220 protein-coding genes, 3 tRNA genes and 4 pseudogenes (2 of these 227 running past the window's edge) are annotated in these 225,684 nt (G+C 72.9%); 99 read left to right on the forward strand and 128 right to left on the reverse strand.

Going from position 1 to position 225,684, the window contains the following annotated elements; translation table 11 throughout:
* Positions 1-21: the 5' end (the start) of a M50 family metallopeptidase gene (locus TPA0908_RS27430; RefSeq protein ID WP_281942867.1), read on the reverse strand. Its footprint begins 723 nt before the window's first position; 21 of the gene's 744 nt are visible here — the first part of the coding sequence; its start codon is at positions 19-21; the stop codon falls past the left edge of the window.
* A 99-nt stretch (positions 22-120) separates the two neighbouring features.
* Between TPA0908_RS27430 and TPA0908_RS27435 the strand changes: the two genes are divergently transcribed.
* The gene (locus TPA0908_RS27435) at positions 121-681 is read left to right on the forward strand and encodes a Uma2 family endonuclease (RefSeq protein ID WP_281942869.1); all 561 of its coding nucleotides are present in this window, start codon (positions 121-123) and stop codon (positions 679-681) included.
* 127 nt (positions 682-808) lie between these two features.
* Positions 809-1,561 (forward strand): GH25 family lysozyme, encoded by a 753-nt coding sequence (locus tag TPA0908_RS27440; protein WP_281942870.1) that lies wholly within the window; start codon positions 809-811, stop codon positions 1,559-1,561.
* Between the two features lie 70 nt (positions 1,562-1,631).
* Here the strand turns inward: TPA0908_RS27440 and TPA0908_RS27445 are convergent, their stop codons facing one another.
* Positions 1,632-1,847 carry a hypothetical protein gene (locus TPA0908_RS27445; RefSeq protein ID WP_107157229.1) on the reverse strand — a complete coding sequence of 72 codons (216 nt, stop codon included), beginning with the start codon at positions 1,845-1,847 and terminating at the stop codon, positions 1,632-1,634.
* Between the two features lie 87 nt (positions 1,848-1,934).
* A complete protein-coding gene (locus TPA0908_RS27450; RefSeq protein ID WP_281942873.1) occupies positions 1,935-3,935 on the reverse strand; it encodes a serine/threonine-protein kinase in 2,001 nt (666 codons plus the stop codon).
* Between the two features lie 91 nt (positions 3,936-4,026).
* Between TPA0908_RS27450 and TPA0908_RS27455 the strand changes: the two genes are divergently transcribed.
* Complete coding sequence (locus tag TPA0908_RS27455) at positions 4,027-4,239, forward strand: acyl-CoA carboxylase subunit epsilon (protein WP_281942875.1); 213 nt, start codon at positions 4,027-4,029, stop codon at positions 4,237-4,239.
* 101 nt (positions 4,240-4,340) lie between these two features.
* The gene (locus tag TPA0908_RS27460) at positions 4,341-4,796 is read left to right on the forward strand and encodes a hypothetical protein (RefSeq protein ID WP_281942877.1); all 456 of its coding nucleotides are present in this window, start codon (positions 4,341-4,343) and stop codon (positions 4,794-4,796) included.
* Here the strand turns inward: TPA0908_RS27460 and TPA0908_RS31725 are convergent.
* The gene (locus TPA0908_RS31725; protein ID WP_308447850.1) at positions 4,772-5,329 is read right to left on the reverse strand and encodes a hypothetical protein; all 558 of its coding nucleotides are present in this window, start codon (positions 5,327-5,329) and stop codon (positions 4,772-4,774) included. The genes TPA0908_RS27460 and TPA0908_RS31725 overlap by 25 nt on opposite strands.
* 820 nt (positions 5,330-6,149) lie before the next feature.
* On the opposite strand from TPA0908_RS31725, the gene mycP reads away from it, so the two are divergent.
* Genes mycP through TPA0908_RS27480 form a run of 3 tightly spaced genes read left to right on the forward strand, consistent with a single transcriptional unit; the run spans position 6,150 to position 8,604 of the window.
* Positions 6,150-7,274 carry a type VII secretion-associated serine protease mycosin gene (gene mycP / locus TPA0908_RS27470; protein ID WP_281942880.1) on the forward strand — a complete coding sequence of 375 codons (1,125 nt, stop codon included), beginning with the start codon at positions 6,150-6,152 and terminating at the stop codon, positions 7,272-7,274.
* Positions 7,275-7,284: 10 nt separating this feature from the next.
* Positions 7,285-7,941, forward strand: coding sequence for a Maf family protein (locus tag TPA0908_RS27475; RefSeq protein WP_281942882.1), 657 nt, complete (start codon positions 7,285-7,287; stop codon positions 7,939-7,941).
* A 9-nt stretch (positions 7,942-7,950) separates the two neighbouring features.
* On the forward strand, positions 7,951-8,604 hold the full coding sequence (locus TPA0908_RS27480) for an O-methyltransferase (RefSeq protein WP_281942883.1): 654 nt from the start codon (positions 7,951-7,953) through the stop codon (positions 8,602-8,604).
* Here TPA0908_RS27480 and TPA0908_RS27485 read toward each other — a convergent pair.
* The 4 genes from TPA0908_RS27485 to TPA0908_RS27500 all read right to left on the reverse strand — a co-directional run bounded on the left by TPA0908_RS27485 (position 8,558) and on the right by TPA0908_RS27500 (position 12,535).
* On the reverse strand, positions 8,558-9,997 hold the full coding sequence (locus TPA0908_RS27485) for an MFS transporter (protein WP_281942885.1): 1,440 nt from the start codon (positions 9,995-9,997) through the stop codon (positions 8,558-8,560). The two genes, TPA0908_RS27480 and TPA0908_RS27485, sit on opposite strands and share 47 nt — an antisense overlap.
* A 116-nt stretch (positions 9,998-10,113) precedes the next feature.
* Positions 10,114-10,869, reverse strand: a complete 756-nt coding sequence (locus TPA0908_RS27490; RefSeq protein WP_107157220.1) for an ABC transporter permease — start codon at positions 10,867-10,869, stop codon at positions 10,114-10,116.
* Positions 10,870-10,887: 18 nt separating this feature from the next.
* Positions 10,888-11,847, reverse strand: a complete 960-nt coding sequence (locus tag TPA0908_RS27495) for an ATP-binding cassette domain-containing protein (RefSeq protein WP_281942888.1) — start codon at positions 11,845-11,847, stop codon at positions 10,888-10,890.
* 94 nt (positions 11,848-11,941) lie between these two features.
* Positions 11,942-12,535 (reverse strand): PadR family transcriptional regulator, encoded by a 594-nt coding sequence (locus TPA0908_RS27500; RefSeq protein WP_281943785.1) that lies wholly within the window; start codon positions 12,533-12,535, stop codon positions 11,942-11,944.
* A 133-nt stretch (positions 12,536-12,668) separates the two neighbouring features.
* Here TPA0908_RS27500 and TPA0908_RS27505 point away from each other — a divergent pair, with 133 nt between their 5' ends.
* Positions 12,669-14,423 (forward strand): acetyl/propionyl/methylcrotonyl-CoA carboxylase subunit alpha, encoded by a 1,755-nt coding sequence (locus TPA0908_RS27505; RefSeq protein ID WP_281942890.1) that lies wholly within the window; start codon positions 12,669-12,671, stop codon positions 14,421-14,423.
* A 117-nt stretch (positions 14,424-14,540) separates the two neighbouring features.
* Entirely contained in the window at positions 14,541-15,980 is a 1,440-nt protein-coding gene (locus tag TPA0908_RS27510; RefSeq protein WP_281942892.1) for a GuaB1 family IMP dehydrogenase-related protein, read from the forward strand.
* Between the two features lie 4 nt (positions 15,981-15,984).
* On the opposite strand, the gene TPA0908_RS27515 is transcribed toward TPA0908_RS27510, so the two are convergent.
* Positions 15,985-16,533, reverse strand: coding sequence for a TetR/AcrR family transcriptional regulator (locus TPA0908_RS27515; RefSeq protein ID WP_281942894.1), 549 nt, complete (start codon positions 16,531-16,533; stop codon positions 15,985-15,987).
* A gap of 86 nt (positions 16,534-16,619) precedes the next feature.
* Here TPA0908_RS27515 and TPA0908_RS27520 point away from each other — a divergent pair, with 86 nt between their 5' ends.
* Positions 16,620-17,063 carry a DoxX family protein gene (locus TPA0908_RS27520; RefSeq protein WP_281942896.1) on the forward strand — a complete coding sequence of 148 codons (444 nt, stop codon included), beginning with the start codon at positions 16,620-16,622 and terminating at the stop codon, positions 17,061-17,063.
* A 21-nt stretch (positions 17,064-17,084) separates the two neighbouring features.
* Here TPA0908_RS27520 and TPA0908_RS27525 read toward each other — a convergent pair whose 3' ends face one another.
* Positions 17,085-18,707, reverse strand: a complete 1,623-nt coding sequence (locus TPA0908_RS27525) for a DHA2 family efflux MFS transporter permease subunit (RefSeq protein WP_281942898.1) — start codon at positions 18,705-18,707, stop codon at positions 17,085-17,087.
* A 56-nt stretch (positions 18,708-18,763) separates the two neighbouring features.
* Between TPA0908_RS27525 and TPA0908_RS27530 the strand changes: the two genes are divergently transcribed.
* From TPA0908_RS27530 to TPA0908_RS27545, 4 genes are all read left to right on the forward strand, one after another.
* Positions 18,764-19,300, forward strand: coding sequence for a MarR family winged helix-turn-helix transcriptional regulator (locus TPA0908_RS27530; RefSeq protein ID WP_281942900.1), 537 nt, complete (start codon positions 18,764-18,766; stop codon positions 19,298-19,300).
* Positions 19,301-19,362: 62 nt separating this feature from the next.
* Entirely contained in the window at positions 19,363-19,896 is a 534-nt protein-coding gene (locus tag TPA0908_RS27535) for a MarR family winged helix-turn-helix transcriptional regulator (protein WP_281943787.1), read from the forward strand.
* Positions 19,890-21,623 carry an ABC transporter ATP-binding protein gene (locus TPA0908_RS27540; protein ID WP_281942902.1) on the forward strand — a complete coding sequence of 578 codons (1,734 nt, stop codon included), beginning with the start codon at positions 19,890-19,892 and terminating at the stop codon, positions 21,621-21,623. Before TPA0908_RS27535 ends, TPA0908_RS27540 begins: the two co-directional genes overlap by 7 nt.
* Positions 21,624-21,694: 71 nt before the next feature.
* Positions 21,695-23,761 (forward strand): ABC transporter ATP-binding protein, encoded by a 2,067-nt coding sequence (locus TPA0908_RS27545; protein WP_281943788.1) that lies wholly within the window; start codon positions 21,695-21,697, stop codon positions 23,759-23,761.
* A gap of 74 nt (positions 23,762-23,835) precedes the next feature.
* Here TPA0908_RS27545 and thrS read toward each other — a convergent pair whose 3' ends face one another.
* Positions 23,836-25,068, reverse strand: coding sequence for a threonine--tRNA ligase (thrS, locus tag TPA0908_RS27550; RefSeq protein ID WP_281943790.1), 1,233 nt, complete (start codon positions 25,066-25,068; stop codon positions 23,836-23,838).
* A 204-nt stretch (positions 25,069-25,272) separates the two neighbouring features.
* A complete protein-coding gene (locus TPA0908_RS27555; RefSeq protein ID WP_281942903.1) occupies positions 25,273-25,551 on the reverse strand; it encodes an excalibur calcium-binding domain-containing protein in 279 nt (92 codons plus the stop codon).
* Between the two features lie 247 nt (positions 25,552-25,798).
* Between TPA0908_RS27555 and TPA0908_RS27560 the strand changes: the two genes are divergently transcribed.
* Positions 25,799-26,635, forward strand: coding sequence for a DedA family protein (locus tag TPA0908_RS27560; RefSeq protein WP_281942904.1), 837 nt, complete (start codon positions 25,799-25,801; stop codon positions 26,633-26,635).
* 101 nt (positions 26,636-26,736) lie between these two features.
* Positions 26,737-27,654, forward strand: coding sequence for a PhzF family phenazine biosynthesis protein (locus tag TPA0908_RS27565; RefSeq protein ID WP_281942905.1), 918 nt, complete (start codon positions 26,737-26,739; stop codon positions 27,652-27,654).
* Positions 27,655-27,658: 4 nt separating this feature from the next.
* Here TPA0908_RS27565 and TPA0908_RS27570 read toward each other — a convergent pair whose 3' ends face one another.
* Positions 27,659-29,062, reverse strand: coding sequence for an NAD(P)H-quinone dehydrogenase (locus tag TPA0908_RS27570; protein ID WP_281942907.1), 1,404 nt, complete (start codon positions 29,060-29,062; stop codon positions 27,659-27,661).
* Between the two features lie 106 nt (positions 29,063-29,168).
* Between TPA0908_RS27570 and TPA0908_RS27575 the strand changes: the two genes are divergently transcribed.
* Positions 29,169-29,624: a gamma-glutamylcyclotransferase gene (locus TPA0908_RS27575; RefSeq protein WP_281942908.1), complete on the forward strand. Its 456-nt coding sequence runs from the start codon at positions 29,169-29,171 to the stop codon at positions 29,622-29,624.
* A 75-nt stretch (positions 29,625-29,699) separates the two neighbouring features.
* On the opposite strand, the gene TPA0908_RS27580 is transcribed toward TPA0908_RS27575, so the two are convergent.
* Genes TPA0908_RS27580 through TPA0908_RS27595 form a run of 4 tightly spaced genes read right to left on the reverse strand, consistent with a single transcriptional unit; the run spans position 29,700 to position 33,097 of the window.
* On the reverse strand, positions 29,700-30,662 hold the full coding sequence (locus TPA0908_RS27580; protein WP_281942910.1) for a GNAT family N-acetyltransferase: 963 nt from the start codon (positions 30,660-30,662) through the stop codon (positions 29,700-29,702).
* 42 nt (positions 30,663-30,704) lie between these two features.
* Positions 30,705-31,451: an SCO6745 family protein gene (locus TPA0908_RS27585; protein WP_281942911.1), complete on the reverse strand. Its 747-nt coding sequence runs from the start codon at positions 31,449-31,451 to the stop codon at positions 30,705-30,707.
* A gap of 40 nt (positions 31,452-31,491) precedes the next feature.
* Complete coding sequence (locus TPA0908_RS27590; RefSeq protein ID WP_281942912.1) at positions 31,492-32,472, reverse strand: hypothetical protein; 981 nt, start codon at positions 32,470-32,472, stop codon at positions 31,492-31,494.
* Positions 32,465-33,097, reverse strand: a complete 633-nt coding sequence (locus TPA0908_RS27595; RefSeq protein ID WP_281942914.1) for an MBL fold metallo-hydrolase — start codon at positions 33,095-33,097, stop codon at positions 32,465-32,467. Before TPA0908_RS27595 ends, TPA0908_RS27590 begins: the two co-directional genes overlap by 8 nt.
* A gap of 124 nt (positions 33,098-33,221) precedes the next feature.
* Here TPA0908_RS27595 and TPA0908_RS27600 point away from each other — a divergent pair, with 124 nt between their 5' ends.
* Positions 33,222-34,193, forward strand: a complete 972-nt coding sequence (locus tag TPA0908_RS27600; RefSeq protein WP_281942916.1) for a DUF4349 domain-containing protein — start codon at positions 33,222-33,224, stop codon at positions 34,191-34,193.
* Here the strand turns inward: TPA0908_RS27600 and TPA0908_RS27605 are convergent.
* Positions 34,150-35,409 (reverse strand): amidohydrolase, encoded by a 1,260-nt coding sequence (locus TPA0908_RS27605; RefSeq protein WP_281942918.1) that lies wholly within the window; start codon positions 35,407-35,409, stop codon positions 34,150-34,152. The genes TPA0908_RS27600 and TPA0908_RS27605 overlap by 44 nt on opposite strands.
* Positions 35,410-35,893: 484 nt before the next feature.
* A complete protein-coding gene (locus TPA0908_RS27610; protein WP_281942920.1) occupies positions 35,894-37,477 on the reverse strand; it encodes an acyl-CoA mutase large subunit family protein in 1,584 nt (527 codons plus the stop codon).
* A 202-nt stretch (positions 37,478-37,679) separates the two neighbouring features.
* On the opposite strand from TPA0908_RS27610, the gene TPA0908_RS27615 reads away from it, so the two are divergent.
* On the forward strand, positions 37,680-39,695 hold the full coding sequence (locus tag TPA0908_RS27615; protein WP_281942921.1) for a serine/threonine-protein kinase: 2,016 nt from the start codon (positions 37,680-37,682) through the stop codon (positions 39,693-39,695).
* 49 nt (positions 39,696-39,744) lie between these two features.
* Positions 39,745-41,409 (forward strand): phospho-sugar mutase, encoded by a 1,665-nt coding sequence (locus TPA0908_RS27620; protein ID WP_281942923.1) that lies wholly within the window; start codon positions 39,745-39,747, stop codon positions 41,407-41,409.
* Between the two features lie 69 nt (positions 41,410-41,478).
* Here TPA0908_RS27620 and TPA0908_RS27625 read toward each other — a convergent pair whose 3' ends face one another.
* A complete protein-coding gene (locus TPA0908_RS27625; protein ID WP_281942925.1) occupies positions 41,479-42,171 on the reverse strand; it encodes a GOLPH3/VPS74 family protein in 693 nt (230 codons plus the stop codon).
* 140 nt (positions 42,172-42,311) lie between these two features.
* Entirely contained in the window at positions 42,312-42,944 is a 633-nt protein-coding gene (upp, locus tag TPA0908_RS27630) for a uracil phosphoribosyltransferase (RefSeq protein ID WP_281942927.1), read from the reverse strand.
* 122 nt (positions 42,945-43,066) lie between these two features.
* Between upp and deoC the strand changes: the two genes are divergently transcribed.
* The 11 genes from deoC to TPA0908_RS27685 all read left to right on the forward strand — a co-directional run bounded on the left by deoC (position 43,067) and on the right by TPA0908_RS27685 (position 54,495).
* On the forward strand, positions 43,067-44,026 hold the full coding sequence (deoC, locus tag TPA0908_RS27635; RefSeq protein ID WP_281942929.1) for a deoxyribose-phosphate aldolase: 960 nt from the start codon (positions 43,067-43,069) through the stop codon (positions 44,024-44,026).
* A gap of 5 nt (positions 44,027-44,031) precedes the next feature.
* Positions 44,032-45,462, forward strand: a complete 1,431-nt coding sequence (locus TPA0908_RS27640; protein WP_281942931.1) for an aldehyde dehydrogenase family protein — start codon at positions 44,032-44,034, stop codon at positions 45,460-45,462.
* The gene (locus TPA0908_RS27645) at positions 45,455-46,279 is read left to right on the forward strand and encodes an aldehyde dehydrogenase family protein (protein WP_281942933.1); all 825 of its coding nucleotides are present in this window, start codon (positions 45,455-45,457) and stop codon (positions 46,277-46,279) included. Before TPA0908_RS27640 ends, TPA0908_RS27645 begins: the two co-directional genes overlap by 8 nt.
* 94 nt (positions 46,280-46,373) lie before the next feature.
* Positions 46,374-46,790, forward strand: a complete 417-nt coding sequence (locus tag TPA0908_RS27650) for a BlaI/MecI/CopY family transcriptional regulator (RefSeq protein WP_107157189.1) — start codon at positions 46,374-46,376, stop codon at positions 46,788-46,790.
* A gap of 9 nt (positions 46,791-46,799) precedes the next feature.
* On the forward strand, positions 46,800-47,705 hold the full coding sequence (locus TPA0908_RS27655; protein WP_281942936.1) for a M56 family metallopeptidase: 906 nt from the start codon (positions 46,800-46,802) through the stop codon (positions 47,703-47,705).
* 103 nt (positions 47,706-47,808) lie between these two features.
* On the forward strand, positions 47,809-49,056 hold the full coding sequence (locus TPA0908_RS27660; RefSeq protein WP_281942938.1) for a cytochrome ubiquinol oxidase subunit I: 1,248 nt from the start codon (positions 47,809-47,811) through the stop codon (positions 49,054-49,056).
* 10 nt (positions 49,057-49,066) lie between these two features.
* Complete coding sequence (locus TPA0908_RS27665; protein ID WP_281942940.1) at positions 49,067-50,074, forward strand: cytochrome d ubiquinol oxidase subunit II; 1,008 nt, start codon at positions 49,067-49,069, stop codon at positions 50,072-50,074.
* Positions 50,071-51,753, forward strand: a complete 1,683-nt coding sequence (cydD, locus tag TPA0908_RS27670; RefSeq protein WP_281942942.1) for a thiol reductant ABC exporter subunit CydD — start codon at positions 50,071-50,073, stop codon at positions 51,751-51,753. The genes TPA0908_RS27665 and cydD overlap by 4 nt, the downstream gene beginning before the upstream one ends.
* Positions 51,750-51,908, forward strand: coding sequence for a hypothetical protein (locus tag TPA0908_RS27675; protein WP_281942944.1), 159 nt, complete (start codon positions 51,750-51,752; stop codon positions 51,906-51,908). The genes cydD and TPA0908_RS27675 overlap by 4 nt, the downstream gene beginning before the upstream one ends.
* A 59-nt stretch (positions 51,909-51,967) precedes the next feature.
* A complete protein-coding gene (gene cydC / locus TPA0908_RS27680; protein ID WP_281943791.1) occupies positions 51,968-53,752 on the forward strand; it encodes a thiol reductant ABC exporter subunit CydC in 1,785 nt (594 codons plus the stop codon).
* 59 nt (positions 53,753-53,811) lie between these two features.
* Complete coding sequence (locus tag TPA0908_RS27685; protein WP_281942946.1) at positions 53,812-54,495, forward strand: permease prefix domain 1-containing protein; 684 nt, start codon at positions 53,812-53,814, stop codon at positions 54,493-54,495.
* A gap of 82 nt (positions 54,496-54,577) precedes the next feature.
* On the opposite strand, the gene TPA0908_RS27690 is transcribed toward TPA0908_RS27685, so the two are convergent.
* Positions 54,578-54,919 (reverse strand): PadR family transcriptional regulator, encoded by a 342-nt coding sequence (locus tag TPA0908_RS27690; protein WP_281942948.1) that lies wholly within the window; start codon positions 54,917-54,919, stop codon positions 54,578-54,580.
* A gap of 116 nt (positions 54,920-55,035) precedes the next feature.
* Between TPA0908_RS27690 and TPA0908_RS27695 the strand changes: the two genes are divergently transcribed.
* The 3 genes from TPA0908_RS27695 to TPA0908_RS27705 all read left to right on the forward strand — a co-directional run bounded on the left by TPA0908_RS27695 (position 55,036) and on the right by TPA0908_RS27705 (position 59,846).
* The gene (locus TPA0908_RS27695) at positions 55,036-56,034 is read left to right on the forward strand and encodes a DNA primase (protein WP_281942950.1); all 999 of its coding nucleotides are present in this window, start codon (positions 55,036-55,038) and stop codon (positions 56,032-56,034) included.
* Between the two features lie 40 nt (positions 56,035-56,074).
* Positions 56,075-58,501, forward strand: coding sequence for a serine/threonine-protein kinase (locus tag TPA0908_RS27700; RefSeq protein WP_281942952.1), 2,427 nt, complete (start codon positions 56,075-56,077; stop codon positions 58,499-58,501).
* Between the two features lie 124 nt (positions 58,502-58,625).
* Positions 58,626-59,846, forward strand: a complete 1,221-nt coding sequence (locus tag TPA0908_RS27705) for an ABC transporter substrate-binding protein (protein WP_281942954.1) — start codon at positions 58,626-58,628, stop codon at positions 59,844-59,846.
* A 120-nt stretch (positions 59,847-59,966) separates the two neighbouring features.
* Here the strand turns inward: TPA0908_RS27705 and TPA0908_RS27710 are convergent, their stop codons facing one another.
* The 4 genes from TPA0908_RS27710 to TPA0908_RS27725 all read right to left on the reverse strand — a co-directional run bounded on the left by TPA0908_RS27710 (position 59,967) and on the right by TPA0908_RS27725 (position 65,148).
* Positions 59,967-60,560 (reverse strand): GTP-binding protein, encoded by a 594-nt coding sequence (locus TPA0908_RS27710; protein WP_107157178.1) that lies wholly within the window; start codon positions 60,558-60,560, stop codon positions 59,967-59,969.
* Between the two features lies 1 nt (position 60,561).
* Positions 60,562-60,939, reverse strand: coding sequence for a DUF742 domain-containing protein (locus tag TPA0908_RS27715; RefSeq protein WP_107157253.1), 378 nt, complete (start codon positions 60,937-60,939; stop codon positions 60,562-60,564).
* A gap of 100 nt (positions 60,940-61,039) precedes the next feature.
* Positions 61,040-61,444, reverse strand: a complete 405-nt coding sequence (locus tag TPA0908_RS27720; protein ID WP_013731521.1) for a roadblock/LC7 domain-containing protein — start codon at positions 61,442-61,444, stop codon at positions 61,040-61,042.
* Positions 61,441-65,148: a sensor histidine kinase gene (locus tag TPA0908_RS27725; RefSeq protein ID WP_281942958.1), complete on the reverse strand. Its 3,708-nt coding sequence runs from the start codon at positions 65,146-65,148 to the stop codon at positions 61,441-61,443. The genes TPA0908_RS27720 and TPA0908_RS27725 overlap by 4 nt, the downstream gene beginning before the upstream one ends.
* 501 nt (positions 65,149-65,649) lie before the next feature.
* Here TPA0908_RS27725 and TPA0908_RS27730 point away from each other — a divergent pair.
* Positions 65,650-65,946 carry a hypothetical protein gene (locus TPA0908_RS27730; RefSeq protein ID WP_281942959.1) on the forward strand — a complete coding sequence of 99 codons (297 nt, stop codon included), beginning with the start codon at positions 65,650-65,652 and terminating at the stop codon, positions 65,944-65,946.
* Here TPA0908_RS27730 and TPA0908_RS27735 read toward each other — a convergent pair whose 3' ends face one another.
* Both TPA0908_RS27735 and TPA0908_RS27740 read right to left on the reverse strand, forming a co-directional pair.
* Positions 65,947-67,023: an adenosine deaminase gene (locus TPA0908_RS27735; RefSeq protein ID WP_281942960.1), complete on the reverse strand. Its 1,077-nt coding sequence runs from the start codon at positions 67,021-67,023 to the stop codon at positions 65,947-65,949.
* Between the two features lie 46 nt (positions 67,024-67,069).
* Positions 67,070-67,489 carry a PPOX class F420-dependent oxidoreductase gene (locus TPA0908_RS27740; protein WP_281942962.1) on the reverse strand — a complete coding sequence of 140 codons (420 nt, stop codon included), beginning with the start codon at positions 67,487-67,489 and terminating at the stop codon, positions 67,070-67,072.
* Positions 67,490-67,553: 64 nt separating this feature from the next.
* Here TPA0908_RS27740 and TPA0908_RS27745 point away from each other — a divergent pair, with 64 nt between their 5' ends.
* Positions 67,554-68,405, forward strand: coding sequence for a putative RNA methyltransferase (locus TPA0908_RS27745; RefSeq protein ID WP_281943792.1), 852 nt, complete (start codon positions 67,554-67,556; stop codon positions 68,403-68,405).
* A 6-nt stretch (positions 68,406-68,411) separates the two neighbouring features.
* Here TPA0908_RS27745 and TPA0908_RS27750 read toward each other — a convergent pair whose 3' ends face one another.
* The 9 genes from TPA0908_RS27750 to TPA0908_RS27790 form a co-directional block, all read right to left on the reverse strand.
* Positions 68,412-69,092: a DUF4272 domain-containing protein gene (locus TPA0908_RS27750; protein ID WP_107157173.1), complete on the reverse strand. Its 681-nt coding sequence runs from the start codon at positions 69,090-69,092 to the stop codon at positions 68,412-68,414.
* Between the two features lie 98 nt (positions 69,093-69,190).
* A complete protein-coding gene (locus tag TPA0908_RS27755; protein ID WP_281942963.1) occupies positions 69,191-70,471 on the reverse strand; it encodes a thymidine phosphorylase in 1,281 nt (426 codons plus the stop codon).
* Positions 70,472-70,543: 72 nt separating this feature from the next.
* A complete protein-coding gene (locus TPA0908_RS27760) occupies positions 70,544-71,245 on the reverse strand; it encodes a cytidine deaminase (RefSeq protein ID WP_281942964.1) in 702 nt (233 codons plus the stop codon).
* A gap of 101 nt (positions 71,246-71,346) precedes the next feature.
* Positions 71,347-72,627, reverse strand: a complete 1,281-nt coding sequence (locus TPA0908_RS27765) for an ABC transporter permease (protein ID WP_281942966.1) — start codon at positions 72,625-72,627, stop codon at positions 71,347-71,349.
* A gap of 2 nt (positions 72,628-72,629) precedes the next feature.
* Positions 72,630-73,988 carry an ABC transporter permease gene (locus tag TPA0908_RS27770; protein ID WP_281942968.1) on the reverse strand — a complete coding sequence of 453 codons (1,359 nt, stop codon included), beginning with the start codon at positions 73,986-73,988 and terminating at the stop codon, positions 72,630-72,632.
* Positions 73,985-75,595, reverse strand: coding sequence for an ABC transporter ATP-binding protein (locus TPA0908_RS27775; RefSeq protein WP_281943793.1), 1,611 nt, complete (start codon positions 75,593-75,595; stop codon positions 73,985-73,987). The genes TPA0908_RS27770 and TPA0908_RS27775 overlap by 4 nt, the downstream gene beginning before the upstream one ends.
* Positions 75,596-75,801: 206 nt before the next feature.
* Positions 75,802-76,875, reverse strand: coding sequence for a BMP family lipoprotein (locus TPA0908_RS27780; RefSeq protein WP_281943794.1), 1,074 nt, complete (start codon positions 76,873-76,875; stop codon positions 75,802-75,804).
* A gap of 276 nt (positions 76,876-77,151) precedes the next feature.
* Positions 77,152-77,493, reverse strand: coding sequence for a hypothetical protein (locus tag TPA0908_RS27785; RefSeq protein WP_091061503.1), 342 nt, complete (start codon positions 77,491-77,493; stop codon positions 77,152-77,154).
* 57 nt (positions 77,494-77,550) lie between these two features.
* Positions 77,551-78,540, reverse strand: coding sequence for a hypothetical protein (locus tag TPA0908_RS27790; protein WP_281942970.1), 990 nt, complete (start codon positions 78,538-78,540; stop codon positions 77,551-77,553).
* Between the two features lie 98 nt (positions 78,541-78,638).
* Here TPA0908_RS27790 and TPA0908_RS27795 point away from each other — a divergent pair, with 98 nt between their 5' ends.
* On the forward strand, positions 78,639-79,226 hold the full coding sequence (locus TPA0908_RS27795) for a TetR/AcrR family transcriptional regulator (RefSeq protein ID WP_281942972.1): 588 nt from the start codon (positions 78,639-78,641) through the stop codon (positions 79,224-79,226).
* A gap of 55 nt (positions 79,227-79,281) precedes the next feature.
* Here the strand turns inward: TPA0908_RS27795 and TPA0908_RS27800 are convergent, their stop codons facing one another.
* The 4 genes from TPA0908_RS27800 to TPA0908_RS27815 form a co-directional block, all read right to left on the reverse strand.
* Entirely contained in the window at positions 79,282-81,081 is a 1,800-nt protein-coding gene (locus TPA0908_RS27800; protein ID WP_281942973.1) for a glycoside hydrolase family 13 protein, read from the reverse strand.
* A 140-nt stretch (positions 81,082-81,221) separates the two neighbouring features.
* Positions 81,222-82,121, reverse strand: a complete 900-nt coding sequence (locus tag TPA0908_RS27805) for a sugar ABC transporter permease (protein WP_281942974.1) — start codon at positions 82,119-82,121, stop codon at positions 81,222-81,224.
* On the reverse strand, positions 82,118-83,761 hold the full coding sequence (locus TPA0908_RS27810; protein ID WP_281942976.1) for an ABC transporter permease subunit: 1,644 nt from the start codon (positions 83,759-83,761) through the stop codon (positions 82,118-82,120). The genes TPA0908_RS27805 and TPA0908_RS27810 overlap by 4 nt, the downstream gene beginning before the upstream one ends.
* Entirely contained in the window at positions 83,761-85,014 is a 1,254-nt protein-coding gene (locus tag TPA0908_RS27815; RefSeq protein WP_281942978.1) for a sugar ABC transporter substrate-binding protein, read from the reverse strand. The genes TPA0908_RS27810 and TPA0908_RS27815 overlap by 1 nt, the downstream gene beginning before the upstream one ends.
* A gap of 197 nt (positions 85,015-85,211) precedes the next feature.
* Between TPA0908_RS27815 and TPA0908_RS27820 the strand changes: the two genes are divergently transcribed.
* On the forward strand, positions 85,212-86,279 hold the full coding sequence (locus TPA0908_RS27820; protein ID WP_281942980.1) for a LacI family DNA-binding transcriptional regulator: 1,068 nt from the start codon (positions 85,212-85,214) through the stop codon (positions 86,277-86,279).
* A gap of 183 nt (positions 86,280-86,462) precedes the next feature.
* Positions 86,463-88,097: a glycoside hydrolase family 13 protein gene (locus TPA0908_RS27825; protein WP_281942982.1), complete on the forward strand. Its 1,635-nt coding sequence runs from the start codon at positions 86,463-86,465 to the stop codon at positions 88,095-88,097.
* Positions 88,098-88,250: 153 nt separating this feature from the next.
* On the opposite strand, the gene TPA0908_RS27830 is transcribed toward TPA0908_RS27825, so the two are convergent.
* The 6 genes and pseudogenes from TPA0908_RS27830 to TPA0908_RS27855 all read right to left on the reverse strand — a co-directional run bounded on the left by TPA0908_RS27830 (position 88,251) and on the right by TPA0908_RS27855 (position 92,810).
* Positions 88,251-88,694, reverse strand: coding sequence for a hypothetical protein (locus TPA0908_RS27830; RefSeq protein WP_281942984.1), 444 nt, complete (start codon positions 88,692-88,694; stop codon positions 88,251-88,253).
* Positions 88,695-88,770: 76 nt separating this feature from the next.
* A pseudogene (locus tag TPA0908_RS27835) lies at positions 88,771-89,142 on the reverse strand (GntR family transcriptional regulator); the annotation flags it as partial.
* Positions 89,139-90,080, reverse strand: a complete 942-nt coding sequence (locus TPA0908_RS27840) for a YihY/virulence factor BrkB family protein (protein WP_281942986.1) — start codon at positions 90,078-90,080, stop codon at positions 89,139-89,141. The gene TPA0908_RS27840 and the pseudogene TPA0908_RS27835, both read right to left, overlap by 4 nt.
* Positions 90,081-90,136: 56 nt before the next feature.
* Positions 90,137-90,700, reverse strand: a complete 564-nt coding sequence (locus tag TPA0908_RS27845; protein WP_281943795.1) for a 2'-5' RNA ligase family protein — start codon at positions 90,698-90,700, stop codon at positions 90,137-90,139.
* A gap of 34 nt (positions 90,701-90,734) precedes the next feature.
* Entirely contained in the window at positions 90,735-91,760 is a 1,026-nt protein-coding gene (gene trpS / locus TPA0908_RS27850; RefSeq protein ID WP_281942988.1) for a tryptophan--tRNA ligase, read from the reverse strand.
* 33 nt (positions 91,761-91,793) lie between these two features.
* The gene (locus TPA0908_RS27855; protein ID WP_281942990.1) at positions 91,794-92,810 is read right to left on the reverse strand and encodes a hemolysin family protein; all 1,017 of its coding nucleotides are present in this window, start codon (positions 92,808-92,810) and stop codon (positions 91,794-91,796) included.
* A 174-nt stretch (positions 92,811-92,984) separates the two neighbouring features.
* Here TPA0908_RS27855 and galE point away from each other — a divergent pair, with 174 nt between their 5' ends.
* Together galE and galK are read left to right on the forward strand one after the other, a co-directional pair.
* Positions 92,985-93,971: a UDP-glucose 4-epimerase GalE gene (gene galE, locus TPA0908_RS27860; protein WP_281942992.1), complete on the forward strand. Its 987-nt coding sequence runs from the start codon at positions 92,985-92,987 to the stop codon at positions 93,969-93,971.
* Positions 93,968-95,125 carry a galactokinase gene (galK, locus tag TPA0908_RS27865; protein ID WP_281942994.1) on the forward strand — a complete coding sequence of 386 codons (1,158 nt, stop codon included), beginning with the start codon at positions 93,968-93,970 and terminating at the stop codon, positions 95,123-95,125. Before galE ends, galK begins: the two co-directional genes overlap by 4 nt.
* 58 nt (positions 95,126-95,183) lie before the next feature.
* Here galK and cysN read toward each other — a convergent pair whose 3' ends face one another.
* The 9 genes and pseudogenes from cysN to TPA0908_RS27910 form a co-directional block, all read right to left on the reverse strand.
* Positions 95,184-96,488 (reverse strand): sulfate adenylyltransferase subunit CysN, encoded by a 1,305-nt coding sequence (gene cysN, locus TPA0908_RS27870; protein ID WP_281942995.1) that lies wholly within the window; start codon positions 96,486-96,488, stop codon positions 95,184-95,186.
* Positions 96,488-97,399, reverse strand: coding sequence for a sulfate adenylyltransferase subunit CysD (gene cysD / locus TPA0908_RS27875; RefSeq protein WP_281942998.1), 912 nt, complete (start codon positions 97,397-97,399; stop codon positions 96,488-96,490). The genes cysN and cysD overlap by 1 nt, the downstream gene beginning before the upstream one ends.
* Positions 97,400-97,478: 79 nt before the next feature.
* Positions 97,479-98,312 (reverse strand): inositol monophosphatase family protein, encoded by an 834-nt coding sequence (locus TPA0908_RS27880; RefSeq protein WP_281943000.1) that lies wholly within the window; start codon positions 98,310-98,312, stop codon positions 97,479-97,481.
* A 74-nt stretch (positions 98,313-98,386) separates the two neighbouring features.
* Complete coding sequence (gene pth, locus TPA0908_RS27885; protein ID WP_281943002.1) at positions 98,387-98,977, reverse strand: aminoacyl-tRNA hydrolase; 591 nt, start codon at positions 98,975-98,977, stop codon at positions 98,387-98,389.
* Between the two features lie 100 nt (positions 98,978-99,077).
* Positions 99,078-99,773 (reverse strand): 50S ribosomal protein L25/general stress protein Ctc, encoded by a 696-nt coding sequence (locus TPA0908_RS27890; RefSeq protein WP_281943004.1) that lies wholly within the window; start codon positions 99,771-99,773, stop codon positions 99,078-99,080.
* A gap of 284 nt (positions 99,774-100,057) precedes the next feature.
* Entirely contained in the window at positions 100,058-101,038 is a 981-nt protein-coding gene (locus TPA0908_RS27895) for a ribose-phosphate diphosphokinase (RefSeq protein ID WP_107157145.1), read from the reverse strand.
* 50 nt (positions 101,039-101,088) lie between these two features.
* Positions 101,089-102,612 (reverse strand): annotated as a pseudogene (glmU, locus tag TPA0908_RS27900) (bifunctional UDP-N-acetylglucosamine diphosphorylase/glucosamine-1-phosphate N-acetyltransferase GlmU); the annotation flags it as partial.
* A gap of 73 nt (positions 102,613-102,685) precedes the next feature.
* A tRNA-Gln gene (locus tag TPA0908_RS27905) sits at positions 102,686-102,756 on the reverse strand.
* A 47-nt stretch (positions 102,757-102,803) separates the two neighbouring features.
* Entirely contained in the window at positions 102,804-103,541 is a 738-nt protein-coding gene (locus tag TPA0908_RS27910; protein ID WP_281943006.1) for a helix-turn-helix domain-containing protein, read from the reverse strand.
* A gap of 78 nt (positions 103,542-103,619) precedes the next feature.
* Between TPA0908_RS27910 and TPA0908_RS27915 the strand changes: the two genes are divergently transcribed.
* Positions 103,620-104,282 carry a TetR/AcrR family transcriptional regulator gene (locus TPA0908_RS27915; RefSeq protein WP_281943008.1) on the forward strand — a complete coding sequence of 221 codons (663 nt, stop codon included), beginning with the start codon at positions 103,620-103,622 and terminating at the stop codon, positions 104,280-104,282.
* Here TPA0908_RS27915 and TPA0908_RS27920 read toward each other — a convergent pair.
* From TPA0908_RS27920 to TPA0908_RS27945, 6 genes are all read right to left on the reverse strand, one after another.
* Positions 104,279-104,752 carry a DUF4383 domain-containing protein gene (locus tag TPA0908_RS27920; RefSeq protein WP_281943010.1) on the reverse strand — a complete coding sequence of 158 codons (474 nt, stop codon included), beginning with the start codon at positions 104,750-104,752 and terminating at the stop codon, positions 104,279-104,281. The genes TPA0908_RS27915 and TPA0908_RS27920 overlap by 4 nt on opposite strands.
* A gap of 116 nt (positions 104,753-104,868) precedes the next feature.
* Entirely contained in the window at positions 104,869-105,324 is a 456-nt protein-coding gene (locus TPA0908_RS27925) for a DUF4383 domain-containing protein (protein ID WP_281943012.1), read from the reverse strand.
* A gap of 85 nt (positions 105,325-105,409) precedes the next feature.
* A complete protein-coding gene (locus TPA0908_RS27930) occupies positions 105,410-107,209 on the reverse strand; it encodes an ABC-F family ATP-binding cassette domain-containing protein (protein WP_281943013.1) in 1,800 nt (599 codons plus the stop codon).
* Between the two features lie 66 nt (positions 107,210-107,275).
* Positions 107,276-108,229, reverse strand: coding sequence for a 4-(cytidine 5'-diphospho)-2-C-methyl-D-erythritol kinase (locus TPA0908_RS27935; RefSeq protein WP_281943014.1), 954 nt, complete (start codon positions 108,227-108,229; stop codon positions 107,276-107,278).
* Between the two features lie 84 nt (positions 108,230-108,313).
* Complete coding sequence (rsmA, locus tag TPA0908_RS27940; protein WP_281943015.1) at positions 108,314-109,183, reverse strand: 16S rRNA (adenine(1518)-N(6)/adenine(1519)-N(6))-dimethyltransferase RsmA; 870 nt, start codon at positions 109,181-109,183, stop codon at positions 108,314-108,316.
* Positions 109,184-109,262: 79 nt separating this feature from the next.
* Complete coding sequence (locus TPA0908_RS27945) at positions 109,263-110,192, reverse strand: TatD family hydrolase (RefSeq protein ID WP_281943016.1); 930 nt, start codon at positions 110,190-110,192, stop codon at positions 109,263-109,265.
* An 82-nt stretch (positions 110,193-110,274) separates the two neighbouring features.
* On the opposite strand from TPA0908_RS27945, the gene TPA0908_RS27950 reads away from it, so the two are divergent.
* Both TPA0908_RS27950 and TPA0908_RS27955 read left to right on the forward strand, forming a co-directional pair.
* Entirely contained in the window at positions 110,275-111,519 is a 1,245-nt protein-coding gene (locus TPA0908_RS27950) for a hypothetical protein (RefSeq protein WP_281943017.1), read from the forward strand.
* A gap of 58 nt (positions 111,520-111,577) precedes the next feature.
* The gene (locus TPA0908_RS27955) at positions 111,578-112,429 is read left to right on the forward strand and encodes an alpha/beta fold hydrolase (protein ID WP_281943020.1); all 852 of its coding nucleotides are present in this window, start codon (positions 111,578-111,580) and stop codon (positions 112,427-112,429) included.
* 57 nt (positions 112,430-112,486) lie between these two features.
* Here the strand turns inward: TPA0908_RS27955 and metG are convergent, their stop codons facing one another.
* Positions 112,487-114,289, reverse strand: a complete 1,803-nt coding sequence (gene metG / locus TPA0908_RS27960) for a methionine--tRNA ligase (RefSeq protein ID WP_281943021.1) — start codon at positions 114,287-114,289, stop codon at positions 112,487-112,489.
* 127 nt (positions 114,290-114,416) lie between these two features.
* On the opposite strand from metG, the gene TPA0908_RS27965 reads away from it, so the two are divergent.
* Complete coding sequence (locus tag TPA0908_RS27965) at positions 114,417-115,244, forward strand: hypothetical protein (protein ID WP_281943022.1); 828 nt, start codon at positions 114,417-114,419, stop codon at positions 115,242-115,244.
* Positions 115,245-115,350: 106 nt separating this feature from the next.
* Here TPA0908_RS27965 and rsmI read toward each other — a convergent pair whose 3' ends face one another.
* Positions 115,351-116,190: a 16S rRNA (cytidine(1402)-2'-O)-methyltransferase gene (gene rsmI / locus TPA0908_RS27970; RefSeq protein ID WP_374709275.1), complete on the reverse strand. Its 840-nt coding sequence runs from the start codon at positions 116,188-116,190 to the stop codon at positions 115,351-115,353.
* 92 nt (positions 116,191-116,282) lie between these two features.
* Between rsmI and TPA0908_RS27975 the strand changes: the two genes are divergently transcribed.
* The 3 genes from TPA0908_RS27975 (at position 116,283) to TPA0908_RS27985 (ending at position 120,381) form a co-directional block, all read left to right on the forward strand.
* Complete coding sequence (locus TPA0908_RS27975) at positions 116,283-117,956, forward strand: dolichyl-phosphate-mannose--protein mannosyltransferase (protein WP_281943026.1); 1,674 nt, start codon at positions 116,283-116,285, stop codon at positions 117,954-117,956.
* Between the two features lie 359 nt (positions 117,957-118,315).
* Entirely contained in the window at positions 118,316-119,605 is a 1,290-nt protein-coding gene (locus TPA0908_RS27980) for a VWA domain-containing protein (protein ID WP_281943027.1), read from the forward strand.
* A 2-nt stretch (positions 119,606-119,607) separates the two neighbouring features.
* Positions 119,608-120,381, forward strand: coding sequence for a peptidase (locus TPA0908_RS27985; RefSeq protein ID WP_281943029.1), 774 nt, complete (start codon positions 119,608-119,610; stop codon positions 120,379-120,381).
* Positions 120,382-120,437: 56 nt separating this feature from the next.
* Here TPA0908_RS27985 and TPA0908_RS27990 read toward each other — a convergent pair whose 3' ends face one another.
* Complete coding sequence (locus tag TPA0908_RS27990) at positions 120,438-120,707, reverse strand: hypothetical protein (RefSeq protein ID WP_107157130.1); 270 nt, start codon at positions 120,705-120,707, stop codon at positions 120,438-120,440.
* A 120-nt stretch (positions 120,708-120,827) separates the two neighbouring features.
* Here TPA0908_RS27990 and TPA0908_RS27995 point away from each other — a divergent pair, with 120 nt between their 5' ends.
* The 4 genes from TPA0908_RS27995 (at position 120,828) to TPA0908_RS28010 (ending at position 125,194) form a co-directional block, all read left to right on the forward strand.
* Positions 120,828-121,484, forward strand: a complete 657-nt coding sequence (locus tag TPA0908_RS27995; protein WP_281943032.1) for a 4'-phosphopantetheinyl transferase family protein — start codon at positions 120,828-120,830, stop codon at positions 121,482-121,484.
* A gap of 79 nt (positions 121,485-121,563) precedes the next feature.
* On the forward strand, positions 121,564-122,940 hold the full coding sequence (locus tag TPA0908_RS28000; RefSeq protein ID WP_281943034.1) for a DUF4352 domain-containing protein: 1,377 nt from the start codon (positions 121,564-121,566) through the stop codon (positions 122,938-122,940).
* Positions 122,941-123,068: 128 nt separating this feature from the next.
* The gene (locus tag TPA0908_RS28005; RefSeq protein WP_281943036.1) at positions 123,069-123,788 is read left to right on the forward strand and encodes a VOC family protein; all 720 of its coding nucleotides are present in this window, start codon (positions 123,069-123,071) and stop codon (positions 123,786-123,788) included.
* 941 nt (positions 123,789-124,729) lie between these two features.
* Positions 124,730-125,194: a hypothetical protein gene (locus tag TPA0908_RS28010; RefSeq protein WP_281943038.1), complete on the forward strand. Its 465-nt coding sequence runs from the start codon at positions 124,730-124,732 to the stop codon at positions 125,192-125,194.
* Between the two features lie 92 nt (positions 125,195-125,286).
* On the opposite strand, the gene TPA0908_RS28015 is transcribed toward TPA0908_RS28010, so the two are convergent.
* Both TPA0908_RS28015 and TPA0908_RS28020 read right to left on the reverse strand, forming a co-directional pair.
* Positions 125,287-126,156 (reverse strand): alpha/beta fold hydrolase, encoded by an 870-nt coding sequence (locus TPA0908_RS28015; protein ID WP_281943041.1) that lies wholly within the window; start codon positions 126,154-126,156, stop codon positions 125,287-125,289.
* A gap of 96 nt (positions 126,157-126,252) precedes the next feature.
* A complete protein-coding gene (locus TPA0908_RS28020; RefSeq protein ID WP_281943043.1) occupies positions 126,253-127,335 on the reverse strand; it encodes an EcsC family protein in 1,083 nt (360 codons plus the stop codon).
* Between the two features lie 476 nt (positions 127,336-127,811).
* On the opposite strand from TPA0908_RS28020, the gene TPA0908_RS28025 reads away from it, so the two are divergent.
* Positions 127,812-128,195, forward strand: a complete 384-nt coding sequence (locus TPA0908_RS28025) for a hypothetical protein (RefSeq protein ID WP_281943045.1) — start codon at positions 127,812-127,814, stop codon at positions 128,193-128,195.
* A gap of 352 nt (positions 128,196-128,547) precedes the next feature.
* On the opposite strand, the gene TPA0908_RS28030 is transcribed toward TPA0908_RS28025, so the two are convergent.
* Both TPA0908_RS28030 and TPA0908_RS28035 read right to left on the reverse strand, forming a co-directional pair.
* Positions 128,548-129,750, reverse strand: coding sequence for a helix-turn-helix domain-containing protein (locus TPA0908_RS28030; RefSeq protein WP_281943047.1), 1,203 nt, complete (start codon positions 129,748-129,750; stop codon positions 128,548-128,550).
* Positions 129,737-129,901 carry a hypothetical protein gene (locus TPA0908_RS28035; RefSeq protein WP_281943049.1) on the reverse strand — a complete coding sequence of 55 codons (165 nt, stop codon included), beginning with the start codon at positions 129,899-129,901 and terminating at the stop codon, positions 129,737-129,739. Before TPA0908_RS28035 ends, TPA0908_RS28030 begins: the two co-directional genes overlap by 14 nt.
* Positions 129,902-130,089: 188 nt before the next feature.
* Here TPA0908_RS28035 and TPA0908_RS28040 point away from each other — a divergent pair, with 188 nt between their 5' ends.
* From TPA0908_RS28040 to TPA0908_RS28055, 4 genes are all read left to right on the forward strand, one after another.
* Positions 130,090-131,220: a helix-turn-helix domain-containing protein gene (locus tag TPA0908_RS28040; RefSeq protein WP_281943051.1), complete on the forward strand. Its 1,131-nt coding sequence runs from the start codon at positions 130,090-130,092 to the stop codon at positions 131,218-131,220.
* Entirely contained in the window at positions 131,217-131,819 is a 603-nt protein-coding gene (locus TPA0908_RS28045) for an HD domain-containing protein (protein WP_281943053.1), read from the forward strand. The genes TPA0908_RS28040 and TPA0908_RS28045 overlap by 4 nt, the downstream gene beginning before the upstream one ends.
* Positions 131,820-131,926: 107 nt before the next feature.
* Positions 131,927-132,502 (forward strand): hypothetical protein, encoded by a 576-nt coding sequence (locus TPA0908_RS28050; RefSeq protein WP_281943055.1) that lies wholly within the window; start codon positions 131,927-131,929, stop codon positions 132,500-132,502.
* The gene (locus TPA0908_RS28055; protein WP_281943057.1) at positions 132,484-132,849 is read left to right on the forward strand and encodes a hypothetical protein; all 366 of its coding nucleotides are present in this window, start codon (positions 132,484-132,486) and stop codon (positions 132,847-132,849) included. The genes TPA0908_RS28050 and TPA0908_RS28055 overlap by 19 nt, the downstream gene beginning before the upstream one ends.
* Here the strand turns inward: TPA0908_RS28055 and TPA0908_RS28060 are convergent.
* The 7 genes from TPA0908_RS28060 to TPA0908_RS28090 all read right to left on the reverse strand — a co-directional run bounded on the left by TPA0908_RS28060 (position 132,838) and on the right by TPA0908_RS28090 (position 140,131).
* Positions 132,838-133,332 carry an SLATT domain-containing protein gene (locus tag TPA0908_RS28060; protein WP_281943059.1) on the reverse strand — a complete coding sequence of 165 codons (495 nt, stop codon included), beginning with the start codon at positions 133,330-133,332 and terminating at the stop codon, positions 132,838-132,840. The two genes, TPA0908_RS28055 and TPA0908_RS28060, sit on opposite strands and share 12 nt — an antisense overlap.
* A 392-nt stretch (positions 133,333-133,724) precedes the next feature.
* Positions 133,725-133,798 (reverse strand) — tRNA-Ala (locus TPA0908_RS28065).
* 238 nt (positions 133,799-134,036) lie between these two features.
* Positions 134,037-134,819 carry a divisome protein SepX/GlpR gene (gene sepX / locus TPA0908_RS28070; protein ID WP_281943061.1) on the reverse strand — a complete coding sequence of 261 codons (783 nt, stop codon included), beginning with the start codon at positions 134,817-134,819 and terminating at the stop codon, positions 134,037-134,039.
* A 178-nt stretch (positions 134,820-134,997) separates the two neighbouring features.
* Entirely contained in the window at positions 134,998-135,639 is a 642-nt protein-coding gene (locus tag TPA0908_RS28075) for a GNAT family N-acetyltransferase (protein WP_281943063.1), read from the reverse strand.
* Complete coding sequence (locus TPA0908_RS28080) at positions 135,636-136,949, reverse strand: molybdopterin molybdotransferase MoeA (RefSeq protein ID WP_107157119.1); 1,314 nt, start codon at positions 136,947-136,949, stop codon at positions 135,636-135,638. Before TPA0908_RS28080 ends, TPA0908_RS28075 begins: the two co-directional genes overlap by 4 nt.
* A complete protein-coding gene (locus TPA0908_RS28085) occupies positions 136,946-137,935 on the reverse strand; it encodes a UTP--glucose-1-phosphate uridylyltransferase (RefSeq protein WP_281943065.1) in 990 nt (329 codons plus the stop codon). The genes TPA0908_RS28080 and TPA0908_RS28085 overlap by 4 nt, the downstream gene beginning before the upstream one ends.
* Before the next feature lie 9 nt (positions 137,936-137,944).
* Entirely contained in the window at positions 137,945-140,131 is a 2,187-nt protein-coding gene (locus TPA0908_RS28090; protein WP_281943066.1) for a diguanylate cyclase, read from the reverse strand.
* An 86-nt stretch (positions 140,132-140,217) separates the two neighbouring features.
* Here TPA0908_RS28090 and TPA0908_RS28095 point away from each other — a divergent pair, with 86 nt between their 5' ends.
* Entirely contained in the window at positions 140,218-140,865 is a 648-nt protein-coding gene (locus TPA0908_RS28095; protein WP_281943068.1) for a 5-formyltetrahydrofolate cyclo-ligase, read from the forward strand.
* Between the two features lie 64 nt (positions 140,866-140,929).
* Positions 140,930-141,070 (forward strand): annotated as a pseudogene (locus TPA0908_RS28100) (FmdB family zinc ribbon protein); the annotation flags it as partial.
* Positions 141,071-141,084: 14 nt separating this feature from the next.
* Here TPA0908_RS28100 and TPA0908_RS28105 read toward each other — a convergent pair.
* Entirely contained in the window at positions 141,085-141,297 is a 213-nt protein-coding gene (locus tag TPA0908_RS28105; RefSeq protein ID WP_281943070.1) for a hypothetical protein, read from the reverse strand.
* A 206-nt stretch (positions 141,298-141,503) separates the two neighbouring features.
* Here TPA0908_RS28105 and TPA0908_RS28110 point away from each other — a divergent pair, with 206 nt between their 5' ends.
* On the forward strand, positions 141,504-142,046 hold the full coding sequence (locus TPA0908_RS28110) for a flagellar biosynthesis protein FlgA (protein WP_281943072.1): 543 nt from the start codon (positions 141,504-141,506) through the stop codon (positions 142,044-142,046).
* A 64-nt stretch (positions 142,047-142,110) separates the two neighbouring features.
* Here the strand turns inward: TPA0908_RS28110 and TPA0908_RS28115 are convergent, their stop codons facing one another.
* Both TPA0908_RS28115 and TPA0908_RS28120 read right to left on the reverse strand, forming a co-directional pair.
* On the reverse strand, positions 142,111-142,293 hold the full coding sequence (locus TPA0908_RS28115) for a hypothetical protein (protein ID WP_281943797.1): 183 nt from the start codon (positions 142,291-142,293) through the stop codon (positions 142,111-142,113).
* A gap of 1,380 nt (positions 142,294-143,673) precedes the next feature.
* The gene (locus TPA0908_RS28120; RefSeq protein WP_281943074.1) at positions 143,674-144,156 is read right to left on the reverse strand and encodes a DUF2231 domain-containing protein; all 483 of its coding nucleotides are present in this window, start codon (positions 144,154-144,156) and stop codon (positions 143,674-143,676) included.
* A 166-nt stretch (positions 144,157-144,322) separates the two neighbouring features.
* Here TPA0908_RS28120 and TPA0908_RS28125 point away from each other — a divergent pair, with 166 nt between their 5' ends.
* Both TPA0908_RS28125 and TPA0908_RS28130 read left to right on the forward strand, forming a co-directional pair.
* Complete coding sequence (locus tag TPA0908_RS28125; RefSeq protein WP_281943076.1) at positions 144,323-144,751, forward strand: Fur family transcriptional regulator; 429 nt, start codon at positions 144,323-144,325, stop codon at positions 144,749-144,751.
* Positions 144,752-144,796: 45 nt separating this feature from the next.
* On the forward strand, positions 144,797-145,648 hold the full coding sequence (locus TPA0908_RS28130) for an oxygenase MpaB family protein (protein WP_281943078.1): 852 nt from the start codon (positions 144,797-144,799) through the stop codon (positions 145,646-145,648).
* Positions 145,649-145,720: 72 nt separating this feature from the next.
* Here TPA0908_RS28130 and TPA0908_RS28135 read toward each other — a convergent pair whose 3' ends face one another.
* From TPA0908_RS28135 to TPA0908_RS28185, 11 genes are all read right to left on the reverse strand, one after another.
* Positions 145,721-146,674, reverse strand: coding sequence for a RecB family exonuclease (locus TPA0908_RS28135; protein WP_374709265.1), 954 nt, complete (start codon positions 146,672-146,674; stop codon positions 145,721-145,723).
* 42 nt (positions 146,675-146,716) lie between these two features.
* On the reverse strand, positions 146,717-147,331 hold the full coding sequence (locus TPA0908_RS28140) for a MarC family protein (RefSeq protein ID WP_281943080.1): 615 nt from the start codon (positions 147,329-147,331) through the stop codon (positions 146,717-146,719).
* 31 nt (positions 147,332-147,362) lie between these two features.
* Entirely contained in the window at positions 147,363-148,229 is an 867-nt protein-coding gene (locus TPA0908_RS28145; RefSeq protein WP_281943082.1) for a PHP domain-containing protein, read from the reverse strand.
* Between the two features lie 10 nt (positions 148,230-148,239).
* The gene (locus TPA0908_RS28150; RefSeq protein ID WP_281943084.1) at positions 148,240-149,460 is read right to left on the reverse strand and encodes a hypothetical protein; all 1,221 of its coding nucleotides are present in this window, start codon (positions 149,458-149,460) and stop codon (positions 148,240-148,242) included.
* Positions 149,461-149,516: 56 nt separating this feature from the next.
* A complete protein-coding gene (locus TPA0908_RS28155; protein ID WP_281943085.1) occupies positions 149,517-150,365 on the reverse strand; it encodes a SigE family RNA polymerase sigma factor in 849 nt (282 codons plus the stop codon).
* 102 nt (positions 150,366-150,467) lie between these two features.
* Positions 150,468-151,340, reverse strand: coding sequence for a PH domain-containing protein (locus TPA0908_RS28160; protein WP_281943086.1), 873 nt, complete (start codon positions 151,338-151,340; stop codon positions 150,468-150,470).
* A gap of 6 nt (positions 151,341-151,346) precedes the next feature.
* Positions 151,347-151,505 carry a hypothetical protein gene (locus TPA0908_RS28165; RefSeq protein WP_013283898.1) on the reverse strand — a complete coding sequence of 53 codons (159 nt, stop codon included), beginning with the start codon at positions 151,503-151,505 and terminating at the stop codon, positions 151,347-151,349.
* A gap of 118 nt (positions 151,506-151,623) precedes the next feature.
* The gene (locus TPA0908_RS28170; RefSeq protein WP_308447852.1) at positions 151,624-152,322 is read right to left on the reverse strand and encodes a DUF6758 family protein; all 699 of its coding nucleotides are present in this window, start codon (positions 152,320-152,322) and stop codon (positions 151,624-151,626) included.
* Between the two features lie 89 nt (positions 152,323-152,411).
* A complete protein-coding gene (locus TPA0908_RS28175) occupies positions 152,412-153,038 on the reverse strand; it encodes a TrmH family RNA methyltransferase (protein ID WP_281943089.1) in 627 nt (208 codons plus the stop codon).
* Between the two features lie 35 nt (positions 153,039-153,073).
* Complete coding sequence (locus TPA0908_RS28180) at positions 153,074-153,565, reverse strand: hypothetical protein (RefSeq protein ID WP_281943092.1); 492 nt, start codon at positions 153,563-153,565, stop codon at positions 153,074-153,076.
* Between the two features lie 92 nt (positions 153,566-153,657).
* Positions 153,658-154,173 (reverse strand): MaoC family dehydratase, encoded by a 516-nt coding sequence (locus TPA0908_RS28185; protein WP_281943094.1) that lies wholly within the window; start codon positions 154,171-154,173, stop codon positions 153,658-153,660.
* Positions 154,174-154,718: 545 nt separating this feature from the next.
* Between TPA0908_RS28185 and trxA the strand changes: the two genes are divergently transcribed.
* The 3 genes from trxA to TPA0908_RS28200 all read left to right on the forward strand — a co-directional run bounded on the left by trxA (position 154,719) and on the right by TPA0908_RS28200 (position 156,579).
* On the forward strand, positions 154,719-155,081 hold the full coding sequence (gene trxA / locus TPA0908_RS28190) for a thioredoxin (RefSeq protein WP_281943096.1): 363 nt from the start codon (positions 154,719-154,721) through the stop codon (positions 155,079-155,081).
* A 149-nt stretch (positions 155,082-155,230) separates the two neighbouring features.
* Positions 155,231-155,671 carry a hypothetical protein gene (locus TPA0908_RS28195; RefSeq protein WP_281943098.1) on the forward strand — a complete coding sequence of 147 codons (441 nt, stop codon included), beginning with the start codon at positions 155,231-155,233 and terminating at the stop codon, positions 155,669-155,671.
* Entirely contained in the window at positions 155,668-156,579 is a 912-nt protein-coding gene (locus TPA0908_RS28200; RefSeq protein WP_281943100.1) for an HTTM domain-containing protein, read from the forward strand. The genes TPA0908_RS28195 and TPA0908_RS28200 overlap by 4 nt, the downstream gene beginning before the upstream one ends.
* Before the next feature lie 46 nt (positions 156,580-156,625).
* Here TPA0908_RS28200 and TPA0908_RS28205 read toward each other — a convergent pair whose 3' ends face one another.
* On the reverse strand, positions 156,626-157,045 hold the full coding sequence (locus tag TPA0908_RS28205; protein ID WP_281943101.1) for a thiol-disulfide oxidoreductase DCC family protein: 420 nt from the start codon (positions 157,043-157,045) through the stop codon (positions 156,626-156,628).
* A 91-nt stretch (positions 157,046-157,136) separates the two neighbouring features.
* Here TPA0908_RS28205 and TPA0908_RS28210 point away from each other — a divergent pair, with 91 nt between their 5' ends.
* Both TPA0908_RS28210 and TPA0908_RS28215 read left to right on the forward strand, forming a co-directional pair.
* Complete coding sequence (locus tag TPA0908_RS28210; protein ID WP_281943800.1) at positions 157,137-159,203, forward strand: intein-containing Rv2578c family radical SAM protein; 2,067 nt, start codon at positions 157,137-157,139, stop codon at positions 159,201-159,203.
* 26 nt (positions 159,204-159,229) lie between these two features.
* On the forward strand, positions 159,230-159,637 hold the full coding sequence (locus TPA0908_RS28215) for a CoA-binding protein (protein ID WP_281943103.1): 408 nt from the start codon (positions 159,230-159,232) through the stop codon (positions 159,635-159,637).
* A gap of 115 nt (positions 159,638-159,752) precedes the next feature.
* Here the strand turns inward: TPA0908_RS28215 and TPA0908_RS28220 are convergent, their stop codons facing one another.
* On the reverse strand, positions 159,753-160,949 hold the full coding sequence (locus TPA0908_RS28220; protein WP_281943105.1) for an acyl-CoA dehydrogenase family protein: 1,197 nt from the start codon (positions 160,947-160,949) through the stop codon (positions 159,753-159,755).
* Between the two features lie 176 nt (positions 160,950-161,125).
* Here TPA0908_RS28220 and TPA0908_RS28225 point away from each other — a divergent pair, with 176 nt between their 5' ends.
* Positions 161,126-161,530: a DUF4190 domain-containing protein gene (locus TPA0908_RS28225; RefSeq protein ID WP_107154907.1), complete on the forward strand. Its 405-nt coding sequence runs from the start codon at positions 161,126-161,128 to the stop codon at positions 161,528-161,530.
* A 4-nt stretch (positions 161,531-161,534) separates the two neighbouring features.
* On the opposite strand, the gene TPA0908_RS28230 is transcribed toward TPA0908_RS28225, so the two are convergent.
* Entirely contained in the window at positions 161,535-162,425 is an 891-nt protein-coding gene (locus tag TPA0908_RS28230) for an SDR family NAD(P)-dependent oxidoreductase (RefSeq protein WP_281943110.1), read from the reverse strand.
* Between the two features lie 116 nt (positions 162,426-162,541).
* Here TPA0908_RS28230 and TPA0908_RS28235 point away from each other — a divergent pair, with 116 nt between their 5' ends.
* Positions 162,542-163,030 (forward strand): DUF4190 domain-containing protein, encoded by a 489-nt coding sequence (locus TPA0908_RS28235; protein WP_281943111.1) that lies wholly within the window; start codon positions 162,542-162,544, stop codon positions 163,028-163,030.
* A 40-nt stretch (positions 163,031-163,070) separates the two neighbouring features.
* On the opposite strand, the gene TPA0908_RS28240 is transcribed toward TPA0908_RS28235, so the two are convergent.
* Complete coding sequence (locus TPA0908_RS28240; protein ID WP_281943113.1) at positions 163,071-164,027, reverse strand: HpcH/HpaI aldolase/citrate lyase family protein; 957 nt, start codon at positions 164,025-164,027, stop codon at positions 163,071-163,073.
* A gap of 124 nt (positions 164,028-164,151) precedes the next feature.
* Here TPA0908_RS28240 and TPA0908_RS28245 point away from each other — a divergent pair, with 124 nt between their 5' ends.
* The gene (locus TPA0908_RS28245; RefSeq protein ID WP_281943117.1) at positions 164,152-164,976 is read left to right on the forward strand and encodes an SDR family NAD(P)-dependent oxidoreductase; all 825 of its coding nucleotides are present in this window, start codon (positions 164,152-164,154) and stop codon (positions 164,974-164,976) included.
* A 69-nt stretch (positions 164,977-165,045) separates the two neighbouring features.
* Positions 165,046-165,333, forward strand: coding sequence for a hypothetical protein (locus tag TPA0908_RS28250; RefSeq protein ID WP_281943119.1), 288 nt, complete (start codon positions 165,046-165,048; stop codon positions 165,331-165,333).
* Between the two features lie 4 nt (positions 165,334-165,337).
* Here the strand turns inward: TPA0908_RS28250 and TPA0908_RS28255 are convergent, their stop codons facing one another.
* Positions 165,338-167,491 carry an APC family permease gene (locus TPA0908_RS28255; RefSeq protein WP_281943121.1) on the reverse strand — a complete coding sequence of 718 codons (2,154 nt, stop codon included), beginning with the start codon at positions 167,489-167,491 and terminating at the stop codon, positions 165,338-165,340.
* A 77-nt stretch (positions 167,492-167,568) separates the two neighbouring features.
* Between TPA0908_RS28255 and TPA0908_RS28260 the strand changes: the two genes are divergently transcribed.
* Positions 167,569-168,537, forward strand: coding sequence for a DMT family transporter (locus TPA0908_RS28260; protein ID WP_281943123.1), 969 nt, complete (start codon positions 167,569-167,571; stop codon positions 168,535-168,537).
* A 55-nt stretch (positions 168,538-168,592) separates the two neighbouring features.
* On the opposite strand, the gene TPA0908_RS28265 is transcribed toward TPA0908_RS28260, so the two are convergent.
* A complete protein-coding gene (locus TPA0908_RS28265) occupies positions 168,593-169,126 on the reverse strand; it encodes a hypothetical protein (protein WP_281943125.1) in 534 nt (177 codons plus the stop codon).
* Between the two features lie 254 nt (positions 169,127-169,380).
* Positions 169,381-170,250 (reverse strand): PhzF family phenazine biosynthesis protein, encoded by an 870-nt coding sequence (locus TPA0908_RS28270; protein ID WP_281943127.1) that lies wholly within the window; start codon positions 170,248-170,250, stop codon positions 169,381-169,383.
* Positions 170,251-170,283: 33 nt separating this feature from the next.
* Between TPA0908_RS28270 and TPA0908_RS28275 the strand changes: the two genes are divergently transcribed.
* Genes TPA0908_RS28275 through TPA0908_RS28285 form a run of 3 tightly spaced genes read left to right on the forward strand, consistent with a single transcriptional unit; the run spans position 170,284 to position 173,360 of the window.
* On the forward strand, positions 170,284-171,567 hold the full coding sequence (locus tag TPA0908_RS28275; protein ID WP_281943129.1) for a magnesium transporter MgtE N-terminal domain-containing protein: 1,284 nt from the start codon (positions 170,284-170,286) through the stop codon (positions 171,565-171,567).
* Positions 171,560-172,204 carry a DUF1003 domain-containing protein gene (locus TPA0908_RS28280; RefSeq protein ID WP_281943131.1) on the forward strand — a complete coding sequence of 215 codons (645 nt, stop codon included), beginning with the start codon at positions 171,560-171,562 and terminating at the stop codon, positions 172,202-172,204. Before TPA0908_RS28275 ends, TPA0908_RS28280 begins: the two co-directional genes overlap by 8 nt.
* A gap of 10 nt (positions 172,205-172,214) precedes the next feature.
* On the forward strand, positions 172,215-173,360 hold the full coding sequence (locus TPA0908_RS28285; RefSeq protein WP_281943133.1) for a P-loop NTPase: 1,146 nt from the start codon (positions 172,215-172,217) through the stop codon (positions 173,358-173,360).
* 45 nt (positions 173,361-173,405) lie between these two features.
* On the opposite strand, the gene TPA0908_RS28290 is transcribed toward TPA0908_RS28285, so the two are convergent.
* Together TPA0908_RS28290 and TPA0908_RS28295 are read right to left on the reverse strand one after the other, a co-directional pair.
* Positions 173,406-173,834 (reverse strand): Sec-independent protein translocase family protein, encoded by a 429-nt coding sequence (locus TPA0908_RS28290; RefSeq protein WP_281943135.1) that lies wholly within the window; start codon positions 173,832-173,834, stop codon positions 173,406-173,408.
* Between the two features lie 72 nt (positions 173,835-173,906).
* A complete protein-coding gene (locus TPA0908_RS28295; RefSeq protein WP_281943137.1) occupies positions 173,907-175,214 on the reverse strand; it encodes a S1C family serine protease in 1,308 nt (435 codons plus the stop codon).
* 257 nt (positions 175,215-175,471) lie between these two features.
* On the opposite strand from TPA0908_RS28295, the gene TPA0908_RS28300 reads away from it, so the two are divergent.
* Entirely contained in the window at positions 175,472-176,080 is a 609-nt protein-coding gene (locus TPA0908_RS28300) for an O-methyltransferase (RefSeq protein WP_281943139.1), read from the forward strand.
* 10 nt (positions 176,081-176,090) lie between these two features.
* Here the strand turns inward: TPA0908_RS28300 and TPA0908_RS28305 are convergent, their stop codons facing one another.
* A complete protein-coding gene (locus TPA0908_RS28305) occupies positions 176,091-177,551 on the reverse strand; it encodes a leucyl aminopeptidase family protein (RefSeq protein ID WP_281943141.1) in 1,461 nt (486 codons plus the stop codon).
* Between the two features lie 144 nt (positions 177,552-177,695).
* Entirely contained in the window at positions 177,696-177,863 is a 168-nt protein-coding gene (locus TPA0908_RS28310; protein ID WP_013283866.1) for a DUF3117 domain-containing protein, read from the reverse strand.
* Positions 177,864-178,052: 189 nt separating this feature from the next.
* On the opposite strand from TPA0908_RS28310, the gene TPA0908_RS28315 reads away from it, so the two are divergent.
* Together TPA0908_RS28315 and TPA0908_RS28320 are read left to right on the forward strand one after the other, a co-directional pair.
* Complete coding sequence (locus tag TPA0908_RS28315) at positions 178,053-178,871, forward strand: PaaX family transcriptional regulator (RefSeq protein WP_281943146.1); 819 nt, start codon at positions 178,053-178,055, stop codon at positions 178,869-178,871.
* A 4-nt stretch (positions 178,872-178,875) separates the two neighbouring features.
* Positions 178,876-179,667, forward strand: coding sequence for an enoyl-CoA hydratase/isomerase family protein (locus tag TPA0908_RS28320; RefSeq protein WP_107154891.1), 792 nt, complete (start codon positions 178,876-178,878; stop codon positions 179,665-179,667).
* 3 nt (positions 179,668-179,670) lie between these two features.
* Here TPA0908_RS28320 and TPA0908_RS28325 read toward each other — a convergent pair whose 3' ends face one another.
* The 4 genes from TPA0908_RS28325 to TPA0908_RS28340 are packed head-to-tail and all read right to left on the reverse strand — an operon-like array spanning position 179,671 to position 182,065.
* The gene (locus TPA0908_RS28325) at positions 179,671-180,294 is read right to left on the reverse strand and encodes a hypothetical protein (protein ID WP_281943149.1); all 624 of its coding nucleotides are present in this window, start codon (positions 180,292-180,294) and stop codon (positions 179,671-179,673) included.
* Between the two features lie 25 nt (positions 180,295-180,319).
* On the reverse strand, positions 180,320-180,904 hold the full coding sequence (locus TPA0908_RS28330; protein WP_281943151.1) for a DNA-3-methyladenine glycosylase I: 585 nt from the start codon (positions 180,902-180,904) through the stop codon (positions 180,320-180,322).
* Between the two features lie 46 nt (positions 180,905-180,950).
* Positions 180,951-181,448 carry an SRPBCC family protein gene (locus tag TPA0908_RS28335; RefSeq protein WP_281943153.1) on the reverse strand — a complete coding sequence of 166 codons (498 nt, stop codon included), beginning with the start codon at positions 181,446-181,448 and terminating at the stop codon, positions 180,951-180,953.
* On the reverse strand, positions 181,445-182,065 hold the full coding sequence (locus tag TPA0908_RS28340; RefSeq protein ID WP_281943155.1) for a DivIVA domain-containing protein: 621 nt from the start codon (positions 182,063-182,065) through the stop codon (positions 181,445-181,447). The genes TPA0908_RS28335 and TPA0908_RS28340 overlap by 4 nt, the downstream gene beginning before the upstream one ends.
* Before the next feature lie 241 nt (positions 182,066-182,306).
* Here TPA0908_RS28340 and folP point away from each other — a divergent pair, with 241 nt between their 5' ends.
* Positions 182,307-183,176: a dihydropteroate synthase gene (folP, locus tag TPA0908_RS28345; RefSeq protein WP_281943157.1), complete on the forward strand. Its 870-nt coding sequence runs from the start codon at positions 182,307-182,309 to the stop codon at positions 183,174-183,176.
* Positions 183,177-183,179: 3 nt separating this feature from the next.
* On the opposite strand, the gene TPA0908_RS28350 is transcribed toward folP, so the two are convergent.
* Positions 183,180-183,557 (reverse strand): NADH-quinone oxidoreductase subunit A, encoded by a 378-nt coding sequence (locus tag TPA0908_RS28350; protein WP_281943159.1) that lies wholly within the window; start codon positions 183,555-183,557, stop codon positions 183,180-183,182.
* 128 nt (positions 183,558-183,685) lie between these two features.
* Here TPA0908_RS28350 and TPA0908_RS28355 point away from each other — a divergent pair, with 128 nt between their 5' ends.
* The 3 genes from TPA0908_RS28355 to TPA0908_RS28365 all read left to right on the forward strand — a co-directional run bounded on the left by TPA0908_RS28355 (position 183,686) and on the right by TPA0908_RS28365 (position 188,191).
* The gene (locus TPA0908_RS28355) at positions 183,686-185,119 is read left to right on the forward strand and encodes a hypothetical protein (protein ID WP_281943161.1); all 1,434 of its coding nucleotides are present in this window, start codon (positions 183,686-183,688) and stop codon (positions 185,117-185,119) included.
* A gap of 197 nt (positions 185,120-185,316) precedes the next feature.
* Positions 185,317-187,164 carry a 2-oxoacid:acceptor oxidoreductase subunit alpha gene (locus TPA0908_RS28360; RefSeq protein WP_281943163.1) on the forward strand — a complete coding sequence of 616 codons (1,848 nt, stop codon included), beginning with the start codon at positions 185,317-185,319 and terminating at the stop codon, positions 187,162-187,164.
* Entirely contained in the window at positions 187,157-188,191 is a 1,035-nt protein-coding gene (locus TPA0908_RS28365) for a 2-oxoacid:ferredoxin oxidoreductase subunit beta (RefSeq protein ID WP_281943165.1), read from the forward strand. The genes TPA0908_RS28360 and TPA0908_RS28365 overlap by 8 nt, the downstream gene beginning before the upstream one ends.
* A gap of 78 nt (positions 188,192-188,269) precedes the next feature.
* Here TPA0908_RS28365 and TPA0908_RS28370 read toward each other — a convergent pair whose 3' ends face one another.
* Complete coding sequence (locus TPA0908_RS28370; RefSeq protein WP_281943167.1) at positions 188,270-188,911, reverse strand: FMN-dependent NADH-azoreductase; 642 nt, start codon at positions 188,909-188,911, stop codon at positions 188,270-188,272.
* 83 nt (positions 188,912-188,994) lie between these two features.
* On the opposite strand from TPA0908_RS28370, the gene TPA0908_RS28375 reads away from it, so the two are divergent.
* A complete protein-coding gene (locus TPA0908_RS28375) occupies positions 188,995-189,468 on the forward strand; it encodes a MarR family winged helix-turn-helix transcriptional regulator (protein ID WP_281943169.1) in 474 nt (157 codons plus the stop codon).
* Between the two features lie 39 nt (positions 189,469-189,507).
* On the opposite strand, the gene TPA0908_RS28380 is transcribed toward TPA0908_RS28375, so the two are convergent.
* Complete coding sequence (locus TPA0908_RS28380; RefSeq protein ID WP_107154879.1) at positions 189,508-190,521, reverse strand: potassium channel family protein; 1,014 nt, start codon at positions 190,519-190,521, stop codon at positions 189,508-189,510.
* A gap of 176 nt (positions 190,522-190,697) precedes the next feature.
* On the opposite strand from TPA0908_RS28380, the gene TPA0908_RS28385 reads away from it, so the two are divergent.
* From TPA0908_RS28385 to TPA0908_RS28395, 3 genes are all read left to right on the forward strand, one after another.
* A complete protein-coding gene (locus TPA0908_RS28385) occupies positions 190,698-191,732 on the forward strand; it encodes a hypothetical protein (RefSeq protein WP_281943171.1) in 1,035 nt (344 codons plus the stop codon).
* A gap of 107 nt (positions 191,733-191,839) precedes the next feature.
* The gene (locus TPA0908_RS28390; RefSeq protein ID WP_281943173.1) at positions 191,840-192,463 is read left to right on the forward strand and encodes a helix-turn-helix domain-containing protein; all 624 of its coding nucleotides are present in this window, start codon (positions 191,840-191,842) and stop codon (positions 192,461-192,463) included.
* Positions 192,464-192,687: 224 nt separating this feature from the next.
* Positions 192,688-193,278 (forward strand): ATP-dependent Clp protease proteolytic subunit, encoded by a 591-nt coding sequence (locus TPA0908_RS28395; RefSeq protein ID WP_281943175.1) that lies wholly within the window; start codon positions 192,688-192,690, stop codon positions 193,276-193,278.
* A 95-nt stretch (positions 193,279-193,373) separates the two neighbouring features.
* On the opposite strand, the gene TPA0908_RS28400 is transcribed toward TPA0908_RS28395, so the two are convergent.
* Positions 193,374-195,161 (reverse strand): adenylyl cyclase, encoded by a 1,788-nt coding sequence (locus TPA0908_RS28400; protein ID WP_281943176.1) that lies wholly within the window; start codon positions 195,159-195,161, stop codon positions 193,374-193,376.
* A gap of 165 nt (positions 195,162-195,326) precedes the next feature.
* Here TPA0908_RS28400 and TPA0908_RS28405 point away from each other — a divergent pair, with 165 nt between their 5' ends.
* Positions 195,327-196,172, forward strand: a complete 846-nt coding sequence (locus TPA0908_RS28405; protein ID WP_281943177.1) for an SDR family oxidoreductase — start codon at positions 195,327-195,329, stop codon at positions 196,170-196,172.
* Between the two features lie 34 nt (positions 196,173-196,206).
* On the opposite strand, the gene TPA0908_RS28410 is transcribed toward TPA0908_RS28405, so the two are convergent.
* Positions 196,207-196,983 (reverse strand): HAD-IIB family hydrolase, encoded by a 777-nt coding sequence (locus tag TPA0908_RS28410; protein ID WP_281943180.1) that lies wholly within the window; start codon positions 196,981-196,983, stop codon positions 196,207-196,209.
* Between the two features lie 172 nt (positions 196,984-197,155).
* Between TPA0908_RS28410 and TPA0908_RS28415 the strand changes: the two genes are divergently transcribed.
* From TPA0908_RS28415 to TPA0908_RS28425, 3 genes are all read left to right on the forward strand, one after another.
* Positions 197,156-197,890 carry a class I SAM-dependent methyltransferase gene (locus TPA0908_RS28415; RefSeq protein ID WP_281943182.1) on the forward strand — a complete coding sequence of 245 codons (735 nt, stop codon included), beginning with the start codon at positions 197,156-197,158 and terminating at the stop codon, positions 197,888-197,890.
* Positions 197,891-198,060: 170 nt separating this feature from the next.
* Positions 198,061-199,266 (forward strand): cytochrome P450, encoded by a 1,206-nt coding sequence (locus TPA0908_RS28420; protein WP_281943184.1) that lies wholly within the window; start codon positions 198,061-198,063, stop codon positions 199,264-199,266.
* Positions 199,263-199,484 carry a ferredoxin gene (locus tag TPA0908_RS28425; RefSeq protein ID WP_281943186.1) on the forward strand — a complete coding sequence of 74 codons (222 nt, stop codon included), beginning with the start codon at positions 199,263-199,265 and terminating at the stop codon, positions 199,482-199,484. The genes TPA0908_RS28420 and TPA0908_RS28425 overlap by 4 nt, the downstream gene beginning before the upstream one ends.
* 137 nt (positions 199,485-199,621) lie before the next feature.
* On the opposite strand, the gene TPA0908_RS28430 is transcribed toward TPA0908_RS28425, so the two are convergent.
* From TPA0908_RS28430 to TPA0908_RS28450, 4 genes and pseudogenes are all read right to left on the reverse strand, one after another.
* Positions 199,622-199,697: transfer RNA gene (locus TPA0908_RS28430), tRNA-Arg, on the reverse strand.
* A 104-nt stretch (positions 199,698-199,801) separates the two neighbouring features.
* A pseudogene (locus TPA0908_RS28435) lies at positions 199,802-200,979 on the reverse strand (IS110 family RNA-guided transposase).
* 366 nt (positions 200,980-201,345) lie between these two features.
* On the reverse strand, positions 201,346-202,497 hold the full coding sequence (locus TPA0908_RS28445) for a hypothetical protein (RefSeq protein WP_281943193.1): 1,152 nt from the start codon (positions 202,495-202,497) through the stop codon (positions 201,346-201,348).
* A 6-nt stretch (positions 202,498-202,503) separates the two neighbouring features.
* On the reverse strand, positions 202,504-202,815 hold the full coding sequence (locus TPA0908_RS28450; protein ID WP_281943195.1) for a hypothetical protein: 312 nt from the start codon (positions 202,813-202,815) through the stop codon (positions 202,504-202,506).
* 61 nt (positions 202,816-202,876) lie between these two features.
* On the opposite strand from TPA0908_RS28450, the gene TPA0908_RS28455 reads away from it, so the two are divergent.
* From TPA0908_RS28455 to TPA0908_RS28470, 4 genes are all read left to right on the forward strand, one after another.
* Entirely contained in the window at positions 202,877-203,842 is a 966-nt protein-coding gene (locus TPA0908_RS28455; RefSeq protein WP_281943197.1) for a TOTE conflict system archaeo-eukaryotic primase domain-containing protein, read from the forward strand.
* Positions 203,812-205,224, forward strand: a complete 1,413-nt coding sequence (locus TPA0908_RS28460; RefSeq protein ID WP_281943199.1) for a DEAD/DEAH box helicase — start codon at positions 203,812-203,814, stop codon at positions 205,222-205,224. The genes TPA0908_RS28455 and TPA0908_RS28460 overlap by 31 nt, the downstream gene beginning before the upstream one ends.
* A 94-nt stretch (positions 205,225-205,318) precedes the next feature.
* A complete protein-coding gene (locus TPA0908_RS28465; protein WP_281943202.1) occupies positions 205,319-205,885 on the forward strand; it encodes a hypothetical protein in 567 nt (188 codons plus the stop codon).
* 142 nt (positions 205,886-206,027) lie between these two features.
* Positions 206,028-207,290 (forward strand): ATP-binding protein, encoded by a 1,263-nt coding sequence (locus tag TPA0908_RS28470; RefSeq protein ID WP_281943204.1) that lies wholly within the window; start codon positions 206,028-206,030, stop codon positions 207,288-207,290.
* Positions 207,291-207,797: 507 nt separating this feature from the next.
* Here TPA0908_RS28470 and TPA0908_RS28475 read toward each other — a convergent pair.
* Positions 207,798-210,668 carry an AfsR/SARP family transcriptional regulator gene (locus TPA0908_RS28475; RefSeq protein ID WP_281943206.1) on the reverse strand — a complete coding sequence of 957 codons (2,871 nt, stop codon included), beginning with the start codon at positions 210,666-210,668 and terminating at the stop codon, positions 207,798-207,800.
* Between the two features lie 165 nt (positions 210,669-210,833).
* Here TPA0908_RS28475 and TPA0908_RS28480 point away from each other — a divergent pair, with 165 nt between their 5' ends.
* Complete coding sequence (locus TPA0908_RS28480) at positions 210,834-211,412, forward strand: PLL family lectin (RefSeq protein WP_281943208.1); 579 nt, start codon at positions 210,834-210,836, stop codon at positions 211,410-211,412.
* 219 nt (positions 211,413-211,631) lie between these two features.
* Here the strand turns inward: TPA0908_RS28480 and TPA0908_RS28485 are convergent, their stop codons facing one another.
* The 7 genes from TPA0908_RS28485 to TPA0908_RS28515 form a co-directional block, all read right to left on the reverse strand.
* Positions 211,632-212,168: an AAA family ATPase gene (locus TPA0908_RS28485; protein WP_281943210.1), complete on the reverse strand. Its 537-nt coding sequence runs from the start codon at positions 212,166-212,168 to the stop codon at positions 211,632-211,634.
* Positions 212,169-213,019: 851 nt separating this feature from the next.
* Positions 213,020-213,217, reverse strand: coding sequence for a glycoside hydrolase family 130 protein (locus TPA0908_RS28490; protein ID WP_281943212.1), 198 nt, complete (start codon positions 213,215-213,217; stop codon positions 213,020-213,022).
* 58 nt (positions 213,218-213,275) lie between these two features.
* Positions 213,276-214,328, reverse strand: a complete 1,053-nt coding sequence (locus tag TPA0908_RS28495) for a glycosyltransferase (protein WP_374709266.1) — start codon at positions 214,326-214,328, stop codon at positions 213,276-213,278.
* Positions 214,325-215,461, reverse strand: a complete 1,137-nt coding sequence (locus TPA0908_RS28500) for a glycosyltransferase (protein WP_281943214.1) — start codon at positions 215,459-215,461, stop codon at positions 214,325-214,327. Before TPA0908_RS28500 ends, TPA0908_RS28495 begins: the two co-directional genes overlap by 4 nt.
* Before the next feature lie 119 nt (positions 215,462-215,580).
* Positions 215,581-216,594 (reverse strand): glycosyltransferase family 4 protein, encoded by a 1,014-nt coding sequence (locus TPA0908_RS28505; protein ID WP_281943216.1) that lies wholly within the window; start codon positions 216,592-216,594, stop codon positions 215,581-215,583.
* Positions 216,591-216,764, reverse strand: a complete 174-nt coding sequence (locus TPA0908_RS28510) for a hypothetical protein (protein ID WP_281943218.1) — start codon at positions 216,762-216,764, stop codon at positions 216,591-216,593. Before TPA0908_RS28510 ends, TPA0908_RS28505 begins: the two co-directional genes overlap by 4 nt.
* 51 nt (positions 216,765-216,815) lie before the next feature.
* Complete coding sequence (locus TPA0908_RS28515) at positions 216,816-217,538, reverse strand: SigB/SigF/SigG family RNA polymerase sigma factor (RefSeq protein WP_281943220.1); 723 nt, start codon at positions 217,536-217,538, stop codon at positions 216,816-216,818.
* A gap of 745 nt (positions 217,539-218,283) precedes the next feature.
* On the opposite strand from TPA0908_RS28515, the gene TPA0908_RS28520 reads away from it, so the two are divergent.
* The gene (locus TPA0908_RS28520; protein WP_281943222.1) at positions 218,284-218,586 is read left to right on the forward strand and encodes a LapA family protein; all 303 of its coding nucleotides are present in this window, start codon (positions 218,284-218,286) and stop codon (positions 218,584-218,586) included.
* Positions 218,587-218,672: 86 nt separating this feature from the next.
* Here TPA0908_RS28520 and TPA0908_RS28525 read toward each other — a convergent pair whose 3' ends face one another.
* Positions 218,673-219,197, reverse strand: a complete 525-nt coding sequence (locus TPA0908_RS28525) for a DUF5994 family protein (RefSeq protein ID WP_281943226.1) — start codon at positions 219,195-219,197, stop codon at positions 218,673-218,675.
* 168 nt (positions 219,198-219,365) lie between these two features.
* Complete coding sequence (locus tag TPA0908_RS28530; protein WP_281943228.1) at positions 219,366-219,557, reverse strand: hypothetical protein; 192 nt, start codon at positions 219,555-219,557, stop codon at positions 219,366-219,368.
* Between the two features lie 234 nt (positions 219,558-219,791).
* Between TPA0908_RS28530 and TPA0908_RS28535 the strand changes: the two genes are divergently transcribed.
* Entirely contained in the window at positions 219,792-220,016 is a 225-nt protein-coding gene (locus tag TPA0908_RS28535) for a hypothetical protein (RefSeq protein ID WP_281943229.1), read from the forward strand.
* A 374-nt stretch (positions 220,017-220,390) separates the two neighbouring features.
* Here the strand turns inward: TPA0908_RS28535 and TPA0908_RS28540 are convergent, their stop codons facing one another.
* Together TPA0908_RS28540 and TPA0908_RS28545 are read right to left on the reverse strand one after the other, a co-directional pair.
* Positions 220,391-221,824: an AI-2E family transporter gene (locus TPA0908_RS28540; protein WP_281943230.1), complete on the reverse strand. Its 1,434-nt coding sequence runs from the start codon at positions 221,822-221,824 to the stop codon at positions 220,391-220,393.
* Between the two features lie 95 nt (positions 221,825-221,919).
* The gene (locus tag TPA0908_RS28545) at positions 221,920-222,330 is read right to left on the reverse strand and encodes an STAS domain-containing protein (RefSeq protein ID WP_281943232.1); all 411 of its coding nucleotides are present in this window, start codon (positions 222,328-222,330) and stop codon (positions 221,920-221,922) included.
* 312 nt (positions 222,331-222,642) lie between these two features.
* On the opposite strand from TPA0908_RS28545, the gene TPA0908_RS28550 reads away from it, so the two are divergent.
* The gene (locus TPA0908_RS28550; protein ID WP_281943234.1) at positions 222,643-223,386 is read left to right on the forward strand and encodes a GAF and ANTAR domain-containing protein; all 744 of its coding nucleotides are present in this window, start codon (positions 222,643-222,645) and stop codon (positions 223,384-223,386) included.
* Positions 223,387-223,418: 32 nt separating this feature from the next.
* Entirely contained in the window at positions 223,419-224,150 is a 732-nt protein-coding gene (locus tag TPA0908_RS28555; protein WP_281943235.1) for a GAF and ANTAR domain-containing protein, read from the forward strand.
* Positions 224,151-224,228: 78 nt separating this feature from the next.
* Here the strand turns inward: TPA0908_RS28555 and TPA0908_RS28560 are convergent, their stop codons facing one another.
* The gene (locus TPA0908_RS28560; RefSeq protein ID WP_281943237.1) at positions 224,229-225,182 is read right to left on the reverse strand and encodes an acyl-CoA desaturase; all 954 of its coding nucleotides are present in this window, start codon (positions 225,180-225,182) and stop codon (positions 224,229-224,231) included.
* A gap of 282 nt (positions 225,183-225,464) precedes the next feature.
* On the reverse strand, positions 225,465-225,684 hold the 3' end of the coding sequence (locus tag TPA0908_RS28565; RefSeq protein ID WP_281943239.1) for a tetratricopeptide repeat protein. 1,484 nt of this gene lie beyond the right edge of the window; only the last 220 of its 1,704 coding nucleotides appear in the window; its start codon lies beyond the right edge, outside the window; its stop codon occupies positions 225,465-225,467.

A 225,684-nucleotide genomic window follows, 5' to 3' on the forward strand; every position in this document is an offset into this window, starting at 1 on the left:
GAGACCGTCGATCAGGGGCATGGGCGGGGAGCCTACCGGCCGGAGTCGTGTCGATCGACCGGCCCGGCCTCGTAGAGTGTGAGACTGATCGGACGAGGCACCGGAACGGAGGTGAGGTTCGTGAGCGCAGCTCCGTGGGAGCCGCCGAGGTCACACATTGGTCTGTGGACCGAGACCGACTACCTCGCGTTGGACCACGGCCTCGACCGCATCGAGCTGCTCGACGGGAGCCTGATCGTGACCCCTGCCCCGAGCAAGAGGCACCAGTTGGTGTCCTGGAACCTGGTGGACAGCCTGCGCCGGGCTGCCCGCCCGCTCGGATTGTTGGTGTTCGAGGCGGTGAACCTACGGCTCGGCGTCAATCGCATGGTCATCCCCGACGTGGTCGTCGCCGACACGGACGACGAAGGCACCGTGGTCGAGGCCGGCGAGGTCAGGCTGGTGTGTGAAGTCGTCTCGCCCGGCAACGCCGCCGCCGACCGGCTGGTCAAGATGCAGCTCTACGCGATCGCCCGCATTCCGTGGTACCTGCTGGTCGAGCAGGACGGTGACAGCCACTCGCTGCGGCTGCACCGGCTCGACGGGGAGCACTATGTCGAGGACGCGGTGGCGAAGGCCGGCGAGACACTGACGGTCACCGAGCCGTTTCGCTGGGCGATTGACCCGAGCGTGCTCCGCTGACCTGAACTCGCGCGCCACCAGGGACGACGATACTCGTCGATGAAAATTTCCTTGCTTCCTATTGCGATGCAGGGCAGTTATCTCCAAAGATGGGCGTCAATCAGTTGACGTCCTCTGGAGGCAAACCATGGCCCGTACCAGACTCTCCGTACGCCGGCTCCTCGCCGCCGGCCTGGCCGTCGCCGCCACCGCGGCCGCGGCCCTCGTGGCGACCGCCGGACCGGCCGCCGCGGCGACCACGCCCGGCATCGACGTCTCCCGCTACCAGGGCACCATCAACTGGACCAGCGTGCGGAACTCGGGCATCCAGTTCGCCTTCATCAAGGCCACCGAGGGCACCACCTACAAGGACCCGAACTTCAACACGAACTACGTGAACGCCTACAACGCCGGCGTGATCCGCGGGGCGTACCACTTCGCCCGGCCGAACATCTCCGCCGGCTCCACCCAGGCCGGCTACCTGGCCAGCAACGGTGGCGCCTGGTCCGCCGACAGCCGGACGCTGCCCGCCGCGCTGGACATCGAGGCCAACCCGTACAGCGGCGGCTACTGCTACGGCCTGAGCACCACCGGCATGCGCAACTGGATCCAGGACTTCCTCAACACCTACCGCTCCCGCACCGGCCGGTACGCGGTCATCTACACCACCACGAGCTGGTGGAACCAGTGCACCGGCAGCTGGACCGGGCCGTGGGCCAACCACCCGCTGTGGCTCGCCCGCTGGGCCAGCTCGGCCGGCACGCTGCCGGCCGGCGCCCCGGTCTGGAGCTTCTGGCAGTACACCAGCACCGGAAGCGTCTCCGGCATCAGTGGCAACGTCGACCGCAACTACTGGAACGGCGACCGCACCCGGCTGATCGCGCTGGCCAACAACACCTGACGGACGTGCACGGAGCGGGACCGCCCCGAACCGGGGCGGTCCCGCTGTCGTCGTACCGTCTGATCGAAGCTCAGGCCCGGCGGCGCGAGGCGACCGGCACGGGCACCGCGGCAGGCCGACGGGTCCAGCGCCACGCCGCGACCCCGGCGACGGTCAGGGTGAGCACCCCGAGGACCGCGACCGGCGCGGACAGGCCGGCGGTGATCAGGAGCAGGACGGCGTCGCCGAGCGCGACCAGCATCCACAGTGCCAGCCGGGGGCCGGTGTCCCTGCGTCGGTAACCCATGTCGCACCTCCTTCGTCGTCGGGGTATTCATACCCCCGACTACGGAAAGTCATGCGAACAAGTTTCGCGGGCGCGGGAATCGCCGGGTCAGTTCTTCCGGTCCGGCACGAAACCCTTGGTGATCACGTCGAAGGCGGCCAGGTTGGCCTGCCAGTCCTTCGCCGGAACCTCCCAGCGCAGCGCGTAGCCCCGGTTGCTGGCCGTGGCCACGCCCCGGTTACGCACGTGGAAACGGGTGCCGTTGTCGCGCGTCTCCAGCCAGTCCCAGTCGGCGCAGGTGCGGTAGTAGCCCTTGCACGGGACGATGTCGACAAGCTCGTAGTTGTTGACCCGCGAACGCCGGTACGGCTCCTGCTCCCGCCAGTCGGCGAGCGCGTCCTTCTCCGGCCGGTCCGTCCACTGCATGAACAGCACCCGGCGGGCGCCGCCCACCTCGTAGAGCACGACCTGGTTGTTGCCGGGCCGGGCCTGCCAGCCGTTCGGGATCGGCACCTTGAAGCCGTTCGAGCCGGTGTAGTAGCGCCAGCCGGCCGGCAGCACGAACCCGGTCGGCGACGGGCTGGCCGACGGGCTCGGGCTGGTCGACGGGCTGGCCGACGGCGCGCTCGCACTCGGTGAGGCGCTGGCGCTCGGCGCGGGCGGGACCGCCGATGCCACCGAGGAACCGGTGGTCGGTCGGCCGCCGTCACCCCCGTCGTCGTCGCCGTTGTTCAACAGCGGCACGGCCACCGCCAGGCCGACCAGCAGCACCAGAACCAACGCGCCGAGCAGCAGGTTGCGCCGGTTCGGCGCCGCCTTGACGCCCGGCAGCACGGTCGCCCGACCGGTCGACGACACCGGGCCACCCGCCGCCGGGCTGACCGGCGCGGATCCGCCCGGAGCCGGGCTGACCGGCGCCGGGGCCGGACGTTGCGCGGGCGCGGCGGCGACCGGCTCACCGTCGAGCCGGGTCTCGTCGAGCGCCGGGTCGGCGTCGTCCACCCGGGTCTCGTCGACCGGCGGATCGGCGTCGAGCTTCGTCGTCGGATCGGCGACCGGCGGCGTCACCTTCGCGGTCGGTCCGGCGTCCGAGGTGGACGCCGGCACCTTCGCGGTCGGCTCGGCGACCGCCCCACTCGCGGCGGCGGCCACCCCGGACGCCGAGGTGGAAGCGCGTTCGACCTGGTCGTCGGCGGGGCGCGGCGCGGGCACCAGCGGGGGTCGCGGCGCGCGCGGACCGTTCGGCCCCGGCCGGCGTACGCCGTCCAGCAGCGAGATGCCCTTGGCCCGCCGGCCGCCGACCTTGCGCAGCATGCGCTCCGCCACCTCGGCGGTGATCCGCTCGTCCGGATCCTTGCGCAGCAGGCCCTGGAGCACCGGCTTGAGCGGCCCGGCGTTGCGCGGCGGCGGCATCGGCTCGGTGGCGAGCGCGGCCAGCGTGGCGATCGCCGACGGGCGAGCGTACGGCGACTTGCCCTCGACGGCGGCGTAGAGCGTGGCGCCCAGCGACCACAGGTCGGCCTCCGGACCGGCGGTGCCGTCCCGCGCCCGCTCCGGGGAGATGTACGCCGGGGAGCCGAGCACCATGCCGGTGCGGGTCACGTTCGGGTCGCCCGGAATGGTGGCCAGGCCGAAGTCGGTGAGCACCACCCGACCGTCCTCGCCGAGCAGCACGTTGCCCGGCTTCACGTCGCGGTGCATGATGCCGGCCTTGTGCGCGGCCTTCAACGCGCCCAGCACGCCGAGACCGATCTCGACCGCCTTGGCCACCGAGACCGGGCCGTCCTCGGCGATCGTGTCCTGCAACGACTTCGAGGCGACGTACTCCATGACGATCCACGGGTCGCCGTCGGTGCGCAGCACGTCGAAGATGCGGACCACGTTGACGTTGTTGAGCCGGGCGATCGCGCGCGCCTCACGCAGCGAGCGTTCCCGCATCTCACGGCGCTCGTCCGGGGTGAGACCCGGCGGCGGGACCAGCTCCTTGATGGCGACGTCGCGGTGCAGCACCTCGTCCCGCGCCTTCCAGACGCGGCCCATGCCGCCCTGACCGAGCGGCGTGATGAGCCGGTATCGGTCAGCGACGAGTTGGGGAAGCGCGTTCGACATCGCAGAAACGGTACCCGGCCGGTCCGACGCGCACACCGCCGGCACGCCACTCTACGACGAAGGTCGAGTTCGCGACGCGTACCCTTGGGTCATGTCTGCCGAAGAGCCGATGTTCCGGGTCGTCCGCGGCGTGCCCACCGCCGAGGAACTGGCCGCCCTGGTCGGCGCGGTCATGGTGCGCACCCGCCCGGTCACGGCCCCCGCGCCGGCCGCCCTCTCGCACTGGACGCGCAGCGCCCGTCCGGCCGGCGCGACGCCGGTCGCCGGCCCCGGCGCGTGGCGCAGCTCCGGCCTTCCCCGCTGAAACCTTCCCCGCGTACGCGAGCGGTGCCGGGACTGCCAGGATCAGCGTGGAGCTACTAACCTCACTCTGGGAAACCGTTCGGTGACGGGCAGGGAGGTCCGATGATCCCGGAGGACAACCAGCCAGCCGGCTGGCTGCGCGGCTACGGCGGCATCGAGGCCGATATCCGACAGATGCGCGAGTTCGCCGACCGGCTACAGGACGAGGTCACGCGCAACTACTCGCCCCGCCTCTCCTACATCGCCGACGACATGAAGGCCCCGGTGCCCAACCCGGCCGATGCCTTCATCGAGCTGGTGCAGTTCCTCCAGGCCCACCACGAGACGCAGAAGGCCGCGGTCAGCGCCGTGTGGGACCTGGCACCCGCCACCGGCCGGCTCGCCGAGGCAGCCGGCCGGATCGCCGCCCGCTACGACGACTCCGACGCCTTCTCCTCCGCCCGGGTCGCCGACGTCGAACGGGCGCTCACCGGCCCCACCACCGCCGCCGGGGCGCGCCCCACCCCGCCACTCACCGACCCCACCGGCCCCGATCAGGGGCGGGTGGTCCTGCCGTGATCGAACGGGGCGGCGGTCGCACCTCCGGGCTCACCGACTGGCGACTGATGGACGTGCTCAGCATGTGGGCGTGCCTCCAGGACCAGGACACCGCCGGTCAGTGGAAACAGGTCGCCGGCTGGCGCAAGGTGTGCGACCTGGCGCTGGCCCACCTCGGCCGGCTCCGGGAATACCGGCGCGGTCTCGCCGAGGCGTGGCCACCCGAGACCAACGCCGCCGCCCAGGCGTACGTCGGCGAACTCGACCAGCTCATCGACCGGGTCCAGCGCACCCACGACGCCGCCGCCGCGAACTACGACGCGCTCGCCGCCGCCGCGCGCGCCATCGGCAGCGCCCGCAGCGAACTTCGACCGCTGTACGACGAGTTCGCCACCAAACTGCGGCAGAAGCAGGCGTACGAGGCGACGATCGCCGACCCGAAGGCGGTTGCCGGAAGCCGACTGCCGGAGCGGCCCCCGGTGACCGACGACGACCTGGAGCAGTTGAACGTACGGGCACGCGGGTTGATGACGGGGTTGAGCGGAGAACTCCAACTGGCCCAGGTCATGCTCCAGCGGCCGCCGGCCGTACCTAGGCCAGGAATTGAAACAAACAATCCCGATGTTTATGGATCAACGGGGGCAGCGCCCATAATTCCGCCGATAATGCCAATGCCCATGGATCAGGTTGGCAAAAATCCAACTGCGGCCGGAGTCGCCAACGTGGGGAAAAATCCGATATCCGTTCCAACTGCGCTCGGCGTTGGACCGATCCTTGGTGGCGCTGGACCACTAGTGACATCTCCACCTCCGACACAACCATCGGCGTCGAGTGGGGGAGCAAACCCGACTCCGTCAGGCGGCGGTCTCCTGCCGCCGATCGAGCCCGGCTTAGGCCAGTCACACACCGCGCTCGAAAAGCGACTTGGCCTGCCGGGCGGCCGGTCAACCTCAGGGGGCAACCCACACACTGCATCGCCGCGCCCCTTGCCGCCCGGCGGCATGATTGGCCAACCTCCAGGAATGGGATCAGGTCAGGCACCCCACAGGGGATCTACCCCACGTCGGATAAATCCTGTTGGCGGCGTGATTGGTGGCGGCGGTGCCGGCACCACTCCGAGCGGATCCGCGGGATCCCGTCCGGGGATCGGACGGGGTCTAGCAATGGGACCTCAGGGCGGGTCACCGCTCACCGGTTTTCCTAACTCCAGCGGTCGACCACGCCAGCAGGAATTACAGGGGCCCGCGCAGGCTTGGGATCCAGACCATCCATGGGAAACCAGGGAGGGAGTTAGCCCAATCGTTCTCCCTCCAGAGGAGGAAGGCCCGATCGACCCCGGCCCAGCGATCGGACACACCCGTTGAGTGAATCCAAATGCGAATTGGCTTGATAGCTTTTACCACAGTTCTAATCTCGACCCACCTGTCACTGACACATCCCGTCACCGCCTCACCTGACCCAGCCGTTCAGATTCGGAAGGATCAGTGGCATCTTGGCTTTCTGAACGTTGACTCAGCGCACCGGATCAGCCGAGGCGCTGGAGTGCTGGTTGGAGTTCCCGACACAGGAGTCGATCCACATCCCGACCTTGCAAGGAATGTAACAAAGGGCAAGGATTTAATCGCCGGAAGCGGCGACGGACAGCGAGACCAAAACAGCCATGGAACGGCCATGGCCGGCCTAATTGCTGCCCACGGCTCCGACGACGATGGCGGAGCGATGGGTATAGCGCCGGATGCCAAAATTCTCCCGATTGTTTCTTCAACTTCAGATAACTACGGAGATGCCGACACGCTCGCCGAAGCAATAAATTACGCCATCACACGGCATGTCGACGTTATTAGCATCTCCAGCGCAGGCGTAACGAGCGAGCAATTGGTGCAAGCAGTTGACAATGCCCTGGCCGCAGATATCGTAGTCGTTGCCGGGGTCGGAAATCACCCTGAAGCTGCCAGCGTGGGCTACCCGGCCGCCCAGGAAGGCGTGATTGCGGTCGGCGGCGTCGATCGCCGGGGACAACATGCCGCAATTTCTGTCAGTGGACCAGAAGTGGACGTCGTAGCTCCTGCTGTCGACATCTACAGCACCAGCTTTGGCGGCAAGTACTCGAAGGGCACGGGAACTTCCAGCGCCACCGCGATTGTTGCCGGCGCTGCTGCTCTGATCCGCTCCAAATATCCCCACCTCCCCGCTGAGGAGGTCGCGCACCGCCTTACCGCGACCGCTGTCGACAAGGGGCCGCCCGGTCGCGACGACCAGTACGGGTACGGGGTGATCGACCTGGTCGCGGCACTCACCGCCGACGTACCCCCGCTCGGTTTCGAGTCCACCGGGGTGACCGCCCCGGCACCGACGGCAGCCGCGCCCGGGGCCGGCCATGACGACGGCACGTTCCGGGGCCTCGCGACCCTCGGGGTGCTGCTGGCCGCTGGCGGCGGCTATCTGGTCTGGCGGCGTCGTCGACGTGCCGACGACCCACCACCGAGGGAGAGCCGGTAGCGTCGGCGGGGTGTCGACCTCCGCGCCGCTGCGCCTCGTACTCGCCTCGCAGAGTCCTGCCCGCCGCAAGCTGCTCCAGGCCGCCGGGATCGAGCCCGATGTGCTGGTCAGCGGCGTCGACGAGTCGCAGGTCATCAGTGACCGGGCTGAGGAGTTGTGCCTCGAACTGGCCCGGCTGAAGGCGCAGGCCGTGCTCGGCCGGCTGCGTTCCGTCCCGGGCGAGCGCACGCTGGTGCTCGGCTGTGACTCGGTGCTCGCGTTCGACGGCGAGATCCTCGGCAAGCCGGCGGACACGGCCGACGCCACCGGGCGGTGGCAGCGGATGCGCGGGCGCAGCGGCGTGCTGCACACCGGGCACTGTCTGATCGACGTGGCAGCCGGGGCCCGCGCGGAGGCGGTCGCCTCGACCACGGTGCACTTCGCCGACATCAGCGACGAGGAGATCGTGGCGTACGTGGCGACGGGCGAGCCGCTGGCGGTGGCCGGGGCGTTCACCATCGACGGGCTGGGCGGCGCGTTCCTGACCGGCATCGAGGGTGATCCGGGCACGGTGGTGGGGCTGTCCCTGCCACTGTTGCGCCAGCTTCTCGGCGAGTTGGGGCTGAGCGTCGTCGACCTGTGGACGAAGGTCGCGCCAGGCGGCCAGGAGATCGAACATCTCGGCTAACGTCCGGGCATGAGCACGAAGCCGTTGCCGCTGACCACGGAGCTGTACGCCTACCTGGTGGCCCACGGGTCCGCGCCCGACGAGATCGCCCGGGACCTGGCCGAGGAGACCCGGGCGGCCCTGCCGGCCGAGGCGGGCATGCGGGTCGCGCCGGAGCACGTGGCGGTCCTGACGTTCCTGGCCCGGCTGGTCGGCGTGCGGCAGGCCGTGGCGGTGGGCGCCTGCACCTGGTTGCCCGCGCTGGCGATCGCCCGTGGGTTGGCCGACGGCGGCCGATTGGCCTGCTTCGACACCTTCGAGGGGGACACCGGGGTGGCCCGCCGCCACTGGGCGCGGGCCGGCGTCGAGGAGCGGATCGACCTGCTTACCGGGCCGGTCGCGGACCGGCTGCGTGAGCTGCCCCGGGAGCGGTACCTCGACTTCGCGTTCCTCGGCGCGGACGCGGCCGAAAACGCGGTCCACTGGGACGAGCTGGTGCCCCGGATGTGTCCCGGCGGGGTGATCACGGTCGACCGCACGCTCCGCGCCGGCCGGGTGCTCGCTCCGCGTGACGCGGACGACCGGGCGGTCGCCGCCTTCAACGACGAGGTCGTCGCGGACGCCCGCGTCGAGGTGGTCATGCTGCCGATCGCCGACGGGGTAACCCTCGCCCGGGTGCGCTGAGCGGGGGCAGGGCGCGGCCCAGGCGGACGGTCAGCAGCACGGCCGCCGCGATGAAGCATGGCAGCATCAGGAAGGCCGGGTGCGGTCCGACGCCGTCGGCCACCCAGCCGAGCGCGACCGGCGCGATCCCGAAACCCACCGCCATCGAGTACGACGACCAGCCCGCCGCCCGGTCGGCGGCCGGGCCGGCCACCGCCAGCGCGATGGAGATCGCCAGCGGGTAGTGCAGGGCGTTGCCCAAGCCGAGCACGATCAGGCCGGTGACCGCCAGCCAGCCGATCGGGCTGGCCCAGAACAGCGCGAACCCGGCGAGCGACACGGTGAACGCGCCGAGCAGCAGCGGCACCGGTGGCCAGCGCAGCGCCGCCCGTCCCCCGGCGACCCGCCCGGCGAACATGCCGCAGACGATCGCCGCGACGGCCGCCGACGCGCCGCCGGCACTCAGCCCGGCGTGGGTACGCAGCACATCGGCGGTCCAGAGCGACAGGCAGACCTCGATCGAGCCGGTGACCGCCATCAACACCCAGGCGATCCAGTACGCGCGCGGCAACCGTCCCGACGCCGCCGGCCCGTCGGCGTCGGCAGCCCGGAGGGAGGCTGGTCGAGCGGGGCGGCGACCCGCGCCGAGCTCGGCCGGCCCTCCAGCGGGAACGACGGCCGGCCCCGTGGCAGGGACGGCCCCAGCGGGAACGACGGCCGGCCCCGTGGCAGGGACGGCCCCAGCGGGGACGGCGGTCGGTGCCGCGGCAGGAACGACGGCCGGCCCCGCGGCGGGGACGACGGCCGGCGCCCCGACGGGGACGGCGGCAGCCGCGGTAGCGGGGGAGCGCTTCGGCAGGCGTACCCGGAAGGTCAGGGCGGTGAGCGCGACCAGCGTGATCAGCCCGACCTCGACGGCGGTCACGGGTCGCCAGCCGAGGCCGGCGTCGACGGTGGCGCCGATGGTCAGCGGGGCCAGGATGCCCATGCCGGCGCAGACTGCGTTGGCCTCGGTGAGCGCGGCCGGGGCGGCCGGGCCGTGCCGGGCGGTGAGCACCACGTTGACGCCGCTGATCACCATCATGCCGAAGGTGGCGACGACCGCGACGGCGGCGATGGTGGCGGGCGGCGGGTGGAGCACGCCGAGCGCGGCGACGCCGGCGGCCACGCCGGCGAGGCCGAGCCAGACGGCCGGGCCGCGGCCGTAGCGGCGGGCGACCGGGGCGAAGAGCGCGCCGCCGGCCAGCGCGCCGACCGCGATGCCGGTGCTGTGCAGGCCGGCCACCGCGGCGCTGGTGCCCTGCTCGTCGCGGAGCAGCGGTACGACAGGGCCGAACCCGTAGAGGAAGAAGCCCCAGAGGCCGAGCTGGGCGTAGGCCAGCCAGGTGGTGCGGTCACGGGTGAGGCGGGGCACCGGCCCGACGCTACGCGCGCGTGACCGGTACCCCGCCAGCAGTGAGAGGCAGCTCTCGCTGCGGTGTGAGAAGGGGCCCCACCTCTACCGGAAGCGTTAACAGGGGGCCCGGCCTTTCACCGGACGCTGCGGGCGAACTGGCGGGCGGCCCAGACGACCCCGGCGACGGCGAGCACGGCGATGATGCTGAGCCCCTGCCAGACCTTGTCGTTGCCCAGGTCGCCGGCGAACAGGGCGCGGGTGCCGTCGACCGCCCAGGAGAACGGGTTCCACTTGGCGACGCCCTGCAACCAGCCGGGGGCGAAGGTGAGCGGCAGCAGGATGCCGGAGAGCAGCAGCACCGGTTGCGCGACGGTGTTCATCAGCGGGGCGAGCGCGTCCTCGCTCTTGACCTTGAGCGCGACGCCGTAGGAGACGGCCGAGGTCATCAACGCGATGAGGGCGAGCATCAGGTACGCCAGGAGCAGGTAGCCGATGAAGACGCGCAGGTCGAACAGGACCGCCAGCAGCGTGATGATGACGGCCTGCGCGATCAGCGAGACCACGTCGCGCAGGGCACGGCCGAGCAGCAGGGCGAGCCGGCTGACCGGGGTGACGCGGGAGCGTTCGATGACGCCGGCGCGCAGCTCGGCGATCAGGCCGAAGCCCTGGAACAGGCCGCCGAAGATGGCCAGCAGGACCAGCAGGCCGGGCACGAAGATCTTGTACGCGGCGGCCTGGGTGGGCGCGTTCAGGGCCGGCTTGAGCAGCGGGGCGAAGAGCAGCAGGTACATCACCGGCTGGAAGACTCCGACGAAGACCCAGACCGGGTTGCGGAGCAGCAGTTGGGCCTGGCGCTGGAAGATCAACCAGGTGTCGCGGGCGAGTTTCATGACAGGCTTCTCCGGGGGTCAGGACTCGCGCAGCGAGCGGCCGGTCTTGGTGAGGAAGACGTCGTCGAGGCTGGGTCGGTGCAGCTCGATCGAGCGCAGCTCCAGCCCGGCGTGGTCGAGGCGGCGCAGCACCTGCGGGATGGCGACGGCGCCCTCGTCGACGTAGAGGCGCAGGCCGCCCTCGTCGACGGTCTCCAGCTTGGTCACGTACGCCTCGGTGTCGAGCAGATCGGCGGCCTGCGGGGTGCTGGCGGCGTCCAGTCCGACGATGACCACCTCGCCGGAGATCTCCCGCTTCAGCTCGGCCGGGGTGCCCTCCGCGACGATCTCGCCGTGATCCATGATCGCGATCCGGTCGCAGAGCGCGTCGGCCTCGTCCAGGTAGTGCGTGGTGATGAAGACGGTCATCCCCTCGGTACGCAGCCGGCGGATCTCGTCCCACATGTGGGCACGGCTCTGCGGGTCGAGGCCGGTGGTCGGCTCGTCCAGGAAGACGATCTTCGGTTCGTGGATGATGCCGAGCGCGATCTCGACGCGCCGGCGCTGGCCGCCGGAGTAGGTCTTGCACTTGCGGTCGGCGTACTCGCTGAGTTGGAACGCGTCCAGCGCGCGGGCGGCGCGTCGGTGCGCGTCGGCCTTGGTGATGCCGTACAGGCGGGCCTGGAGCACCAACTCCTCGCGGGCGCTGGACTCGTCCCAGGTGCTGCCGCCCTGGGGCACGTAGCCGATTCGGCGGCGCACCCCGGACGGGTCCTTGCGCAGGTCGGCGCCGGCGATGGTGGCCTGGCCGCCGTCCGGCTCGATGAGGGTGGCGAGCATCCGCAGCGTGGTGGTCTTGCCGGCGCCGTTGGGCCCGAGGAAGCCGAAGATCTCCCCCTCGGCGACGTCGAGGTTGACGCCGCGGACCGCGTCCACGGTTTTCGTCTCGCGACCCGCGCGGGAGCGGAACGACTTCCGCAGCCCCCTGGTCTCGATCATTTCTGCTCCTGGTCGTCCGGGCCGGGGGCACCCGGCCACCGGTCAGCGGTTCGCGTCGAGGCTAACGCGATATAGCTCTTGTGGTCAACTTTGATTATTTCGTGTCACCGTCCGTCCAGCCGGACCAGCCCTCGGCCCGTTCCATCCCCTCCGGCAGGTACGACACCCCGGACTCGATCCGCTCCGCGATCCGCTCGCACCAGGCCATCTCCGCCTCCGCCCGGGCCAGCCACAGCTCGAACATCCAGCCCACGTGCACCGGCTTGCGGGCCCGTACCCAGTCCGAGTCCAGCGAGGCCCGCATCGACTCCACCCCGGCGCGCAGCAGGTTGGCCCGGTTGCGCAGCGCCGCCGCCGCCTCCTCGCGCGGCAGCGCCGGCAGGAACGAGAACGCCACCGCGAACGGGTCCGGCGACTCGTGGAGCTGCCACCACTGTGCCCGCAACAGCGTCTCGAACTCGTCCTCGCCCTTCGCCGTCACCTCGTACGTGGTGCGGGCCGGACGCGCGCCCACCTGCTCGACCGAGACGGTCCGCAGCAGCCCCTCGTCGGTGAGCTTGCGCAACGCGTGGTAGATCGACCCGGGCTGTACGTTGGCCCATTTGTCCGCACTCCAACTGAGCAGTTCGCGGCGCACGTCGTAGCCGTGCACCGGCTGCATCCACCTGACCAGGCCCAGAATCATCATCCGCGTCGCCGACACCGGACAAGCGTAATAACCAAGTTTGACTACAGTGCGGCATCCCACACTGAGCGATCGTTAGGGCCGGCACCTCGGCCGATACACTCCCGGCATCGACCTCCCGGGAGGAGCCCCCAAGGTGCGCAAGGTTCTCATCGCCAACCGCGGCGAGATCGCCGTCCGCGTCATCCGCGCCTGCCGTGACGCCGGTCTGGCCAGCGTCGCCGTCTACGCGGACTCCGACCGGGACGCCCTGCACGCCACGCTCGCCGACGAGGCGTACGCCCTCGGGGGCGACACCGCCGCGGACAGCTACCTGCGCATCGACAAGCTGATCGACGTGGCCGCCCGGGCCGGCGCGGACGCGGTGCACCCCGGCTACGGCTTCCTCTCCGAGAACGCCGACTTCGCCCAGGCCGTCCTCGACGCCGGGCTGACCTGGATCGGCCCCACCCCGCAGGCGATCCGCGACCTGGGTGACAAGGTGACCGCCCGGCACATCGCGCAGCGCGCCGGCGCGCCGCTGGTGCCCGGCACGCCGGACCCGGTGGCCGGCGCCGACGAGGTGACCGCGTTCGCCACCGAGCACGGCCTGCCGGTCGCGATCAAGGCGGCGTTCGGCGGCGGCGGCCGGGGCCTCAAGGTGGCCCGCACGCTGGAGGAGATCCCGCACCTGTTCGAGTCCGCCACCCGCGAGGCGGTCGCCGCGTTCGGCCGGGGCGAGTGCTTCGTCGAGCGCTACCTGGACCAGCCCCGCCACGTCGAGGCGCAGGTGCTCGCCGACCAGCACGGCAACGTGATCGTCGTCGGCACCCGGGACTGCTCCCTCCAGCGCCGGCACCAGAAGCTGGTCGAGGAGGCGCCCGCGCCGTTCCTCACCGACGCGCAGCGCGCCCAGATCCACGACAGCGCCAAGGCGATCTGCCGGGAGGCCGGCTACCACGGCGCCGGCACGGTGGAATACCTGGTCGGCGGGGACGGCACCATCTCCTTCCTGGAGGTCAACACCCGGCTCCAGGTCGAGCACCCGGTGACCGAGGAGACCGCCGGCATCGACCTGGTGCGTGAGCAGTTCCGCATCGCCGACGGCGAGAAGCTGCGCCTCACCGAGGACCCGACGCCGCGCGGGCACGCCATCGAGTTCCGCATCAACGGCGAGGACCCGGGCCGCAACTTCCTGCCCGCGCCGGGCACCGTGACCGCGCTGCGGCTGCCCAGCGGCCCCGGCGTGCGGGTGGACACCGGCATCTCGGCCGGCGACGTGATCGGCGGCAACTTCGACTCGCTGCTGGCCAAGGTGATCATCGTCGGCGAGACGCGTACCGAGGCACTGGAGCGGGCCCGCCGGGCGCTCGACGAGATGGTCGTCGACGGCATGGCCACCGCGCTGCCGTTCCACCGCCTGGTGGTCCGGGACGAGGCGTTCACCAGCGAGCCGTTCACCGTGCACACCCGGTGGATCGAGACCGAGTTCGACAACACCGTGCCGGCCTTCACCGCTGTCGCCGGCGCCGCCGAGGCTCCGGCCGAGCGCGAGACCGTCGTGGTCGAGGTGGGCGGCAAGCGGCTGGAGGTCGTCCTCCCCGCCGGCCTCGGCGCGGGTACGGCGACCGCCGCTCCCGCCGCCCGCAAGCCGGCCCGCCGTGGTGGCGGCGGCAAGGCGGGCGCCGCGGTCGGCGGGGACACGCTCGCCTCTCCGATGCAGGGCACCATCGTCAAGATCGCCGTCGCGGACGGCGACACGGTCGCCGAGGGTGACCTCGTCGTCGTGCTGGAGGCGATGAAGATGGAGCAGCCGCTGCACGCGCACAAGGCCGGCACGGTGAGCGGCCTCGCGGCCGAGGTGGGCGCCGTGATCACCGCGGGCGCCCCCATCTGCACCATCGAGGGTTAAGGAAGGGCACCTTCCTAACGCCTGCGGTGGAGAAGGGGGCCCTTCTCACCGCGCGGGGCCGGGTGGTCTGGGCCACCACCGGCGGCGGGACCCGCCGGGAGCGGGAATGATGTTCGGGTGAGGTTCCTCCATGGCGCGGTTCCCGCGCACGATCTGACCTACAACGACGTCTTCATGGCGCCCAACCGTTCGGAGGTGGGCTCCCGGCTCGACGTCGACCTGTCCTCCGGCGACGGCACCGGCACCACCGTCCCGCTCGTGGTGTCGAACATGACCGCGGTGGCCGGCCGGCGGATGGCCGAGACCGTCGCCCGGCGGGGTGCGGTCGCGGTGATCCCGCAGGACATCCCGATCGAGGTCGTCGCCAACGTGGTCGGCTGGGTCAAGCGGCGGCACCTGGTGCACGACACGGCGATCACGCTCGGCCCGACCGACACCGTGGGCGACGCCATCCACCTGCTGCCCAAGCGCGCGCACGGCGCGGTGGTCGTGGTCGACACCGACGGCCGACCGGTGGGCGTGGTGACCGAGGCGGACACCGTGGGGGTGGACCGCTTCGCCCAGCTCCGGCACGTGATGTCCACCGAGCTGCACACCGTGCCGGCGGACGCGGACCCGCGTACCGGATTCGAACGGCTCTCGGCGGGCCGGCGGCGGCTCGCGCCGGTGGTGGACGCCGAGGGCCGCCTGGTCGGCGTGCTGACCCGCGCGGGCGCGCTGCGGGCGACGCTGTACCGACCGGCGGTCGACGACCGGGGCCGGCTGCGCATCGCGGCGGCGGTGGGCATCAACGGCGACGTCACCGGCAAGGCCGCCGCGCTGCTGGAGGCCGGGGTGGACACGCTGGTCGTGGACACCGCGCACGGCCACCAGGAGCGGATGATGCAGGCGCTGCGGGCGGTCCGCAAGCTCGACCCGGCCGTCCCGGTGGCGGCCGGCAACGTGGTCACCGCCGACGGGGTACGCGACCTGGTCGAGGCCGGCGCCGACATCGTGAAGGTGGGCGTCGGGCCGGGCGCGATGTGCACCACCCGGATGATGACCGGGGTGGGCCGACCGCAGTTCTCCGCGGTGCTCGACTGCGCGGCGGCGGCCCGTGCGCTGGGGCGGCACGTCTGGGCCGACGGCGGCGTCCGTCACCCGCGCGACGTGGCGCTGGCGCTGGCCGCCGGCGCCTCGAACGTGATGGTCGGTTCCTGGTTCGCCGGCACCTACGAGTCCCCCGGCGACCTCTACACCGACGCGGACGGCCGGCGTTACAAGGAGAGCTTCGGCATGGCCTCGTCCCGGGCGGTGAGCGCGCGGACCGCCGAGGACAGCATGTTCGACCGGGCCCGGAAGGCGATCTTCGAGGAGGGCATCTCCTCGGCCCGGATGTACCTCGACCCGAACCGGCCGGGCGTCGAGGACCTGATCGACGAGATCGTCTCCGGGGTACGCAGCGCGTTCACCTACGCCGGCGCGCGGACGCTCGACGAGTTCCACGAGCGGGCGCTGGTCGGGGTGCAGAGCACCGCCGGCTACACCGAGGGGATGCCGCTGCCGACGAGCTGGTGACGGCTCAGCGGAACAGCCGGCCGACCACCGTACGGGCGGCCGGCTCGGGGTCGGCGCCGACCCGGTCGGGCAGGGCGCCGGCCAGCCACAGCTCGGCGAAGCCGTGCGCGATCGACCAGGCGGCCAGCGCGTCCACGTCCGGCTCCCGGCCGGTGTGCCGGGACACCCCGCCGCGCAGCAGCTCCCCGGTCCGCTGCCGGGCCGCCAGCAGGTCCGGGTCGTCGGCCCGGTAGAGGTCCGGACGGAACATCACCTCGAAGTGCGCGCGGTGTCGGACCGCGAAGACGACGTACGCGACGCCGCTCTCCCGGAAGTCGTCGCCCGCACCCCGCAGCGCATCGCCGAGCAGGTCGAAGCCCTGCGTGGCGAGCGCGGTGAGCAGTCCCGCCTTGTCACCGAAGTGGTGCGTGGGCGCCGCGTGCGAGACGCCGGCCCGGCGGGCGAGGTCGCGCAGGCTCAGCGCGGCCGGGCCGGATTCGGTGATCGCCTCGACCGCGGCGGCGAGCAGCGCGCGGCGCAGGTCCCCGTGGTGGTAGGCGCGGGAGGACGTCATGCCCCCACCATAACTTGTCATTGACAAGATGCCGACGGTGGCGGCAATCTTGTCGCTGACAAGATTGCTCGTCGGAGGGATCACCAGTGGCACCCCTGATCGCACTTCTCGCCGGCACCGCCACGGCCCGGATCGCCGGCCTGCTCGGCGTGGACGCGCTCGACGGCTGGCATCCCGCGCTGCGGGTCGGGCTGGCGCTGATGTTCCTGCTGACCGGCGCGGCCCACTTCGCGTCCCGCCGGGCGGACCTGATCGCCATGGTGCCGCCGGCGCTGCCCCGGCCCGGCCTGCTGGTCACGCTCACCGGCGTACTGGAGCTCGTCGGCGCGCTCGCCCTGCTCGTGCCGGCCACCGCGCGCGGGGCGGCGGCCGGCCTGGCGCTGCTGATGCTGGCCATGTTCCCGGCCAACGTCTCGGCCGCCCGCCGCCGGCTGACGCTCGGCGGACGGCCGGTCACCCCGCTCGCCGCCCGCACGGCGCTCCAGGTCGTGTTCGTGGCCGCCGCGCTGGCGATCGCGCTGGGCGGCTGACCGCCCGGGCCCGCGTTCGGCTCAGACCCGGGCCGGTTCCGCCCCGGTCGACGGGGCGTCCCCGGTGGCATCGGCGCGGACGCTCGGCAGGCGCAGGCAGGCGAGCAGGCCGACCAGCAGGAACCCGGCCGCCGTGAAGGCCGCGTACCGGGTGGCGTCGGAGAAGGCTGCCTTCGCCTCCTCGGCCACCGGCGCGGTACGCGGATCCGCCGCCAGGCCGCTGATCGCCGCGCCGGCGCTCTCCTTCACCGCGGTCACCACCTGGTCCCGGCCGGCCGGGTCGAGGCCGGGCTGGTCGGCCAGCCGGTCGCCGAGCAGCCCGCCCAGGCCGGCGAAGAGCACGGTGCCGAGCACCGCGATGCCGAGCGCCGACCCGACCTGCCGGGCAGTGCTCTGCAACCCGGAGCCCTGCCCGCTGCGCCGGACCGGCACCTCGGCCAGCGAGACGCCGGTGAGTTGCGCGGTGGCCAGGCCGACGCCGACGCCGTAGACGAAGAGGAACGCCACCGGGGCCCACCAGCGGGTGTCCGGCGCGACCACGAGGCCGAGCCCGGCGACGCCGACCAGCTCGGCGGCGACGCCGAGCTGGACCACCCGGGCCGCGCCCCAGCGCTGGGTCAGTGGCGCGCCGATGCCGCTGGCCAGGAAGCTGCCGACGGCGAGCGGCAGCAGCGCCAGGCCGGCCCGGAAGGCGCTGTAGCCGAGCACGTTCTGGAACCACAGCGGCAGCGCGAAGAGCAGGCCGAACTCGCCCAGGCTCACGATCGCGGCGGCCAGGATGCCGTTGCGGAAGGACCCGATGCCGAACAACGACAGGTCGAGCAGCGCGGGTCGGCCGGCCCGGTTGCGGCGGATCTGCTGGGCCAGGAAGACGCCGAGCGCGGCCAGCCCGGCGAGCGCGGCCACCGGCACCGGCGAGATCGAGGCGGTCCAGTCCAGGCCGAACAGGGTGAACGGGCGCTCCCGCTCCCACCAGCCGTAGGTGCGACCCTCGATGAGCGCGAACACCACGCCGGTCATGCCGACCACGGAGAGCAGCGCGCCGAGCAGGTCGACGCCGCGTTCGGCGCGGTCGTCGCGGGACTCCGCGACCAGCAGCAGGGTGCCCACGATCACGGCGAGGCTGACCGGGACGTTGATGCCGAACGCCCACCGCCAGGAGTACGTGGTGGTGAGCCAGCCGCCGAGCAACGGCCCGAGCGCCGCCGCGCCGCCGATGGTGGAGCCCCAGACCGCGAACGCGATGCCCCGTTCCCGGCCGGTGAAGTTGGCGTTGAGCAGGGAGAGCGAGGTGGGCAGCATCATCGCGCCGCCGATGCCCTGGAGCACCCGGGCGGCGATCAGCGTCTCGCCGGAGTCGGCGAACGCGGCCAGCACGCTGGCCACCACGAAGACGCCGACCCCGATGACGAACATCCGCCGCCGCCCGGACCGGTCGGCGAAGCGGCCGGCGACCAGCAGCAACGACGCGAAGACCAGGGTGTACGCCTCCTGGACCCACTGCGCGTCGGTGGAGGTGATGTCCAGGTCCCGGATGATCTGCGGCACCGCGACGTTCACGATGGTGGCGTCCACGATGATCATCGCCACGCCGAGGCTGATGGCGAGCAGTCCCAGCCAGCGTCCGCGCCCCTCGGTGCGCATGGCACCCCTCCCCTTTAGCTAGATTTTCTAGCTACCCGAGATGCTAGCTTTAACCCATGGAGGGGGTGCCGTCAACCGGGGGAACCGGACCGGCCGGGCGCACCGGCCCGCCGCCGAGCAGTGAAGCGGCCCGCGCCCTGCGCGAGATGCTGCGGGTCGCCGGGGACACCCGGGCCGCGCTGGCCCGCCGCCTCGGCATCGGCGCGACCGACGCCGCGGCCATCGACCACCTGATCTCCAGCCCCGAGCCGCTGGGCCCGGTCGAGTTGGGCAACCGGCTCGGCATCCGGTCCGCATCCGCCACCACGCTTGTCGACCGACTGGTCCGGGCCGGGCACGTCGCCCGCGCCCCGCACCCGTACGATCGCCGGCGGTTGAGCCTCCAGGTGACCGAACACGCGGTCGGCGAGGTGCTGGAGGCGCTGCGCCCGATGCTGGTCGGCGTGGACCGGGCGGTCGCCCGGCTCACCCCGGAGCAGGCCGAGGCCACCGCGGCGTTCCTGCGCGAGGTCGCGGACGTGATGCGCGACTACGTCGCCACCGCGCCGGACGAGCCGGGGCCGGCCCGGCCACCCCGTGACGGACGCGACTGAGGCAATTCTCAGTAATTAGTTTGGGGCCTGATGATTCGGGCGCTAATCTGGCGGCCGTGAACATGGGACCGCTCGTCCGCTTCCCCGACGCGTTGCAGCACGCGCCGCTCGGCCGGCTCATCTCCATCGCCGGCCACGTCGTCGAGCAGCACTGGGGGCGCTACCTGGCCGAGCACCACGGCCTCACCTCCGCCGGCATGCGCGTGCTGATGATCCTGCTGCGCTCCGGCGAGGCCACCCACCGGGAGATGGCCGAGCTGTGCTTCGTCCGACCGGCGACGCTCACCGGCATCGTCGACACGCTGGAGCGGGACGGCTTCGTCAGCCGGCAACGCGGTCCCGAGGACCGGCGGACCGTCCGGCTCACGCTCACCGACAAGGGGCACGAGCACGCCCGCGCCATCATCGACATGATCCACAGCGACCGCCCACTGACGTCGGTCGACGCCGACCCGGCCAAGCGCGCGATCATCCGCGAATTCCTGACCGAAATCATCACCGGCATGTCCGACGGGGACCTCCGTCGGTTGAACCGGGACAGCGAGTCCGACAGCGAGTCCGACACCGAGTCGCCAACGGGGAGACATCCGTGCTGATCCGCCTGCTCCAGACGCACCTACGCCCGTACCGACGACCACTGGCCGCCGTGGTGGCGCTCCAGTTCGTCGGCACCATGGCCTCGCTCTACCTACCCAGCCTGAACGCCGACATCATCGACCGGGGCGTGGCGCGCGGCGACACCGACCAGATCCTGCGTACCGGCGGGTGGATGTTGGTGGTCAGCCTGCTCCAGATCGCCTGCTCGATCGCCGCCGTCTACCTCGGCGCCCGCACCGCGATGGGCTTCGGGCGGGACGTCCGCGGCGCCATCTTCGGCCACGTCAACCGCTTCTCCGCCCGTGAGGTCGCCCGGTTCGGCGCGCCGTCGCTGATCACCCGCAACACCAACGACGTCCAGCAGGTGCAGATGCTGGTGCTGCTGAGCTGCACCATGCTGGTGGCGGCGCCGATCATGAGCGTCGGCGGCGTGGTGATGGCGCTGCGCGAGGACGTCGGGCTCTCCTGGCTGATGCTGGTCTGCGTGCCGGTGCTGGCCGTCGCGCTGGGCCTGATCATCCGCCGGATGGTGCCCGGCTTCCGGCTCATGCAGACCCGGATCGACACCGTCAACCGGGTGCTGCGCGAGCAGATCACCGGCATCCGGGTGGTCCGGGCCTTCGTCCGCGAGCCGTACGAGACCGACCGCTTCGCGGTGGCCAACACCGAACTGACCGCGACCGCGCTGCGCATCGGCCGACTCCAGGCGCTGATCTTCCCGATCGTGATGCTGGTGCTCAACGTGTCCAGCGTCGCGGTGCTCTGGTTCGGCGCGGCCCGGGTCGACTCCGGTGAGATCCAGGTCGGCGCGCTCACCGCGTTCCTGCAATACCTCATGCAGATCCTGATGGCGGTCATGATGGCCACCTTCATGCTGATGATGGTGCCGCGCGCCGCGGTCTGCGCCGAACGCATCCAGGAGGTGCTGGACACCGACTCATCGGTGGTGCCGGCGACCGACCCGGTCACCGAGGTCACCGGCCACGGCGAGCTGGAACTGCGCGGCGCCGGCTTCCAGTACCCGGGCGCCACCGCGCCGGTGCTGCACGACATCTCGTTCCGGGCCCGGCCGGGCCGGACCACGGCGATCATCGGGTCCACCGGCGCCGGCAAGACCACACTGCTGACGCTGATCCCCCGGCTGGTCGACCCCACCGCCGGCGTGGTGCTCGTCGACGGCGTGGACGTCCGCGAGCTGGCCCCGGACGAGCTGTGGCGCCGGATCGGGCTGGTGCCGCAACGGCCGTACCTGTTCAGCGGCACGGTGGCGAGCAACCTGCGCTACGGCAACCCGGCGGCCACCGACGCCGACCTGTGGACGGCGCTGGAGATCGCCCAGGCGCGCGACTTCGTCGAAGACATGCCGGGCGGGCTGGACGCGCCGATCGCGCAGGGCGGCACGAACGTCTCCGGCGGTCAGCGGCAACGCCTGGCCATCGCCCGCGCGCTGGTCCGCAAACCGGAGATCTACCTCTTCGACGACTCCTTCTCCGCGCTCGACCTCGGCACGGACGCCCGGCTGCGGGCCGCGCTCAAGCCGGTCACCGCGGACGCCGCGGTGGTGATCGTGGCCCAGCGGGTCTCCACGATCGTCGACGCCGACCAGATCATCGTGCTCGAGGACGGGGGTGTCGTCGGCATGGGACGACACGAGGAACTGCTGGAGAACTGCCCGACGTACGCCGAGATCGTGGCGTCCCAGCAGACCGCGGGGGTGCCGGCATGAGCGAACGCACCGAACGCACCGAACGCACCGAACGCACCGAACGCAGCGAGGGCCGTGAGGGCCGTGAGGGCATGAGCGCGGAGAAGAGCACGACCGCCCTACCCCAGCAGCAGGGGGGCGAGCCGAAGCGGCTGCCGGCGGCCGGGCGGCGGCCCGGCGGCCCGCCGCACATGAGCATGGGCATGCCGGCCGAGAAGGCGATGCGGTTCGGCCCGTCCGCGCGCCGGCTGCTGGGGCGGCTCCGGCCGCACCGGCTCCCGCTCGCCGGGGTGCTGGCCCTGGCGCTGGCCAGCGTCGGGCTCAGCGTGGTCGGGCCGAAGGTGCTCGGCCACGCCACCGACATCATCTTCAACGGGGTGATCGGCCGGCAACTGCCACCCGGCACCAGCACCGAGGCGGCGGTGGCCGCGGCCCGGGCCTCGGGCAACGGCAACTTCGCCGACATGCTGGCCCGGATGGACGTGGTGCCCGGCGCCGGCATCGACTTTTCCCGGCTGGGCCGGGTGCTGGCGTTCGCGGTCGCGCTCTACGTGGTCGCCAGCCTCCTGATGTGGGCGCAGGGCTGGGTGCTCAACGGGGTGGTGCAGCGCACCGTGCTGCGGCTGCGCGCCGACGTGGAGGACAAGCTCAACCGGCTGCCGCTGCCCTACTTCGACAAGCAGCCGCGTGGCGAGCTGCTGAGCCGGGTCACCAACGACATCGACAACATCTCGCAGACGCTCCAGCAGACGTTGAGCCAGTTGCTCACCTCGCTGCTCACCGTTGTCGGCGTACTCGGGATGATGTTCTGGATCTCGCCGCTGCTGGCGTCGGTGGCCCTGGTCGCGATCCCGCTGTCGGTGATCGTCACCGGCCAGATCGCCAAGCGGTCGCAGCGCAAGTTCATCGCCCAGTGGACCCACACCGGTGAGCTGAACGCCCAGATCGAGGAGGCGTACACCGGGCACGAGCTGGTCAAGGTGTTCGGTCGGCAGAAGGAGGTCGAGGCCGCCTTCCGGACCAAGAACGACGAGCTGTTCGCCGCCAGCTTCGGCGCGCAGTTCGTCTCCGGGATCATCATGCCGGCGATGTTCTTCATCGGGAACCTCAGCTACGTCGCGATCGCGGTGGTCGGCGGCCTGCGGGTGGCCTCCGGCGCGATGAGCCTCGGCGACGTGCAGGCGTTCATCCAGTACTCGCGGCAGTTCACCCAGCCGCTCACCCAGGTCGCGTCGATGGCCAACCTGCTCCAGTCCGGGGTGGCCTCGGCCGAGCGGGTCTTCGCGGTGCTGGACGCCGACGAGCAGACCCGCGACCCGGGCGAGCCGGGCCGGGTCGCCGACCCGCACGGCCGGGTCGAGTTCGAGCACGTCTCGTTCCGGTACGACCCGGAGAAGCCGCTGATCGACGACCTCTCCCTGGTCGCCGAGCCGGGGCACACGGTCGCCATCGTCGGTCCCACCGGCGCCGGCAAGACCACCCTGGTCAACCTGGTGATGCGCTTCTACGAGCTGGACGCCGGGCGGATCACGCTGGACGGGGTGGACATCAGCACCATGCGCCGCGACGACCTGCGTGGCCGGATCGGCATGGTGCTCCAGGACACCTGGCTCTTCGGCGGCACCATCCGGGACAACATCGCCTACGGGCGGCCGGACGCCACCGAGGAGGAGATCCTGGCCGCGGCCCGGGCCACGTTCGTGGACCGGTTCGTGCGCAGCCTGCCGGACGGCTACGACACCGTGATCGACGAGGAGGGCAGCAACGTCAGCGCCGGCGAGAAGCAGCTCATCACCATCGCGCGGGCGTTCCTGGCCGAGCCGTCGCTGCTGATCCTGGACGAGGCGACCAGCTCGGTGGACACCCGTACCGAGGTGCTGCTCCAACGCGCCATGGCGGCGCTGCGTTCCGACCGGACCAGTTTCGTCATCGCGCACCGGCTGTCCACCATCCGCGACGCCGACCTGATCCTGATGATGGAGCAGGGCCGGATCGTCGAGCAGGGCACCCACGACCAGCTCGTGGCCGCCGACGGCGCGTACGCCCGGCTCTACCGGGCGCAGTTCACCGGCGCGGTCATCTCCGACGAGGTGCCCGCGCCGGCGCCCGCCGGCCCGGCGGCCGGGATGCGTCCGGCCGGCGCGCCGGCCGGGAACTGACAGTGGACCCGGCGACAGCCCGGACACCGCGCGCCGCCCGGGTGACAGCCCGTCACCCGGGCGGCGCGGCCGGGTCAGGCCGGCGGGAGCAGGCCGGCGGACCGGCTCGCCACCACGGCGCCGATGAGGGCCAACGCGTCCGCGGCCGGCATCGGGGCCAACCCGCGCCCGTCGCGCAGGCGCAGCGACACCGCGCCGTCGGCCGCCTCCCGGGCGCCGACCACCCCGACGTACGGGACGCGCCGGCGGGACGCGTCCCGGATACGCGCGCCGAGCGAGCCACCGGCGTCGACCTCGACCCGCAGGCCGGCCGCCTCCGCCTCCCGGGCCAGCCGACCGGCCGCGTCGGCCTGCGCGTCGTCGACCGGGAGCAGGAGCAACTGCACCGGGGCGTACCAGGCCGGGAACGCGCCCTGGTGCACCTCGATCAGGTACGCGAACAGCCGCTCCATGCTGCCGACGAGGCTCCGGTGCACCATCACCGGCCGCTTCCGCCGCCCGTCCGAGTCGGTGTACGACAGGTCGAACCGCTCCGGCTTGTCGAAGTCGAGCTGCACGGTGGAGATGGTCGACTCCCGGCCGGCCGCGTCCACGATCTGGATGTCGATCTTCGGACCGTAGAACGCCGCCTCACCGGGGGCCTCGACGGCGTCCACCCCGTCGAGCGCGGCGCGGAGCAGCTCCTCGGCCCGCGCCCAGCCGGCGTCGTCGCCGACGTACCGTTGCCCCGGCCCGCGCAGCGACAGGCGGAACCCGGCCGGCCGGACGCCGAGCGCGGCGTGCGCCTCGCCGATCAGCCGCAGGATCTCCCGGATCTCGTCGCCGACCTGCTCCAGCGCGCAGAAGTTGTGCGCGTCGTTGAGCGAGATGGCGCGCACCCGGGACAGCCCGCCGAGCACGCCGGAGCGCTCCGCGCGGTACATTCCGCCCAGCTCGGCGACGCGCAGCGGCAGCTCCCGGTAGGACCGGCCGCGGGCGCGGAACACCAGCGCGTGGTGCGGGCAGAGCGCCGGGCGCAGCACGAACTCGTCGTCGGCGCTCAGCCGCATCGGCGGGAACATGTCGTCGGCGAACCAGCCCAGGTGCCCGGACCGTTCGAACAGCTCCCGCCGGCCCAGGGGCGGCGAGTAGACGTGCCGGTAGCCGGCCCGGCGTTCCAGCTCCCGCACGTACTCCTCGACGGCGTGCCGGGCGGCGGCGCCGGCCGGCAGCCAGATCGGCAGGCCGGCGCCCGCGAGCGGGTCGGAGACGAACAGTTCCAGGTCCCGGCCGAGCCTACGGTGGTCGATCATGTCGCTCTCCTTGATCGGGTACGACCCGGAGGCGAGCTGGCCCGGAACGCCGCGAGGCCCCGGAGCGGATCGCCCCGGGGCCTCGTCGACGGAAACGTCAGTGCGGCGCGCCGGGAACTCCCGGCGTCGTGGTCCTCACCGCGCTGCGCATGCGATGACCGTACGGCTGGCCGGCCGGACGGCGCGACCGCTTTTCCGGGCCGCGCCGCCGGTGGCGGGTCAGCGCTTCTCGCAGGCGACGCCGTCCTTGTCCCGGTCGAGGTGGGTGTTCTTGTTGTAGACGGTGGTGGACACCGTGAAGTTGGTGACCGGCTTGGTGGTGCCGCGCACCTTGTCCTTCGCGCCCTTCTTGCCGACGCCGTGCTTGTAGGTCTTGTTGAGCGCGGTGCAGTTCTGGTATTTGACTGCCGCCGCCTCGGCGGGACCGGCCACGGCGAGCGCGCCGCCGCCGGCCGCCAGGGTCAGGGCGAGCACGCCCCGGAGCAGGGTGGAAACCATCGAGGAGCCTCCTGTGCGGGATTGCTGAGAGCGCCCAAGATCGTATCGAGGGAGGGCGCGCAGGGAGGCGTGCTGTCGCAGGCCCGACAGCGGAGGCCGGGTGCGGGTCGCCGGCACGGGACCTGCCGGCGACCCGCGGCGGCTCGGGCGTCGGGAACGGGGGACCCGACGGCACCGGTGCCGCGTCCCGTCAACGGTACGCCGGTGTGCACGGATCCGTTGCCCCGCCCGATCCCCGGCGGCGGTCATGGCTGACCTCATCGCCGGCGTCGCGTCGCCCATGTGGGCGTACGCGCTGTTGTTGACGCTGCTGGTCGCCGACGCCTTCGTCCCGGTGGTGCCGACCCAGATCGTCATGATCACCACCGGCGCGCTGACCGTGTACGGCGGGCTCAGCCTGCCGCTCACCATCGCGGTCGGTGCGGCCGGCGTCTTCGTCGGCGACCTGGCGTGCTACCTGCTCGGCCGCACCACACCGGCCCGACGGGCGACCAGGGACGCGACGCCGGGCCGGGCCCGGCGGGCCGTCACCCGGGCCACCCGCCGGCTGCGCGAGCCCGGACCGCTGGTGATCCTGCTCTGCCGGTTCGTGCCCGGCGGCCGGATGGCGGCCTGTTTCTCGGCCGGCCGCAGCCGCTATCCCTACCGCCTCTTCCTGGGCTACGAGGCGGTGGCGGCCGTCGCCTGGGCCGGCTACGGCACGCTCGTCGGTCACCTGGGCGGTCGGGCGCTCACCCAGTCGGGCTGGCGGCTGCTGCTGATCGGCGGCCTGGCCGCGCTCGGCTTCGCGGCGGCCGGCTGGGTGATGACCTGGCTCAGCACCCGGCAGCCCCAGCCGGCCGGGGCGACACCACGAGCACGTGACCACAGCGAAGGAGAACCGATCATGAATGACAGGACGAACTGGCGCGACGTCGGGGCGCAGGCCCGGCGGCTCGATCCCACCTGGAACGACCCCGAGCGGGTGGCCCGACGCCGGCGGCTCAGGAAGCAGATGCTGGCCGCGGTCGACGGTGCCCGCCCCGACCGGGCCGGCGAGGAGCCGGACCCGCCGCCGTCCCGGACCGAAGCTTCGGTCGACTAGGCCACGCGATCGGCTTACTGGCAGAGCACAGCCCGGCCCTTGGCCGGCGGTCGGGAACATCCGGCTCGACGTGGCCTGACGCGAATGGTTAACGTCACCGCGTGGACACTCCTCGATCGGTGACGCCGGACGCGGGCCGGAACCGGAACACCCACCCGTACGCCGTGGTCGACGTCTTCGCCGACCGTCCTCTCACCGGCAATCCGCTCGCGGTCGTCACCGACGCCGACGATCTCACCGACGCGCAGATGGCCGCCATCGCCGTCGAGTTCAACCTCTCCGAGACCACGTTCGTCTCCCGCCCCACCCTGCCGGGGGCCGACCACTCGCTGCGCTCTTTCACGCCCGGCGGCGACGAGGTGGGCGGGGCTGGCCACAACGCGCTCGGCGCCTGGTGGTGGCTCGTCACGATCGGCGCCGCGCGGGCACCGGGAGCCGTCCAGCAGCTCGGCGGCCGGGCGCTGCCGGTGCACATCGACGCCGACGACGGGGTGCTCACCATCGGTCTCGACCAGGGGCCGGTCGAGCTGGCCGAGGCCCCGGTGACGGCACAGGCGCTGGGCGAGGCGCTCACCGCAAGCGACCCGGTACGCCTCGATCCGACGCTTTCCCCGGTCACCGGATCCGTCGGCAGCACCCATCTACTCGTCGCCCTGACCTCCCCCCGGGACGTCGACGCCGTCGAACCCCACGGGCCGGCCCTGGCCCGGGTCCTGGCGGACCTCGGGGCAGAGGGCTGCTACGTCTACAGCCGGTCCGGCGACGCAAGCGCCGGGCACGACGCCTACTGCCGGTTCTTCAACCCGACCGTCGGGATCGACGAGGACCCGGCCACCGGCACCGCGGCCGGTCCGCTCGCCGCCCACCTGCACCGGCTAGGGCTCGTCGGCGACCGGGTGCGGTTCCTCCAGGGCAGCGCGATGGGCCGGCCGTCGGTCCTGACCATCGACGTCGCGCCCGAGGGAACCAGGCTCACCGGTCGCTGCGCCCTGGCCGCGACCGGCCAACTTCACCTCTGAGGCGTCACTCCAGCTCGTGGAGCATGAGCTGGCGGGCGGCCTCGGTGATCGACCCGGACAGGCTCGGGTAGATCGTGATGGTCTGGGCCAGCTCGTTGACGGTGAGGTTGTTCTCCACCGCCATGGTGATCGGCAGGATCAGCTCGCTGGCCTTCGGCGCCACCACCACACCACCGATCACCTGGCCGCTGGCCGGCCGGCAGAACAGCTTGACGAAGCCGTCGGCCAGGTCGTCCATCTTCGCCCGGGCGTTGCCGGACAGCGGCAGCATCACCTGGCGGGCCGGGGTCTTGCCGGCGTCCACCTCGTCCTGCGACACGCCGACGGTGGCCAGTTCCGGGTCGGTGAAGACGTTCGCCGCGACGGTACGCAGGCGCAGCGGTCGCACCGCCTCGCCCAGCGCGTGCCACATCGCGATGCGGCCCTGCATGGCCGCGACGCTCGCCAGCGGCAGCACGCCGGTGCAGTCGCCGGCCGCGTAGACGCCCGGCACGTTGGTGCGGGAGACCCGGTCGACCGTGACGTAGCCGCCCCGGGCCAGCTCGACACCGTACTCGGCCAGGCCCAGGTCGGCGGTGTTCGGGATCGAGCCGACCGCGATCAGCGCGTGCGAGCCGGTGACCTGCCGACCGTCGGAGAGCATCACCTCCACGCCGTCGCCGACCCGGCGGACCGCCTCGGCCCGGGAGTTGTTGAGGATGCTCATGCCCCGGTTGCGGAACACCCGCTCGATCGCCATCGCGGCGTCGGCGTCCTCGTGCGGCATCACCCGGTCCCGGCTGGAGACCAGCGTGACCCGGACGCCCATCGCGAGGTAGGCGCTGGCGAACTCGGCGCCGGTGACACCGGAGCCCACCACGATCAGGTGCTCGGGCAGGTCGGGCAGGTCGTACACCTGACGCCAGGTCAGGATGCGCTCCCCGTCGGGGAGCGCGGTGGGGAGCTGGCGCGGGGTCGCGCCGGTGGCGACCAGCACGGTGGCGGCGTCGACCGGGTACGGGGCCGCGCCGTCGGCGGGGGTGACGACCACCTGGTGGGTGTGGCCGAGCTTGTCCTCGCCGAGCCGCGCGGTCCCGGCGACGAACTCCACCCCGGCCTTGACCAGCTTGGCGTGGATGTCGGCGGACTGGGCGAGGGCGAGCCGCTTGACCCGCTCGTGCACCGCCGGGGCGTCGACCGTGACGGCCTCCAGGCCGTCGGAGTGCACCCCGAACTCCTCGGTGTCCCGGTAGCCGGTGACCACTTCCGAGCTGGCGATGAAGGTCTTGGAGGGCACGCAGTCGGAGAGCACGCAGGCGCCGCCGGCGCCCTCCGCCTCGACCACGGTGACATCGGCGTCCAGCTGGGCGGCGACCAGCGCCGCCTCGTACCCGGCCGGTCCACCGCCGATGATCACAATCTGGCTCACTGAGCCATCCTCTCGTCCGTGCTCACAGTGACTTTCTTTTCCCCGTCGTGCCCGACACGCACCGTCGTATTCTCCCCCACCCGCCGACCGGGCTATCGTCGTCGCCGTGCGTCTCTACGCCGCTTACGGCTCAAACCTGGACCCCGCTCGCATGCGCGCCTACTGTCCGCATTCGCCGATGGTGGGCACCGGCTGGCTGGAGGGGTGGCGACTCACCTTCGCGGGCGAGGACGTCATCGGCTGGGAGGGCTCGGTCAGCACCGTGGTCGAGTCCCCGGGTGACCGGGTCTTCGTGGCGCTCTACGACATCCACCCGTACGACGCCGCCCAGCTCGACGAGATCGAGGGCGTGACCGCCGGGACCTACCGCAAGCTGACCGTCCGCATCTCGACGCTGGACGGCGACGTGACCGCGTGGGTCTACGTCTTCGACGGCTACGAGGGCGGCCTGCCGACGTCGTGGTACCTGTCGGAGATCGCGAACGCGGCGGAGAAGGCGGGCGCACCGGACGACTACGTCACCGAGCTGCGGTCCCGCCCCACCGGCACAGCGTCCGCGTAGCGCGTCTCCCACCCCGACAGTGTGCGCCGGACGACCGGCCGCCCGCTCGCCGACCCCCGGCCCGGGGGTCCCGGGTCACACCTCCGGGGCGGGCACGGTCCGCTCGTACATGTCGGTCCAGCGCTCCTCGACCAGCCCGACCGAGCGGTAGAGCGTGACCGGGGCGGTCGGGTTGGTCAGGTCCACGCCCAGCCCGGCCCGGACGCGCCCCTTGGCGGCGTAGACCGCGAACGCCCGGCGCAGGAGCGCCGCGCCCACCCCACGCCGCCGGTGGGTGGGCAGCACGGACAGCGTCCGGACCCAGCCCGAGCCGTGCTCCACCGCCTGGTCGGAGGACTGCAACGCACCGGCCGGCTCACCGTCGACCTCGGCCAGGAACCACTCGTCCCAGACCCTGCCGTTCGCCGGGATCAGCTCCCGCCAACGCGCGAAGTCGAGCGGCTCGTAGTCGAGCGTGTCGCGGAACGCGGTGTCGTGGATCCGGTGGAACAGCCGCAGGTCGGCCTCGTCGTCGGGGCGCAGCGGCCGGACCGTCACCCCGGCCGGCGGGGCCGGCTCGGCCGGCAGGTCCGCCAACGGGCGGCTCATCCGGACGTACCGCTTGACCCGGGTGAACCCGGCCGCCACCAGCTCGCCCGCCCAGCGGGTCTCCGGCGCGTACGCGCCGGTGCGCGCGGTCAGCGCGGGCACGCCGCGCTCGGCGGCCCGTTCGGCGACCCGGTCGAGCAGCCGGGCCAGCAGCGGGGCGCGCAGCTCGACGCCCCGGGCCGGATCGACGAGCACGTCCACCCACTCCCGGCCGACGCCGGTCGGGTTGCTCAGGATCGACCAGGCCACCGCCGTCCCGTCCGGGTCGGTGACCAGCCAGGAGTCCCGGGCCGGGTCGACGAAGGGCGCGGTCAGCGCGTCCCGCACGTCGTCGGCGTCGAAGTCCGGGTGGCCCACCGCGAACGTGTCGGCGGCGTGCACCACTGCCAGGATCGCGGGGACGTCGTCGAGGGTGGGGCGGCGGGCCGTCCAGCCGGCGGGGAGCGTCACGCGGCCGATCCTGGCAGCCGGCCCGACCGTTCCGCCTCCCAATTATCCGCGCCGGGCGTGCCGTCGCGCGGCGGTGAGCAGCTCGACCAGCTCCGTGCCGGCGGCCGGACCGAGGACGTGGAACGCCGGGGACACCAGGCGGTCGGTGACCGCCTCGGCCCAGATCCGGCGGCGTACCAGCGGTCCGATCGGCGGGTACGGCGGCGCCCATCCGCACGCGGCGGCGCCCGCCTCCCCTTCCGGGCCGGCCAGCACCGCCTCCAGCGGGGTCAGCCCGGCGGCCCGCACCGCAAGCAGGTACGCCCCGGCGAAGTGCTCGCGCAGCAGCAGCAGGCCGACGGCCGCGCGGGCCCCGGCGGACGGGTCGGGCACCGGCATCGGCATGGCCCGCCAGGCGGCGAAGAGCGGCATGGCGCTGCCGTCCGCCGCGTCGACGGCCCGGCCGAGCAACCCGGCGAGCCGGGACACCCCGGGTGCGTCGCCCAGCCGGGCCGCGCCCCACCGGCAGCACTCGGCCAGGTTGGCGGCGGCCACCTCCAGCGGCGGCACCGTCCGCGCCGAGGCGTCCCACCCGTCCGCGACCGCTTCCGGGGCGATGAACCCGAGCGTCGCGGCCACCGTCTCGGCCCGGACGTCGCCGAGCGCGCCGGCCCGCCCGGTGATGTAGAAGGCCCACCCGGAGATGCCGAGCAGCCGGGCCCGGCGCAGCGTGGACGGGCAGCGGGAGAACGCCTCCCCGAGTTCCAGCACCAGTGGCTTGCTGGCGGCGACGACCTGCTCGGGAGTCATGGCCGGCCCGCCGTCCGTCCACCGTGGTCGTTCATCACGCTCAGTCTGCCCGGTCGTCACCGTCTTCGGCATCCCCCTCTTCGGCGTCGAGCGCCTCCAACACGGCCTCCACCTCGCCGGCCCGCCGACGGGCGGCGGTGACCGTCCGTTCCGCGCCCCGACGGGCCAGCCGGGCCCGGCTCAGCTCCTGTTCGGCCACCGCCCGGCGGCGTTCCAGCTCGGCCAGCTCGGTCTCGATCCGGTCCAGCGCCGCCACGCCGTCCCGTTCGGCCGCGCCCGCCCCGGCCAGTTCCTGTTCGGCCCGTTCCAGGTCCGTGTGGGCCTTCGCCAGCTCGCGGGTCGCCGCCCGCCGCCGGGCGGCCCGTTCGGCCCGCGCCGCCCGCTGGTCGCGGGCCCGCCGCGCCTCGGCCCGCGCGGTCGCCCCGTCCGGCCCGCCGGACCTACCCGCCCGCTCCGGCCCGCCGGACTCACCCGCCCGTTCCGGTACGCCGGCCGTGTCCTCGCCGCCGGTCACCAGCCGCAGCTGCGGGCGGGGCACCTCGCCGAACCCGGCGTAGTGGCTGGCCCGCAGCAGCCGGCCGGCGCGTACCTGCTCGGCCACCTCGGTGTCGGAGAGCGCGGCGTTGAGCGTCGCCTCCACCTCGCCCAGCGGCAGCTTCCCGGCCGGCGGCGCGGCGGGTTCGGCGGCGGCCAGCCTGCGTACCTCGGCGACCAGCGCGCCCACCACGGCGCGCCGCTGGGCGGAGAGTTCCCGCAGCTTGCCGCCGCGCAGGTCGCGTTGGGCGGCGCGGAGCGAGTCGGCGAGCCGGGCGAGGTCGGCGACCAACTCGGGTCGCCGGATCGCGAGCAGGTTGACCAGCCAGGCCGCGACCGTGGGGCGTCGCAGCCGGCCGATCTCCCGGGCGGTACGCGGATCGCCGGCCTCCCGCGCCTGCGCGACGGCGGCGTCCCGGGCCGCGACGAACCGGTCCGGCGGCGTGGCGTAGAGCCGCCGGATCAGGTCGACGGGAACGTCAGGCATCGATCCGGGTGCCCGGCTCCAGTCGGCGGTAGTCGGTGCCGGACATCGCGGTGTACTGCCGGTCCAGCACGCCGAGGCCGTTGGCGTTGAGCAGCCCGTCGTGCAGCGCGTACGCGCGGCGTGGGGCGACCGCGCGGATGAAGTCGAGCACCTCGGAGAACTTCGACCAGGGCGCGTGGATCGGGGCGAACAGCGTGTCCACCCGGACGTCGTCGGGGGCGACCAACGCGTCGCCCGGGTGGTAGACCGTGTCGGCGAACAGGTAGCCCAGGTTCGGGATCACCGGGATGTCCGGGTGGATGACCGCGTGCTGCCCCCCGTACGCGCGCACCGGCACGCCGGCGGCGGTGAACGACTCACCGGGCGTGACCACGACGAGCGCCTCGGCGGCGTCGCCGAGCACGCCGGCGAGCGAGGCGGGGCCGTGCACCGGCACCGCCCGCCGCTCCAGCGCCCGGGTCAGCGCGGCGACGTCCACATGGTCCGGGTGCTCGTGGGTGACCAGCACCGCGTCCGCCCCGTCCAGCGCCCCGGCCGCGTCGCTGAAGACACCGGGGTCGACGACCAGCACTCCCCCGTCGTGCTCCAGCCGGAGACAGGAGTGGGCGTACTTGGTGAGCCGCATCGTGACTCCTCCAATATCGAATCGTGACGTCCTCAGCGCAGTCTGCCGGAACCGGCGCGACCACGCGTCGCGTCCGAGGTATCGGTCCCGGCTGGCGGGGCCGAGACGACGATCGGAGCGGGGAATGGGCGGACGACGACTCCGGGGCGGGTCCCTGGTGGCGGTGGGTCTGGTCGCGATGCTGGCTGTGGGCGCGTGCAGCGCCGGCGGGGACAGCGATGGGAGCAGCGGTGGCCGCGACGCGGCGGCACCGGCTGCCGAGGGTGGCGCCGCGCAGGACCGGGACCAGGCGGCGCCCGGCGGGACCGGCGGCGCCGACCTGCGGGTGGACCAACGGTCCATCATCTACACCGGCACGATGCAGGTGCGGGTGGACGACGTGGACGCCGCGGCGCGGGAGGCGACCACCGCGGTCACCGCGGCCGGCGGCTTCGTCGGCGGGGACCGGCGGTCCAGTTCGTCGGCGGACGCCCGGGCGGTGCTGACCCTGCGGGTGCCGGCCGACAAGTTCGCCGGCGTGATCGACCAGCTCGCCGGCTACGGCCGGCAGGAGCGCCGGGAGATCCGCACCGAGGACGTCACCGAGCAGGTGGTCGACCTGGACGCCCGGATCGCCACCCAGCGGGCCCGGGTGGAGAGCGCCCGCAAGCTGCTCGCCCAGGCGAGTTCCGTGGATCAACTCGTCACGCTGGAGAACGAGGTGGGCACCCGGCAGGCCGACCTGGCCGCGCTGGAGGCACGCAAGCGCCGGCTGGCCGACCTGACCGCGCTCTCCACCATCACCGTGACGTTCCTGGGTCGCGACGCCAGCACCGCCGAGGAGGGTGCCGACCTCGGCTTCCTCTCCGGGCTGGGCGGCGGCTGGGCGGTGTTCCTCACCTCGGTACGCGTGCTGCTCACCGTGCTCGGCGCCGTGCTGCCGTTCGCGGTGGTGATCGGCGTACCGCTGTGGTTGCTGCTGCGCTGGCGGCGGCGGGTGCGGGCTCGGCGGACGCCGCCGCCCGGCCGGTACCCGATGGGACCGCCGCCGGTCGGGCCGGGCGGCGGCCCGGTCAGCGCGCCGCCGCCAGTGCCCGCAGCGCGGTCTGGACCATGAGGCGTACGCCCGCCTCGATGGCGCGCTCGTCCACGTCGAAGGAGGCCCGGTGCAGGTCCATGTTGGGACCGTTCCGGCCGACGCCGAGGCGGGCGAGCGCGCCGGGCACGTGCTCCAGGTACCAGGAGAAGTCCTCGCCGCCCATGCTCTGCGGCGTCTCGGCGATGCCCTCCGGCCCGAGCGCCGACGCGGTGGCGGCGGTGAGCACGCCGATCGCCCCGGCGTCGTTGGTCACCGGCGGGCGACCGCGCAGGTATTCCAGGTCGACGGTGGCGCCGGTGGGGGCGAGCACGTCCCGTACCACCTGGGCCACGATCTTGGGGGCCTGCTCCCAGGTCTCCCGGTCCATCACCCGCAGCGTTCCGGCGGCGGACGCCTCGGAGGGGATGACGTTGTAGCGGGTGCCGGCCGAGGCGTGGCCGAACACCAGCAGCAGCCCGCTGTTGGCCGGCACCCGGCGACTGATCAACGTCGGCACCTCGGTGACCAGCCGGCCGAGCGCGTCGACCAGGTCGACGGTCAGGTGCGGCCGGGCGGTGTGCCCGCCCGGCCCGGTGAGCCGGACGGTGACGTTGTCGGCGGCGGCGGTGATCGGGCCGACCCGCAGGCCGACCTTGCCGACCGGCAGGTTCGGGTCGCAGTGCAGCGCGAAGATCTGCACCACGTCGTCGAGGCCGCCGGCCTCGATCACCTCCAGCGAGCCGCAGGGCAGGATCTCCTCGGCCGGCTGGAAGATGAGCCGCACCCGGCCGTCGAGCTCGCCGAGGTCGGCGAGCTGGGCGAGCAGCATGCCGACGCCGAGCAGCACGGCGGTGTGCACGTCGTGGCCGCAGGCGTGGCAGACGCCGTCCACCGTCGAGCGGTACGGCACGTCCTTCGGGTCGCTGAGCGGCAGCGCGTCGATGTCGGCGCGGAGCGCGACCACCGGCCCGTCGGGGCGGCCGTCGATGTCGCAGATGACGCCGTTGCCCTTCGGCAGCAGTCGCGGGCTCAGGCCGGCGAGGGATAGCTCCCGGTGCACCAGGGCGGCCGTCTCGAACTCCTCGCCGGACAGTTCCGGGTGGGAGTGGATGTGACGGCGGGTCGCGATGAGGCCGGGTACCCGCAGCGCGAGCAGATGGTCGAGCTCGAAGGGCAGGGGCTGGGAACCGGTCGGCGCCTCGGGCCGGGACGACGCCAGCGGGCCGCCCGAGGGCAGCGTCAACGCACTCGTCACGTCGAATTCTCGATCACTTGAGAGGGATGGATCATCGGGCAGAACAGCAGACAGCCTAGACCCCCGACGGTGACGCTGCGCAACATCTTTCGCGTAGCGATCGGACCGCGCAGCGTCACGAATGCCCTGGTGGGAGCGCTCGAATATCTGCGGGACAGCAGGTAGATCGTGGTCGGACGCGGTCATCTGCCCCCCACCTCCTACAACGCGTAACCGATTCATCGATTACCAGAAGCCGAGTCGTCGTTCCGAATTGTCGCATTAGTCGCGGCAATTAACTGCCACTCCGACAATTGCCCGACAACCGTCGGCTGCCGGGCGACTCCCGACGGTGACATGGCCGTCCGCTCACCGACCGCACATGCTGTCCGTCCCGTTCACCCGATCGGGTTACCCGCATTCCGAAATCGCACACCCGCGAGAATGCGAACGGCGGCCCGCGCCGGGCACCCGAGGGTGCCGGCGGGGCCGCCGTCGGGACGTCTCAGAACCGGTCACTCGGCCGGTGGATGCCCCACACGTCGCGCAGCGTCCCGCAGACCTCGCCCACCGTGGCCCGGGCCCGCAGCGCCTCCTTCATCGGATAGAGCACGTTCGCGTCACCCTCGGCCGCGGCGCGCAGCTCGGCCAGCGCCCGTTCGACCGCTCCCGGGTCCCGCTCGGCGCGCAGCCTGGCCAGCCGGTCCGCCTGGGCCGCCTCGATCGACGGGTCCACCCGCAGCGGCTCGTACGGCTCCTCCTCGTCGACCCGGAACCGGTTCAGCCCGACCACCACCCGCTCGCCCGCGTCGATCTCCTGGGCGATCCGGTACGCGGACTGCTCGATCTCGCGCTTCTGGAAGCCGGCCTCGATGGCGTCCACCGCCGAGCCGTGGTCGAACACCCGGTCCATCAGCTCGACCGCCGCCGCCTCCAGCTCGTCGGTCATCGCCTCGATCACGTACGACCCGGCGAACGGGTCGACGGTGGCGGTGAGATCCGTCTCGTACGCCAGCACCTGCTGGGTCCGCAGCGCCAGCCGGGCCGCCTTCTCGGTGGGCAGCGCGATCGCCTCGTCGAAGCTGTTCGTGTGCAGCGACTGGGTGCCGCCGAGCACCGCGCCCAGGCCCTGCACCGCCACCCGGACCAGGTTGACCTCCGGCTGCTGCGCGGTGAGCTGCACGCCGGCGGTCTGGGTGTGGAACCGCAGCATCAGCGACTTCGGGTTCTTCGCGCCGAAGTCGTCGCGCATCAGGCGGGCCCAGATGCGGCGGGCCGCGCGGAACTTGGCGACCTCCTCCAACAGCGTGGTGCGGGCCACGAAGAAGAACGACAGCCGGGGCGCGAAGTCGTCCACGGCCAGCCCGGCCGCCAGCGCCGCCCGGACGTACTCCACGCCGTTGGCCAGCGTGAACGCGATCTCCTGCGCGGGCGACGCGCCGGCCTCGGCCATGTGGTAGCCGGAGATGGAGATGGTGTTCCACTTCGGCACCTCGGCCCGGCAGTAGGCGAAGGTGTCGGCGACCAGCCGCAGCGAGGGCTTCGGCGGGAAGATGTACGTCCCCCGCGCGATGTACTCCTTGAGGATGTCGTTCTGGATGGTGCCGTTGAGCGCCCCGCCCGGCACCCCGGTCTCCTCCGCCACGAGCTGGTAGAGCAGCAGCAGCACCGAGCCGGGGGCGTTGATGGTCATCGAGGTGGAGACCTTGTCCAGCGGGATGCCGCCGAACAGCGTGCGCATGTCCTCGATGGAGTCGATGGCGACACCGACCTTGCCCACCTCGCCGTGCGCGATCGGGTCGTCCGAGTCGTACCCCATCTGGGTGGGCAGGTCGAACGCGACCGACAGGCCCATGGTGCCGGCCCGCAGGAGCTGGTGGTAGCGCGCGTTGCTCTCGGTGGCGGTGCCGAAGCCGGCGTACTGCCGCATGGTCCACGGCCGGGACGTGTACATCGTCGGGTAGACCCCGCGGGTGTACGGGTACTCGCCCGGCTCACCGAGTCGGGCGTCCAGGTCCGCCGGAAGGTCGGCCGCCGTGTAGACGCCCTTGATCGGGAAACCCGACTCGCTTGACCGCGCATCACTCATTACCGGATGGTAGGACGCGGTCGCCGCCCGATGGGTGAGGGATACCGCACACCGGCACCGGCGGCCCACCGGAGGTGAGTAGCTGGCCACATACCGTCGAGTAGGTAAACGCCCGCCGCGTCGGGTTTCGCATCGGGCGTCGGAACCAGCAAGATAGAGGGGTTGTGTCCCAGCCCCCTCGATATCCCCCGGTGGCTTTTCTGTGACTCAGATTCCGACGTGGAGCGGCGGACCGGCCAGTCCTCCCACTGGACGCGCGGCGCCCGGCACCACCATCGGTGGTCGCTACTCGCTGCGATCCCCGGTGGGCAACGGCGGCATGGGCACGGTCTGGCGGGCCACAGACACACTTCTGCGCCGCGACGTGGCGGTCAAGGAGGTCGTCCTCCCGCCGGGGCTCGCCCCCAGCGACCGCGACGCGCTCTACGAACGGACGCTGCGCGAGGCCCGCGCCGCCGCCGCGATCCAGCACCCGGCCGTGGTGCAGGTCTACGACGTGGTCACCGAGGGTGGCCGGCCGTGGATCGTGATGGAGCTGCTGGACGCCCGCAGCCTGGCCGACATGGTGATCGAGGACGGGCCGGTCGCGCCGCGCGCGGTCGCCAAGATCGGCATCGCGCTGCTCGGCGCGCTGGAGGTGGCGCACGCGCTCAGCGTGCTGCACCGCGACGTCAAGCCGGCCAACGTGCTGATCTGCTCCGACGGGCGTTGCGTGCTGACCGACTTCGGCGTCGCCCGGATGCCCACCGACGTGCAGCTCACCACGCCCGGCATGGTGCTCGGCTCGCCGCACTTCATCTCCCCCGAGCGGGCCATGGGCCAGGAGTTCGGCCCGCCCAGCGACCTGTTCTCGCTCGGCGTGACGCTCTACACCGCGGTCGAGGGCCGGCCCCCGTTCGACAAGGGCGACCCGATCGAGACCATGCACGCCGTGGTCGAGGACCCACCGGCCACGCCGCAGCGCAGCGGCCCGCTCACCGGCGTGCTGATGGGCCTGCTCGAGAAGGACCCGGCCCGCCGCCTCGACGTGCACCGGGCCCGGGCCATGCTGCGCGAGCTGCTCGCCGGCCCGCTGACCAGCACCGCCACCGCGGTCAACTCGGTCACCGACCCGTACGCGGTGGTGCCGGTGCCGCGTCCGACCACGCCGCCGCCGGCCGCGCCGGAGCCGAAGCCCAGCGGGCAGATCGGCGGCCGGGCGATGATCGGCCCGAGCGAGTCGCTCACCGACCGCCTCGCCGCGCTGCGGCGCGGGGAGCGCCCCGCCGCGAAGCCGGCTACCGGCGCCGCGGCGCTCGACGAGACAAGCGCCGACGCGCTCGCCGGCCCGCTGCACACGCCGACCGGCGCGATGTCCGGGCCGGACGCGCCCGAGGCCACCCAGCGCATCTCGCCGGACGCCACCGTCCGGTTCGACCAGGGCGCGGGCACGGACGCCACCCAGCACGTCCCCACCGCCACGCCGGCCACCTACGGCGGCAACGCCGACGCCACCCAGCCGGTGTACGGCGGCGGCGCGCAGTGGTCGGTGCCGGGCACCGGCCAGCCGTGGACCACGCCGGCCACCGCGCCGGCCGCGAGCGGTGGCACGTCCCCGGGGCTGCTCGGCAAGGTCAAGGCGTGGCCCCGCAAGGTCCAGCTCGCCGCCGCGGGCGGCCTGGCCGTGGTGCTGCTGGTGAGCGTGATCGCGCTGACCAGCGGCGGCGGTGACGACGCGCCGCCGCCGATCGTGGGCACGCTGCCGTCGAACTCGGCCGCCGCCGCGCCGGAGATGCAGGAGCAGACCGTCAAGGGCATCACCATCCAGGTGCCTAAGGGCTGGCAGCGGCAGACCGGCGGCCTCTACGTCGACTACGTCGACCCGAACGACGAGGGCCGCAAGGTGCGGGTCATCGCGGAGGACTGGGGCGGCACCTCGATCAGTTGGGCCGAGTTCGCCTCACGCAACCTGAAGAAGAACAGCGCCAAGAGCAAGAACTGCCCGGCCCCCTACACCGAGGTGTCGGTCTCCGAGCAGCCGCTCGCCGGCCAGAACGCGGGCCAGGTCGAATACACCTGCGGCGAGGGTGACGCCATGCGGCACGGCGTCTGGCGGGGCCTGGTCTCCGACGGCAAGGTCTACTCGTTCTACCTCTCCTCCACCGACGCGCGGTTCGCCGAGAGCAAGCCGATCTTCGACGCGATGGCCGGTTCGTTCCGGCTCACGGCCGACAACTGAGTCGAGGCCGACGACCAGTGGTGATCCGCCGCCGTGCTATCAAGAGGCCATGGCGGCGGACACCACTGACCTTGACGACCTTCGCGTTTCAGCCGAGCGCTGGCTCGCCGACGACCCCGACCCGGCCGACCGGGACGAGCTGCGCGCCGTCCTCGACGGGCTGCCCGGCACGGCCGCCGAGCTGGCCGACCGGTTCGCCGGCCCGCTGACGTTCGGCACCGCCGGCCTGCGCGGCCCGCTGCGCGCCGGGCCCAACGGGATGAACCTCGCCGTGGTCACCCAGGCCGCCGCCGGGCTGGTCGGCTGGCTCGCCGCCCAGGGCGGCGAGGGCCCGCTGGTGATCGGGTACGACGCCCGGCGCGGCTCCCGCGCGTTCGCCGAGCGCACCGCCCAGGTGGCCACCGGCGCGGGCCGGCCGGCGCTGCTGCTGCCCCGCCCGCTGCCCACGCCGGTGCTGGCGTTCGCGGTCCGGCAGCTCGGCGCCGTCGCCGGCGTGATGGTCACCGCCAGCCACAACCCGCCGCAGGACAACGGCTACAAGGTGTACCTGGGTGCGCAGCTCGGCGGTGAGTTGGGCGCGGGGGCGCAGATCGTGCCGCCGGCCGACGCCGGCATCGAGGCCGCGATCCGGGCGGTCGGCCCGCTCGCCCGGGTGCCGCTCGGCCCGGCCGGCCAGGTGCTCGGTGACGACCTGGTCGCCGCGTACGTGGACCGGGCCGCCGCGGTGGTGGACCCGGCCGGTCCACGCGACCTGAGGGTGGCGTACACACCGCTGCACGGGGTGGGTGCGGCGGTGCTGACCGCCGCGTTCGCGCGGGCCGGCTTCGGCGTGCCCGGGGTGGTGCCCGAGCAGGCGGAACCGGATCCGGCGTTCCCGACCGTCAACTTCCCCAACCCGGAGGAGCCGGGCGCGGTGGACCTGCTGGTCGCGCTCGCCGACCGCACCGGCGCCGACCTGGCGATCGCCAACGACCCGGACGCGGACCGGTGCGCGGTGGCCGTACGCGATGCCGGGTCCTGGCGGATGCTGCGCGGCGACGAGGTGGGCGCGCTGCTCGCCGACCACCTGATGCGGCGCGGCGTGACCGGCCTGTACGCCACCACCATCGTCTCGTCGACGCTGCTGCGGGCGATGGCCGAGGCACGCGGGCTGCCCTACGACGAGACGCTGACCGGGTTCAAGTGGATCGTCCGGGCCGGCGGCGGCCGGGAGCCGCTGGTCTACGGCTACGAGGAGGCGTTGGGCTACTGCGTCGCGCCGGGGCACGTGCGGGACAAGGACGGCATCACCGCCGCGCTGACCGTCGCCGAGCTGGCCGCCGGGCTGAAGGCCCAGGGTCGGACGCTCACCGACCGGCTGGACGAGCTGGCGGCCGAGTTCGGCGTGCACCACACCGACCAGCTCTCGGTGCGGGTGGAGGACCTGCGGGTGATCGCGGACTCGATGGCGCGGATCCGGGCGGCCACCCCGACGTCGCTGCTCGGGCAGCCGGTCGCCGAGGCGTCCGACCTGCTCCCCGAGGCGGACGTGGTGATCCTGCGCACCGACGCCGCCCGGGTGGTCATCCGGCCCTCCGGCACCGAACCGAAGCTGAAGGCGTACCTGGAGGTGGTGGCGCCGGTGACCGACGGCGACGTGCCGGCGGCCCGCAGCCGCGCCCGGGCGGCCGTCACCGAGCTGCGCACCGAGATCGCCGCCGCGCTGGGCCTCTGACCACGACGCAAGGAGGGGCCCCTTCTTGACACCTGAGGGTGAGAGGGGGCCCCTGCTATACCGGAGGCGTTAGGAGGGGGCCCCTCCTTGACGCTTGCCGAGGGCGGCGTCGACCGCCTGGCCCAGCGCGACGATCACCAGGCTGACCGAGGGGCGTACCACGCTGTCGTCCAGGCTCACCGTGCCGGAGAAGCCGGCGCCGGCCGCGATCTCCTCCAGCCGCTTGCCGGCGTCGTCCGCGTCGGCGCCGGTGAGCCCGAGCGCCGGTTCCATCCGCAGCACCGCGACCAGCGTGGCGAGCGCGGCGGTCCGCTCGTCCGGGAGCTGCCCGCTGGTCAGCGCGTCGGCCAGCCGCCGTCGGATGTCCGCCTCGACCGAGGCGTCCGCCACCGGGTAGCGGTGCACGTGGATGAAGCCCAGCTCGGTCTCGTCGACGTCGCGGACCACGCCGCGTTGGCAGAGGTCGCCGAGGATCTTGTCGCGCAGCCCGTGCCGTAGGCGCTGTACCCAGGACGCCGGCGTGTGCGGGGTGTCCGCGGCCATCTTGGCGAGCACCGCGTCCGCGATCGGCTCGCCGGTCGGCGCCGGGTCGACCACCGCGAGGTTCCCGTCCGCGTACGCGATCCGGCCGGCCAGGGCCAGCTCGACCAGCACCGCCGCGGCCATGCCCAGGTCCAGGCTGATCCGCGGCATGGCGGCCTTGCCGGATTCGTCGTCATACGCGAGGAGGAGCAACTCCTCGGCGAGCGCAACACCAGTCATGGCCCGGAACGCTAGCGCCTCCCCGCACCCCGCGCACCAACTCGCCGGGGTCGCGTCCCTCGGGTCGCCTGATTCACGGAAAGCGGGCCTTTCCGGGGGGAAATGCGCCCTCTTTCCGTGAATCAGCGACAACCCGGGCGTCAGAAGCGGGGCATGCCGCCGAACTGGCGGTCGCCGGCGTCGCCGAGGCCGGGGACGATGAACATCTTGTCGTTCAGGCCCTCGTCGATGGACGCGGTGACCAGGCGCAGCGGCAGGCCGCTCCGCTCCAGCCGCTCGATGCCGACCGGGGCGGCCAGCACGCAGAGCACGGTGATGTCGGTGCAGCCCCGGTCGGCGAGCAGCCGGCAGCAGTGCTCCAGCGAGCCGCCGGTGGCCAGCATCGGGTCGAGCACCAGCACCGGCCGGCCGCTGAGGTCCCGGGGCAGCGACTCCATGTAGGCGCGCGGCTCGTACGTCTCCTCGTCGCGGGCCAGGCCCACGAAGCCCATCGACGACTCGGGCACCAGGGCCAGCGCGGCGTCGGCCATGCCGAGCCCGGCCCGCAGCACCGGCACGAGCAGCGGCGGGTTGGCCAGCCGGGTGCCCTCGGTGGCGGTGACCGGGGTCTGGATCGAGTAGTTCTCGACGGGGAAGGAGCGTGCGGCCTCGTACACCAGCATGGTGGTGAGTTCGCGCAGCGCCGCCCGGAACGACGAGGAGTCGGTCCGGGCGTCCCGCATGGCGGTCAGCCGCGTCTGGGCTAGCGGATGGTCAATGACGGTTACGTCCACGATCGCTCAACCTACCGGTCACCGACGTAGCGCAGGACGGGTGCGGGCGGACCAGCGACGCCACTCACCCGGTCGCCGTGTGACCAAGATCACTCGACTCGCGGGTGCGTACTATTCGGGGCATGACGGCGACAGCGACGTCGGCCCGGTCGGACCTCTCCGAGCTGGGACGATCCGAGACCGCTCTGCGGACCTTCCTGCACGGCCTACCGGGCGTGGACCAGGTCGGCGCGGAGCAGCGGGCGGCCCAGCTCGGCACCCGCTCCATCAAGACCACGGCCAAGGCCGAGGCGATCGACCTGGCCATCCGGATGGTCGACCTGACCACCCTCGAAGGGGCCGACACCCCGGGCAAGGTGCGGGCGCTGGCGGCCAAGGCGCTGCGTCCCGACCCGGCGGACCCGAGCTGCCCGCACGTCGGCGCGGTCTGTGTCTACCCGGCGATGGTCCCGTACGTGGCCGAGGTGCTGCGCGGCAGCGGTGTGCACCTGGCCAGCGTGGCGACGTCGTTCCCGTCCGGGCAGGCCCCGTTGGAGATCAAGCTCGCCGACGTCCGGGCGGCCGTCGAGGCCGGCGCGGACGAGATCGACATGGTGATCAACCGGGGCGCGTTCCTGGCCGGGCGCTACCAGGAGGTCTACGACGAGATCGTGGCCACCAAGGAGGCGTGCGGGGACGCGCACCTCAAGGTGATCCTGGAGACCGGCGAGCTGGCCACCTACGACAACGTGCGGCGTGCCTCCTGGCTCGCCATGCTGGCCGGCGGCGACTTCATCAAGACCTCCACCGGCAAGGTCCCGGTCGCGGCCACGCTGCCGGTGACGCTGGTGATGCTGGAGGCGGTCCGCGACTTCCGCGCCGCCACCGGGCGGCAGGTCGGCGTGAAGCCGGCCGGCGGCATCAAGAACACCAAGGACGCGATCAAGTACCTGGTCATGGTCAACGAGACGGTCGGCGCCGACTGGCTCGACCCGGACTGGTTCCGGTTCGGCGCGTCCAGCCTGCTCAACGACCTGCTGATGCAGCGCACCAAGCTGACGACCGGCGTCTACGCCGGCCCCGACTACTTCACCCTGGACTGACCGCGATGTTCGAATACGCACCCGCCCCCGAGTCACGCTCGGTGGTCGACCTCAGGCCCTCGTACGGGCTCTTCGTCGACGGAAAGTTCGTCGACCCGGCCGACGGTGGCAGCTTCAAGTCGATCAACCCGGCCTCCGAGGAGGTCCTGGCCGAGATCGCCGAGGCCGGCAGCGCGGACGTGGACCGCGCGGTCCGGGCCGCCCGGACGGCGTACGAGCAGGTCTGGGGTCCGATGCCGGGCCGGGACCGGGCGAAGTACCTGTTCCGGATCGCCCGGATCATCCAGGAGCGCTCGCGCGAGCTGGCCGTGCTGGAGTCGCTTGACAACGGCAAGCCGATCAAGGAGTCGCGCGACGTCGACCTGCCGCTGGTCGCCGCGCACTTCTTCTACTACGCCGGCTGGGCGGACAAGCTCGGGCACGCCGGCTTCGGCTCGGACCCGAAGCCGCTGGGCGTGGCCGCGCAGGTCATCCCGTGGAACTTCCCGCTGCTCATGCTGGCCTGGAAGATCGCCCCGGCGCTCGCCGCCGGCAACACGGTGGTGCTGAAGCCGGCCGAGACCACGCCGCTGACCGCGCTGCTGTTCGCCGAGATCTGCCAGCAGGCCGACCTGCCGGCCGGCGTGGTCAACATCGTCACCGGGGCCGGCGACACCGGCCGCGCGCTGGTCGAGCACCCGGGCGTGGACAAGGTCGCGTTCACCGGCTCCACCGAGGTCGGCAAGGCCATCGCCCGCGCGGTCGCCGGCACCCGCAAGAAGCTCACCCTGGAGCTGGGCGGCAAGGCCGCCAACATCGTCTTCGACGACGCCCCGGTCGACCAGGCGGTCGAGGGGATCGTCAACGGCATCTTCTTCAACCAGGGGCACGTCTGCTGCGCCGGGTCCCGGCTGCTGGTCCAGGAGTCGGTCGCCGAGCAGGTGCTGGAGTCGCTCAAGCGCCGGATGGCCCGGCTGCGGGTCGGTGACCCGCTGGACAAGAACACCGACGTCGGCGCGATCAACTCGGCCGAGCAGTTGGCGCGCATCCGCGAGCTGTCCGACGTCGGCGCCGCCGAGGGGGCCGAGCGCTGGTCGCCGCCGTGCGAGCTGCCGGACCGCGGGTTCTGGTTCGCGCCGACCATCTTCACCGGGGTCACCCAGGCGCACCGGATCGCCCGCGAGGAGATCTTCGGCCCGGTGCTGTCCGTGCTGACGTTCCGCACCCCGGCGGAGGCGGTGGAGAAGGCCAACAACACGCCGTACGGGCTGTCGGCCGGGATCTGGACCGACAAGGGTTCCCGGATCCTGTGGGTGGCCGACCGGCTGCGCGCCGGCGTGGTGTGGGCCAACACGTTCAACAAGTTCGACCCGACCTCACCGTTCGGCGGCTACAAGGAGTCGGGCTACGGTCGCGAGGGCGGCCGGCAGGGGCTGGAGGCGTACCTCAATGTCTGAGCGGGTCGCGGTACGCAAGACGTACAAGCTCTTCATCGGCGGGAAGTTCCCGCGCAGCGAGTCGGGACGGTCGTATCTCGTGCAGGACTCCAACGTGTCGCTGGCCTCCCGCAAGGACGCGCGGGACGCGGTGGTCGCCGCCCGGGCCGCGGTGAAGGGCTGGGCCGGGGCGACCGCGTACAACCGGGGTCAGATCCTCTACCGGGTCGCCGAGATGCTGGAGGGCCGGCGCGAGCAGTTCGTGGCGCTCGGCGTCCCGGCCGACGAGGTGGACGCCGCGATCGACCGCTGGGTCTGGTACGCCGGCTGGTCCGACAAGCTCCCCCAGGTCTACGGCGGGGCGAACCCGGTGGCCGGCCCGTACTTCAACCTGTCCGCGCCGGAGCCGACCGGTGTGGTCGCCGTGGTGGCCCCGGAGACGCCGGCGCTGCTCGGCCTGGTGAGCGTGATCGCCCCGGCGATCGTCACCGGCAACACGGTGGTGGTGGCCGCCTCCCCGGCCGCGCCGCTGGCGGCGGTCACGCTGGCCGAGGTGCTGGCCACCTCCGACCTGCCGGGCGGAGTGGTGAACATCCTCACCGGCCGGATCACCGAGACGGCGCCGACGCTTGCCGCGCACATGGACGTCAACGCGATCGACCTGACCGGTGTGGCGGACGCCGAGCTGGCGGTGGAGCTGGAGGTCAAGGCCGCGGAGAACCTCAAGCGGGTGCTCCGGCCGGCCCCGGCCGACCACGACTGGCACACCGACCCGGGCCTGACCCGGATGACCACGCTCCTGGAGACCAAGACCGTCTGGCACCCCAAGGGCGTCTGACCCCCCTCCCCCCTCTCACCCCCACCAGATCCGCGCACTTTCACGCAAGGAGCGGGGGTGGGGTGGGGTCTACTACGGGGGGTAGGATTGGCGGGTGACTCGGCTGGGGGACCTTGAGCGTGCGGTGATGGACGTGCTGTGGGACTCGGTGCCCGCCACGTCGGACGGGGTGACCGTGCGCGAGGTCGCCGACGCCCTCGACGGGCGTGAGCTGGCCTACACCACCGTGATGACGGTGCTGGACCGGCTCGCCGGCAAGGGCATGGTCCAGCGCGAGCGGGAGGGGCGGGCCTGGCGGTACCGGCCGGCGGCCACCCGCGAGGCGCACATCGCCCAGCTCATGCTCGACGCGCTCGATCTCGGCGGCAGCCGGGACGCCGCGTTGGTGCGCTTCGCCCGCTCGGTCACCGGCACGGAGGCGGACGTGCTCCGCGCCGCGCTCGGCGCCGAGGCCGGGCTGGCCGACCCCCGACCGGGCGGGCCGGCGCTCGACGAGGCGACGGACCGGTAGGCGGCTGCCGTGGCGTACGCCGTGCACTTCGCCGCCACCGTCCTGGCCTGCTGGCTGACCGCGCAGGTCCTCGCCGCCGCGCGGTGGACGTGGCGCGCGCCGCGGGTGGCGATCGTCTGCTGGCAGGCGGTCGGGCTGGCGCTGGGGCTGTCCGCCATGGGGCTGCCGATGGCGGTCGGGCTGGCCGCCTACGACCGGCCAACCGGGAGCGCGCTGCTGGCGCTCGGTGACGACCTGGCCCACGGCACGCTGCCGGCCGGCCTGGGCGCGGTGCACCTCAGCCTGGTGGGGGTCGGTTTCGGCATCGGCGCGGTGCTGGTCACCACCACGGTGCGCGCCGTGCACGGCGCGGTCCGCGCCCAGCGCCGGCACCGGGAGCTGCTGAGCCTGGTGGCCCGGCGCGACCCGACGGTGCCCGGCGCGCTGGTGCTCGACCATCCGAGTGCGGCGGCGTACTGCCTGCCCGGGGTGCGTCCCCGGGTGGTGGTGAGCGCCGGCACCGTCGACCTGTTGGACCCGGCCGAGCTGGCGGCGGTGCTCACCCACGAGCGGGCGCACGCGCAGGAGCGGCACGACCTGGTGCTGCTGCCGTTCACCGCGTTGTGCCGGGCGCTGCCCTGGTTCCGCTGGGTGCGCGACGCGCACGCACGGGTGGCGTTGCTGGTCGAGATGCGCGCCGACGACAAGGCCCGGGAGCAGCACGCGGACGAGCCGCTGGCCGGTGCGCTGCGTCGGTTCGCCGCCGCCGGGCACCGGGTGACGCCGGCCGGCACGCTCGGCATCGGCGACCGGGACCTCGACGTACGGGTGCAGCGCCTGCTGGTCGCGGACCGCCCGCCCCGGGTGCTCGGCGCCACCGCGCTGGCCGTCGCCGGCACGCTCGTCGCGCTGCCGGTCTCCCTGTTCCTGAGCTGAGCCGCCCCCTACGGGGTTGCTCCGGGTTCCCGGGCCCGCATAGGTAGAAAGTCTACGTGTAGGGTGCCTATGACAAGCGAGCCAACCCGTGGGAGAACGCGCCATGGACCCCCTGCTCCTCGCCCGCCTCCAGTTCGCCACCACCACCTCGATCCACTTCCTGTTCGTGGTGGTCACGCTCGGCCTGGTCACGCCGCTGGTCGGCCTCCAGACCGCCGGCTACCTCACCGGCAAGCCGGTCTACGAGCGGCTGACCCGGTTCTGGGGCCAGCTCTACGTGATCAACTACGTGCTCGGCATCGCCACCGGGATCGTGATGGAGTTCCAGTTCGGGCTGAACTGGAGCGGCCTGTCGCGCTACGTGGGCAACGTGTTCGGCGCGCCGCTGGCCATCGAGACGCTCGTCGCGTTCTTCCTGGAGTCCACGTTCCTCGGGATGTGGATCTTCGGGTGGCACCGGCTGCGGCGCGGCGTGCACCTGGCGCTGCTCTGGGGCGTCGCGCTGACCGCGTACGCCTCGGCGTTCTGGATCATGGTGGCGAACGCCTGGCTCCAGCACCCGGTCGGCTACGAGGTACGCGACGGCGTGGCCCACCTCACCGACTTCGGCGCGCTGGTCACCAACCCCACGTTCGGCTTCGCGTTCGGCCACGTGGTGTCCGCGAGCCTGGTCACCGGCGGGCTGCTGATGGCCGCCGTCAGCGCGTGGCACCTGCTCCGGCGTACCCCGGACTTCCTGCTGTTCCGCACCTCGCTACGGCTCGGCCTGGTCACCGCGGCGCTCGCGGTGAGCGCGTTGCAGGGCTTCGGCTTCGCCCAGTTCGGCCCGGTCGGTCAGCTTCAGCCCACCAAGTTCGGCGGCGGCCCGGACCGGGACGCGATGGTCGCCGACTGGACCGCCCGGTTCGGCCCGGGCGACTGGGAGCCGCCGGTGCTGTCAAGCGTCGGGCTCGGCTTCATGATCCTGATCGGCTTCGCGCTCGGCTGCGTCTGGCTACTGCTGCCGCTGCTCTGGCGCGACTGGATCATCCGGCTGCGGTTCCCGCTCTGGCTGCTCCTGCTCGGCCTGCCGCTGCCCTTCGTGGCCGTGCTGCTCGGCTGGATCGCCCGCGAGGTGGGCCGCCAGCCCTGGGTGGCGTACGGGCTGCTGCCCACCGAGCGGGCCGTCTCGCCGGTGTCGCCCGCACTGATGCTCGCCTCGCTGATCGGCTTCGGCCTGCTGCTCGGCGCGCTCGCGGTCACCAACTGGACGCTGCTGGCCCGGCACGCCGCCCGGGGCGCGCTCGACCCCGCGCTGGGCCGCCCGCCGGCGCCCGACACCGACGCCCACCACCAGCCCGTGTTCGCCTGAGGGAGCCACCGTGGAACTCGCCTGGTACGCCCTGCTCGGCCTCTTCTTCGCCGCCTACCTGGTGCTCGGCGGCTACGACTACGGCGTCGGCCTGCTGCTGGCCCGGCGCGCCGGAGCGGGCACCGGTCGGGCCGCGCTCACCGCGGTCGGGCCGTTCTTCCTCGGCAACGAGGTCTGGCTGGTGGCCACCGTCGGCATCCTGTTCGGCGCGTTCCCCACGCTGGAGGGTGAGCTGCTCGCCGGCTTCTACCCGGTGGTGCTCGGTGCGCTGGCCGGGGTGGTGCTGGTCACCGCCGGCGTGCAGTTGCGCGGCCGGGCCGGCGGCGAGGCGACCCGGGCCTGCTGGGACCGGATCGTGGTGGTCGGCGGCGTCCTGGCCGCGCTGGGCTGGGGCGCGCTGCTCGGCGGGCTGCTCCAGGGCGTGCCGCTGACCGCCGACGGGCACGTGGCCGGCGTCGACCATGTGGTGACCCCGTTCGTGGCCGCCACCGGGCTGACGCTGCTCGCGCTGGTCGCGGTGCACGGTGCGACGTTCCTCACGCTCCGGCTGCCGCCCGCCGACGCCCCGGCACTCGCCCGGCTGGCCCGCGGCCTGGTGCCCGCCGCGCTCACCGCGGTCGCCGCGACCACCGCCCTGGGCCTGCTCTCCGACCGGGTACGCGCCGCCGTGGCGCGACCGGCGCTCGCCGTACTCCTGCCGTTGGCGCTGGTGGCGGCGCTGCTGGTGGCCCGCGCGGCGCTGCGCCGGGGCCGGGCCGGGGTGGCGTTCGCGGCGACCGCGACGGCGCTGGCGCTGCCGGCGCCGCTGGTCGGGGCCGCGCTCTGGCCCCGGATCCTGGTGTCCACCGGTGACCCGGCGGCCTCGCTGACGGTCGCCGAGGCCGCCGCCAGCCGCCCGACGCTGGCGCTGCTGGGCTGGCTCGTGCTGCCGCTCCTGCCGGCCCTACTAGGCTTTCAGGCGATGTGCTGGTGGGTGTTCCGAGGACGGATCGACGGCAGGGCACCGGTGTACTGGTGAACCGCCGCCCGTTCGATCCGCGTCTGCTGCGCCGGGTCCCCGCGGCCCGGCGCGACCTCGCCGTGCTCGCGGCGCTGGGCGGCCTGACCGCGCTGCTGGTGGTCGCCCAGGCCACCGCGCTGGCCACGCTGCTGGCCACCGCGATCGACGGGCGGCTGCACCGGCCGGCGCTCGCCGGTTTCCTGGCCGCGGTCGCGGCCCGGGCGCTGGTGAGCTGGGCGCAGGGCACGGTGGCGGCGCGGGCCGCCGCGACGGTCAAGGCGGCGCTCCGGGCCGACCTGCTCCGCGCGGTCGGCCGGCACGGTCCCACCTGGGTCGCCGGACGGCGGGCCGGGCAGCTCGCCACGCTCGCCGGGCGCGGGCTGGACGCGCTCGACCCCTACTTCACCGGGTACCTCCCCCAGCTCGTGCTCAGCGTGACCGTGCCGGCGGCGGTGCTGGCCCGCATCGTGTTCGCCGACTGGAGTTCGGCGCTGATCATCGCGCTCACCATCCCGCTCATCCCGATCTTCGGCGCGCTGCTCGGCTGGCAGGCGCAGGCCGCCACCGAACGGCAGTGGCGGCGACTGTCGCTGCTCGGCGGCCACTTCCTCGACATGGTCGCCGGGCTGCCCACGCTGCGCGCGTTCGGCCGGGCCCGGGCCCAGGTCGACGTGGTGCGCCGGATGGCCGACGGCCACCGCGAGGCCACCATGCGGACGCTGCGGATCGCGTTCCTCTCCGCGTTGGTGCTGGAGCTGGTCGCCACGCTCTCCGTCGCGCTGGTCGCGGTGCCGGTCGGCATCCGGCTGCTCGGCGGCGGGATCACGCTCTCCACCGCGCTGCTGGTGCTGCTGCTCACCCCGGAGGCGTACCTGCCGCTGCGGGCCGCCGGCAGCCGGTTCCACGCCAGCATGGAGGGGCTCGCCGCGCTGGACGAGGCGTTCACGCTGTCCGCGACCGACGCGCCGACCGCCCCGGCCGCCGCCGGGGACGCGGCGCCGGACGGCCGCGGCGAGATCCGCTTCGAGGGCGTGACCGTCGCGTACGACCGGACGACCGCGCTGCGCGACGTCACGCTGACCATCCGGCCCGGCGACCGGGTGGCGATCATCGGTCCCAGCGGCGCGGGCAAGAGCACGCTGCTCAACCTGCTGCTCGGCTTCGTCGCGCCGACCGCCGGCCGGGTCACCGTCGACGGGACCGACCTGGCCGGGGCCGACCCGGACGCCTGGCGCCGCGAGGTGGCCTGGGTGCCGCAGCGGGCGCACCTGTTCGCCGGTTCCCTGGCCGACAACATCCGCCTCGGGGCGCCGGACACCCCGGACGACGCGCTGGCCGCCGCCGTCACCGACGCCGCGCTGGACGAGGTGGTCAGCGCGCTTCCCGACGGGCTCGGCACCCGGCTCGGCGAGCGCGGCCACGGCCTGTCCAGCGGGCAGCGGCAGCGCGTCGCGCTGGCCCGCGCGTTCCTGCGGGACGCCCCGCTGGTGCTGCTCGACGAGCCGACCGCCCGGCTGGACAGCGCCAGTGAGGCGGTGGTGCTGGACGCCACCCGCCGGCTGGTCGCCGGGCGGACCGCGCTGCTCGTCGCGCACCGGCCCGCGCTGCTGGCCGACGCCGACCGGGTCCTGCGCGTCGAGGACGGCCGGGTCACCGAACTGCGCCCCACGACCACCGGCCCGGCGGTGGCCCGATGACGCCGCCCGCCCGCCCGGCACCCGCCGACCGCGTCGGCAGGACGGTGACCAGCCACGCCCGCACGACGGTGACCGCCCGCGCCCGCACGACGGTGACCAGCCGCGCCCGCGCGACGGTGACCGGGCGCGACGCCCGCACGGCGGTGGCCCGGTGACCGCCGGCGACAGCGTCACGCCGGTGGGCCGGGTGCCCGCCGGGCCGACCGGGGTCCCGGTGGAGCCGTCCGGCGCGCCGGAACCGCCGGCGCCGGCCCGTCGTGACGCCGAGCGGATCGTGCTGCGCCTGGCCCGGCCGTACCTGGGCCGGCTGCTGGGTGCCGGGCTGCTCGCCGCGGCCACCGAGTTCGCCGGGTTGGCCCTGATGGCCACCGCCACCTGGCTGCTGATGAGCGCCGCCGGCCGGCCGCCGCTGGACCGGCTCACCGTGGCCATCGTCGCGGTCCGGGCGCTCGCGGTCGGCCGGGGCGTGTTCCGCTACACCGAACGGCTCGCCGGCCACGACGCCGTGCTCCGCATGATCACCGACGTCCGGGCCCGGGTCTTCGCCACGCTCGCGGCCCGGCGCGACGCCGCCGACCGGCGCACCGGGGACGCGCTCAGCCGGCTGGTCTCCGACGTCGAGGCGGCCCAGGACCTGCTCCTGCGGGTGCTGGTGCCGGGTGCGGCGGCGGCGCTGGTCAGCCTGCTCGCCGTCGGTGGCGCCGCGCTGATCTCACCGCCGGCCGCCGGCGTGCTCGCGGTCGGCCTGCTGGTGGCCGGGGTGGCGCTGCCCGCGCTGGCCACCCGGCTCACCCGTCGGGCCGCCGACGAGGTGGCCCCGCTGCGGGGCGCGCTCGCGGTGGACGCGGTCGACCTCACCCACGGCGCCGCCGACCTGGCCGCGTTCGGGGCGGCCGACGCCGCGCTGGCCGCCGCGAACGGGCGGGCCGACCGGCTGGCCCGGCTGGAACGCCGGCTCGCCGCGGTCGGCTTCGCGGTGGACGCGACGGGCGTGCTGGTGGGTGGCCTCACCGCCGCCGCCGTGGTGCTCGTGGCGCTGCGCGCCGACCTGCGCGGAGTGCTGGTCGGCGTGCTCGCGGTGGGCACGCTGGCCGCCGTCGAGGTGGCGCTCGCCCTGGTCGCCGCCGCCCGGCAACGGACCCAGCTCCGGGCCGGCCTGGCCCGGGTCGCCGACCTGCTCACCGAACCCGCGGCGCCGGCCCCGTCCGGCGTCCCGGGGCCGGTGCCGGTGCCGGACGGCCACGACGTGCGCTTCGAGGGCGTGACGGTCCGCTACCGGGCCGGTGCCGCGCCCGCGCTGGCCGGGTTCGACCTCGACCTGCCGGCCGGCCGCCGGGTGGCCGTGGTCGGCCCGAGCGGGGCCGGCAAGAGCACGCTGGCCGCGGTGCTCACCGGCGCGGTCCACCCCGACGCCGGCCGGGTCACCGTCGGCGGCATACCGGTGGCGGAGCACCCGGCCGGTCAGCTCCCCCGGGTCGTCGGCGGCCTGCTCGCCGAGGCGTACGTCTTCCACGCCACGGTGCGGGAGAACCTGCTGCTGGGCCGCCCGGACGCCGGCGACGCGGACCTGGCCGGGGCCACCCGGGCGGCCGGGCTGCTGGACTGGGTACGCGACCAGCCCGAGGGCTGGGACACCGTGGTCGGCGAGCAGGGCGGGCAGCTCTCCGGCGGGCAGCGGCAACGGTTGGCGTTGGCCCGGGCGCTGCTGGCCGCCCCGCCGGTGCTGGTGCTGGACGAGCCGACCGAGGGTCTCGACCCGGCGGCGGCGGACGCGGTGCTCGCCGCCACCCTGGCCGCCACTCCGGCCGGGCACTCGGTGCTGCTGATCAGCCACCGGCTCAGCGGCCTGGCCGGGCTGGACGAGATCGTGGTGCTGGAGGACGGCGGCGTGGTGCAGCGCGGCCGGCACGAGGAGTTGGTGGCACGCCCCGGCTGGTACCGCGACCAGTGGCTGCGCCAGGCGGCGGCCGAGCGCGGATATCTGGCGCTCGCCCCCTGAGCCCGCAATGGGGGAATTCCCGGACGCGCCGGCGTTCCCCGGGTGGCAGGCTGGTGACCATGTGGGAGCTACCGGTCGAGGGCCGGCTGCGTGAGCTGTCCGGGCGGCTGCACGGGCCGACCCGGCTCAAGGCCGACCTGCTGACCGAGGCGCGGCACGCGCTGGAGGACGCCGTCGAGGCGTACCGGGAGGGCGGTCTGTCGCGGGCGGAGGCGGAGCGGCGTGCGGTGGCCGAGTTCGGCACCGTCGGCCAGCTCGCGCCGGGCTTCCAGGCCGAGCTGGCCGCCGGCGCGCTGCGCGGGCTGGCGCTGCGCACGCTCGCGGTCGCCGCGGTGCTGATCGCCGCCGGGGACCTCACCTGGCACGGGTCGAGCTGGAGCGCCGGCCCGCGACCGCCGACGGGCTACCTGCTGCTCGCCTCGTCGATACACGGCATCTGGGGGACGATCGCCGGGCTGGCGCTGGCCGGGCTGGCGCTCGGCGCGCTCGCCGCCCGGCGGGACTCGCCGGGGCTCGTCCGGTCGACCCGCGCGGTCGGCTTCGGGCTGACCGGTGGGCTGCTGGTCGGCGCGCTCGCCGGCGGCGCCCTGTTCGGCTGGTCGGTGCGGCTGTGGGACGCGGCGCTGACCTGGCCGCCGATGATCATCGGAGCGGTGGTGGCGTCGGCGGCCTGGTTCTCGCTGGCCCGGTCGGCCCGCTGGTGGCTGCTCAGCGCGCGCGGCCCACGGTTCGCCCGTCGGTGAGGCGGCTCAGGCCGGTGTCGCGGGCGGGCGGTACCGGCCGGCGTCGCGGGAGGCGGCTCAGGCCGGCGTCGCGGGAGGCGGCTCAGGCGGGCGTCGCGGGCGGCTCGGCCGGGCCGAGGAAGCGGCCCACGGTGGCGCTGAACTCGCGCCAGCCGGCCCGTTCCCCGGCCAGCGCCCGGCTGCCGGCGTCGGTGAGCTGGTAGGTGCGCCGTTCCCGGCCGTTGACGGTGCTCCAGGTGCTGGCCACCAGGCCGGCCCGTTCCAGCCGGCGCAACGCCGGATAGATGGTGCCGGTGGGCAGGTCGAGCGTGCCGCCGCTGCGGGCCCGCAACGCCTCGATGATCGCGTAGCCGTGCTGCGCGCCCTGTTCCAGCACGGCCAGCAGCAGTGCGTCCAGGTGTCCGTGCAGCGCCTGCGCCCTCATGCGTAGAAAGCCTACTTGTCGGGCGTTCGGGACGCCACCGGGGTGCGGCTCCCGGTCGGAACCGGTTGCCCACTAGGGTATGTGCGCAGAGTCACTCGGCGGCGCGACGCCGCCGGGTGGGCACCCAGACGCACACGGAGGTCAGCGTGGCCCGCCAGTCGCCCCAACGGCCCGACGCCGACGAGCCCGAGCTCGACGACACCGACACCTCGGCCGCAGCAGACGAGGTCGAGGTCGACCGCCCGGCGGCGGACCGCGCACTCTGGGACGAGGTGCGGATCGACCCGGTGGAGATCGCCCTGCCCGCCGGCACCGGCTTCACGCTGCGGGCCTACCGGCCGGCGCGCGAGCTGACCCCGACCGACGTCGCCGAGCGCGACCAGGACGACCCCTTCCTGGCCCGCCGCCAGGTCGTCGAGGCCGAGGAGGACGAGGAGGTGGTGATCCTCGACGAGGAGTTCGCCGCCCTCTCCGCCGAGGAGGACGACGAGGACGAGAAGTCCGACGGGAAGCGCCGCCGCGGCAAGGCCGACGCGGACGCCGACGGCGCCGACGACGAGGCGGTCCCCGGCGACGACGAGGCCGGCGCCGACGACGAGGCGGACGAGGACGACGACGCCGCGGGCGACGAGGAGGTGCCGGTCTTCCTCACCCACAAGGGGCGGCTGCTGCTCTTCAAGACGCCGGAGTCGCTCGTCACCTTCATCCGTTCCGGTGCGCCCAACGACCTCTCTCAACTGGACAGCTGGAATGAACTGTCCGAACGGCTCGAACCGGCCGACGTGGCCCCGCTGGACGAGGACACCTACGAGCTCGACCTGGTGGTGGAGAACCTGCGCGGCGGGCACGACGCGTGGGATCCGGCGCTGCTGATCGAGGCCGGCGAGGTCGCCCGTGACCTGGCGTACGCCCTGCGGCTACCGGCCGTTCTGGACATGCTCTCCGCCGGCTCCAGCCTGGACGATCTGGACGAGGCGCTGCGTGCTTCCGCCAACGGCGGGATCGGTGGTTTCCTGGGTCGTCGCCGGCTGAAGAAAATCGGGGCACAAACCGCAAGTTTGGGTTGGCGCACCATTGTCGGCAAGATCTCTGCCGTCGTGGACTGGCGCGACTGACCCGGAGCGGGGAGCATCAGTCTCTGGCAGAGCAAGACCTGTGTCCCGGGAGGAGGACGACGCTGTGGCGCTCGTACGCGTGTACTGCGGTCTGGCCTCGGCAGATCCGGCCGACCGAACGGCTTCGGCCGGAACGACGCTGACGTCCGCTGTGGTCGACGACGCAGGCCGTCTGCTGCACGTCTGTGAGATCGGTGACGAGCCCGCCGGCTACGCCCGGCTGGTCACGCTGCTGGTGGAGCGGTCCGGTGGGCCGAGCGGCGTGGCCATCGCCGCGGACAGCGACGACCACACCGTCACCTCGCTGCTCAGCGCCGCCGGCCGGCCGTTGGCGATCGCTGACGACGACTCGGTCGACGACTTCGCCGAGCGGTTCGCCGACGACGACTCGCTGGAGGAGATGCAGTCCCCGCCGGCCGAGCGCCGGGCGGTCGGGCTGGCCCGGGCGCTCCAGGCCGGCGCGCTCTCCGCGGTGACGCTCCCGGCACCCCGTGACCTGGCCGGCTACAAGCAGGTCCTCTCCGCCCACGCGGCACTGGCCAGCGGGCGACACTCGGCCGCGGTGACGCTGCGCGAGGTGCTCCGCGAGCTCTACCCGGCCGCGCTGCGCGCGTACCCCGACCCCGCCGAGCCGGTCGCGCTGGCGGTCCTCGACGCGCTGCCCGAGCCGAGCATGCTGACCGGCACCTCGGCGCGGGGCCGTGACCTCGGCGCCGCCGCCGACGCGGTCGCCGCGCAACTGGCCGCCGACGGCCTGGCCGACGCCGACACCGTCACCGAGGCGGTGACCGCGCTCCGGGTCGCCATCTCCGAGACGCCCCGCCGGGCCACCGTCAACCGGGCGCTCACCGCCGCCGTCGCCGAGACGGTCCGGCAGGCCGTCGCCTCCGTCCGCGCCTGCGACGCCGGCTGCGACGCGCTGGTCGGCGCGTTGGCCGAGCGCGCCACGCCGATCCCGGCCACCGGTCGCCGGGCCGCCGCCCGCCGCGGCGAGCAGGTCGACGAACTCGCCGTGACGCAGCCCGCGGGGCTGCGCCCGGTCCGCCCGGCGCAGCCCGAGCCGCTCGCCGAGCAGGCCGGCCGGCGCAGCCGCCCCGAGCCGGACCTCGACGCCACCGAGCCGGCGGGTCGCCGTAGCCGCCCCGAGCCGGTCCCCGGTGGCCGGCGCAGCCGCCCGGAACCGGTCTCCGGCCCGACCAACCCGACCGTGCCCCGCCCGCTCGGCCCGCCGCCGGTGGCGCCCGCCCCGGTCGCCCCGCCGCCGGTCGCCCCCGCCCCGGTCACTCCCGTCGCCCCGGCCGCGTCGCTGGGCCGCCCGACGTCCGCGCCGCCGAGCCGTCCCGAGCCCACCGGCGCGCCCCTGCCGTCGCGGGTGGACGGGCCGACCAACCGGCCGGTCTCCGCGCCGCCCCCGCCGCCGCCCGGGATCACGCCGATCCCCCCGTCCTCGCGTGGCTCGGTGCCCCCGGCCGAGGCCGGCGAGCCGTTCCGGCCGACGCTGACCACCGCTGCGATCAACAAGGCTCGGGCCGAGCGGCAGCGCACCGTCATCCCGCCGCGCCCCAAGACCACCGCCCCGGAGCCGCCGACCGGTGGGTTCAGCGCCACCGACCTGAGCATTCCGGTGCCGTCCCCGCGTCCGCCGGCGCCGTCGCCCGCCCCGCCGGGTTCCCGCGCCAACTGGCCGCTCGTCAACAACGGCGACGACCAGGCCGACCGGGAGCGGGAGGCCCCCGCCTACCCGTACGGGCGGAGCGTGGACGCGCCGAGCGACCCGGGACGCGTCACCCCGCCGTGGCTCGCCGACGACCTGCCGCCGGAGCCGCCCATGCTGCGGCTGGTGGAGCCACCGCCGCTGGCCGACCGGGCGCTGCGCGGCGAGTCGGAGCGGCCGGCCGACCCGGGGTTGGACACGCCGCCGCTGCGGCTGGTGGACCGGGGCAACGCCGGTCGACCGGCGCCCCGCGCCGAGCTGCCCGCCCCGCTGGAGCGGCGTCCCGCGCCGAAGGAGCACCGGCCGCCACCGGTCTCCGACGAGGGTGACGGCGACCTGCTGATCTTCGCGCAGGCCAAGTCCGCCTGGTTCGTCGGGCACGGCGACGAGGCCGACCTGGAGTGGACGTCCACCGCCGACACCGGCTGGCAGGCCGCCGAGCAGGCGGCCCGCCCGTCGATCGGCGCGGAGACCAAGGCCGGCCTGCCCAAGCGGGTCCCCCAGGCCAACCTGGTGCCGGGTTCCCCGCTGCGCGAGGAGCGTCCACTACGGATCGTCCGGAACGCGGCCAGCCTCGCCGAGAACACCACCGGCTACTTCCGGGGGTGGCGGCGCGGCCAGGAGATCGGCGGCTTCGCGGTCGGCGGTCGCCCCGGCCGGGAGGCGGCCGGCGGCTGGGACTTCAGCCGGGACACCGGCGACCGCGACGACGAGCGGGAGTACGAGTTCCGTTCCGCGGGCTACCGGTCCTGAGCCGGGCCGCCGACGGCGTGTTCCTACCCACACCCGGATGATTTGACGTCGGGTCCGGCCGGCCGGGAACATACCCGGCGGACCAGCGGCGGCGCCTGTTCGCCGGGGTGGGAAGGCAACTCCATTGGCGACACCGGCATTCGACTCCACCGTGCTCACCCGTCGGGGCGTCCTCGCGGTCGCGGCCGGCAGCCTGCTGCTCGCCGGTTGCGGGCCGCAGGGGCAACGGCCGGACGAGGGCGGAAGCAGCAGCGCGCCCGGTGACCAGAACCTGGTCGTCGGCGTCAGCCTGGAGCTGAGCGGTCGCGGCGCGGCGCTCGGCGTGGTGCAGCGCCGGGCGCTGGAGATCACCGCGGAGTCGCTGAACCGGTCCGGGATCCCGGTCGGAAACCTGCTCCGGTCGGTCCGGTTGGAGATCCGGGACAACGGCAGCGACCCGCAGGTCGCCGCCCGACACGCCGCCGACCTGACCCGCGCCGGGGCGCACGCGCTGATCGGCGGCGTCCTCGGTGAGACCGCGACGGCGCTCGCGACGGCCGCCCAGCAGCTCAAGACGCCGTTCCTGGCGCTCGGCCAGGGGGACCGCATCGTGCTGCCGCTCGCCGAGCGCACGTTCAGCTTCAAGCTCACCCCGGACGGCATCGACGTGGCCCGGCGGATGGTGGACCTGCTCGAATCGCAGCGGGTCCGGCGGGTGGCCCTGCTGGCCGCGGACGGTCCGCACGGCGACTCGGGCGTACGGGCGGTGCGGGAGGCGCTCGGCAACAGCGGCGTGGAACTGGCGCGCACGCTGCGGCTGCCGGAGACCGGGCGGAGCTTCCGGGCGGTCGCCGAGCGCGCCACCGCCGGCGACCCGGACGCCGTCATCATCTGGGGCACCGCGCCCGATTCCGGTGACGCGGCCCGGGAACTGCGTCGGGCCGGTCACCGCGGCGCGATCTTCTTCGACGCCGGCGCGGTGGTGGACGACACGCTGCGCGGGGCCAACGCGAAGGCGGTCGAGGGGGCGTACGCCGTGCACCCGGCCTGCCTGGGCGGTTCCGCGTTGACCGCCACCAGCGGCGCCCAGGTGGCCCGGCGCGACTTCGACTACCGCTACACCCAGCGGCACGGCACCTCGGTCGGCTTCGCCCCGTACGCCGCGGACGCGCTCCAGCTCCTCGCGGCGGCGGCCCGGAAGGCGACCAGCCTCGACCGGGGCCGGCTGCGGGCGTTCCTCCAGACCCAGATGACCGAGGGCATCGCCGGCGGGTACGCGTTCAGCGCGGACCGGCACGGCGGCATGGAGGTCGACTCGCTCGGCGTCTACCGGGTGTCCCAGGGCAGCTGGACCCGGTACGCCTGACCGTCGTCCGGTGGCCGTCGGGGGACGGCCCGGTCACCGGACGACCGCGCACCGCGTTCGACCCCGGACGGCAGGAAGCGCCCGGTGGCCCAGGGCCATCGGGCGCTTCCGCGTATCGCCTCAGGCGGGCGCGACGGCCCGGGAGCGCCGCATGGTGAGCACGTACTCGACAAGCGAGATCAGCACGTGCTTCGTCGACTCCCGGTTACGGGCGTCGCAGGGCACCACCGGCACGTCCCGGGAGATCGCCAGCGCGTCCCGTACGTCCTGCGGGTCGTGGTACTGCATGCCGTCGAAGCAGTTGATGGCCACCAGGTACGGCAGCCGCCGGTGCTCGAAGAAGTCGATGGCGGCGAAGCAGTCGGCGAGCCGACGGGTGTCGACCATCACCACCGCGCCGATCGCTCCCCGGACCAACTCGTCCCACATGAACCAGAACCGCGTCTGACCCGGCGTACCGAAGAGGTACAGGATCAGGTCACGGTCGATCGAGATACGACCGAAGTCCATCGCCACCGTGGTCGTCGTCTTGCCCGGCACCTGCCGGGTGTCGTCGACGCCCACGCCGGCGGAGGTCATGATCGCCTCCGTGGTCAGCGGCGTGATCTCCGAGACCGAGCCGACCAGCGTCGTCTTGCCGACGCCGAAACCACCGGCGATAACGATCTTCGCCGACGTCACGCGCCCGCTCGGGGCCGGCGGCCGGTGCGACATGTCAGAGCCTGCGAAGTCCACTCAGCACCCTCTCCAGCAATTCAGTGCCCACCGCGTCGTCGGAGTCGTCCAGAATGGTCGGCTCGTGGACTGCGACCAGGCCATCCGTCGCCATGTCGGCGATGAGCACCCGGGCCACGCCGAGCGGAAGCTGCATCCGCGCCGCGATCTCGGCAAGCGACTGCACGCGTCCGTCACACAACGCGGCTATGTACTGGTGTTCACGGCCTTGGCCCCCGTTGCCGGTGGCCATCGCTCGGCCGCGCACCGTCGTCTCGACGAGTGCCTCCAGGGCGATGTCGAGCCGGGGACGGGTACGACCACGGGTTACGGCGTACGGCCGGACCAACGCTCCGGTCGGCTCGTCACGATCCGCCATGTCGCCGCTCACCTCCCTCGCACCCGGCACCGGCTCGCCCCGGTGGCATCCGTCGCTTTCCTTGTTCTTTCCGCTCCTGACCCACCGGCCAGCGCGTCATTCAGCCCATCATCCCCACAGCCGTACGCGGCTGTGGGGTCAGGGCGTCGCCCACCCGGTCGACGAGCAGGGCCATCTCGTACCCGACCTGGCCCACATCGCAGCTGCGCGCGGCGAGCACCGCGAACGACGAGCCGTCGGAGATGGACATCAGGAACAGGAAGCCGTTGTCCATCTCGACCACTGTCTGCAGCACCGCCCCGCCCTCGAAGCATCGCGCCGCGCCCTGGGTCAGGCTGACCAGGCCGGAGGCGATCGCCGCGAGCTGGTCGGCGCGGTCCCGCGGGAGGTCACGGGACGAGGCGAGAAGCAGGCCGTCGGCCGAGACCGCGACCGCGTGCGCCACGCCGGGCACCCGGTCGGCGAAGTTGGCGAGCAGCCATCCGAGATCCTGCGTACTAGTCATCCTTGTTGCTCCTTCTGCCCGCTCCCGGCCACCGGGCCTGAGCCAGACTGCGAGGACTGCTGCCGTCCCGGAGTGCCCTCCGGGCCGGTCGTGTTGCTGTCGGTCGGGTGGTTACGCCCCCGCTGCACGCCCCGATGGTAGGCCGAGAGGAGACCTCGGACGGCCTCCGGCGTCCGCCGCTGGGCCGCCGGCGCCGGCTTGTCGATGCTGCCCGGCACGAGCTGCGCCATCGGCGTCCGCTTGGGCAGACCCTTCCGGGTGGTTTCCGCCACCGGCACCTCGGTGGCCGCCGAGGCGGCACGCCAGCCGTCGTCGGCCGCGGTCTGCCAGGGCGACGACGGCTGCGGCGCCGCCGGCTGCCGGCTGGGCAACCCACCGGCGTACGCGGGACGGCCGTTGCCGTTCGCCGGCCGGTCGTCACGGGGCGCTCCGCCGGCTGTCGGGGTCGGTGCCATCGGTGTGTTACCTGTCGTTGCGGATGTCGGCTGCGGCACCGGCCGCCCGGCGGTGTCCACCTTGGCGAACTGCTGGGTCGTGGCGACGTTCGCCGGCGCGGCCTGGGCCGGCGCCTCGTCGTTCGGCCCCGGCCGGCGGGTGCGGAACCACGCGGACTCCAGCTCCCGGAAGATCGGCAGCTCCATCGTCTCGTCCGCGTACCGCTGACGGTTGCCGGCCTGCTGCGGCTGCGGCGTGGCCGGCCGCGGCGCGGGCCCCGACGGCTGGGCGGCCGGCTGCTGGGCGGCCGGCTGCTGGGCGGCGGCCGACGGCGTCTCCGACCGCGGCACCCGCGGCAGCTCGGTGGTCATGTCGAGCCCGGCGGAGAGCCGTTCCGGCACCGCGGGAGCCGGCGCGGGCGTGGCCGGGGCGACCGGAGGCCAGACCGGCGGCGCGCCCACGTGCGGCGCGGGCGCCGGACTCGCCGGCAACTGGTCGGCCGGCGACGCGGGCACCGGGTTTCCGCCGACCGGCTGGCCGGAGACCGGCACGGCCGACACCGGCCGGGTCGGGAGCGGGTGGCCGGAGACCGGCGTCGCCGACACCGGACGCCCGGAGTACGGGTCACCCGACACCGGACGGCCCGAGTACGGGTCACCGGAGACCGGGTGGCCGGAGACCGGCGCGGCCGAGACCGGACGGCCCGGGAAGGGGTGGCCCGAGACCGGGGCGCCGGAGACCGGCGGCAGCGGCGGGGCGGACACCGGCGGGACCGGCGGGGCGGACACCGGCGGCGGCGAGTACGGCCGCGCCTCGGGGCTGCTGGGCAACTGCCGTGGGATCACCGGCTGCTGGCCGCTGGTGGCCGGGTCGCCCTCACCCGGGGTGCGACGCTGGGGCAGCGGGTCGATCGGCTGGCCGTTGGACGACCGGGGCGGGTAACCGTCACCGGCGCTCGCGTTGGCGCCGGTCAGGTCGGACCACGCCGGCATGGCACGGCCGCCGTTGGCCGGCGTGCCGGCGCCGTTGCGGTGCGCCGGGTCGAAGGACCGCCCACCGAGCGTGACCTGGTTGCCGGAGGTGCCGGGGTGCGGCGCGGGCGGCGGGGTGTGCGGGCCGTTGCCGAGCGCGGCCAGCGCGCCGAAGGCCGGCGCCGGATCACCCGACTGCCCGAAGGCCGGCGTCGGGCCGCCCGGCTGACCGAACTGGCCGAAGGCGGGCGCCGGGCCGGGCTGCTGCGGACCGGCGGCGGGCAGGGCGGCTGCCGGCCCGCCCCGGCCTGCCAGGGCGCGCGGCACCAGGACGGTGGTGGGCAGCGTGACGTCGGCGACGGTGCCCCGGTCGCTGGCGGGCCGCAGCTCGACCTTGACGCCGTGCCGGGCGGCGAGCCGGGCCACCACGACCAGGCCCATCATCCGGGAGACGGCCACGTCCACCTGCGGGGGCGTGGCCAGCCGCTCGTTCAGGTCGTGGAGCTGCTCGGCGCTGATGCCGATGCCTCGGTCCTCGACGTAGAGGGAGGCGCGGTCGCCGACCCGGCGGGCCTCCACCATCACGTGCGAGTCCGGCGGCGAGAACGCGGTGGCGTTGTCGAACAGCTCGGCGACCAGGTGCACCAGGTCGTTGACCGCGTGCGCGGCGACCTCGATGTCCCGGTCGATCACGCCGAACTCGATGCGGGTGTAGTGCTCGACCTCGGACTGGGCGGCGCGGAGCACGTCGATCAGGGCAGCCGGCTCGCGCTGCACACGGGTGGAGTCCGCGCCGGCGAGCACCAGCAGGTTCTCGTCGTTGCGGCGCATCCGGGTGGCCAGGTGGTCGAGCTGGAACAGCTCGGCCAGCCGGTCCGGGTCCTCCTCGCCGCGCTCCAGCCGGTCGAGGTGACCGATCAGCCGGTCGACCAGGATCTGCGAGCGGCGGGCCAGGTTGACGAACATGGTCGCGACGGACGCGCGCAGGGCGGCCTGCTCGGCCGCGGTCCGGACCGCCTCCAGGTGGACCGCGTTGAACGCCTCGGTCACCTGGCCGAACTCGTCCTTGCTGCGGACCGGCAGCGGCTCGGCGATCTGGTTGGCCAGCTGCACCGGGGAGAGCTGGCCGGTCACCTGCGGGTCGCGCAGCCGGGCCACCGCCTGCGGCAGGCCGTACTGGGCCACCGAGAGGGCGCCCTGACGCAGGTCGCGCAGCGAGCGGGCCATCGAGCGGGCGACCAGGTAGGCGAAGAGGATGGCCAGCAGCAGCATGGTGAGCAGCAGGCCGGTCTCCAGGAACACCTGGCGCTGGGTGTCCGAGCGCAGCTCGTCGGCCTGCTCCACCACGTTGCTGTCGAGGCGGGACTCGACGGTCCGGAGCAGCTTGGCGTTGCCGACCATGGCCTGGTCCCACTGGTCCGGCCCGAACGGCGCGTTCTTCATCGAGCCGCTGTTGTTCGCCGACATGAAGCCGGTGAGATTGTCCGCCTTGCGCAGGTCGGGACCCTCGACGGTCTGGTCGAAGAACTCGGAGTCGGCCGGGGTGGCGACGGAGCGGAAGGTGGCGAGCGCCTGGGCCTGGGCGGTGCCGCTGGCGATGAACTGCTCGCGCAGCGCGGGACTGTACTGCCCCTGGGTGAGCGCCTGGTGCACGACCACCCGGCGCTGGGCCAGGTATTCCTTCTGCCGGGCCACCGCGCCCGCGGCGCGCATCCGGTCGCTGAGGTCGTTGTCACCGGCGAGCTGGGTGCCCGAGTCGCGGATCGACAGCAGGTCGTTGATCAGGCGCTCGTACGCCTTCTCCGCCTCGTCGATCTTGAGCTTGCCGTTCAGCACCTGGCTACGGGTCGCGGGCAGGTCCTTGAGCTGGTCGTCGATCTCGTTCAGCCGGACCTGGAAGTTGCGGGGCAGGTCGTCGATCTCACCGCGCTGCCGCAGGTAGGGGCCCTTGGCCTGGTCCACCCGCTGGTTGGCCCGGTTGTAGGCCTCCTGGTACTGCGCCCGGGTCTGGACTTCCTTCGCACCGAGGAAGAGCACCGAGCCGACCCGCTCGTCCTGCATCGTGTCGGCCAGTTCACCCGAGTAGCCGATCAGGCTGGCCAGGTCGCCGGCCCGGTTGGCACTGTTGAGCGTCTCCAGGTGGTCGACCAGACCGCTGGTGCCCACCACGACCGTGGCGATGGTCGGCACGATCATGATCAGACCGAGCTTGGACCAGATCGGCATGTCGCGCAGCCGGCTCGCCGGCCGGCGCAGGCGCGACAGGAAGGAGCCCGCCGTCGTTGGCCGTTTGCTCACGTCACCGCCCTCGCAAAACCGCGTCCGGCGTCACCTGCGGGCAACGCCGAGCGTCCGACCCGGCGGGTCGGACCTCCGAGATTCCATCACGCCGCCCCGCAAAGAGAAAGCCCAGGTTGTCCCTCACCGGAGGTGTGATGAGATGTTGATGCAATTTGATAGCAATCCGTCTGGCCGGAGTCACTGAAGGTAATGGATCACCCGCACCGCGTCGTCCTCCTCGCCGGGCCCTCCGGCTCTGGAAAGTCGTATATAGCGCATCGAACCGGACTTCCCGTGCTCTGTCTGGACGACTTCTACAAGGACGGCGATGACCCTACGTGTCCGCGCCGGAACGGACAGGTCGACTGGGAGTCCCCGCTGTCCTGGGATGCGGACACGGCGGTGGAAACAATTGCCCGATTGGCCCGGGAGGGCAAGGCCGAAGTGCCGGTTTATGCGATCGGCGCGGACCGGCGGGTGGCCACCCGGCCATTCGACGTCGACGGATCGCCATTCTTCGTGGCCGAAGGGATCTTCGCCGCCGAGATCGTCGCCGAGTGCCGGCGCCGGGGCCTGCTCGCCGGTGCGTACGCGCTGCGCCGCCCGCGGGGCGCGACCTTCCTCCGCCGGCTCGCCCGTGACCTGGCCGAACAGCGCAAGGCACCGCGGGTGCTGGTCCGGCGCGGGATCGCGTTGCTGCGCGCCGAGCCGGCCGTGCTGCGCCGGCAGACCGGGCTGGGCGCCGAGGCCGCCCGGGCCCGGGAGGTGCTGCGCGGGGTGGCCGCCCTGCTCGCCGGCCACCCGCGCCGGCCGTGATCAGCCGATCAGCTCGGCGTACGCCGGCTTGATCACCTCGTCGATGATCCGCAGCCGTTCGTCGAACGGGATGAAGGCGCTCTTCATCGCGTTGATGGTGAACCACTGGAGTTCCTTCCAGCCGTAGCCGAAGGCCTCCACCAGCAGCGCCATCTCCCGGGACATCGAGGTGCCGCTCATCAGCCGGTTGTCGGTGTTCACCGTCACCCGGAAACGCAGGTCGCGCAGCAGCCCGATCGGGTGGTCGGCGATCGACGCCGCCGCCCCGGTCTGCACGTTCGACGACGGGCACAGCTCCAGCGGGATGCGCTTGTCCCGCACGTACGCGGCCAGCCGGCCCAGCACCGCCGGGTTGCCCGGGGTGATGTCGTCGACGATGCGGACGCCGTGGCCGAGCCGGTCCGCGCCGCACCACTGGATCGCCTGCCAGATCGACGGCAGCCCGAACGCCTCACCGGCGTGGATGGTGAAGTGGAAGTTCTCCCGCTGGAGGTACTCGAACGCGTCCAGGTGCCGGGTGGGCGGGAAACCGGCCTCCGCGCCGGCGATGTCGAAGCCGACCACGCCGGTGTCCCGGTGCCGCACCGCCAGCTCGGCGATCTCCTGCGAGCGGGCGGCGTGCCGCATCGCGGTCAGCAGCGTGCCGACCCGGATCGGGGTGCCCGCCTCGCCGGCCAGCGCGCTGCCCTCCCGGAAGCCGGTGACCACCGCGTCGACCACCTCGTCCAGCGTGAGGTTCCGCTCCAGGTGCTGCTCGGGCGCGAACCGGACCTCGGCGTAGACCACGCCGTCGGCGGCCAGGTCGAGCGCGCACTCCCGGGCGACCCGACGCAACGCGGACGCGGTCTGCATCACGGCCACGGTGTGCGCGAACGTCTCCAGGTAGCGCTCCAGCGAGCCGGAGTTCGCCGACTCGGCGAACCAGCGGCCCAGCGCGTCCGGGTCGGTGGTGGGCAGTTCGTGGTCGGCCTCGGCGGCCAGCTCCACGATCGTCGCGGGCCGCAGGCCGCCGTCGAGGTGATCGTGCAGCAGCGCCTTCGGGGCCTTGATGATGTCCTCGTACGAGATTGCGACCATGCTCAGACCCTAGTCACCGACGGTGCCGGCCCGGCACCGGACCGGCTCAGGGACGCCAGCCGTACACCCGCTCCACCGCCAGGCGCAGCACCAGCCGGCCGTCGGCCACCATCGCGGCCCGGTAGTCGGCCCAGTCCGGGTGCTCGCCACGGATGCCCCGGTAGACCTCGACCAGCTCCTCGACCGTCGCGTCGTCGGTCGCGGCGGCCGGCGGGGTGAGCGTCACCGTGCCCTCGGCCACCGCGTACGCCCCGCCGTCGGCGGTGGTCACGTGGAAGCTGGCCCGCGGGTCCCGGCGCAGGTTGCGCACCTTGGCCCGGTCACCCGTGGTGGAGCAGCGGAGGAGCCCCGGCTCGGCCAGGTAGTCGAGGTTGGACAGCTGCGGGCGGCCGTCCCGGCGCAGCGTGACAAGCACTCCGCGCCCGTGCCCGCCGAACAGCTCCCACAACCGCGCGCCTGTTGACATGGCACCCAATCTAGAGCCGCCACCCGGCCGCCGGAATAGGATCTTCGGCGTGGCCGGTCCCGCTCTGCTCCCGTCGGTGCTGACCCGGCTGCGCTGCCCGGTCTGCGGCGAGCCGCTGGCCGACGCCACCGCCGGCACCACCCGCGCGTTGCGCTGCCCACGCGGGCACAGCTTCGACACCGCCCGCCAGGGGTACGTCAACCTGCTCGCCGGCCGCGCCCCGCACAGCGGGGACAGTGCCGGGATGGTCGCCGCCCGGGCCGACTTCCTCGCCGCCGGCCACTACGACACCGTCGCCGCCGCGCTGGCCGCCGCCGCGACGCGGGTCGCCCCCGACGACCCGTACCCCCTGGTGGTGGAGCCCGGCGCGGGGACCGGGCACTACCTCGCGGCGGTGCTGGCGGCGCTGCCGGACGCCGCCGGCCTGGCGCTGGACGTCGCCAAGCCGGCGCTGCGCCGCGCGGCCCGGGCGCATCCGCGCGCCGCCGCCGCGCTGGCCGACACCTGGCAGCGGCTGCCGCTCGCCGACCGGTCCGTGACCGTGCTGCTGAACGTGTTCGCGCCGCGCAACGGCCCGGAGTTCCACCGGGTGCTCGACCCGGCCGGCGCGCTGCTGGTGGTCACCCCGGCCGCCGACCACCTCGCCGAACTGGTCGACGCGCTCGACCTGCTGCGGGTGGACCCGGCCAAGGCCGACCGGGTCGCCGGCAGCCTGGGCGCGCACTTCGTCGAGGAGTCCGCCGACGAGCACCGGGCCCGGCTGGCGCTGACCCGCGCCGAGGTCACCACGCTCGTCGGGATGGGTCCCAGCGCCTGGCACGCCGACCCGGAACGGCTCGCCGCGCAGATCGCCGCGCTGCCCGAGCCGGTGCCGGTCACGCTCGCCGTCCGGCTCGGCACGCACCGCCCCCGCTGAGCCGGCTCAGGTGGAGAGGTCGACCTCTTCCCAACCGGGGGGCTCGTCGTGGTACGGCCCGCGCAGCACGACCGCCCACTCCAGCGCCCACCGGCGCTGGCCGATCGCGTTCGCGTCCACCAGCCCCGGCAACGCGCCGCCGGCCTGCTCGGTCTCCAGGTACGCCCAGTCCAGGCAGTAGTGCAGATCGAGCAGGGCGGCGGCGTCGGCGGGGTGCTGCGGGGCGGCCAGGATCCGGGCCCGCCACTGCGCGAACGTCTCGCCGGTGACCAGGTTCGGCATCCGCTCGACCAGCCGCTCGTCCACCGGCACGGTCGGGTCGAGCTGCTTGCTCAGCCCGAGCACCCAGGCCAGCGAGAAGAGCGCGTCGTGGTGCAGCACGAACGACCGGTGGTCGCCCCGCCCACCCATCACGAACTGCCACTCCGGTGGCGTCAGCATCTCCACCAGGTGCGACTCCAGCAGCCAACTCATCGCGGCCTGCGGGGGCATCCCGAAGCAGCGGGCCAGGATCAGGTGCAGCACCGCGATGCGCGCCTCGATCTCCGGGGTGGGCCGCAACTCGATCTCGTCGCCCGGCTCCCAGACCAGCGGGAACTGCGGCGGGGGCAGTGGAAGACCCAGCCGGGACAGCTCGTCGAGGCTCGCCTCACGGACGGCCCGGGGGTCGGGAGCGGATACGCGCAACGCCTCAGTCCCTGTCTGCTCGCCCCGGCTCGTCGCCGGTCGGTCCCCCTGGCCTGGGAGGATAGCGGCTCCGACCGGGCCGGCACCATGGCGGCCGGTCACCCGATGCGCTCGATGACCAGTGGCGTCGTGGTCGGGGCCGCCGGCGCCACCCGGAACGCCCCGCGCGCCTGCGCCAGCGCGGCCGGGATCCGCTCGGCGTGCTCGGCGCGCAGCTCGAACAGCGGGTCGCCGACGCGTACCGGATCACCGGGACGCTTGTGCAGCACCACACCGGCCGGGACGCTGACCGGGTCCTCCTTGCGGGCCCGGCCGGCGCCGAGCCGCCAGGCGGCCACCCCGATCGCGTACGCGTCCACTTCCGCGACCCAGCCGTCCTCGTCCGCGGTGACCAGCTCGATCTCGTTGGCGGTCGGCATCGGGGCGTCCGGGTCGCCGCCCTGCGCCCGGATCATGGCCCGCCACGCGTCCATGGCCCGCCCGTCGCGCAGCGCGGCGGCCGGGTCGGCGTCCGGCAGGCCGGCCGCGTCGAGCATCTCCCGGGCCAGCGCCAGCGTCAGCTCCACCACGTCGGCCGGGCCACCGCCGGCCAGCACCTCCACCGACTCGGTCACCTCGACCGCGTTGCCGACGGCCAGGCCGAGCGGGGTGGACATGTCGGTGAGCAGGGCGACCGTGCGCACCCCGTGCGCGCCACCCAGCTCCACCATGGTGCGGGCCAGCTCGCGGGCGTCGTCGGCGTTCTTCATGAAGGCGCCGGAACCGACCTTGACGTCGAGCACCAGCGCGCCCGTGCCCTCGGCGATCTTCTTGCTCATGATCGAGCTGGCGATCAGCGGGATCGCCTCGACCGTGCCGGTGACGTCGCGCAGCGCGTACAGCTTGCGGTCGGCCGGGGCGAGCCCGTCCCCGGCCGCGCAGATGACCGCGCCCACGTCGCGGAGCTGGGCGATGAACTCGTCGTTGCTCAGCGCCGCCCGCCAGCCCGGGATCGACTCCAGCTTGTCGAGCGTGCCGCCGGTGTGGCCGAGGCCCCGGCCGGAGAGCTGCGGCACCGCCGCGCCGCACGCCGCGACCAGCGGGGTCAGCGGCAAGGTGATCTTGTCACCGACGCCGCCGGTGGAGTGCTTGTCCACGGTGGGTCGGGCCACCGGCGACAGGTCCAGCCGCTCGCCGCTGGCGATCATGGCGGCGGTCCACCGGGCGATCTCCGGGCCGGTCATGCCGCGCAGCAGGATCGCCATCGCCAGCGCCGACATCTGCTCGTCGGCCACCAACCCCTTGGTGTACGCGTCCACCACCCAGTCGATCTGCCCGTCGCTCAGCACGTCTCCGTCCCGCTTCGCCCGGATGACGTCCACCGCCGTAAAAGCACTCACCTTTGAGTTCCCATCAATAGATCAACACTCGGACCCGCAACGAACGCTGACCGGCCCGGCCTGGCCCCCAGCTCAACCCCACCGAACCGGAATCTCCAGCGGAGGCTCACCCTCGCCGGCCCAGAAGATCGCGCCCGACGCGTCCACCACGACCACGCGCGGCGTCCGCGCCGCCCCCCACTCGATCGCCCCGGCCGGGTCGCCCCAGGTCGGGCCCTCCTCCAGGACACCGGTCTCGGCGCCCTCGGTGTCCCCGGCGGACCGCTCCCAGTACGCCGTCCAGACCTGCTGCCCGGCCGAGAGGTCCGGGTGCACGAACACCGTGCCGCGCCCCCGCCAGGCGGCCAGCCGGTCCGGCACCACCGGCACCGGATGTTCGCCGGTCACCGCCTCGATGTCCGCCACGTCGAACGCGTGCGGCAGCAGCTCGGCCATCCGCAGCGGGCCGCCCTTCGCCTCGACCAGGCACTCCGGCCCGCCCTGCTCCCAGAGCAGCTGCCGGCACCGGCCGCACGGCATGAGCGGCTCGCCGGTCGCGTCGACGCAGGACAGCGCCACGATCCGGCCGCCGCCGGTGGCGTGCAGCGAGGAGACCACGCCGCACTCGGCGCAGAGCACCACGCCGTACGCGGCGTTCTCCACGTTGCAGCCGACCACCACCCGGCCGTCGTCGACCAGGGCGGCGGCCCCGACCGGGAACTTCGAGTACGGCACGTAGGCGTGCCGCATCACCTCGGTGGCGGCGGCCCGCAGCCGCTCCCAGTCGATGTCCATCACGACTCCCATTCTGCCCAATTCACGCCGATCGGTCGTGGGCGCGGTCGGAGACGACGGTGCCCGGCGGGTCACCCGCCGGGCACGGTGCGTCGGACCGGTCAGCCCTTGACGTACGGCTTGCCGTCGGCGGCCGGCGCCCGCACCCTGCCGACCAGCCCGGCCACCGCCAGGATCGTCGCCAGGTACGGCAGCATCGCCAGGAACTGGCTCGGAATGCTGCTGCCGATCGCGCCCAGGTAGGTGGCGAGCTGGTCGGCGAAGCCGAAGAAGAGCGCCGCGAGCAACGCCCCGGTCGGGCTCCACCGGCCGAAGATCAGCGCGGCCAGGGCGATGAAGCCCTTACCGCCGATCATGTTCTTGGTGAACGAGTAGAGCGCCAGCGTGTACGACGCCCCACCCACGCCGGCCACCAGACCGGCCATGATCACGTTGCGGTAGCGCAGCCGCAGCACCTTCACGCCGAGCGTGTCGGCGGCGGTCGGGTGCTCACCCACCGACCGGGTCCGCAGACCCCACCGGGTGCGGAACAGCGCCAGGTGGATGACCAGCACCAGCAGCAGGCCCAGGTAGAGGAAGATGTTGCCGCGGAACAGCGCCGGACCGATCAGCGGGATGTCCTTCAGCAGCGGGATCTCCCAGTTGCTGAAGCGTGGCGCGCTGTTGTACTTCGCCGCGTCGGTCGCCATCAACCGCTCGTAGAGGAAGCCGGTGATGCCGACCGCGAGCAGGTTGAGCACGATGCCCATGACCACCTGGTCGACCAGGTAGCGGATGGCGAACACGGCCAGCAGCAGCGAGATGAACGCGCCACCGATCGCGGCGGCCACCAGGCCCACCCAGACACTGCCGGAGATGCTGCCGAACAGCGCGCCGGAGAACGCGCCCATCAGCAACTGCCCCTCGATCGCCACGTTGACCACGCCGGAGCGCTCGCAGAGCACGCCGGCCAGCGCACCGAAGATCAGCGGCAGCGCCAGGACGAACGTGCCCCGCAGCACGTTGACAAGCGGCATGAAGTTGCGCCCCTCGGGGGCGGCGGAGACCTGCCAGCACAGGAAACTCAGCACGAAGGCGACCAGCCCGGCGCCGAGCAGCAGCGTGAACCAACGCTTGGGCACGCCGGCCAGCAACGCGGCACCGGCCGCGGCGGCGATGACGCCGAACAGGATCGCGCCGACCGTGCCGTTGATCTCCAGGGCGGCGCCGCCCTCGGTCTCGCTGAGCGTGAAGCGGGCCTGCTGGTCGGTGGCGAGCGCCCCGAACAGCACCGCAGCGACCACGCCCAGCGCCAGCAGGACGGCGCCGGCCTTGCGGGCCCGCGTCCAGAAACCCTCGTCGACCGCGGTGACCGCGACGTCGGGGACAGCGGTGGTGGACATGCTCACCAGCCCTTCGCGAGGCTCGTCTGCAGCCGGGCGGCGCGGGCCGCCCGGAGCTGGAAGATCGCCTTCACCAGGGCGGGCGCGGCGATGAAGATGACGATGAGCGCCTGGAGCACGGTGACCAGCTCCAGCGAGATCCCGGAGTACGACTGCATCCGGTTGCCGCCGGCCTGGAGCGCGCCGAACAGCAGCGCGGCCAGCAGCACGCCCCACGGCTTGACCCGGCCCAGCAGCGCGACCAGGATGCCGTCAAAGCCGATCTGGGCGATCACCAGCGGGGTCAGCGCGTTGGCGGTGGAGCCGAGCACCATGTTCGAGCCGCCGAGGCCGGCCAGCAGACCCGCGATCACCATCACCAGCACGTACGTCTTGGTGACGCTGATGCCGGCGGTCCGGGCGGCGTCCGGGTTCGCGCCCACCGCGCGCAGCTCGAAGCCGAGCGTGGAGCGGTTGAGCAGCCAGGCGATGAACCAGGTGGCCAGCACCGCGAGCAGGATGCCGGCGTGCACCCGCAGGTCGTCGCCGAGCAGCCGGGGCAGTTGCGCGGAGGACTCGACCGGCTTGCTGATCGCGTCCGACCGGGTCGGGTTCTGCACCCCGCTCTGGACGATGATCCAGGACAGGAAGTAGACCGCCACGTAGTTGAGCATGATCGTGTTGATCACCTCGTGGGCGCCGGTACGCGCCTTGAGGATGCCCGGGATGAAGCCCCAGAGCGCACCGCCGAGCGCACCGGCGATCAACGCGACCAGCAGGTGCACGCCGGGCGGCAGCGGCAGCGCGAAGCCGGCCACGGCGGCCAGGATGACGCCGATGGTCGCCTGGCCCTGGGCGCCGATGTTGAACAGGCCGCCCCGGAAGGCCAGCGCGACCGACAGGCCGGTGAAGACCAGCGGCGCGGTGTAGGTGAGCGTCTCCGAGATCGGGCCCATGGCGGCGGTGAAGCCGACCGCGTCCGGGTCGAACACCGCGCCCTTGAACAGGTTCGCGTACGCCTCGCTGACCACGGTCCAGCTCGCGTTCAGCGCGTCGGCCGGGCGGGCGGTGATGTAGCCGTAGGTGGCCAGCACGTCCGGGTCGGAGACGATGATCAGCACGGCGCCGACCAACATGGCCAGTACCACCGCGAGCACGGTCACGGTGACCGTGTTGGCCGCCCAGAGGTTCTCCAGGAACAGCCGGCCCAGGCTGGGCCGGGGCCCCTCGGCCGGTGGCTGCTTCGACGCGGTGGTGGTGACCGCCCGCTCGGTGTCGCCGGCCGGCGCGGTCGGCGTCGCGCGGGCCTCGCTGCGCGCTTCCTGCGCCTCGGTCGCCGGTTCCTTGTCCGGGGAGCCCGACGCCGGGTTCGGGTTCGTCATGCCTCGTCCTCGTTGCCAGGGCCCTCGGGGGCCGGGGCGGCGGCGCTGCCCTCGTCCGCGGTCGCGGCGGCGCTGCCCTCGTTCGCGGTCGGGGCCGCGGTGTCGGGGGTGATGCCGGCCATCAACAGGCCGATCTCCTCGCGGGGCGTGTCCGGGCCGACGATGCCGATGACCCGGCCGCGGTACATCACCGCGATCCGGTCGGCGAGGCCGATCACCTCGTCCAGCTCGCTGGAGACCACCATGACCGCGGTGCCGACGTCGCGCTCGCGGATGACCTGGCTGTGGATGAACTCGATCGAGCCGACGTCCACGCCGCGGGTGGGCTGGGCGGCGATGAGGAGCTTCAGCGGCCGGGACAGCTCCCGGGCCACGATCACCTTCTGCTGGTTGCCGCCGGAGAGCGTGCCGACCGCCGCGTCGGCCGACGAGGTGCGGACGTCGAACTGCGCGATCCGCTCCTTCGCCGACTTCGCGATCGCGTCCGGCTTCAGCGACAGGCCCTTGCCGAACGGCGGCCGGTCGTAGATGTCCAGCACCAGGTTCTCCGCCACGGAGAACTCCTTGACCAGGCCGTCGACGCTGCGGTCCTCGGGCACGTAGCCGACACCGGCGCGGAGCACCTTCTTCGTCGACCAGCCGTGGGTCGACTCGCCGGCCAGGCTGATCGTGCCGGCGAGCGTCGGGCGCAGGCCCATGATCGCCTCGATCAGCTCGGTCTGGCCGTTGCCCTGCACTCCCGCGACGCCGAGCACCTCACCGGCGTGCACGGTCAGGTCGACGCCGTCGACGGCGCGTACCTGCCGGTCGTCGTCGACGACCAGGCCGGCGACCTCCAGGACCGGCTCGCCCGGCCGGGCCGGCTCCTTGTCCACGGTCAGCCGGACGTTGCGGCCGACCATCAACGCGGCCAGCTCGTCCCGGCTGGCGGTCGGCTCGGCGGTGCCGACCGTCCGGCCGCGTCGAATGACGGTGATCCGGTCCGCGATCGCCTTCACCTCGCCCAGCTTGTGGGTGATGAACACGATCGACTTGCCGGCGGCCTTGAGCGACCGCATGACGGTCAGCAGCTCGTCGGTCTCCTGCGGGGTGAGCACGGCCGTCGGCTCGTCGAGGATCAGCAGGTCGACGTCGCGGGTCAGGGCCTTGACGATCTCCACCCGCTGCTGGATGCCGACCGGCAGGTCCTCGATCACCGCGTCCGGGTCGACCCGGAGGTTGTACCGCTCGGACACCTCGGCCACCTCGCGGCGGGCCCGCCGACGGTCGAGGAACCCGGCGAAGGGCACCTTGACCTGCTCGGCGCCGAGCATCACGTTCTCGGCCACGGTGAAGACCGGCACCAGCATGAAGTGCTGGTGCACCATGCCGATCCCGGCGGCGATCGCGTCCGACGGGCCCTTCAGCTTCAGCGGCCGGCCGTCGACCAGGATCTCGCCCTCGTCCGGCTGGTAGAGCCCGTAGAGCACGTTCATCAGGGTCGACTTGCCGGCGCCGTTCTCGCCGAGCAGGGCGTGGATCTCTCCAGGCTCCACCGTGAGGTCGATGTGGTCGTTGGCGACCAGATCACCGAACCGCTTGGTGATGCCGCGCAGTTCGAGTCTCAGCGCAACCTCCTGGAGTGCGAGCGATGGTGCAGCGTAGCGACTTGCCGCGCCGCCACCGCGCCGGGTGGGGGATGGGGGGATGAAGGTGACCGGCCGCCCCGGGGGCGCGGGGTTCGGACCCCGTACGCCCGGGACGGCCGGATGGTGCTACCTGGTGCCCGCCGGCCCCGCTGCCGATGATCTCACCGCGGCGGCCGGCGGAGCGGTCACTTGGTCGGCTGGGCCTTCGAGGTGACCGTGACGGTGCCGGCGGCGATGTCCGCCTTGATCTTCTCGACCTCGGCCTTGAGGTCCGCCGGGACCTTGCTGTCGAAGTCGTGGTACGGCGCGATCGAGACGCCGGTGTTGGCCAGCGTGCCGACGAAGCCCGGCTGCGCCTGGAGCTTCTCGCCACCGGCGGCCTTCACCACGGCCTCCTTGACGGCCTCCGGGATGTTCTTGACGACCGTGGTCACGATCGCCGAGCAGTCCGGGGTGCTCTCGCAGCCGTCGACGTCCACCCAGACGACCGAGTACTTGCCGCCCGAGGCCTTGGCCGCGGCGGTGGTGCCGAGGCCGGCGCCACCGGCGACCGGCATGATGATGTCGGCGCCCTGGGCGACCAGCGCGTCGGAGACCTTCTTGCCCTCGTCCTGCTTGACGAAGTCGTTGGTGAAGGAGCCCTTCTGGGTGGCCTTGTCCCAGCCCAGCACCTGGACGTTCTTGCTCTTCGCCTTGTTGTAGTACGCCACGCCGTCGGCGAAGCCGTCCATGAAGATGGTGACCGGCGGGATCGGCAGGCCGCCGTAGGTGCCCACCTTGCCGCTCTTGCTCATCCCGGCGGCCAGGTAGCCGGCCTGGAACGCGGCCTGCGCGGTGTCGAACTGCATCGGGTAGATGTTGCCCACACCCGGGTTGGCGTCGACGATCGCGAACTGCTGGTTCGGGTTCGCGGTGGCCGCCTTCTTGGTGGCGTCCGACATCAGGCCACCGACGGCCAGGATGAAGTCGCACTTCTGGTTGACGAACCCGGTGAGGTTGACCTCGTAGTCCGCCTCAGCCTTCGACTGGACGTTCTTGATCTCGATGTTGTCGTTCTCCTTCTTCGCCTCCTGAAGGCCCTTCCAGGCGGAGGTGTTGAAGGACTTGTCATCGATGCCGCCGACGTCGGTCACCATGCAGGCGCTGTACTTCTTGCCGCCGTTGCCGCCGGCGTTGTCCTTGCTGTCGTCCGGAGCCTCACCACACGCGGCGGCGCCCAGCACGAGGCCACCCGCCACGAAGGCGGAGGCGATCCGCATCCCACGCACAGAGCGCAAGACGTCTCCTTCCCATTGCGCCCGCGTCGTGCGCGGTACGCATGCCCTTGCGCCGGCCTGCGGTGTGCGGCCGGCGTCCCACGTTACGGACGGGAGCGTACGCCCGCGCCCACCCACCGGCCGACAATCGTGCACGACTGTTGAGCGTCCGTTACCCCGGTGTAACCCTTGCGTGGGGCAGATCACTTCTGGGGCCGGTAGGGGTGCACGGGCGTGTCCCGAACGTCCTTTTCCGGGGCCGCTCCCGGTCCCGGCGGACTACCGCCAGAACACCGCGACCGCCGCGTTGAGCAGCGTCAACCCGATGATCGCGAGGAAGTGCCCCCGGTTCACGGACTCCCGCTTACGGGAGAAGAAGACCATGACGAAGATGAGCAGCGCGAGCACCAACTTGGTAACAAGCTTCGCCGGGGCCGGCTCGTCGCCGTCCCGCAGGGGCGCGGAGAGCCCGAGACCCGTCAGGATCTGGATCACCGCCCCCCACAGCATGGCCGCGTTGATCCGCAGCCGGCCGCTGACGTACTGGGCGATCCCGCCGCCGAGCAGCAGCGCGAAGCCGATCAGATGGACGTAGAGAAGGATCAGTCGAAGAGCTTCCACGCCGGCCATCCTCCCCCATCAACGACACTGCGTAGTAGTCGCCCCGCCGAGCTGCCGTCATACCGTGACCTGGGCCGGCTCGGGTGGCACTGTCACCTCCCCGGCGGCCCCGGCCCGCCGACCGGCCAGGACCAGCACCAGCCCCACCAGCGCGTACCCGGTCAGCACGGCCAGCGGTCGGCCGGCGCCCGCGCCGTCGAAGAACGCCGCCGAGCGCAGCAGCGTGCCGCCCGCGCCGACCGGCAGGAACTGGCCGAACGTCCCCCACGGCTGCGGCAGCAGCTCGGGCGCGGCGGCGACCGCGGAGAGCGGGTTGCCGAGCAGGAAGACGAGCAGCGCCCCGAGGCCGATGCCGGCGCGGCCGAGCAGCGCGCCGAGACCCGCCACCGTGGCGGCGGCGGCGAGCGAGAAGAGACCGATCGCGCCGGCCTCCCGCCACGGGTCGCCGTCGAGCAGACCGAGCCAGCCGTGCAGCACCGTGACACCGGCCGTGCCGGCGAGCGCCGCGTACCCGAGCAGGCCGACCAGCCGCGCGCGGCGGCCGGTGACCAGCAGCGTGAGCAGCGCGCCGACCAGCATGCCGGTGAGCGCCAACGGCAGGAACCCGGCGGCGAACCCGGCCCCGCGCGGGTCGTCCGGGTCGGTCGGCACGACCGCCGTCACCGGCACCGGGCGACCGGCCGAGAGCTGGCCGGCGGCCTCGGTGAGCAGGGCCGCCACGGTCGGGCTGGCGGCCGGCGCGGTGTGCAGGGCGACGCCGTCCGGGCCGGCCACGAACGCGGCGTAGACCTCCCGGTCGCGTAGCGCCCGGTCGGCCGCCGCCGCGTCCGGCAGCGCGGTCACCGTGAAGCCGCCGGGGCGGGCCGCGGTCAGCCGGGCGGTCAGCTCGGCGACGGCCGGCGGCGGCCCGGCCACGGCCACCGGCAGGTCGCGCGGCGCGAGGTGCGCGGCAGGGGCCGCGAACAGCGGTACGAGCAGCACCTGCACCACCACCGCCACGCCGACCAGCAGCGCGGTGAGGGTCCAGGGCGAGCGGGAGCGGAGCATCGTCGCCTCCTTAAAACGAATGTTCGTTCTCTTGGAGAGAGCCTGCGCCGCTCTCGACGCGTTCGTCAAGAACGAACGTTCGCTTTAGAATGTGTGCCGTGCCACGCGTCTCCGAACAGCACCTCGCCGCCCGCCGCCAGCAGATCCTCGACGCGGCCCGGCGCTGCTTCCTGCGTGACGGGTTCCACCAGACCTCGATGCAGGACGTGATCAGGGAGGCCGGGCTCTCGGTCGGCGCCGTCTACCGCTACTTCCCCAGCAAGAACGACCTGATCACGGCCATCGCCCAGGCGGTCGTCGGCACCGCCGACCAGAACTTCGCCGACCTGTCCACCGCCGACCCGCCGCTGCCGCTGATCGGAGTGCTGGAGCGTGCCCTGGCCTTCGTCGACGGCCAGCTCGGCCCGGACGGCGTACTGCCCCTGGCGTTGCAGGTGTGGAGCGAGGCACAGCGGGACCCGGTGCTGGCCGAGTTCGTCGCCGCCACGTACACCCGGTTGCGCGGCCACTTCGTGACCGCTGCCCGGCGGGCGCGCGACGCCGGCGAGCTGCCCCCCGAGGCCGACCCCGACGCGGTCGGCGCGGCCCTGTTCGGCCTGGTCCCGGGCTACTTCACCCAGCGCATCCTCACCGGCTCCCCCGACCGCGCCACCTACCTGACCGGTGCCCGAGCCCTGCTCCGCTGAGGTGTGAGGAGGGGCCCCCTGTTATGCGGAATGCGTTAACAAGGGGCCCCTCCTTTCACCACCTCCAGAGCTGGAACGTGGGGCCGTCGGCGGGGAGGGTGGCCGTGCCGGGGGGCAGCGCCGGGGCGCCGCCGTAGATGTTCTCGGCGGCGGGCAGGCCGGTCAGGCGCACCGGGGCGCCGGGCGCGCGGCGGGCCAGCACCAGCACCGTGCCGGTCGGGGCCTCGCGCAGGAAGACCAGCGTGTCCGCGTCGGCGTGCACCCACCGCAGGCCGCCGTACCGCAGCGCCGGCTCGTCGCGGCGCAGCGCCAGCAGCGACCGGTACGCGTCGAACGTGCGCCGGTCCCAGCTCTCCGGCCGGTGCCACGGCATCGGGGTACGCGAGCCCTCCCCGTTCGTGCCGGTCAGGCCCAGCTCGTCACCGGCGAAGACCACCGGGGTCCCCGGCATGGTGGCGAGCAGCCCGGCCGCGACCTCCTGCCGGGCCGCGTCGCCCACCACGGTGCGGATCCGGGCCGAGTCGTGCGAGCCGAGGAGCTGCCACGAGTGCGTGTACGACCGCCACGAGACCAACGACCGGTAGGCGTTCATGGTGGCCAGCACCGCGTCCGCGTCCCGCCGCCGGACCCCGCCGGGCGTGCCGAGGAAGTTCGGCACCGGGCCGTCCCCCGCGCGCAGCCAGGACCACACCGGGTCGGTGAACCCGACGTAGTTCATCGTGCCGTGCCAGCCGTCGCGGTCCAGGTCGCCGGTGTGGTCGTGGCCGTGCTCGGCGAGCAGCAACGCGTCCGGTCGGGTCTCGGCGACCACCTCGCGCAGCAGTCGCGCCACCTCGTGGGTGTACGCGTCGGGGCCCCGCCGGCCGGTCATGTTCGCCACGTCCACCCGCCAGCCGTCCAGCCCGTACGGCGGACGCAGCCAGCGGCGCAGCAGCGAGTCCTCGGCGGTGGCGAACCGGCGGCGCAGCTCGGCGCTGCCCCAGTTGAGCTTCGGCAGCGACTTCACCCCGTTCCACGACTCGTAGTCCTGTCCCGGGAGGTCGAAGTAGTACAGGTCCCGCTCCAACGCGTTGACGTCGGACACCGCGGCGGTGAACCAGCGGTGCGCGTCACCGGTGTGGTTGCTGGTGATGTCGCCGAGCAGCCGCCAGCCCCGGGCGCGTACCGCGTCGGCGAGCCGGACCAGCGCCGCGTCGCCGCCGAGCAGCGGGTCGACGGTGTCGAAGCTGGACGCGTCGTACCGGTGGTTGGAGCGGGCCGGGAAGATCGGGGTGAGGTAGACCGTGTTGACGCCGAGCCGGTCCAGGTGGTCCAGGCGCTCGGTGATGCCGTCCAGGTCGCCGCCGTAGAACTGGCGGGGCGTCTCCGGGCCGCGCCCGATCACCGGCGTGTCCCAGTCGCACGGGATCGCCCAGTCCGGCGCGGTGCGCCCGTCCGCCGCGGCCGAGCGGGCGAACCGGTCCGGGAAGATCTGGTAGATCACCGCGTCCCGGGCCCAGGCCGGCGGCGGCGCGTGGCTGACCAGCTTGAAGTCGCCGTGGTCCGGCACGTCGTGGTCGGCGGTGCCGGCCGCGTTGAGCCAGCGGGCGCCGGCGGTGCCGTCGAGCAGGAAACGGTAGTTGCTGACCGGGTTGCGGACCTCGACGTCGGCCCGCCACCACACGTCACCGTCCGTGGTGCGGTCGACCACCGCCGCGGCGAAGTGCGGCTCGCCGTCGCCGGTGGTGCGCACGTGCACCTGGTCGACACCGGCGCCGGCCGGCACCCGGACGAAGACGGGGACGGTCTGCCCGAGCGCGGGCTCCTGCTCCGGGACGTAGGTGGCGGAGCCGTCGTGGTGCGGTTGGAGGGACATGCCGCGGCCTTTCGCGTCGTACCGACAGGGAGTGGGCGGGCACCCGCCGCGGTCGGTCACCCGACCGCGACGGTCCGCCCGCCAAACCGCTCCGGTGTACGCCGACACGACGCCCTTGCCGCAGCGTGAGCCGAGGAGGCTCAGCCTTTGACCGCTCCGGAGGTGAGGCCGGAGACGATGTAGCGCTGGAGCAGTTGGAACACCAGCACGGTGGGGATCGCGGTGAGCAACGTGCCGGCCGCGAACATCCCGAAGTTGTTGTTGCGTTCGCCCGCGACCAGGCCGAACATGCCGACCGCGAGCGTCTTCGACTCGGTGTTGGTGAGGAACACGTTGGCGATGATGAACTCGTTGATCGACCCGATGAACGCGAGCAGGCCGGTCACCGCCAGGATCGGCGCCACCAGCGGCAGCATGATCCGGAAGAAGACCTGCACGTGCGACGCGCCGTCCATGGTCGCCGACTCGTCCAGCTCCTTCGGCAGCGTGTCGAAGAAGCCCTTCATCAGCCAGGTGTTCGCGCCCAGCGCGCCACCCATGTAGAGCAGGAACAGGCCCCACGGGGTGTTGAAGCCGATGGACGGGTACAGGTCGGTGATCGTGGTGAAGATCAGGAAGATCGCCACGATCGCCAGGAACTGCGGGAACATCTGGATCAGCAGCAGTGTGAGCAGGCCGATCCGCCGCCCGGCGAACCGCATCCGGGAGAACGCGTACGCGGCCAGCGCCGACAGGAAGATCGACGCGAAGCTGGCCACGCCCGCCAGCAGCAGCGAGTTGAGGAACCAGTGGCCGAACGCGGTCCGGTCGAACAGGTTGGTGAAGTTCTCCAGCGAGGCCCCGGTCGGCAGCAGCTCGGTCGAGGAGAGCGTGCCGAGCGGGTTGAGCGCCGCGGAGATCACGAACATGATCGGGAAGAGGCTGAACAGCACCGCCAGCACCCCGACCAGATGCCGCCAGCCCACCTGGGCGAACCACCGGCTGCGCGACCGGCCGACCGGGTTGCGGTGGGCCGCCGGCGTTTCCGCGATGCTGGTCACGAGTACACCTCCTCCTGCTTGCGGGTGCGCCGGAAGCTGATCGCCGAGACGGTCGCCACGATCGCGAAGATGAAGATCGAGACGGTGGCGGCCAGGCCGTACTCGGCGCCCTGGGCGCCGAACGCCAGCCGGTACGTGTAGGTGATCAGCAGGTCGGTGGCGCCGTTGCGCGGGTTGTCCGGCGCGAACGGCCCGCCCTCGGTGGTGAACAGGATCGCGTTGACGTTGTTGAAGTTGTACGCGAACGACGCGATCAGCAGCGGCGAGAGCGCCACCAGCAGCAGCGGCAGGGTGACCGCCTTGAACGACTGCCAGGGGCTGGCCCCGTCGACCGAGGTGGCCTCCGTCAGCTCCCGCGGGATGGCCTGGAGCGCGCCGGTGGCCACCAGGAACATGTACGGGTAGCCGAGCCAGAGCTGCACCAGCAGCACCGCGACCCGGGCCGACCAGGCGCCGCCGAACCAGTCGACGTCCAGCCCGAACAGGTTGTTGAGCAGGCCGAAGTCGGTGTTGAACATGTCCCGCCAGACCAGCAGCATCGCGAACGACGGCATGGCGTACGGGAGGATCAGCAGCATCCGGTAGAAGTTGGTGCCCCGCATCCGGGGCGAGTGCAGCGCGAGCGCGATGGCCATGCCGAGCAGGAAGGTGAACCCGGTGGAGCCGATCGCGAACGCGAAGTTCCAGGCCAGCGTGCCGAAGAACGGTCCGGAGATGTTCGGGTCGGTGAGCACCGCGCCGACGTTCTTCAGCCCGACGTTCACCTTCCAGCCCTGGCTGAGCCGCTCGCCGTCGGCGGCGACGAAGGAGCCGACCTTCTCGTCGGCGGTCCAGGTCTTGCCGCTCTCGCTGTCCCTGATGCAGTCGCAGCCGGCGTCGTACGCCCGGGCTGCCTTGCCCTCGTAGGCCCGGGTGAGGCCGTTGGAGCGGATGGCGCCGTCGTCGGTCGGCACGATCAGCGCGGTGACCGCGTCGCTGCGACTGCTGGCCTGCCCGATGTTCAACACGGTGTAGCCGTCCGCAGCGGTGATCTTGCCGCTGAGGCTGCTGACGGTGACGGCGCCGGCGTCGAGCTGGCGCAGCCCGCCCGCGTCCCCCGCGAAGACCTCCTTGGTCTTCGGGTCGCTGAGCAGGAAGGTCAGCGGGCCGGTCGCCGGGTCGCCCTTGGTGGCGATGGTGAGCGCGTACTCGGTCGAGCCGGGCACCTGCTTCACCGAGGAGGTCTGGATGGCGACGACCGCGTCGTCCTTGCTGCCGCGGTGGCCGTCGCCGAAGTTCGTGAACGCGGTACTCGCGGTGAGGAGCACCGGCAGCACCTGGAACGCGATCAGGAAGAGCGTGCCGGGGACCAGGTACTTGGCCGGGATGTGCCGGCGACCCAGGTAGAGGTAGAACAGGCCGGCGGTGGTGGCCACCAGGACGCCGAGCCCGATCCAGTGCCCGGCCTCGATGAGCGGGAACGCCGCCCAGAGCGCGATCCCGGCCACCAGGCCGAGCAGGACCACCTTGACGACGAGGCCGGTCGCGGTGATCGGCGCGTGGTGCCGCGCGGTACGCGAGGTGCGCGGGAGCCCGGGACGAGCGGGCTCCCGGCCCGGGGTCCGCGTGGCGGACCCCGGGCCGGACAGCGGCGCGCTCATTACTTGATCTGACCCTGGATGGTCTTGCCAGCGGCCGTGATCGTCTTGGCCGGGTCGGCGCCACCGATGACGGCGGCCTCGGCCTTGCCGAACGGGTCCCAGATCGCGGCCATGGCCGGGATCGCCGGGAGCACCTGGCCGTTCTTGCCGGCCTCGGAGAACTTCGCCAGGTCCGGGTCCTCGCCCTTGACCTGGTCGAAGGCCGCGGTCAGCGCCGGCGGGCGCGGCTCGGCCTTGTACAGCGCGACGGCCAGCTCGGGCTTGGTCACGTAGTTGGTGACGAACTCCTGGGCCAGGGCCTTGTTCTTGCCCTTGGCGGCGACGTAGAACGCCTGGACGCCCACGAACGGCTGGGCCTCCTTGCCACCGGCGAAGCCGGGGACCGGGGAGATGTCGTACTTGATGCCGGCCTTCTTGGCGTCGGCCACGGCCCACGGGCCGGAGACCAGGAAGGCGCACTTCTTGCCGGTGAAGGTGGAGATCGAGTTCTCCGGGGTGATGGACCGCTTCAGCGCGCCCTCGCCCTTCTCACCGAGCTTCGCGATCTTCTGGAACGCGGCGATCGACTCCGGCTTGCCCACGCCCAGGTCCTTCGGGTCGTAGTCGCCGTTGGCGGCGGTGCCGAACAGGTAGCCGCCGGCCGAGGAGTACAGCGGGTAGATGTGGTACGCGTCGCCGTTCTGGCCGGACTGGAGGCAGAGGATCTCGCTGGCCTTCTTCTCCGCCTTGAGCTTCTTGCCGGCGGTGACCAGGTCCTCGATCGTCTTCGGCGCCTCGGGGGCCAGCTCGGTGTTGCGGAGCAGCGCCAGGTTCTCGGTGGCGTAGGGCACGCCGTAGAGCTGGCCGTTGAAGGTGACCGCCTTGACCGCGGTCTCGTTGAAGCCCGCCTTCTGCTCGGCCGTGAGCTGGACCGGGTCGATGGCGCCGTTCTGGACCAGGTTGCCGATCCAGTCGTGCGCGCCGACCACGGCGTCCGGGCCGCTGCCCTGCTGGGAGGCGGTGACGAAGTTGGTCTGCAGGTCCTTGGAGACGGCCTGCACCTCGACGGTCACGCCGTTCTCCTTGCCGAACTCCTCGGCGAACGGCTTGAGGGCGGCGGTGCGCTTGTCGTCGGCCCAGATGACCAGCTTGCCGCCGGTCGCCTTGCTGGCGGACTGCTCGGCGGCCGGCTTGTCGCTGCCGCTGTCACCACAGCCGGACGCGGCGAGCGCCAGACCGAGGACGGCGACCACACCCGCGGTACGGATGCGCATCGGTACTCCTGTCGTCATGGCGGCACGCCGGGGGAAGGGCGACCGCCAGTGGGAACCTCTGAAAGTTCTTGCTGACCGGCGCCGGGGTGCTGCGCCGCTGCTCTCGCATGTTGCGGGGACGTTAGCAAGAGGTTGCAGAGAATGGAAGGGCTTGCAGAAGTGTACGCAAGACTTTGCCGTTGAGCTAAAGTGCCGCCATGCGCGCTCGACTGTCCGACATCGCCCAACAGGCCGAAGTCAGCGAGGCCACGGTGTCGCGGGTGCTCAACGACCGCCCCGGAGTGGCCCCGGAGACCCGGCAGGCCGTCCTCACCGCCCTCGACGTACTCGGCTACGAACGACCGGCCCGCCTGCGCAAGCGCAGCGCCGGGTTGGTCGGCCTGGTCGTGCCCGAGCTGGACAACCCGATCTTCCCGGCGTTCGCCCAGATCATCGAGTCCGCGCTGGCGCCCACCGGCTACACGCCGGTGCTGTGCACCCAGACCCCCGGCGGCGTCCGCGAGGACGAGTACGTCGAGATGCTGCTGGACCGGCAGGTCTCCGGCATCGTCTTCGTCTCCGGCCTGCACGCCGACACCGCCGCCGACCACGACCGGTACCGCACGCTGCTCGCCCGGCCGCTGCCGGTCGTCATGATCAATGGGTACGCGCCGGGCATCCCCGCGCCGTTCGTCTCCTGCGACGACCGGGAGTCCGCCGAACTCGCGGTCGCCCACCTGGTCGCGCTCGGGCACCGGCGGATCGGCCTGATCACCGGCCCGGACCGGTTCGTCCCGGTGCAGCGCAAGGTCGCCGGCTACAAGGCCGCGATGCGGCGCCTCACCGACATCTCCGACGACGACCTGACCGAGCTGACCGAGCTGTCCCTGTTCGGCGTGGAGGGTGGCGAGGCCGCCGCCGGCCGGCTCATCGAGCGCGGGGTTACCGGCCTGGTCTGCGGCTCGGACCTGATGGCGCTCGGCGCGATCCGGGCGGCCCGGCAACGCGGCCGCTCCGTCCCCGAGGACGTCTCGGTGGTCGGTTACGACGACTCGCCGCTGATGGCCTTCACCGATCCGCCGCTGACCACGGTGCGCCAGCCGGTCGCGGCCATGGCGGTGGCCGCCGTACGCGCCCTGGTCGACGAGATCAACGGGCACCCGTCCCCGAACTCCGAGTACCTGTTCCGCCCGGAGTTGGTGGTGCGCGGCTCCACCGCGGTCGCCCGCCCCGCCCCCACCCCCAAACGCCAACGCCCCACCCCCACCCTTCCCGTCCCCGCCTGACCCCGTCCCGCCCGGCCCCGGCGCGGGCGTCTCGGGATCTGGGAGAGGTGCGGACGGGTGACCGCCCTGGTGGGGCGGGTGATCGGCGTCATTTCTTGCGCAAGGAATGCTTGACTCTTGCAGCGCCGACGCGGCATTCTGCTCAGACACCCCCTGCGCCGCCACAGAACGGGATCGCCACCGATGACCTCCGCCCCCACCCCCACGCCACCGGCCACCGACGACGACTGGTGGCGGTCCGCGGTCGTCTACCAGGTCTACGTCCGCAGCTTCGCGGACGCGAACTCCGACGGCGTCGGTGACCTCCAGGGCATCCGGGGGCGCCTGCCCTACCTGCGCGAGCTGGGCGTGGACGCGCTCTGGCTCACGCCGTTCTACACCTCCCCGCAGGTCGACGCCGGCTACGACGTGGCCGACTACCGCGACGTCGACCCGCTCTTCGGCAACCTCACCGACTTCGACGAGATGATCACCGACGCGCACGCGCTGGGCCTGCGGATCATCGTCGACCTGGTGCCGAACCACACCTCCAGCGCGCACCCCTGGTTCGCCGCGGCGCTCGCCGCCGGCCCGGGTTCCCCGGAGCGCGAGCGCTACCTGTTCGCCGACGGCAAGGGCGAGCAGGGCGAGCTGCCCCCGAACGACTGGGAGAGCATCTTCGGCGGCCCGGCCTGGACCCGGGTGGTCGACGGCCAGTGGTACCTGCACCTGTTCGACCCGGCCCAGCCCGACCTGAACTGGCGCCACCCCGAGGTACGCGCCGAGTTCGAGGACGTCCTGCGCTTCTGGCTGGACCGCGGCGTCGACGGCTTCCGGATCGACGTGGCACACGGAATGATCAAGGCCGAGGGCCTGCCGGACGTCGGCTTCAGCACGATGACCACCGGGCAGCGCCAGTCGGATCTGCTCGGCAAGGGCCGGCTGCCCTACTTCGACCAGGACGAGGTGCACGACATCTACCGCGCCTGGCGGCCGATCCTGGACAGCTACCCGGGCGGCCGGATGGCGGTCGCCGAGGCGTGGGCCGAGACGCCGCAGCGGCTGGCCCGCTACATCGGCCCGGATGAGCTGCACCAGGCGTTCAGCTTCGACTTCCTGGAAGCCACCTGGTCAGCCGACTCGTTCCGCAAGGTGATCGACACCGCGCTGGCCGAGTCGACAATCGTCGGCGCGCCGACCACCTGGGTGCTCTCCAACCACGACAAGCAGCGCCACGTCACCCGGTACGGCGACGGCGAGGTCGGCCTGCGCCGCGCCCGGGCCGCCGCGCTGCTGATGTTCGCGCTGCCCGGCTGCGCCTACGTCTACCAGGGCGAGGAACTGGGCCTGCCGGAGGTGCTGGACCTCCCCGACGAGCTGCGCCAGGACCCGTCGTTCCTGCGCACCGGCGAGAGCCGGGACGGCTGCCGGGTGCCGATCCCGTGGAGCGGCGAGCTGGCCCCGTACGGCTTCGGGCCGGACGGCAGCGAACTGAGCTGGCTGCCGGCGCCGGCGACCTGGCGGGCCCTCTCGGTCGCCGCCCAGACCGGGGTGCCCGGCTCGACGCTGGAGCTGTACCGGGCGGCGCTGCGGGTCCGGGGCACGCACCCGGCGCTGGCCGGCCTCGGCGGCATCACCTGGCTGGAGACCGAACCCGGCGTGCTGGCGTTCCGTCGGGCCGCCGGGGACACGGAGCTGACCTGCGTGGTCAACCTCAGCGGCGCGGACGTGACGGTCGCCGGCTTCGGCCGGCCGCTCGTCGCCAGCGCCGATCTCACCGAGCGGGGCGACGGGCACGTCCTGCCGGTGGACGCGGCTGCGTGGTTCGAACGGCGCTGAGCCGGGTAACCCGCCAATGACCTGGTCGTCCGTTGTGCTCCGCGCCGACGGGCGGCTGGGCTGCCGACCCCTTGTGGTGGGGGGTGAGGTGACATCGGCCCCCGGGAGTCCGCTCCCGGGGGCCGGCGTCCGTTCGGGGCACCGCGCCGGTGGTCAACTGCCCTTGGCGGTGAGCAGCGCGGCGATCCGGGCGAAGCCGGCGCGGACCTCGTCGGCGTCCGGCGGCTCCGCCGGTTGCGGCTCCGGCTGGCGTTCGGCGGCCAACTCCAGCTCGTCGTCGATGACGTCCTCGAAGTCGCCGTAGAGATCCGCCTGGTCGGCCTCGGCCGCCTCGTCCTCGGCGGCGATCTGCGCGGCGGCGATCTCACCGCGGATCTCCTCCGGCGTCAGCGCCGGCAGCAACGGCTCCACGACCGCCATCAACTGCTCCTCGGCCACCACCGCCTCGGCCAGCGCCAGCGCGTGCGGTCGCTCGTACGGGCCGCAGACCACGGGCTCCCACTCGTCGTCGGCGGCCAGCGGACCGAACGTGATGATCCAGGGCAGGCCGAGCATCGGCGAGTCGTCCGGCAGGTCCAGTGTCACGAGTGCGCCCACCGGCCCATCATTGTCGTTCCGCGCCCGCCCGGGGACCGCAATCCCCCGACTCTCCCCGCTCAGGCGACCGCGCTGGGCCACGCGTACCGGCGTCCAGCGCCGCCCGGACCAGGGCGACCGCCCGCTCCGGCGGCACCCCCAGGCGACGCGCCTCGGCGGCGTAGTCGGCCGCGGCCCGGTGCAGCCGGTCGGTGGCGTCGTCGCGCCCGGGCGCCACCACCGTGCCGTGCCGGCCCCGGGTCTGCACCAGCCCGGCGGCCTCCAACTCGCGGTAGGCCCGCGCCACCGTGTTCACCGCCAGCCCCAGGTCGGCGGCGAGCTGCCGGACCGCGGGGAGCCGGGTGCCCACCGGCAGCCGTCCGTCGCCGACGGCGCTCGCGAGCTGGGCGCGCACCTGCTCGTACGGGGGTGTCGCCGACTCCGCGTCCACCCGGATCCGCGGGCTCATCCCCCGCCGCCCGGGGTGCCCGGATCGGTCTCCTCGTCCAGCACGTCGGCCTCCACGTCCACCTCCCGCGCACCGCCCTCGGCCAGGTCGACCACCCGGCCGTACCGGCTGGTGGCGGCGAGCGCGGCGCCGAAGAGCACCATCTGGTTGAGCAGGTAGAGGTAGAGCAGCAGGCCCACGGCGGTCGCCACCACCGTGTACGCCGGATTCCGCTCGGTGCGCACCACGTAGTAGCGCCCCACGGTGTTGAGCAGCGTGATCCCGATCGCGACGGTCAGCACCGCCGGGCGCAACCGGCGGCGGCTCATCCGCAGCCGGGGCACGGCCAACAGCAGCGCGGCGGCGAGCACGGCGTTGACCAGCACGCTCAGCACCGCGCTGACCGTGGTCAGGCCGACCGAGCCGGTGCTGCGCAGCAGGAAGCGCAGCAGCGACTCCAGCGCGTCGACGGCGGCGACCGAGACGAACAGCAGCACGAAGACCGCGACCAGCACGCCGAGGTCGACCAGGTGGCGCACCACCAGGTTGCCGGGCTGCTGGTTGAGGCCGTACATCAGGCGCTGCGACGAGCGGATCGCCTCCACCCAGCCGATCCCGGTGAAGACCAGGATGATCAGGCCGACCACGCCGACGGTGTTGCTGCTCTCGGCGATCTGCGCCGGGTCGACAAAGGGCAGGTTCTCCCGGAGGAACTCGGCCGCCGCGCGGCTGACGTCCTCGTTGTCCCGCAGCACCGCGCCGAAGATCCAGTACGCGACCAGGGCGAGCGCGAACACGGCGAAGAAGCCGTAGTAGGCGATGGCGGCGGCGAGCCGCCCGGCGAGCAGGTCGGCGTAGAGCGTCCCGGCCAGCCAGACGTGGTCGAAGGCGGACGAGCGACCGCGGGCCGCGTCGATCCGACGCCCGACCGCCGCCTCGATCCGGCCGAAGACGTTCACCCCGCCATCCTCGCCGATCGTCGCCCTCGGCGGAGGCGGCCCGGCCGGCCGGGTGTTCAGCGCGGGCCGCCGAGCCGGAAGTCGCGACGGGGCTGCCACCGGGTCGCCCCGCTGTGCGAGAAGAGCGTGAACGCCTCCACCTCGAACAGCGCGGAGAAGTCGGCCAGGTCCTCGTACGCCTTGTCGAGCACCTCGGGCGGCACGTCCTGGGCCACGGTGACGTGCGGGTGGTACGGGAAGCGGGCCTCGCGGTGCAGCTCCGGAGCCGAGTTGATGGCGGCGGCGAGCAGCTCGCACTCGCTGATCCCGGCCGCCACCGTCACGAAGACCACCTGGGTGACCGGGCGGAACGTGCCGGTGCCGCGCAGGTGCAGCGTGAACGGCAGGTGCGTGGCGGCCACCCGGCTCAGGTGCTCCTCGACCGCGGGCAGCGCGCGTACCGGGATCTCGGTGGGCCCGAGCAGGGTGACGTGCGCCGGGACGGCCTGCGGGTCGCCGGCGGAGACCCGGCGGCGGGTGAGCAGCCCGCCCCACGGCTCGGGCACGTCGACCGCGATCCCGATCTGGATCGTGTCCTCGCCGCCCGGCGCTGCGTCACTGCCCGCCACGTTGCGCGCCATCCCTCCGCTCACCGTCACCGTTCCCCGCCCGCCGCTACGCGGACCGCACCGGGGGGAGGAACCCGACCCGTTCGTACGCGGTGCGCAGCGTGTCGACCGCCACCGCCCGGGCCTTCTCCGCGCCCCGCGCGAGCAGCTTGTCGAGCTGGGCCGGGTCGTCCAGGTAGCCGTTGGTGCGCTCCTGGATCGGGGTGACGAACTCCCGCACCACCTCGGCGAGGTCCTTCTTGAGGTCGCCGTAGCCCCGGCCGTCGTACGCGGCGACCAGGTCGTCGATGCCGCGTCCGGAGAGCGCGGAGTAGATGGTGAGCAGGTTGGAGATGCCCGGCTTCCCCTCCGCGTCGAAGACGATCTCGCGGCCGGTGTCGGTGACCGCCGAGCGGATCTTCTTGGCCGAGCGGGCCGGGTCCTCCAGCAGGTCGATGATGCCGGCCGGGGCGGAGAACGACTTCGACATCTTGGCGGTGGGGTCCTGGAGATCGACGATCTTGGCGGTGTCCTTCACGATGTGCGGCACCGGCACCCGGAAGGTGGGGCCGAACAGCGAGTTGAACCGCTGCGCCAGGTCACGGGAGAGCTCCAGGTGCTGCCGCTGGTCCTCGCCGACCGGCACCGCGTGCGCCTGGTAGAGCAGGATGTCGGCGGCCTGGAGGATCGGGTAGGTGAACAGGCCGACGCTGGCCCGGTCACTGCCCTGCTTCTGCGCCTTGTCCTTGAACTGGGTCATCCGGCCGGCCTCGCCGAACCCGGTGATGCAGCCGAGCACCCAGGCGAGCTGCGGGTGCTCGGGCAGCTGCGACTGGACGAACAGGGTGCTGCGTTCCGGGTCGATGCCGAGCGCGAGGAGCTGCGCGGCGGCCACCCGGGTGCGCTGCCTGAGCACCTGGGGGTCGTGCCCCGCGGTGATCGCGTGCAGGTCGACGACGCAGTAGAACGCGTCGTGGCTGTCCTGCAGCGCCACCCAGTGCCGCAGCGCGCCCAGGTAGTTCCCGAGGTGGAACGAGTCGGCCGTCGGCTGGATGCCGGAGAAGACGCGCGGGCGGGCGGGTACGTCGGACATGGCGGCAATTCTGTCAGCAAGCCCCCGGGTCCGTCATGACGGGCCGGCGGGTCGGGCGGGCACGGGCGGGCACGGGCCGCTGACCTCGCGCCGGGGCTCGGGCAGCCGGCGTACGGAGACCGCCAGGCGGGACACCCGCCGGCCGTCGAGCGCCAGCACCCGCAGTAGCCAGCCCTCCGGATCGGCGGCATCCGGCCCGTCGGCCGGGTCGTCCCGCACCGGCACCTCGTCGCCGACCACCGGCAGGCGGCCCAGCGCGGCCATCACGTACCCGCCGACCGTCTCGTACGGGCCGGCGGGCAGCGGCACCCCGGTGCGTTCGGCGAAGTCGGCCAGGTTGAGCCCGCCGTCGACCACGGCGGGCAGGCCGGCGGGCCCCGGATCGGGCGGGCCGTGGCGTCCGTCGCGGATCTCCCCGACCAACTCCTCCACCAGGTCCTCGCAGGTGACGATGCCGGCGGTGCCGCCGTACTCGTCGACCACGACGGCCAGGTGGTGCCCTTCCCGACGCATCTCGGTCAGCGCCGCCAGCACCCGTTTGCTGCCCGGCAGCCGCTTCACCTCGCGGGCCAGCGCGCCGACCACGACCCGGCCGGCCGGCTCCGGGCGCAGCAGCACGTCCCGCAGGTGCACCAGGCCGACGACGTCGTCGTGCGTACCGTCCACCACCGGATAGCGGGTGTGCGGGTCGGCCCGCACCAGCCGCTGCGCCTCGGCCACCGGCAGGCCGGCGGCGAGGAAGACCACCTCGGTGCGGGGCACCATCACCTCGCGGACCAGCCGCGCGCCGGCCACCAGCACCTCGTCGATGATCCGGCGTTCGTCCGGGTCGAGCAGCGTGTTGGCGGCGACGAGATCGCGCAGGTCGGCCTCGCTGATCCGTTCCCGCCCGGCGGTGGGGCTCGCCCCGAGCAGGTCGGTCACCACCCGGGTGGCGCCGTCGGCGGCCCGCACCACGAGCCGGGCCACGGCCCGGGCCAGCGGGCCGGATTCGCGTCGGGGCCGCCCCGACGGTCGCCGCCGGGGCCCGGGACCACCCGCTTCCCGCATGACAAGCATGGTAGACAGCGACCGGCGCCAGCCCGGCCCGATGTGCGGATCTGTTCAATCCTGGTGGATCGTGGTGGAATGGAGTAACACTCACTCGACCCGCCGCGCCGTGGCCGCCGGCCGTAGGGTGATCACAAACGGCCGACACGGACGCGGCCAGGCAGGAGGATCGACGTGAAACTGCTCGTCACCGGCGGCGCCGGCTACATCGGCAGCGTGGTGACCCGGATGCTGCTCGACCACGGCCACCAGGTGACCGTGCTGGACGACCTGCGCACCGGCCACCGCGAGGCGCTCGCCCCCGACGCCACCCACGTCGACCTGCCGGTGCACGAGGCCGCCCGGGTGCTCACCCCCGACGCCGGGTTCGACGGCGTGCTGCACTTCGCCGCCCTGATCGCCGCCGGCGAGTCGATGCTCCGCCCCGAGCTCTACTGGCACACCAACACCGTCGGCTCGATCGCCCTGATCGACGCCGTCCGCGCCGCCCGGGTGCCCCGGATGGTCTTCTCCTCGACCGCCGCCGTCTACGGCAACCCCACCGAGCTGCCCATCCCGGAGACCGCCGTCAAGGCGCCCACCAACACGTACGGGGCGACCAAGCTGGCCGTCGACATGGTGCTCACCTCCGAGGCGGTCGCGCACGAGCTGGGCGCCGTCTCGCTGCGCTACTTCAACGTCGCCGGGGCGTACCTGCGCGACGGGACGGCGATCGGCGAACGGCACGACCCGGAGACGCACCTCATCCCGATCGCGCTCGACGTGGCGGCCGGCCGGCGCGAGAAGCTCCAACTCTTCGGCGACGACTACCCCACCGTCGACGGCACCTGCGTCCGCGACTACATCCACGTCGAGGACCTCGCCCGCGCCCACCTGCTCGCGCTCGACGCCGCCACCGGAGGCCGGCACCGGATCTACAACCTGGGCAACGGCAACGGCTTCACCAACCGCCAGGTCGTCGACGTGGTCCGCGAGGTCACCGGCCACCCGGTGCCGGTCGAGGTGGCGCCACGCCGCGAGGGAGACCCCGCCGAGCTGGTCGCGTCGTCCGCGCTGGCCCGCGACGAGCTGGGCTGGGTGCCGGAGAAGCCGACCCTGCACGACATGGTCGGCGACGCCTGGGCGTTCTACCGCGACCACCGCACCGGGCCCACCTCGTGAGTGGCGACGTCGCGGACCGCGCCACCGAAGGCTTTCGGCAGCGGTACGCCGCCGAGCCGGCCGGCCACTGGGCGGCTCCCGGGCGGGTCAACCTGATCGGCGAGCACACCGACTACAACGACGGCTTCGTGCTGCCCTTCGCGCTGCCGCTGCGTACCGTGGTCGCCGCGGCGCCCGGCCCGGACGCGCGCTGGACGGTCTGGTCGGAGCTGGACGAGCAGCCGGTCGAGTTCGGCGCCGCGGAGGCCGACGAGCCCGGCCGGGTCGACGGCTGGGCCGCCTACGTGGCCGGCGTGGTGTGGGCGCTGCGGGCCGCCGGCCTCGACGTCCCCGGCGCGCGGCTCGCCATCGCCTCCGACGTGCCGGTCGGCTCCGGCCTCTCCTCGTCGGCCGCCATCGAGGCGGCGGTGCTGGCCGCGCTTGTCGACCTCGGTGGGCTCGACCTGCCCGCCGACCGCTGGCCCCGGCTCGCCCAACGCGCCGAGAACGAGTACGTCGGCGCGCCCACCGGGATCATGGACCAGTCCGTGGTCGTCCGGGGCCGGGCCGGTCACGCGCTCTTCCTCGACTGCCGCACCGAGGAGGTCGAGCAGATCCCGTTCGACCTGGGCGCGGCCGGGCTGGCCGTGCTGGTGATCGACTCCCGCGCGCCGCACCGGCACGCCGACGGCGAGTACGCGGCCCGGCGCAGGAGCTGCGAACGGGCCGCCGCGACGCTCGGCGTGACCGCGCTGCGCGACGTGCCCAGCGACGGTCTCGACGCGGCGCTGGCCCGCCTCGACGACGACGAGACGCGGCGCCGGGTCCGGCACGTGGTCACCGAGAACCAGCGGGTGCTCGACACCGTCGCCTTGCTGCGCGCCGACCGGGTCCGGGAGACCGGTCCGCTGCTGACCGCCTCGCACACCTCGATGCGCGACGACTTCGAGATCACCGTTCCGGAGATCGACACCGCGGTCGAGGCGGCGCTCGCGGCCGGCGCGTACGGCGCGCGGATGACCGGCGGCGGGTTCGGCGGCTGCGTGCTCGCCCTGGTCGACGCGGACGCCGCCGAGGAGGTGGCCGCCGCCGTCACAGCCGCGTACGCCGACCGCGGCTTCACCGCCCCCCACACCCTGACCGCCCGCCCCGCCCCCGGCGTCACCCGGCTGTAAGGAGGGGCCCCTTCCTAACGCCTGGCGTCGAGAAGGGGCCCCATCTCACCCGAGAACGTCAGGCGGCCTCGACGATCATGCCGGCGCCTACCGTACGGTTCGTGGCCTCGTCGATGATGACGAAGCCGCCCGTGGTGCGGTTGCGGCGGTACTCGTCGGCGAGCAGCGGCACCGTGGTGCGCAGCCGGACCCGGCCGATCTCGTTCAGCTTCAGCTCGGCCGCCGTCTCGTCCCGGTGCAACGAGTTGACGTCCAGCCGGTAGTGCAGCTCCCGCACGATCGTCCGCGCCGAACGGGTGGTGTGCTTGATCGCGTACCGGCCGCCGACCTGCAACGGCCGGCTCTCGTCCATCCAGCAGACCATCGCCTCGATGTCCTGCGCGACCATCGGGGCGTTGTTCGGCCGGCAGATCAGGTCACCCCGGGAGATGTCGATCTCGTCGGTCAGCCGGACCGTCACCGACATCGGCGGGAACGCCTCCTCCACCGGGCCGTCGGCGGTCTCCACCGCGGCGATCCGGCTGGTGAAGCCGGACGGCAGCACCATCACCTCGTCGCCCGGCTTGAGCACGCCGGAGGCCACCTGGCCGGCGTAACCCCGGTAGTCGGTGACGGTGGTGGACTGCGGCCGGATCACGTACTGCACCGGGAACCGCACGTCGACCAGGTTGCGGTCCGACGCGATGTGCACCCGCTCCAGGTGGTGCAGCAGCGACGGTCCCTCGTACCAGGGCATGTTCTCGGAACGGGTGACGATGTTGTCACCGCGCAGCGCGGAGATCGGCACCACGGTCAGGTCCGGCGCGTCGAGCTTCGCCGCGAACGCGGTGAACTCGTCGGCGATCCGCTCGAAGACCTCCTGCGACCAGTCGACCAGGTCCATCTTGTTGACGCACAGGACCAGGTGCGGCACCCGCAGCAGCGAGCAGAGGAACGCGTGCCGGCGGGACTGCTCCACCAGGCCCTTGCGCGCGTCCACCAGGATCAGCGCCAGGTCGGCGGTGGAGGCGCCGGTGACCATGTTCCGGGTGTACTGGGTGTGCCCCGGCGTGTCGGCGATGATGAACTTCCGCCGCGGCGTGGCGAAGTAGCGGTACGCCACGTCGATGGTGATGCCCTGCTCCCGCTCGGCGCGCAGGCCGTCGGTGAGCAGCGCCAGGTTGGTGTATTCGTCGCCCCGCGCCGCGCTGACCGCCTCGACCGCGGCGAGTTGGTCGCTGAAGAGCGACTTCGTGTCGTACAGCAGCCGGCCGATCAGGGTCGACTTGCCGTCGTCGACGCTGCCGGCGGTGGCGAACCGCAGCAGGTCCATCGGCCGTGCGGCGGTCTCACCATCGGCCGGCGCCCAGGTGTCGACACTCATCAGAAGTAGCCCTCTCGCTTGCGGTCCTCCATGGCGGCCTCGCTGACCCGGTCGTCGCCGCGGGTCGCGCCGCGCTCGGTGATCCGGGTGGCGCCCACTTCCTCGATCACCTTCTCCACCGTGTCGGCGTCCGAACGGACCGCCGCGGTGCAGGAGGCGTCACCCACGGTCCGGTACCGCACCTGGGCCTTGAACGGCTGCTCACCGGCGCGGGCCCGGAAGAACTCGTTGACCGCGTAGAACATGCCGTCGCGCTCGATCACCTCGCGCTCGTGCGCGAAGTAGATCGCCGGCAGCGGGATCCGCTCCCGGGCGATGTAGTGCCAGACGTCCAGCTCGGTCCAGTTGGAGAGCGGGAACACCCGGATCGACTCGCCGGGGTGGTGCCGGCCGTTGTACAGCGACCACAGCTCCGGGCGCTGGTTCTTCGGGTCCCACTGGCCGAACTCGTCGCGGAAGCTGAACACCCGCTCCTTGGCCCGGGCCTTCTCCTCGTCCCGCCGGGCGCCGCCGAACAGCGCGTCGAAGCGGTGCTTCTCCACCGCGTCGAGCAGCACCGGGGTCTGGATGCGGTTGCGCATGCCGTCCGCCGACTCGCGGACCATGCCCTTGGTCAGCGCCTCCGGCACGCTGGCCACGATGAGGTGCAGGCCCAGCTCGGCGACCCGCTGATCGCGGTACTCGAGCACCTCGGGGAAGTTGTGCCCGGTGTCCACGTGCATCACCGGGAACGGAATGTTGGCCGGCGCGAACGCCTTCTGCGCCAACCGGAGCATCACGATCGAGTCCTTGCCACCGGAGAAGAGCAGGACCGGCCGCTCCATCTCGGCGACGACCTCGCGCATCACGAAGATGCTCTCCGCCTCGAGCGCGTCGAGGTGCGACACCTGGTACGCGGCGGGGGACGTCATGACACGAACTCGATTCGCTCGGATCCGTACATCGGATTCCAGACCTTTCCGGTCGGAGTCGTGAAGAAGAACGCTCAGGTTACCCGGAATGACGCTGCAACGCCGCAAGCAACCGACTCGCGAGATCCTTGCGGCAGACCAGCAGATCGGGTAGGCGCGGGTCGGCCTCGTTGTATTTCAGCGCAGAACCGTCGATCCGGGAAGCGTGCAGTCCGGTGGCCGTCGCCACAGCGACCGGAGCGGCCGAGTCCCACTCGTACTGGCCGCCGGCATGGATGTACGCGTCGACCTCGCCGGTCACCACCGCGGCGATCTTCGCACCCGCCGAGCCCATCGGAACCAGATGAGCGCCGACGTCCGCTGCCAGATCGGTCAGGAAAACCGGCGGACGGCTACGACTGACCGCCAATCGGACGGTCCGTGCGTCGCCGGCCGTGGCCGCCTCCACCGTCATCGGCGGGTACGCCGGCGGGTGGTCCGTGCCCAGCACCCGGTGCTGCGCCGGCAGACCCACCGCGCCCGCCACCAGACCGTGCGGCGTGGGCGCGTGCCGCGACCAGAGCGCCACGTGCACCGCCCAGTCGGCACGCCCCTCCTCCGCGTACTCCCGGGTGCCGTCCAGCGGATCGATGATCCACACCCGGTCGGCGGTCAGCCGGGACATCGCCTCCCGGCTCACCTCGGCCGTCCAGGCCAGCCGCGAGCCCTCGTCCTCCTCCGACAACACCGCGTCCGCCGGGCGCCACCGGGCCAGCTCGGTCCGGATCAGGTCGTGCGCGACCTTGTCGCCGGCCGACGTCAGCGCCCCGGCGTCCGCGAAACCCAACTCCGCGCGCAGGTCCGTCAACGCCTGCCCCGCCCGCGACGCCAACCAGCGGGCGAACGCGCCGTCGATCATCGGAGGACTGCCCATGGTGTCACCGCTCCCGTCGCCGGCCCCGCTCACGTCGCGAGGCGCAGACTACCGGCCGGCACTCCGGGAGCCGGTCAAGCCCCGTGGTACAGGTTCTGCGTCGGCTCCACACCCTTGGTGACCACCGACTCCACCACGTCCGCCGCGCGGTCGACCAGGAACTCCAACTCCTTGCGCTCCGCGGCGGAAAAATCCGAGAGTACGTAGTCGGCCGGGTCCTGCCGGCCCGGTGGCCGCCCGATGCCGAACCGCACCCGGACGTAGTCCTTCGTACCGAGCGACTTCGACATCGACCGCAGCCCGTTGTGGCCGCCCTCGCCGCCGCCGCACTTCACCCGCACCTGCCCGTAGCCGATGTCCAGCTCGTCGTGCACCGCGATCACCCGCGCCGGGGGGATCTTGTGGAACTGCGCCAGCCCGGCCACCGGCCCACCGGAGAGGTTCATGTAGGTGAGCGGCTTCAGCAGCACCAGCTTCGGGCCGCCGAACCCCAACCGCCCCTCGGCGGCCTCGGCCATCGCCCGCTTGTGCCGCCCGAACTTCGCACCCACCCGCGCCGCCAGCAGGTCGGCCACCATGAACCCGACGTTGTGCCGGTTGGCCGCGTACTCCCGACCGGGGTTACCCAGGCCGACCACCAGCCACGGCCCCGCCTCGTCCGTCACCCCGACGCCCCTTCCCGCTCGCTTCCCCGACGACCCGCCCCGATACGCCGACAGGCGCCCCCGGAAGCCGGGGACGCCTGTCGCACAACCTGCGGACCGATCAGGCCTCGGTCTTCGCCTCGGCCGGGGCCTCCTCGCCCTCGGCGGCCGGAGCGCCCTCCGGCGACTCGGCGGTCTCCTCGCCGGTCTCGGCCTCGGCCTCCTCGGTGGCCACCTCGACCTCGGGGAGGGTGGCCTCGAGCTGCTCGGCGGTCGGGGCGGCGGTCACCGAGGCGACAGCGGTCTCCTCGTCGGTGGCCAGCTCGACGCCGGACGGCAGCTCGACGTCGGCGGCGGTGATCGTGGTGCCCGGCTCGGCGCCCTCGATCGACGCCTCCAGGTGGTCCGGCACCTTGGTGGCGTCGGCGGTCACCGAGAGCGTGTCGTGGTCGTGCACGATCAGGGTGTCCTTCGCGGCCTCACCGGTCAGCTGGACGGGGACCTCGACGGTGACCTTCTCGCCCCGGCGGACCAGCAGCAGGTCCACGTGCTCGAAGGAGTCCTTGATCGGGTCGCGCTGGATCGCCTTCGGCAGCGCCAGCACCTGGGTGCCGTCACTGACCTCGATCGCGAAGAGCTGGTTCGCGCCGCCCTTACGGATCGCGGCGGCGAACTCCCGCGCCGGGAGCGCGATGTGCTTGGGCTTCTCGCCGTGGCCGTAAAGCACGGCGGGCACCTTGCCGGCCCGGCGGGTACGACGGGCACCACCCTTGCCGAACTCGGTACGGGGCTCGGCGCTGATCTTTACCTCGGACACGGGGAAACTCCTGATACTTCGCTGCGGCGGCTTGTCGTCTGGCGGTGCTGGGCGAGGGGCTCGCTGGGGCTCAAGGTCATGAACGACCGCCCGGAGCACCGCGTCGATGACGGCGCCTCCGTGCGGTGCTTTCAGCAGCCCGCCGGGCACCCTCGCCGTGGCAACCGGATTAGTCTACCCGAGCGAATTCCGCACCCGCCGGCAGTCCCCCACTATCACCACGCCGGCCGGTCCGCAGCGCAACGGCCCGGCCGCCGGACCACGCCGGCGACCGGACCCCACGGTCAGCTCAGGCCACCGAACAGGGTGGTCACCGAACCGTCGTCGAAGACCTCCCGGATCGCCCGCGCCAGCAGCGGGGCGATCGACAGCACGGTCAGCTTGTCGAGCTGCTTCTCCGGCGGCAACGGCAGCGTGTTCGTCACCACGACCTCGCTGATCGGGCTGTTCTTCAACCGCTCCGTCGCCGGGTCCGACAGCAGCGCGTGCGTCGACGCGACCACGATCTCCGCCGCCCCGGACTCCTTCAGGATGTCCGCCGCCTTGGAGATCGTGCCACCGGTGTCGATCATGTCGTCCACGATCAGGCACACCCGGCCCTCGACCTCACCCACCACGCGGTTCGCCACCACCTGGTTCGGCTTCAACGGGTCCCGGGTCTTGTGGATGAACGCCAGCGGGCAACCACCCAGCCGGTCCGTCCAGCGCTCCGCCACCCGCACCCGGCCCGAATCCGGCGCCACCACCGTCATCGGCCGGCCCGCGTACTTGTGCTCCACGTACTCGGCGAGCACGTCCATCGCGAACAGGTGGTCCACCGGGCCGTCGAAGAAGCCCTGGATCTGCGCGGTGTGCAGGTCCACGGTCAGGATCCGGTTCGCGCCCGCGGTCTTCAGCAGGTCGGCCACCAGCCGCGCCGAGATCGGCTCCCGACCCCGGTGCTTCTTGTCCTGCCGCGAGTAGGGGTAGAACGGCAACACCACGGTGATCCGCTTGGCCGAACCACGCTTCAGCGCGTCCACCATGATCAGGGTCTCCATGACCCACGTGTTGACCCCGTGCGTCACGGACTGCACCACGAAGGCGTCCGAACCACGGACCGAGTCCTTGAACCGTACGAAGATCTCACCGTTGGCGAACTCGTAGGCGTCGGCGGGCGTCGGCGCGACGCCGAGCACCTCACCGATCTCCTTGGCCAGCTCCGGAAAACCCCTCCCGGAGAAGAGCATCAGGCTCTTGCGGTTCTCGGCGACGATGCTGCCCATGGGCCCGTCTGCTCCCGTATGTCGGTGGTGCCCGGCGCGGCCGGGGACTGTTCGGTTGCAGTATCCCCCGGGTTCACCGGTCCACCCACCGCCCGGCGGTCCCCGTGGATTCAGTCACCTTCGCTTGCGGCCCCGCCCGCCCCGGCCTCGCCGTCGCGGGCCTGCCGGGCCGCGTCCGCCGCCGCCGTGCCGGCCCGCTTGCGCAGCACCCAGCCCTCCACGTTGCGCTGCTGACCGCGCGCCACCGCCATCGCGCCCGGCGGCACGTCACCGGTGATCACCGAACCGGCCGCGGTGTACGCGCCGTCGCCCACCCGCACCGGGGCCACGAACATGTTGTCCGCCCCGGTACGCGCGTGACTGCCGATCGTGGTGTGGTGCTTGTGCACCCCGTCGTAGTTGACGAACACCGTGGCGGCGCCGATGTTGCTGTGGTCGCCGATCGTCGCGTCCCCCACGTACGACAGGTGAGGCACCTTCGAGCCCTCACCGATCGTCGCCTTCTTGGTCTCCACGAACGTGCCGACCTTCGCCTTGCGGGCCAGCCGCGACTCCGGCCGCAGGTACGCGTACGGGCCGACGCTGGCCTGCGGGCCCACCTCGGCGCCCACCGCGTGGCTGCGCACCACGCTCGCGCCCTCGCCCACCGTGGTGTCGACGAGCGTGGTGTCCGGGCCGACCGACGCGCCCGCGCCGACCGTGGTGGCACCCCGCAACTGGGTGTTCTGGTCGACCACCGCGTCCCGCTCCAGCGTCACCGTCACGTCGATCCAGGTGGTGTGCGGGTCGAGGAGGCTCACGCCGGTACGCATCCAGCCCTCGTTGACCCGGTCACGCAGCAGCCGGCGCAACCCGGCCAGCTCCACCCGGTCGTTGCAGCCCAGCGTCTCCACATGGTCGGCCGCCCGGTGCACCGCCACCGGCTCGCCCGCGTCCCGGAGCAACGCGAAGACGTCGGTGAGGTACTCCTCACCCTGGTCGTTGTCGGAGGAGAGCTTGCCCAGCGCCTCCCGGAGCCGGACCGCGTCGAACGCGTAGATGCCCGCGTTGATCTCCCGCAGCGCACGCTGCTGCGGCGTGGCGTCGCGCTCCTCGACGATCTGCGCCAACCGCCCGTCCGTGTCCCGCACGATCCGGCCCAGGCCGGTCGGGTCCGGCACCTCGGCGGCCAGCACGGTCGCCGCGGCGGCGGCGTCCTCGTGTGCCTCGACCAGGGCCCCGACGGTCTCCGGCCGCAGCAGCGGCACGTCGCCGTTGATCACCACGACGGTGCCGGCCGCGTCCGGCACCGCGTCCAGCGCGATGCGGACCGCGTGCCCGGTGCCGAGCTGGCGCTCCTGGAGCACCGGCGTGGCGGCCGGGGCCACCTCGGTCAGGTGCGCCCGCACCTGGTCGGCGCCGTGGCCGACCACCACCACGGTGCGGTCCGCGCCGAGCGGCCCGGCCGCGGCCAGGACGTGACCGAGCAGGGTCCGGCCGAGCAAGGGGTGCAGCACCTTGGGCAGGGACGACTTCATCCGCTTGCCCTCACCGGCGGCGAGCACGACAACGGTGCGGAGGTGGGGCTGGGACACGACGTGGCTCCCGTCGGGACGGCGACAGTCTCGCGGTCATGCTAACCACGCGACGAAGGGCAAAGAGCAGAAGCTCCCGGGAGAGGATTCGAACCCCTATAATCAGGACCAAAACCTGACGTCCTGCCATTAGACGACCCGGGATGGTCGAAAACGGGCAGAAAGGACGCTGCCCGGCGGCTGTCTACACCTTACCGGTCGAGAGGTGGATCTTCATTGCTCATTCCTTTCATGATCCCCTCGATCCGCCAGTAGAGCCGACTGCCGCCCACCACGTACACGGTCAGGCAACCGCGGTAACCGGCGCCGACGTTCTTACGGGTGGTCCTCGGGCGATGTTTCTTGATCGTGGTGCGCTGGAAACGCTCCGCCGGCACCCCGACCCGCGCCGCCCACCACCGGACCGCGGCGGCGGCGTCCGCCGTCTCGTGGATGCTGACGCGGAACCGACGGTCGTCGGGCGGCACCTCGACGGCGTCCAGGAAGCGCAGGAAGAGCCCGACCAGCAGGGGATCACTGTTGACGAACGTGATCCGGCAGTCGTGTGGGCGCCACGGCTTGGCCTTTCCACCCTCGCACCAGTAGATCGCCGCACCGACCAGCAGGAGTTCGCGTCGATCCAGCCGCCGCACCCATCCGGCAGCCGCCGCGACCCCCTCCGCGCGGGCCGCGTCGCGAGCCGCGCGATGTGCCGCCCACTGGGCGTCGGAACGGGCCCGTTGGGCGACTCGGCGCCGCCGGCTCACCACCTCGGGATCCAGCGGCAGATGCCGCGTCCAGAGGTAGGCCGTCGACTTGGACACCCGGAGCCGCTCCGCGATCTCCCCCACAGGGGAGCCGGATCGCCGCAACGCGAGCGCTTCGGCGTACAACTCCGGCTTCCACCCGCGATAGGTCGGCGGGTCGGGAGGTTCGTCGCGGGCCACCACGCACCCCAACTTAGAACAGGTGTACGACAATGTGCCGCCGGTCGGCCGGTGCGGACCGCGCCTGGCAGGATGGGGTGGGTGACCGACGTTCCCGGCAGCGACCGCGCTCGCCGGCGGGCCGTCCCGGCGGCCAAGCCCCGGGTGCGGATGTCCGCGGCGCAGCGGCGCGAGCAGTTGATCTCGATCGCCCGGCAGATCTTCGCCGAGCGCGGGTTCGACGCCACCTCGATCGAGGAGGTGGCGTCGCGGGCCAAGGTCTCCAAGCCGGTGGTCTACGAGCACTTCGGCGGCAAGGAGGGGCTCTACGCGGTGGTGGTGGACCGGGAGGTCCGCTCGCTGCTGGACCGGATCACCACGGCGCTGACCGCGGGCCATCCGCGCGAGCTGTTGGAGCAGGCCGCGTTGACGCTGCTGACCTACATCGAGGAGGAGACCAGCGGCTTCCGGGTGCTGGTCCGGGAGTCGCCACTGATGTCGGCGACGGGCAACTTCAGCAGCGTGATGAACGACGTCGCACACCAGGTGGAGCACATCCTCGGCGCGGAGTTCTCCAGCCGGGGGTACGACCCGAAGCTGGCCGAGCTCTACTCGCAGGCGCTGGTGGGCATGGTGGCGTTGACCGGGCGCTGGTGGCTGGAGGTGCGCAGGCCGCGCAAGGAGACGGTGGCGGCGCACCTGGTGAACCTGGCCTGGAACGGCCTGTCGCACCTGGAGTCGAAGCCGGGGCCGATCCAGGGTTAGCGGTTGCCCTCGGCGAGCGGGTGGTAGCGACGGCGGCGCTCCTCCTCGGCGTGCTCGGGCGGCCCGACCTTGTCGTAGAGCCCGGTGGCGAGCAGGATCAGCCCGAACAGCAGCGACACGATGACGGTGGACATCGAGAAGTTCAGGAAGTTCGCCGGGGTCTGGAGCACGGCCATCATCAGGATGCCGGTGACCAGGAAGACCGCGCCGGCGGTGAGGTTCATGTAGTGCCCGAGGTTGTTCCGGCGGGACGCGCCGATGATCAGGACCGCGCCGAAGACCACCGAGACCAGCGAGAAGGCCAGGTTGGTGCGCAGCCCGAGGGCGTAGGTGTCCTGCCGGCTGAACAGCCCGTCGCCCCAGGTCTCGAACACGCCCCAGACGCCGAAGGCCAGGATGTAGAGGCCGATCAGCCCGGACAGCACCCGGTAGAGCGGTCGCGCGGGGTGGTTCACCGGGAAGTGCGCCATGGTGCCCTCCAGCCGTGGAGACTGATTCGGGGCAATTGTCCCCCGGGGCGTCCGGTTCCGTACCGGGAAACGCCGAAGGCCCGGCGCGGACGCCGGGCCTTCGGGATGGATCGGGATCAGAGCACCAGGCGGGCCTTCTGCCAGGCCTCGTGCTCGTCGTCGGTGCCGACCTTGCCGTACATGCCGGCCACCAGCAGGACCAGCGACAGCGTCAGGACCACGACGACGGTCATGATCGAGAAGTTGAGGACGTTGGCGTCCGTCTGGAGGAACGCCAGCGCGGCCAGGCCGATGACCATGAGCGTGTACGCCAGCCACTGGTTGACCGCCACGTCGAGGTTGCGGCCGATCGCGGTGCCGACCAGGATCACCGCGCCGATCAGGATCGACAGCAGCGAGAAGCCCATGTTGGTGCCCTGGCCGAGCACCCTGGTGTCGTCCTGGGCGAAGAAGTCGTTGCCGGCGCTGGCGATGATGCCGAGGCCGCCGAAGACGACGAAGTACAGACCAACGAGCCCGCCGATCGCCCGGTAGATCGGCCGCGCGGGGTGGTTGACGGGGGTGTGGGCCATCTCAGCGTCTCCAAGACCGTTCGGATGAGGGTTCCTCGGTGATTGTCCCGTACGGCGGTCAGTGACGCCGCACACCCCCCACGCCTCAGCCGGCGGGCAGCTCCTCGGCCAGCGCCAACCAGGTCTCCTCGGTGCGGTCCCGCTCGGCCCGCACCTCCTTGAGCTGGGCGTCCAGCTCGGCGACGCGGGCGTAGTCGGTGGCGTTGGCGGCGAGTTGCTCGTGCAGGCCCGCCTCCTTCTGTTCGAGCTTGGCGATCTGCCGTTCCAGCCGGTTGAGTTCCTTCTTCGCGGTGCGTACCTCGGCGGCGGACAGCCCGTCGCGGGCCGGCGCGGCCGTGCCCGGGGTGAGGTCGGCGGGCGCCGGGCCACCGGCCGCGGCGGCCCGGGCCAGGTATTCGTCGATGCCGCCGGGCAGGTGCACGAGCCGCCCGTCGCCGAACATGCCGTACGCGACGTCGGTGACCCGCTCGATCAGGTAGCGGTCGTGGCTGGCCACCACGATGGTGCCGGGCCACGAGTCGAGCAGGTCCTCCAGCGCGGCGAGCGTGTCGGTGTCCAGGTCGTTGGTGGGCTCGTCGAGCAGCAACACGTTGGGCTCGCCGGCCAGCAGGCGCAGCATCTGGAGGCGGCGGCGCTCGCCGCCGGACAGGTCGCTCACCGGCGTCCAGAGCCGCCGGTCGTCGAAGCCGAAGATCTCGGCGAGCTGGGACGCGCTGATCTCCCGGTCGCCGAACTGCACCCGGCGGGCCACCTCCTCGACGGCTTCCAGCACGCGCAGGTGGCCGGGGAGTTCGGCGAGTTCCTGGGAGAGGAACGCCGGCCGCACGGTCTGCCCGGCGGCGAAGCGCCCGCCGTCGGCGCGGGTCACGCCGGCGAGCAGCCGCAGCAGCGTGGTCTTGCCGGCGCCGTTGCGGCCGAGGATCGCGATCCGGTCACCGGGGCCGACCTGCCAGGTGGTGTCGCGCAGGATCTCCTTCGGGCCGGCGTGCAGGGTGACGTGCTCCAGGTCGTACACCTGCTTGCCGAGCCGGGCGGTGGCGAGCCGTTGCAGCGACATGGTGTCGCGCGGTTCCGGCACGTCGGCGATGAGCGCGTTCGCGGCGTCGATGCGGAACTTGGGCTTGGAGGTCCGCGCCGGCGGTCCCCGCCGCAGCCAGGCGATCTCCTTGCGGAGCAGGTTCTGCCGGCGGGCCTCGGTGGCGGCGGCGATCCGCTGCCGCTCGACGCGGGCCAGCGTCCACGCGGCGAAGCCGCCCTCGTACGCCCGGACGGTCCGGTCGGCGACCTCCCAGGTGGTGGTGCAGACGGCGTCGAGGAACCAGCGGTCGTGGGTGACCACGACCAGCGCGCCCTTGCGGGTGACCAGGTGCCGGGCCAGCCAGTCGACGCCGCCGACGTCGAGGTGGTTGGTGGGCTCGTCGAGGACGAGCAGGTCGGCGTCGCGGACCAGCAGCGCGGCGAGCGCGACCCGGCGGCGTTCCCCGCCGGACATGGTGCCGACCGCGGCGTCGAGGCCGAGGTGGGGCATGCCGAGGCCGTCGAGGATGGCCCGGACGCCCGCGTCGCCGGCCCATTCGTGCTCGGCGCCCATGCTCTCGCCGAGCCACGCGGTGCCGAGCACGACGTCCCGCACGGTGAGGTCTCCGGCCAGGTCGAGGCGCTGCGGCAGCCAGGCGACCCGCAGGTCGCGGCGGTGGGTGACCCGGCCGTCGTCGGGTTCCTCGGTGCGGGTGAGCATCCGCAGCAGCGTCGACTTGCCGGCGCCGTTGAGACCGACCACGCCGATCCGGTCGGCGTCGTCGAGGCCGAGCGAGACGTCGGTGAGCAGCGGCCCGGCGGCGCCGTACCCCTTGGACACCCGGTCCAGGTTGACGATGTTGGCCACTGGCTCACCTTTCACACGACTCAGGCGCCCCGGGGTCCGGGACGCCTGAGTCAAGGGTACGGGGCGTCAGACGATGCGGGCGCCGTGCACGGGCCCGTGCGCGACCCGCGCCTCCCGGCACACGCCGGCGGCGGTCAGCTCGTCGGCGATCCGCTCCGCGTCGGCGGCGTCGGCGGCGAGGAACACGCAGGTGGGCCCGGAGCCGGAGACGATGCCGGCGAGCGCGCCGGCGGCCTCGCCGGCCTTGAGCGTCCCGGCCAGCGCCGGGCGCATGGCCAGCGCGGCGTCCTGGAGGTCGTTGCCGAGCGTGGCGGCGAGCACTCGCGGGTCCCGCTGGCGCAGCGCGCCGAGCAGCGCGTCGGTGCTGCCCAGCGGCGCGCCGGCGGCCCCGGTGTCGCGCAGCCGGTCCAGTTCGCGATAGGCGGCCGGGGTGGAGAGGCCGCCGTCGGCGATGGCCACCACCCAGTGCCAGGAGGTGGGGCGCGCCAGCACCGGGCTGACCGCCTCGCCCCGGCCGGTGCCGAGCGCGGTGCCGCCGTGGATCAGGAACGGCACGTCGGAGCCGAGGTCGGCGGCGATGCCGGCCAGTTCGTCGCGGGACAGGCCGGTGCCCCAGAGCGCGTCGCAGGCGACCAGCGCGGCGGCGGCGTCGGCGCTGCCGCCGGCCAGCCCGCCGGCGAGCGGGATGTGCTTGCGCAGGTGCAGCCGGGCGTACGGGGCGACCCCGGCGTAGCCGGCGAGGGCGTGCGCGGCGCGCAGCACCAGGTTGGTGTCGTCCAGGGCCAGCTCGCCGGCGCCCTCGCCCTCCATGGTGAGCGCGAGCGTGTCGCCGCGGCGGGCGGTCAGCTCGTCGTAGATGGAGATCGCGTGGTAGATGGTGTTCAGCTCGTGGTAGCCGTCCCGCCGCAGCGGTCCCACCCCGAGGTGCAGGTTGACCTTGGCGGGCACCCGCACCCTGACCGGGCCGCTGGAGCCGCGCCGCTGCCCGTCCTCGTCCTCCGGTCGCCAGGCCTCGGTCACCGGGGGAGCTCCCGTGGGCGCAGGCGGGTGTCGAACGGCTTCTGCACGGTCAGCTCCTCGGCGGGGTCGGGCAACGGCGCCAGCCTACTGGGCCCCGGCGGAGCCGTCCGGGGCCGACGCGGCGATGGCGGCGAACTGCTCGACGGTGAGCGACTCGCCGCGGGCGCCCGGGTCCACGCCGGCGGCGGTGAGCGCGGCGGCGGCCCGGTCCGCGCCGCCGGCCCAGCCGGCCAGCGCGGCGCGCAGCGTCTTGCGGCGCTGGGCGAACGCGGCGTCGACGACCGCGAAGACCGCCCTGCGGGGTACGTCGGGTCGGGGCGGCTCGCGCCGGGTGAACGCGACCAGGCCGGAGTCGACGTTGGGCACCGGCCAGAACACGTTCGGCGGGACCTTGCCGGCGGCGCGGGCGCGGGCGTACCAGGCGAGCTTGACCGAGGGGATGCCGTACACCTTGGAGCCGGGACCGGCGACGAGCCGGTCGGCGACCTCCTTCTGCACCATCACCAGGCCGTGCCGCAGCGTGGGCAGCTCGGCGAGCAGGTGCAGCACCACCGGCACGGCCACGTTGTAGGGCAGGTTCGCCACCAGCGCGGTGGGGGCCGGGTCGCCCAGGTCGGCGGCGGTGACCCGCAGCGCGTCGGCGGGGTGCACGGTGAGCCGGGCGGCGTCCGGGCCGGCGAACCGGTCGGCGGTGCCGGGCAGCGCGGCGGCGAGCGCCGGGTCGAGTTCCACGGCGTGCACGTGCGCGGCGACCGGCAGCAGCGCCAGGGTGAGCGAGCCGAGCCCGGGGCCGACCTCCAGCGCCACGTCGTCCGGGGCCAGCCCGGCGGTGGTGACGATCCGGCGCACCGTGTTCGGGTCGTGCACGAAGTTCTGGCCGAGTTTCTTGGTCGGCGTGACGCCGAGCCGCGCGGCGAGTTCCCGGATCTCCGCCGGGCCGAGGAGTCCGGTCACGCCCCGTAGCGTAAGCGTCCGCCCATTCGTGAAAGGAGGGGCCCCTTCTTAACGCCTGGCGTCGAGAAGGGACCCCTTCTCACCGCCACGGGCCGAAGGCGCGCTCACCGTTGGTCGACAGCGCGGCGCAGAGTTCGTCCAGGTCGGCGCCGGTGGTGTCGGCCAGGAACCGGACCGTCAGCGGGATCAGGTACGACGCGTTCGGCCGGCCCCGGTACGGCATCGGGGTCAGGTACGGCGCGTCGGTCTCCACCAGCATCTGATCCGGCGGGGTGACGGCGGCGGCCTCGCGCAGCGCGGCGGCGCTGCCGAACGTGACAGTGCCGGCGAAGCTGAGCAGGTGGCCCCGGCGCACGCACGCGCGGGCGAAGTCGGCGTCGCCGGAGAAGCAGTGCATCACCACGGTGTCCGGGGCGCCCTCGTCGTCGAGGATGCGCAGCACGTCGGCGTGCGCCTCGCGGTCGTGGATGACGAGCGCCTTGCGGTGGCGCTTGGCGATGGCGATGTGCGCCCGAAAGCTCTCCTCCTGCGCGGCCCGACCCGCCTCGCCGGTGCGGAAGAAGTCCATCCCGGTCTCGCCGATCCCACGGACCCGGTCCCGCCCGGCGAGCGCCTCGATCCGGCGCAGCGCCTCGTCCAGGTCGGCGAGGCGGGGCGCCTCGTTGGGGTGCAGCGCCACGGTGGCCAGCACCGCGGCGTACCGGTCGGCGACGTCGGCGCTCCACTCGGACGACGCGATGTCCACGCCGACCTGGACGAGCCGGTCCACGCCGGCGTCGGCGGCGACCGCGAGCGCGGCGGCGACCGGGTCGCCGTCGCCCGCGCCGCCCGAGGAGGAGCCACCGTCGCCGCCGGGGGGTACGCCGTACTCGCCGACGGTGATGTCGAGGTGGGTGTGGCTGTCCGGTACCGGCATCGGCAGCGGCTCGGGGGCGGGTGGGAACTCGCCGGCCCGGCGGGCGGCGCGCTGCTTGCGGGTCTCGGTCTGCTCGGTCATCGCGGCCAGCATCACACACTCGCGCCGGGCCGCGTTCCCGGACCGCCACCGGCCGTTCACACGCCCCACATCTGGCCGGCCTAGCGTCCCGGAAATGACCGTCACGGACCGTACCGGCGGCGCCGCCTCCGAGCGGACCGGGCTGCGCGTGGCGTACGACGGGCGCGTGCACCCGGCCGAGGAACTCGCCCGGGGCGCGGCGTACGAGCTGTTCAGCGCCGACGAGGTGCCCGGCTTCGAGTGGTGTCCCCGGCCGGGTGGCGGCCTGCCCTGGCGGAAGTTCGTGCACGCGACCGAGGTGGAGGCGGTGCACGGGGCGGCCGAGCCGACCGAGGAGCCCGACTCGCCGCTGCTGATGCCGGTGCACCGGGACCGGGGCTGGGCGTACGTGCACCAGCTCAGCCAGCGGCCGGCGGCGGCGGGCGACCCGACGCTGGCCGCGGTGCGGGCGTCGGCGGTGATCCGGCCGGGCACCCGGATGGTGAAGGTGCTCTCCGCCCGGCAGCTCGCCGGTTACGTGCGGGGCTGGTTGCCGCACGGCTTCTGCTACCGGGAGCACGACGTGGCGCACCTGCGGACGCCAGCGGGGCTGGCGGTGCTGCGCGGCGACTCCGAGGGCGGCGACGTGGCGTACGCGTTGCGGTGGCGGGCCGCCGACCCGTCCGACTACGACGTCCCGGTCGGCCCGGCGCACCGCGGGCTGACCGCCCTGCCGCCCCGGGACCGGATCGGGCCGCCGGTGCTGGGTACCGGGTTCGTGCCGAGCGACGGGCAACTCGTCCCGGAGTTCGTCACCCGGGACTTCGCCGACCTGCCGGTGCCGGCCAACGCCACGCTGCTCGCCTACCCGGCGGAGGGGGTGGAGGTGGTGCTCTACACCTATCAGGCGGAGCAGCGCGGCTGGCTACGGCTGGCCGGTCCGCAGTGGCGGCACCTGCTGGCCGCGGTGCCCGGCCTCGCCGCCGACCAGGAGTACGTGCCGACCGGCGACGCGCCGCGCTCGACCCGGCTGGTCGGCGCGTACGCCGGGGCCGAGTACGAGGCGGTGGCCGACCAGCCCGGCGGGTTCCGGGTGCTGGCGATGACCCGGGCGGCCCGCTATCCGGTGGACGCGGTGGCCCGGCGGCTGCGGACTGCCGTGTGGCGCGGGGTGCCCTGTCTGGTGCTGCGGGAGGAGGCGGGCTGGCTGCGGTTGCGGCTGCGTCGCCCGGATCCGGACGCGGTGGCGGTGACCGGGGCGCAGTGTCACGAACGGGGCGTCTACGAGGTGTGGGCGCCGGGTGGCGAACTGACCGAGGACCGGGTGGTGGACCTGCCGTACCCGCGCCGCGACGCATAGCCGGCGGCGGGTGGGGAAGGCGTGGGCGTCCGAGACCCACGCGAGGGGGAATTCCGACATGCCTTTCGTCACCGTCGGTACGGAGAACTCCGCACCCATCGACCTGTACTACGAGGATCACGGTTCCGGTCAGCCGATCGTGCTGATCCACGGTTTCCCGTTCAACGGGGCGACCTGGGAGAAGATGAGCGGTCCGCTGCTCGCCGCCGGGTACCGGGTGATCACGTACGACCGACGCGGGTTCGGCAGTTCCGCGCAGCCGGCGTTCGGCTACGACTACGACACGTTCGCCGCCGACCTGGACGTGTTGATGACCGAGCTGGACCTGCGGGACGCGATCCTGGTCGGGCACTCGATGGGCACCGGCGAGGTCACCCGCTACCTGGGCGCGTACGGCTCGGACCGGGTGTCTCGCGCGGTGGTGATGGCCCCGTTGGCGCCGTTCCTGCTGAAGACGCCGGACAATCCGGAGGGGGTGGAGAAGAGCCTGTTCGACGGGTTCCAGCAGGCGATCATCCAGGACCGGTTCGCCTACCTGACGCAGTTCTGCGACGTGTTCTTCAACGCCAGTGAGAACAAGGGCAAGCTGGTCAGCGACGAGGCGTACCACGCGCACTGGCAGATCGGCGCGCAGGCGTCCGCGAAGGGCACCCACGACTCGGTGGACGCCTGGCAGACCGACTTCCGCGGCGACCTGCCGAACATCAAGATCCCGGTGCTGATCATCCAGGGCGACAAGGACAACGTGTTGCCGTACCCGAAGACGGGTCAGCGGCTGGTGAACATGCTGTCCGACGCCAAGCTGGTCACGCTCAAGGGCGCCCCGCACGGCACGCCGTGGACCCATCCGACCGAGGTCAACAACGCGATCATGGAGTTCATCGGCAAGCCGAGCATGGCCCGGGCCTGACCCCGGACGACACGCGGGCCCCGGGGGTGTTCCCCCGGGGCCGCGGTGCCGTCGTGATCAGCCGGCGAGGCGGGCCAGTTCCTCGTCGACGATGGACGGGTCGAGCTTGCGGAACACCGGCTTGGGCGCCGCGAGCGGCCGGCCCACCTCCAGGGGTACGGACTCCCAGCGCGCCCCGACCGTGTAGTCGCCGGTCAGCACCGGGTACGCCGGGCCGCCGTCGAGGTCGTCGACCTCCTCGATCACGGGCATCGGCGCGTGCGTGCCGGTGCCGCCGAGCAGCTCGTGGATCTGCTGGGCGGAGTGCGGCAGGAACGGGGTGAGCAGCGTGTTGGCGTCGCTGACCACCTGGAGCGCGACGTGCAGGATGGTGCCCATCCGCGGCTTGTCGTCGTCGCCCTTGAGCTTCCAGGGCGCCTGCTCGGACAGATACTTGTTGGCCTCGGCGACCACCTTCATGGCCTCGCCGATGGCCTGCTTCTGCCGGTGCCGGGCGATCAGGTCGCCGACGGTGGCGAAGCCGGCCTTCGCGACGTCGAGCAGCGCCCGGTCGGCGTCGGTGAGCCCGGCCGGGTCGACCGGCGGGATCGCGCCGAAGTTCTTCGCCGCCATCGACACGGACCGGTTGACCAGGTTGCCCCAGCCGGCGACCAGCTCGTCGTTGTTGCGGCGGAGGAACTCCGCCCAGGTGAAGTCCGTGTCGTTGCTCTCCGGGCCGGCGACCGCGATGAAGTAGCGCAGCGCGTCGGCGTCGTAGCGCTCCAGGAAGTCCCGGACGTAGATGACGACCTTGCGGGAGGAGGAGAACTTCCGCCCCTCCATGGTCAGGTATTCGCTGGAGACGACCTCGGTGGGCAGGTTGAGCCGGCCCAGCCGGCCGGGCTCGCCGTCGCGGGCGCCCTCGCCGGAGTAGCCGCCGAGCAGCGCCGGCCAGATCACCGAGTGGAAGACGATGTTGTCCTTGCCCATGAAGTAGTAGCCGAGCGCGTCCTTCCCCTCGGCGTCGGCCGACCACCACTTCCGCCACGCCTCCGGGTCGCCGGTGCGGCGGGCCCACTCGATGGAGGCGGACAGGTAGCCGATCACCGCGTCGAACCACACGTAGATCCGCTTGTCGTTCCGGTCCTGCCAGCCGTCGAGCGGGATCGGCACGCCCCATTCCAGGTCCCGGGTGATGGCCCGGGGCTGGAGGTCGTCGAGCAGGTTCCGGGAGAACCGCAGCACGTTGGGCCGCCAGCCCTCCCGGGTGTCCAGCCACTGCCGCAGCGCGTCGGCGAGGGCGGGCAGGTCGAGGAAGAAGTGCTCGGTCTCCACGAACTCCGGCGTCTCGCCGTTGATCTTCGACTTGGGGTGGATCAGGTCGATCGGGTCGAGCTGGTTGCCGCAGTTGTCGCACTGGTCGCCGCGGGCGCTGTCGTAGCCGCAGATCGGGCAGGTGCCCTCGATGTAGCGGTCCGGCAGGGTGCGGCCGGTGGACGGGGAGATCGCCCCGGTGGTGACCTTCGGGACGATGTAGCCGTTGCGGTGCAGCCCGGTGAACAGCTCCTGCACCACCGCGTAGTGGTTGCGGGTGGTGGTGCGGGTGAACAGGTCGTACGACAGGCCGAGCGCCCGCAGGTCCTCGGCGATCACCCGGTTGTAGCGGTCGGCCAGCTCACGCGCGGTGACCCCCTCGGCGTCGGCCTGCACCTGGATCGGGGTGCCGTGCTCGTCGGTGCCGGAGACCATGAGCACGTCGTGACCGGCCATCCGCATGTACCGGGCGAAGACGTCGGAGGGAACGCCGAATCCGGATACGTGGCCGATGTGGCGCGGGCCGTTGGCGTAGGGCCAGGCGACCGCGGCGAGAACGTGACTCATGAGCGTCAAGACTAGTGATTGCCGTGGGCGCCCCGCGAACCAATAGGGCGGGCCGGCCCGGCGTACGCCCGATTTGTCGCCGACACGCGGTCTGAGCTGCCCGGCGAGCCCGCGTCGCAGGTGTGGAATGAACGGCGTGACCAGCAGACCAGCGGCGCCCGAGCCGTCCGCGTCCGCCCGGGCCGCGCCGCGCGGCACGCCGGTCGCCCCGCAGCCCCGGGTGGACCCGGTGGATCCGACGGTGGAGGTGGAGCCGACCACCGGGGCGCCGGTGGACGCCGTGCCGCGCCGGGTGCCGGTGCGGCAGCCGCGCTGGCAGCGGCGGTCCGCCCCGGCCGGCGACGAGGCGACCGGCTGGGCGCCGATCGAGGAGGTGCACTGGGACGGCACGCCGCTGCGCGACGAGCCGCGCCGCCGGACCGTCCGGATCCGCGCCCGGCGGGAGCCGGCCCGCCCGGTCCACCCGCCGGACCCGCCCGCCGGGCTCGCCGTGCTGGTGACGCTGAGTCTGCTCGCCGCGTTCTTCGCCTGGGTGAGCGCCGGCCCGTTCTGGCTGGCGGTGGGGCACTCGACGGGCGGCACCGTGATGATCACCGAGTGCGCGGGCGACGGACTCACCCAACGCTGCCGGGGCATCTTCCAGGCCGACGGCGACCGCTTCCAGGCGCAGGGCGTACGGGTCAGCGGCGTGCCCGCCGGACACACCGCCACCGGCAGCACGTTGCCGGCCCGGATGACCGGACCGGGCGGCGCCACCGCGTACGCGGACTCCGGCGTCGGGCGGCACCTGCGCTGGCTGCTCGGGCTGGCCCTGGTGGCGGGCTGCGCCGCCGGGATCGCCCGATGGACCGGCGCGACCCGACTGACGGACCCGCGACAGCGGCGCTGGGCGGTCGGCCTGGCCGTGGCCGGCCCCCTGCTGATCCTGATCGGCTTCCTCGCCGCCGCCTGGTGATGGTGCAAGGAGGGGCCCCTTGCTAACGCCTCCGGTAGAGAAGGGGACCCCTCTAACAACGAGGTGTTAAAAGGGGGCCCCTCCTTACACACACGGCGGCTCAGCCTCAGCGGTGCACGACCGCGTAGACGTCGCGGCGGCGCAGCCCGTACGCGGTCGCGACCTCGGTGATCGCGTCCCGCCGGGACGCCCCGGCCGCCTCGCGCTCGGCCACCGCGGCGCGCAGCGCGTCGTCGTCGGGGCGGACCGCCGGGGTCGCCGGCGCACCGGCCACCACCAGCGTGATCTCGCCGCGTACGTCGCCCGCGGCGGCCCACTCGGCCAGCTCGCCCAGGGGCCGGCGGACCACTTCCTCGTAGGTCTTGGTCAGCTCGCGGCAGAGCGCGGCGGGCCGGTCCGGGCCGAACGCCTCGGCCAGGTCGGCAAGCGCCCCGGCGATCCGGTGGGTCGCCTCGAAGAGCACCAGCGTGCGTTCCTCGCCGGCCAGCGCGCGCAGCCGGGAACGGCGGGCGCCGGGGGTGCGGGGCAGGAAGCCCTCGAAGCAGAACCGGTCGCAGGGCAGCCCGGACAGCGCCAGCGCGGTGGTGACCGCGCTCGGGCCGGGGGCGGCGGTGACCGGGACGCCGGCCTCCAGCGCGGCCCGCACCAGCCGGTAGCCGGGGTCGGAGACGCTCGGCATGCCGCCGTCGGTGACCAGCGCGATGGTGTAGCCGGCGGTGAGCACCTCGGCGAGTTCCGGGGTACGCCGTTCCTCGTTGCCCTCGAAGTAGGAGACGATCCGGCCGGGCACGGTGATGTCGAGGTCGCGGGCCAGCCGGGTGAGCCGCCGGGTGTCCTCGGCGGCGACCACGTCGGCGGTGGCGAGCACCTCGCGGAACCGGGTGGACGCGTCGGCCGGGTTGCCCAGCGGCGCGCCGAGCAGCACCAACCGTCCCACCTCGGACATTTCCCCCACGGCGTGCGCTCCCTCATCGATGGTCGTACCAATTTCGGAGACGATGGACGCCACCGGGCACCCTCGCAGCCTACGATCGCCGGGTGACGAGTGCCTCGACAGCACAGGAGCCCTCCACCACCGACCGGGCCGCCGGCTCACCGGGCGACGACGGCGGGGGTGGCATCCCGGCCGCGGTCCGGCGTCGGCTCGCCACGGTCGACGACCATCTGGGCCGGGGGCAGGCGTGGCTGGCCACCGCCGTGGTGGTGGCGATCGCCGCGATCCTGCGCTTCGTCGGGCTCAGCCACCCCTCGGGCAAGATCTTCGACGAGACCTACTACGCCAAGGACGCGTACGGGCTCATCGACCGGGGCGTCGAGTGGAACTACAAGGACAACGGCCCGTCGTACGTGGTCCACCCGCCGCTGGGCAAGTGGCTGATCGGGCTCGGCGAGTGGGCCTTCGGCTACCAGGACGCCGAGACCAACATCTCGGTGCCGGGGCACCTGATGACCACCGCCCCGGAGTTCGGCTGGCGGTTCGGCGCGGCGGTCTGCGGCACGCTGTCGGTGCTGCTGCTGGTGCGCATCGGCCGGCGGATGTTCCGCTCCACCACGCTCGGCTGCGCGGCGGGTCTGCTGCTCGCGCTCGACGGTTTCCACCTGGTGCTGTCCCGCACCGCGATCCTCGACATCTTCCTGCTGCTGTTCGTGCTGGCCGCGTTCGGCGCGCTGGTGCTCGACCGGGACGCCCGGCGGCGACGCTGGTCCCGGGCGCTGGCGGCCGGCCTCGACCCGACCGTGCCGGGGCGCGCCGGCCGGCCGGCGTCGGGCTGGCGGAACTGGCCGTGGTGGCGGCTGCTCGCCGGCGTGCTGCTCGGCTGCGCCTGCTCGGTGAAGTGGAGCGGGATCTATTTCGTGCCGGCGTTCGCGCTGCTGGTGCTGCTCTGGGAGGTCGGGGTCCGCCGGTCGGCCGGGGTCCGCCGCCCGTGGCGGGACGCCGTCCTCGACGAGCTGCCCTGGCTGCTCGCGGCCGGCGTGCTGATGGTGGTGACCTACGTGGCCACCTGGTCGGGTTGGCTGCTGAGCGACGAGGGTTACTACCGTCTGGCCAGCCGCTACCCGAACGTCGAGGGCCTGAGCGACACGCCCGTGTTCGGCGCGCTGATCAACCTGTGGGAATACCACAAGGCCGCGTACGGCTTCCACACCCAGCTCGACGACCCGCACAAGTACCAGTCCTGGCCGTGGCAGTGGCTGCTGCTGGGCCGGCCGGTGGCGTTCGCCTGGTCCGGTGACGGCAACTGCGGCGCGGCGAGCTGCGCCTCCGAGGTGCTGCTGCTGGGCACCCCGCTGCTCTGGTGGTCGTTCCTGCCGGCGCTGGCCGCGACCGTCTGGCTGGGCCTGGCCCGGCGGGACTGGCGGGCCGGGGCGATCCTGCTGTGCGCGGCGGCCGGGCTGCTGCCCTGGTTCTGGTTCGCGCTCGACGGCCGGACGATGTTCTCGTTCTACGCCGCGCCGGCAGTGCCGTTCCTGGTGCTCGCCGTGGTCTACGTGCTGGGCGCGATCGTCACCCCCGCGCCGGTCACCGGCACGGCCGCGCCGCCGAGCGAGGAGCAGACCAATGACCGCCGTCTGGTCGGCGGCATCATCGCGGGCGCCTACGTGCTGCTGGTCGCGCTCTGTTTCGGCTACTTCTATCCGATCTTCGTGGGGAAGCTGCTGCCGTACGCGGACTGGTCCGCCCGGATGTGGCTGGACGGCCGCTGGATCTGACCGCGGCCTGAACGCACGACGGCCCGGTGGAGACCTCTCCACCGGGCCGAAATGTGCTTGCGCCCGCGCCGCCGATCTGCATGGCGGGCTGGGGCAGAAAAAAGCGCGCCCCGATCGCCTGCCACGGGGGAAGCGGGCGATTGGGGCGCGCAAGACAGAGCTTAACCACACTGCGCCGGCCGCACAACGGGTGCAGCTCAGTCAGATTCCCGACCAACGCGCCACCCCCCGAAAGGTTTACATCGGGTAGCTAACGGTGGGTCATCCCCCGGGAACATAACGAGTTCGACACCATCGTCGACCGGGTCGCACCCACCACCCGGATGATCTTCCATTGTGGATCTCACTACACTCGCCCGGTGATCAACAAGAGACGATCGACGGCCGTCCTGTGGGGACTGCTGGCGGCGATCGCGCTGATCGGTCCGAGCCCCGCCGGGGCCGACGACGAGACCACCGAACCCGCCGCCGAACCACCCAAGGTCGAGCTGGTGCTCGATGTCAGCGGCTCGATGCGGGCCCGCGACATCGACGGGCGCAGTCGGATCAGCGTCGCCCAGCAGGCGTTCAACGAGGTGGTCGACGGCCTGCCCGACGAGACGCAGCTCGGCATCCGGGTGCTCGGCGCCACCTACCGGGGCAAGGACAAGAAGCAGGGCTGCCGGGACACCCAGCAGATCGTGCCGGTCGGCCCGGTGGACCGGTCCCAGGCCAAGGCCGCCGTCGCCGGGCTGCGCCCCACCGGTTTCACCCCGGTCGGGCTGGCGCTGCGCTCCGCCGCGCAGGACCTGGGCACCGGCAGCACCGCCCGCCGGATCGTGCTCATCACCGACGGCGAGGACACCTGCGCCCCGCCCGACCCGTGCGAGGTGGCCCGCGAGCTGGCCGCGCAGGGCACCCGGCTGGTGGTCGACACGCTCGGCCTCGCCCCCGACGAGAAGGTACGCCGGCAGTTGCTCTGCATCGCCGGCGCCACCGGCGGCACCTACACCGCGGCGCAGAGCGCCGACGAGTTGACCGGCCGGATCAAGCAGCTCGTCGACCGGGCCCGCGACACGTACACGGTCACCCCGGCGGTGGTCGGCGGCACGGCGGCCTGCGCGGACGCGCCGCTGCTCGCGCCCGGCGTCTACACCGACCGGGAGGCGTTCTCCGAGCACCGCTGGTACCGGGTGCCGGTGCGTGCCGGGCAGGAGCTGCGCGCCTCGGTCAGCATCGGGCTGGACCGGCCGGTGAACCCGGACTACGGCGTGCTGCTGCGGGCCACCGCGCCGGACGGGCGGGAACTGGTGCGCGGCGTCGACGCCGGCAGCGGACGTACCGACGTGGTCTCGGCCGGCCTGCGCTGGTCGGCCGCCGAGGAGGAGGACGCGGCGGGCCCGACGCCCACCCCGAGCGCGACCGCGGCGGCCCGGACCGTCTGCCTGGTGGTCAGCAACTCGTTCGCGGCCCGCGCCGGCACCCGCGCCGAACCGGGCATGCCGGTGGAGCTGACCGTGGACGTGGTCGCCGCCTCCCCCGCCCCGGACGGGCCGGACCTGGGCCGCGGCTGGGCACTGCTGCTCCTGCTCATCCTGGCCGGCCTCGTCACCGGCCTGGTCGCCGGGCTGCTCACCCGCTGGTGGGTCGCCACCTGGAGGGAGAACTGAGGATGCGTACGCTCATCCGCGTCGCCGCGGCGACCGCCGCCGCCGGCCTCGCGCTCGCGCCCGGCGCCGCCCTCGCCGCACCGAGCCCGTCCCCGGGCGCGACCACCGTGACCAAGGCCGGCACCTCGTTCCTCACCGCCACGACCATCACCGCCGGCCAGCCGGTACGGGTCGGCGCCTCGACCGGCGACCACCTGTACTGGTCGTTCCGGGCCGAGGCCGGGCAGGTGCACGAGGTCGGCGTCACGGTCGCCTTCGGAAAGCCGCGCACCGGCCCGTCCACCTGGACGGTCGACGTGTTCGACGGGCTGCGTCGCCGGCAGGCGTGCACGGCCGGCGCGCAGACCCCCACCGTGGACGCGTCGGCGACCGGCGTGACGCTCGGCTGCACGCTGCGCCGGGTGCGGCCGTGGGCCGAGCCGTGGTCCGGCGACCCGCTGCCCGGCACCTACTACGTCCGGCTCTCCGTCACCGACCTGCCCGAGCCCGACCTGGGCCTGCCGATCGAGGTGGACCTGCTGGCCGGCGCGACCGACTCCGGCGGCGCGTCCGGTGACGACGGTGAACTGGCGGCGCCACTGGTGCCGAACACGCGGGCCGGGACGGTGCTGACCGCCGAGCCGACGCCGGAGCCGGCCGCCGAGGAGGAGACCGACCTGACCGGCTGGCTCCCCGAAGCCGGCTCGCGCTGGGTGTGGACCAGCGTGGGCGGGGTGCTCGCCGCCGTGGCCGGCGTGGTCGGCTTCGCCCTCACCCGGCGGCCCCGCCGCCGCTGAGACCGCGACCGGTGGCCGCCGCGAACCCGACGCGGCGGCCACCGGAAGCGCCACACTCAGACCGTACGCGAACCGCGCGGCACCCAGCCGATGAACCGGTCCTGCAACGCGGTGACCGGCGCGGCACGCAGGTCGTGCGTGGCGGCCGCCAGGCAGGAACCGAGATAGACGCTCAGCGACGCCCGGTCCACCTGGTACTCGATCAGCAGGTTCCGGCGTTTGGTGGCACAGGGCCAGTCTTCGCCGCACGAGCCGCAGGTCCAGTCGGGCGTCACGGGGACGTGCTCGCCGGACCGTGGTTCCGACGCCTCCACACAGGGGGCCATCGGCCACTCCTTCCATCGATGTCGATGACGCTGCCTCCCCCCACAACGTTCCTTCAGCGCCACACTGCGCTCCGCCGTTACGGTACGGTCACCGCGTGTCCCCGTCACCCACTGACGCACGTGCGTGACCTGTTGCCGTCCACCGTGGCGGTGGCGGTGGCCGGTCCGGCCGACTGGTCCGGCACGCTGCTGCCGGCCGAGCGGGCCGGCCTGGGCGACCGCGCGGTGCCCCGCCGCCGGCGCGACTTCACCGCCGGCCGGACGTGTGCCCGCCGGGCGCTCGCCGCGCTCGGCCTGCCGGTCACGCCGCTGCCCACCGGCCCGGACCGCGCCCCGGTCTGGCCAGCCGGCGTCGTCGGAGCGATCACCCACACCCAGGGCTACTGCGCCGCCGCCGTCGCCCGCGCCACCGACGTGCGCGCGGTCGGCATCGACGCCGAGCGGCACCGCCCGCTCACCCCGGGGGTACGCCGGAAGGTGTGCCGCCCCGACGAGGAGGCGGACCTGGTCCGGCTGCCGTCCGGGCTCCCCTGGCCGACCGTGCTGTTCAGCGCCAAGGAGACCGTCTACAAGGTCTGGTACCCGCTCGTCGGCACCTGGTTGGGCTTCCCGGACGCCCGGCTCACGCTCGACCCCGACGCGGGCACGTTCCGCGCCGAGATCGCGCCGGCCCGGCTCGCCGCCGCCCCGGTGCCCGATCCGCCGTCGTCGATCACCGGACGGTTCGTGGTGGACGACGACCTGATCCGTACCGCCGCCGTCCTGGCACGTCGGTGAGGGCCGGACGGCGGCGTTGTCGACGGCTTGTACCGTCGTCCCGACTGAAATCTCCTCCCGAAGGTGCCCAAGGAGTACGGTGAGCCACCCTCAGCCTCCGTCCGGGTCACAGGACCCGGACCAGCAGCCGCAGGAACCGCCGACGCAGGCGTTCCCCACCGCGCCGATGCCGCCGGTGTCCGGCAGCCCCTGGGCGCCGCCGCCGACCTCGGACGCGCCGACGGCCCCCATCTCGGGCGCGCCCCACCCGCCCCAGCCGCCGGTCTCCGGGCCGCCCCAGCCGCCGGCCCCGCCGACCCAGGCGTTCCCGCCGGCCCAGGCCACCGAGGCGTTCCCGTCCCAGCCGACCTCCGGCGCGCCCCAGCCGCCGACCGAGGCGATCCCGCCGGCCCCGCCGACCGAGGCGTTCCCGCCGGCCCCACCGACTCAGGCGATCCCGCCGGCCCCGCCGACCCAGGCCTATCCGCCGGCGCCGTCGACCCAGGCGTTCCCGCCGCCACCGTCCACCGAGGCGTACCCGCCGGCGCCACCGACGTCGGGCGCGCCGTACCCGCCGGGTGGGGCGTACCCGCAGGCGGGTGGCTATCCGCAGGCGGAGGGTTACCCGCAGGCAGGTGGCTACCCGCAGGCGGAGGGTTACCCGCAGGCAGGTGGCTACCCGCCGCCGGGTGGCTACCCGCCGCCGGGCGGGGCGCAGCCGCCGTATCCGCCCACGTCGGGCGCGCCGTACCCGCCGCCGGGTGGGCAGTATCCGCCGCCGGGCGGTGAGGCGTACCCGGCGACCGGGCCGTACCCGCCGCCACCGGGGCAGCCGTTCGGGCCGCCGGCGAAGAAGTCCGGCCGGAACGTCTGGCTCACCGTCGGCATCGTGGTGGTGGTCCTGCTGCTGCTCTGCTGCGGCGGTGGGATCTTCGCGCTCTACAGCGGCGCGAAGAAGACCAAGGAAGCGATCGACACGCTGCCCACCCCGGACATCAGCTACAGCAACCCGATCGATCCCCCGCCGCCCACCGGTGACCCGTCCGTCACCACGCCCCAGCCGGGCACGACCGACGACGAGACGTTCAACATGCCCGCCGGCGACAAGCTGATCGTCAACGACGACGAGGGCACGGTGGAGATCATCGTCGGCAACTTCCGGACCAAGGACAGCGCCTGCCGGGAGTACGCGTCCGCCCCGAAGAACGGCACGTTCCTGATCGCCGACGTGTCCGCCGAGGTCACCAAGGGCACCGGCTCGATCAACCCGTTCTTCTTCACCTGGAAGGGCGCGGACGGCACCGAGGAGAGCGGCATCGCCGGCGCGTTCTCCGGCTGCGGCAAGCTGATGACCTCCGGCAACAACCTGCCGGCCGGTTCCAAGCGCAGCGGTCAGCTCATCTTCGACGTCAAGGACCGCAACGGCGTCGTCGAGTACGAGCACCACCTGCGTACCGCCGGGTCCTGGAAGCCCTGACCGGCGCGTGACCCCGCCCGGGGCCGGTCCCGTCGAGGGCCGGCCCCGAGGGCCGTTCGGTCGGTGCCGCCGGGCCGTTCGGGTCTTTTCATGTGCGTGTGCCACTCGCCGGCCGCCAGGCTCGACGGATGGCGAACGAGACCACCATCCCGCTGCTGCCGTGCCGCTCCCTGGACGACGTCGCGCCGTTCTACCGGGCCCTCGGTTTCGAGGTGACGCACCGGCAGGCGCGCCCCAACCCGTACCTGGCGCTGCGCCGGGAGGATCTGAACCTGCACTTCTTCGGCATGCCGGAGTTCGATCCGGCCACCTCGTACGGCAGTTGCCTGGTCGTGGTGGACGATCCGGTCGGCATCCACCGGGCCTTCGCGGCGGGCCTGCGTGCCACCTACGGCAAGGTGCTCGTCTCCGGCGTGCCCCGGATGACGCGCCCCCGGCTCCGGCACAACGCCGACGGGCACACCGGGTTCAGCATCGTCGACCCCGGCGGCAACTGGATCCGGTTCGTGGCCCGGGCCGCCACCCCGGACGCGGACGACGACCGGGCCGGGCTGGCCCGGGCCCTGCGGAACGCGGTGGTGCAGGCCGACTCGCGCGGGATGCCCGAGCAGGCCGCGCGGATCCTCGACGGCGCGCTGGCCCGGCCCGACGCCGCCGACGATCCGGCCGTCCACGTCGAGGCGCTCGTCTACCGCGCCGAGCTGGCGCTGCTGCTGGACGAGCCGGCGGTCGCGCGTGGGCTGCTGCGGCGGGCCGACGCGGTGCCGCTGGACGAGGCGCTGCACGGCCGGCTGGCCGACACGCTGCGGCACGCCGCCGACCTGACCGCCCTGCTGCCACCGGAGTAGCCGTTCCCGCCGCACCGAGATCTTGGTACGGAACGGCCCCGGCGAGGGCGGTCCCGTACCAAGATCTATGGCGGTGTCGCGGCGGGCCGATCGGCTGGCCGTCGTCGGTCTGCCGGTCGGGGGGCCGGTCGACGGGCCCCCCGGGCCCGCCGGTTGTCCGAATCCCGCGACTCGTCGTCGCCGGACGCTGCCGCAGCGTCGACGTGGAGCGCACCGATTGACCGCTGGCAATCGTTGCGTACGCAAGCAGACTGTGGTGCGTGACGAACCCATCACCGCAGGTCCCGGGTCCCCGCCCGGCGTATCCCGCTCCGAGACAGTCCTGGTGGCGCCGGCTCTCCAGCGGCGCGAAGGTCGCGGTCGTGGCCTCGGGCGTGCTGGTGCTCTGCTGCTGCGGCGGCGGGGTCGCCGCAGTAAGCGGCTCCACGGACGAGAAGCCGACATCGATCGCCGCGGTCTCGCCCTCGATTAACGGCGGCGACAGCCCGGCAGCGGTCGCTTCCCCTGCTGGCTCCCCTTCGGTCATCACGCCGGTCGAGTCCCCGTCGGCATCCCCGACGACCGGGTCCCCGAATCCGGCGCCACGAACTGCCGCCGCAAGACCCACCCCCAAGCCGAAGCCGACGCGCACCAGCCCTCGACCGACGCCGAAGCGGACCACCAGCGCGCCTCGGACCACCAAGCCGTCCCACAGCACGGTCCAGGGCTCCGTTCATCCGGGTGCCTTCTGCAAGCCGGAGGGCGCACTCGGCCACACCGCCAAGGGCACGTTGATGCGCTGTACGCGCAAGGCCGGTGAGGATCAACCGAGGTGGCGTGCCGCATAGCTGCCGGATGGTCGGCAGGGCGGTGACCGTGGACGAGCGTCCACCTCAACTGCCGGGTAAACCCCGCGCCCGCCTGCGGGCAGTCGTCGACTTCCGCGCCCCTATGCTGGGCCGGTGATCATCGCTGACGCCACCGGCTCCTGGGCCGGCACCAACGGTTTCCGGATGCTGCCCGCCGATCCGTTCGCCGAGTCGCCGGCCACGCTGACCGTGACGACCGCTGCCGGCGGCCACCTGACCACCGTGGCGTACGCGTGGACGCATCCGGACGACGGCCCGCAGGACGGCCTGCTCGTGATCGCCGGCGGGGAGCAGCCGGGTTCGCTGGCCGCCTGGTGGGGCGACTCGTGGCACCAGCAGCCCACCGCGATGACGCTCACCGGCGCGACGGGCGCGGCGTCGGCGATCGAGCTGGCCGCCGAGTACGCCGGCGGTTGGGGGTGGCGAATCACGCTGGACGCCGCCGACCCGGTGACGCTGCGGCTGGTGATGGAGAACGTGGTCCCGGCGGACCAGGCCGGCCCCGACACGCCGGCCGGTCCCTACCCGGTCATGGTCACCGAGCTGCGCCGGGCCTGAGGCCGCGGCGACCGCGACGCCGTCGCGCGGTGACCGGCTCGCCGGCGACGCCCGCGACGTGGTGGCCGGGCGGGAAGGCCGGGGCCGACCGGTCAGCCCTGGCCGTCGAGGATCTCGCGCAGCCGGCGGGCGAACGCCTCCGGCTGGCCGGCGTAGCCGCCCTCCCCACCGACGAAGCCGCCGTGGTGGCTCGGGAAGACCGCCGGCCGCCCGCCGAGCAGCTCGGCCGTCGCCACCGACGTGCGGCCGGTGAACGTGTCCGCCGACTCCTCGCCCACCGCGATGACCAGCCGGGTCGGTGCCACGCGGAGCGCGTCGACGTCGGGCCGGTAGCTGGTGACCGCCGCGGACCGGTCGGAGAGCAGCGGGTCGTCCCGGGAGCCGTCGTCCTCGACCGGCATCCCGAACGCCGCCGGGTCGGGCAGGGGCCGGGCGAAGTAGTCGTCGGTGAACTCGCCGCGCCATGACGTCATGGCCACGAACGCGGCCATGCCGGCACCCCAGCCGTTCTTCTGGTACGCCTCCTGGCAGGCCGCGGTGGCCCGCGCGGCGGCGTCCGCGTCGGGCAGCAGCGTGACGAGCGGCGGCTCGTGCGCCACCAGCGTGCCCACCGTGTCCGGGTACGCCGCGACGAGGGCGAGCGCGGTCACCGCGCCGCCGCTGCTGGCGAACATGTCGACCGGGCCCGTGCCGAGCGCGTCGACGACGGCCCGTACGTCGCCGGCCTGGGTCTCGGGCACGGAGTCGGTCCGGCCGTCCCGACGCACGCTGCGGCCGAGCCCGCGCGGGTCGTAGGTGATCACGGTCCGGTCCGGGAAGTACGAGGCCAGCGCCGCGAAGCCGTCGGCGCACATCGGCTGGCCGATCATGAGCAGCGGCCGGTGCGCGCCGGTGGTGGTGTTCGGGGCGTGCACGTCGTAGACGAGATCGACGTCGGGTGTCTGGAGCGTGTGCGTGGTCATGCTCCGGTCGACAGTCGTCGGCCCGGAAAGTCATCGGTCCGCCGGGATTCCCATGCTGGTGCGGCTCACGGCGGTGTCCACGCCCACCGCCACCCGTCAGCCGCGGGGACCGTTCAGCCGGTCGTCCGAGGCGGGCCGGACGTCGTCGGCCTCCTCCCCGACGGACGAGTCGCCCTGCCCGACGGACGTGACGTCGTCGAGCAGCTCGTCGACCTCGACCACCGTCGCGTCCGCCTGCGGGGCGGGCTCCGCCGCGTCCGCCGCCGACGTCGACTTCGTGATCCACTCCTCCCACGACAGACCGTGCTTCTCCGCCAGGTAGCGGGCGCGGTAGAGCCGGGTCGCGTCCTCGATGGCCGACTGGAGCATGGCGAAGCTGAGCCCGGCGGCGACGAGCGCGCCGGCGATCGGCACGACGTTCGCCAGCCGCGTCCGGACCAGCCGCAGCCCGAGCAGCTTGAAGATCTGCTGGATGACCCGGACGAGGGGGTCCCGGCCCAACTGGCTCCACGTGGCGCGGCGCATCATCTGCTGGGTGAGGCGCGACAGGCTCGCGAGCGCTGCCGTCTTGCTCGCGGACGACGACGCCATGCTGTAGTTCAGGACCCCCATCAGGAACAACTCCTCCTCGGGGTCCCGTGGGTCGTAGCCGTAGTGGACCGCCACCTCCGCCACCGCCCGGCCGAGCAGCGCCAGCGAGATCACCACGTCCGACGCCACCGCGGCGACCGCGACTCCCGCCGTCGTGCCGCCGCTGACGGTGGTGCTGACCGTGGCGCCGGTGACCGCGACGGAGGCGAGGCCGGATTCGATCACCCCGACGAACGGGATCGTCATCGCGGGCCGACCCTTGTCGAGGTCCTTGAGATCGAGCGAGCCGAACGGCGAGCCCTCGGCCAGATCCGGGTGGTCACGGCGCAACCGCTCGGCCCGCTTCGTCAGCGACGCCGAGCGCACGGCCGGCAGGAAGATCGCCCGGAAGCCGCCCTCCAGCGCCTTCATGATGGTGTCGTCGCCGAACTGCATGGTCCTGCCCCCGCCGGGGATCTTCTTGATCTGTTCGCCGGCACGCCTGGTGAGCGATGCGACCTGGCCGACCATGCGCGCCCGCACGCCGTCGCGGCGCTTCCGCTCGCTCTCCAGCAGGCTGGACCAGGCCCGGGCCTCGTAGTCGGACATGCCTTCCCGCATCAGCGTCCCCCATCGACTCGTGAAAACCCGCTCAAGTCTGGTGCCGGGGACTCGGGCCCTCAAGCGATCCGACAAGCGGCTATCCGACTCAAGAGCGGCCACCCGTGGCGGTGGGCGGTATGGCCGACCAGGGCCGAGTCCGAAAAGGACAACGGCGGGCCGTCGAACTGCGCGGGATTTGAACCTGTCATGCCGGGTGACACCCGATAAGTCAGTCCGAATAGGGCCAGAGCAGCGATTATCATGCACTCTAGCGGTTTTACCGATAGCTGCGCTTGGGAGCGCTCCTATCGCAGTCTCCGCGTCACCGACCGATCACCCATCGACGTTTTCGAACGGGGGTAGACACAGTGGACTATGCTCGGCGGAGATCGCTGGGGGGCGGCGGGTGTGCCGATTCCCCGGATGTCGTGTTCAACGAACCATGAAGGCACCGAATGCGGTGCCCGGGAACGGAGTTCGTCATGAAGATAGCCCGAAGGATCGGATTCACCGCCAGTGCTGTGGTGGCACTTGTTGCCGCATCCGCGACCCCCGCACTCGCCGACTCCGGCGACACCATCTACGGATTCTGGCCGAACCGGATCGCGCACGCGAACTTCAGCAGCTACGGCGACAAGTTCACCGTGTGGGACGACGAGAGCGACGGGCGGGCCGCAATCGCCTTCTGGCAGGTGGGCAGCCGCAGCGGCCAGTGTGTGAACAGCAACGGCGCGGGCACCTCCAAGACCTGCAACTACGACTTCCCGGAGGGCCAGACGATCGTCTGGAACCTCACCGCGCAGGGTTGGGCGAACCCCGGCTGCTGCACGGCGATTGTCGGTGGGGAGCAGCGGGACAAGACCTGATCCGAACCGGCGAGTGACGCGCGGAAAGCCACCACGGCATCGCCACGCGTCGTCTGGTCGGACGAACCGATAAACGATGTGGTGCGGTTGCCGCAGGCAGCGGGATGACGCGGGATCGGCATCCCAACTGTCTGCGGCAACCTCGCCGCTCGCCCACTCGCTTTGAACTTCGCCGACCATTGGCGTCAATGGTGCAGGCGCACCCACGCCATTGACGCGAACCGGCCGCGGACGGATCGGGTGGAGGCTCGTCCGACGTCAATCAGCCTGCGGGGAACGCGGAGAATCCACCGGGTGGCGACAATCAGCCGGTTGCGGATCCGGGCCAGGGGCAGAAACGGCGCGGTCATGGTCATCCCACCCCGAGCGCCGCGGCGAGGTGGACGAGCATCGCCGGGGCGCGCGGATCACGGGCGACCCGGGCGAGGACGTCCCGGCCGTCCGGCCGGTGGCGGATCTCGGCCGGCGCGAGCCGGTCGGCCTCCACCACGAGCCGGCCGGCGCCGACCGGGTCACCCGCTTGCAGGTACGCACGGGCGACGTCCACCAGGTACGCGGCCCGATGCTCGGCGGTCAGCCACCGCCACCCGTCCCGCGTGATCACCCGCTCGTGCCGGGCCACGGCGTCTGCCGCGTCACCGCGTTCCGCCGCTACCGCGATCCGGGCAAGCTCGACCGCCGTCGGCCCGAACCCGGTCCGGTGGTGGTCTTGCCCGTCTCCCACCCGCGCCGCCATCTCCGCGGCCTCGTCGACCAGTTCGACGGCGGCGCGGTCGTCGCCGTCGCGGGCAGCGGCCAGGGCACCCTGCGCCAGCAGGGTCCCGCACAGCGACAGCTCCGCCACGTCGCCGAACTCGACCACCGGCGAAACAATCCGGTACGCGGCAGCCAGCATCACCGCCTTCGCCGTCCGCGCCCGCGACGACGCGCGCAACACCTGACCGAGCTGCACGGCGGTGGCCGCCACCAGGACCCGGTCCCCGGTGGCGGCGCTCATCGCCCGGTCCACGGCCAACCACGCCAGGTCGGGAGCGCCGAGCTTCACCAGCACCGCCGCCGTCACGCGGTACGCCTCCACCAGCGGCACCCGGCCCCCGCCAGGATCGTGGACGTGGGCGCGCTGCGCGTCGGCCACCACCTGCGGCAGGAGGTCGACCACCTGCGGGTAGCGGGCGCGCTGGAAGGTGGTCCAGGCATGCGCGACCTCCCGCGCCATCCGGTCCGCCGGCACCACCGGGCGGCGGGAAGCCGGCCGTTGCAAGGCGATCTCGTACGTCGACAGCGCCGCCCGGATCCGCTCGACCCCCTCGGCGCGCTCGGTCACCTCGACCGGCCGGCTGTCCCGACCGAGCAGCACCGCCGTGTCGATCCGCAGCACGGCGGCGATGTCCTGGAGCGTCGACACCTTGTCCAGCGACCGGACGCCGCGCTCGACCTTGTCCACCCAACTCTTCGACTTGCCCAGCCGATCCGCCAACACCTGCTGCGACAGCTTCCGTCGTCCTCGCCAGTACGCCACCCGACGACCGATCGGCAACAGCTCACTGCTGTCCACGGCGCCACCGCCGATCCGGCACGGCCCGGGTGGTCTCCTCGGCCGGTATCCGATCCGCTTCCGCCTGCGCGAGGATCCGTTGCCGCGCGGCCTCACGTTCCGCTGCTTCGATCCGCTCGCCTCGGCTCTCGGCTGGGGCGTCCTCACTCATCCGTACCTCCGCTGGCAGGGCCCGCCCGCACGTACAGGATCAGGCCTGGCACATTCAGTAACCGTGACGCTACGATCGCGGCGACGCGCGTAGGACTCACCCGCAGTACGAATGAGCTGGTCAGCAGTCAGCCGGCATCGCTGTCCACGATGGGGAAACGTCGACTGCCGGTCACCGTAGGGACGGCGATGGCATCACTCGGACGATCCACCTCGGCTCGTGGCGACGTAACCGGCTACCTGTTGAAGCTGATTCGGGAGTCCATCCCCCTGACTCAGGAGCAGCTCGGCGTGGAGCTTGGCGTCGACCGCGCGACCGTTCAGAGTTGGGAGTCAGGACGGAGACCGTTCCTCGCCGTCCCGTTCGGCCAGGCCGCCAGAATCCGGCAGCGGCTCGGTAGCCTCGGCGCGAATCCGGTGCTGCTCGACGCCGTGGGAGACGCCGTCGAGGCCGACGCCGTTCTCGCCGCCCTGCTCGATCCGAGGATCGAGCGGGCAGACCTTGCCGAGCAACCCCTCGGCTGCATGGTGCTCACCCATCGGCTGACCGACCTGATCCTCTGGGCCGTCCTCGGTCAGACACCCTCCTTCGTCAGAAGCCTGCCGTCGTCCCACCGTCGACGCGGCCCAGTCGCCACCGGTCCAACTCTGCGGACAGAGGACCAGCGCGTCTTCTTCGTGGCCCTACACGTCCTGGCCGAACGCGCCTCAGCCCAGCGCCTCCCCGACGTGCTGCTACACCGGCAGGCATGCTTCCTCGCCGGCATGGATCCCACAGGCTCATCCGCCGCATGGCTCAACCGGAGCACCACCCGCAAGTCCCCGGGGACCCGCGCTTTCCACACCTGGTCACCGCTGTGGCCGGATGCCCGGTCCATCGTCACCTCCATGGCCAACCAGGGAGATGTCGAGCCACTACGAGACTTCATCGCCCGCGCGCATCCCGATGACGCCTGCCAGCGCGCGGCCCTCAACTACTCCGCGTACTGGGTCGGCGAAATCCCCTACCGCCAGCCCAACGACAACTTCATGCCCGCCACCATCGACGATTGGCGCGGCACCCGTCTCCTGCGGCACCTCGTCGAGCGCCTCGACGCCGACCACCCGTTCATCGACCTCAACATCCACAACCTATGGGCTCTGCTCACTGCCCGACGCGGGCTCGTCTACGACCACCCTGCCACCGGACAAGCGCTCGCCAACCGTGCCGGCGCCGTCCTCGACAGTGACCAGATCTCCGCGCAGTCCCGCAAGGAACTAACCTCTGTCGTCTACAGCCTGCGTACAGAGGGCATCACCGGCACAGGGACGGGCAGATGAGCGAGGACCAGTACGCCGCAGCGATGAGGTTCATCTTCGAGGCCGGCGTCCTGAAACGCGCCGCGCGTACCGGCTGGTGGTTCGCCGGGGTAAAGCACCCCGAGTCGATCGCCGAACACTCCCACCGCACCGCCCTGATCGGCATGATCCTCGCCGCCATGGAGGGCGCCGATCCCGCCCGGACCACGATGCTCTGCGTCCTGCACGACACCCAGGAAACGCGCATCACGGATATCCCACACATCGCCAGGCGTTACCTCAGCGCCGTCCCCAACACCGCGGTCACCGCCGACCAGGTGGCCGGCTGCCCACCCGGCGTCACCGACGCCATCACTGCGGCCGTAGCCGAGTACGAAGCCGGCGAAACCCTCGAAGCCGCTGTCGCCCGGGACGCCGACAAACTCGAATGCCTCGTCCAAGCCGTCGAATACCGCCACCAGGGCGTCGACAACGTCCAACGGTGGATCGACAGTAGCCGCGCCGCGCTCACCACCGCCTCCGCAAAGCAACTCGCCGACGCCGCACTGGCCGGCCAACCCCTCGCCTGGCTCACACCACCATCGGAGAGGCCCGTCTCCGACGGGGGAACCAGCCTTTGAACCGACCGCGACGACGCCTCACCGGCACTTCCACCGTATGCTCGGTGCCTCCGGACACCTGCCGCCGCACATCCCTCAGCACCTGACCTGCCCGCTACGCTCCCCTGGTGACGGATGCCGGTGCCGCGTTGGGCGTCGAGGCCGCTCGTCGGCTGGCCTGGCTGAATGTGGTGGACATCCAGCCAGGGCTTACCGATGCCGAGTTCGACTGCATCGAGAGGAAGTTCGGCTTCGAGTTCGCCGAGGACCATCGCGCATTCCTCAGTGTCGGATTGCCGGTCCGGACGGCCGGCTGCGTCGACGATCCCGACAGCGAGGGTTGGGGCTGGCCGAACTGGCGTCAGCCCAGCTCCGATGCCTTCAAGGAGCAGCTCGACTGGCCGCTCACCACCGCCCTCGACGAGATCCTCAAGGGCGAGTGGCCACCCGGATGGGGAAGGCGCCCACACGACCTCGTCGCGCGCGAGGCCAAAGCGAGGCGGCACCTCTCCCGGATTCCCCGGATGATTCCCGTTTACGCCCATCGCTATCTGCCGGCGGGTCGTGGCTCCTCCGGCCATCCGGTGCTGTCCATCCACCGGCTCACGGACACCATCGTCTACGGCCACGACCTCGCCCACTACATCGACCAGGAGTTCCGGACGCATGAGGTGACGGCGCCCCTGTGGCGGCACTGCATATGAGCGGCGAGGGACGATTGCCCGAGCTTCGACAACCGATGCCGGCCATGGCCACCGGTGGCGTGGAGTTCATCGAGAGTCGGTGCTGGTTGGATTGGTGGGCGAATGCCACCACGATGCTCGGTTGTTTCGAGGCAGTCGTCGTGATCACCACGACCGAAGCGGGTTGGGCGGCCGACGGTTGCCTGGTCGACACCACTGATGACGAGCGGGAATACCTCGACCTTCTGTGCGACCTCGACCCCGTCTTCACGTTGCGATTCGACGACGGGAGCATGGCGGAAGTTGTCGTTCATTCCACCGACGGGCATGACCGTTTCCGTCTTACTGAACTCGCGTCATGGCGCTGACGGCGGGCTTGACGGTTGAACGATCCGCACGTTCCTCTTAATGCTTTCCGGCGGGAGCACCGCATTGAACAAGGTGCTGTTCTCATGCTCAAAAAGATCAGTGAGCTTCGCTAGCATGGCCGCAGTTTCATCGAGTGCAAGAGCCTGAGCGTCGGTCGCTTCACCGCCGATGATCTGCAACATCCTCACCTCCCACTGCGCGACCATGCCGGCCAAGATGAACTCCTGGGATCGATACAGCCGCCAGTTCGTGTCCCAGGAGTAGAAATTTCTGAGGCCGGCGGCTATGGCCACGACCACGCTGACCGCTGCCAAGAAGACGTAGTTCATGTGCTCGTCACGGATGATGGGAACCACGAATAGCAGCGGCAGCGTGATACTCAGAACGATCTCGATCGCACCAATCACCTTGAACCAGATGACATGTAGGCTCGCGAGTCGCCGGTAACGCTTTCGGTGCAGCGTGAGAACCTTGTCAACCAACTGAGCGCAGGCTGGGAAAGCCTCCGAAATTTCAGGTGACCACTCGTACGAGCGTCGCAGTGCTTCCCGTGACACTCCCAGCATCGAACTTCCTCACATTCGAATAGCGAAGCTGCCCATAATCACTGGGCGAGGACAGGCAGGGAACGCTCCTGTCGGGAAGCTGATAACACGCGCCGTGCGTTTGAAGTGCCCGAGGCGACAGGTGCGCGCGCCAGGTTTCACGGCCTCACCCGCGTGCCTACACTCCACAAACACAGACAGGTCACCATGCTGTCCGTGTGCCGAGTTGCCCACCTGTGGCCACTCAGAGGTCAGACCAGCGCAAGCCTGACTGCGGTACCAGATTGACAAAGGCCGCCTCCCGTAACGGGAAACGGCCTTGAACTGGGTGGAGCTGAGGGGATTTGAACCCCTGACCCCCTCGATGCGAACGAGGTGCGCTACCAGTCTGCGCCACAGCCCCTCCGCTGGCGGACCAGCGTCGGTCCCACCCGGCTTGCACCGGGCGGGCCGGCACAAGGCTAACAGGTCACGCCCCCACCACGCGAACCGCCCCGCCCGGCCCGAGGCCCCACCCGACCCGGCCCGTCGATCTTGGAGTTGTGGCACCTCCGATAAGCCCGCAAAGGGGCGAATCCTGGCACCACAACTCCAAGATTGACGCAGCGCCCTGCGGGGCGAGCGCCCGAGGACAGGCGCGGTCAGGCGCCCCGGCCGGACTGGTAGGGGCGACCACGCAGGCCGCCCGCCCGCCGGTAGGACACCGAGCCGCCGCTCGCGGCCGGCGGCAGGTCCGCCGGCCGGTCCAGGCCCATCGCGGTACGCCGGACCGCCTCCCGCTGGGCGGCCAGCCGGCGCTGCGCCTCCCGCCGGGCCGCCGCGCGCCGGGCCTGTTCGCGGCGCACCTCGGCCTGCCGGGCGGCCAGCCAGGCCGCTTCCCGGGCGTCCGCGCGCCGCCGCCGGCGTTCGGCGAGGGCCCGCTGCCGCAGGTGTACGACGTACGCGACGAGCAGCGCGCCGGTGACCGAGACACTGATCCAGAACCCGGGCCCGACCAGCATCACGCCAACCAGTTCGACCAGGTTGAGCAGCAGCAGTGCGGCGAGCACCCGGCGGCGGCGGTAGACGGCCGGGGTATGTCGCCGGCGGGGCGGGTGCCGTCGGCGGGACTGCGCGGGGACCGCCGAGACGGGCCGGAGCCGGCCGGAGCGCCGCCGGACGGGGGGCGCGGAGACCGGACGAGCCAGACTACCCGTGTCGGAGTCCTCACTCAAGGTGACGACGAGGGTGCGGGGCGGGTGTACCGGCTGGCGTCCGGGCACGGTGCGTCGACGACGCTGGCGCTGAAGCACCCGCGCCGTCGACTGCGCCCGCTCCGCCACCAGCCGCTCGGTGGCGTCGTACCGGCGGACCAGCGCCGGAGCGAGGGCGAGCAGACCGGCGGCGGCGAGGACGGCGAGGAGCACCGACGTCGGCACCCTCACCCCTCCCGTCACCAAGTTCGGGGCGAGCGCCACACGGCCGCAACTTCTTCCGTCGACTCTCGTTAACGGCGCACATCGTGCGGACCAGCAGCGCTTGCCACAGCTTGCAGTTACTTGAGGTTACGGGCCGCCGACCCGCTTCACCGTGCGCCGCGCCGGGCGTCACGGCCGGAACGGCTCAGCGCCGGCTGTCACGTACGCGGTGCCACCGCGCCAGCAGACCGCCCTCGGCGGCCACTTCCTCGCCGGTCATCGCGTATCCGATGTGGTCCCGCCAGGCGCCGTCGATGTGCATGTACCGCACGTGGTAGGCCTCCTCGCGGAAGCCGAGCTTCTCCACCACCCGCCGGGACGGGACGTTCTCCGGCCGGATGTTCACCTCGATCCGGTGCAGGCCACCGGGGCCGAACGCGTGGTCCACGGCGAGCGCGACAGCGGTCGGGATCACACCTCGCCCGGCCACCCGCGAGTCCACCCAGTAGCCCACGTACCCGGAGCAGAACGCCCGCCGCACGATGCTGCCCACGTTGAGGTGGCCGACCAGCCGCTCCTGCCCGTCCTCGCGCAGGCAGACCGCGAACGGCATGCCGTCCCCGGTCCGCGCCGACCTCCGCTGGTCGGCATGGACCAGACGGAACGCGGCCGGCGAGTTCGTCGCGTCCCAGCCGCCCGGCACGTGCGACTCCCACGGGGCCAGCCACTCCCGGTTCGCGCACCGGATCGCCGACCACGTCGCCGCGTCGGAACGCCGGTACGGCCGCAGCACCACCGGACCGTCCACCAGCACCGCCGGCCACCCCGGCGCCCGCCGGAACCTCACCGGCGCCGGTCCAGCAGGAGCACGTCCACGGTGGAGCCGGCGGCGGCGGTGGTGACCCGCTCGCCGAGCACCAGCAGGCCGTTCGCCTCGGCCAGGCCGGAGAGCGTGTACGGCCCACCGGCCAGCGGCTGCACGGTGTAGCCGCCACCGCGCCGCTCGGCCACGTGCGCGGGGCGGAACTCGCGCAGCCCGCCCGGCGACGAGACGGTCTCCAGCAGGTGCGCGCGCACGCTGGGCCGGAACACCGGCTCGGCGCCGGCCAGCAGTTGGATGGCCGGGCGGGCCAGCACCTCGAAACCGATCAGCGCCGCGCCGGGCTCACCGGGAAGACACACCACCGGCACCTCCTCGGCGCCGACCGTACCGAACCCGAGCGCCGTGCCGGGATAGAGGGCCACCTCTGTGAAGGCCACCGGCCCGGCCCGGCCGCCGTCGCGGCGGGACAGGATGCGGCGGACCATGTCGCCCGGCCCGGTGCCGGTGCCGCCGGTGGTGATGATCAGGTCGGCCCGCAGCGTCTGGTCCTCCAGCAGGCCGCGCAGCGCCTCCGGGTCGTCGTCGCAGATCCCGACCCGGTACGCGAGCCCGCCCGCCTCGGCCGCCGCCGCGGTCAACGCGTGCGAGTTGGTGTCCACCACCTGACCGGGCTGGCTGCCCCGTCCCACGTCGACGAGTTCGTCGCCGGTGGCCACGATGACCACCCGGGGGCTGGGGCGCACCACCACGTGCCCGATGCCGGTGGCGGCGAACACCGCGACCAGGGCCGGTGAGACGTACGCGCCGGCGCGGGCGAGCAGCGTGCCGGCGACGAGTTCCTCACCGGCGCGGCGCAGGCCGTACCCGCGTTTGGGCGCGCGGAAGATCTCCACGGCGGCCATGCCCTGGTCGGTCCACTCCACCGGCACCACCACGTCGGCGCCCACCGGCAGCGGCGCGCCGGCCGCCACCGAGAAGCAGGCGCCGGGGGTGAGCCGGACCGGCCGCCAGCTCGCCGCGCCCAGGTCACCGACCACGTTGAGCCGGATGCTGCGCCCGCCGCGGATACCGGAGGGGGCCGGGACGTAGCCCGGCCCCCGGCTCCCTCCGGAGATGTCCTCCCAGCGCGCGGCGTACCCGTCCACCGCCGCCTGGTCGAAGGCGGGGAACGAGTGCGGGGCGACCACGTCCTCGGCGAGCACGTTGCCGTACGCCTGGGTCAGGTCGAGGTCGAGCGGAGGCAGCGCGCGTAACCTGCGCAGCACGCTGCCCAGGTAGTCGGCGAGCGGCGTCAACTCGTTCGCGGCCGCCTCGGCGTCGGCCGTCGCGGTCATGTATCGGCACCGCCGGACGCGTTGCGCAGCCCGTTGAGGACCGCGTCGGTGACGGTCTCGTCGCCGTTGTTGACGAACTCCGCGAGCCACTTGCGGAACTCGGTGCCGATGTCCTCCCGCTCGGCGGCGATCTGCACCACGGTCTGGAGGTAGCCGAGCGGCATGCCGGTGTCGTAGCGGGTGCCCCGGTAGACGATGGCGTGCACCGGCACCCCCTCGGTGCGCAGCAGCTCCATCGCGTCGGTGAGCTGGATCTCGCCGCCGCTGCCCGGCTTCGTACGCCGGATCGCGTCGAAGATCCGCCCCGGCAGCACGTACCGGCCGAGGACGGCCAGGTTGCTGGGCGCGTCCTCCGGGCTGGGCTTCTCCACCATGCCGGTGACCCTGACGACCTCGGCGATGTCGGCGTACTCCGATTCGGCCGGCTCGACCGAGGCGATGCCGTAGCGGCTGGTCTCGGCCGGGTCGACCTCGAAGAACGCGAGCACCACGCCGCCGGTGCGGGCCTGGAGTTCCAGCATGGCCGGCAGCAACGGCTCGGAGGGCTTGACGAACTCGTCGCCGAGCAGCACCGCGAAGGCGTCGTCGCCGACGTGCGACTCGGCGAACCCGACGGCGTGGCCCAGGCCGAGCTGCTCCGGCTGGCGGACCGTGTAGACGGCGGCCAGTTCCTCGGTGCGCTTGACGGCAGCCAGCAGCTCCGGCTTCTTGGCGAGCCGCTCCTCCAGGTCGGGTCGCCGGTCGAAGTGGTCGACCATCGAGGTCTTGCCCCGCCCGGTGATCAGCAGCACGTCGGTGATGCCGGCCTGGGTGGCCTCCTCGACGATGTACTGCAGAACCGGCCGGTCGACGACCGGCAACAGCTCCTTCGGGACCGCCTTGGTGGCCGGCAGGAACCGGGTGGCCAGGCCGGCGGCCGGGATGACGGCCTTGACCGCACGGGAGCGACCGGGGGTCGCTGAGGGGTTCGCTGAGTGCTCCGACATGCCGCGAGACTATCGGCCACGGCTCTGCCGCGGCGGGTGAGGACCGGAAGACGCGCCGCCCTGCGCGGCGCCCGCCGGGTCCGCCGCGCCGGCCCGGGGCAGCCCGTCGGGCGGGCTGACGGTGGCGGCCACCACCGGAATCTCCTGGGTGCGAGCCGGATCTCCGACGGCTACGGGGGCCATCCGGTAGCCGTCCCGCCCGGCCGCCTTGGCCGCGTACAGCGCGTCGTCGGCCGCGTCGAGCACCTGCTGTCCGCCGGCGGCGTGGTCCGGGTAGACGGCGATGCCGATGGAGACCGTCACCGGCACCCGCAACGGCTCGTCGCCGTGACCGTCGACCGACACCGGCTGGTCCCGCACCACCGCCCCGAGCCGCTCGGCGACGATCGTGGCGCCCCGGGCGTCGGTCTCCGGCAGCAGCACCACGAACTCCTCGCCGCCGTGCCGGAACGCCAGGTCCACCTCGCGGATCACGCCGCGTACCCGGCGGGCGAACTCGACCAGCACGGCGTCCCCGGCGGCGTGCCCCCAGGTGTCGTTGACGTGCTTGAAGCGGTCCAGGTCGAGCGCGAGCACGCTGAGCATCCGGCCGAACCGGTTCGCCCGTTCCACCTCCCGCCGGATCGACTCGCGCAGGTAGCGGTAGTTCCACAGCCCGGTCAGCGGATCGGTGAGCGAGAGCCGCTGCGCCTCCTCGTGCACCCGGACGTTCTCCACCGCCACCGCCGCGTGGCCGGCGAAGGTGCGCAGCGTGGCCAGGTCGTCGTCGTCGAACTCGTGGCCACCGAGCCGGTCGTAGAGGGCCAGCACGCCGAGCGCGGCGCTGGGCGGCGCGGCCGGGTCGCCGTCCACCGGCGGATGCCCGGGACGCTCCGGGCCGCGCGGGTCGGGGGCGGCGAACGGCACCGCCACGTACGTCTCGCAGGTCGGCTCCCCGGTCGGCGGGTCCGGCGCGGTCCAGCGGCCCCGCACCGGCTCGCCGGTGGCGGCCACCGCGCCGACCACGCCGGTGCCGACCGGCACCCGCAGCGTCGCCGGGTCCGCCGGGTCGTCGGTCGGCCAGCGCCCGGCCAGCCCTTCGACGCACTGGCCGACCAGCACGCCGTGGCCGTCGAGCAGCAGCACCGCGCCGGCCCGCGCGCCGGTCCCGGCGATCGCGCTGTCCAGGATCACCCGCAGGATGCGTTGCAGGTCGTGCGTGCTGGCCAGCGTGTCGCCGAGCACGACGAGGTGGTTGCGGAGCTGGTCCCGGCTGCTGGTCAGCGCCGCCACGTAGCTGCCGGTCTCGCGCATCATCCGGTTGAACGCGGCGGCCAGCCGCCCGATCTCGTCGCGGCTGCGGACCGGCACCCGCGCGGTCAGGTCGCCATGCGCCACCCGGTCCACCGCGCCGGCCAGCTCGACCAGGGGCCGGGTCGTCACCCGGGCCAGTCGCCAGGCGGCCAGCACGGCCAGCAGCGCGGCCAACGCCACCGCCGCGGCCAGCGCGCCGAACAGGACGGGTGGACGCCGGGCCGGCACCGAGAGCACCAACGGCAGCGGCTGCCCAGGGGACGGCCCGACCCGACGCACGTACCGCCCGTCGCCGGTCCCGGCCACCCGGTCCCCGACCGCCTGGCCGGCGGCGGCCAGCACCGCTGCGCGTACCCCCGGATCCTCGGTCGTGTGGGTGATCCGCCCGGGGCCGTCGAGGAGGGTGACGTCGACGCCGGTCACGGCCGCGAGCCGCGCCACGAAGGCCGGGTCGACGGGCTGCGCGGCGGCGACCGCGCCCAGGTCGGCGCCGGTCGGGTCGCGGAGCCGGACCTGGACGGCGAGCGCCCCCACCCGGCCGGTAGGCGCGCCGGCGCAGTCCTGCCAGGGACCGGCCGGCCCACCGGCGGTGGCGTAGGTGGTCCGGCCGGCGGCGTCGGCGATCACGACGGCGGTGGCCAGCCCTCGGCCGACCACCTGGTCGGCGGCGCGCGACCGGGCGACCGGGTCGGCCACCAGCGCGACCGCGTCGGCCGCCGCGCGCAGTTGCTGGCAGAGCGCGTCGACCGAGGTACGCACACCGGCTGCGGCCAGGCCCAGCCGCTCGGTGGCGCGGCTGCGGTCGACCGCGCTGAGGGTGGCGCCGACGAAGAACGCGCCGAGCAGGACGGGGCCGAGGACCACCACGAGGAAGGCCACCGTCAACCGCCCGCGTAGCGTCAAAAGCCTTCCCCCCGGAAGTTCCGCGCCCCTTGGTGCGATGCTGACACAGAGCGACCGGTAGGCAAGCGTTGCGTCAGGAGTGTTGCGTGCCGGATTTTTCGGATGAGGTGCACGAGGCGAAGCGGGAACTGCGCGTCGCGCTGCTCGCCGCCCGCCGGTCGCTGTCCGCGCCGCGTCGCGCCGAGGCGGCGGCGTCCGTCCAGGCCGAGCTGACCGCCCTGGTACGCCGGCTGCGCCCGGCCCGGATGACCGCGTACGTGCCGGTCGCCTCCGAGCCCGGCGGGGACGATCTGCCGGAGGTGCTGCGGGCCGCGCTGCCGCCCGGGGCGGAGCTGCTGCTGCCGGTGCTCCGGGACGACCTGGACCTGGACTGGGCCGCCTACACCGGGCGGGAGTCACTGCGCGCCGCCGGCCGAGGGCTGCGTGAGCCGACCGGGCCACCGTGGGGCCGGACCGCCGTGGCCGGCGCGGACCTGGTGGTGGTGCCTGCGTTGGCGGTGGACCGCCGGGGCGTCCGGCTGGGCCGGGGCGGCGGCTCTTACGACCGCGCGCTGGCCCGGGTGCCCGCCACCGTGCCGACGGTGGCGCTGCTGCACGACGGCGAGCTGGTCACGGCCGTGCCCGCCGATCCGCACGACCGGCCGGTGCACTGCGTGATCACACCCGGGGACGGGCTGGTGGCGGTGCCGGGTGTGGGACCGGGCGCTTCCGCTGGACGAATCCGGGTGCGATGACGCACCATTGGCACTCGAAGACCACGAGTGCCAGACCGGCCGTGCCAGAGATCCGGAGGAGAACGTGCCCACGTACCAGTACGCCTGCACCGCGTGCGGCCACCAGCTCGAGGCGGTGCAGTCCTTCTCGGACGAGCCGCTGACCGAGTGCCCGGCGTGTGAGGGGCGGCTGCGCAAGCTCTTCAACTCGGTCGGCATCGTGTTCAAGGGCTCCGGCTTCTACCGGACGGATTCCCGTTCGTCCGGTTCCGACAGCGCGTCGAGCCCCGCGAGCAAGCCGGGGAAGTCCGACTCGCCCTCGTCCGACTCGTCCTCGTCCGGTTCGTCGTCGTCGGGCTCGTCCTCTGGGTCGGGCTCCGGCTCGTCCGGCTCCGGGTCGGGCTCTTCCGGGTCGGGCTCGTCCGGCTCGGGCTCCGGCTCGTCGGCCAGCAAGGCGCCGGCGGCCTCCAGCTCCTCCTGATCACGCGCTGACCCGAAGTGGCCGTCCCCGCCCGGGGGCGGCCACTTCCGTGCCCGCCGTCGCCGGTTGTCCACAGGGCGACCGGGTTGTCCACAGGCGCGGGCGACGGGGCGACGGGGCGGTACCGGGCGCGCCTAGCCTGCTGACGGAACGGTCGGCCGGCGGGCGGGAGGCAGCGGTGACGGGTCGGGAGTCGACGTTACGGCCGGTGCGTTGGCGCGGGCTGCCCCGACGCCGCACGCTGGTGCGGGTGACGCTGGTCGCGGTGCTGCTGGGGCTGGCCGCAGCAGTGCTCCGGACGCCGGCCGGCTGTCCGCCCGGGCCACCGCCGTCCGGCTCACCGCCGTCCGGATCGGCTCCGTCCGGCTCGGCTCCGTCCGGATCGTCCGCGGGCACCGGCGTCACGGCGTCCGCCGACGCACCGTCCGCCGGCCCTCAGCCGCTGCCCGACGGGTCGGTGGGCGTGCCGATCCGGCTGGCCGAACCGGCCGCGCTCACGGTGCTGCGTCCGGGCGCCCGGGTCGACCTGCTGGTGGTGCCCGCCGGCGGCTCTCCGGACCCCACGCTGCTCGCCCCGCGCGCGCTGGTGCTCGACGTGGTGGGGGCCGGCGGGGCGGTCGACGGCTCGTCCGCGCTCTACCTGGCTCTGCCGCCCGAGCAGGCCCGGCGCGCGGTCGGGCTGCCCGAGGGCAGCCGCTTCGCCGTGGTGGTCCGCAACTGACCACCGCCGCCCGGACCAGCGCGTGTCGCCCGGCGGGAGATCGGCCGGTGCCGGTCCGGCGTGGTCAGCCCCAGTGCGGAGGACGCTCAGCGAGCAGCCAGTCGTCATCGCCGCCGGGCCGCTCGCCCCAACCGTGGTCGGTGTCGTCGGTGGTCTGCTCGGGCAGCACCACGAGATCGTCGCTGAGGTCGACCACGCGGTCGTCGTCGCCGCGCGGGACACGGATGCCGGGTTCGGTCACGAGCAGCAACGATACCGCCGCCGGGCGGGCCGTCACGCCCCTCGGTCACCCCGCTCGCAAATTCACGGAAAGAGGGGTCATTACGCGCCCGATAGCCACGCTTTCCGTGAATCAGCGGGCTGGACGGGGCGTGTGGGGTGTGGCGTGGGTAGGTCGGGCTTCGCCGCGTCGGGCGGCCGGTCGGCCGTGGCGTTGGTAGCGTCGGTCGGCGTGACGACGCCGAGTGGTGGCAGCACCGACGACGAGACCTGGCGACGCCCCGAGCAGCCGGCCGCCCCGGACGGGACACCGCCCGACGACCAGCCCGCTGACCATCCGCCAGCCGGGGTGAGCCCCGAAACGCCCTCGGAGACAGATCCCACCGTCGACGCCGACCCGGCCGATGCCGATCGCCCCTGGAGAACGGACGCGGACCTTCCACCCGGCACCGATGCCACCGGTCGCCCGACAACCCGCACCGACGACGGGCCGGACACTGGATCGACGGAACAGCCCACGACCGCGGGCGGCACGGCAACCTGGTCTGCCACCGGGACGGACCCGATCGGGCGCTCCACCACCGAGCCCGGCAGGGCCGAGCCACGCACCGGACCGCATACCGCCGAACCGCACACCTCCGGGACGCACGGGAGCGGACCGCACACCTCCGGGACGCACGGGAGCGGACCGCACACCTCCGGGACGCACGGGAGCGGACCGCACACCGCCGGGACGCACGGGACCGAGCCCCCAGCCGGTGGGGCCGGCGTGGTCGAGGAGGCCGCCAGCCCGTGGTCGCGTGCGGGTGCGGCGGAGAGTCCCTGGGCCAGGCCGGACCCGGCCGCACCGACCGGCGGCTGGACCGCGACCGGCGGCGAGTGGCCCGGCCCGCCCGGGACCGCAGTCGATCCGGCAACCGGCGGGTATGCGGGCGGGCCGGCAACCGGCGGGTATGCGGGCGGACCGCCCAACGCCGGCGGGCCGGCAACGGCCGGGTACGCCGGGCCGCCGCCGAGCACGCCGCCGCCCCCCGGCTGGCGACCGCCGGTGCACGTGCGGACGCCACCGCCCCGGCGGCTCCCGCCGCAGGACATGGCCGCCATGGACCGCTCGGAACAGCGTGCCCAACAGCTCACCTACGGCATCGGCGCGGTCGTCGGCGTGGTGCTGGTGCTGCTGATGTGCCTGCTCTGCTCGCGGTTGTTGTTCTAGCGTCGGTGCGAGGTCGCGCACCGCTGAAGCGCCGGCCGCCGTGTTCCGGCGTGTCGGGGCACGCGACACTGAAGTGCGTGACGTGATATACCTCAGAGTCATATTTATGACTCTGAGGTATATCGCCTCACACTAGATAGGTCCCTCGCCGAAAGTCACGCACGGTAACTGGCGGAGACATGCAGCTCGTAGCCGTCAGACGATGCCGTCCCACACCATCTTGGCGCCGCTGTCACCGGTCAGGTAGACGTAGACCAGCGCGAACACGGCGAGCACGGCGGCCACGGCAGTAAGCGCCAGCGGCAGCCAGCGGGGCAGGTTCCGGGTCCGGGCGAAGCCCGCGGTGGACAGCAGCAGCAGGAGCGCCGCCACGGCCAGGCCGAGCGTGAACCAGAGCAGCGTCTCGCCGTACTCGGCATGTTCGTGGATCTTCTGAAGGCCCTCGGGCGGGTAGCCCCGCGACCGCAGCGCCTCCTCCAACTCCTCGCCCGACTCGGTCGCCACCCAGGCCACGATCGGGGTGACCACGGCCAGCGCCGCCACCGCCCAGTCCAGTCGGGGCCGCCAGCGGGGCAGTACGCCGTACGCGACGGTGAGCACGGCCAGCAGCGGCACCAGCACCACCACCGCGTGGATGACCAGAACGTGGCCCGGCAGGCCGTTGATTTCCCTGAACACCGACACCTCCGGCGAGTGGACGGATTCGCGCGGTCAGCCTACGACGGGGCGCCGCCGCACACCTGCTCACACGCACCGGTCGCCGCGCCGGTTCACGCGGCGGCCGGGACCGGCGTGGCGGAACGCTCACTTGTCGGCCCGGCCGGCTCCGTGCTGTCATGAGCGCATGGCCACGGGTGAGGAACTGCTCCGGTCGCGAGGGCTGCGGGTCACCCGGCCGCGGCTGGCCGTGCTCGCCGTGCTCGCCGACGGCGGTCACCTGGAGGTCGACGAGATCACCCGGCGGGTCCGCGAACGGCTCGACTCGGTCTCCACCCAGGCGGTCTACGACGTGCTGGGCGCGCTCTCCCGCGCCGGCCTGTCCCGGCGGATCGAACCGGCCGGCAGTCCCGCCCGCTACGAGGCGCGCGTGGGCGACAACCACCACCACGTGGTGTGCCGTGGCTGCGGCGTGATCGCCGATGTCGACTGCGCGGTCGGCAGCGCCCCCTGCCTGGACCCGAACGAGGCACACGGCTTCCAGCTCGACGAGGCGGAAGTGACGTTCTGGGGTCTCTGCCCGGCCTGCCAGTCCCGTCGTTCCGCCGACGACTGAGCCGGCCCCACCGGGCCGGTCCGGCCGGCGTGGCACTCTTGATCGGTGGACACCGACGACCTCGGCCTGTTCGGTCCGGGATCGGTCACGTGGAAGGTGCACGAGGAACCGATCCTGATCGTCGCCGGCCTGCGCTCGCTCTACCTGCAGGCGTTGCACCCACGCGCGATGGCGGGCGTCGCGCAGAACAGCAACTACCGCGCCGACGCGTGGGGCCGGCTGGTCCGGACCTCGACCTACGTGGCGACGACGATCTACGGCACCACCGCCGAGGCGGAGGCGGCCGGCCGGCGGCTGCGGATGCTGCACGCCCGGATGCGCGCCACCGACCCGGTCACCGGCGAGGAGTTCCGCGTCGACGAGCCGAACTTGCTGCGGTGGGTGCACGTCACCGAGGTCGAGTCGTTCGTGAGCACCGCCCGCCGGGCCGGGCTCGCGCTGACCGACGACGAGGTGGACGGCTACTACACCGAGCAGCGCCGGGCCGCGGCCCTGGTCGGCCTGGACCCGGCCGGGGTGCCGGGCACCGCCGCCGAGATCGAGGCCTACTACCGGGACGTACGCCCGGAGCTGCGGATGACCCGCGAGGCGGCCGAGACCGCGTTGTTCCTGACCGCCCCGCCGATCCCCTGGAAGCTCAACCTGCCGGCGCGGCTCGGCCTCAGTCTCGGCCCGCCGCGCTGGGCGTACCTCGGGGTGGCCGGCACCGCGCTGGGTCTGTTGCCGCCCTGGGCGCTTCGGCTCTACGGCGGGCTGGGCCTGCCCACCACCGCGCTGTCGGCGGAGGTGGGGGTGCGGGCGTTGCGGCTGGCGCTGGCGGCGGTGCCGCGGCGCTATCGGGAGGGGCCGTTGCAGCAGGCCGCCAAGGAACGCGCCGCCCGCCTCGCGGCGGCCTGAGCCGGCGGCTGCGGCGGCCGGCAGCGGCGACAGCGCGGGTGCCGATGAGGGCTGCGGCAGCCGGCGCCGGTTTCAGCCGGCGTCAGCGGTGGGCTGCGCGGGACGGTCGACGGCGGACCACGGCTCCTTGCCGGGGACCTGCGCACCGGTGGGGCAGGTGCGCCGGTAGTCGCACCAGCCGCAGCGCGGCCCCGCCTCGGTGGGGAACGCCTCGTCGGGGTCGGCCCCGTCGGCCACCGCACGCTCGGCGGCCATGATGTCGCGGGCGGTGTCCTCCGCGCGGGTGAGCTGCCGGTGCAGTGACTCCGGCGTGTGCTCGTGCGCGGCGACCGTGCCGGTGGGCAGGTGGTGCAGCTCGACCCGGCGGCACGGCCGCCGGAACACCCGCTCGGCCGCGTACGCGTAGAGCGCGAGCGCCTGCGAGCCGCGCGCGTCGTCGGCGTCGAGCCCGGTGCGGCCGGTCTTGTAGTCGACGATGACCAGCTCGGGCCGCCCGTCGGGGCCGGGGCGGGAGTCGATCCGGTCGGTGCGGCCGTTGAAGGCGAGCACCGCTGTCTTCACCGCCACCACCCGCTCCACCCCGACCGGCTCGTCAGCCGGGTCGAGGCCCGCCACGTAGGACTCCAACCAGGTCAGCGCACGCCGGAACGCGTCGCGCTCCTGCTCGTCGTCGCGGTATCCCTCACGCACCCAGGTGCCCTTGAGCAGCGTGCCGAGCACCTCGGGGCGGCGGCGGTCGAGGGCCAACGCATACCAGTTCTTGAGCGCGGTGTGGACGCTGGCGCCGAGCGAGTTGTGCGCCCACGGCGGCCCCTTCGGCGGGGCGGGCCGGTCCACGTACGCGTAGCGGTAGCGCCGGGGGCAGTCGGCGTAGGCGCCGAGCTTGCTGGGGGTGCAGACGAAGAGCCGTTCCGGCATGCCGTCGAAGCCGAGCTGCTCGGCCTGCTCGGCGCGGGGCCGGGGCGCCCGGCCACCGGCGGGTCGGCTGCTCGACGCGGGGCGGCCGGTCGATGGGGGTCGTCGCACGCCTGCGATCCTGCCACCCGGGTCCGACACCGGCCGACAGGCTCAGGCGTTGTTGACGTATTCGGTCACGAACGCGGCGATCGCGTCCGCGATGAGCTGCACCGCGATGGCGGCCAGCAGCAGGCCGGCGATCCGGGTGAGCACCTCGATGCCGCCCGGGCGGAGCACCTTGACGATCCCGCCGGAGAAGCGCAGCACCACCCAGACCGCGACCATCACCGCGACGATGGCCAGCGCGATGGCGACGTAGTCGGTGACGCCGCCGGCCTGCTGCACGAACAGCATGGTGGCCACGATCGCGCCCGGCCCGGCCAGCAGCGGGGTACCCAGCGGCACCAACGCGATGTTGGAGGTGACCTGCTGGCTCGGGTCGTCCGCCTTGCCGGTCAGCAGCTCCAACGCGACGAGCACCAGCAGCAGCCCACCGGCGGCCTGCAACGCGGGCAGGTCGACGTGCAGGTAGGCCAGGATCGTCTGCCCCGCCACCGCGAAGATCACGATGACCCCGAGCGCCAGCGCCACGGCCTGCCAGGCGGCCCGGTTCCGGTCGCGGGCGGGCAGCGGCCCGGTGAGCGCGAGGAAGATGGGCATCATTCCGGGCGGGTCGACGATCACCAGCAGGGTCACGAAGACCTCGCCGAAGAGCTTGAGATCCACGCGGACACGGTAGCCGTGCCGCCGGAACGCTTCAGCCTGAAGCGACCGGGGTCACCCCCCGGGCCAGCGCGACGATTCCCTCGTACGCCTCGGGGGCGGTGGTGTACGCGCCGAGCCGGACCGTCTTGTGCGTGCCGTGGAAGTCCGACGCGCCGGTGACCAGCAGCCCCAGCTCGGCGGCGAGCCGGCGGACGTGCTCCCGTTCGGCCGGGCTGTGGTCCTCGTGGTCGGCCTCCAGGCCGGCCAGTCCGGCCGCCGCCAACGCCGCGATCAGCTCGTCGGGCACGATCCGGCCGCGCCGGCTGGCCCTCGGGTGGGCGAAGACGGGCACCCCGCCGGCGGCCCGGACCAGCGCGACCGCCCGGAACACGTCGATGTCGTCCTTGGGCAACCGGTACCGCTCCCCCAGCCAGTCCCTGCCGAACGCCTCGGTGGTGGTGGCGACCAGGCCGGCCCGGATCAGCGCCTGTGCGATGTGCGGCCGACCGACCGTTCCGCCGGCCGCCCCGGCCAGGATCTCCGACCAGCTCACCGGGATGCCGTCGGCCTGGAGCAGCCGGACGATCCGCTCGCCGCGTTCCTCGCGGGCCCGCCGGACCCGGGCCAGTTCGGCGGCCAGCTCCGGTTCGGCCGGGTCGAAGAGGTACGCGAGCAGGTGCAGCGGGAGCGCCGGCTCGGTGCCGGACCAGCGGCAGGAGAGTTCCGCGCCGCGGACCAGGGTGAGACCGGGCGGCAGGGCGGCGACGGCCGCCGCCCAGCCGGCCGTGGTGTCGTGGTCGGTCAGGGCCACCACGTCGAGCCCGGCGCCGGCGGCGGCCCGGACCAGTTCGGCCGGGCCGAGCGTGCCGTCGCTGGCGGTGGAGTGGGTGTGCAGGTCGATGCGGGCGGGAACGCTCACCGGCCCGACGCTACGCCCCGTCGGGCAGCGCGGGGGTGTCGGCCACCACCACCGGCCGTTGCCCGGGCGCCATCCCGTCGATCGTGGACGGGGTCGGGCGTTCGCCGGCCAGCACCCGTTCCGGCCGGACCCGGACCAGCCCGCCGGCGGCGTCCACGTGCAACGCGACACCGGCCCGGGTCCAGGCCACCAGGCCGACCAGCTTCGGGCCGGCCGGATGGGTCGCCGGCGCGGCGGCCGGGTCGGCCAGGTCGATCAGCAGGGCGGTACGCCCGGTGCCGTTCACCAGCAGCCACCGCCCGTCCGGCGAGACGGCGCCGAGCCCGTCGGCGGCCAGCTCGGCGACGCAGCCGGTCCGGGTCGGGGTGAGACCGCGCGCCGGGTCGAGCAGTGCCACGCAGGGCCGCCGCGTCGGCCCGGTGGTGACCAGGGCGACGAGCCGGCCGTCCGGACGGGTGCCGTAGACGACGCGGACGTTCGGGTTCACGGTGCCCGGCACGCCGCCCATCGCCCGCCGCCAGACGCTCATGCCACCCTGGCCGGGCTGGGCGATCAGCACGTTGTCGCCGGTGAAGCCGACTGGCACGACGCCGGTCGGCGCGCTCACCCGGGTGGGTGCGATGAGCTGGCCGGCGACCACGCTGGCGGCGACCACGTCCGGGCCGTCCCGCCAGGCCACCTGCCGGCCGTCCGCGGAGACCGCGACCGCGTCCGCGGCGGCGAGCATCACCTGCGGCGTGCCCCCGTCGGCCGACACCCACCAGAGGGTACGGCCGGCGGCGGTGGCGGCCGAGGTGAGCAGCCAGCCCTCCCCGTCGTGGATCCGCTGCGCCCGTTCGACGCCGTCCACGCCGGTCAGCTCCCGGCGCTGGCCGCCGCTGGTGTCGAGCTGGTCACCGACGAGCAGGTCGAGTTCGGCGCGGACCGGCCCCGGCCGGTACACCGGCGTCGGCTCGCTGGGCAGCGGGGAGAGGGAGAGCCCGGGCGGGTCGCCGAGCACCACGGTCGGCGTGCCGCCGCGCCCGTCCGGCCCGCTGAGCTGCGCCATGCCGGTGGTGACCAGCACCGTCGCGACGCCGGCCAGGGCGAGGCCGGTGAGCGTCCGGCGGCGTCCGGTGCGGCGGGCCCGGCGCAGCACCTCCCCCGCCGGGTCGGCGCGGCGCGGCGCGGGCGTGTCGACCCGGCGGGAGAACGTCTCCCGCAGCGCCCGTTCCAGCTCGGCCTCCCCCACGGGGAGTGGACGCTCCGGGCTGCTGGTTCGGTTGTCACCGGAGGGCCGGACGCCGCTCATCGGGTCTTCGCCGGGATCGGGGCGGCGGGCCGGACCGGGGCCGGCGCGGTCGCCGCCGGCGGCGTGGTCGGGGCGGGCGGCGGGACGGCGGGCTGCCGCGTGGACCCGGCCGGAAGTCGCGGCGTCGACGTCTCGACGGATGACGGCGTGGACCCGGCCGGACGGCGGGCGGGTCGGGGGGCGGCCGGCGGCCGGGCCGACCCGGCCGGGAGGCGGGACGTCGGCGGCACGACGGGCTGCCGGGCCGCTGGCGCGCGCCCGACCCGCGGACCGGCCGGGGCCGGCAGGACGCGGGGTGGGGTGGAGGCCGGGCCGGGTGCGGGGGCCGGCTCGCCCGGCAGGCCCAGGGCTGCCTCCGAGCCGAGGCGGCGGCGTAGCGTGTTCAACGCCCGGGAGGTCTGACTCTTGACCGTGCCCGGGGAGATCTCCAGCAGGGCGGCCGTCTGCGCCTCCGACATGTCCTCGTAGAAGCGGAGCACCAGCACGGCCCGCTGGCGGGCGGGCAACGCCTGGAGGTGCCGCCAGAGCGCGTCCCGGTCGAGCTGGTGTTCGATCTCGTCGACGCCGGCCCGCTCGGGCAGCACCTCCGTCGGCCGTTCCCCGTGCCAGCGGCGACGCCACCAACTGGTCGACGTGTTGACCAGGACCCGGCGGGCGTACGGCTCGATGGCGTCGATCCCGCCGAGCCGCTTCCAGGCCAGGTAGGTCTTGGTCAGCGCGGTCTGGAGCAGGTCCTCGGCGGTCGCCCAGTCACCGGCCAGCAGATAGGCGGTACGCAGCAGGGCGCCGGACCGGGCCGCGACGAACTCGCGGAACTCCTCCTCCAGCGGATCCCTGCTCGCCACGCCCACCTCCGCGCCCCGTCCTGCCTGGCAGGCTCCCACGACCGAGCGGGTCGGGTCGACGGCGAAAGGTGCGCAGTCCTTGAGATGTTCGGACGAAAAGTTTCAGGCGCCGTCGTCGGCCTTGGCCTCGTCGGCCTCCTTGCCCAACCGCGCCTCGACGGCCTGCGGCTCGTACATCTCCTCCACCACGCGCAGGTAGAGCTCGTTCGGGTTGGGCAGATTCTTGACCTCGCGGAGCGCCTGCTCCTGACCCGCCGACTCCAGCACGAACGTGCCGTAGTTGAGGGCCCGGCCGGTCGGGGTCTGTTCGTACTTCATGTCGGTGACCCGGACCAGCGGCATCATCGCGACCCGGCGGGTGATGATGCCGTTGACCACCATCACCCGCTTGTTGGTCAGGATGAAGCGGTCGTACCACCAGTCGGCGACCCGCCAGGCGACCCAGCCCATCACCGCGAACCAGAGCAGCACCGCGATGGTGGTCAGCGCGCCGACGTCCCGCCCGGCGAGGAAGCCGGAGAGGTAGCCGAGCACGAACGTGGCCGCGATGCCGACGATGATCGGTGTGCTGAGGTGGATCCAGTGCCGCTTCCACTCGCCCCGGTAGCGCTCGGTGGGGAAGAGGTAGCGCGCGACCAGCGAGCTGGGCTCGTCCTCCAGGGGCAGCACCCGGCGCGGGGCCATGCCGGAGGCGTCGACCCGGAGACCGGCCAACTCCTCCTCGGAGATCGGCTGCTCCGGATAGCCCTCCGGGTCACGCGCCCAGGCGCGACCGGAGCGACCCTCACCGGCGAAACCCGGTCCGTCGCCGAACGCGGCGTCGCCCGAGAGGGAGGGGCCGGCCCCGTAGCCGGGACCGGCGCCGTAGCCGGGACCGTCGTCCGGGTCGATCCGGGGGATCGGCTCGGTGTCGCGCTCCCGGCGTGCCCGGTCGGGATCGTCCGGGTCGAAGGGTGGACCGGAAGGGCTTCCCATGGCCGGCTAGGCGACCAGGTTGGTGAAGAAATCACCGAAGCCCTGCGCGATGTCCATGATGCCGCCACCGAGAGACTTGAACACGTCGGCCGCCGAGTTGGGTCGGTAGGCGACGAAGAAGATCAAGAATGCGATGCCGGCCCAGGTGAGGACCTTCTTGACCATAGCGGGCCATCCTCTCGCGCGGAGCCGGGTCCAAGTACCGCAGCGGCACCCAGAGTATCAGCATGGTGTCTTACCGTGAATATCTGCGTCCGTTCCCCGACTCGCCGGTGCCGGCCGGTCAGGCCTGCCCGTGCAGGTACGGGGACGGTGCGCCGTACACGAGCTCGGGCGGTGTCCACTCGGTGAGGTCGCACAGGACGACTTCTTCCGCGAGGAGGTGACCCGCGCTCGCCGGCCAGGCTATCGCATGGAGCCACATTCCCCGAGCCTCTCCGGCGTACGCGCTTCGATCCGTTTCGGACCGGACGAGCCACAGTGGAGTCGGATGGCCGGCCACCCGGATCTTCGCGTGCGGCACACGCTCCGGGTGACCAGGGCCGGGATCGGTCAGCGCCTCCTCGACCTGGGGTCCGGGATCGGGGCCGGGCAGTCCCGCGAAGCGGGAACCCAGGCCCACACCGGGCTCCTCGGCGACGAAGATGAGGTCGGCCGGTCCACCGTCGAGCGGCGCCGGGCCGGCGCAGGCGACCACCGTGGCCCGGATGCCGGCCCGTTCGTCGCCCGCCCAGGCCACGCCGGTCAGCGTCCAACCCGGTGGGAGCGGCCACGGACACCAGAGCGGCACGCCGGGCCGGTCGGGCGTGTCGCCGTCGGCGGCCACCCGCTCGACCACGCTCGCCATGATCTCGGAGCCGATGTGCTCCGGCACGTGCAGGGGCGGGACCGGGCCGCACCGCAGGCACCGGTACTCGCCGTGCATCAGGTCCGGCTCGCGTACCGGGCCCGCACATCTCGGACAACTCACCGCGACAGTCACGCCTTCACCGTCCCGCCGAGGCGGCGGGCCGTCAAGCGGGGCGGGCCGACGAACGTGGGATTTTCGCCCGGCGACACACCCGCGATCCGTCAGCCGGGCGGCGGCGGGCCGGCGTACGACCGGACCCAGGAGTGCATGGCGATGCCGCTGGCCACCCCCGCGTTGATCGAGCGGGTGGAGCCGTACTGGGCGATCGAGAACAACGCGTCGCAGGCCGTCCGGGCCACCGGTGACAGCCCCGGCCCCTCCTGGCCGAAGAGCAGCACGCAGCGGCGGGGCAGGACGGCGGTCTCCAGCGGCCGGGAGCCGGGCAGGTTGTCGATGCCGACCACCGGCAGCCGCTCCCCGGCCGCCCACGCGACGAACCCCTCGATCGTCGGGTGGTGCCGGACGTGCTGGTAGCGGTCGGTCACCATGGCGCCCCGGCGGTTCCACCGCCGGTGCCCGACGATGTGCACCTCGGCGGCGAGGAACGCGTTGGCGTTGCGGACCACGGTGCCGATGTTGAAGTCGTGCTGCCAGTTCTCGATCGCCACGTGGAAGTCGTGCCGCCGCCGGTCCAGGTCGGCCACCACGGCCTCGCGCCGCCAGTAGCGGTAGCGGTCCACCACGTTGCGCCGGTCGCCGGCGGCGAGCAGCTCCGGGTCGAGTCGCGGGTCGTCCGGCGGGTCACCGGTCCACGGCCCCACCCCCACGTCGAGCTGGTCGTCGGTCACGGTTGCCGAGCGTACGCACCCGGCGGCGCGCGCCGTCAGCGCAGGTCGAGCGCACCGGCCAACCGGTCCAGGAAACGCCGGTCGGCCGGGCTGGGCGCCGTCCCGCCGGCCCGGCACACCCGGGCGGCCACCGACTCCACCCACTGCCGGTACGCGGCGGAGTCGGCCGGGTCGGCCCGGCGGCGCAGCACGCGCACCGCGGCCCGGGCGGCGGCGAGCAGGTCGACCAGGTCGGTGAGGCGCTCGGCCCGGACGGCGGCCCCGTCGTGACGCGCGTAGATGGCGGTGACCACCGCGCGGATCAGATCACTGTCGAAGGCGCGGCCGGCGGCCACCGCGTCCAGGCCGGCCAGCCCGGCGGCGATCCCCCGTGGCGGGCGGCCGGGGCCGGGCGAGGCGGCGGCGACGAGGACCCGGCCGGGCAGGTCGGTCAACAGGTCCCATTCCGCCGCGGAGTAGGCGGCGGTGGTGAGCGGTGCGGCGCGGCGACCGGCAGAGGGCGGCTCTCCGGCGACGGAGTGGCTCATGGGGACCTCCAGCCAGAGCATATGCCCCGGAGGCCGGTCCGGGTCCCGTCCCCGGGGAACGGGACCGGGACCCGGTCGGCGGGGTGCCCGACTCAGCGCGGCTCGGGGAAGCTCGGGCGCTCCGGGTCGACGCCCTCCGGCACGGCGGCGGCCGCGTACTCCTGCTTCGGAACCATGACCTTGCGGCGGAAGACGCAGACCAGCGTGCCGTCCTGGTTGTAGCCGCGGGTCTCCACCGCGACCACGCCGCGGTCGGGCTTCGAGGCCGACTCGCGCTTGTCCAGCACCGTGGTCTCGCCGTAGATGGTGTCGCCGTGGAACGTCGGGGCGACGTGTCGCAGGGACTCGATCTCCAGGTTGGCGATCGCCTTGCCGCTCACGTCCGGCACGGACATGCCCAGCAGCAGCGAGTAGATGTAGTTGCCGACCACCACGTTGCGCTTGAACTGGGAGGCGGACCCGGCGTAGTGCGCGTCCAGGTGGAGCGGGTGGTGGTTCATGGTGAGCAGGCAGAAGAGGTGGTCGTCGTACTCGGTGACGGTCTTGCCCGGCCAGTGCCGGTAGACCGCGCCGACCTCGAACTCCTCGTAGTAGCGGCCGAACTGCATCCTGGTCCCTTCGACGGGCGGCGATGGAGTTCGGCACAGCATGCCTTACCGCTGGTTAAGGCAAGGGCCGGGGCGCTCGCGCGGTGGAAATGTCACACCGGGCGCCACCCGGGGGGAGACGCAATGAGCGGCGGGGCCCTCCCCGGCACCCGCCGCCCACGCTCTGATGTGAAAGATTCTGCCGTACGGGGCCAGGGTTCGACAGAGACCGGCGTCACATTTATCTTTTCGTAACAATACTGAGAGTTACTGGTCGCCTCCCCCTAAGCGATCTCCGCAGGCCGGATCACCGCTTGTCAGCACGCAAATTACCGATTCGTAGCGGCAACACAGCGTGATCTCCTTGGAAACGCTCCCATCACGTCCCGTCACGCAAATGCGTCCTGCACTTGCGATCCGCACGATCTTGCGAACAGATAAGGTTCGATGTGTTGGAGGACACGTCCGGAGCGGCCGGCGTTTCGTCGCGCAGGTCACGGGAATTCTCACGGACCGACCCTGGTTCCACCGGACGTACGGCAATCCGCGGTGATCGGAGAGAGCACATGGCAACGGTTGAGCTGACCACGGCCAACTTCGACGAGGTGACCAGCCGGGACGGCATCGTCCTGCTCGACTTCTGGGCGGACTGGTGCACTCCGTGCAAGCGCTTCGCGCCTGTCTACGAGCGCTCCTCGGAGAAGCACCCGGAGATCGTCTTCGGCAAGGTCGACACCGAGGCGCAGCAGGAGCTGGGGGCCAAGTTCAACATCAGCTCCATCCCGACCGTGATGGCGATCCGCGACGGCGTCATCGTGTTCGCCCAGCCGGGCGCGCTGCCCGAGTCGGCGCTGGAGAACCTCATCGAGCAGGTCGAGCAGCTGGACATGGACGACGTCCGCAAGAAGCTGGCCGAGCACAAGCACTGAGCACGGCGCGTCTTCCGCCGCCGGCCGGGCCCGTTCGCGGGACCGGCCGGCGGCGTTTCGCGTACCGGGGTGACCGGCGGGACGGGCAGTGGGAAATGGCCGACTGAGGGACAGTTCCGGACGGTTCACTCCCGTATCGTCACGGCCTGATGGAGACCTTGACCGCGCGCGGGCGTGCCGTCCGGCTCGGCGCCACCCTGCTCGGGATGGCGCTGCTCCTGCTCGGCACCGTGCACGGCACGGACGACGACTTCCCGTTCGGGCCGTTCCGGATGTATTCCACCTCCGACCCGCCGGACGCGCCGGCCCCCGACACCCGGGTCGAGGGTGTCGACGAGAGCGGCGCCGTGGTCCCGCTCGGCCAGGACGCCACCGGCATCCGCCGCGCCGAGATCGAGGGCCAGCAGGACCGGTACGCCGCCGATCCCAGCCTGCTGCGCACCGTCGCCGAGGCGTACGCGGAACGCCATCCCGGCGCACCGGCGCTGGTGGAGGTGCGCATCGTGGTCCGCCTGCACGACATCCGGGGCGGACGCCCGACCGGCGAGTGGACCGATCGCACGGCCGTACGCTGGGACACCGCCGGATGACCGGCTGGCTCACCGAGGCGGTGCCGCGCGGCCGGATCGCCGCGTTCCGCACGCTCGTCTACCTCTTCGTCGCCGCCGACCTGGTCGTCTTCACCCCCTGGGTCCGCACCCGCGTCGACGTGCCCGGCGACCTCTACCAGCCGCTGCTCGTCGGCCGGCTGCTCCCGCTGCCCACGCCCACCCCCGCCCTGGTCGGCGTGGTCTTCTGGGTGCTGCTGGTGGCCGCGCTGCTGGCCGCGACCGGCCGCGCGCCGCGGCTGCTCGGCTGGACGGTCTTCGCGCTCTACTTCGAGTGGATGATCGTGGCGATGAGCTACGGCAAGGTCGACCACGACAGGTTCGGGCTCCTGGTGGCGCTGGCCGCGCTGCCCACCGCCGGCCGGGCCCGGCACGGCGACCCGACCCGCACCGAGGCGGGCGGCTGGGCGCTGCGGGTCACCCAGATCGCGGTCATCTGCACCTACTTCCTGGCCGCCTGGGCGAAGTTCCGCTTCGGCGGCCTCGACTGGGCCACCGGCTCGGTGCTGGCCCGGGCGATCATCCGCCGCGGCACCGACTTCGCCGACCTGATCGCGCAGGTGCCGCACCTGCTGATCGTGGCCCAGTTCGGCATCCTGGCGTTCGAGCTGCTCAGCCCGCTGGTGTTCGTGCTGCCCGCGCGGTGGCGGACGGCCGTGGTGGGCTTCTTCTACTCGTTCCACCTGGTGACCGTCGCGACCATCACCATCTCGTTCGCGCCGCACCTGGTGGCGATGACCGCGTTCCTGCCGCTGGAGAAGGTCCGCCCGGTGGCGGTCGCCCGCCGCCTGCGCCGCCGCCCCACCCCACCCCCGCCGTCCTCCCCACCCGCCACGGTGATCAAGGAGTTCGCGTCTCCGCAGAGATCGACGCCGACCCAAACTCCTTGATCACGCCGCAGTGGGGCCGGGGTTGGGGCCGCGTGGGAGTGGGCGGTCAGGGGGTGGGGTCGGGGCGGCCGGTCGGGCCGTAGAGGCGCTCGCGGGCCTCCTGGGGCAGGGCGCACGCGGCGGTGCCGCCGGGCAGCCGGTGCCGGTTGCGGGCCACCCAGCGGTACGCGGGCCAGGCCGCGACGCGTACCGGCGGCAGCCGCAGCCCACCCCCGGCGAGGCGCCAGAGCGGCCCGCTGTCGCCGAGCAGCCGCGCGATGGCGTCCGGCCCGGCGGCCCGGGAGCCGTCGGCGCCCACCCACTGCACCGCCTCCTCGCACTCGGCCTCGGTCAGGCCCAGTGCCGCCAGGTCGGCGAACTGCCACGGGACCACCCGGGCCCCGGTGGGGATACGACGTTCGATGAACTGCGCGCAGCGGGTGCAGAACGCGCAGTCGCCGTCGTACACGAAGGTCGACGTCTCCATGCGTCCATCCTGCACCCGTGCCGGCCGCGACGGCGCGCGGTGTCCGGCGCGTCACTTGCGCTTGGTTCGTACACGTGTTCGAATGAACGCCATGCGCTGGGACAACCTCTCCGCTCCCCCGGACGAGGGGACTCCTGACCGGGCAGCGCCAGCGGCTCCACCCCTGCCGCTGGCGCTGCCCCACGCGGTCGTCCGCACGTTCGACACCCCCGACTTCGCCGGCATGACGTTCTACGAGGTGCAGGCCAAGTCGATCATCAACCGGGTGCCCGGTCAGTCGCGCGTGCCGTTCGAGTGGACGATCAACCCCTACCGTGGCTGTTCCCACGCCTGCACCTACTGTCTGGCCGGCGACACGCCGATCCTGATGGCGGACGGGCGCACCCGGCCGATCAGCGAGCTGACGCCCGGTGACCGGATCTACGGCACCCAGCGGCGCGGCGCCTACCGGCACTACGTCGTCACCACCGTGCTCGACGCCTGGTCGACGGTGAAGCGGGCCTACCGGGTCACCCTGGCCGACGGCACCACGCTGGTGGCCAGCGGCGACCACCGTTTCCTCACCGAACGCGGCTGGAAGCACGTCACCGGCGGCATGCGCGGCGGCGGGCGGCGCCCGCACCTGACCACCCGCAACCGCCTGCTCGGCACCGGCCGGTTCGCCGTTCCGCCGAAGCGTTCCACCGACTACCACCGGGGTTACCTGCACGCGCTGGTCCGCGACGCCGACCGACGCCGGATGCCACGGCACGAGGCGGAGGCCGACGGCCCGCGTCTCCGCTTCCGGCTGCGCACCGTCGAGGCGGAGGCGCTGGAGCGGGCCGAGCGGTTCCTCGCCGACACCGGGGTCGACGTCGAGCGGACGACCGGGCGACCGGCCCGCCGGTTGACCACCCTGCGCACGGTGGGGCCGGTCCGGGCCGAGGTCGTCGCCGCGCTGGTCCGACCACCCGACGAGCCGACCGACGACTGGCGGCACGGCTTCCTGGCCGGCATGTTCGACGCCGCCGGCAGTTGCCGCCGGGGCGTGTTCCGGATCGGCGTCACCGACGACGAGAGCCGGCGCCACACGGTCGAGGCGCTCGACCGGCTCGACTTCCGGTGGGCGCTCGACGATGCCGGCAACCGCAACGGGGGCCTCCAGATCCGGCTGACCGGCGGCCTGCCGGAGCGGCTGCGTTTCTTCCACCTGACCGATCCGGCGGTCACCGACCGCCGCTCGATCAAGGGCACGGCGCTCAAGTGCGCGGCGCGGCTCCAGGTGACATCCATCGAGGACCTCGGGCTGGAGCTGCCGCTGTGGGACATCACCACCGGCACCGGCGACTTCATCGCCAACGGGGTGGTCAGCCACAACTGCTTCGCCCGCAACACCCACACCTACCTCGACCTGGACGCCGGGGCCGACTTCGACCGCAAGGTGATCGTCAAGGTCAACGCCGGCGAGCTGGTCCGGCGCGAGCTGGCCGCCCCACGCTGGCGGGGCGCGCACGTCGCCATGGGCACCAACGTGGACTGCTACCAGCGGGCCGAGGGGCGCTACCGCCTCATGCCGCCGATCCTGGCGGCGCTGCGCGACTTCGCCAACCCGTTCTCGATCCTGACCAAGGGCACCCTGCTGCTGCGCGACCTGCCCCTGTTGCGCCAGGCCGCCGAGGTCACCCGGGTCGGGCTGTCCTACTCGGTGGGTTTCGTGGACGAGACGCTCTGGCGCCTGGCCGAGCCGGGCACGCCGAGCCCGCGCCGCCGGTTGGACGCGGTCCGCCGGCTCACCGACGCCGGCTTCCCGGTCGGCGTGCTGATGGCCCCGGTCCTGCCCGGCCTCAGCGACGACGAGGAGTCGATCGACGCCACCGTCGCGGCGATCGCCGCCGCCGGGGCCGTCGACGTGACGCCGCTGCCCCTGCACCTGCGCCCCGGCGCCCGGGAGTGGTACGCGCGCTGGCTGGCCCGCGAGTTCCCCCACCTGGTGCCCCGCTACCGCCAGCTCTACCAGGCCGGGGCGTACGCGCCGCAGGCGTACCAGCGGGAGGTGACCGCGCGGGTCCGGATGGCGGCCCGCCGGCACGGGCTGCACCGCGGTGAGGTCGGCGACAACCGGCGGCTGCCCGACACCACGCCACCGACACCGGCCGCCGAACAGCTCGCCCTGCTGTGACCGGGCGGGCGGGTTAGTCTCGGTGAATGCGGTCCGCCCAGCAGCTCCTCGCCGACTCCGCCGTGATCGCCGTCGTCGGGGCCTCCCGTGATCCGGGCAAGGCCGCGCACCGCGTGCCGCTGGAGATGCAGCGGCACGGGTGGCGGATCATCCCGGTGAACCCGACCGTCGACGAGTTGTTCGGCGAGAAGGCATATCCGACGCTTGCCGACATCCCGCACCCGGTCGATCTGGTGGACGTGTTCCGCCCGGCGCGGGACGCGGTCGAGGTGGTCCGACAGGCGGTGGCGGTCGGCGCGCCGGCGGTCTGGTTGCAGCTCGGGATCGTCTCCGCCGAGGCGCGCGAGATCGCCGAGGCGGCCGGCATCGACTACGTCGAGGACAGGTGCCTCATCGTGGAGCGGGCGGCGGGCGGCCTGACCCGGCGCGGCTGACCGTTTCGACAGGCGGCGCCCGCCGACACCTTGCCGCCGACCCCGTCGCGCGTCGGCCGAAGCGTTGAGAGGGGGCCCCCTTCTCTACCGGAAACGTTAAGAGGGGGCCCGTCCTTCAGAGCTTGTACTGCTTGAGCAGGCCGCGGGAGATGATGGTCTTCTGGATCTCCGAGGTGCCCTCGCCGATCAGCAGGAACGGGGCCTCCCGCATCAGGCGCTCGATCTCGTACTCCTTGGAGTAGCCGTAGCCGCCGTGGATGCGGAACGCCTCCTGGACCACCTCGGCGCAGTACTCCGAGGCGAGCAGCTTGGCCATGCCGGCCTCGACGTCGTTGCGCTGGCCGGCGTCCTTGAGCCGCGCCGCGTTGACCATGAGCGCGTGCGCGGCCTCGATCTTGGTGCCCATCTCGGCGAGCTTGAACGCGATCGCCTGGTGCCGGGCGAGCGGCTGGCCGAACGTCTTGCGCTGCTGGGCGTACGCGACGGCCAGCTCGAACGCGCGGATCGAGATGCCGCAGGCGCGGGCCGCCACGTTGACCCGGCCGACCTCGATGCCGTCCATCATCTGGTAGAAGCCACGGCCGACCTGCTCCTCGCCGCCGAGCACGGCGGAGGCGGGGACGGCGACGCCGTCGAGCACCATCTCGGTGGTCTCGACGCCCTTGTACCCCATCTTGTCGATCTTGCCGGGGATGGTCAGGCCGGGCGCGGTCTCGCCGAAGCCGGGCTCCTTCTCCAGCAGGAACGTGCTCATGTTGCCGTAGACCGAGTCGGCCCCGGTGTCGGTCTTGACCAGGGTGGCCACCACCGAGGAGTACGCGCCGTTGGTCAGCCACATCTTCTGGCCGTTGAGCACGAAGGTGTCGCCGTCGCGGACCGCCTTCGACTTGATCGCCGAGACGTCCGAGCCGCACTCCGGCTCCGACATGGAGAACGCGCCCCGCACCTCGCCGGTGGCCATCTTCGGCAGCAGGCGGGCCTTCTGGTCGGCCGAGCCGTGCTGCGAGACCAGGTACGCAACGATGAAGTGCGTGTTGACGATGCCGGAGATCGACATCCAGCCCCGGGACAGCTCCTCGACCACCAGCGCGTAGGTCAGCAGCGACTCGCCGAGACCGCCGTACTCCTCGTCGATGGTGAGGCCGAACAGCCCCATCTCGCGCATCCCGTCGAGGATGTCGGTCGGGTACTCGTCGGCGTGCTCCAGCCGCTGGGCGTGCGGAATGATCTCCTTGTCGGCGAACTCCCGGACCGTTTCCAGGATCGACCGCTGCACATCGGTCAGGCCGGGCGTCTGGGCGAGTCGGGCCATCTCAGCCTCCGGGGTCGGCGCATTACTCATGGGTAACTGAACGCTCGGTCAGTATCGGCCCCGCAACCGGCCGCGCCAAGGTGACCAGTCCACACAACCGCTGTGAAAAGGTTCACCGCTGCGGGTAGCGTCCGCAAGAGAAAGGGCGGTTGACCTGCGGATCCGAGGGGGCCGGCGTGACCGACGAGCAGCCACCGTCGCCGTACGAGCCGCCGGACCGCGGCCAGCCGCACGGGCCACAACCGCCGTACGGGCACCAGCCGCAGTGGGGACAGCAGCCGCCGTACGCCCCGCAGCCGCCCTACGGCCAGTACGGCCCGCCCGGCGAGGGCCCGCGCCCGCGCGGCGGCCCCAACGTGCTCGCCATCCTGTCGCTGGTCTTCGCGTTCGTCTTCGCGCCCGCCGGCATCGTCTGCGGCCACCTGGCCAAGCGGCAGATCCGGCAGACCGGCGAGGAGGGCGACCAGCTCGCCACCTGGGGGCTGATCCTCAGCTACGTCTTCACCGCGCTCGGCCTGCTGGTCTGTTGCGGCTGGATCGGGCTGGCGATCTGGGCCAACGCCGACAACAACGGCTACTGACGCGTCAGCGGAACTGCGCCTCCCGGACGCTGTTGCCGCCGTCGACCACCAGCATCTGCCCGGTGATGTACGACGCGGCCGGTGAGCAGAGGAACGCGATCGCGGCGGCCACCTCGTCCGGCAGGCCGGGCCGGCCCACCGGCGTGCCGAGCCCCTGCTTGATCTCGGCCATGGTGGACGCGGCGGTGTGGATGATGCCGGGCGCCACCGCGTTCACGGTCACCCCGTCGGCGATCATCTCCATCGCCAGCGCCCGGGTCAGCCCCACCACGCCGGCCTTGGCCGCCGCGTAGCCCGCCTCGGTGGGCAGCGCGTTGACCGGACCGGCGGTGGCGGCCAGGTTGACGATCCGCCCCCAGCCGCGTTCCGACATCCCGTTGATGAACGCGCGACTGCACAGGAACGCGGTGGTCAGGTTGCGGTCGATCTCGCCGCGCCACTCGTCGTAGGTCAACTGGGCCACCGGCCGCAGCACCTCCGGGCTGGCCCGGCTGGCCAGGCCCGCATTGTTGACCAGCACCTCGACGTCGCCGAGCTGCTCGGCCACCGCGTCGGCGAGCGCGCCCACCTCCGACTCGTCGGTGAGGTCGGCGACGAAACCGGTGACCCCCAGCTCCTCGGCGCGGTCGTGGATCCGTCGGGTGGTCGACACGATCGCCACCCGGGCGCCCAGGTCGGCCAGCCGGCGCGCGGTCGCGTACCCGATGCCGTCCGCGCTGCCCGCGCCGGTCACCAGCGCGACCCGGCCGTCCAGCCGCATGGTGGCCGGCTCCGGGAGCGGCGCGGCCCGTTCCTGGTCGGCGGCGCCCGCCGGCTCCCCGGCGCGCGGGCGGCGCACCGACCCCGGCCGGCTCGTGTCCCGTCGCGACCGACCCCCACGCGCGTCAAGTGCCATGTCGAGGATCCTGCCCGCTGTGGACCTTCCGGGCAATGCGGCACCCGGAAAGGGGGTGCTCCGGGTTTTCCGGTGGTGGCTACCCTGACCCGGACCACGTACCTGGAGATGATCAGATGAGCTATCCCCCGCCGCCCGGTGGCTGGCACGACCCCTCGGCCGGGCCGCAGTCGAGCCCGCCGGTCGACCCCTACGCGCCCGAGGACCCGTACGCGGTCGGGAAGTCGCCCTACGCGCCCCCGCCCGGCGACCCGTACGCGGCGCCCGGCTACCCGCCGGCCGGCTACCCGCAGCCGGGCGCGTACCCGCCGCCCGGCGCGTACCCCGGCTACGCGCCGCCGGCGAGCCGAACGAACACGCTGGCCATCGTGGCGCTGGTGCTCTCGCTGGTCGGCTTCACGTCGTGCATCACCGCGCCGATCGGCGCGATCATGGGGCACGTGGCCCAGCGGCAGATCCGGGAGACCGGCGAGCAGGGCGAGGGGATGGCGAAGGCGGCCATCATCGTCGGCTGGATCCTCACCGCCCTGCTGGTCGCCGGCATCATCTTCTACATCGTGATGATCGCGATCGCCATCAACTCGGACAGCTCCACCAACTACTGACGCGACCGGGCCGCCCCGCGCGGGGCGGCCCGGCGCGCGGTCACGCCGAGGGCGGGGTGAACGAGGAGGTACGCGTCATCCCGGCGGCCCGGCCCTTGGCCGAGATCACCAACGCCATCTTCCGGGACGCCTCGTCGATCATCTCGTCGCCGAGCATCACCGCGCCCAGCTTCCCGCCCGCCTCGGACGTGTAGTAGTCGTACGCGTCGAGGATCAGCTCGGCGTGGTCGTAGTCGGCCTGCGCCGGCGAGTAGACCTCGTTCGCGGCGTCGATCTGGCCCGGGTGCAGCACCCACTTGCCGTCGAAGCCCAGCGCGGCCGAGCGCTTCGCCACCTCGCGGAACGCGTCGGTGTCGCGGATCTGGAGGAACGGGCCGTCGATGGCCTGCTTGTCGTGCATCCGGGCGGCCATCAGGATGCGCATCAGGATGTAGTGGTAGGGATCGCCCGGGTAGTCCGGGATCAGCGCGCCGACCACCAGCGACTTCATGTTGATCGAGGCCATGAAGTCGGCCGGGCCGAAGATGATCGTCTCGACCCGGGGCGAGGCGGCGGCGATGGCGTCCACGTTGACCAGGCCGGCGGCGTTCTCGATCTGCGCCTCGATGCCGATCCGGCCGACCTCCAGCCCGAGCGTCTTCTCGATCTGCGTGAGCAGCAGGTCCAGCCAGTGCACCTGCTCGGCGTTCTGCGCCTTCGGCAGCATGATGCAGTCCAGGTTCGCCCCGGCGCCCTCGACCACCTCGATGACGTCCCGGTAGGTCCACGGCGTGGTCAGGTCGTTCACCCGGACCACGCGGGTCTTGCCGGCCCAGTCCCCGTCGTTCAGCGCGGCCACGATGTTCTTGCGCGCGTCCGGCTTGGCCAGCGGGGCGACCGCGTCCTCCAGATCCAGGAAGACCTGGTCGGCGGGGAGGCCCTGGGCCTTGCCGAGCATCTTGACGCTGGACCCGGGAACCGCCAGGCAGGACCGGCGGGGGCGACCGACAGCGGTCATGGATGCGCTCCTATCAGCGTCCGGCGGCAGCACGCGACGCGGCGGTGGAAGTCGGAACTTAACGATCCCAAAGGACGGGGCTACGTCACGGTAACCTCGTGCCGTGACCGGGGTGAATGGACCTGTGGAAGATCTCACTGAGCGTCGGATCGTGGTGCTGACCGGCGCGAGTTCGGGCATCGGGCTGGCCGCCGCCGTCGAGCTGGCCCGCCGCGGTGACCAGGTGGTGCTGGTCGGTCGGGACCCGGCCCGGCTGCGCGCCGCCGGCGAGCGGGTGCGCGAGTCCAGCGGCGAGCAGCCGGAGCTGTTCCGCTCCGACTTCGCCGTGCTCGACGACGTACGCGGGCTCGCCGAGCGGCTGCGCGCGAACTACGACCGGATCGACGTGCTGGCCAACAACGCCGGCGCGATCGTGCTCGAACCGGTCACCACGGTCGACGGCTTCGAGCTGAGCATGCAGGCCAACCACCTCGCCCCGTTCCTGCTCAGCAACCTGCTGGCCGACCGGGTGCGCCGGATGGTGGTGACCGCCTCCAACGCGCACCGCAGCGGCGTGCTCGACCCGGACGACCTCAACGCCACGCTGCGCCACTACCGGCCGTTCCGCGCGTACGGCACCAGCAAGCAGGCGAACATCCTGTTCACCGCCGAGGCGGCGCGGCGCTGGCCACGGGTGCGGTCGTACGCGTTCCACCCCGGCGTGGTGAGCACCCGGTTCGGCAACGAGAGCCGAGTGGTGGCGCTCGGCATGCGGCTGCTGCCGTTCCGCACCCCGGAGAAGGGCGCGGAGACGCTGGTCTGGCTCGCCGGCCGGGACCCGTCCCGGCTGATCGACGGCGGCTACTACGCCGACCGCAGGCCGCACCGGCCGCGCCCCTGGGCGGCCGACCCGGCGCTGGCGGCCCGGCTCTGGACGGCCAGCGCCGAGGCCGTCGGTCTCGCCGGCTGAGGGACCGCGCCGACCGGCCGGGCCGCCGCGGGACACCGCGCCGGTCGGCCGGCTGGGACACTCGACGCCATGACGACGGGGAACGAGGTCCTGCTGGTCGCGCTGGTCGACCTGAGCGCCGACGCCGACGCCGGCCGGCGCTACGAGGACGCGGTGCTGGCGCTGCTCGACCGGCACGGCGGGCGGCTGGAGCGACGGTTGCGCACCGGGGACGGGGAGACCGAGGTGCACGTGATCCGGTTCGCCGCCCGCGACGGGCTCGACGCGTTCCTGGTCGACCCGGAGCGCGCCGCGCTCCGGGCGGAGCTGGGCGACGCCGCCCCCACCACCCGCGTGCTGGAGGTCCACGACGTCTGAGGCGTCACTGCGACACGTGCACCGGGACGCTCGTCACCACCACGCCGGGCAGCGCCCGCAGCGCGGCGCGCAGCCGCTGCTCGGCGCGGCTGTGCAGCAACCGGTGCCGACGCCGGCGCAGCACCACCTCCGGCACGATCACGGTGAGCGTCAGCTCCGGGCCGGCGGCGTGCAGCGCCTCCAGGTAGTGCGCCAGCGGCCCGATCACCGACCGGTACGGCGACACGATCGTCTCCAGCCGCAGGTGGTCGCCCCAGGCCCGCCACTGGTCCCGGAACCGGTCCGCCTCGGCCTCCTCCGGCGCGATGTGCACGGCCAGCGTCGGCCGGCCCAGCGAGGCCGCGTACGCCAGCGCGCGCAGCGAGGCCCGGTTCAGCCGGGCCACCGGCACGATCACCAGGTGGCGTACCTGCTGGGGCAGTTCCTCGCCCTCGGCGGAGCCGGCCGGGCCGGGCGGCGCCCCGGGCGGCGGCGGGTGCAGCGCCAGCGCCCGGTGCAGCGTGGCGTAGTGCCGGTGGATCCGGCGGAACAGCAGCACCAGCAGCGGCACCGCGACCACCACCACCCAGGCGCCCTCGGTGAACTTGGCGACCGCGGCGGTCAGCAGCACCAGCCCGGAGAGCGTCGCGCCGACCGCGTTCACCGCGAGCCGGCGCCGCCAGCCCCGCCCGCGCCGGCGTCGCCAGTGCACCACCATCCCGATCTGCGACAGCGTGAACGCGAGGAAGACGCCGACCGCGTAGAGCGGGATCAGCGTCTGGGTGTGCCCACCGAAGGCGACGAAGACGGCCGCCGCGGCGAGCGCGAGCGCGACCAGCCCGTTGCTGAACGCCAGCCGGTCACCCATGTGCAGGAAGCGGCGCGGCGCGTGCCCGTCCCGGGCCATGAAGAACAGCAGCCGGGGGAAGTCGTTGAACGCGGTGTTCGCGGCCAGCAGCAGGATCAGCGCGGTGGTGGCCTGGAGGATCGCGTACCCCGGGCCGGTGGGGAACGTGACGCGGCCGAGCTGGGACAGCACGGTCTCGTCCGCGCGGGGCACCAGGCCGTCGAGGTGGATCAGCCCGACCAGGCCGGCGAAGAGCGTGACCAGCATGGCGACCATCCAGCCCAGCGTGGTGCGGGCGTTGCGCCACTCGGTCGGGCGGAACGCCGGCACCGCGTTGGAGACCGCCTCGATGCCGGTCATCGACACCGCGCCGGAGGAGAACGCGCGCAGCACCAGTAGCAGCCCCAACCCCTCCGCGGCGGGCACCGTCGGCGGCGGCACCGGCGCGAAACCCCGCGCCGCGGCCTTCGCGTAGCCGACCGCCAGCACCGCGAGGACCACCACCACGAACGCGTACGTGGGCAGCACGAAGATGTTGCCGGCGGTGCGTACGCCCCGCAGGTTGCCGGCGAGCAGCACGGCGATCACCAGCACCCCGAGCGGCACGGTCCACCTGGTGAACCCGGGCAGCGCCGAGGTGACCGCGTGCACGCCGGCGGCCACCGACACCGACACGGTCAGCACGTAGTCGAGCATCAGCCCGGCCGCGGCGGCCAGTCCCGCCGTACGCCCCAGGTTGTCCCCGGCCACGAGGTACGACCCGGCGCCGTGCGGATAGGCCGGGATGGTCTGCCGGTAGGAGAGCCCGACCGCGACCATCAGCACCGCCAGCAGCGCGGCCAGCGGCAACGCCAGCCCGAGCGCGGCACCACCGGCCAGCACCAGCACGGCGAGCATCGCCTCCGGCCCGTACGCGACGGAGCTGAGCAGGTCCGAGGAGAGCACCGGCAGCGCGACCAGCTTGCGCATCCGCTCGTAGAGCACGGAACTGCTGGCCAGCGGCGGGCCGAGCAGGGTCCGGCGGACCCGGGCCACCGCCCGGCCGGCCCGGTTGCCGGGCAGGTACGCCGGTCCGGTGGCGACCAGTTCGTCCGGTTGCGCCACGTCGAACAGGTCGATCGGGGCCAACCGCCCGAACCGGGTGGGTCGGGGAGACTGCCCGCGCCGGCCGAGCGTCGGGTCGACGGGCAGGTCGCCGGCCTCCCGGGGGCCGTGCCAGCGCGTGCCGAGCCGGCCGAGCGCGGCCCGCTCCTCGGCGTCGAGCGGCGGGAACTCGGCCGACGGCGTGACCACGGTGCCCGACTCCGCCGCGTCGTCCCGCTCTGCCTCCACTCCCGCACTGTCGTGCACCGCGGCCGCTCCGGTGGCCGGTTCGGCGACAGTTCGGCCCGGGGAGCGCCGGAACGCGCATGATCGGAGCCGTGCACACCGCTGGACACCGCCCGCCGCTCGACACGCTGACCGTCGGCGCGCTCGCGCTGGCCGTCGCCGCCGTCTCGTCGTCCGCGCCGCTGGTGGCGTTCGCCGCCGCGCCGGCCCTGGCTGTCGCGTTCTGGCGCAACATGTTGTCGGTGGCGGTGCTCGGTCCGGTCGCGGTGACCCGTCGACGGGCCGAACTCCGGGCGCTCCTGGTCGGGCCGGGCCGTCGGGAGGGGCTGTACTGCGTGCTCTCCGGGGTGGCGCTGGCCGCCCACTTCGCCACCTGGATGCCGAGCGCGAAGCTCACCTCGGTCGCGGCGGCTACCGCGCTGGGCGCGACGCAGCCGGTCTGGCAGGGGCTGATCGCCCGCTGGCAGGGGCATCGGCTGCCGGCGGCGGTCTGGGCCGGCATCGCGGTGGCGGTGCTCGGCGCGGCGCTCGCCACCGGCGCCGACGTCGCCGTCTCCGGCCGGGCGTTCGCCGGCGACCTGCTGGCCGTGGCCGGCGGCATGTTCGCGGCCGTCTACACCGCCCTCGGCGAACGTGCCCGGGCCAGCGTCAGCACCACCGGCTACACCACCGTCTGCTACGGCGTGTGCGCGCTGATCCTGCTGGTGGTCTGCCTGGTCGGCGGCGTACGCCTGCACGGCTACGACGGCGGGACGTGGCTGGCCATCCTCGGCCTGGTGGCCGGCGCCCAGCTCCTCGGGCACTCGATGTTCAACTACGCGCTGCACCGGGTCTCCGCCACCACGGTCAGCGTGCTGATCCTGCTGGAGGCGCCCGGCGCGGCGCTGATCGGCTGGGTCTGGCTGGGTCAGCTACCCCGGCCGCTGGCCCTGCCCGGGCTGGCGCTGCTGCTGGTGGGCGTCGCCGTGGTCGTGCTCGGGGGCGCGCGGGCCGGCCGCCGCGCCGCGCCGGTCCCGGTGCCGGTCGACCCGCCGCCGCTGCGGGACTGACCGCCGCCCCCTACGTTCCGTGGCGGGTCAACGGCGGCGGGTCAACGGCAGCGGGTCAGCGGCGGCGGACGCGGTGCAGGCGGAACGGCTTGCGGACGGCTCGGACCACGGACGCCGGGCGCGGCTGTTCGGTCAACGGGCCGTCCGGCAGGTCGGTGCCGCTCACCGCCGTGCCGGCCGGCGTGAGCCGGTTAAGCGCGCAGCCCTCGGCCGCCCACCGGGCCACCAGCTCGGTGGCCGAGCCGGACGCGTTGAGCCGCTTCGCCGCCACCAGCGGCGCGACGGTGTCCCACTCCTCGGTGCCCGGCCGGAGCCGACCCACCCGCGCCGGCCAGCTCACGATCCGCCCGCCGTGGTCGCCGCGCAGCGTCACCTCGGCCGCCTCGGTGTCGGCCAGCCCAGGCGCCGCCTGCTCGCCGGGGCCGGTCACCACCAGCAACGCGCCGTCCAGCGGCAGGCACCACAGCGCGTACGCCGGGCCGTCGCCGACGCCGACCCAACAGACGGCGGCCTTCTTCACCGCCTCGTCCACCAACGGCAGGCTCACCCGTTCGTCCACCTCGTCGCTCACCCGCCCATCCTCCCGCATTACCACCGCCGGATGGGTTCCTCGGAGCGGGCGGGCTCGCACGGGAGACCTCACCTACGGCGCTACCAACTTGATGGCGTCGACGGGTCACCGCTACCCGGTCGCCAGCAGCCGATGCCGGTTCACGGGACCGGTGAACCGTTCACGCCATCAAGTTCGTAGGCGCGGCGGACTGCTCCTTCCTGCGCACCGACAGCGCCGGCGCCCCCGCACATGGCCCGCCGCCGGAGACGGCTCAACCGTCAACGGGCCGCTCAGCCGACGAAGGGCGGGACGGTGATCTCGCCGCGGGCCACCGGCACCACCTGACCGGAGACGGTCGCGCCGACCGCCGTCCCGCCGGCCGCGGTCACGGTGCAGGCCAACGACGAGGGCCGGTGGATCTCGATGCCCTGGCGCACCGCGTACGGCGTCCGACCCTCGCCCGGCAGCAGGCCGCTGGCGACCAGCCAGACGCCCAGCCCGAGCGCGGCCGAACCGGTCGCCGGGTCCTCCGGGACGCCGATCCCGGGCACGAAGACCCGGGCGTGCGCGGTTTGCGACTCCGGGTCCCAGGAGAAGAGGCTGACGTGCTCGACGCCGTACCGCTCCGCCGCCGCCGTGTTCAGTCGCGCCCGGGCCACCGCGTCGGGGCGTACCGGAAGGTAGGGGAACTCCAGGCCGCACCCGGCGACGCGCGGCGGTGGCCCGGCGTGGTCGGCCGCGGTGAGCCCGACGATCTCCAGCAGCGGCTCCGGGTCGAGTTCCGGGCCGAGCGTCGGGGTGCCCCCGGTCAGCGTCGCTCCGGTGGGGGTCACCTCGACCGGCAGCACGCCGGCGCCGCATTCCTGGGTGACCCGGCCCACCTCGAAGAGGCCGCGCCGGCCGGCGGTCACCGCGGCGCCCACGCTGGGGTGCCCGGCGAACGGCAGCTCGTCGGTCGGGGTGAAGATGCGGGCCCGGTAGGTGGCGCCGGCCTGGGTGGGCGCCAGCACGAAGACCGTCTCGGACAGGTTGAACTCCAGCGCGAGCGCCTGCATCTGTTCGGTGGCCAGCGCTTCCGCGCCGAACACCACGGCCAGCGGGTTGCCGGCGAACGGGCGGTCGGTGAAGACGTCCACGATCTCGTAGGCCAAGGTCGACATGCTGTTAGAGAGTAGGCCCTTAGGCTGGTGCCCGTGAGCACGCCGAACCGGGTCTACATCGCTCGACTCGCCGGAGTCGCCGTCTTCGACCCGAACGGCGACCAGGTGGGCCGCGTCCGCGACGCGGTCGCCCGAATGCGTCCGACCCAGCGACCGCCGGAGGTGGTGGGGCTGGTCGCCGAGATGCCCATGCGGCGCCGCATCTTCCTCTCCATCAACCGGATCACCTCGATCGACCCGGACGCCGTGGTGCTCGGCAGCGGCACGCTCAACCTGCGCCGGTTCGAGAAACGACCGAACGAGCTGCTGGTGCTCCAGGAACTGCTCGACCGGCGGGTCCAGCTCGACAGCGGGCCGACCGGCTCGGTGGTGGACGTGGCCATGGAGCACAGCCGCGGCGGCGAGTGGGCGCTGACCCGGGTCGCCGTCCGCGAGCAGACCGGCCGGCTCACCCGCCGTGGCCACCTGCACCAGGTCGAGTGGGACCGGGTCCGCGGCCTCGGCGTCGTGGGCGACAACAACCGGGGTACGGCCAACCTGCTCGCCGTGCTGGAGGACATGCGCCCGGCCGACCTGGCCAACGCGCTCCAGGACCTGCCCGACGCCCGGCGCAACGAGGTGGCCGCCGCGCTCGACGACGAGCGTCTCGCCGACGTGCTCAGCGAGCTGCCCGAGCGCGACCAGGTGGAGATCCTGGCCGCCCTGGACCGGGAACGGGCCGCCGACGTACTCGAGGAGATGGACCCGGACGACGCCGCCGACCTGCTCAACGAGCTGCCCCCGCCGGAGCAGGACGTGCTGCTCGACCTGATGGAGCCGAACGAGGCCGATCCGGTGCGCCAACTGCTGCGCTACGCCTCGGGCACCGCCGGCAGCGTGATGACCTCCGAGCCGGTGATCCTGCCACCGGACGCCACCGTCGCCGAGGCCCTGGCCCGGATCCGGGAGGTGCAGCTCTCGCCCGCCGTGGCGGCGCAGGTCTTCGTGACCCGCGCGCCGTTGACCACGCCGACCGGCCGTTACCTGGGTATGGTGCACTTCCAGCGGTTGCTCCGCGAGCCTCCGGCCGACCTGCTCGGCGGCATCGTGGTCAACGACATCGACCCGCTCCGGACGTCCACCCCGCTGACCGAGATCACCCGCCGGATGGCCACCTACGACATGGTGGGCATGCCGGTGGTGGACCGGAGCAACCGGCTGGTCGGCGCCGTCACGGTGGACGACGTGCTGGACCATTCCCTGCCGCGCGACTGGCGGGACCGGGACGCGGCACCGACCCCGTCCGCCACCGACGACGGGACCGTGGACGATGAGTGAGCAGCGACGCGGCGAGCGGCTCGACCAGCCGCGCGCCCCCCGGGGCCTGCACCTGCCCCGGATCGACGCGGATTCCTTCGGCCGCTGGGCCGAGGGCATCGCCCGGGGCATGGGCACGGCCAACTTCCTGGTCTACATGACGCTGATCCTGGCCGCCTGGTTCCTGTGGAACACGCTCGCCCCGGCGCACCTGCGGTTCGACCCGTACACGTTCACGTTCCTGACGCTGGTGCTCTCCCTCCAGGCCTCGTACGCCGCCCCGCTGATCCTGCTCGCGCAGAACCGGCAGGCGGACCGGGACCGGGTCTCGCTGGACGAGGACCGGCGGCGGGCCACCATGCAGAAGGCCGACACGGAGTACCTGGCCCGGGAGATCGCCGCGCTGCGGATCGCGATGGGGGACGTGGCGACCCGGGACTTCCTCCGCTCCGAGCTGACCCGGCTGGCCGAGGAGCTGGACGAGGCAGCCGAGCGGCGGCGCAAGCTGGAACGGCGGCAGCACGAGCGGGGACAGCAGGACCGCGGACAGCAGGACCGCGGGACGCGGCGATCGCCCGGTGGGCGCCCGCTCGACGAGCCCCGCGACGAGCTCGACGGTGACCACGCCCACGACGCCCGCCACCAGAGCCCGACGTAGCATTACCGGCATGTCAGCACCCGTCAGCACCGTCTCCGACGCGATCCAGGCCGCGCTGGCCACCGTCAACGACCCGGAGATCCGCCGGCCGATCACCGAACTCGGCATGGTCCGCTCCGCGGAGCGGGACGACGACGGCGTGGTGCGGGTGGAGCTGCTGCTCACCGTGGCCGGCTGCCCGCTGAAGGACAAGCTGCGTACCGACATCACCGCCGCGGTCGGGGCGGTGCCCGGGGTGAGTCGCGTCGAGATCATCTTCGGGGTGATGAGCCCGGAGCAGCGCCAGGAGTTGCAGTCGAAGCTGCGCGGCGGTGGCACCGCCGAGCCGGTGATCCCGTTCGCCCAGCCCGGCTCACGGACCCGCGTCTACGCGGTGGCCAGCGGCAAGGGCGGCGTCGGCAAGTCCAGCGTCACGGTCAACCTGGCTGCCGCGTTGGCCGCCCGCGGCCTGTCGGTCGGCGTGGTGGACGCCGACATCTACGGCCACTCGGTACCCCGCATGCTCGGCGCCGACGGCGCGCCGACCCGGGTCGAGGACATGATCATGCCGCCGCAGTCGCACGGCGTGAAGGTCATCTCGATCGGCATGTTCACTCCCGGCAACGCGGCGGTGGTCTGGCGCGGCCCGATGCTGCACCGCGCGCTCCAGCAGTTTCTCGCCGACGTCTACTGGGGTGACCTGGACGTCCTCCTGCTCGACCTGCCGCCGGGCACCGGCGACATCGCGATCTCGGTGGCCCAACTGCTGCCGAACGCGGAGATCCTGGTGGTCACCACGCCGCAGGCAGCCGCCGCCGAGGTGGCCGAGCGGGCCGGCGCCATCGCGTTGCAGACCCACCAGCGGGTGGTCGGTGTGATCGAGAACATGTCCTGGCTCGAACTGCCGGACGGTTCCCGGATGGAGGTCTTCGGTGCCGGCGGCGGCGCGGCGGTGGCCGAGTCGCTGACCCGGACCATCGGCGCGCAGGTGCCGGTGCTGGGGCAGATCCCGATGGACACCCGGGTCCGCGAGGGCGGCGACGCCGGCCAGCCGATCGTGCTGACCCAGCCGGACGCGCCGGCCGCGAAGGCCATGTTCGAGGTGGCCGACCGGCTCGCCGTCCGCCGCGAGTCCCTGCTCGGCAAGCCGCTCGGCCTCAAGCCCGCCGGCCGCTGACCCACTTCCCCTCACCCTCCCCCGCGGATCCCGTGGGGGACGGGGTCAGGTGGCGTCGTCGTAGGACGGGCGCGGGGTCGGGGTGGTGGGGGTGGCGGTGGGGGTCGCCACCGCCGGGCGGGGGGTGGGGGTGCGCAGGTCCGCCGCCTTGGCCACGTCCTTCAGCTCGTCGTGCACGCCGGTGACGTCCGAGCGCAGGTTGTCGTACATGCTCTGCAGCGGCTTCCGGATCGCCTGCTCGTCGTCCTCGCTGAGCAGGTGCTTGCGGATGAACGCCTTCGGGTGCAGGTCCTCCAGTTGGATGTCGGTCCCCAGCTCGCGGCTCAGGTCTCCGGTCGCGTTCCGCGCCATGTTCCGCAGGTTGCGCACCATCCGCAGGCCGTCGTTGATCACGTTGGGCAGCCGGTCCCCGAAGATCAACAATGCCAGGAGCAGCAGGGCGCCGATCTCCCACCAGTTCAGGTTCTCGAACACTCCGGCCTCCTCGTCCGTGTCAGGGCAAGACTACGCACGGAAGGCGGCCCGGCGGGAGGGGGTCACCGGTCCTCACTTGGCGTCCGCGGCGAGCGTCACCGAGGTGTTCTGCCGAGCCGACCCGCGCCGGTACTCCACCGTCACCACCGAACCCGGCGCGTACTTGCGCACCAACGCCACCAGGTCGGTCGGGTCGGTCATCGGGTGCTTGTCCAGCCGGAGCACCACGTCCCCGGTACGCATCCCGGCCGCCGCCGCCGGACCGGCCGGCTCGACGGCGTTGAGCCGCACCCCGCCGCCGGTGGCGCCGGTGCCACCCACCGAGGCGCCGATCACCGTACGCCGGGCCCGGCCGGTGCCGATGATCTCCTCGGTGACGCGCTTGGCCTGGTTGATCGGGATGGCGAAGGCGAGCCCGATGTTGCCGGCCTCCTGCCCGTCGGCCACCAGCGACTTGATCGTCGAGTTCACGCCGACCACCCGGCCCGCCCCGTCCACCAGCGGGCCGCCGGAGTTGCCGTGGTTGACCGCGGCGTCGGTCTGGATCGCCGCGTAGTAGCGGGTCGGCCCGCCCGGCTCGCCCGCCTGCATGGTGCGGTCCAGCGCGCTGACGATGCCGGCGGTGACGGTGTTGGCCAACGACAGCGGCGAACCCATGGCGAGCACCGGGTCCCCCACCGCGAGCGCGTCCGAGTCGCCGAACTGCACCGGCGTCAGCCCACTGCGGGTGACCTTGATGACCGCGATGTCCGACTCCGGGTCCTGCCCGACCACGGTGCCGGCGGCGGTGCTGCCGTCGTTGAACACCACCGTGGCCTTGCCCGGGCCGTCCGCGACCACGTGGTCGTTGGTGACGATGTGCCCGTCGGTGCTCACCACGAAGCCGGAGCCCTCGCTGGTGCCGCCGAGACTGGCCACCCGGATGGTGACCACGCTGGGCAGCACCCGCTCGGCGACCCCGGCCAGCGACTCCGGCTTGCGCTGGGCGAGCGCCGGAGCCTGCCCGGCCTGCGCACCCAGCGTCGGCACGGCGCCGCCGCCCAGGAAGGCGTAGGTCAGGGCGCTGCCCAGTGAGCCGGCCAACAGCGCGGTGATCAGCGAGATCAACACCACCTGCCGCAGCCCCGGCCGGGTCGGCGCGTCCGGGTCGGTGACCGGCTCCGGCTCACCCGCCCCGGTGGGCGCGGTGGCCGGGACCACCACGGCGGCGGGCGCGTACGGGTCCCGCCACGGGTCGGCCAGCGCGTCGGACCACCAGGGCGACGTCGTGCCACCCCCGGCGCTCGGTGGTGGCTGCCCGGGCACCGGCCCTCCCGCCGGTGCGCCCGAGCCGCCGGGCCGGCGCCAGTCCCAGCCGTCGGTCACGTCCGTGCCTCCCACATTCGTCCCGCGCGCCCCGCGCCGACGCCGGCGGAGCCGGACGATCGAGACGCGCGGGACCCATCCAGGATTGCACGGATGCCCCGGGTGGAGTCAGGGGTTGCCGCCCGTGATCGCCCGAGGGCCGACTCGCGGCTGCGCGCGTACCGGCTCGCCTCTACGCTCACAGTGCCAACCGACCCCTCGCACCAGCCCCGCCCCCCAGGAGGTGTCCCATCGCCACGGTCGCCGGTCCCGGCGGTTCGACGGCCCAGGCGTTGCAGTTCGCCGAGTCGTACGTCACCGAGGACATCGTGCTGCGCACGGCCCGCGCCCTCGCCCACGAAGTGGGTGTGGAGGCGGTGACGTCCGGTGCCGGTGCCGCGCTGCGCCTGCTCGCCGCCGCCGGTAACGCCCGCGCGGTGGTGGAGATCGGCACCGGCACCGGGGTCAGCGGCGTGTGGCTGCTGCGCGGCATGCGCCCCGACGGCGTGCTCACCACGATCGACGTGGAGGTGGAATACCAGCGCATCGCCCGGCGGCTGTTCCAGGAGGCGGGCTTCCCGTCGGGGCGTACCCGGATCATCACCGGTCGGGCGCTCGACGTGCTGCCGCGTCTCGCGGACGGCGTCTACGACCTGGTCTTCGCGGACGCGCCGGGCCCCGGCTTCGCGGCGTACGTGGACGCGGCGCTGCGGCTGCTGCGTCCCGGCGGGGTGCTCGCGCTCAACGGCGCGCTGGCCGCCGGCCGGATCGGTGACCCGGCCGCGCGGGACATGGAGACGGTGACGGTGCGGGAGACCATCAAGGCGATCCGCGAGTCGGAGCACTGGGTGCCCGCGCTGCTGCCGGTCGGCCACGGGCTGCTCGCCGCCGTGAAGAGCTGACGCCGCCCGGTCAGCCCAGCGTCGCCAGCCAGCGCAGCAACCCGCGTACGCCCCAGCCGGTGGCGCCCCTGGTCAGCTCGCCGTGCACGTCGTCGGACCAGGACGGGGCGGACATGTCCAGGTGCGCCCAGCGGTCCCGCAGGTCGCCGGTGAACTCGCGGAGGAAGAGCGCGGCCACCACCGAGCCGGCACCCCGGGCCGGGGAGCTGTGCAGGTCGGCGACGTCGCTGGCCAGGTATTCCAGGTAGTCGTCGGCGAGCGGCATCCGCCAGGCCCGCTCGCCGGCCGCGCTGATCGCGGCCAGCAGGTCGCCGGCCAGGTCGTCGTTCTCGGCGTAGAGCGCGGCGTGCCGCTTGCCCAGGGCGACCGCGTTCGCCCCGGTCAGGGTGGCCAGGTCGACGAGCAGGTCGGGCTTCAGCTCCCGGACCGCGTACGCCATCGCGTCGGCGAGCACCAGCCGCCCCTCGGCGTCGGAGTTGGTGCTCTCGCTGGTCAGCCCGCCGTAGTGCCGGATCACGTCGCCGGGGCGGAACGCGGAGCCGCTGACCATGTTCTCGGCCAGCGGGGCCAGCGTGGTGATCCGGACCGGCAGGCGCAGCGCGGCGGCGCCCAGCGTGGCGGCCACCACGGCGGCGGCGCCGGCCATGTCCTTGCGCATCAGTTTCATGGCCGGCACCGGCTTGATCGAGATGCCGCCGGTGTCGAACGTGATGCCCTTGCCCACCAGCACCACGTGGGTACGCGCGCCGGCCGGCCGCCAGTCCAGTTCGACCAGGCGCGGCCCCTGGACGGAGCCGCCGCCGACGGCCAGGATGCCGCCGAAGCCCTCGGCCGACAGCTCCTCCGGGCCACGCACGCGCAGGTGCAGGTCGGGGCGGTCGGCGGCGGCGCCGGCCACCTGGTCGGCGAACCACGCCGGGTGCTTGGTGGAGGACGGGGTGTTGGTCAGGTCGCGGGCCAGCCGGGTCATCTCTGCGGTGACCCGGGCCGCGGCCAGCGTGTCGGCGAGCGCGTCCGGATCGGCCACCAGCACGTCCACCCGGGCCAGGGCGGGTCGTGCGCCGGCCTCGGTGAGCCGGAACCGGTAGGAGCCGAGCAGCAGCCCCTCGGCCAGACCGCGCAGCGCCGGCTCGGACCCGTCGGGAAGCAAAATCGTGATCTGTGTCTCATCCTTGCCGGCACGGGCCAGCGCGGCCCCGGCCAAGCGCCAGCCCGCCTCGTCGCCGTCGCCGACGCCGAGCAGCCAGAGCCGGCTCGGGGCACCTCCGGGACGCAGGTGTTCGCGGATCTCGCCGGCGGCCCCGGTGAGGCGGGCGGCGGGCAGCAGCGCGGTCGCGGTGGCCCGGACGTCGTCATCGGGCGGGACGGCGGTCGGGACCAACGTCGGCGGGGCGTCCGGCCCACCGGGACGGATGGGCAGGACGAGGGCGTCGGGTCGCGTGGACCCGCTCACCAGACGAATGGCCAGCACGCTGGACCGTACCTCCGAAAACGTTCTAAGCGGGACGCTCTGCCGCTTACCGGCCGAGGAAGGCCCTGAGCCACCGGCCAAGCCGGTGGCTCAGGGTAGGGCGAACCGTCCGCGCGGCGGACGCCACGCGGACCACTCCTCGAATCAGCCGGCGGCCGCCTTCAGCGCGTCACCCAGCGCGGTGGCCTCGTCGGGAGTCATCTCGACGACGAGCCGGCCACCACCCTCCAGCGGGACCCGCATGACGATGCCCCGGCCCTCCTTGGTGACTTCCAGCGGACCGTCGCCCGTCCGCGGCTTCATCGCCGCCATGTTGTCTCCCCTCAGACCTACACCAGGGTCGGTGGGTTGCCCCACAGCCACTTCGCCATCGCACCCGCAACAGTCGCGGAGGCGTCGACCAACGATTTTCCCTGATGAACACCGCCGGACCCAAACCGAAGCAGCATTGATGTAACAGCATCTAGCTTATCTTGGGTAGGCCTGTCACAATGTGCGGTCATGCAGGCACGGTCGGCACTCTTCGACCTGTACGGCGACCACCTCCGCGTCCGGGGTGGCCGTGCACCGGTCGCCGCCCTGGTCAAGCTGCTGGCGCCGCTCGGGATCGCCCCACCGGCGGTACGCACCGCGGTGTCCCGGATGGTCCGTCAGGGCTGGCTGGAACCACTCCGGCTCGCCTCCGGACCCGGATATTCGATCACCCCGAAAGCGGGTCGTCGACTCGACGAGGCGGCCTCCCGGATCTACCGGACCGGTCGGCACAGTTGGGACGGACGGTTCGATCTTCTCGTCCTCACGACGCCCGCCGCCCGCCGGGACCGGCAGCGGCTCGCCGCCAACCTCACCTTCCTCGGCTACGGCACGCTCGACGACTGCACTTGGGTGGCCACCCGCCCCGGCGAGGACGTCGACCTGCTGCTCGCCGAGGCGGGCGTGCGCTTCGAACGGTTCACCGCCGCGCACGCCGCCGGCACCCCGGGCGCCATGGGCGTGGTCCGCCGGGCCTGGGACCTGGTCGAGATCGGCCGGGCGTACGAACGCTTCGTCGCCGAACAGAAGCCGCTGCTGTCCGGCGTCACGGTCCGCAGCAGCGACGAGGAGGCGTACGCGGCCCGGTTCCGGCTCGTGCACGCGTGGCGTACCTTCCTGTTCCGGGACCCGCAGTTGCCCCCGGCGCTGCTCCCCGAGCGCTGGCCGGGCACCAGCGCGGCCGGGTTCTTCGACCGGCACGCGGCCCGGCTCCGGCCGGCCGCCGACCGGTACGTCGAGCAGTGCCTCGACGCCAGCCACCGCCTCGCCCGACAGAAGGGTCGTTAGAAACGTGACCGAGCCGCTGCTCGTCGACCGCACCGACGCCGTCGTCACCCTGACGCTGAACCGCCCGACGGCGATGAACTCGCTCGACGTGGCGCTCAAGGAGGCGCTCCGGGAGACGCTGGCCGAGTTGGAGACCGACCGCTCCTGCCGGGCGGTCGTGCTGGCCGGCGCGGGCGGCTCGTTCAGCGCCGGGCAGGACCTGCGGGAGCACGTGCAGACGCTGGAGTCGGCGGACGCCGACCCGCTCGCCACCGTGCGGGCGCACTACAACCCGATCGCCGCCCGGCTGGCCAACCTGCCCAAGCCGGTGGTCGCCGCGGTACGCGGGATGGCCGCCGGGGCCGGCGCCTCGCTGGCGTTCCTGGCCGACTTCCGCATCGGCGGCCCGAAGACGCGGTTCCTGATGGCGTTCGCCGGGGTCGGGCTCGCCGCCGACACCGGGGCCTCCTGGACGCTGCCCCGGCTGGTCGGCCACGCCAAGGCGGTCGAGCTGCTCATGCTCGCCGAGCCGGTGGGGGCCGAGGACGCCTGCCGGCTGGGCCTGCTCACCCGGTTGGTGGACGACGACGAGCAGGTGCTCCCGGCCGCGCAGGAGCTGGCCGTCCGGCTCGCCGCCGGCCCGACCGTCGCGTACGGGGCGATCAAGCGTCAGCTCTCCATCGCCGACGCCGGCACGCTCGCCGACGCGCTGGCCGCCGAGGCACAGGCGCAGGCCATCTGCGGCGGCACCGCCGACCACCGGGCCGCCACGATGGCGTTCGTCAACAAGCAGAAGCCGGTCTTCGAGGGGCGCTGAGGCTCAGTCGTCCTCCTCCGGGTCCTGGTTGGCCTCGACACCGAGCACGAACGCCTGCATGGCCAGCTCGTCGCCGGCCGGCGAGACGAACGCCGGCAACTCACGCGGGCCCAGCTCCTGCACGTAGGACCAGAAGATCCGGACCGCCTCGGCCCGCGTGGCCGCCTCGATCGGCAGGTCGAGGCTGACCAGCCAGGTGCGCCGGGCCGGCGGCGGGCCGAGCCGGTCGGCCAGCGCCCGCCAGCGCACCGGGTCGAGCGCGACGACCGGGCCGTCCGGGGCCGGGCCGTCGACCGGCACCGGCTCGTCGAGCGCCCGCCGGGTGTACGTCACCACGAGCGCGCCGGCCGCCGCGTCGGACTGGGGGTCGTCCGGATCCTCCCGGCCCCCGGCGCCGGGGCGCGTCACCCGGCCGAGCGCCACCAGCCGCAGCGGCTCCTCGACCAGCACCGCCACCCGGTCACCCGGGCGCGGCCGGGCCACCCCCGGCAACCCGGTCAGCTCCAGCACGTCGTGGTGCACCAACCGCTCGGCCTGGTAGCGCTCGGCGGGCAGCAGCACCGCCCAGGCACCCGGCGTGGTGTCGGCGTCGGTCGTCCCGCTCGTCCGTGGCTCGGTGTCGGTCATGCCCCAATCCCATCACGCCGCGTCGTCACACCCCGGCCCGGTCACCACCGGCGTGGCATCCGGCGAGGTGATCGTCCACCATGCCGCTGGCCTGCATCAACGCGTAGGCGGTGGTCGGGCCGACGAAGCGGAAGCCGCGCTTCTTGAGCGCCTTGGCCATCGCGGTGGACTCCGGCGTGAGCGCCGGCACGTCACCGAACGAGGCGGGACGCGCCGGTCGGGGCGGGGGCGCGAACGACCAGAGCAGCGTGGAGAGCCCTTCGGGCAGTTCCAGCGCGGCGCGGGCGTTGGCGATCGCCGCCTCGATCTTGGCCCGGTTGCGGACGATCCCGGCGTCGGCCAGCAGCCGGGCCGTCTCGGCCTCGCCGTAGCCGGCGACCGACTCGATCCGGAACCCGTCGAAGGCGAGCCGGAACGCCGGCCGCTTGCGCAGGATGGTCAGCCAGGACAGGCCGGACTGGAACGCCTCCAGGGTGAGCCGCTCGTAGAGCGCGTCGTCGCCGCGCAGTGGTCGACCCCACTCCTCGTCGTGGTAGGCGGCGTAGTCGGGGGTGCTCGCCCCCCAGGCGCAACGGGGCAGCCCGTCCGGGCCGGTCACCAGGTCAGTCACGCCGCACAGGGTAGTGCGACCCACCGACTCCGCCGGCACGCCACGGTCAGGGCAGGCGGCCCTGCTCGACCAGCCGGGCGAACCTCTTCAGCGCCTGGGTCAGGCCGAACTTCGAGCCGGGCCAGAGCACCGGCCAGGCCACCCGGCCCGCCGCCCCGCCCGGCAGGTGGAACCACTCGTGCCAGACCACCTGGGTGCGCTCCCGGTCCATCGGGGTGCACCGCAGCACGCCCGGGCCGCGCAGCAGCTTGCCGCAGTGCACCACGCCGACCTCGTACGGCGCGTCGACGCGCACCACCCGCATCTCGTCGCGGAGCACGGCCGGGCCGACCGCGGTGACCGCCTCGACCAGGCTGCCCTCGCCGCCGTCGCCCTCGACCACCCGGACCCTGGTGAACGGGATCCAGTCCGACTGCCGTTCCCACGCGGTCAGCGCCGCGAAGACGCGCTCCGCCGGCGCGTCGACGATCACCGTGGCGGTGACCTCGGCGGCACCCGGCTGGGCCGCCTCGGCGAAGCCTGCGGAACCCTCCGCGCCGGTCACGCCGGCTCCGAGCGGGCCACCGGCCCGCGGGCCCGGTCGTCCACCTCGCTGTCGTCCGCGCTCGCGCCGGCCGGCCCGGCGGTGATCCCACCGGCCGGGGAGGTGGTGTCCTCGACCGCGGCGGCGGCCGGCGCCTCCGCCACGCCCGCCTCGGCCGGCGGAGCGGTCTGCGGCTCAGGCGTCGACAGGTCGATGGTCACCGGACCGGCGCCCGACGGGTCGAGGGCCGACTCGTCGCCGCCCGTCCCGGCCCCGGCAACGACGGCCTCCTCGCGCGCCCGACGCAACGCGTCGGCCTCTTCGGTCCGCCCCTCCCGCAGTGCGGTGTTCTCGGCCTCCAGCACGCCGATCAGCTCGGACTTGTAGCCGATGTCGTAGGCGGCCCGCCGGAGCGCCACGTCGACCTGGGCCATCCGGTAACCGCGCAGCGCGGTGTCGAACCGGACCCCGGTCACGTCCGACTCGTCGAGCGGGCGGCCGCCCGGCAGCGGCACGGCCCGGCCGTCCGGCTCGGCCGGCACCAGCCCCGGATCCCGCCCGGAGACGAGCACCGTCACTCCGAACACCACTGCCGCGACGGTCAGCGCGACGACCAAGAGGAGCAGAACCTCACCCATGGAGAGATCGTGGCATGCGGGCCGGGATCGGGCGAGCCCTCCACGGCCTCCGGTCGGCAAAACCCGCGCTCCCGGCGTGGTGGAAATGAGCGCCGTCTTCCACATTCCAGGAAACGCGAAGATCTTGGTACGTAAGTGCCCCGGAAGGGGCCGTTACGTACCAAGATCTCGGGGCGGTGGCGGGTGGCACCGCGGGGGCATGCGAGGGTGCGACGGTTGGCACCGGGACGAGGAGGCGGGGATGACCGGGATGTTGCGGCTCGGTGGACGGGCCTTCGCCCCGGGTGAGCTGGTGGTGATGGCGATCGTGAACCGCACCCCGGACTCGTTCTTCGACCGGGGCGCCACGTTCGCCCGGGACAGCGCGCTGCGGGCGGTCGAGCGGGCGGTGACCGAGGGCGCGGAGATCATCGACATCGGCGGGGTGAAGGCCGGGCCCGGCGACGAGGTGGACGTGGCCGAGGAGATCCGCCGCACGGTGGACACCATCGCCGCGGTCCGGGCCGCCTTTCCCGACGTGGTCGTCTCGATCGACACCTGGCGGGCGGAGGTGGCGGTGGAGGCGGTCGCGGCCGGCGCGGACCTGCTCAACGACACCTGGTCGGGGGCGGACCCGGCGCTGGCCCGGGTCGCCGCGGCGACCGGCGCCGGGCTGGTCTGCTCGCACGCCGGTGGGCTGGCCCCGCGTACCCGGCCGCACCGGGCGGCTTTCGACGACGTGGTGACCGACGTGCTCGACACCGTCACCGGGCTGGCGGAACGCGCGGTCGGGCTGGGGGTACGCCGAGACGGCATCCTGATCGACCCGGCGCACGACTTCGGCAAGAACACCCGGCACTCGCTGGAGATCACCCGGCGGCTGGCCGAGCTGACCGACACCGGTTGGCCGCTGCTGGTGGCGCTGTCGAACAAGGACTTCATCGGCGAGACGCTGGACCTGCCGGTGCCGGAACGGCTGGAGGGGACGCTCGCCGCCACCGCGGTCTCGGCCTGGCTCGGCGCCCGGGTGTTCCGCGCCCACCAGGTCCGCCCGACCCGTCGGGTGCTGGACATGGTGGCGTCGATCCGGGGGGACCGGCCGCCGGCGGCGACCCGGCGCGGGCTGGCCTAGGGGTCAGGTCCAGCGCAGCACGCCGCGCCGCCAGGCGTAGAGGATGCCGAGCGCCACGATCGCCACGAAGACGCCCATCTCCACCACCGTGGTCGCCCCGAAGCCGGGCCGGTCGAAGACCAGCGCCCACGGGAAGAGGAACACCGCCTCCACCGCGAACAGGACATAGAGGTACGCGTAGACGTAGTAGCGGATCTGCATCTGGGCCCAGTCGCCGCCGACCGGGTCGAGCCCGCACTCGTACGCGGCCCGTTTGCCCCATGGCTCCGCCGGTCGGGCCGGACGTAACATCCGGTTCGCCGAGAACGCCGTCAGGAAGAAGAGCACGGCGGCGAGCAGCAGTAGACCGAGCGTGGCGTACGAGCCAAGGTATCCGGTCACGACCCGGAGCGTACCGGTCCCGTCGAGACGTCTCGGACACGTTACGAATTCGTTTCCTGTCGGGACTAGTGCCGGAGGGCAACCGTCCCCGAATAATGAGACCTCGTTGACACGTCCCCGGAGGACAGATGACCCGCCCCCGCGTCCGGCCTGCCCACCGGGTCACGCCTCGCCGTACCCTCGCGCTGTTCGCGCCCGCGCTGATCGCCGCGGCCGCGGCGGTCGCCGTGGTGGCGCCGGGATGGGCCGCGGTCACCCCCGCCGCCGCGGCCGGGGTGGTCCGGGTGGCCGACCCGGGCCCGCCGGGCGACCCGGGCGGCGACCCCGGCGACCCGACCGAGCCGACGCCGACCGGGGACACGACCACCACCGCCCCGGCCCCGACCACGGCACCGCCGACGGAGGCACCCCCGCCGCCGACCACACCCCCGCCGCCGGTCACCACCGAGCCGGCCCCGCCGCCCACCACGGCGCCGGCCCCGCCCGCCACCACCGCGCCGGCCACCACCACCGCACCGGCCCCGCCGCCGGTCGGGCCGCCCGTCAAGCCCCCGCCGCCACCGCCCACCCAGGCCGCCGGCGGGCCGTTGGGGGTGCAGGTCAGCACCGGCGACCTGGCACTGACGCCGGACTACTGGAACGCCGACAGCACGGTGGCCACGCTGCGGGTGACGGTGACCAACACCGGTGGACGCGAGGAGCAGATCAGCCTCGGCTACTCGTTGCCGGCCGGGCTGGTCGACGGCGGCACGCCGGGTTGCGTCGACGCCGGGGGCGGCAACCACCGCTGCGGCGGGTGGACCGTCGCGCCCGACGCCCGGTTCAGCGCCACCATCCGGGTCCGGGTCGCCGGGGACGCCTGGCAGACCATGCCGCTGAGCGGATCGGTCCAGGTCACCGCCGTCGCGCCCGGCGTCGCCGGGGCGGCGTACGACGACGAGGGCTTCGCGGTGCTGTTCCCGCCCGGCCCGCCGGTGCCCGGCATCTCGCTCCGCGCCGACGAGGTCCTCTTCGACATCAGCGGCGCGCCGAGCACGCTCACCGTGCGGCTGGGCAACACCGGCGAGGTGGACGCCGCCGGACGGGTGGAGGTGCTCCTCCCGGCCGGGGTGACGGTGAGCGACGCGGGGAACGCCTGCGCCCCGATGGCCCTCGACCGGACCCGGTGCGAGCTGGGCACGCTGCCGGCCGGCCGGACCGCGACGCTGCGCCTGCCGGTGACCGCGTCGGCGGAGGCCCAGCGCATGGCCCCGCTCGCCGGCGCGGTGATCGGCCGGTTGGACCCGCGCAGCGGCCGGGACCGACAGGTGCAGATGAGCTTCCGGATCAGCGCGGCGGCGGCGCAGTCCACGCCGGTGGCCGGGGCGCCCGCGCCCACGGGTTCTCAGGGAGTGCTGACTGCGTCCGAGCGGTCCGATTCCGGCGACGGCCCGGCCCGCGGGCTCGCCATTGCCTTGATCATCATGTCGGCGCTGCTCGTCGTTTTCGCGTTGACGCTGGCCACGCGCTCGCTGCGACGCCGCAGCGACATCACCGCGCCGGAGCCGACCACGGAGCGGTGAGCCGCGCGGCGCGGTGATCTGGATTACGGTCGGCGGTACTAACCGTCCCTAATCAGGGCATACAGCAGGCCGTTCGGGTCTCACCCGTCGGACCACCACCAAGGCGGCCCTAACCGTCCGACGTAGGCTCTGACGGTGAGAAACGGAGCGGGCCGCGTCGACGAGGGCGACGGCGCTCAGCGAAGCGAGGTGCGGGCGTGACCAAGCAGATCCGTCAACTGGACCGGGTGGTCATCCGGTTCGCCGGCGACTCCGGCGACGGCATGCAGCTCACCGGCGACCGGTTCACCTCGGAGACGGCACAGTTGGGCAACGACATCTCCACGTTGCCCAACTTCCCGGCCGAGATCCGGGCGCCCGCCGGCACGCTGCCGGGCGTGTCGAGCTTCCAGGTGCACTTCGCCGACTACGACATCCTGACCCCCGGCGACGCGCCGAACGTGCTGGTGGCGATGAACCCGGCCGCGCTCAAGGCCAACCTGGCCGACCTGCCGCGCGGGGCGGACATCATCGTCAACACCGACGAGTTCACCCGCCGCAACCTGGCCAAGGTGGGCTACGCGACCAACCCGCTGGACGACGACACGCTCGACGGCTACGCGGTGCACCCGGTCGCGCTCACCTCGATGACGATCGGCGCGCTGGCCGAGCTGACGGTGTCCAAGAAGGACGCCGAACGGGCCAAGAACATGTTCGCGCTCGGGCTGCTGAGCTGGATGTACTCCCGGCCGTACGAGTCGACGCTGCGGTTCCTGGAGCGCAAGTTCGCCCGCCGGCCGGAGCTGGTGGCGGCGAACGTGGCCGCGTTCCGGGCCGGCTGGAACTTCGGCGAGACCACCGAGGACTTCTCCGTCCGGTACGAGGTCAAGCCGGCGAAGATGCCGCCCGGCACGTACCGCAACATCACCGGCAACGCGGCGCTGTCGCTGGGCCTGGTGGCCGCCGGGGTGCGCTCCGGGCTGCCGGTGTTCCTCGGCGCGTACCCGATCACCCCGGCCTCGGACATCCTGCACGAGCTGAGCAAGCACAAGAAGTTCGGCGTGGTCACCATGCAGGCCGAGGACGAGATCGCCGCGGTCGGCGCGGCGCTGGGCGCGTCGTACGGCGGCTCGCTCGGCATCACCACCACAAGCGGGCCGGGCGTGGCGCTGAAGAGCGAGACGATCTCCCTGGCGGTGGCGCTGGAGCTGCCGCTGGTCATCGTCGACGTGCAGCGGGCGGGGCCGTCCACCGGCATGCCCACCAAGACCGAGCAGGCCGACCTGAACATGGCCCTGTACGGCCGGCACGGTGAGGCGCCGGTCGCGGTGATCGCGCCGAAGTCGCCGTCGGACTGCTTCCACGCCGCGCTGGAGGCGGCGCGGATCGCGCTGACCTACCGCACCCCGGTCATCCTGCTCTCCGACAACTACGTGGCCAACGGCTCCGAGCCGTGGCTGCTGCCGGACGTGGAGTCCCTGCCCGACCTGCGGGTGGAGTTCGCCACCCGGCCCAACGGCGAGGACGGCACCACGTTCCTGCCCTACCTGCGTGACCCGCAGACGCTGGCCCGCCCGTGGGCGGTGCCCGGCACGCCGGGGCTGGAGCACCGGATCGGCGGCCTGGAGAAGGCCGACAAGACCGGCGACATCTCGTACGACCCGACGAACCACGACTTCATGGTGCGGACCCGGGCGGCCCGGATCGAGACCATCCCGGTGCCGGACGTGGAGGTCGAGGACCCGGACGGCGACGCCCGGGTGCTGGTGCTGGGCTGGGGCTCGACGTACGGCCCGATCGGCGCGGCCTGCCGGGGGCTGCGCCAGCGCGGGCTGCCGGTGGCCCAGGCGCACCTGCGGCACCTGGCTCCGATGCCGGCCAACCTCGGCGAGGTGCTGCGCTCCTACGACCGGGTGGTCGTTCCCGAGATGAACCTCGGCCAGCTCGCCCACGTGATCCGGGCGAAGTACCTGGTCGACGCGATCGGCTACAACCAGGTCCGCGGCCTGCCGTTCACCGCCGCGGAGCTGGAGACGATGCTGGAAGAGGTCCTGAAGAATGTCTGAGCCCGTCGCCCTGAAGCTCACCGCCAAGGACTTCAAGTCCGACCAGGAGGTGCGTTGGTGCCCCGGCTGCGGCGACTACGCCGTCCTGGCCGCGGTGCAGGGCTTCATGCCGGAGCTGAACATCCCCCGGGAGAACATCGTCTTCGTCTCGGGGATCGGCTGTTCGTCCCGCTTCCCGTACTACATGAACACGTACGGCATGCACTCGATCCACGGTCGCGCCCCGGCGATCGCCACCGGCCTGTCGGTGTCCCGGCCGGACCTGTCGGTCTGGGTCGTCACCGGTGACGGCGACGCGCTCTCCATCGGCGGAAACCACCTGATCCACGCGCTGCGCCGCAACGTCAACCTGAAGATCCTGCTGTTCAACAACCGGATCTACGGGCTGACCAAGGGCCAGTACTCGCCCACCTCCGAGGTCGGCAAGATCACCAAGTCGACGCCTGTCGGTTCCGCGGACGCCCCGTTCAATCCGCTGTCGCTGGCGCTCGGCGCCGAGGCCACGTTCGTGGCCCGGACGCTCGACTCGGACCGCAAGCACCTCCAGTCGGTGCTGCGGGCCGCCGCCGAGCACAAGGGCTCGGCGTTCGTGGAGATCTACCAGAACTGCAACATCTTCAACGACGGCGCGTTCGAGCCCTTGAAGGAGCCGACCACCCGGGACGACTACCTGATCCGGCTGGAGCACGGGCAGCCGATCACGTTCGGCACCGACGGGCAGTTCTGCGTCGTCCACCCGCCGGGCGGCTTCGGGCTGGAGGTGCGGGAGACCGCGGCCACCCCGGCGGAGCAGATCGTGGTGCACGACGTCACGGTCGCCGACCCGGCGTACGCGTTCGCGCTGTCCCGACTGCCCGGGCTGGATCTGCGCAACACGCCGCTCGGGGTGTTCCGGTCGGTGGACCGGCCCTCCTACGACAGCGTGGTGCAGGAGCAGGTCGCGTCCGCGCGGGCGAGCGTCGACCAGACCCCGGAGCAGCAGCTCTCGGCGTTGCTCGGCAGCGGTGACACCTGGACGATCATGTAGCTCCGCCCTGATCCGCGCATTCGAAAGGGCGGGCCGTCCCCGGGGGGACGGCCCGCCCTTTCGCGGTTCCCGGATCGGTCAGACGGCCGCCGGCACCCACAGCTCGTCGATCGCCCGCTCGGCGGCGGCGAGGCTCGCCTCGTGCAGCGGGACCAGCTCGGCCATCGCCGGGTTGACCGGGGCCAGGGTCAGCTCGGCCGAGATGAACCGCGGCTCCAGGCCGGTGCGCGACAGTCCGTGCGGCAGCCAGGGCTCGGCGTGGTCCCAGCCGGCGCGCGGGGTGCCCGCGCCGTAGCCGCCGCCCCGGGTGCCGAGCACGATGAACTCACGACCGCCGAGCAGCCCGGCGCCGGTGGCCGGGTCGAGCGCGAGACCGGGCGCGATCAGGTGGTCGACCCAGGCCTTCACGCTGCTGGGCGGGCCGAAGTTGTAGAGCGGCAGGCCGAGCAGGATCGTGTCGGCGCGCAGGACCTCGCCCACCAGGTCCTCGGTCACCCGCCAGGACGCGCGCTGCTCGGGCGTGTGCTGGTCGGGCGGCACCGCCCGGGCGAGACCGCCGGCGGTGTCCAGGTGCGGCACCGGGTCCTGACCGAGGTCCCGGTAGGTGACCGTGCCGCCGGGGTGGGCGGCACGCCAGGCGTCGGCCGCGCGGGCGGTGAGGCGACGGCTGACCGACCGCTCACCGTTGATGCTCGAGTCGATGTGCAACAGGTGGGCCATCGTTTACTCCTCCATCGATCGTTCGTGTAGCACGAACCATTTATAGCAGGTCGATGTTCCTTGTTCGCCGTAGACTGGGTCACATGCCAGCCGAGCCCGCCGACGAGCGCCGCTCCGGGCCGCTGCTCCAGCACCTGGCCCGACGGATGCGGCTGCGCTCGGAATCGGTGCTGACCCCGCTCGGCCTGCGCGTCCGGCACCTGGTCGCGCTCACCGTGCTGCGTGACTCGGGCGACATCAGCCAGCAGGGGCTGGCCGGCACGCTCCAGATCGACGGCACCAACGTGGTCGGGTTGCTCAACGACCTGGAGTCGGCGGGCCTGGTCGAGCGCCGTCGCTCCCCGACCGACCGCCGGCGGCACGTCGTCAGCCTCACCGGGGCGGGCACCACCCGGATCCGCGAGGCCGAGTGCGCGCTCGCCGACGCGGAGGACGAGGTGCTCGGCGCGCTGGCGCCCGACGAGCGGGAACTGCTCTACGACCTGCTCCGGCGGGCCAGCCAGGGCTGCGCCCCGACCTGCACCGAAGCGGTCACGGAGAGCCCGGACGCCTGCTGACCGGGCCGGCGCCGGTCACGCCGGGACGGTCGACGGCGCTCAGGCCGTGGTGGTCGCCTGCGGGCGGTCGTCGCGGACGTGAACCAGCATGTCGCCGGTCTCGATCACCGCACCGGCCCGGTCGTTCAGCGCGACCACCTTGCCGCGCCGGACCAGTGCGATGACAAGCGACTCCAGCTCACGCGGCGAGCGGCCCACCTCACTGCGCTCGGCCGAGCGCATCGCCAACGCCATGCCCTGACCGGGGGTGAGCAGGTCCTCCACCACGTCGATCAGGGGCGGGGCCGAGGTGGAGAGGCCGAGCAGCCGACCGGCGGTGGCCGACGAGACGATCACGTGGTGCGCGCCGCTCTGCTTGAGCAGCGGCGCGTTCTCCGCCTCCCGGACCGCCGCGATGATCCGCACCTGACCGGCGGTGAGCTGCCGGACGGTCAACGCCACCAGCACCGAGGCGTCGTCGCTGTCGGTCGCGATGATGACCGCCTTGGCGGTGCGGATGTGCGCCTCCTCCAGCACCGACGAGCGGGTCGCCGAGCCCTCGATCGTCACCAGCCCGTTCGAGGTGGCCTGGCGCAGCGCCGGCCCGCTTCGCTCGACCACCACGATCTTGGACTTGTCCGCCCCGTTCTCCAGCAGCGCGGAGACCGCGCTGCGGCCCTTGGTGCCGTAGCCGCAGATGATGACGTGGTCCTTCACGGATCTCCTCCACCGCGACAGGCGACGGCCGGTCCGGTACTGCTCGGTCAGGACTTCCAGGGTGGTGCCGACCAGGATGATCAGGAAGAGCACCCGGGCGGGGGTGATGAACAGGACGTTGATCAGGCGGGCCGACGGACTGGCCGGCGTGATGTCGCCGTACCCGGTGGTGGAGAGCGAGACCACCGTGTAGTAGAAGCAGTCGAGCAGCGTCAGGCCGTCCTCGTTGACGTCGCGGTAGCCGTCGCGGTCGAGCCAGACCACGAAGACGGTGGCGAAGACCAGGCCGAGGGCGGCGAGCAGGCGCAGGCTCAGCGCGCTCAGCGGCCCCCGCCGTTGCGCGGGAAAATGGATCACCGTCGGTCCCGCTCCGCCACCGTCGCCTGCACGCCCTCAAGATAGCGGGTACGCCGGGAGTCGGCCGGGCGGGCCGTGGGACCGGCCCCCGCACCGCAAGCGGTAAGGATCTCGTCACATCCGTCGACGCCCCAGGGGGTGAGACTCGACCCGACGGATGTGACGAGGGGAGTCGGATGCGTACAGGTGCGGCACTGACCACGCTGGCCGTGGTCGTCGGGATGGCTCTGGTCGGCCCCTCACCCGCGGTGGCGGGCACGCCGACGCCCGCCTCGGCGATGCCGACGGCGAAGCGCACCGCCGTCGTGCTGCCGTCGCTGACCGGCCGGGGCAGCACGGCGTACGACGTCAACCCGGCCGGGGTGGTGGTCGGGTCGGCGGAACTGGCCAGCGGCTACTGGCACGCGGTCCGCTGGTTGAACGGGCGGATCGAGGACCTGGGCACGCTCGGCGGGCCGAACAGTCAGGCCCAGGCGATCGACGAGCGGGGCCGCATCGTCGGCACCGCCCAGGCCGCGGACGGCAGCAGCCACGCCGTGGCCTGGGTCGACGGGAAGATCCAGGACCTCGGCCTCACCGGTGGCATCTTCTCCGTCGCGTACGACACCGCCGGGGACCGGGTGGTCGGCGTCTATCACGTCACCGACAGCTTCGCCGGGCGGCGGGCGTTCGTCCGCACCGGCAACACCGAGATCACCATCGACGCGCCGCCGGGTGCGAGCGCCGTCGCGGTCAACGAGGCGGGCACGGTCGCCGGCACCTACGGCTACCGGGACTGGACCGACCCGCCGTTCGTCAACCAGGCCTTCGTGTGGCGCAACGGGGTCGTCCGGCCGCTCGGCACCCTCGGCGGTCCCACCAGCGACGCGAGCGGCATCAACGATCTCGGTCAGGTGGTCGGCACCAGCCGGACCGCGGACGGCGCGTTCGCCGCGTTCTTCTGGAACGGTACGACGATGCGCCGGCTGTCCACCAGTTCGGCGTCCCCCACCGCGCAGGCCGTGAACGACTCGGGTCTGGTGGTCGGCACCGACGGCACCGGCGGCCGGGCGATGCTCTGGCCCACACCGACGGCGGGCTCCCAGCTGCTGCCACTGCCGGACGGGGCGGTGGGCAGCGTCGCGATCAACGTCAACGACGCCGGTCTGATCGTCGGCCAGGCGGACTTCCTCTCGCCGAGCTTCCACAGCCGAGCGGTCGTCTGGCGTTGACCGACCCCGGCCCGGTCGGCATTACGGGGGCCGACCGGGCCGGTCCACGCCGGCGGGACGGGGCATGATGGGTAGCGTCGGCGAACGGCGACCGCGAGGAGGCCGGCATGTCGTTGCTGCGACGGGTGATCGGCGGGGTGCTGCGGCGGATCCGCCTGCGTCAGGGCCGCACGTTGCGCGAGGTGGCGCAGGCGGCCGGCGTCTCCCTGCCCTACCTCTCCGAGGTCGAGCGCGGGCGTAAGGAGGCCTCCTCCGAGGTGCTGGCCGCGATCTGCCGGGCGCTCGGCATCCACCTCGCCGACCTGCTGGAGGAGGCGCGCGACGAGCTGCGCCGGGAGCGGCCCACGCCGGTCGGTCCCGGGGTGCCACTGGCCCGGCTCGACCGGGTGCCCGCGGCCCGCCGCGGCCCGCAGCTCCGGGTCGGCCCGCCCCGCCTGCACGCCACCCGACGCCCGGGCGGCCCGAACGCGCCGCATCCGGCCCGGCCGGTCACGCCGCCGCACACCGCGCACCCGGTCCGGTCGACCCCGCTGCTCGGCGGCGGGCTGCGCCCGATGGGCGTGTCCCCCACGCCGGTCGGCCCGCCGCTCGGCCACGCACCGGAGCTGTTCGGCACCGGCATCCGGATCTGGCTGATCCCGACGCCGGCCGCGCGCCCGCGCCCGCGTACCTCACCGGCGCTGGCCCGGCGCCGGGCCCGCGCGGCCCGACGGCGCCCGGTCGCGGCGTAGCGCCCACGGTCGGGGCCGACGAACGCCGACCGGGCGTGGCGCCGGTCGCCGCGACGGACGACCGGGGTGCGGCCCGCACCGACCGGCGGCGCCGACCCGGTTCTGCCGAGGGCGAGTCTGCCCGGGGCAGAAAGCCTGGGCCGCGCGGGTGCGCCCGGCGGACGCTGGAGACCGCCGGCTCGCCGGGCGGTCCCCGCCCACCGGCGTCACGGAGGTGGGCAGTCATGAGTGGCATCTGGATGCGGGACGAGAGGCAGCCGGTCTTCGGCGACCGGGTCTTCGAGCGGCTGCTCAAGGAACGGATCATCTTCCTCGGCACCGAGGTCACCGACGACTCGGCCAACCAGATCTGCGCGCAGATCCTGCTGCTCGCGGCCGAGGACGCGGAGCGGGACATCTACCTCTACATCAACTCGCCGGGCGGCTCGGTCAGCGCCGGGATGGCCGTCTACGACACCATGCGGTGGGTGAAGAACGACGTGGCGACGCTGGCGCTCGGGATGGCCGGCTCGATGGGGCAGTTCCTGCTCTGCGCCGGCACGGCGGGCAAGCGGTTCGCGCTGCCGCACTCGCGGATCATGATGCACCAGCCCTCCGGCGGGTTCGGCGGCACGGTCGCCGACATCACCATCCAGGCCGAGAACATGCTGCACGTGAAGCACACCATGCAGGAGCTGATCGCCCGGCACAGCGGGCACACGCTGGAGGAGATCCAGCGCGACTGGGACCGGGACCGCTGGTTCACCGCCGAGGAGGCCCGCGAGTACGGGCTGGTCGACCAGGTCCTCTCCCGGGTCGACCAGCTCGCCGGCTGAGCCTCTGCTTTGAACTCGAAGTTTCCCGGTGATCGGCGGCCCACCCGGACCGCCCCGGCCGCGCGGACCGGGGCCGTCCGGGCCACCGCCGCCGGTCAGGGGTAGCTGACCACCGGGCTGGTGCCGTACGAGCCGACCACCGGGGTGCCGGCCTCGTTGATCGTGCGCTCGATCCCGCCGCTGCCGTTCAGGAACACGGTGATCGCGTCGTGGAACCGTACGCCGGCCCGGCGCGGCGCCTCGATCGCCCGGTCGCAGCGGATGTCCACGCCCTGGTTGAAGTACGCGTAGACGCCCAGCCCCCACGCCTCGTGCGTGCGGACGTGCGGGGCCACCCGGTAGGAGGCCCAGCCGTCGCCGGTCGGGCTGCGCCAGGCCGCCTGGCTCGGCGGGTCGTAGGGCAGCTCGCTCTGGTAGAACACGGTCCGGCCGCGCTCGCCGTGCCAGCGGGTCTGCCAGCGCTGGTAGTGCTCGACGAAGAGCCCGTACGCGGTGACGTCGTCGCCGTTGACCACCACCCCGGTGGCGGCCGTGTTGACGTCCCAGCCGATGGTGCCCGGCTGGCCGTGGTCGCCCCGCCAGGCCCAGATGTTGTCGATCAGCGTGTGCCGGCTGTGCACCACCAGACTGGTCACCGCCCGGCCGGCGGACGGACCGCCGACGCGGAAGAAGACGTCCTGCAACGAGATCGGGTTGTCGGCGTGCGCCCGGTGGCTGTGCCGCCCACCGACCTCGACCAGCACCTCCGACTCGACCGGCCCGGCGTCGACGAGCACCCCGGCGATCCGTACCCCGTCGACGTCCTCGATCCGCAGCGCCGCGTCGCCGGTGACCGGCGCGAGGCTGGGCATGCCGAGGCCGAGCACGACGGTGTTCGGCCGGCGGACCCGTAGCGCCCGGTCCAGGCGGTAGACGCCGGGGGTGAGCAGCAGGTGGCGGCCCCGGGCGAGTTCGGTGTTGATCCGCGTCGCGGTGTCGGTGGGCCGGGCGATGAAGAAGTCGGTAAGCGGCAGCGACGGCGTCGGCGCGCCGCCGGCGCCCCAGGTGGTGCCCGCGGTGTCGCGGCGCAGGCGGGGCACCGCCACCCGCCAGCAGCCGGCGCGGTCGACGAAGAGGTACGGCTTCTCCCGGATCACCGGGCTGGTCGGCAGCGTGGTGTACGGCGGGTCGGGGAAGCCCTGCGCGGGCGCGCCGACCACGCCGGAGAAGACCTGGTTCCACACGCCGTTGGTCCACTCGCCGCCGAGTTCGCTGTCCCGGGTGAGCCACTGCTGCTGGGAGCCGTTGATGGTGATGCCGTCCACCTTGGAGTCGGCGATGAAGCCGCCGCTGGAGTAGCCGCCGTTGCCGGGTTCCAGCCAGAGCACGCCCTTGACGTGCACCCGGCGCATCGGCGACGCCTGGGAGACGGCCCACTGGTTCGACCAGTCGGTCGGGGTGACGGCGAGGTTCTCCGCCGAGCGCCAGAAGTTGGTCAGCGCGGAGATGCCGGCGGGCGAGTTCGGGTCGGGCTGGCCGATCACCCGGACCGCGCCGTGGATTTCCACGTCGTCCGGGTGGGCGCCGAGCCCGGCCACGGTGGTGTAGTAGCCGAGTCGGGCGTCCACCTCGTAGCGGCCGGGCTTGAACAGCACGGCGTACCGGTCGGCGCCCATCTCGTTGTGCTCCTGGGCGGTGAAGATCCGGTCCAGGGTGGACTGGATCTCCTCGGTCGGGGTGCTCGGGTCGTAGACGAAGACGTTCGGGCCGAAATCGGGCTCGCGGGCGGGCCGCGCGGTCGGGGACGCGACGGCGGCACCGGCCGGGAGACCGAGGGCGGTGAGCGAGGCCGCCGAGGCGGTGAGCGCGAGGAAGCGGCGGCGGGAGGGGTCGGATGATCGCATCTGCCTGCCTGTTCGGTGGTGGAAGGAGAGCGGAGAGCGCTCTCTCGCCGTTCCTACCGCATCCCCGTCGATCCCACCAGAGCCCGCCGGTTCCGGAACCGGGAAGCATCGCGGCGCGGCGGTGGTTGACCCAAGAAGTTGAACTCGCAACCACAGGGAGCGCGCATGTCCATCGCCGTCACCGGGGCCACCGGCCAGCTCGGCCGCCTCATCGTCACCGCGCTGCTCGACCGCGGCGTACCGGCCGGGGAGATCGTGGCGATCGGCCGCGACCGCGAACGGCTGGCCGACCTCGCCGGCCAAGGCGTCGTCACCCGCCCGGCCGACTACGACGACCCCGACTCGCTCCGGGCCGCCCTCGCCGGAGCCGAGAAGCTGATGTTCGTCTCCGGCAGCGAGGTCGGTCGACGTCGACCCCAGCACGCCAACGTGGTCACCGCCGCCCGGGAGGCCGGCGTCGGGCTGGTCGTCTACACCAGCATCGCCCACGCCGACACCGCCGAGATGCGGCTGGCCGGCGAGCACCGGGACACCGAACGGCTCATCCGCGACTCCGGGCTGCCGTACGTCTTCCTGCGCAACAGCTGGTACCTGGAGAACTACACCGACCAGCTCGACGCGTACCGGGAGCACGGGGTGGCGGGCGCGGCGGGCGACGGGCGGGTCAGCGCCGCCACCCGCGCGGACTACGCCGAGGCCGCCGCCGTGGTGCTCACCTCAGAAGGTCACGACCAGCAGGTGTACGAGCTGGGCGGCGCGCCGTTCACGCTCACCGACCTCGCCGCCGAGGTGGCCCGGCAGACCGGCGCGCCCGTCGGCTACACCGACCTGCCGGCGGACCGCTACACCGAGGTGCTGGTCGCCGCCGGCCTGCCCGAGGGGTACGCGGCCGTGCTCGCCGACAGCGACCTCGGTCTCGCCCGGGGCGAACTGGAGGTCGGCGACGATCTCGCCAAGCTGCTCGGCCGCGCCCCGACCACGCTGGCCGAGGTGATCCGCGCCGCACGCTGACGACGCCGCCGCGCCCGGCCGCCCCGAACGGCGGTCAGGCGCGGTCGGCGCGCTGCTTCACGAGGTCGTCGACGAGCGTCTCGACGTAGTCCGCGGTCTCCTCCCACCGGGTCACCGCGACGCTGCGGATGCCCATGGCCTTGACCGGGTAGTCGTTGCCGCCCACATCCAGCCGATCCCCCACGAACAGCACGTTGTCGATCTTCAGATCGAGGTGCTCCAGCAGCTTCCGCATGCCGTACGCCTTGTCCACACCCTGGCGCGTCACGTCGATCGAGGTCGAGCCGCCGCTCCGGACCTCCAGGTCGGGCAGCTTCGCGGCGACCGCGTCGCGCAGCCGCTTCTTCTTGCTGCCGTCCGGGTCCCAGCCGTACTTCTCCGCCGGCGGAGCGGACTGCCCGAGCGCGGAGAACGTGATCTGGCTGCCCCGGTCCTCGACGATGTCGCCCCACGTCTTCGTCTCCCACAGCCCGAGCGCCTGCGCCGACTCGGTGAGCGCGGCGATCACCCGGGCCTTGTCCGCCTCGCTCAGATCCTCCGCGTAGACCAGCCGCCAGTCGCCGGACGACCAGCGGTAGTAGCGGGTGCCGCAGGTCGGCATCAGGTGCAGCCGGTCGCGCTGCTCCTCGGTGAGATCGAGGTGGGCCAGCACCTGCGACTGGAACTGCTCGAACCGGCCACCGGAGATGATCAGGACGTCCACCTCGGTGAGCAGGTGACCGAGCAGGCCCGCCATCCGACGATCGATCTGGGACTTGGAAATCGCCAGGGTGTCGTCGAGGTCGAACGCCACCACTCGAAGATCGTTCACGAATACCTCATGTGTCGTCGCGGGCTGGTCGGGACTAGCAGGGTACCGATGCGGCCTGACGCGTTCCTGAGCGCCCGGGGGCTCCACCCATTGACGGAGAGTAACAAGCAGGCCGCGTACGACGACCGGAAAGCGCTGGACACGCGGCGTCCTCGACGTCGATGGTGAGCCGATGCGCCAGGACGAGATCTGGGACGGCGAGGCCGCCCGACGCTACGACACGCCGGGCGCCGGGATGTTCGCGCCAGAGGTGCTCGGCCCCACCGTCGACCGGCTCGCCGCGCTCGCCGGGACCGGACGGGCCCTGGAGTTCGCCATCGGCACCGGCCGGGTGGCGGTGCCACTCGCCGCGCGCGGCGTACCGGTCAGCGGGATCGAACTCTCCGTACCCATGGTGGAGCAGTTGCGGACGAAGGTCGACGCCGCCACGGTCCCGGTGGTGGTCGGCGACATGGCCGGCGCGACCGTGCCGGGCGAGTTCAGCCTGGTCTACCTGGTCTACAACACCATCGCCAACCTGCTCGACCAGGACCAGCAGGTCGCCTGCTTCCGCAACGCGGCGCGGCACCTCGGGCCGGGCGGCCGGTTCGTGATCGAGCTGTGGGTGCCGGAGCTGCGCAAGCTGCCCCCGGGCCAGCAGGCGACCGTGTGGCACACCGAGGCCGGCTACATCGGCCTGGACACCTACGACGTGCTGCGCCAGCGGGTCGTGTCGCACCACTTCCACTTCGGCGACGGCCGCGAGGCACGGGTCTTCCGCACCCCGCACCGCTACATCTGGCCGTCCGAACTGGACCTGATGGGCCAGTTGGCCGGCTTCACGCTGGAGAGCCGGCACGCCGACTGGTCCGGCGCGGAGTTCACCGAGGAGTCCCGCTCCCACGTGTCGGTCTACCGGCTGGCCTGAGCGCTCCCCGATGACGAAGGCGCTCGTCACCGGCACGTCCGGCCGATCACGTCACCCGGCCACTGGCACCGATCCACACCCTCCGCTACGATCAGCAATCGACACGTCACTATAGGTTGATCACCCCGGGTTGGTCCGTGGGTGACCCGATCTGCTTCGGGGGTTGACCAATGCCGGACGTCGCCGAGGTCACCGCGCAGCCGTACCCGTTCAGCCCTCCCGACCGGCTCCACCTCGACCCGCGCTACGCCGAGCTGCGGCGCACCGAGCCGCTCATCCGGGTGCGGCTGCCGTTCGGCGAGGAGGCATGGCTCGCCACCCGGCACACCGACGTACGGACCGTCCTCGGTGACGCGAGGTTCAGCCGGGCCGCCAGCGTCGGCCGGGACGAGCCGCGGCTCACCCCGAGGCAGATCGAGGGCGGCATCCTGTCGATGGATCCGCCGGAGCACACCCGGCTGCGGCGGCTGGTCGCCAAGGCGTTCACCGCCCGCCGAGTCGAGCAGCTCCGGCCCCGCACCCGGCAGATCGCCGACGAACTCATCGATGCCATGGTGGTGGGCGGGCCGCCGGCCGACCTGGTGGAGCACTTCGCCACCCCGCTGCCCATCCAGGTGATCTGCGAGCTGCTCGGGGTGCCGTTCGCCGACCGACACCTGTTCCACGTCTGGTCGGAGGCGATCGTCTCGACCACCTCGCTGCCGCCCGAGCGGATCCAGGAATACCTCGACAACCTGTACGCGTACATCGGCGAGCTGGTCCAGCAGCGACGCCGGGCGCCCACCGACGACCTGATCTGCGCGATGGTGCGGGCGCGCGACGAGGACCAGGACCGGTTCACCGAGCAGGAGATCGTGCAGCTCGCCGCCGGGCTGCTCGCCGCCGGCCACGAGACCACCGTCACCCAACTGCCGAACTTCGCGTACGTCCTGCTCACCCACTCGGAACAGATGGCCTGGCTGCGGGCCGACCCCGCCCGGGTGCCGACCGCGATCGAGGAGCTGATGCGCTACGTCCCGCTCGGGGTGGCATCCTCATTCGCCCGGTACGCCACCGAGGACATCGAGGTCGGTGGAGTGCTGGTGCGGGCCGGGGAACCAGTGATCGGCTCGATCTCGTCGGCGAACCGCGACGAGACCGTCTTCGCCGACCCCGATCGCCTCGATCTCGGTCGGGAGACCAATCCGCACATCGGTTTCGGGCACGGCGTGCACCACTGCCTGGGGGCCCAGCTCGCCCGGATGGAGCTACAGGTCGGGATCGGCACGCTCGTCGCCCGGCTGCCCGAGCTGCGGATCGCCGTCCCCGAGCCGGAACTCACCTGGAAGAGCGGCATGATCGTCCGAGGTCTGGCCCGGATGCCGGTGGCCTGGTGAGCGCCGGCTGGCGGATCGCCGTCGACGCACGGCGCTGCATCGGATCGGGTGGCTGCGTCGGCATGGCGCCGGCCCACTTCCGGCTGGAGTCCGGGTCGGCCACCCCGATCGCGGCAACCGTCGAACCGGACGAGACGGTGATCGACGCCGCCGAGTCGTGCCCGGTCGAAGCGATCACGGTACTCGGCGACGACGGTGAGCTGGTTGCTCCCGCCTGACGCGACGACGCCTGGCCTCGACGCACCGGAGTCGTTCCCGCGGGTCGTGGGTCACTGAGGGTTTCGGGGCGTAATGCAGATTCAGATAGACGAAGAGCAAGGCCCTGGTCAGCTCTTTGCTGGTCAGGGCCTCGTACTGGTGCCCCCGGCAGGATTCGAACCTGCGACACACGGTTTAGGAAACCGATGCTCTATCCCCTGAGCTACGAGGGCGCGAGGGCACAGTCTAGCGACCTGGGGGTTCATCTGGGGTGGCAGGGAGTGGCCCACGTTCACCCACGTCACCCGGACCCCTGTTCGCCCAGCCCAGGGAGTCTCTACGCGAGTTCGCACAGCGCCACCTCTGCTGATCTTGGTTGTTTGGGCTGGTAGGGGGTCTTGTCGCGGATGCAGGCCCAGAGGACGTTGAGGCGTTGTCTAGACAGGGCGGCGGTGGCTTGACGGTGGGTTTTCCCTTCGGCTCTTTTCTTGTCGTAGTAGGCGCGTGATCGTGGGCAGTGGGTCAGCGCGGTGAAGCTGGACATGCTGAACACCCGGCGCAGCCCTCGGTGGTAACGGTGGGGTCGGACCTGGTGGCCCTGCCTGCGGCCGGAGTCCCGGGAGATGGGCGCGAGGCCGGCGTGGGCGGCGAGCGCTGCGGGGCTGGCGTAGGTGGTGAGGGTGCCGGCGTAGGCGAGGAACTCGGCGGCGAGGGTGGTGCCGATGCCGGGCAGGCTGGTGACGATCTCTCCCAGCTCGTGCTCCGCGACGATGCCGGCGATGGTTTCCTCGATGGCGGTGATCCGGTCGTTGACCGCTTCCAGGTCGGCGGCCATCTGCGCCACGATCCCGGCCGCAGTGGCCTCTCCGGCGACGGCGACGGTCTGCGTCCGCGCGGCAGTGAGGACTTTGACGGTCAGCGCCTTGGCGGCCCGCACGCCGTGCTGGCGTAGGTAGTCCAGGATGCGGGCTTCACCGGCGCGGCGCAGTCCGCCGGGGGTCTGCCACTGCGCGAGGAGCCGAAGCGCGCCCTTGCTGCGCAGGTTCAGCGTCTTCTCCAGGGCGGAGCTGATCATGGTCAGTAGGTCCTGGATGCGGGCGGTGATGCGGACCCGGTCGGCGACCAGGTCGAGTCGGCGGGAGACGAGCAGCTTCAACTGCTGCTGCACCCCGTCCGCATGCGCAGGGTCTGGGCGATGACGTAGGCGTCGTGGGCGTCGGTCTTGCGTTTGCCGTGAAAGGCCTCCGCCATCCGCGAGGTGACCGTGCCGCTGACGTAGCGCACGTCCGCGCCCCGGTCGAACAGGACCGCCAGCACCAGCGACGCGGGTCCGCCGGGCAGGTCGACGGCCCAGCGGATCGGCTTACGGCGTTTGCCGAGCCGTCCGGCGATGCCGGAGATGGCCTGCTGGTCGTTGGGGATCTTCTCGGACAAAACGACGGTGCCGTCGTCGTCGACGACGCACACGTGGTGGTGGGTCTTGCCGACGTCGACGCCGGCCCACAGGCTGCCCACCGGGCATCACCCTTTTCGCTCGTGCTGGTCAGGGGGTGTGGACCCGCCGCGGTTCAGTAGCCACAACTTCGGAAAGGGCGATCGGTCGCAAGTCTCCATCCAGTGCTGATACAGCGGTCATCAGCGAGGGTCGGGGCGTCCTACTCCTAGCTGGCCATGACATAGGCGGCACACACCCAGACAGTCACCCGACCCTCCGGGTCCACCCCTGCAAACGACACGGTTCGATGTCTGGTTGCGGGTCCCGACGGACGCCTGGAGCGCACCGCCGCCGGCGTCGACTGTCTGGGGCGTCACGCTGGCACGCCGCACCGGCCCTCCACGATCCTCGTCGCACCTTGGCGACGGTCAGCGGGGAACCATGCGTCAGGTTTCGAGACCTGTGCGGTTGAGGCGTTCGAGCAGGCTGGGCTTGCGGGCGTGCACCGTCCGTAGCTCGGCCAGGCGACTTCGGAACGATGTGCTGTCTCCGTCTCGTTCAGCGAGGTCGCGCAGGTCGACGAGGAGTTGAACGGCGGTGTCGTACTCACGGGGTTTCTTCGTGGCGATGAGTTCGGCGACCCGCTGCCAGGCGGCGGGTTGGTCGACTGCGAGGGTGTCAAGGTGTCGTTGCCGTGCTGCCGCAGCGGACCGTTCGCGGCGAATCCGGTCGCGTTCGTGCTGCTCGGCGTCCCGTCGTTCCCGTTCGGCGCGCAACTCCGCGGCGGTGGCGAGCAGTCGCCCGGCAGTGCGGATGGCTGCCGGGGCGGGGGAATCGGTGCGGTGTTCGTCGCGGTAGCGGCGTAGCAGTCGGCTGCGTAGGTGGCTGTCACCGCCGGTGATCAGGTCGGCCAGGATGGCGTCCTTGTCCGGGGCGGGCAGCCCGACGACCCAGGTGCGTAGCTGCGCAGCGGTCGGTTCACCGGAGGCGACCGGCGACGATCCGGCCGCCGCGGCCGCGATCAGGTCGGGGTCGATGCGCAGGAACTCGGCGACGGCGGTGAGGGGCGCGTCGAGGGTGCCCAGTCCGGCCGGGACGGGCGGTTCGGGTTCGTCGTCGGCGATCTCGGCGGACTGTACGCAGCGGAGCCAGGCCAGGTAGAGCAGGCGCTGGTCGCCGGCGGCGAGGCCGGCCCGGACGGGGATGATGGAGGCGAGCAGGCCGTGGCCGTCGAGGTCCCACTCGTCGGCGCCGTCCTCGTCCTCGTCGTGGAGGTCGATGATGACGTGTGTGCCGGCGGTCCAGGCGGATGCGCTGTCACCCTGGCAGTACCGGGCGACGGTGGCGGGGTCGAGCACGTTCTTCGGTAGCCGCAGCATGAGCTGGCGGGTGCCCCAGTTCGCCAGGTACAGGTGCGCGTCGAAGTACCGTTCCATGAGCGTTCGCGGGTCGCCCTTGAAGTCGCCCCACTCGTAGGTGTTGACGAAGCTGGTGGCGGTGATGTCGGCCCGGGTGGTCAGCGACCGCAACTCGGCCCGCTCCCGGCCGGTGAGGGGCCGGTCGACGGCGGTGAACTCGTAGTACTGGTACTCGCTCACCGTGGCCTACCTTCCGGCCCAGTGCCGGTAGGCGTCGATCCACCCCGCACCGTCCGGCGCGGGGGTGGGTAGCGGCAGGTCGAGTAGATCAATCTTCTGCCGGTGGTGGCCTCGGGCGCAGACCGCGACGATGCTGTTCGCGGCTAGTTCGATCTTGCGCACGGTGACCTCGACGCCAAGGACGGTGGTGGTGAACGGCACCGCCAGATGCTCCTCGATCATGTTGAACAGGCCGGCGCGCTCATCGTCGTAATCGTCCGTGTCGACAGTAGCTTCCTCGATCATCGCCTCCAGCGCGGCGCTGCCCTTCGATGCCATCGGCGGAGGATAGCGGACCGGTGCCGAGGTGTTCGAAGCCTGACGCGCGAGGATGGTTGGCATGGGTTCGGTGGCCGAGTTCGTCGATCTTCGGCGGGAGGTGGAGCGGTTACGGGCGGAGAACGCCCGGCTGGGACGTCTGCTGGAGTTGCGCGGCCAGGACACGACTGCGGCGCCAGAACAGTTGTCCGCTCCGGTGGAGCCGCCGGGGCTGGTCACCATGGCTTCGCCCACCCGGGACAAGCTGGCGTTGTTTGCCGACCGGTTCCGAGCCCGGACCGACGTGTACGCCGTGCGGTGGGACAACGCCCGTACCGGCGCTGCCGGGTGGATGCCCGCGGTCGCCGGCGGCTGGCGCAAGGGTATGGACCGGCGCGGTGCCACCTACCTGCCCCGTACGACGGAGGTCGTCGCGACGCATCTGGTCGGCGACGTGTTCATGGGCATGTACCCGCTGATGCCCGGCAACACCTGCCACTTCGTCGTGGCCGACTTCGACGGGCCGACGGCGATGCTCGACGCCCTCGCGTACGTGAAGGCGGCGCGAGCCAGCGCGGTGCCGGCCGGATTGGAGATCTCCCAGTCAGGCCGCGGTGCCCACGTGTGGGTCTTCCTCACCGGTGCTGTTGCCGCGGCCACCGCGCGGGCCGTCGGCACGGTCCTGCTGCGGGAGGCGATGGTGCTGCGCGGGTCGATGGATCTGCGGTCGTACGACCGGCTTTTCCCCAACCAGGACGTCCTGCCCGAGGGTGGCTTCGGCAACCTCATCGCCGCACCCCTGCAGGGCCGCCGCCGCAAGGACGGACTCACCACCTTCCTCGACCTCGGCACCCTCGAGCCGCACGCCGACCAGTGGGCGTTCCTGTCAACACTGGACCGGCTCAGCCCCGGCGACGCCGAACACGTCGCCCGGCAGGCCAAGCAAGCCCTCACCGGCGCGGACGTCGCTACGATGAGCCGGTCTGCCGCACCCAGGTCCATCCACCGCTGCCTCCGGTGGTCCACGCGGAGGCCGGTGCCGGGCTGAGCATCGACGCCAGGCAGCTCACCCCCGCCGCGCTGGCGACGTTCAAGCACGCCGCCGCCATGGCTAACCCGAAGTTCTACGAGTTGCAGCGGCTCCGCAAGTCCACCTGGGACACCCCACGCTTCATCCAGGGCTACGACCTCACCCTCGATGACCGCCTGGTTCTCCCGCGGGGCCTGCGGCACACCATCGCCACCATTGTCGAGCGCGCCGGGTCACGGCTGGCCGTCACGGACGCACGAAACTCCGGGACCGAGATCGACACCGCGTTCACCGCCGAACTCACCAGCAGACAGGCCAACGCGGTCGGCGCACTTCTCGCCCACGACGACGGAATCCTGGTCGCCCCACCGGGCTCCGGCAAGACCGTCATGGCCTGCGCCCTGATCGCCGAACGCAACACCTCCACCCTCGTCCTCGTCGACCGCAAAGCCCTCGCGGACCAGTGGCGCACGCGCATCGAGCAGTTCCTCGGCATCAAGCCCGGGCAACTCGGCGGCGGCCGACGCAAGCTCACCGGCACGGTGGACGTCGCACTGCTGCCCTCCCTCGCTCGACGCGGCGACGTAGCCACCCTGACCCAGGAGTACGGGCACGTCATCGTCGACGAATGCCACCACCTCGGCGCCGCAGCCTACGAGCACTCGGTCAAACGGATCGCCGCGCAGTTCTGGCTCGGCCTCACCGCCACCCCCACCCGACGCGACGGCCTCGGACAACTCGTCACCTGGCAACTCGGACCCGTCCGCCACACCCTGACCGACGAAGAACAAGGCACCCTCGCTGCCGCGATGCACACCGACGCCGGACCCCGGCGAGCGCTGTTCATCCACGAGACCACATTCCAGCCCGGCGACGTCGACCTGGACGCGCCCGGCGCGCTCGCCGAGGTGCACCGACGGCTGGCCCTCGACGAGCCCCGCAACACCCAGATCGCCGATGACGTCGCCGCGGCCCTGGCGCGCGGCCGCAACTGTCTCGTGCTGACCCGACGGGTCGCCCAGGTCGGGGCACTCACCGCTCTGCTCGCCGCACGCGGACACCAGCCGCTCGTGCTCCAAGGCGCGATGAGCACCCGCGAACGGCGGACCGTCGTTGACCGGCTCGACGGCGCCAAGGCCGGTGACGGCCTGCTCGTCATCGGCACCACACCGTTCATCGGCGAAGGCTTCGACGCCCCCGCCCTCGACACCCTCTTCCTCGCCGGCCCGATCTCCTACGACGGCCTACTCGTCCAATGCGCCGGCCGCGTCATCCGCGCCGCACCCGGCAAGGACCTCGCCGAAGCCCACGACTACCACGACCCGGCCGCACCTATCCTCGCCGCCTCACTCCCACGCCGCACGCCCGGATACCGGGCCCTCGGCTTCATCAGACAGTGAGTGCATCCCATCGCGATCACCAGACTGGTCCCACGGTGACAGAGAGACGACCAGACGCCAAGCGTGCTGGGCCTAGCGTAGTAGGCTGACGGGTGTGGGCCGGTTCTCCGAGGATGAGCTGCAGGCGGTTGTCTCTCGGTACGAGGCGACGCGGGCGGCTGCGTTGACCGAGCGGGACGAGCAGCTGCGGGCGTTTCACGCGGCCGGATGGCGGCCGGTCGATCTGCAGCGGGTCACCGGATACAGCCGAGAGACCATCCGTCAGGCACTCCGACCGGAAGTCCGACGGGCGACCAACATCAGCCGACGAAGGACCTCACCCCAGCCGCCGGCCGACTACGGGCCCTATGGTGACCGCAAGCCCTACCTGGTGGCCGAAACCCTTGCCCAACTGCAGGGCCCGACCGACGGCATGGTTACACTCCCGCGTCACCTCGACCGGTCCGGGCACGGCGAGTACGACCTGAACCGGACCGCACGCCTGGCCAGCATGTACAAGGTGGTGCTCACCGAAGCCAGCACCGTCGAGGATCTGCACACCTGGCTCGACGCCGACCTCCTTCGGCGACTCTGGCCCACCCTCTGGCTGCCACCCCAGCTCCGCCAGCGCTGGGAGGACGCCTTCCCCGAACTCGCCGCGACCGTCAACAACGCGACGTAGCCGTGGACCCCTTCCACGAACCGGCTCACCCGCGTGGCCCCGCAGATCGAACACCAAATGACCGCGTACCGAACGCACCTCCTTCCGCATATCGAAAGCCGAGATCCTCGCAGATCGAAAATGCGGCCGTTATGATGGTGCCGTGCCCACACCGCACCTGATCCCCCGCCGCGCCGCCGCGCAGGTCGATGCCGCTCTGGCGGACACCCGCGTCGTCTTGATCAGCGGAGCACGCCAAGCAGGCAAGAGCACCCTGGTTCGCCTCGTTGCCGGCGATCGTCTCGCCGAGCGCCGCGATCTTGATCGGGCTCAGGACCGGGCGGCGGCGATCGCCGACCCGGTCGGGTTCGTGGACTCCTCCGAACTCCTGGTCATCGACGAGATCCAGCGCGCTCCGGAACTACTGCTGGCCATCAAGGCAGCAGTCGACGAAGACCCTCGTCCGGGCCGGTATCTGCTCACCGGCTCGTCACGGTTGTTCGGCATGGTTGCCGCCCCGGACGCATTGCCCGGCCGTATGGAAACCGTCGAACTCTGGCCGTTCTCCCAAGGCGAACTCGACGCAGCGCCGGATGGATTCATCGACGCCATCTTTGCGCTCGGCCCGGACCTGCGACACGAGTCGGACGTGAGCCGCGCCGACTACGCGGCCAGGATCGTGCGCGGCGGCCTACCCGAGGCGACCACCCGCACCGACCCACGTCGCCGCCAACGATTCCTCGACGCCTACGTCCAAGCGCTCATCGACCGCGACGTCCGGCAACTGTCCGACATCCAGCACAAGGGCGAGCTACGCAAGCTGATACGCCTACTCGCGGCCAGATCCGCGACCATCATCGCCGCAAACTCCCTCGAATCCGCCCTCGGACTGAGCCGGCCGACGATCGCCCGCTACCTCCAAGCCCTGGAAGAGATCTTCCTGATCAAACGGATCCCCGGCTGGTCCCGCAACCTGGGCACCCGCGCCACCGCCGCGCCAAAACTGATCTTCGTCGACTCGGGCATCGCCGCCAACGAGATCGCGACCGACGCCCGGGCACTGCTCCGGCCGGGCGCACCGTTCGGTCCGCTGCTCGAGTCATTTGTCCTGTCCGAGTTGTCCCGGCAGCTCACCTGGTCCGAGCAGTTCGTCGACCTGTCCCACTACCGCGACCAGAGCAGGTACGAAGTCGACGCGGTGCTGGAGAACCGAACCGGCCAGGTGGTCGGAATCGAAGTCAAAGCTGCCACCACCGTCGGACCCGACGACTTCCGCGGTCTACGCCGACTCGCCGACCGCCTCGGCGACGACTTCATCGCCGGCATCGTCCTCTATACCGGAACCTCCACGCTGCCGTTCGGCGACAGACTCCGCGCAATGCCGGTAAGTGCCCTGTGGCAGGTTTCCGCCTCGACAGCAGACTGACCTCGCCCGCAGGTCACTCCTCAGCCGGTCAGGGCCACCGAGGACCGAAGGGCGTGGCCTGCTGATCTTCAGCAAGCGATCGCAGCAAGCCAAGCCCGCACACCGACCAGCACACGAGGCCAAGAAGTGAAAAGCCGCAGGTTGTCAGCCTGCGGACACCGGCGGAGCGTCGGGTTAGGAAACCGATGCTCTATCCCCTGAGCTACGAGGGCGCGAGGGCCTAGTCTAGCGACCTGGGGGTTCACCTGGGGTGGCAGGGAGTGGCCCGCGTTCGCCCACGTTCCCCGGACCGCCGTTCTCCCAGCTCAGGACCACACCCGGAGCACACGGACCCCGGTTTGCGACCGGCGGTCGGCCGCGGTAACCCGCGTTGGCACCGGTTCACCCCGGTTGGCATCCGCTGGAGAGCACACACCGAGCACATCACCGAAGATCACGGGGCAAACTCAACCTGGCCGACCCGCCTGCCCGCCGCCGCGCCACCCGTGACTTCCAACCAACCCGACCCTATGCGAGGCCGCGACATGAGCCGCGCTGCGGTTGGCCACCACCGTGTCCTTGTCGAGGTCCTGGGTGAGTCTGTGGATCTCTAGCAGCGAGACAGCCCTCGAGCTTGTCCCTGATGGCGGCGGTGTCATGCTCGGCGAACGTCTCGAAGAGGTCGCGGGCCTTCTGCCAGTGCAGGCGGGCGAGAGGGTGGTCTGCGAGGGCCCGGTGCACGTCACCGAGGTGGTCGAGGGCGTACGCCAGGGACAGCAGGATGCCGTTCTCCTCACTGGCCTCGACAGCGGCTTCGAGGCAGGTGACGGCGGTGCGATACCGGCCGAGCCGGTAGAGCAGGGTGCCGAGGCTGTCGAACAGGTACGCCTGGCCGGCGCGATCACCGAGTCCCTGGTGCAGCCGGAGCGCCAGGCGGCAGTGCCGCAGCGCGGTGTGGTACTGCCGCAGCTCGGTGTGCAGGGCGGCGAGGTTGTTGTGGGTGCGGGCGAGACCGACCCGGTCACCGACGTCGGCGTAGAGCCCGTGGGCCAGTTCGGTGTGTTCGACGGCTCGCTGGAGTTGGCCGCGGTGGCTGGCCAGTACCCCCAGGCCGCTGTGGACGCGGGCCTGGCCATGCCGGTCACCGGTTCGGGTGAACAGGTCGAGGGCCCGGGCGAAGTGCCGGTCGGCTTCTGCGATCCGGCGTTGGGCCGAGCAGGCGGCGGCAAGGTTCTGATGCGTGTGTGCGGTGACGGTGGGATCGCCAATGCGTTCGGTGAGCCGCAGCGCGCCATGCTGGAGGTCGAGCCACTGGCCCCGCCACCCCTGGGCTTCGTAGTAGCCGGCGACATGCCAGCTGAGCTGCCATGCCTCGACGAGCAGGTCGAGTGCGGCGGCTTGCCGGGCGGTGGCGGCCAACGCCGCGTGTTCGTCGCGGAACCAGGACAGGGCCTGTTTTCGGTCGCCGATGGCGACCCGCGCCACGTCCGGCGCCGGGGGCGGGGGCGGCGGCAGGGCACGGAGCGGGTCGAGGATGCCCGTGGCGGTGTGTGCGGTGCTGAGGTAGTGGTTGAGCAACCGGCCGACCGCCGCGGAATGCGCCTCGGCTGGGTCGTGCACGCGGAGAAGCTCGGCGGCGTAGACGCGGAGCAGGTCGTGGGTGTGGTACCGGCCGGGCCGGTGTTCGTCGGCGAGCCGGGCCGCGCACAGCTCGCCGAGGGCCCGGCGGGCGGCGTCGGGCGCGGCTCCGGTGAGGCTGGCCGCGACCGGCACGGTGAGATCCGGCCCGTGGTGCAGGGCGGACAACCGGAACATCGTCCGGGTGAGAGGCTCCAACGCCAGGTAGGACCAGGAGAACACGGATCGAAGATCGGTGCGGGGGTCGCGGCCGGCGAACCCGTCGAGTCCGGCGTCACCAGCGACCAACTGGCCCGCCAGGTCGGTCAGACTCAAGGTCGGCGTGATGGCGGTCCGGGCGGCGGCGATGGCCAGCGCCAGCGGCAGGCCGGCGCAGTGATCGAGAATGCTGCTGGCCGCGTCGCGTTCGTGTTCGATCCGGTCCCGTCCGACCTTGCCGGCCAGTAGGCTCTCGGCGGCGGACGCGTCGAGCGGTGCCAGCGTGACCGGGTGGGCGCCGTCCGCGACGACCAGTCCGGCGAGATCGTCGCGGCTGTTCACCACCGTGCGGCAGCCCGGCGCGGCCGGCAGCAGCGGGCGGACCTGCTCCGCGTTGCGCGCGTTGTCCAGCACGACGAGCAGGTGTCTGTCGCTGGTCGTGCTGCGGTACAGCGCCGACCGGGCGGCAAGCCCGTCGGGCATCCGCCTGGCCGGCACCCCGAGTCCCGCCAGCAGGGTGCCGAGCGCCTCGATCGGGTCGACGGCGTTACCCGTCGGGTCGAAGCCGCGCAGGTTCAGGAAGAGGACGCCGTCCCGAAACCGGCCGGCCACCCGGTGCGCCCAGTGGACAGCGAGTGCGGTCTTGCCGATGCCGGGTGCTCCGGTGATGGTGACGACCCGGGCGACGGTGTCGTCCAGCGCGGCCAGTGCGTTGACTCTGCCGGTGAAGCCCGGCACGTCCGCGGGCAGTTGGGCCGGGACGACCAGGTGGTGGCCGACCCGAACGGCCGCTGGCTCGGCGTCAGGGGTCGTCGCCGGGTCGCCGCGGAGGATCGCCATGTGCAGGTCCTGGAGTTCCCGGCCTGGGTCGGCCCCTAACTCCTCGGCGAGCCGGAGTCGTGCAGCGGTGTAGACGTCGATGGCCTGGGCGCTTCGGCCGGCCGCGTGCAGCGCTCGCATCAGAGCCGCGACGAGCGGTTCGGTCAGCGGGTACTCGCCGGTGAGATGGGTGAGTGGAGTGACGAGGACCGTACCGTTACCCAGCCGCAGCTCGGTCTGCGCCCATGCCACGACCGTGTCGATGTGCTGTTGGCGCAGGACGTGCCGGGTCTGCTCGACCCACCGGCCGGAGATGCCGGCCAGCGGCTCGTCTCGCCACAGGTCGACCGCCGTCCGCAGCAGCGACACCCGGTGTCGGTCGTCGGTGCGGGGGTCACGGGCCTGTCGGACCAACCGCGCGGCGTGATGCAGGTCGACGCTGGCCGGGTCCACGTCGATCGCGTAGCCACCGGATTGCCGGACCAGCCGGGGCCGGTTGCCGTCCGGGCCGCCGACCCTGCCGAGCAGGCCGCGCAGGCGCGAGACATGGGCGTGAAGCGCTTTTCGGGGCTGCGCCGGCGGGCTGTCGTCCCAGACCCGATCCACCAGGGTGTCGGTGCTCACGGCGACGCCGGCGCTGACAAGCAGGGCGGCAAGCACCGTACGTTGTTTTGGCCGACCAAGATCGATCTGTTGGTCGCGATCCCAGGCCGCCACCGGCCCCAGCAGGCGAAAGGTGACCATGTCTGCCCCGACGTCTCGAATGGTGATTCTTCGATCTGTTCAGGGATACGGGTGTCGGCCGCGGCACGGCAAGGTTTCGGCAGCAATTCGACAGCCGATCCCGCCCAGGATCCATCCCAGGACCGCGGAGGTCGTGGCCTGAGCCGATCGAGAGGACGGAGACGGATGCAGATGGTGCGACGGGAACGGGCCGGGTCCGATCTGGACCAACGGGGGAGGGCTTCCAACCTGCGGAACGCGGTGGGCGCTGCCCTGCTGGCGGTCGCGATGATGGTGGCCGCGCTCATCACGGCACCGCACCCCGCCTACGCGGGTGACTGGGGAGCGGTGGTCACGGAAACGAACAAGGACAACCGGAAGGAACAGTTCTGGGTCGGCAGCGACGGTGCTGTCTGGCACCGCTGGGAGTCCAGCCCCGGCTCGGGGTACACCAGCGGGAACTGGAGCCTCGGTGGTGTGGTCTCCAGTGGTGTCGGGGTCAGCCACAACCAGGACGGCCGCCTGGAGATCTTCGGCCGGGCGGCCGGTGGCGACCTGAACCACAAGTGGCAGCTCACACCGGGCGGCGACTGGAGTGGCTGGGCGTCGCTGGGCGGCCAACTGAAGGCATACACGGGGGTGTACGCGGACTACTTCTCCACCAACGGCGGCACGCTGCGGGTGAAGGTGACCGGCGTCGACAACGCCCTGCACTACAAGTGGCAGGACAAGCCGAACTGCTGCTGGCGGGACTACTGGCAGTAGGCCCTGCCCGGTCGCGTACCGGAAGGTCGGGTGGGGCGGGCGCCGTGCGGCACCCGCCCCACCCGGCTACTCAGCGTCGGCGAGGGACATTCCGGGAGATCGGACGCCGGAGATCCTCCACAAGTGGCTGGGCGGCACGGAGCACAACATCAAGCGGATTCCAGGCGGGCAGTGGACTCTGCCCCGTGGCGCCCTACGCGCGCATGCCGGCCAGGTTCGCTACGGCCGCCGCCAGTCCGTGGGTTTGCGGACCCGGGCGAAGCCGAGCAGTTCCCGTAGCTGCGGCGCCCAGGTCACACGGTCGGCGGCCAGGTCAGCGTTGAGCGCGACCGCGGCCCGTACCGCCGGGGCGGGAACACCGAGGTGGCGGGCGAGGTCCCAGTCGGTGGCGACCTCGATGTGCACGTCGAACCGTGATGCGAGGGCTTCGGTGAGCACCGCGCCGTGCACGCCCGGGTTGTGCCCGGCGATGACGTAGAAACCATCGGCGGCCTCGACGCGTTCGTTGCGGTAGCCGGGGATGGTGATGACCCGCCTGCCGCCCATCGCCGGATACAGCACGGCGAGGGACCTTCGGCGCGATGAGGTGGCGTCGTCAACCAGCAACGCCCGGCCCTCCCGCATCGCCGCGACGAGGGGTCCGTAGCTGAACTCGAACCCGCCGTCGGGCAGTGGGATGAAGTTGCCGAGGAAGTCCTCCACGACGGTGTCGCCGGTCCCGGCGACGGTGGGCAGATCCGGGAACGCGGCCTCCACCAGCGCGGTCTTGCGGGGCCGGGCGGCCCGTACCGCAGCACCGGGACGCGAAGGGGGCTTTTGCGCGCGGCGGAGACGGAGGCGGCGACCGCCCCGAAAGCAGGGCGCCCGGGCACCCCGGTGGTGTGCAGGGTCGAGGGCAATCCCGTAGGGCTGCCCGGAGGGTGGGTGTCGCCGCCAGCGCGGCGACGACAAGGAACGCAGGCAATCCCGAATCGATCAAGTCGATCCGGGGCCGGCAGCTATGAGCGGCGCAGGTGGACGCTCTATCCCCTGAGCTACGAGGGCGCGAGGGCCCAGTCTCGCGACCTTGGGTTCACCTGGGTGGCAGGGAGTGGCCCAGGAGTCTCGACACGAGTTCGCACAACGCCACCCCTGCCAATCTTGGTTGTTTGGGCTGCTAGGGGTTTTGTCGCGGATGCGGGCCGAGAGGACGTTGAGGCGTTGTCTGGACAGTGCGGCGAAGCTGGACGTGCTGAACACCCGGCGCACGCCGCGGTGGTAGCGGTGGGGCCGAGCCTGGTGCCCCTGCCTGGGGCGGACTCCCGGGAGATCGGCGCGTGGGCGGCGAGTGCCGCGGGGGCTGGGGTAGGTGGTGAGGGTGCCGGCGTGGGGCGAGGAACTCGGCGGCGAGGGTGGTGCCGATGCCGGGCAGCCTGGTGACGGTGGCGGGCTCCCGGGAAGATGACCAGGGGCCGAGCCGCGTGCCGCGGCGGAACCTCTTGGACGACTACTCCTGAGCCGCCGGTCCAAGCCGTCCACACCTGAGCAGGGTTCGGCCGCCCGATCGCCACGCGTGCCGCCGGGGCGGTCGGCGGTACGCCGACACCGATCGTCGTACCGGCGGCCGCTCATCCGTCCCGGCCGCTCGGAGCGAATCCCACCATCGCCGCGAGGAGCGTGGCCACCGGCACGGTGGCGAACCCGACCCGGTTGTCACCGGCCCTGTACGGCAGCCAAAGCTTGCCGTCGTGCACGAGCGCGCCGCAGGAGTGGACGACGTTGGGGACGCAGCCGTCCTGCTCGGCGTCGTCGGGTGACAGAAGCACGCCGGGGGGCGTGGATCCGGGGCGAGGGTGGCGCCGTGCCGGGCGGCCAGGGTGTCGGTCACGACCACCGCCGGGCGTGCTGCACGGTGGAGATCAGCGCGAGGGTCGATTCGGCGCCCTGGTTGAGGTTGGGTCCGTGCGGGGTCAGCCCGTCGTAGCCGCCGCCGGTCGCCGGGTCCCACATCCGCGTACCGACGTCGTTGTCGCCGAGGAACCACCCCACCGCCTGCCGGACGCCGGTCTCCCAGCCGGGGTCGCCGGTGACGGCGGCGGCGGTGGCGCAGGCGTCGGCGAACGCGGCGACCTCGATCGCCTGTTGGTCGTGGCGCAGCCGCGCCGCGCCGCGCCGCCACCCGCCGGCGGGTATGACGGAGAGGTGCCCGTCGCGGAGCTGGACGTCGCGCAGCCAGGTCAGCATCCGCAGGCCGTCGTCGAGGGGAGGGCCGTCGTGGCATAGCTGACTGGCCGCGATGACGACCTCCGCGAGGGCGGCGTTGGCATAGGTCAGGCACGGCTGCGGCCAGGGCCACAGCGGGTCGGTGCCGGGGTCGCCGATCGCGGCGGCCGCGTCCCTGAGCAGGGTGGCCGCATCGGCATGGCCCGGGTGGCGGCGCAGCACCTCGACGGCACCGAGCCCGGCGAAGGCCATCGCGTGCGGGGCCGGGGAGCGCCGTCCGGCGCCCCGACCGAAGGCGACGAGTGCCTCCTCCCGGATCCAGGGCGCGGGGCTGCGGGCGGCGGCGGTGCCGAGCCCCCACAGTGCCCGCCCCCACCAGTCGCCGAGCCCGGGGGTGTCGGTCCATCGCCGGTCGTGGCTGAGCCGATTGCGGAAGGCGCCCCGGGTGTCCTGCGCGTGGGTGAGGAAGGCGAGGTAGCGCTCCGCCAGCCCGAGCACCTCCGGGTTCGGCTCCGGCTCGCGGCTGGTGACGACCAGGCCGCGCGCGGCGTCATCGGTGCAGTAGCCGTGTTCGCGGCGGACGATGGCGTGCCGGGCGTGCTCGAACAGGCCGGTGTCGTCACTCAATCGGCTCAGGTGCGCGAAGCTCGGTCGGGGCGTCGGATGCCGGCGACCGCTGCCCGGCATGCTGGACAGACCGGTGGTCGCGCTCACGCCGACGCCGCGCTGACCGCGGAGGGGCGGGCGGCGACGAGCCGCTCGGCGAGCGCGCCGTAGCGGGCCGCCACCGCCGGCCAGCGAAGGTCCGCGGCCGGCGGCCGGACGCGGCCGGCCAGCCGGGCGGCCAGGCCGGGTTCGGTCAGGATCCGCCGGATCGCGGCGGCCAGCGCCGCCGGGTCCTGATGGGGTACGACCAGGCCGGGCCCGCCGGTGAGCAGCTCGACGGCGTGCGGGAAGGCCGTGGCCACGACGGGCACCCCGGCGGCAACCGCCTCGATGAGTACGCCGGAGGTGACCTGTTCGCGGGAGTCGTAGGGCAGCACGACCACGTCGGCGGAGCGGATCAACCGGGCGAGCGCGGGTTGGTCGTGGTAGACGTTCTGGTAGTCCACGGCGTGGGCGACGCCCAACTGGGCGCCGAGCTGGTGCAGTCCCGCCCGGTACGCCTCCCCCTGGTGCTCGACCACCTTCGGATGGGTCCGCCCGGCGATCGTGTAGGTGGGGGTCGGTTCGAGGTCCTGCAACCGTGCGAGGGCCCGCAACGACCACTCGACGCCCTTGCCCGGGCCGAGCAGTCCCCAGGTCAGCAGGTGCGGGCGGGTACGGCGGTCGGCGGGCACGCGGACGTGCTCGGCGGCGCCGTGCGGGATGACCGTGACCTTGTCCGGACGTACGGCGTAGCCGACGAGCAGCCGGTCGTGAGCCGTGCCGGTCATGGTGACGACCGCTCCCGCGGCGGCGACGATCTGCTCCAGCAGGGACTTCTGTCGGGGCGAGGGCCGGCGGAGCACGGTGTGCAGGACCACGATGCTCGGCACGGTGAGCCGGCGCAGCAGCGGCAGGAGGTCCTCGCCGTCGGCGCCGGGATAGATGCCGTACTCGTGCTGCACGACGGCCACGTCGAAGGTGTTGAGGACGGCCGCGGCGTCCCGCCAGCCGGTCTGCGTACGGGCCGACCAGGTGTGCACGACCCCGGATCCGGCCCCCAGGTCGTCGCCGTGGTCGGTGACCCGGACGATGCCGCCGCGCGTGCCGTCGGCGGTCAGCTGGGTGGCGAGGGCGGAATTGAAGGTGGCCAGTCCGCATCGGGTCGGTGGGTGCGTGCTGAGGAAGCCGTAGCTGGGCATGGGTGTCGGGCCTTCCGGTTGTCGGCCGCCTCGGAGTGGGGGCGGCCTCACGCGGTGTCGGCGCACGCCGGCCAGCGTGTGTGGCCGGCGGAACGGGTCGGTCGGCGATGGCCGGGGGTTCAGCGGTGCGACCGACGGGTGAGACGGTCGTAGACGGTCAGGTAGTCGGTCACCATGCGGTCCGCGCCGAAGCGTTGCCCGGCCCGGGTCCGACAGGTGGCCCGGTCCAGTGCGGCAGCCCGGCCGACGGCGTTGACGGCCTGTTCGACGGTCCGCGCGAGGAACCCCGTCACTCCCTCGTCGACGACCTCCGGCATCGACCCTCTCGCGTACGCGACGACCGGTGTGCCGCAGGCCATCGACTCCACCACCGAGAGCCCGAACGGCTCGTCGAAGGCGATCGGGTGCAACAGCGCGGCGCTCGCGCCCAGCACCTCCGCACGCCGTCGAGGGCCGACCGACCCGAGGAAGACGACCTGCCCGCCGTCGATGTGGGGGGCGACCTGTTCGGCGAAGTACCGCTCGTCCTGGACGATGCCGCAGATGGTGAGCGGCCGGCCGGCGCGGCGGGCGATCTCGATGGCGGTGTGGGTGCCCTTGTCGGGGTGGATCCGGCCGAAGGTGGCCAGTCCGGGGCCGGCGTCGCGGGTGAACGGCAGCCCGGTCAGGTCGACACCGTGGTGCACCGTGGCGACGTAGTCGAGGTCCGCGCTCCGGTCGGCGTCGGAGATCGAGACGTAGGACGAGCGGGCCCGGGCGTACGCGGGGAGGATGCCCGGTCCGGAGAAACCGTGCACGGTGGTCAGCAGCGGCGCGCGGCAGTGTTCGGCGAAGGCGAGCGGCAGCCAGTCGAGGTGGCTGTGCACCAGGTCGAACTCCGACGAGCGAGCCATCGCGTGGGAGACGTGCATCGCCTCCCACACCCGGCCGTCCATGGCCGGATCGTCGGCGTACCCGCGGGGGCACACACCGTCGAGGACGGCGGAGGTGACGGAGTCCAGCGTCGCGAACAGGGTCACCTCCACGCCGTGGGTGACCAGCCCCTCGGCGAGCAGCCCGGTCACCTGCTCCCAGGGGCCGTAGTGGTGCGGGGGTGTCCGCCAGGCGACCGGCCCGAGCAGGGCGACCCTCACGGGGACGGCGAGTCGGCGAGGTCGGCCGGATCGAGACGCAGGGTGGCGAGCAGCCCCACGTGCCTGGCGGGGTCCACCCGCTCCGGTAGTTCGCGCTCGACCCAGTCGGCCCTGGCGTGCTGACCGCGCCCGCGCAGCGTCGCGACGATCCGGTGTCTGGCGATCCCCATCATCTGCCCCTCAGGAAGCTGTTCGGAGTGGTTTCGCGTGCCGCCGCCGGGTCAGCGGAGCATCCCTGTTCTCAGTTGGGCCAGCGAGCGCTTCAGCAGCCGGGAGACGTGCATCTGGGAAAGCCCGACCCGGGCGGCGATCTCCGCCTGGGTCAGGTCACCGGTGAACCGCATGGTCAGGATCCGGAGTTCGCGTGGGGGAAGCGCCGCGAGGAGCGGTCCGAGGATGAGGTGGTCGTCAACGGCCGTGTAGCCCGCGTCGGCGGTGCCGCTGCGCGTGTGGTGTTCGATGCGGTCGGCCGCGAGCCGTGGCTCGTTCAGCGATGGCAGTCGGTACAGACCGAGGGCGGCGACGGCGGCCAGGACCTGGGCGACGGTCACCTCCAGGTCGTCGGCGAGCTCTCGATCCGTCGGCTGGCGACCGTGTTGCTGCGCCAGCCTGCCCCGGGCCTCGGGCACCCGTGCACCCAGTTCCTGGGTCGGACGCGGGACCCGGATCGCCCAGGCCGAGTCGCGGAAGTGCTTCCGGATGCCACCGAGGATGGTCGGGATGGCGTAGGCGGCGAACGACACGCCGCGGCTGCCGTCGTATCCGTCGACGGCCTTGATCAGGCCGAGCGCGCCGACCTGCGCCAGATCGTCGTAGGACTCCCCGCGACCGGTGTACCGGCGGGCCAACCGACGCGCCATCGGCAGATTCGCCTCGATGACGCGGTTTCGTAGCCGTACGCGCTCGGGATCGTCGACGTTCAGGGCGGCGCGTTGACGCATCATGTGTTCGCTGATCCCGGCGACCGGGTTCCGCGTCGGAGGTGAGGCGGCGGCTGTGGGTGTCGCGGCAGAGGTGACCATTGTTCCAGTGCCCCTAACGGGCTGGTGGCGGCGAGACTTGCGCCACCGGGGGCCCGGGCGACACCGTCACCGTACGCCCTCATCCTGAGGACCGACACCCGAACGGGTTCCGGGTGTCGAACCGGTCGTCCGGCGGACCCGTGGTTGACCGGGCCCAGCGTGATCTGCTCGCAGTCGGCGACGATCGCCTGGGACGGGTCGGACGGTCGCCGGTCGCGGCTGCGGCACTCCGCATTGACGCCACCGCGCTACCGGCGGCACCGGACGCGACGACGCCGGGCCGATCGAGGCGAGGGAGCGTACGCTGGCAGTGTCGCTCGGGACCCCCGGTGACGGACAGCCCACCGCAGACGGACGCCCCGTCCGCGACGCCATCCCGATCGGTCCGGTCGCGGGGCTCCCCGCGCTCCCGGCAGGGCACCGTCCATCGCACGTCGGACCGCGACGATCTGTCACGGGTCCGCAATCAACCAGACGCGCCGGCGCACCACCGCGCTCAGGCCGGCCGGATGCTCCTCGGAAGGCGGCGGTTCTCATGACCGCACCCCGGAACAGTCATGTTCGATTCCTCCCACGCGAGGGTCACCCCGGCACCGATGACTCTCGTCCGACTCCTCCGCGACCGGCGGTGCAGCGCTCGCGGGTCGGGGGGCTGTGGGTCGCTGCCGTGGTGTTCGCGGTCGTACTCCTGTTGCTGCTCGTCTTCGTGCTGCAGAACGGGCAACCCGCCGAGGTGTCGTTCCTCGGCGCGCACGGCACACTGCCGATGGGGGTGGCCCTGCTGCTGGCCGCGGTTTCCGGGGTCCTGCTCGTCGCCCTCCCCGGCACCGCCCGGATCGTGCAACTCAGAATGCTGGGTCGCCGTCGCACGCGGAAGGCCGGCGTGCCCGAGCATCGTCCGACTCCCCCGGCGGTGAACGGCATCGCCGTCGTCCCGCTGCCGCCCCGCGCAGCGGATCAGGACTGCTGAGCCGTCGCCGTCACGCACCGGTGCGTGACGGCGACGCGCGCCGCCCGGTCACGTGTGTCGTGACCGGGCGGCGGTGGTGCGCGGGATCAGGCGTGGTGGCCGCCTTCGGTCTCCCAGGCGGCGACGTCGTCGTCGGCTCGCGTCAACCGGCCTTGACGGGGCTGGCACGGTACGGACGCCCCACCAGCGGCGCGTGTGCTGTCGGCGGGGCGCGAAGCCGCGAGCATGGTCGCCGTCGCCACGGCGTACGTGGTTCCAGGTGCGACCACGGCCAGGTCGACTCGCAGATCCCGCGCGCCTGTAATGATCACCAGATCGGCCGCGAGGGTGGTGAACCAACCCACTCTCACCACGGCACCACCGACGCCGATCCGGCCGGGGTGCCGGTCCCAGGCATCGGGCTGAAGCATGATCCGTTCGATCACGCCGCCGCGCCGGGCGGTCAGCGCTGTGACGAGGCTGCACAACTCGACGACCGCATCTCGTGACGTCGGCCACCAGCCGCCGTCGAGCATCGCGCCGTCGGACGGCGAGTCGGCCAGTTGCAGGCGTGCCGCCGGTGGCTCAGGAGTGCAGACCCACGTCATGCGGTCCTCGGCAGAGCGGACCATCAGATCCGCCTCTCCGGTGCGCCGGCGGCCGGGCGGGTGCCGGACTGCACACTGATGGGGACGGGACCGAACCTGGCCATGCGCGGACCTCTTTTGATGGTGGGGCTCCCGGGGAGGGACGAAGGGGTGTCGACGGGGCCAGCCGGTTGCTCAGACCACTCTCGACGGTCAGGCAGACGGTCCGAGCGGAGTACGAGGCGGGTCGACGAGATCGGCCGGGTCGAGGCGCAGGATGGCGAGCAGCCCGGCGTGCTTCTCCGGGTCCACCTGCTCCGGCAGTTCCCGCTCGACCCAGTCGGCCCTGACCCGCTGGCCGCGTTCGCGGAGAAGGCTGACGATCCGCTGTCTGGCGATGGTCATAGGACGTTCTCCCCTGCGGAGCCGCCCGAGAGGGTCGTGCTCACGGGCGGCCGTGCGAAAGCACTGTCTGGATCGCACCACAGGCTTGTCACGATGAGAGTGATGATCGGGACCGACCGAGCAGAGTGGTGGCGACGGCTTGGCGGCCACCGGGGACTCGGGTGACATCTTCACCATACGCCTCGCGGCGTGCTCCCACACCGCCCACGCGGAGCAAGCAGCCCACGGCACCGCGTGTTCACGACGATCGCGGTGGGGCACTTGGACGACAACGAGACGCCCACTGCGACGTCGGCGTTCTCCGGTGGCCACCCGGAACTCCGTGACGGCGACAACGGCGCGGGTGGCGACTACTTCCGCGCCGACCGTGCCTGGCTCTACGTCACCATGCTGACCATCGGCTACCTGGTGGGTCGCGGCCTGGCCAAGTCCGGTAGCCGCGCCGCTCACAACGGCTGACCCCTCGCACCACGCCGCCACCCGGTCACCGCGCAAGCGGACCGGGTGGCGGTTCACGTCACCGTCGGACCGCAACGGGTCCGTTGTTCGTACCGTACTGCCGACAGAAGGCGGAGGCGCGGGCGACAACGTCTCCGCCGGCTGTCGTGACCGCGTTGTGCGCCGCGTGGGCCACCTCACCGCAGGAGCCGCCGGGCGCAGGTGGTTGGCCAACGACAACCACGCCTCGACCGCCCGTTCCCGCAGCGCCATCCGGCCGGGGTCACCGATCGGCGTCCCGGCCAGCTGCCGCAGCAGGTCGTCGCCGTCGGCCGCACCATGGCGGCTCCGCTTCGCCGGCCGATCGCCGACCGTCACGGGTGTCACGACGCGCGTCATGACGGGGTGTCTTTCACCAGGGTGAGCAGTTGCTGGTCCGTACTCCGGGCCGGCGCCTCGTCGGTCGGTTCGACCGAGGAGGCGGCCGGCGGCGGTGCGGCCGGGTCGGCATGCCGCACGGCCTGCTCGGCTGCCCGCTCGTCCTGGGCGCGCTCGTCGTCGGTGGAGGTGGTGCCGGGAGGCGTTCGATCGGGGGTGGGTTCGCCGCCGGGGTGGTGAACCAGGTAGCGAACGGCGGTGTTGAGTACGGCGAGCAGCGGCACCGCGACCAGGCCGCCGACGATGCCCGCGACGACGACGCCGGTGGCGATCGCGAGGATCACGGCAAGCGGGTGCAGGGCCACCGCACGACCCATGATCAGCGGCTGGAGGAGGTGCCCCTCGACCTGCTGGACGGCGATGACCACGCCGAGGATGATCAGCGCGCTGACCGGTCCCTGGGTGACCAACGCGACGAGCACGGCGACCACGCCGGTGACGGTGGCACCGACAACCGGGATGAAGGCGCCGAGGAAGACCAGCGCGGCCAGCGGCAGCGCGAGGGGTACGCGCAGCACCGCCAGGCCGATGCCGATGCCGACGGCGTCGACGAGTGCCACCAGGACCGTCGCGCGCACATAGGACACCAGGGTGTGCCAGGAATAGTGCCCGGCCCGAGCGGCCGGGACCCGCGCCTGGCGGGGAAGCAGGCGACAGATGAAGGCCCAGATCTGGCCGCCGTCACGAAGGTAGAAGAACAGGGTGAACAGGACGAGGAAGAACCCGGCGGCGAGCTCGCCGAGGGTGGCCGCGGTGCTCAGCGCGCCGGAGGTGAGGGCCGCCTGATTGTCGGTGATCGACGCCTGGAGACGGTCGACGGCACCGTCGAGTTGCGTCTGGGACAGGTGCAGGGGCCCCTGCGCCAGCCACCCCTGGACCTGGTCGACCCCTTCCCCGACCTGGGTGCTGAGATCGTCCAGCTGGGAGACGAAGGTCCGGACGATAAGCGTCAGGCCACCGAAGACGACCGTCAGCCCGGTGACGAGGACCAGCACGGCGGCCAGGGAACGGTTCACGCCCCGCCGACGCAGGGCCGCGGCCAGCGGCTCGAACAGGGCCGCCAGGAGCAGGGCGACCGCGACCGGGATCACCACCACCCGCAGCAGTTCGACGACCCGCACGAGCAGGTACGCCGCCGCGACGAACAGGATGATCCGCCACGCCCACGCGCCCGCCGTGCGTACCCCTGGGGGAAGCCCGTCATCGACGGTGGACGCCCGCTGCGCGGCGGGGACCGGCGCGGTCGTGCCGCCGGTCGGCGGGGAGCCGGTGAACGCCGGCGGCTCCCCACCCCGCCGCCGCACCAGGGTGAGACCGCGTCGTGCCCGCCGCCGGGCGGTGTCTGTCCAGGTGGCACCACGTTCCGGGACTCGGGAGAATGTACTTTTCATCGGAGATCCTCAGTTTTGGTACGTCGACCCAGCGCGATCGCGCGGTGGGATCGAGCGGAGAAGGCGGCCGGAGTCGGGTGTCGCCGAAGGTGGGGTCAGTCGACTCCGCCGAGGACGGGCAGTTCCTCCGGTCGTGCGGCGCCGTGCGGCATCCAGTAGCCGGACGGCGGCAGGTCGCCGCGCATCGTCACCAACTGCCCCACGCCCGTTATCTCCAGCAGCCGCCGGGTGTGGCGCCTGGGACGGCACACGATCAGAGCCGTGTCGGCCGTGAGGGCGACGTGCGCCCGGGCGAGGAAGTTGAGCAGCGTCGAGGAGGCGAAGGTGACGTCGGCCAGATCAACGACGACTTCGGACGGCACGACGGCGGACAGTTGCTCGACCACGCCCGACAACGCCGGGGCGGCGTCCATGTCGATCTCACCAGCCAGGCACACCAGGGCGGCGAGGCGTCGCGGGGAGGTCAGCACGGTGATGACGTAATGGTCGCCGGACACCTGGGCCATCAGCCTCACCTCGGCATGAGTCACCTGATGCCGGGGGCTTGGGCAACGACCGCGAAGAGGCCGCAGCTCGATCCTACTGCCGCCCGACCCGATACGCGAACGCCCGACGATCGGGGCGGCCGAGGGCTCCATGCGCCGGCGTCGATTCGGGCCTAGGCTGACGGAAACACTCCGCGAGTTTCTGCTGCCCCAGCCCTCCGGCGGCACCGCACCGGGAAGGTGCCGCTGTGCTCGATGCAGATGTCCTGAGTTCCTGCCGACCGTCACCGCCCCACCTCGGCACCCCGCGCAACCGCGCCATCGGTACGACGCGTGGCTGACCGCGTCTCGTATCTCAGGAACCTCGTCCTGCGGCGGGCCCTCGGGCCCGACGGCAGGAACGACCTGCTGCGGCGGGTGTGCGACGTCGCCGCGCGGGAACTGTCGGCGTGCGGGGTCGGGATCAGCCTGATGACGGACGACGGGATCCGGGCGGTGACCGCCGCGTCCGACCCGGCCAGCGAACGCCTTGAGGAGTTGCAGTCCATGTTCGGCGAGGGACCCTGCGTGGACGCCTTCACCAGCCGCCGCCCGGTGTTGGTCTCCGATCTTCCCGATCTGATGGCCGGGGAGGGCGGTCGCTGGCCGTTCTACGCTCCCGCCGCCCACGCCGACGGACTCCGCGCGGTGTTCGCGTTCCCGCTGCAGGTCGGCGCCGCCCGGCTCGGCGCCCTGGATGTGTTCCGGGACCGCACGGGACGGTTGACCGCCACGGAGTTCGCCGACGCCCTCACCTTCGCCGACGTCACGGTGACCGCCCTGCTGGACCGGCAGGAACAGGCGGGGAGCAGCGGCATCGCCGACCTCGACGACGACGCGGCCGAGTACCGTGCGGAGTTGTTCCAGGCGCAGGGCATGGTCATGGTGCAGCTCGGGATCCCGCTCGGTCAGGCGACGGCGCGGATCCGTGCCCACGCCTACGCGGAGAACCGCCGCCTCAGCGACGTGGCCCGGGACATCGTCGCGCGCCGGCTGCGGCTCGACCACGATGGGCCGCAACCCGGAGGATGCCCATGACCGCGCACAGCCGGACAAGCCGGGAGGCACGCATGACCATCGTCTCAGCCGAACGGATGGCGACGATCTTCGTCGAGGTCGCCGACACCCTGGTGGACGACTTCGACCTGATGGACTTCCTGCACATGCTCACCGATCGGGCGGCCGACCTGGTCAGCGCGGCGGCGGTGGGGCTCGTCCTCGCCGGCCGGGACGGCCGGCTCGAGTTCATGGCCGGCTCGAACGAGAACGTCAAACTCGTGGAGCTGTTCCAGCTGCAGACCCACGAGGGCCCCTGCCAGGAAGCCTTCCGGACCGGTGTGCCCGTCGTCAACGTCGATCTGAGCGAGGCGAGCGTCCGGTGGCCCCGGTTCGCGCCCCGGGCCACCGCGGCGGGTTTCCAGTCGGTGCACGCGTTCCCGCTGCGGCTGCGGACGCAGGTGATCGGGGCCTTGAACGTTTTCGGTGACACCAAGGGCGGCGATTTCGCGGGCACCGATGTGCCGGTCATGCAGGCCCTGGCGGATGTCGCCGCGATCGGACTGCTGCAGGAACGCGCCATCCGCCGGGGCGAACTCCTGACCGAACAGTTGCAGGGCGCATTGAACAGCCGCATCGTCATCGAGCAGGCCAAGGGCGCGGTCGCGCAGGCGACCGGCCTCGGTGTCGACGAGGCGTTCGCCGCCATCCGCGGCTACGCCCGCCGTCACCACCGCAAACTGACCGAGGTTGCCCACGGCATCCTCAGCGACCCCGCGATGCTCGCCCACATCCTCGACGCGTAGCGACCGCCTGTCCGGCCGGTGGCTCACCCGGGGCAGCCGCGCTCTGACACCGCTCGGACGTTGCTGCTTCTCGGGCGGTTACGGGTTGATGCGGCGGGCGGCGAGGCGTGCCGCGTCGGGCCAGCGGACGTCGTGTGCCCAGCCGAGCTTCTCGAAGAGCCAGATCAGCCGGGCGGCGGGATCGAGCTGACCGCGCAGCACGCCGTGACGGGCGCCGGTGGGGTCGGCGTGGTGGGAGTTGTGCCAGCTCTCCCCGAATGACAGGACCGCCAGCGGCCAGAAGTTCGTGGCCTTGTCCTTGCTGGCGAACGGCCGCTCGCCCACGACGTGACAGATCGAGTTCACCGACCACGTGACATGGTGCACCACCGCCATGCGGACCAGCCCGGCCCAGAAGAACCCGGTCAACGCTCCGGTCCACGAGCCGCTGACGAGACCGCCGATCACCGCTGGGAGCAGCAGCGACGCGGCCACCAACGGTCCGAACAGTCGGTCCACGACCCGCAGGTCGCGGTCGGCGAGCAGGTCAGGGGCGAAGCGGGCCTTGTTGGTGATCTCCCGGTTCAGCAACCATCCCAGGTGGGAGTGGAGCAGTCCCTTGGCCAGCGCGGGCACGCCGGTGCCGTAGCGCCACGGCGAGTGCGGATCGCCCTCCCGGTCGGTGAACGCGTGATGGCGGCGATGGTCGGCCACCCATTTGGTGGGGCTTCCCTGCACGGCGAGACTGCCGGCCACCGCCAGCGCGATGCGCAGGCCGCGGCGGGCCTTGAACGATCCGTGGGTCAGGTGCCGGTGGAACCCGACCGTCGCCCCGGCCATCGCGATCACGTAGCCCACGACGGCCATCGAGGCGTCCAGCCCGGACAGGCCCCGGCCCCAGGCCAGCGGCACCGCCGCGATCAGCGCCGCGACCGGCAGCACCAGGAACACCCACAACATCACCAGGGAGCCGGCCGACTGAGTGCCCTCGATCAGCGGCTTCGGCGCCGGACGGGGCGTACCCACACGGACGGCGGACAATTCTGCGCTCATCACCACATACCTTCCGACACCGGTCCGATGATCACGTACGCCCGCTGCGGAGCGTTCAGTCGTGCGATCCCGAACTGGAGGACTGACAAGGGAAGGCCGCGAGGTCTGGGCAGCCGTCCGCCGGCTTTGCGGTAGAAGGCACCGCGTTGCCGGCGCAACGTTGGAGTCGGTGACCCCGATACAGAGATGCCCCCTCAGTAACCGGGCGAAACACCGCCCGCTCGACGTTGCCGTGATCGCTACAGGAGACCGGCGCACGATGAGCGCCGGCTTCCCGGAGGGTCAGCCGGCGAGCGCCCGGCGGCAACGGGCGAGTTCCGCGCGCAGGTCCCGGCGCAGGGCACGGTTCAGGCCGGGCTGGGCGAGCGCCTGGGCGAAGTCGCGGGCCGCCTCGTCCCACCGGCCCAGTCGGGCCAGGGCGGTGCCCCGGTTGTAGCGCGGCACGGGGGCCGCCGACAGCGCCACCGCCCGGTCCAGGTCGGCGAGCGCGGCGGCCACGTCG

Source organism: Micromonospora sp. AKA38, assembly GCF_027925725.1.
In the GTDB taxonomy this organism is placed as follows: domain Bacteria; phylum Actinomycetota; class Actinomycetes; order Mycobacteriales; family Micromonosporaceae; genus Micromonospora.

What these genes read in the sequence shown, in the direction of transcription:
- TPA0908_RS28260 (WP_281943123.1), top strand. Translation starts at nt 167,569, where the DNA reads ATGATCGGAGCCGTGCACACCGCTGGACACCGCCCGCCGCTCGACACG.
- TPA0908_RS27640 (WP_281942931.1), top strand. Translation starts at nt 44,032, where the DNA reads ATGTTCGAATACGCACCCGCCCCCGAGTCACGCTCGGTGGTCGACCTC.
- TPA0908_RS28005 (WP_281943036.1), top strand. Translation starts at nt 123,069, where the DNA reads ATGGCGAACGAGACCACCATCCCGCTGCTGCCGTGCCGCTCCCTGGAC.
- TPA0908_RS27525 (WP_281942898.1), bottom strand. Translation starts at nt 18,707, where the DNA reads ATGCGCACCGAGGGGCGCGGACGCTGGCTGGGACTGCTCGCCATCAGC.
- TPA0908_RS28420 (WP_281943184.1), top strand. Translation starts at nt 198,061, where the DNA reads ATGCCGGACGTCGCCGAGGTCACCGCGCAGCCGTACCCGTTCAGCCCT.
- TPA0908_RS27675 (WP_281942944.1), top strand. Translation starts at nt 51,750, where the DNA reads ATGACGCCGCCCGCCCGCCCGGCACCCGCCGACCGCGTCGGCAGGACG.
- TPA0908_RS28385 (WP_281943171.1), top strand. Translation starts at nt 190,698, where the DNA reads ATGCGTACAGGTGCGGCACTGACCACGCTGGCCGTGGTCGTCGGGATG.
- TPA0908_RS28480 (WP_281943208.1), top strand. Translation starts at nt 210,834, where the DNA reads ATGCAGATGGTGCGACGGGAACGGGCCGGGTCCGATCTGGACCAACGG.
- TPA0908_RS28080 (WP_107157119.1), bottom strand. Translation starts at nt 136,949, where the DNA reads ATGACCGCGACGGCCGACGCCGAGGCGGCCGCGAACGAGTTGACGCCG.
- TPA0908_RS28200 (WP_281943100.1), top strand. Translation starts at nt 155,668, where the DNA reads ATGACCGGCTGGCTCACCGAGGCGGTGCCGCGCGGCCGGATCGCCGCG.
- TPA0908_RS27895 (WP_107157145.1), bottom strand. Translation starts at nt 101,038, where the DNA reads ATGGGCAGCATCGTCGCCGAGAACCGCAAGAGCCTGATGCTCTTCTCC.
- TPA0908_RS28015 (WP_281943041.1), bottom strand. Translation starts at nt 126,156, where the DNA reads ATGACCACGCACACGCTCCAGACACCCGACGTCGATCTCGTCTACGAC.
- TPA0908_RS28325 (WP_281943149.1), bottom strand. Translation starts at nt 180,294, where the DNA reads ATGACCGACACCGAGCCACGGACGAGCGGGACGACCGACGCCGACACC.
- TPA0908_RS27780 (WP_281943794.1), bottom strand. Translation starts at nt 76,875, where the DNA reads ATGCGGATCGCCTCCGCCTTCGTGGCGGGTGGCCTCGTGCTGGGCGCC.
- TPA0908_RS27990 (WP_107157130.1), bottom strand. Translation starts at nt 120,707, where the DNA reads ATGGCCCCCTGTGTGGAGGCGTCGGAACCACGGTCCGGCGAGCACGTC.
- TPA0908_RS27685 (WP_281942946.1), top strand. Translation starts at nt 53,812, where the DNA reads ATGTGGGAGCTACCGGTCGAGGGCCGGCTGCGTGAGCTGTCCGGGCGG.
- TPA0908_RS27825 (WP_281942982.1), top strand. Translation starts at nt 86,463, where the DNA reads ATGACCTCCGCCCCCACCCCCACGCCACCGGCCACCGACGACGACTGG.
- TPA0908_RS27760 (WP_281942964.1), bottom strand. Translation starts at nt 71,245, where the DNA reads ATGGACATCGACTGGGAGCGGCTGCGGGCCGCCGCCACCGAGGTGATG.
- TPA0908_RS28355 (WP_281943161.1), top strand. Translation starts at nt 183,686, where the DNA reads ATGACCCGCCCCCGCGTCCGGCCTGCCCACCGGGTCACGCCTCGCCGT.
- TPA0908_RS28035 (WP_281943049.1), bottom strand. Translation starts at nt 129,901, where the DNA reads ATGAGTGAGGACGCCCCAGCCGAGAGCCGAGGCGAGCGGATCGAAGCA.
- TPA0908_RS28545 (WP_281943232.1), bottom strand. Translation starts at nt 222,330, where the DNA reads ATGGCCCAGGTGTCCGGCGACCATTACGTCATCACCGTGCTGACCTCC.
- TPA0908_RS28270 (WP_281943127.1), bottom strand. Translation starts at nt 170,250, where the DNA reads ATGTCGACCTTGGCCTACGAGATCGTGGACGTCTTCACCGACCGCCCG.
- TPA0908_RS28280 (WP_281943131.1), top strand. Translation starts at nt 171,560, where the DNA reads ATGAGTGAGCAGCGACGCGGCGAGCGGCTCGACCAGCCGCGCGCCCCC.
- TPA0908_RS27740 (WP_281942962.1), bottom strand. Translation starts at nt 67,489, where the DNA reads ATGTCAACAGGCGCGCGGTTGTGGGAGCTGTTCGGCGGGCACGGGCGC.
- cysN (WP_281942995.1), bottom strand. Translation starts at nt 96,488, where the DNA reads ATGAGTGTCGACACCTGGGCGCCGGCCGATGGTGAGACCGCCGCACGG.
- metG (WP_281943021.1), bottom strand. Translation starts at nt 114,289, where the DNA reads ATGAGTCACGTTCTCGCCGCGGTCGCCTGGCCCTACGCCAACGGCCCG.
- TPA0908_RS27810 (WP_281942976.1), bottom strand. Translation starts at nt 83,761, where the DNA reads ATGAGCGCGCCGCTGTCCGGCCCGGGGTCCGCCACGCGGACCCCGGGC.
- trpS (WP_281942988.1), bottom strand. Translation starts at nt 91,760, where the DNA reads ATGTCCGACGTACCCGCCCGCCCGCGCGTCTTCTCCGGCATCCAGCCG.
- deoC (WP_281942929.1), top strand. Translation starts at nt 43,067, where the DNA reads ATGACGGCGACAGCGACGTCGGCCCGGTCGGACCTCTCCGAGCTGGGA.
- TPA0908_RS27965 (WP_281943022.1), top strand. Translation starts at nt 114,417, where the DNA reads ATGAACGGCGTGACCAGCAGACCAGCGGCGCCCGAGCCGTCCGCGTCC.
- TPA0908_RS28525 (WP_281943226.1), bottom strand. Translation starts at nt 219,197, where the DNA reads ATGGTCCGCTCTGCCGAGGACCGCATGACGTGGGTCTGCACTCCTGAG.
- TPA0908_RS27735 (WP_281942960.1), bottom strand. Translation starts at nt 67,023, where the DNA reads ATGGTCGCAATCTCGTACGAGGACATCATCAAGGCCCCGAAGGCGCTG.
- TPA0908_RS27985 (WP_281943029.1), top strand. Translation starts at nt 119,608, where the DNA reads ATGCGTACGCTCATCCGCGTCGCCGCGGCGACCGCCGCCGCCGGCCTC.
- TPA0908_RS27820 (WP_281942980.1), top strand. Translation starts at nt 85,212, where the DNA reads ATGCGCGCTCGACTGTCCGACATCGCCCAACAGGCCGAAGTCAGCGAG.
- TPA0908_RS27450 (WP_281942873.1), bottom strand. Translation starts at nt 3,935, where the DNA reads ATGTCGAACGCGCTTCCCCAACTCGTCGCTGACCGATACCGGCTCATC.
- TPA0908_RS28045 (WP_281943053.1), top strand. Translation starts at nt 131,217, where the DNA reads ATGAGCGAGGACCAGTACGCCGCAGCGATGAGGTTCATCTTCGAGGCC.
- TPA0908_RS28450 (WP_281943195.1), bottom strand. Translation starts at nt 202,815, where the DNA reads ATGGCATCGAAGGGCAGCGCCGCGCTGGAGGCGATGATCGAGGAAGCT.
- TPA0908_RS28510 (WP_281943218.1), bottom strand. Translation starts at nt 216,764, where the DNA reads ATGGGGATCGCCAGACACCGGATCGTCGCGACGCTGCGCGGGCGCGGT.
- TPA0908_RS28415 (WP_281943182.1), top strand. Translation starts at nt 197,156, where the DNA reads ATGCGCCAGGACGAGATCTGGGACGGCGAGGCCGCCCGACGCTACGAC.
- TPA0908_RS28230 (WP_281943110.1), bottom strand. Translation starts at nt 162,425, where the DNA reads ATGGCACTTGACGCGCGTGGGGGTCGGTCGCGACGGGACACGAGCCGG.
- TPA0908_RS28195 (WP_281943098.1), top strand. Translation starts at nt 155,231, where the DNA reads ATGGAGACCTTGACCGCGCGCGGGCGTGCCGTCCGGCTCGGCGCCACC.
- TPA0908_RS28390 (WP_281943173.1), top strand. Translation starts at nt 191,840, where the DNA reads ATGTCGTTGCTGCGACGGGTGATCGGCGGGGTGCTGCGGCGGATCCGC.
- TPA0908_RS28455 (WP_281943197.1), top strand. Translation starts at nt 202,877, where the DNA reads ATGGGTTCGGTGGCCGAGTTCGTCGATCTTCGGCGGGAGGTGGAGCGG.
- TPA0908_RS28160 (WP_281943086.1), bottom strand. Translation starts at nt 151,340, where the DNA reads ATGGGAAGCCCTTCCGGTCCACCCTTCGACCCGGACGATCCCGACCGG.
- TPA0908_RS28370 (WP_281943167.1), bottom strand. Translation starts at nt 188,911, where the DNA reads ATGGCCCACCTGTTGCACATCGACTCGAGCATCAACGGTGAGCGGTCG.
- TPA0908_RS28265 (WP_281943125.1), bottom strand. Translation starts at nt 169,126, where the DNA reads ATGCGGGAGGATGGGCGGGTGAGCGACGAGGTGGACGAACGGGTGAGC.
- TPA0908_RS27690 (WP_281942948.1), bottom strand. Translation starts at nt 54,919, where the DNA reads ATGAGGGCGCAGGCGCTGCACGGACACCTGGACGCACTGCTGCTGGCC.
- TPA0908_RS27710 (WP_107157178.1), bottom strand. Translation starts at nt 60,560, where the DNA reads ATGTCGCACCGGCCGCCGGCCCCGAGCGGGCGCGTGACGTCGGCGAAG.
- TPA0908_RS28085 (WP_281943065.1), bottom strand. Translation starts at nt 137,935, where the DNA reads ATGTCGGAGCACTCAGCGAACCCCTCAGCGACCCCCGGTCGCTCCCGT.
- TPA0908_RS28500 (WP_281943214.1), bottom strand. Translation starts at nt 215,461, where the DNA reads ATGCCCAGCTACGGCTTCCTCAGCACGCACCCACCGACCCGATGCGGA.
- TPA0908_RS28395 (WP_281943175.1), top strand. Translation starts at nt 192,688, where the DNA reads ATGAGTGGCATCTGGATGCGGGACGAGAGGCAGCCGGTCTTCGGCGAC.
- rsmI (WP_374709275.1), bottom strand. Translation starts at nt 116,190, where the DNA reads ATGTCCGAGGTGGGACGGTTGGTGCTGCTCGGCGCGCCGCTGGGCAAC.
- TPA0908_RS28240 (WP_281943113.1), bottom strand. Translation starts at nt 164,027, where the DNA reads ATGACCGCTGTCGGTCGCCCCCGCCGGTCCTGCCTGGCGGTTCCCGGG.
- TPA0908_RS27560 (WP_281942904.1), top strand. Translation starts at nt 25,799, where the DNA reads ATGGCTGACCTCATCGCCGGCGTCGCGTCGCCCATGTGGGCGTACGCG.
- TPA0908_RS27790 (WP_281942970.1), bottom strand. Translation starts at nt 78,540, where the DNA reads ATGCTCCGCTCCCGCTCGCCCTGGACCCTCACCGCGCTGCTGGTCGGC.
- TPA0908_RS28540 (WP_281943230.1), bottom strand. Translation starts at nt 221,824, where the DNA reads ATGAAAAGTACATTCTCCCGAGTCCCGGAACGTGGTGCCACCTGGACA.
- TPA0908_RS28475 (WP_281943206.1), bottom strand. Translation starts at nt 210,668, where the DNA reads ATGGTCACCTTTCGCCTGCTGGGGCCGGTGGCGGCCTGGGATCGCGAC.
- TPA0908_RS27500 (WP_281943785.1), bottom strand. Translation starts at nt 12,535, where the DNA reads ATGATGATTCTGGGCCTGGTCAGGTGGATGCAGCCGGTGCACGGCTAC.
- TPA0908_RS27495 (WP_281942888.1), bottom strand. Translation starts at nt 11,847, where the DNA reads ATGATCGAGACCAGGGGGCTGCGGAAGTCGTTCCGCTCCCGCGCGGGT.
- TPA0908_RS28310 (WP_013283866.1), bottom strand. Translation starts at nt 177,863, where the DNA reads ATGGCGGCGATGAAGCCGCGGACGGGCGACGGTCCGCTGGAAGTCACC.
- TPA0908_RS27480 (WP_281942883.1), top strand. Translation starts at nt 7,951, where the DNA reads ATGAGCACGAAGCCGTTGCCGCTGACCACGGAGCTGTACGCCTACCTG.
- trxA (WP_281943096.1), top strand. Translation starts at nt 154,719, where the DNA reads ATGGCAACGGTTGAGCTGACCACGGCCAACTTCGACGAGGTGACCAGC.
- TPA0908_RS27555 (WP_281942903.1), bottom strand. Translation starts at nt 25,551, where the DNA reads ATGGTTTCCACCCTGCTCCGGGGCGTGCTCGCCCTGACCCTGGCGGCC.
- TPA0908_RS28515 (WP_281943220.1), bottom strand. Translation starts at nt 217,538, where the DNA reads ATGATGCGTCAACGCGCCGCCCTGAACGTCGACGATCCCGAGCGCGTA.
- TPA0908_RS27720 (WP_013731521.1), bottom strand. Translation starts at nt 61,444, where the DNA reads ATGACTAGTACGCAGGATCTCGGATGGCTGCTCGCCAACTTCGCCGAC.
- TPA0908_RS27800 (WP_281942973.1), bottom strand. Translation starts at nt 81,081, where the DNA reads ATGTCCCTCCAACCGCACCACGACGGCTCCGCCACCTACGTCCCGGAG.
- TPA0908_RS27440 (WP_281942870.1), top strand. Translation starts at nt 809, where the DNA reads ATGGCCCGTACCAGACTCTCCGTACGCCGGCTCCTCGCCGCCGGCCTG.
- TPA0908_RS28180 (WP_281943092.1), bottom strand. Translation starts at nt 153,565, where the DNA reads ATGAGCCACTCCGTCGCCGGAGAGCCGCCCTCTGCCGGTCGCCGCGCC.
- TPA0908_RS28125 (WP_281943076.1), top strand. Translation starts at nt 144,323, where the DNA reads ATGGCCACGGGTGAGGAACTGCTCCGGTCGCGAGGGCTGCGGGTCACC.
- TPA0908_RS28205 (WP_281943101.1), bottom strand. Translation starts at nt 157,045, where the DNA reads ATGGAGACGTCGACCTTCGTGTACGACGGCGACTGCGCGTTCTGCACC.
- TPA0908_RS27600 (WP_281942916.1), top strand. Translation starts at nt 33,222, where the DNA reads ATGGGCGGACGACGACTCCGGGGCGGGTCCCTGGTGGCGGTGGGTCTG.
- TPA0908_RS28405 (WP_281943177.1), top strand. Translation starts at nt 195,327, where the DNA reads ATGTCCATCGCCGTCACCGGGGCCACCGGCCAGCTCGGCCGCCTCATC.
- TPA0908_RS27645 (WP_281942933.1), top strand. Translation starts at nt 45,455, where the DNA reads ATGTCTGAGCGGGTCGCGGTACGCAAGACGTACAAGCTCTTCATCGGC.
- TPA0908_RS28185 (WP_281943094.1), bottom strand. Translation starts at nt 154,173, where the DNA reads ATGCAGTTCGGCCGCTACTACGAGGAGTTCGAGGTCGGCGCGGTCTAC.
- TPA0908_RS27880 (WP_281943000.1), bottom strand. Translation starts at nt 98,312, where the DNA reads ATGGGCAGTCCTCCGATGATCGACGGCGCGTTCGCCCGCTGGTTGGCG.
- TPA0908_RS27765 (WP_281942966.1), bottom strand. Translation starts at nt 72,627, where the DNA reads ATGTCCACCACCGCTGTCCCCGACGTCGCGGTCACCGCGGTCGACGAG.
- TPA0908_RS28020 (WP_281943043.1), bottom strand. Translation starts at nt 127,335, where the DNA reads ATGTCCGACTACGAGGCCCGGGCCTGGTCCAGCCTGCTGGAGAGCGAG.
- TPA0908_RS27950 (WP_281943017.1), top strand. Translation starts at nt 110,275, where the DNA reads ATGACCGTCACGGACCGTACCGGCGGCGCCGCCTCCGAGCGGACCGGG.
- TPA0908_RS27845 (WP_281943795.1), bottom strand. Translation starts at nt 90,700, where the DNA reads ATGGCGCGCAACGTGGCGGGCAGTGACGCAGCGCCGGGCGGCGAGGAC.
- TPA0908_RS28365 (WP_281943165.1), top strand. Translation starts at nt 187,157, where the DNA reads ATGTCTGAGCCCGTCGCCCTGAAGCTCACCGCCAAGGACTTCAAGTCC.
- TPA0908_RS27625 (WP_281942925.1), bottom strand. Translation starts at nt 42,171, where the DNA reads ATGACTGGTGTTGCGCTCGCCGAGGAGTTGCTCCTCCTCGCGTATGAC.
- TPA0908_RS27920 (WP_281943010.1), bottom strand. Translation starts at nt 104,752, where the DNA reads ATGGCGCACTTCCCGGTGAACCACCCCGCGCGACCGCTCTACCGGGTG.
- TPA0908_RS28040 (WP_281943051.1), top strand. Translation starts at nt 130,090, where the DNA reads ATGGCATCACTCGGACGATCCACCTCGGCTCGTGGCGACGTAACCGGC.
- TPA0908_RS27660 (WP_281942938.1), top strand. Translation starts at nt 47,809, where the DNA reads ATGGACCCCCTGCTCCTCGCCCGCCTCCAGTTCGCCACCACCACCTCG.
- TPA0908_RS27535 (WP_281943787.1), top strand. Translation starts at nt 19,363, where the DNA reads ATGGGACCGCTCGTCCGCTTCCCCGACGCGTTGCAGCACGCGCCGCTC.
- TPA0908_RS28210 (WP_281943800.1), top strand. Translation starts at nt 157,137, where the DNA reads ATGCGCTGGGACAACCTCTCCGCTCCCCCGGACGAGGGGACTCCTGAC.
- TPA0908_RS27530 (WP_281942900.1), top strand. Translation starts at nt 18,764, where the DNA reads ATGGAGGGGGTGCCGTCAACCGGGGGAACCGGACCGGCCGGGCGCACC.
- TPA0908_RS27515 (WP_281942894.1), bottom strand. Translation starts at nt 16,533, where the DNA reads ATGACGTCCTCCCGCGCCTACCACCACGGGGACCTGCGCCGCGCGCTG.
- TPA0908_RS27610 (WP_281942920.1), bottom strand. Translation starts at nt 37,477, where the DNA reads ATGAGTGATGCGCGGTCAAGCGAGTCGGGTTTCCCGATCAAGGGCGTC.
- TPA0908_RS27945 (WP_281943016.1), bottom strand. Translation starts at nt 110,192, where the DNA reads ATGCTGGCCGCGATGACCGAGCAGACCGAGACCCGCAAGCAGCGCGCC.
- TPA0908_RS27490 (WP_107157220.1), bottom strand. Translation starts at nt 10,869, where the DNA reads ATGAAACTCGCCCGCGACACCTGGTTGATCTTCCAGCGCCAGGCCCAA.
- TPA0908_RS27855 (WP_281942990.1), bottom strand. Translation starts at nt 92,810, where the DNA reads ATGCGGGAAGCGGGTGGTCCCGGGCCCCGGCGGCGACCGTCGGGGCGG.
- TPA0908_RS28375 (WP_281943169.1), top strand. Translation starts at nt 188,995, where the DNA reads ATGCCAGCCGAGCCCGCCGACGAGCGCCGCTCCGGGCCGCTGCTCCAG.
- TPA0908_RS27460 (WP_281942877.1), top strand. Translation starts at nt 4,341, where the DNA reads ATGATCCCGGAGGACAACCAGCCAGCCGGCTGGCTGCGCGGCTACGGC.
- TPA0908_RS28560 (WP_281943237.1), bottom strand. Translation starts at nt 225,182, where the DNA reads ATGAGCGCAGAATTGTCCGCCGTCCGTGTGGGTACGCCCCGTCCGGCG.
- TPA0908_RS28220 (WP_281943105.1), bottom strand. Translation starts at nt 160,949, where the DNA reads ATGGCCCGACTCGCCCAGACGCCCGGCCTGACCGATGTGCAGCGGTCG.
- TPA0908_RS27715 (WP_107157253.1), bottom strand. Translation starts at nt 60,939, where the DNA reads ATGGCGGATCGTGACGAGCCGACCGGAGCGTTGGTCCGGCCGTACGCC.
- TPA0908_RS28315 (WP_281943146.1), top strand. Translation starts at nt 178,053, where the DNA reads ATGCAGGCACGGTCGGCACTCTTCGACCTGTACGGCGACCACCTCCGC.
- TPA0908_RS28340 (WP_281943155.1), bottom strand. Translation starts at nt 182,065, where the DNA reads ATGGGTGAGGTTCTGCTCCTCTTGGTCGTCGCGCTGACCGTCGCGGCA.
- TPA0908_RS28025 (WP_281943045.1), top strand. Translation starts at nt 127,812, where the DNA reads ATGAAGATAGCCCGAAGGATCGGATTCACCGCCAGTGCTGTGGTGGCA.
- TPA0908_RS27595 (WP_281942914.1), bottom strand. Translation starts at nt 33,097, where the DNA reads ATGCGGCTCACCAAGTACGCCCACTCCTGTCTCCGGCTGGAGCACGAC.
- TPA0908_RS27585 (WP_281942911.1), bottom strand. Translation starts at nt 31,451, where the DNA reads ATGACTCCCGAGCAGGTCGTCGCCGCCAGCAAGCCACTGGTGCTGGAA.
- TPA0908_RS27445 (WP_107157229.1), bottom strand. Translation starts at nt 1,847, where the DNA reads ATGGGTTACCGACGCAGGGACACCGGCCCCCGGCTGGCACTGTGGATG.
- TPA0908_RS27590 (WP_281942912.1), bottom strand. Translation starts at nt 32,472, where the DNA reads ATGCCTGACGTTCCCGTCGACCTGATCCGGCGGCTCTACGCCACGCCG.
- TPA0908_RS28555 (WP_281943235.1), top strand. Translation starts at nt 223,419, where the DNA reads ATGACCATCGTCTCAGCCGAACGGATGGCGACGATCTTCGTCGAGGTC.
- cysD (WP_281942998.1), bottom strand. Translation starts at nt 97,399, where the DNA reads ATGACGTCCCCCGCCGCGTACCAGGTGTCGCACCTCGACGCGCTCGAG.
- TPA0908_RS28215 (WP_281943103.1), top strand. Translation starts at nt 159,230, where the DNA reads ATGCGGTCCGCCCAGCAGCTCCTCGCCGACTCCGCCGTGATCGCCGTC.
- TPA0908_RS27925 (WP_281943012.1), bottom strand. Translation starts at nt 105,324, where the DNA reads ATGGCCCACACCCCCGTCAACCACCCCGCGCGGCCGATCTACCGGGCG.
- TPA0908_RS28285 (WP_281943133.1), top strand. Translation starts at nt 172,215, where the DNA reads ATGTCAGCACCCGTCAGCACCGTCTCCGACGCGATCCAGGCCGCGCTG.
- TPA0908_RS28165 (WP_013283898.1), bottom strand. Translation starts at nt 151,505, where the DNA reads ATGGTCAAGAAGGTCCTCACCTGGGCCGGCATCGCATTCTTGATCTTC.
- TPA0908_RS27815 (WP_281942978.1), bottom strand. Translation starts at nt 85,014, where the DNA reads ATGCGCATCCGTACCGCGGGTGTGGTCGCCGTCCTCGGTCTGGCGCTC.
- TPA0908_RS27620 (WP_281942923.1), top strand. Translation starts at nt 39,745, where the DNA reads ATGGCGGCGGACACCACTGACCTTGACGACCTTCGCGTTTCAGCCGAG.
- TPA0908_RS28400 (WP_281943176.1), bottom strand. Translation starts at nt 195,161, where the DNA reads ATGCGATCATCCGACCCCTCCCGCCGCCGCTTCCTCGCGCTCACCGCC.
- TPA0908_RS27955 (WP_281943020.1), top strand. Translation starts at nt 111,578, where the DNA reads ATGCCTTTCGTCACCGTCGGTACGGAGAACTCCGCACCCATCGACCTG.
- mycP (WP_281942880.1), top strand. Translation starts at nt 6,150, where the DNA reads ATGCGAATTGGCTTGATAGCTTTTACCACAGTTCTAATCTCGACCCAC.
- TPA0908_RS28235 (WP_281943111.1), top strand. Translation starts at nt 162,542, where the DNA reads ATGAGCTATCCCCCGCCGCCCGGTGGCTGGCACGACCCCTCGGCCGGG.
- TPA0908_RS27770 (WP_281942968.1), bottom strand. Translation starts at nt 73,988, where the DNA reads ATGACGAACCCGAACCCGGCGTCGGGCTCCCCGGACAAGGAACCGGCG.
- TPA0908_RS27545 (WP_281943788.1), top strand. Translation starts at nt 21,695, where the DNA reads ATGAGCGCGGAGAAGAGCACGACCGCCCTACCCCAGCAGCAGGGGGGC.
- TPA0908_RS28530 (WP_281943228.1), bottom strand. Translation starts at nt 219,557, where the DNA reads ATGACCATCGCCAGACAGCGGATCGTCAGCCTTCTCCGCGAACGCGGC.
- folP (WP_281943157.1), top strand. Translation starts at nt 182,307, where the DNA reads ATGACCGGGATGTTGCGGCTCGGTGGACGGGCCTTCGCCCCGGGTGAG.
- TPA0908_RS28250 (WP_281943119.1), top strand. Translation starts at nt 165,046, where the DNA reads ATGACGACGGGGAACGAGGTCCTGCTGGTCGCGCTGGTCGACCTGAGC.
- TPA0908_RS27455 (WP_281942875.1), top strand. Translation starts at nt 4,027, where the DNA reads ATGTCTGCCGAAGAGCCGATGTTCCGGGTCGTCCGCGGCGTGCCCACC.